This is a genomic window from Limnohabitans sp. T6-20 (assembly GCF_003063505.1).
Classification (GTDB): domain Bacteria; phylum Pseudomonadota; class Gammaproteobacteria; order Burkholderiales; family Burkholderiaceae_C; genus Limnohabitans_A.
In genome coordinates, this window is sequence record NZ_NERW01000001.1 from 473,663 (window position 1) to 700,296 (window position 226,634).

At 60.4% G+C, this 226,634-nt stretch carries 211 protein-coding genes (2 of these 211 running past the window's edge); 109 read left to right on the plus strand and 102 right to left on the minus strand.

Annotation, left to right across the window (positions count from 1 at the left end):
• Positions 1 to 489 carry the 3' portion of a thioredoxin gene (gene trxA, locus B9Z33_RS02265; protein WP_108285391.1) on the plus strand. The gene continues 465 nt to the left of window position 1, outside the view, so the window shows 489 of its 954 coding nt (coding positions 466-954); its start codon lies beyond the left edge, outside the window; it ends in the stop codon at positions 487 to 489.
• A 93-nt stretch (positions 490 to 582) separates the two neighbouring features.
• On the opposite strand, the gene B9Z33_RS02270 is transcribed toward trxA, so the two are convergent.
• Positions 583 to 1,110, minus strand: coding sequence for a DUF962 domain-containing protein (locus tag B9Z33_RS02270; RefSeq protein ID WP_108285392.1), 528 nt, complete (start codon positions 1,108 to 1,110; stop codon positions 583 to 585).
• A 247-nt stretch (positions 1,111 to 1,357) separates the two neighbouring features.
• Between B9Z33_RS02270 and B9Z33_RS02275 the strand changes: the two genes are divergently transcribed.
• Entirely contained in the window at positions 1,358 to 1,621 is a 264-nt protein-coding gene (locus tag B9Z33_RS02275; protein ID WP_158270160.1) for a hypothetical protein, read from the plus strand.
• 54 nt (positions 1,622 to 1,675) lie between these two features.
• On the opposite strand, the gene B9Z33_RS02280 is transcribed toward B9Z33_RS02275, so the two are convergent.
• The 3 genes from B9Z33_RS02280 to pyk form a co-directional block, all read right to left on the minus strand.
• Positions 1,676 to 2,584 (minus strand): phosphoribosylaminoimidazolesuccinocarboxamide synthase, encoded by a 909-nt coding sequence (locus B9Z33_RS02280; protein WP_108285394.1) that lies wholly within the window; start codon positions 2,582 to 2,584, stop codon positions 1,676 to 1,678.
• Between the two features lie 110 nt (positions 2,585 to 2,694).
• Entirely contained in the window at positions 2,695 to 3,759 is a 1,065-nt protein-coding gene (gene fba, locus B9Z33_RS02285; RefSeq protein ID WP_108285395.1) for a class II fructose-bisphosphate aldolase, read from the minus strand.
• 129 nt (positions 3,760 to 3,888) lie between these two features.
• Positions 3,889 to 5,322 carry a pyruvate kinase gene (gene pyk, locus B9Z33_RS02290; protein WP_108285396.1) on the minus strand — a complete coding sequence of 478 codons (1,434 nt, stop codon included), beginning with the start codon at positions 5,320 to 5,322 and terminating at the stop codon, positions 3,889 to 3,891.
• A gap of 230 nt (positions 5,323 to 5,552) precedes the next feature.
• Here pyk and B9Z33_RS02295 point away from each other — a divergent pair, with 230 nt between their 5' ends.
• Positions 5,553 to 6,668 (plus strand): fatty acid desaturase, encoded by a 1,116-nt coding sequence (locus tag B9Z33_RS02295; RefSeq protein ID WP_108285397.1) that lies wholly within the window; start codon positions 5,553 to 5,555, stop codon positions 6,666 to 6,668.
• Between the two features lie 219 nt (positions 6,669 to 6,887).
• On the opposite strand, the gene B9Z33_RS02300 is transcribed toward B9Z33_RS02295, so the two are convergent.
• The 6 genes from B9Z33_RS02300 to B9Z33_RS02325 all read right to left on the minus strand — a co-directional run bounded on the left by B9Z33_RS02300 (position 6,888) and on the right by B9Z33_RS02325 (position 12,486).
• Positions 6,888 to 8,081: a phosphoglycerate kinase gene (locus tag B9Z33_RS02300; RefSeq protein ID WP_108285398.1), complete on the minus strand. Its 1,194-nt coding sequence runs from the start codon at positions 8,079 to 8,081 to the stop codon at positions 6,888 to 6,890.
• A 103-nt stretch (positions 8,082 to 8,184) separates the two neighbouring features.
• A complete protein-coding gene (locus tag B9Z33_RS02305) occupies positions 8,185 to 8,532 on the minus strand; it encodes an AzlD domain-containing protein (RefSeq protein WP_108285399.1) in 348 nt (115 codons plus the stop codon).
• Entirely contained in the window at positions 8,529 to 9,260 is a 732-nt protein-coding gene (locus B9Z33_RS02310) for an AzlC family ABC transporter permease (RefSeq protein ID WP_108285400.1), read from the minus strand. Before B9Z33_RS02310 ends, B9Z33_RS02305 begins: the two co-directional genes overlap by 4 nt.
• The gene (gene fmt, locus B9Z33_RS02315; RefSeq protein ID WP_108285401.1) at positions 9,260 to 10,225 is read right to left on the minus strand and encodes a methionyl-tRNA formyltransferase; all 966 of its coding nucleotides are present in this window, start codon (positions 10,223 to 10,225) and stop codon (positions 9,260 to 9,262) included. Before fmt ends, B9Z33_RS02310 begins: the two co-directional genes overlap by 1 nt.
• 7 nt (positions 10,226 to 10,232) lie before the next feature.
• Positions 10,233 to 10,739, minus strand: a complete 507-nt coding sequence (gene def, locus B9Z33_RS02320; protein WP_108285402.1) for a peptide deformylase — start codon at positions 10,737 to 10,739, stop codon at positions 10,233 to 10,235.
• A 94-nt stretch (positions 10,740 to 10,833) separates the two neighbouring features.
• The gene (locus tag B9Z33_RS02325; protein ID WP_233252698.1) at positions 10,834 to 12,486 is read right to left on the minus strand and encodes a phosphoethanolamine transferase; all 1,653 of its coding nucleotides are present in this window, start codon (positions 12,484 to 12,486) and stop codon (positions 10,834 to 10,836) included.
• A 170-nt stretch (positions 12,487 to 12,656) separates the two neighbouring features.
• Here B9Z33_RS02325 and B9Z33_RS02330 point away from each other — a divergent pair, with 170 nt between their 5' ends.
• Together B9Z33_RS02330 and dprA are read left to right on the plus strand one after the other, a co-directional pair.
• Positions 12,657 to 13,385, plus strand: coding sequence for a phosphatase PAP2 family protein (locus B9Z33_RS02330; RefSeq protein ID WP_108285403.1), 729 nt, complete (start codon positions 12,657 to 12,659; stop codon positions 13,383 to 13,385).
• 84 nt (positions 13,386 to 13,469) lie between these two features.
• Positions 13,470 to 14,642, plus strand: a complete 1,173-nt coding sequence (dprA, locus tag B9Z33_RS02335; RefSeq protein ID WP_108285404.1) for a DNA-processing protein DprA — start codon at positions 13,470 to 13,472, stop codon at positions 14,640 to 14,642.
• Positions 14,643 to 14,693: 51 nt separating this feature from the next.
• Here the strand turns inward: dprA and secF are convergent, their stop codons facing one another.
• Genes secF through yajC form a run of 3 tightly spaced genes read right to left on the minus strand, consistent with a single transcriptional unit; the run spans position 14,694 to position 17,904 of the window.
• Positions 14,694 to 15,644 (minus strand): protein translocase subunit SecF, encoded by a 951-nt coding sequence (secF, locus tag B9Z33_RS02340; protein WP_108285405.1) that lies wholly within the window; start codon positions 15,642 to 15,644, stop codon positions 14,694 to 14,696.
• Between the two features lie 13 nt (positions 15,645 to 15,657).
• The gene (secD, locus tag B9Z33_RS02345) at positions 15,658 to 17,538 is read right to left on the minus strand and encodes a protein translocase subunit SecD (protein ID WP_108285406.1); all 1,881 of its coding nucleotides are present in this window, start codon (positions 17,536 to 17,538) and stop codon (positions 15,658 to 15,660) included.
• Between the two features lie 33 nt (positions 17,539 to 17,571).
• A complete protein-coding gene (yajC, locus tag B9Z33_RS02350) occupies positions 17,572 to 17,904 on the minus strand; it encodes a preprotein translocase subunit YajC (protein WP_108286098.1) in 333 nt (110 codons plus the stop codon).
• 238 nt (positions 17,905 to 18,142) lie between these two features.
• Here yajC and B9Z33_RS02355 point away from each other — a divergent pair, with 238 nt between their 5' ends.
• Positions 18,143 to 18,985 carry a DMT family transporter gene (locus B9Z33_RS02355; RefSeq protein ID WP_108286099.1) on the plus strand — a complete coding sequence of 281 codons (843 nt, stop codon included), beginning with the start codon at positions 18,143 to 18,145 and terminating at the stop codon, positions 18,983 to 18,985.
• 51 nt (positions 18,986 to 19,036) lie between these two features.
• Here the strand turns inward: B9Z33_RS02355 and B9Z33_RS15800 are convergent, their stop codons facing one another.
• Genes B9Z33_RS15800 through B9Z33_RS02425 form a run of 14 tightly spaced genes read right to left on the minus strand, consistent with a single transcriptional unit; the run spans position 19,037 to position 33,724 of the window.
• Positions 19,037 to 20,335, minus strand: a complete 1,299-nt coding sequence (locus B9Z33_RS15800; protein ID WP_146183807.1) for a hypothetical protein — start codon at positions 20,333 to 20,335, stop codon at positions 19,037 to 19,039.
• Between the two features lie 44 nt (positions 20,336 to 20,379).
• Positions 20,380 to 21,168, minus strand: coding sequence for an enoyl-CoA hydratase/isomerase family protein (locus B9Z33_RS02365; protein WP_108285408.1), 789 nt, complete (start codon positions 21,166 to 21,168; stop codon positions 20,380 to 20,382).
• A gap of 60 nt (positions 21,169 to 21,228) precedes the next feature.
• Positions 21,229 to 22,212, minus strand: a complete 984-nt coding sequence (locus tag B9Z33_RS02370; RefSeq protein ID WP_158270161.1) for a tripartite tricarboxylate transporter substrate-binding protein — start codon at positions 22,210 to 22,212, stop codon at positions 21,229 to 21,231.
• A gap of 19 nt (positions 22,213 to 22,231) precedes the next feature.
• Entirely contained in the window at positions 22,232 to 22,897 is a 666-nt protein-coding gene (locus tag B9Z33_RS02375; RefSeq protein ID WP_108285410.1) for a 4-carboxy-4-hydroxy-2-oxoadipate aldolase/oxaloacetate decarboxylase, read from the minus strand.
• Positions 22,894 to 23,556, minus strand: coding sequence for an RraA family protein (locus tag B9Z33_RS02380; protein ID WP_199220267.1), 663 nt, complete (start codon positions 23,554 to 23,556; stop codon positions 22,894 to 22,896). Before B9Z33_RS02380 ends, B9Z33_RS02375 begins: the two co-directional genes overlap by 4 nt.
• 2 nt (positions 23,557 to 23,558) lie before the next feature.
• On the minus strand, positions 23,559 to 24,242 hold the full coding sequence (locus B9Z33_RS02385; protein WP_108285412.1) for an RraA family protein: 684 nt from the start codon (positions 24,240 to 24,242) through the stop codon (positions 23,559 to 23,561).
• Between the two features lie 23 nt (positions 24,243 to 24,265).
• On the minus strand, positions 24,266 to 25,267 hold the full coding sequence (locus B9Z33_RS02390) for a protocatechuate 3,4-dioxygenase (RefSeq protein ID WP_108286100.1): 1,002 nt from the start codon (positions 25,265 to 25,267) through the stop codon (positions 24,266 to 24,268).
• A gap of 49 nt (positions 25,268 to 25,316) precedes the next feature.
• Entirely contained in the window at positions 25,317 to 26,525 is a 1,209-nt protein-coding gene (locus B9Z33_RS02395; protein WP_108285413.1) for a CaiB/BaiF CoA-transferase family protein, read from the minus strand.
• 11 nt (positions 26,526 to 26,536) lie between these two features.
• Entirely contained in the window at positions 26,537 to 26,917 is a 381-nt protein-coding gene (locus B9Z33_RS02400) for a Zn-ribbon domain-containing OB-fold protein (RefSeq protein ID WP_108285414.1), read from the minus strand.
• A 2-nt stretch (positions 26,918 to 26,919) separates the two neighbouring features.
• The gene (locus B9Z33_RS02405) at positions 26,920 to 28,137 is read right to left on the minus strand and encodes a thiolase domain-containing protein (protein ID WP_108285415.1); all 1,218 of its coding nucleotides are present in this window, start codon (positions 28,135 to 28,137) and stop codon (positions 26,920 to 26,922) included.
• A 38-nt stretch (positions 28,138 to 28,175) separates the two neighbouring features.
• Positions 28,176 to 29,159: a Bug family tripartite tricarboxylate transporter substrate binding protein gene (locus B9Z33_RS02410; RefSeq protein WP_108285416.1), complete on the minus strand. Its 984-nt coding sequence runs from the start codon at positions 29,157 to 29,159 to the stop codon at positions 28,176 to 28,178.
• 38 nt (positions 29,160 to 29,197) lie between these two features.
• The gene (locus B9Z33_RS02415; RefSeq protein ID WP_108285417.1) at positions 29,198 to 30,340 is read right to left on the minus strand and encodes an acyl-CoA dehydrogenase family protein; all 1,143 of its coding nucleotides are present in this window, start codon (positions 30,338 to 30,340) and stop codon (positions 29,198 to 29,200) included.
• 10 nt (positions 30,341 to 30,350) lie between these two features.
• Entirely contained in the window at positions 30,351 to 31,544 is a 1,194-nt protein-coding gene (locus B9Z33_RS02420; protein ID WP_108285418.1) for an acyl-CoA dehydrogenase family protein, read from the minus strand.
• 8 nt (positions 31,545 to 31,552) lie between these two features.
• Positions 31,553 to 33,724 carry an acetate--CoA ligase family protein gene (locus tag B9Z33_RS02425; protein ID WP_108286101.1) on the minus strand — a complete coding sequence of 724 codons (2,172 nt, stop codon included), beginning with the start codon at positions 33,722 to 33,724 and terminating at the stop codon, positions 31,553 to 31,555.
• A gap of 339 nt (positions 33,725 to 34,063) precedes the next feature.
• Here B9Z33_RS02425 and B9Z33_RS02430 point away from each other — a divergent pair, with 339 nt between their 5' ends.
• The 10 genes from B9Z33_RS02430 to B9Z33_RS02475 all read left to right on the plus strand — a co-directional run bounded on the left by B9Z33_RS02430 (position 34,064) and on the right by B9Z33_RS02475 (position 43,939).
• Positions 34,064 to 34,816, plus strand: a complete 753-nt coding sequence (locus B9Z33_RS02430; protein ID WP_108285419.1) for a GntR family transcriptional regulator — start codon at positions 34,064 to 34,066, stop codon at positions 34,814 to 34,816.
• 51 nt (positions 34,817 to 34,867) lie between these two features.
• Positions 34,868 to 35,260, plus strand: a complete 393-nt coding sequence (locus B9Z33_RS02435; protein WP_108285420.1) for a RidA family protein — start codon at positions 34,868 to 34,870, stop codon at positions 35,258 to 35,260.
• 73 nt (positions 35,261 to 35,333) lie between these two features.
• Positions 35,334 to 36,335, plus strand: a complete 1,002-nt coding sequence (locus tag B9Z33_RS02440; RefSeq protein WP_108285421.1) for an amidohydrolase family protein — start codon at positions 35,334 to 35,336, stop codon at positions 36,333 to 36,335.
• A 24-nt stretch (positions 36,336 to 36,359) separates the two neighbouring features.
• Positions 36,360 to 37,592 (plus strand): Rieske 2Fe-2S domain-containing protein, encoded by a 1,233-nt coding sequence (locus B9Z33_RS02445; protein WP_108285422.1) that lies wholly within the window; start codon positions 36,360 to 36,362, stop codon positions 37,590 to 37,592.
• Between the two features lie 86 nt (positions 37,593 to 37,678).
• Positions 37,679 to 38,650, plus strand: coding sequence for a tripartite tricarboxylate transporter substrate binding protein (locus B9Z33_RS02450; RefSeq protein ID WP_108285423.1), 972 nt, complete (start codon positions 37,679 to 37,681; stop codon positions 38,648 to 38,650).
• A 16-nt stretch (positions 38,651 to 38,666) separates the two neighbouring features.
• On the plus strand, positions 38,667 to 39,947 hold the full coding sequence (locus B9Z33_RS02455; RefSeq protein ID WP_108285424.1) for an aromatic ring-hydroxylating dioxygenase subunit alpha: 1,281 nt from the start codon (positions 38,667 to 38,669) through the stop codon (positions 39,945 to 39,947).
• A gap of 10 nt (positions 39,948 to 39,957) precedes the next feature.
• Entirely contained in the window at positions 39,958 to 40,935 is a 978-nt protein-coding gene (locus tag B9Z33_RS02460; protein ID WP_199220268.1) for a PDR/VanB family oxidoreductase, read from the plus strand.
• A 34-nt stretch (positions 40,936 to 40,969) separates the two neighbouring features.
• Positions 40,970 to 41,758 carry a crotonase/enoyl-CoA hydratase family protein gene (locus B9Z33_RS02465; RefSeq protein ID WP_108285425.1) on the plus strand — a complete coding sequence of 263 codons (789 nt, stop codon included), beginning with the start codon at positions 40,970 to 40,972 and terminating at the stop codon, positions 41,756 to 41,758.
• 28 nt (positions 41,759 to 41,786) lie between these two features.
• The gene (locus B9Z33_RS02470) at positions 41,787 to 43,130 is read left to right on the plus strand and encodes a 3-hydroxyacyl-CoA dehydrogenase (protein WP_108286103.1); all 1,344 of its coding nucleotides are present in this window, start codon (positions 41,787 to 41,789) and stop codon (positions 43,128 to 43,130) included.
• Between the two features lie 29 nt (positions 43,131 to 43,159).
• On the plus strand, positions 43,160 to 43,939 hold the full coding sequence (locus B9Z33_RS02475; protein WP_108285426.1) for an SDR family oxidoreductase: 780 nt from the start codon (positions 43,160 to 43,162) through the stop codon (positions 43,937 to 43,939).
• Between the two features lie 85 nt (positions 43,940 to 44,024).
• Here the strand turns inward: B9Z33_RS02475 and phaP are convergent, their stop codons facing one another.
• On the minus strand, positions 44,025 to 44,582 hold the full coding sequence (gene phaP, locus B9Z33_RS02480; protein ID WP_108285427.1) for a TIGR01841 family phasin: 558 nt from the start codon (positions 44,580 to 44,582) through the stop codon (positions 44,025 to 44,027).
• Positions 44,583 to 44,841: 259 nt separating this feature from the next.
• On the opposite strand from phaP, the gene B9Z33_RS02485 reads away from it, so the two are divergent.
• A complete protein-coding gene (locus B9Z33_RS02485; protein WP_108285428.1) occupies positions 44,842 to 45,441 on the plus strand; it encodes a hypothetical protein in 600 nt (199 codons plus the stop codon).
• A 72-nt stretch (positions 45,442 to 45,513) separates the two neighbouring features.
• On the opposite strand, the gene B9Z33_RS02490 is transcribed toward B9Z33_RS02485, so the two are convergent.
• A complete protein-coding gene (locus tag B9Z33_RS02490; protein WP_108285429.1) occupies positions 45,514 to 46,125 on the minus strand; it encodes a PolC-type DNA polymerase III in 612 nt (203 codons plus the stop codon).
• Positions 46,126 to 46,207: 82 nt separating this feature from the next.
• On the opposite strand from B9Z33_RS02490, the gene B9Z33_RS02495 reads away from it, so the two are divergent.
• The 4 genes from B9Z33_RS02495 (at position 46,208) to B9Z33_RS02510 (ending at position 48,273) form a co-directional block, all read left to right on the plus strand.
• Entirely contained in the window at positions 46,208 to 47,032 is an 825-nt protein-coding gene (locus B9Z33_RS02495; protein ID WP_233252699.1) for a metallophosphoesterase, read from the plus strand.
• Between the two features lie 53 nt (positions 47,033 to 47,085).
• On the plus strand, positions 47,086 to 47,325 hold the full coding sequence (locus B9Z33_RS02500) for a plasmid stability protein (RefSeq protein WP_108285431.1): 240 nt from the start codon (positions 47,086 to 47,088) through the stop codon (positions 47,323 to 47,325).
• A complete protein-coding gene (locus B9Z33_RS02505) occupies positions 47,322 to 47,747 on the plus strand; it encodes a type II toxin-antitoxin system VapC family toxin (RefSeq protein WP_108285432.1) in 426 nt (141 codons plus the stop codon). The genes B9Z33_RS02500 and B9Z33_RS02505 overlap by 4 nt, the downstream gene beginning before the upstream one ends.
• Before the next feature lie 109 nt (positions 47,748 to 47,856).
• Positions 47,857 to 48,273 (plus strand): hypothetical protein, encoded by a 417-nt coding sequence (locus tag B9Z33_RS02510; RefSeq protein WP_108285433.1) that lies wholly within the window; start codon positions 47,857 to 47,859, stop codon positions 48,271 to 48,273.
• 19 nt (positions 48,274 to 48,292) lie between these two features.
• Here B9Z33_RS02510 and B9Z33_RS02515 read toward each other — a convergent pair whose 3' ends face one another.
• From B9Z33_RS02515 to dnaA, 4 genes are all read right to left on the minus strand, one after another.
• Positions 48,293 to 49,126 (minus strand): DUF3883 domain-containing protein, encoded by an 834-nt coding sequence (locus tag B9Z33_RS02515; protein WP_233252700.1) that lies wholly within the window; start codon positions 49,124 to 49,126, stop codon positions 48,293 to 48,295.
• A 26-nt stretch (positions 49,127 to 49,152) separates the two neighbouring features.
• A complete protein-coding gene (gene gyrB, locus B9Z33_RS02520) occupies positions 49,153 to 51,756 on the minus strand; it encodes a DNA topoisomerase (ATP-hydrolyzing) subunit B (protein ID WP_108285434.1) in 2,604 nt (867 codons plus the stop codon).
• An 83-nt stretch (positions 51,757 to 51,839) separates the two neighbouring features.
• Complete coding sequence (dnaN, locus tag B9Z33_RS02525) at positions 51,840 to 52,949, minus strand: DNA polymerase III subunit beta (protein WP_108285435.1); 1,110 nt, start codon at positions 52,947 to 52,949, stop codon at positions 51,840 to 51,842.
• A gap of 355 nt (positions 52,950 to 53,304) precedes the next feature.
• Complete coding sequence (dnaA, locus tag B9Z33_RS02530; protein WP_108285436.1) at positions 53,305 to 54,705, minus strand: chromosomal replication initiator protein DnaA; 1,401 nt, start codon at positions 54,703 to 54,705, stop codon at positions 53,305 to 53,307.
• Between the two features lie 240 nt (positions 54,706 to 54,945).
• Here dnaA and rpmH point away from each other — a divergent pair, with 240 nt between their 5' ends.
• From rpmH to B9Z33_RS02590, 12 genes are all read left to right on the plus strand, one after another.
• A complete protein-coding gene (gene rpmH / locus B9Z33_RS02535) occupies positions 54,946 to 55,080 on the plus strand; it encodes a 50S ribosomal protein L34 (protein WP_005798102.1) in 135 nt (44 codons plus the stop codon).
• A 67-nt stretch (positions 55,081 to 55,147) separates the two neighbouring features.
• Positions 55,148 to 55,585 carry a ribonuclease P protein component gene (locus B9Z33_RS02540; protein WP_108286105.1) on the plus strand — a complete coding sequence of 146 codons (438 nt, stop codon included), beginning with the start codon at positions 55,148 to 55,150 and terminating at the stop codon, positions 55,583 to 55,585.
• Positions 55,585 to 55,857, plus strand: coding sequence for a membrane protein insertion efficiency factor YidD (yidD, locus tag B9Z33_RS02545; RefSeq protein WP_233252746.1), 273 nt, complete (start codon positions 55,585 to 55,587; stop codon positions 55,855 to 55,857). Before B9Z33_RS02540 ends, yidD begins: the two co-directional genes overlap by 1 nt.
• The gene (gene yidC, locus B9Z33_RS02550; protein ID WP_108285438.1) at positions 55,854 to 57,536 is read left to right on the plus strand and encodes a membrane protein insertase YidC; all 1,683 of its coding nucleotides are present in this window, start codon (positions 55,854 to 55,856) and stop codon (positions 57,534 to 57,536) included. Before yidD ends, yidC begins: the two co-directional genes overlap by 4 nt.
• A gap of 57 nt (positions 57,537 to 57,593) precedes the next feature.
• Positions 57,594 to 59,006, plus strand: a complete 1,413-nt coding sequence (mnmE, locus tag B9Z33_RS02555; RefSeq protein ID WP_108285439.1) for a tRNA uridine-5-carboxymethylaminomethyl(34) synthesis GTPase MnmE — start codon at positions 57,594 to 57,596, stop codon at positions 59,004 to 59,006.
• A 128-nt stretch (positions 59,007 to 59,134) separates the two neighbouring features.
• Entirely contained in the window at positions 59,135 to 60,112 is a 978-nt protein-coding gene (locus B9Z33_RS02560; protein WP_108285440.1) for a fatty acid desaturase family protein, read from the plus strand.
• A gap of 28 nt (positions 60,113 to 60,140) precedes the next feature.
• Positions 60,141 to 60,923 carry an SDR family NAD(P)-dependent oxidoreductase gene (locus tag B9Z33_RS02565; RefSeq protein ID WP_158270162.1) on the plus strand — a complete coding sequence of 261 codons (783 nt, stop codon included), beginning with the start codon at positions 60,141 to 60,143 and terminating at the stop codon, positions 60,921 to 60,923.
• A 163-nt stretch (positions 60,924 to 61,086) separates the two neighbouring features.
• Positions 61,087 to 61,863, plus strand: a complete 777-nt coding sequence (locus B9Z33_RS02570; protein WP_108285442.1) for an ABC transporter ATP-binding protein — start codon at positions 61,087 to 61,089, stop codon at positions 61,861 to 61,863.
• Complete coding sequence (locus B9Z33_RS02575) at positions 61,856 to 62,566, plus strand: ABC transporter ATP-binding protein (protein WP_108285443.1); 711 nt, start codon at positions 61,856 to 61,858, stop codon at positions 62,564 to 62,566. Before B9Z33_RS02570 ends, B9Z33_RS02575 begins: the two co-directional genes overlap by 8 nt.
• Before the next feature lie 39 nt (positions 62,567 to 62,605).
• The gene (locus B9Z33_RS02580) at positions 62,606 to 63,820 is read left to right on the plus strand and encodes an ABC transporter substrate-binding protein (RefSeq protein ID WP_108285444.1); all 1,215 of its coding nucleotides are present in this window, start codon (positions 62,606 to 62,608) and stop codon (positions 63,818 to 63,820) included.
• 33 nt (positions 63,821 to 63,853) lie between these two features.
• Complete coding sequence (locus B9Z33_RS02585) at positions 63,854 to 64,738, plus strand: branched-chain amino acid ABC transporter permease (RefSeq protein WP_108285445.1); 885 nt, start codon at positions 63,854 to 63,856, stop codon at positions 64,736 to 64,738.
• Positions 64,739 to 64,742: 4 nt separating this feature from the next.
• On the plus strand, positions 64,743 to 65,702 hold the full coding sequence (locus B9Z33_RS02590; RefSeq protein ID WP_108285446.1) for a branched-chain amino acid ABC transporter permease: 960 nt from the start codon (positions 64,743 to 64,745) through the stop codon (positions 65,700 to 65,702).
• A gap of 66 nt (positions 65,703 to 65,768) precedes the next feature.
• Here B9Z33_RS02590 and B9Z33_RS02595 read toward each other — a convergent pair whose 3' ends face one another.
• From B9Z33_RS02595 to B9Z33_RS02605, 3 genes are all read right to left on the minus strand, one after another.
• Entirely contained in the window at positions 65,769 to 66,305 is a 537-nt protein-coding gene (locus B9Z33_RS02595; RefSeq protein WP_108285447.1) for a 2,4'-dihydroxyacetophenone dioxygenase family protein, read from the minus strand.
• Between the two features lie 100 nt (positions 66,306 to 66,405).
• Positions 66,406 to 66,960: an adenine phosphoribosyltransferase gene (locus B9Z33_RS02600; RefSeq protein WP_108285448.1), complete on the minus strand. Its 555-nt coding sequence runs from the start codon at positions 66,958 to 66,960 to the stop codon at positions 66,406 to 66,408.
• Positions 66,961 to 66,964: 4 nt separating this feature from the next.
• Positions 66,965 to 68,950, minus strand: a complete 1,986-nt coding sequence (locus B9Z33_RS02605; protein WP_108285449.1) for a monovalent cation:proton antiporter family protein — start codon at positions 68,948 to 68,950, stop codon at positions 66,965 to 66,967.
• Between the two features lie 120 nt (positions 68,951 to 69,070).
• Between B9Z33_RS02605 and B9Z33_RS02610 the strand changes: the two genes are divergently transcribed.
• From B9Z33_RS02610 to lptC, 3 genes are read left to right on the plus strand one after another with little or no spacing between them, the layout of a single operon-like run.
• On the plus strand, positions 69,071 to 70,048 hold the full coding sequence (locus tag B9Z33_RS02610; RefSeq protein ID WP_199220269.1) for an SIS domain-containing protein: 978 nt from the start codon (positions 69,071 to 69,073) through the stop codon (positions 70,046 to 70,048).
• Between the two features lies 1 nt (position 70,049).
• A complete protein-coding gene (locus B9Z33_RS02615; RefSeq protein ID WP_108285451.1) occupies positions 70,050 to 70,628 on the plus strand; it encodes an HAD family hydrolase in 579 nt (192 codons plus the stop codon).
• Entirely contained in the window at positions 70,625 to 71,224 is a 600-nt protein-coding gene (gene lptC / locus B9Z33_RS02620; protein WP_108285452.1) for an LPS export ABC transporter periplasmic protein LptC, read from the plus strand. Before B9Z33_RS02615 ends, lptC begins: the two co-directional genes overlap by 4 nt.
• 174 nt (positions 71,225 to 71,398) lie before the next feature.
• On the opposite strand, the gene B9Z33_RS02625 is transcribed toward lptC, so the two are convergent.
• Positions 71,399 to 71,947 (minus strand): RNA-binding protein, encoded by a 549-nt coding sequence (locus B9Z33_RS02625; RefSeq protein WP_108285453.1) that lies wholly within the window; start codon positions 71,945 to 71,947, stop codon positions 71,399 to 71,401.
• Between the two features lie 227 nt (positions 71,948 to 72,174).
• On the minus strand, positions 72,175 to 73,377 hold the full coding sequence (locus B9Z33_RS02630; RefSeq protein WP_108285454.1) for an ammonium transporter: 1,203 nt from the start codon (positions 73,375 to 73,377) through the stop codon (positions 72,175 to 72,177).
• 317 nt (positions 73,378 to 73,694) lie between these two features.
• Here B9Z33_RS02630 and B9Z33_RS02635 point away from each other — a divergent pair, with 317 nt between their 5' ends.
• The 5 genes from B9Z33_RS02635 to B9Z33_RS02655 all read left to right on the plus strand — a co-directional run bounded on the left by B9Z33_RS02635 (position 73,695) and on the right by B9Z33_RS02655 (position 79,191).
• Positions 73,695 to 74,846, plus strand: a complete 1,152-nt coding sequence (locus B9Z33_RS02635) for a homoserine O-acetyltransferase (RefSeq protein ID WP_108285455.1) — start codon at positions 73,695 to 73,697, stop codon at positions 74,844 to 74,846.
• Positions 74,843 to 75,427 carry a methionine biosynthesis protein MetW gene (metW, locus tag B9Z33_RS02640; RefSeq protein WP_108285456.1) on the plus strand — a complete coding sequence of 195 codons (585 nt, stop codon included), beginning with the start codon at positions 74,843 to 74,845 and terminating at the stop codon, positions 75,425 to 75,427. The genes B9Z33_RS02635 and metW overlap by 4 nt, the downstream gene beginning before the upstream one ends.
• A gap of 1 nt (position 75,428) precedes the next feature.
• Positions 75,429 to 76,631 (plus strand): Bcr/CflA family efflux MFS transporter, encoded by a 1,203-nt coding sequence (locus B9Z33_RS02645; protein WP_108285457.1) that lies wholly within the window; start codon positions 75,429 to 75,431, stop codon positions 76,629 to 76,631.
• A 66-nt stretch (positions 76,632 to 76,697) separates the two neighbouring features.
• On the plus strand, positions 76,698 to 78,290 hold the full coding sequence (locus B9Z33_RS02650) for a thymidine phosphorylase family protein (protein ID WP_233252701.1): 1,593 nt from the start codon (positions 76,698 to 76,700) through the stop codon (positions 78,288 to 78,290).
• 13 nt (positions 78,291 to 78,303) lie between these two features.
• Positions 78,304 to 79,191, plus strand: a complete 888-nt coding sequence (locus tag B9Z33_RS02655) for a ribose-phosphate diphosphokinase (protein ID WP_108285458.1) — start codon at positions 78,304 to 78,306, stop codon at positions 79,189 to 79,191.
• 15 nt (positions 79,192 to 79,206) lie between these two features.
• On the opposite strand, the gene B9Z33_RS02660 is transcribed toward B9Z33_RS02655, so the two are convergent.
• Positions 79,207 to 80,487, minus strand: coding sequence for a D-alanyl-D-alanine carboxypeptidase family protein (locus tag B9Z33_RS02660; protein ID WP_108285459.1), 1,281 nt, complete (start codon positions 80,485 to 80,487; stop codon positions 79,207 to 79,209).
• Between the two features lie 461 nt (positions 80,488 to 80,948).
• Between B9Z33_RS02660 and B9Z33_RS15680 the strand changes: the two genes are divergently transcribed.
• Both B9Z33_RS15680 and B9Z33_RS15500 read left to right on the plus strand, forming a co-directional pair.
• Positions 80,949 to 81,122 carry a hypothetical protein gene (locus tag B9Z33_RS15680; RefSeq protein WP_233252702.1) on the plus strand — a complete coding sequence of 58 codons (174 nt, stop codon included), beginning with the start codon at positions 80,949 to 80,951 and terminating at the stop codon, positions 81,120 to 81,122.
• Between the two features lie 130 nt (positions 81,123 to 81,252).
• Complete coding sequence (locus B9Z33_RS15500; protein ID WP_158270163.1) at positions 81,253 to 81,423, plus strand: hypothetical protein; 171 nt, start codon at positions 81,253 to 81,255, stop codon at positions 81,421 to 81,423.
• Between the two features lie 57 nt (positions 81,424 to 81,480).
• Here B9Z33_RS15500 and B9Z33_RS02680 read toward each other — a convergent pair whose 3' ends face one another.
• From B9Z33_RS02680 to B9Z33_RS02690, 3 genes are all read right to left on the minus strand, one after another.
• The gene (locus tag B9Z33_RS02680) at positions 81,481 to 82,575 is read right to left on the minus strand and encodes a calcium:proton antiporter (protein ID WP_108285462.1); all 1,095 of its coding nucleotides are present in this window, start codon (positions 82,573 to 82,575) and stop codon (positions 81,481 to 81,483) included.
• 109 nt (positions 82,576 to 82,684) lie between these two features.
• Positions 82,685 to 82,921 (minus strand): DUF2783 domain-containing protein, encoded by a 237-nt coding sequence (locus B9Z33_RS02685; protein WP_108285463.1) that lies wholly within the window; start codon positions 82,919 to 82,921, stop codon positions 82,685 to 82,687.
• Positions 82,922 to 82,939: 18 nt separating this feature from the next.
• Positions 82,940 to 84,628 carry an FAD-dependent oxidoreductase gene (locus B9Z33_RS02690; protein WP_108285464.1) on the minus strand — a complete coding sequence of 563 codons (1,689 nt, stop codon included), beginning with the start codon at positions 84,626 to 84,628 and terminating at the stop codon, positions 82,940 to 82,942.
• 192 nt (positions 84,629 to 84,820) lie between these two features.
• On the opposite strand from B9Z33_RS02690, the gene B9Z33_RS02695 reads away from it, so the two are divergent.
• Positions 84,821 to 85,594 (plus strand): FadR/GntR family transcriptional regulator, encoded by a 774-nt coding sequence (locus B9Z33_RS02695; protein ID WP_108286107.1) that lies wholly within the window; start codon positions 84,821 to 84,823, stop codon positions 85,592 to 85,594.
• Positions 85,595 to 85,621: 27 nt separating this feature from the next.
• On the opposite strand, the gene B9Z33_RS02700 is transcribed toward B9Z33_RS02695, so the two are convergent.
• Both B9Z33_RS02700 and B9Z33_RS02705 read right to left on the minus strand, forming a co-directional pair.
• Positions 85,622 to 86,596: a tripartite tricarboxylate transporter substrate binding protein gene (locus B9Z33_RS02700; RefSeq protein ID WP_108286108.1), complete on the minus strand. Its 975-nt coding sequence runs from the start codon at positions 86,594 to 86,596 to the stop codon at positions 85,622 to 85,624.
• Between the two features lie 92 nt (positions 86,597 to 86,688).
• On the minus strand, positions 86,689 to 87,561 hold the full coding sequence (locus B9Z33_RS02705) for an oxaloacetate decarboxylase (RefSeq protein ID WP_108285465.1): 873 nt from the start codon (positions 87,559 to 87,561) through the stop codon (positions 86,689 to 86,691).
• 70 nt (positions 87,562 to 87,631) lie between these two features.
• On the opposite strand from B9Z33_RS02705, the gene B9Z33_RS02710 reads away from it, so the two are divergent.
• Together B9Z33_RS02710 and B9Z33_RS02715 are read left to right on the plus strand one after the other, a co-directional pair.
• A complete protein-coding gene (locus B9Z33_RS02710) occupies positions 87,632 to 88,426 on the plus strand; it encodes an SDR family oxidoreductase (protein WP_108285466.1) in 795 nt (264 codons plus the stop codon).
• Positions 88,427 to 88,502: 76 nt separating this feature from the next.
• On the plus strand, positions 88,503 to 89,084 hold the full coding sequence (locus B9Z33_RS02715; protein ID WP_108285467.1) for a lipocalin family protein: 582 nt from the start codon (positions 88,503 to 88,505) through the stop codon (positions 89,082 to 89,084).
• A 33-nt stretch (positions 89,085 to 89,117) separates the two neighbouring features.
• On the opposite strand, the gene B9Z33_RS02720 is transcribed toward B9Z33_RS02715, so the two are convergent.
• The 4 genes from B9Z33_RS02720 to B9Z33_RS02735 all read right to left on the minus strand — a co-directional run bounded on the left by B9Z33_RS02720 (position 89,118) and on the right by B9Z33_RS02735 (position 92,824).
• Complete coding sequence (locus B9Z33_RS02720) at positions 89,118 to 89,546, minus strand: c-type cytochrome (RefSeq protein ID WP_108285468.1); 429 nt, start codon at positions 89,544 to 89,546, stop codon at positions 89,118 to 89,120.
• Between the two features lie 134 nt (positions 89,547 to 89,680).
• On the minus strand, positions 89,681 to 90,349 hold the full coding sequence (pcp, locus tag B9Z33_RS02725) for a pyroglutamyl-peptidase I (RefSeq protein ID WP_199220270.1): 669 nt from the start codon (positions 90,347 to 90,349) through the stop codon (positions 89,681 to 89,683).
• 11 nt (positions 90,350 to 90,360) lie between these two features.
• On the minus strand, positions 90,361 to 91,797 hold the full coding sequence (locus tag B9Z33_RS02730) for an NAD-dependent succinate-semialdehyde dehydrogenase (RefSeq protein WP_108285470.1): 1,437 nt from the start codon (positions 91,795 to 91,797) through the stop codon (positions 90,361 to 90,363).
• Between the two features lie 139 nt (positions 91,798 to 91,936).
• A complete protein-coding gene (locus B9Z33_RS02735; RefSeq protein ID WP_108285471.1) occupies positions 91,937 to 92,824 on the minus strand; it encodes a LysR family transcriptional regulator in 888 nt (295 codons plus the stop codon).
• 138 nt (positions 92,825 to 92,962) lie between these two features.
• Between B9Z33_RS02735 and B9Z33_RS02740 the strand changes: the two genes are divergently transcribed.
• From B9Z33_RS02740 to B9Z33_RS02760, 5 genes are all read left to right on the plus strand, one after another.
• On the plus strand, positions 92,963 to 93,748 hold the full coding sequence (locus B9Z33_RS02740) for a dioxygenase (protein WP_108285472.1): 786 nt from the start codon (positions 92,963 to 92,965) through the stop codon (positions 93,746 to 93,748).
• 21 nt (positions 93,749 to 93,769) lie between these two features.
• Positions 93,770 to 94,327 carry a cytochrome b gene (locus tag B9Z33_RS02745; protein ID WP_108285473.1) on the plus strand — a complete coding sequence of 186 codons (558 nt, stop codon included), beginning with the start codon at positions 93,770 to 93,772 and terminating at the stop codon, positions 94,325 to 94,327.
• 7 nt (positions 94,328 to 94,334) lie between these two features.
• The gene (locus B9Z33_RS02750) at positions 94,335 to 94,901 is read left to right on the plus strand and encodes a YceI family protein (RefSeq protein WP_108285474.1); all 567 of its coding nucleotides are present in this window, start codon (positions 94,335 to 94,337) and stop codon (positions 94,899 to 94,901) included.
• Between the two features lie 59 nt (positions 94,902 to 94,960).
• Positions 94,961 to 95,539, plus strand: coding sequence for a YceI family protein (locus B9Z33_RS02755; protein ID WP_108285475.1), 579 nt, complete (start codon positions 94,961 to 94,963; stop codon positions 95,537 to 95,539).
• Between the two features lie 378 nt (positions 95,540 to 95,917).
• Positions 95,918 to 96,361, plus strand: coding sequence for a universal stress protein (locus B9Z33_RS02760; protein ID WP_233252705.1), 444 nt, complete (start codon positions 95,918 to 95,920; stop codon positions 96,359 to 96,361).
• Positions 96,362 to 96,424: 63 nt separating this feature from the next.
• Here the strand turns inward: B9Z33_RS02760 and B9Z33_RS02765 are convergent, their stop codons facing one another.
• Positions 96,425 to 97,393, minus strand: a complete 969-nt coding sequence (locus B9Z33_RS02765; RefSeq protein WP_108285476.1) for a tripartite tricarboxylate transporter substrate binding protein — start codon at positions 97,391 to 97,393, stop codon at positions 96,425 to 96,427.
• A gap of 37 nt (positions 97,394 to 97,430) precedes the next feature.
• A complete protein-coding gene (gene argE, locus B9Z33_RS02770) occupies positions 97,431 to 98,651 on the minus strand; it encodes an acetylornithine deacetylase (protein WP_108285477.1) in 1,221 nt (406 codons plus the stop codon).
• A gap of 146 nt (positions 98,652 to 98,797) precedes the next feature.
• Between argE and B9Z33_RS02775 the strand changes: the two genes are divergently transcribed.
• On the plus strand, positions 98,798 to 99,115 hold the full coding sequence (locus tag B9Z33_RS02775) for an NIPSNAP family protein (protein WP_108285478.1): 318 nt from the start codon (positions 98,798 to 98,800) through the stop codon (positions 99,113 to 99,115).
• Positions 99,116 to 99,130: 15 nt separating this feature from the next.
• Here B9Z33_RS02775 and B9Z33_RS02780 read toward each other — a convergent pair whose 3' ends face one another.
• Positions 99,131 to 99,589, minus strand: coding sequence for a YccF domain-containing protein (locus B9Z33_RS02780; RefSeq protein WP_108285479.1), 459 nt, complete (start codon positions 99,587 to 99,589; stop codon positions 99,131 to 99,133).
• A 65-nt stretch (positions 99,590 to 99,654) separates the two neighbouring features.
• Between B9Z33_RS02780 and B9Z33_RS02785 the strand changes: the two genes are divergently transcribed.
• The 12 genes from B9Z33_RS02785 (at position 99,655) to B9Z33_RS02835 (ending at position 113,396) form a co-directional block, all read left to right on the plus strand.
• A complete protein-coding gene (locus tag B9Z33_RS02785; protein ID WP_146183808.1) occupies positions 99,655 to 100,356 on the plus strand; it encodes a hypothetical protein in 702 nt (233 codons plus the stop codon).
• 9 nt (positions 100,357 to 100,365) lie between these two features.
• Positions 100,366 to 101,124: a hypothetical protein gene (locus tag B9Z33_RS15380; protein WP_146183809.1), complete on the plus strand. Its 759-nt coding sequence runs from the start codon at positions 100,366 to 100,368 to the stop codon at positions 101,122 to 101,124.
• On the plus strand, positions 101,111 to 102,136 hold the full coding sequence (locus tag B9Z33_RS02790; RefSeq protein WP_158270164.1) for a YafY family protein: 1,026 nt from the start codon (positions 101,111 to 101,113) through the stop codon (positions 102,134 to 102,136). The genes B9Z33_RS15380 and B9Z33_RS02790 overlap by 14 nt, the downstream gene beginning before the upstream one ends.
• 833 nt (positions 102,137 to 102,969) lie before the next feature.
• The gene (locus B9Z33_RS02795) at positions 102,970 to 104,490 is read left to right on the plus strand and encodes an ATP-binding protein (protein ID WP_233252747.1); all 1,521 of its coding nucleotides are present in this window, start codon (positions 102,970 to 102,972) and stop codon (positions 104,488 to 104,490) included.
• Between the two features lie 322 nt (positions 104,491 to 104,812).
• On the plus strand, positions 104,813 to 106,669 hold the full coding sequence (locus B9Z33_RS02800; protein WP_158270166.1) for a DUF2779 domain-containing protein: 1,857 nt from the start codon (positions 104,813 to 104,815) through the stop codon (positions 106,667 to 106,669).
• Between the two features lie 80 nt (positions 106,670 to 106,749).
• Positions 106,750 to 107,526: a hypothetical protein gene (locus B9Z33_RS02805; protein WP_108285484.1), complete on the plus strand. Its 777-nt coding sequence runs from the start codon at positions 106,750 to 106,752 to the stop codon at positions 107,524 to 107,526.
• 104 nt (positions 107,527 to 107,630) lie between these two features.
• Complete coding sequence (locus B9Z33_RS02810) at positions 107,631 to 108,605, plus strand: tripartite tricarboxylate transporter substrate binding protein (protein WP_108285485.1); 975 nt, start codon at positions 107,631 to 107,633, stop codon at positions 108,603 to 108,605.
• A gap of 10 nt (positions 108,606 to 108,615) precedes the next feature.
• Complete coding sequence (ltnD, locus tag B9Z33_RS02815; RefSeq protein WP_108285486.1) at positions 108,616 to 109,530, plus strand: L-threonate dehydrogenase; 915 nt, start codon at positions 108,616 to 108,618, stop codon at positions 109,528 to 109,530.
• An 84-nt stretch (positions 109,531 to 109,614) separates the two neighbouring features.
• A complete protein-coding gene (gene otnK, locus B9Z33_RS02820) occupies positions 109,615 to 110,886 on the plus strand; it encodes a 3-oxo-tetronate kinase (protein ID WP_108285487.1) in 1,272 nt (423 codons plus the stop codon).
• Positions 110,887 to 111,019: 133 nt separating this feature from the next.
• Positions 111,020 to 111,679, plus strand: a complete 660-nt coding sequence (locus B9Z33_RS02825) for an aldolase (RefSeq protein ID WP_108285488.1) — start codon at positions 111,020 to 111,022, stop codon at positions 111,677 to 111,679.
• Positions 111,680 to 111,736: 57 nt separating this feature from the next.
• Positions 111,737 to 112,570 (plus strand): 2-oxo-tetronate isomerase, encoded by an 834-nt coding sequence (gene otnI, locus B9Z33_RS02830; RefSeq protein ID WP_108285489.1) that lies wholly within the window; start codon positions 111,737 to 111,739, stop codon positions 112,568 to 112,570.
• 82 nt (positions 112,571 to 112,652) lie between these two features.
• Complete coding sequence (locus B9Z33_RS02835; RefSeq protein WP_233252706.1) at positions 112,653 to 113,396, plus strand: sulfite exporter TauE/SafE family protein; 744 nt, start codon at positions 112,653 to 112,655, stop codon at positions 113,394 to 113,396.
• A gap of 95 nt (positions 113,397 to 113,491) precedes the next feature.
• Here B9Z33_RS02835 and B9Z33_RS02840 read toward each other — a convergent pair whose 3' ends face one another.
• From B9Z33_RS02840 to B9Z33_RS02850, 3 genes are read right to left on the minus strand one after another with little or no spacing between them, the layout of a single operon-like run.
• A complete protein-coding gene (locus B9Z33_RS02840; protein WP_233252707.1) occupies positions 113,492 to 114,925 on the minus strand; it encodes an efflux transporter outer membrane subunit in 1,434 nt (477 codons plus the stop codon).
• The gene (locus B9Z33_RS02845; protein ID WP_108285491.1) at positions 114,918 to 118,073 is read right to left on the minus strand and encodes an efflux RND transporter permease subunit; all 3,156 of its coding nucleotides are present in this window, start codon (positions 118,071 to 118,073) and stop codon (positions 114,918 to 114,920) included. The genes B9Z33_RS02840 and B9Z33_RS02845 overlap by 8 nt, the downstream gene beginning before the upstream one ends.
• Before the next feature lie 12 nt (positions 118,074 to 118,085).
• Positions 118,086 to 119,402 carry an efflux RND transporter periplasmic adaptor subunit gene (locus B9Z33_RS02850; protein ID WP_108286111.1) on the minus strand — a complete coding sequence of 439 codons (1,317 nt, stop codon included), beginning with the start codon at positions 119,400 to 119,402 and terminating at the stop codon, positions 118,086 to 118,088.
• Between the two features lie 230 nt (positions 119,403 to 119,632).
• Between B9Z33_RS02850 and B9Z33_RS02855 the strand changes: the two genes are divergently transcribed.
• Positions 119,633 to 121,114 (plus strand): M20 family metallopeptidase, encoded by a 1,482-nt coding sequence (locus B9Z33_RS02855; RefSeq protein ID WP_108285492.1) that lies wholly within the window; start codon positions 119,633 to 119,635, stop codon positions 121,112 to 121,114.
• Positions 121,114 to 121,977: an alpha/beta hydrolase gene (locus B9Z33_RS02860; RefSeq protein ID WP_108285493.1), complete on the plus strand. Its 864-nt coding sequence runs from the start codon at positions 121,114 to 121,116 to the stop codon at positions 121,975 to 121,977. The genes B9Z33_RS02855 and B9Z33_RS02860 overlap by 1 nt, the downstream gene beginning before the upstream one ends.
• Here the strand turns inward: B9Z33_RS02860 and B9Z33_RS02865 are convergent.
• The 4 genes from B9Z33_RS02865 to B9Z33_RS02880 all read right to left on the minus strand — a co-directional run bounded on the left by B9Z33_RS02865 (position 121,943) and on the right by B9Z33_RS02880 (position 126,385).
• Positions 121,943 to 123,121 (minus strand): MFS transporter, encoded by a 1,179-nt coding sequence (locus B9Z33_RS02865; RefSeq protein ID WP_108285494.1) that lies wholly within the window; start codon positions 123,119 to 123,121, stop codon positions 121,943 to 121,945. The genes B9Z33_RS02860 and B9Z33_RS02865 overlap by 35 nt on opposite strands.
• A 75-nt stretch (positions 123,122 to 123,196) precedes the next feature.
• Complete coding sequence (locus B9Z33_RS02870; protein WP_108286112.1) at positions 123,197 to 124,453, minus strand: glutamate carboxypeptidase; 1,257 nt, start codon at positions 124,451 to 124,453, stop codon at positions 123,197 to 123,199.
• 104 nt (positions 124,454 to 124,557) lie between these two features.
• The gene (locus tag B9Z33_RS02875) at positions 124,558 to 125,271 is read right to left on the minus strand and encodes a 16S rRNA (uracil(1498)-N(3))-methyltransferase (protein ID WP_108285495.1); all 714 of its coding nucleotides are present in this window, start codon (positions 125,269 to 125,271) and stop codon (positions 124,558 to 124,560) included.
• Positions 125,272 to 125,278: 7 nt separating this feature from the next.
• Complete coding sequence (locus B9Z33_RS02880) at positions 125,279 to 126,385, minus strand: aminoglycoside phosphotransferase family protein (protein WP_108285496.1); 1,107 nt, start codon at positions 126,383 to 126,385, stop codon at positions 125,279 to 125,281.
• Positions 126,386 to 126,465: 80 nt separating this feature from the next.
• Between B9Z33_RS02880 and B9Z33_RS02885 the strand changes: the two genes are divergently transcribed.
• Genes B9Z33_RS02885 through rsmA form a run of 3 tightly spaced genes read left to right on the plus strand, consistent with a single transcriptional unit; the run spans position 126,466 to position 131,010 of the window.
• A complete protein-coding gene (locus B9Z33_RS02885) occupies positions 126,466 to 128,901 on the plus strand; it encodes an LPS-assembly protein LptD (RefSeq protein WP_233252708.1) in 2,436 nt (811 codons plus the stop codon).
• Positions 128,894 to 130,231, plus strand: coding sequence for a peptidylprolyl isomerase (locus tag B9Z33_RS02890; RefSeq protein ID WP_108285497.1), 1,338 nt, complete (start codon positions 128,894 to 128,896; stop codon positions 130,229 to 130,231). Before B9Z33_RS02885 ends, B9Z33_RS02890 begins: the two co-directional genes overlap by 8 nt.
• Complete coding sequence (gene rsmA, locus B9Z33_RS02895; protein ID WP_108285498.1) at positions 130,228 to 131,010, plus strand: 16S rRNA (adenine(1518)-N(6)/adenine(1519)-N(6))-dimethyltransferase RsmA; 783 nt, start codon at positions 130,228 to 130,230, stop codon at positions 131,008 to 131,010. The genes B9Z33_RS02890 and rsmA overlap by 4 nt, the downstream gene beginning before the upstream one ends.
• A 265-nt stretch (positions 131,011 to 131,275) precedes the next feature.
• Here the strand turns inward: rsmA and B9Z33_RS02900 are convergent, their stop codons facing one another.
• The 6 genes from B9Z33_RS02900 to B9Z33_RS02925 form a co-directional block, all read right to left on the minus strand.
• Entirely contained in the window at positions 131,276 to 131,701 is a 426-nt protein-coding gene (locus B9Z33_RS02900) for a barstar family protein (RefSeq protein ID WP_019429907.1), read from the minus strand.
• A 29-nt stretch (positions 131,702 to 131,730) separates the two neighbouring features.
• On the minus strand, positions 131,731 to 132,144 hold the full coding sequence (locus tag B9Z33_RS02905; protein ID WP_108285499.1) for a ribonuclease domain-containing protein: 414 nt from the start codon (positions 132,142 to 132,144) through the stop codon (positions 131,731 to 131,733).
• Positions 132,145 to 132,298: 154 nt separating this feature from the next.
• On the minus strand, positions 132,299 to 134,602 hold the full coding sequence (locus tag B9Z33_RS02910; protein WP_108285500.1) for an NADP-dependent malic enzyme: 2,304 nt from the start codon (positions 134,600 to 134,602) through the stop codon (positions 132,299 to 132,301).
• A gap of 199 nt (positions 134,603 to 134,801) precedes the next feature.
• The gene (locus B9Z33_RS02915) at positions 134,802 to 135,395 is read right to left on the minus strand and encodes an MOSC domain-containing protein (RefSeq protein WP_108285501.1); all 594 of its coding nucleotides are present in this window, start codon (positions 135,393 to 135,395) and stop codon (positions 134,802 to 134,804) included.
• A gap of 5 nt (positions 135,396 to 135,400) precedes the next feature.
• Complete coding sequence (locus tag B9Z33_RS02920) at positions 135,401 to 136,789, minus strand: aminopeptidase P N-terminal domain-containing protein (protein WP_108285502.1); 1,389 nt, start codon at positions 136,787 to 136,789, stop codon at positions 135,401 to 135,403.
• Between the two features lie 166 nt (positions 136,790 to 136,955).
• On the minus strand, positions 136,956 to 137,741 hold the full coding sequence (locus B9Z33_RS02925) for a nucleotidyltransferase family protein (RefSeq protein WP_233252709.1): 786 nt from the start codon (positions 137,739 to 137,741) through the stop codon (positions 136,956 to 136,958).
• Between the two features lie 143 nt (positions 137,742 to 137,884).
• On the opposite strand from B9Z33_RS02925, the gene tkt reads away from it, so the two are divergent.
• Both tkt and gap (B9Z33_RS02935) read left to right on the plus strand, forming a co-directional pair.
• On the plus strand, positions 137,885 to 139,915 hold the full coding sequence (tkt, locus tag B9Z33_RS02930; protein ID WP_108285503.1) for a transketolase: 2,031 nt from the start codon (positions 137,885 to 137,887) through the stop codon (positions 139,913 to 139,915).
• 135 nt (positions 139,916 to 140,050) lie between these two features.
• Complete coding sequence (gap, locus tag B9Z33_RS02935; RefSeq protein WP_108285504.1) at positions 140,051 to 141,058, plus strand: type I glyceraldehyde-3-phosphate dehydrogenase; 1,008 nt, start codon at positions 140,051 to 140,053, stop codon at positions 141,056 to 141,058.
• Positions 141,059 to 141,064: 6 nt separating this feature from the next.
• Here the strand turns inward: gap (B9Z33_RS02935) and B9Z33_RS02940 are convergent, their stop codons facing one another.
• Positions 141,065 to 142,351 (minus strand): hypothetical protein, encoded by a 1,287-nt coding sequence (locus B9Z33_RS02940; protein WP_108285505.1) that lies wholly within the window; start codon positions 142,349 to 142,351, stop codon positions 141,065 to 141,067.
• Positions 142,352 to 142,794: 443 nt separating this feature from the next.
• Between B9Z33_RS02940 and B9Z33_RS02945 the strand changes: the two genes are divergently transcribed.
• A complete protein-coding gene (locus B9Z33_RS02945; protein WP_158270167.1) occupies positions 142,795 to 143,478 on the plus strand; it encodes a Crp/Fnr family transcriptional regulator in 684 nt (227 codons plus the stop codon).
• Positions 143,479 to 143,608: 130 nt separating this feature from the next.
• On the opposite strand, the gene B9Z33_RS02950 is transcribed toward B9Z33_RS02945, so the two are convergent.
• Genes B9Z33_RS02950 through B9Z33_RS02960 form a run of 3 tightly spaced genes read right to left on the minus strand, consistent with a single transcriptional unit; the run spans position 143,609 to position 147,109 of the window.
• Complete coding sequence (locus tag B9Z33_RS02950) at positions 143,609 to 144,595, minus strand: tripartite tricarboxylate transporter substrate binding protein (RefSeq protein WP_108285507.1); 987 nt, start codon at positions 144,593 to 144,595, stop codon at positions 143,609 to 143,611.
• Between the two features lie 45 nt (positions 144,596 to 144,640).
• A complete protein-coding gene (locus B9Z33_RS02955; RefSeq protein WP_108285508.1) occupies positions 144,641 to 145,555 on the minus strand; it encodes an SDR family NAD(P)-dependent oxidoreductase in 915 nt (304 codons plus the stop codon).
• A 24-nt stretch (positions 145,556 to 145,579) separates the two neighbouring features.
• Entirely contained in the window at positions 145,580 to 147,109 is a 1,530-nt protein-coding gene (locus B9Z33_RS02960) for an NAD(P)/FAD-dependent oxidoreductase (protein WP_108285509.1), read from the minus strand.
• 552 nt (positions 147,110 to 147,661) lie between these two features.
• Between B9Z33_RS02960 and gap (B9Z33_RS02965) the strand changes: the two genes are divergently transcribed.
• The gene (gene gap, locus B9Z33_RS02965; RefSeq protein ID WP_108285510.1) at positions 147,662 to 148,660 is read left to right on the plus strand and encodes a type I glyceraldehyde-3-phosphate dehydrogenase; all 999 of its coding nucleotides are present in this window, start codon (positions 147,662 to 147,664) and stop codon (positions 148,658 to 148,660) included.
• Positions 148,661 to 148,670: 10 nt separating this feature from the next.
• On the opposite strand, the gene B9Z33_RS02970 is transcribed toward gap (B9Z33_RS02965), so the two are convergent.
• From B9Z33_RS02970 to B9Z33_RS02980, 3 genes are read right to left on the minus strand one after another with little or no spacing between them, the layout of a single operon-like run.
• Positions 148,671 to 150,092 carry an amidase gene (locus tag B9Z33_RS02970; RefSeq protein ID WP_108285511.1) on the minus strand — a complete coding sequence of 474 codons (1,422 nt, stop codon included), beginning with the start codon at positions 150,090 to 150,092 and terminating at the stop codon, positions 148,671 to 148,673.
• A 13-nt stretch (positions 150,093 to 150,105) separates the two neighbouring features.
• Positions 150,106 to 151,296, minus strand: coding sequence for a M20 aminoacylase family protein (locus B9Z33_RS02975; RefSeq protein WP_108285512.1), 1,191 nt, complete (start codon positions 151,294 to 151,296; stop codon positions 150,106 to 150,108).
• Positions 151,293 to 152,279, minus strand: coding sequence for a tripartite tricarboxylate transporter substrate binding protein (locus B9Z33_RS02980; RefSeq protein WP_108286115.1), 987 nt, complete (start codon positions 152,277 to 152,279; stop codon positions 151,293 to 151,295). Before B9Z33_RS02980 ends, B9Z33_RS02975 begins: the two co-directional genes overlap by 4 nt.
• 116 nt (positions 152,280 to 152,395) lie before the next feature.
• On the opposite strand from B9Z33_RS02980, the gene B9Z33_RS02985 reads away from it, so the two are divergent.
• Positions 152,396 to 153,298, plus strand: coding sequence for a LysR substrate-binding domain-containing protein (locus tag B9Z33_RS02985; RefSeq protein ID WP_108285513.1), 903 nt, complete (start codon positions 152,396 to 152,398; stop codon positions 153,296 to 153,298).
• Between the two features lie 12 nt (positions 153,299 to 153,310).
• Here the strand turns inward: B9Z33_RS02985 and B9Z33_RS02990 are convergent, their stop codons facing one another.
• Together B9Z33_RS02990 and B9Z33_RS02995 are read right to left on the minus strand one after the other, a co-directional pair.
• The gene (locus tag B9Z33_RS02990; RefSeq protein WP_108285514.1) at positions 153,311 to 154,273 is read right to left on the minus strand and encodes a delta(1)-pyrroline-2-carboxylate reductase family protein; all 963 of its coding nucleotides are present in this window, start codon (positions 154,271 to 154,273) and stop codon (positions 153,311 to 153,313) included.
• Positions 154,274 to 154,325: 52 nt separating this feature from the next.
• The gene (locus B9Z33_RS02995) at positions 154,326 to 155,429 is read right to left on the minus strand and encodes an ornithine cyclodeaminase (protein WP_108285515.1); all 1,104 of its coding nucleotides are present in this window, start codon (positions 155,427 to 155,429) and stop codon (positions 154,326 to 154,328) included.
• 143 nt (positions 155,430 to 155,572) lie between these two features.
• Between B9Z33_RS02995 and B9Z33_RS03000 the strand changes: the two genes are divergently transcribed.
• On the plus strand, positions 155,573 to 155,992 hold the full coding sequence (locus tag B9Z33_RS03000) for an Lrp/AsnC family transcriptional regulator (RefSeq protein WP_108285516.1): 420 nt from the start codon (positions 155,573 to 155,575) through the stop codon (positions 155,990 to 155,992).
• Positions 155,993 to 156,004: 12 nt separating this feature from the next.
• On the plus strand, positions 156,005 to 157,312 hold the full coding sequence (locus B9Z33_RS03005) for a leucine-rich repeat-containing protein kinase family protein (RefSeq protein WP_108285517.1): 1,308 nt from the start codon (positions 156,005 to 156,007) through the stop codon (positions 157,310 to 157,312).
• 12 nt (positions 157,313 to 157,324) lie between these two features.
• Here B9Z33_RS03005 and B9Z33_RS03010 read toward each other — a convergent pair whose 3' ends face one another.
• Both B9Z33_RS03010 and B9Z33_RS03015 read right to left on the minus strand, forming a co-directional pair.
• A complete protein-coding gene (locus B9Z33_RS03010; protein ID WP_108286116.1) occupies positions 157,325 to 157,714 on the minus strand; it encodes a thiol-disulfide oxidoreductase DCC family protein in 390 nt (129 codons plus the stop codon).
• 23 nt (positions 157,715 to 157,737) lie between these two features.
• Positions 157,738 to 158,211: an Lrp/AsnC ligand binding domain-containing protein gene (locus tag B9Z33_RS03015; protein ID WP_108286117.1), complete on the minus strand. Its 474-nt coding sequence runs from the start codon at positions 158,209 to 158,211 to the stop codon at positions 157,738 to 157,740.
• Between the two features lie 96 nt (positions 158,212 to 158,307).
• Between B9Z33_RS03015 and putA the strand changes: the two genes are divergently transcribed.
• Complete coding sequence (gene putA / locus B9Z33_RS03020; protein ID WP_369916306.1) at positions 158,308 to 162,150, plus strand: bifunctional proline dehydrogenase/L-glutamate gamma-semialdehyde dehydrogenase PutA; 3,843 nt, start codon at positions 158,308 to 158,310, stop codon at positions 162,148 to 162,150.
• An 81-nt stretch (positions 162,151 to 162,231) separates the two neighbouring features.
• Here the strand turns inward: putA and B9Z33_RS03025 are convergent, their stop codons facing one another.
• Entirely contained in the window at positions 162,232 to 163,206 is a 975-nt protein-coding gene (locus B9Z33_RS03025; RefSeq protein ID WP_108285519.1) for a threo-3-hydroxy-L-aspartate ammonia-lyase, read from the minus strand.
• Between the two features lie 202 nt (positions 163,207 to 163,408).
• Here B9Z33_RS03025 and B9Z33_RS03030 point away from each other — a divergent pair, with 202 nt between their 5' ends.
• Positions 163,409 to 165,304 carry an acyl-CoA synthetase gene (locus B9Z33_RS03030; protein WP_108285520.1) on the plus strand — a complete coding sequence of 632 codons (1,896 nt, stop codon included), beginning with the start codon at positions 163,409 to 163,411 and terminating at the stop codon, positions 165,302 to 165,304.
• Here the strand turns inward: B9Z33_RS03030 and B9Z33_RS03035 are convergent, their stop codons facing one another.
• Positions 165,305 to 165,778, minus strand: coding sequence for a hypothetical protein (locus B9Z33_RS03035; RefSeq protein WP_108285521.1), 474 nt, complete (start codon positions 165,776 to 165,778; stop codon positions 165,305 to 165,307).
• A 228-nt stretch (positions 165,779 to 166,006) separates the two neighbouring features.
• Positions 166,007 to 168,931, minus strand: a complete 2,925-nt coding sequence (locus B9Z33_RS03040; protein WP_108285522.1) for a DNA topoisomerase III — start codon at positions 168,929 to 168,931, stop codon at positions 166,007 to 166,009.
• Between the two features lie 95 nt (positions 168,932 to 169,026).
• On the opposite strand from B9Z33_RS03040, the gene B9Z33_RS03045 reads away from it, so the two are divergent.
• The 4 genes from B9Z33_RS03045 to B9Z33_RS03060 all read left to right on the plus strand — a co-directional run bounded on the left by B9Z33_RS03045 (position 169,027) and on the right by B9Z33_RS03060 (position 171,637).
• Positions 169,027 to 169,722, plus strand: a complete 696-nt coding sequence (locus B9Z33_RS03045) for an SET domain-containing protein (RefSeq protein WP_108285523.1) — start codon at positions 169,027 to 169,029, stop codon at positions 169,720 to 169,722.
• 153 nt (positions 169,723 to 169,875) lie between these two features.
• Positions 169,876 to 170,655 carry a biotin--[acetyl-CoA-carboxylase] ligase gene (locus B9Z33_RS03050; protein ID WP_108285524.1) on the plus strand — a complete coding sequence of 260 codons (780 nt, stop codon included), beginning with the start codon at positions 169,876 to 169,878 and terminating at the stop codon, positions 170,653 to 170,655.
• On the plus strand, positions 170,652 to 170,957 hold the full coding sequence (locus B9Z33_RS03055; protein ID WP_108285525.1) for a hypothetical protein: 306 nt from the start codon (positions 170,652 to 170,654) through the stop codon (positions 170,955 to 170,957). Before B9Z33_RS03050 ends, B9Z33_RS03055 begins: the two co-directional genes overlap by 4 nt.
• A 20-nt stretch (positions 170,958 to 170,977) precedes the next feature.
• The gene (locus B9Z33_RS03060) at positions 170,978 to 171,637 is read left to right on the plus strand and encodes a glutathione S-transferase family protein (RefSeq protein ID WP_108285526.1); all 660 of its coding nucleotides are present in this window, start codon (positions 170,978 to 170,980) and stop codon (positions 171,635 to 171,637) included.
• A gap of 170 nt (positions 171,638 to 171,807) precedes the next feature.
• Here B9Z33_RS03060 and B9Z33_RS03065 read toward each other — a convergent pair whose 3' ends face one another.
• The 3 genes from B9Z33_RS03065 to B9Z33_RS03075 all read right to left on the minus strand — a co-directional run bounded on the left by B9Z33_RS03065 (position 171,808) and on the right by B9Z33_RS03075 (position 174,636).
• Positions 171,808 to 173,271 carry a sensor histidine kinase gene (locus B9Z33_RS03065; RefSeq protein ID WP_233252710.1) on the minus strand — a complete coding sequence of 488 codons (1,464 nt, stop codon included), beginning with the start codon at positions 173,269 to 173,271 and terminating at the stop codon, positions 171,808 to 171,810.
• Positions 173,272 to 173,321: 50 nt separating this feature from the next.
• The gene (locus tag B9Z33_RS03070) at positions 173,322 to 173,996 is read right to left on the minus strand and encodes a response regulator transcription factor (RefSeq protein ID WP_108285527.1); all 675 of its coding nucleotides are present in this window, start codon (positions 173,994 to 173,996) and stop codon (positions 173,322 to 173,324) included.
• Positions 173,997 to 174,132: 136 nt separating this feature from the next.
• Positions 174,133 to 174,636 (minus strand): MarR family winged helix-turn-helix transcriptional regulator, encoded by a 504-nt coding sequence (locus B9Z33_RS03075; RefSeq protein ID WP_108285528.1) that lies wholly within the window; start codon positions 174,634 to 174,636, stop codon positions 174,133 to 174,135.
• A 141-nt stretch (positions 174,637 to 174,777) separates the two neighbouring features.
• Between B9Z33_RS03075 and recA the strand changes: the two genes are divergently transcribed.
• On the plus strand, positions 174,778 to 175,815 hold the full coding sequence (gene recA / locus B9Z33_RS03080) for a recombinase RecA (RefSeq protein ID WP_108285529.1): 1,038 nt from the start codon (positions 174,778 to 174,780) through the stop codon (positions 175,813 to 175,815).
• 2 nt (positions 175,816 to 175,817) lie between these two features.
• Positions 175,818 to 176,273, plus strand: a complete 456-nt coding sequence (gene recX, locus B9Z33_RS03085; protein ID WP_108285530.1) for a recombination regulator RecX — start codon at positions 175,818 to 175,820, stop codon at positions 176,271 to 176,273.
• A gap of 199 nt (positions 176,274 to 176,472) precedes the next feature.
• Here recX and argC read toward each other — a convergent pair whose 3' ends face one another.
• On the minus strand, positions 176,473 to 177,396 hold the full coding sequence (argC, locus tag B9Z33_RS03090) for an N-acetyl-gamma-glutamyl-phosphate reductase (RefSeq protein WP_108285531.1): 924 nt from the start codon (positions 177,394 to 177,396) through the stop codon (positions 176,473 to 176,475).
• 185 nt (positions 177,397 to 177,581) lie between these two features.
• Between argC and sucC the strand changes: the two genes are divergently transcribed.
• The 5 genes from sucC (at position 177,582) to B9Z33_RS03115 (ending at position 182,635) form a co-directional block, all read left to right on the plus strand.
• The gene (sucC, locus tag B9Z33_RS03095) at positions 177,582 to 178,742 is read left to right on the plus strand and encodes an ADP-forming succinate--CoA ligase subunit beta (protein ID WP_019429940.1); all 1,161 of its coding nucleotides are present in this window, start codon (positions 177,582 to 177,584) and stop codon (positions 178,740 to 178,742) included.
• Between the two features lie 53 nt (positions 178,743 to 178,795).
• Positions 178,796 to 179,692: a succinate--CoA ligase subunit alpha gene (sucD, locus tag B9Z33_RS03100; protein WP_090142737.1), complete on the plus strand. Its 897-nt coding sequence runs from the start codon at positions 178,796 to 178,798 to the stop codon at positions 179,690 to 179,692.
• Between the two features lie 154 nt (positions 179,693 to 179,846).
• Positions 179,847 to 180,533 (plus strand): TerC family protein, encoded by a 687-nt coding sequence (locus B9Z33_RS03105; protein WP_108285532.1) that lies wholly within the window; start codon positions 179,847 to 179,849, stop codon positions 180,531 to 180,533.
• A 76-nt stretch (positions 180,534 to 180,609) separates the two neighbouring features.
• Positions 180,610 to 181,092, plus strand: a complete 483-nt coding sequence (locus tag B9Z33_RS03110) for a pilin (protein WP_108285533.1) — start codon at positions 180,610 to 180,612, stop codon at positions 181,090 to 181,092.
• Positions 181,093 to 181,153: 61 nt separating this feature from the next.
• Entirely contained in the window at positions 181,154 to 182,635 is a 1,482-nt protein-coding gene (locus B9Z33_RS03115; RefSeq protein WP_108285534.1) for a PglL family O-oligosaccharyltransferase, read from the plus strand.
• Between the two features lie 70 nt (positions 182,636 to 182,705).
• Here B9Z33_RS03115 and upp read toward each other — a convergent pair whose 3' ends face one another.
• The gene (gene upp / locus B9Z33_RS03120; RefSeq protein WP_108285535.1) at positions 182,706 to 183,359 is read right to left on the minus strand and encodes a uracil phosphoribosyltransferase; all 654 of its coding nucleotides are present in this window, start codon (positions 183,357 to 183,359) and stop codon (positions 182,706 to 182,708) included.
• A 132-nt stretch (positions 183,360 to 183,491) separates the two neighbouring features.
• Between upp and B9Z33_RS03125 the strand changes: the two genes are divergently transcribed.
• On the plus strand, positions 183,492 to 184,787 hold the full coding sequence (locus B9Z33_RS03125; protein ID WP_108285536.1) for a solute carrier family 23 protein: 1,296 nt from the start codon (positions 183,492 to 183,494) through the stop codon (positions 184,785 to 184,787).
• Between the two features lie 86 nt (positions 184,788 to 184,873).
• On the opposite strand, the gene moaC is transcribed toward B9Z33_RS03125, so the two are convergent.
• Positions 184,874 to 185,377 carry a cyclic pyranopterin monophosphate synthase MoaC gene (gene moaC / locus B9Z33_RS03130; protein ID WP_108285537.1) on the minus strand — a complete coding sequence of 168 codons (504 nt, stop codon included), beginning with the start codon at positions 185,375 to 185,377 and terminating at the stop codon, positions 184,874 to 184,876.
• A 123-nt stretch (positions 185,378 to 185,500) separates the two neighbouring features.
• On the opposite strand from moaC, the gene B9Z33_RS03135 reads away from it, so the two are divergent.
• Entirely contained in the window at positions 185,501 to 187,021 is a 1,521-nt protein-coding gene (locus tag B9Z33_RS03135; RefSeq protein ID WP_108286119.1) for a M48 family metalloprotease, read from the plus strand.
• Between the two features lie 7 nt (positions 187,022 to 187,028).
• Here the strand turns inward: B9Z33_RS03135 and B9Z33_RS03140 are convergent, their stop codons facing one another.
• Positions 187,029 to 187,715, minus strand: coding sequence for a TerC family protein (locus B9Z33_RS03140; protein ID WP_108285538.1), 687 nt, complete (start codon positions 187,713 to 187,715; stop codon positions 187,029 to 187,031).
• Positions 187,716 to 188,065: 350 nt separating this feature from the next.
• Between B9Z33_RS03140 and B9Z33_RS03145 the strand changes: the two genes are divergently transcribed.
• Positions 188,066 to 188,521, plus strand: coding sequence for a DUF3717 domain-containing protein (locus B9Z33_RS03145; protein WP_108285539.1), 456 nt, complete (start codon positions 188,066 to 188,068; stop codon positions 188,519 to 188,521).
• A 155-nt stretch (positions 188,522 to 188,676) separates the two neighbouring features.
• Here the strand turns inward: B9Z33_RS03145 and B9Z33_RS03150 are convergent, their stop codons facing one another.
• Complete coding sequence (locus tag B9Z33_RS03150) at positions 188,677 to 189,237, minus strand: YaeQ family protein (protein ID WP_108285540.1); 561 nt, start codon at positions 189,235 to 189,237, stop codon at positions 188,677 to 188,679.
• Positions 189,238 to 189,319: 82 nt separating this feature from the next.
• A complete protein-coding gene (gene purB / locus B9Z33_RS03155; protein ID WP_108285541.1) occupies positions 189,320 to 190,720 on the minus strand; it encodes an adenylosuccinate lyase in 1,401 nt (466 codons plus the stop codon).
• Between the two features lie 119 nt (positions 190,721 to 190,839).
• On the opposite strand from purB, the gene B9Z33_RS03160 reads away from it, so the two are divergent.
• On the plus strand, positions 190,840 to 191,454 hold the full coding sequence (locus tag B9Z33_RS03160) for a glutathione S-transferase N-terminal domain-containing protein (protein WP_108285542.1): 615 nt from the start codon (positions 190,840 to 190,842) through the stop codon (positions 191,452 to 191,454).
• A 114-nt stretch (positions 191,455 to 191,568) separates the two neighbouring features.
• Here B9Z33_RS03160 and B9Z33_RS03165 read toward each other — a convergent pair whose 3' ends face one another.
• Genes B9Z33_RS03165 through B9Z33_RS03180 form a run of 4 tightly spaced genes read right to left on the minus strand, consistent with a single transcriptional unit; the run spans position 191,569 to position 196,630 of the window.
• On the minus strand, positions 191,569 to 192,246 hold the full coding sequence (locus tag B9Z33_RS03165; protein WP_146183811.1) for a hypothetical protein: 678 nt from the start codon (positions 192,244 to 192,246) through the stop codon (positions 191,569 to 191,571).
• Between the two features lie 10 nt (positions 192,247 to 192,256).
• Complete coding sequence (locus B9Z33_RS03170; protein WP_108285544.1) at positions 192,257 to 194,461, minus strand: hypothetical protein; 2,205 nt, start codon at positions 194,459 to 194,461, stop codon at positions 192,257 to 192,259.
• Between the two features lie 19 nt (positions 194,462 to 194,480).
• On the minus strand, positions 194,481 to 196,169 hold the full coding sequence (locus B9Z33_RS03175) for a hypothetical protein (RefSeq protein ID WP_108285545.1): 1,689 nt from the start codon (positions 196,167 to 196,169) through the stop codon (positions 194,481 to 194,483).
• An 11-nt stretch (positions 196,170 to 196,180) separates the two neighbouring features.
• Positions 196,181 to 196,630, minus strand: coding sequence for a hypothetical protein (locus B9Z33_RS03180; RefSeq protein WP_146183812.1), 450 nt, complete (start codon positions 196,628 to 196,630; stop codon positions 196,181 to 196,183).
• Between the two features lie 263 nt (positions 196,631 to 196,893).
• Between B9Z33_RS03180 and B9Z33_RS03185 the strand changes: the two genes are divergently transcribed.
• From B9Z33_RS03185 to B9Z33_RS03210, 6 genes are all read left to right on the plus strand, one after another.
• Complete coding sequence (locus B9Z33_RS03185) at positions 196,894 to 198,792, plus strand: hypothetical protein (protein WP_146183813.1); 1,899 nt, start codon at positions 196,894 to 196,896, stop codon at positions 198,790 to 198,792.
• Entirely contained in the window at positions 198,789 to 200,678 is a 1,890-nt protein-coding gene (locus B9Z33_RS03190; RefSeq protein WP_108285548.1) for a hypothetical protein, read from the plus strand. Before B9Z33_RS03185 ends, B9Z33_RS03190 begins: the two co-directional genes overlap by 4 nt.
• Positions 200,675 to 200,959 carry a hypothetical protein gene (locus B9Z33_RS03195; protein ID WP_108285549.1) on the plus strand — a complete coding sequence of 95 codons (285 nt, stop codon included), beginning with the start codon at positions 200,675 to 200,677 and terminating at the stop codon, positions 200,957 to 200,959. Before B9Z33_RS03190 ends, B9Z33_RS03195 begins: the two co-directional genes overlap by 4 nt.
• Positions 200,946 to 201,965: a hypothetical protein gene (locus tag B9Z33_RS03200; protein WP_108285550.1), complete on the plus strand. Its 1,020-nt coding sequence runs from the start codon at positions 200,946 to 200,948 to the stop codon at positions 201,963 to 201,965. The genes B9Z33_RS03195 and B9Z33_RS03200 overlap by 14 nt, the downstream gene beginning before the upstream one ends.
• A 176-nt stretch (positions 201,966 to 202,141) precedes the next feature.
• Positions 202,142 to 202,648 (plus strand): hypothetical protein, encoded by a 507-nt coding sequence (locus B9Z33_RS03205; protein ID WP_146183814.1) that lies wholly within the window; start codon positions 202,142 to 202,144, stop codon positions 202,646 to 202,648.
• The gene (locus tag B9Z33_RS03210) at positions 202,641 to 203,876 is read left to right on the plus strand and encodes a hypothetical protein (protein ID WP_108285552.1); all 1,236 of its coding nucleotides are present in this window, start codon (positions 202,641 to 202,643) and stop codon (positions 203,874 to 203,876) included. Before B9Z33_RS03205 ends, B9Z33_RS03210 begins: the two co-directional genes overlap by 8 nt.
• Positions 203,877 to 203,900: 24 nt before the next feature.
• Here B9Z33_RS03210 and B9Z33_RS03215 read toward each other — a convergent pair whose 3' ends face one another.
• The 9 genes from B9Z33_RS03215 to B9Z33_RS03255 form a co-directional block, all read right to left on the minus strand.
• The gene (locus tag B9Z33_RS03215; protein ID WP_108285553.1) at positions 203,901 to 204,335 is read right to left on the minus strand and encodes a nuclear transport factor 2 family protein; all 435 of its coding nucleotides are present in this window, start codon (positions 204,333 to 204,335) and stop codon (positions 203,901 to 203,903) included.
• A gap of 22 nt (positions 204,336 to 204,357) precedes the next feature.
• Entirely contained in the window at positions 204,358 to 205,182 is an 825-nt protein-coding gene (locus tag B9Z33_RS03220) for an SDR family oxidoreductase (protein ID WP_108286120.1), read from the minus strand.
• 38 nt (positions 205,183 to 205,220) lie between these two features.
• A complete protein-coding gene (locus B9Z33_RS03225; protein WP_108286121.1) occupies positions 205,221 to 205,793 on the minus strand; it encodes a DUF3833 domain-containing protein in 573 nt (190 codons plus the stop codon).
• Between the two features lie 75 nt (positions 205,794 to 205,868).
• Positions 205,869 to 207,227: an MFS transporter gene (locus B9Z33_RS03230; RefSeq protein WP_108285554.1), complete on the minus strand. Its 1,359-nt coding sequence runs from the start codon at positions 207,225 to 207,227 to the stop codon at positions 205,869 to 205,871.
• Positions 207,224 to 207,835 carry a chalcone isomerase family protein gene (locus tag B9Z33_RS03235; protein WP_108285555.1) on the minus strand — a complete coding sequence of 204 codons (612 nt, stop codon included), beginning with the start codon at positions 207,833 to 207,835 and terminating at the stop codon, positions 207,224 to 207,226. Before B9Z33_RS03235 ends, B9Z33_RS03230 begins: the two co-directional genes overlap by 4 nt.
• Positions 207,836 to 207,839: 4 nt before the next feature.
• Positions 207,840 to 209,102, minus strand: a complete 1,263-nt coding sequence (locus B9Z33_RS03240; protein ID WP_108286122.1) for a cyclopropane-fatty-acyl-phospholipid synthase family protein — start codon at positions 209,100 to 209,102, stop codon at positions 207,840 to 207,842.
• Between the two features lie 26 nt (positions 209,103 to 209,128).
• On the minus strand, positions 209,129 to 209,905 hold the full coding sequence (locus B9Z33_RS03245) for a DUF1365 domain-containing protein (RefSeq protein ID WP_108285556.1): 777 nt from the start codon (positions 209,903 to 209,905) through the stop codon (positions 209,129 to 209,131).
• Positions 209,902 to 211,218, minus strand: a complete 1,317-nt coding sequence (locus tag B9Z33_RS03250) for an NAD(P)/FAD-dependent oxidoreductase (RefSeq protein WP_108286123.1) — start codon at positions 211,216 to 211,218, stop codon at positions 209,902 to 209,904. The genes B9Z33_RS03245 and B9Z33_RS03250 overlap by 4 nt, the downstream gene beginning before the upstream one ends.
• A gap of 8 nt (positions 211,219 to 211,226) precedes the next feature.
• Complete coding sequence (locus B9Z33_RS03255) at positions 211,227 to 211,811, minus strand: glutathione peroxidase (RefSeq protein WP_233252712.1); 585 nt, start codon at positions 211,809 to 211,811, stop codon at positions 211,227 to 211,229.
• A 115-nt stretch (positions 211,812 to 211,926) separates the two neighbouring features.
• Here B9Z33_RS03255 and B9Z33_RS03260 point away from each other — a divergent pair, with 115 nt between their 5' ends.
• Together B9Z33_RS03260 and B9Z33_RS03265 are read left to right on the plus strand one after the other, a co-directional pair.
• The gene (locus B9Z33_RS03260) at positions 211,927 to 212,100 is read left to right on the plus strand and encodes a DUF2256 domain-containing protein (protein WP_108286125.1); all 174 of its coding nucleotides are present in this window, start codon (positions 211,927 to 211,929) and stop codon (positions 212,098 to 212,100) included.
• Entirely contained in the window at positions 212,097 to 213,647 is a 1,551-nt protein-coding gene (locus B9Z33_RS03265; RefSeq protein ID WP_108285557.1) for a cryptochrome/photolyase family protein, read from the plus strand. Before B9Z33_RS03260 ends, B9Z33_RS03265 begins: the two co-directional genes overlap by 4 nt.
• A 32-nt stretch (positions 213,648 to 213,679) precedes the next feature.
• Here B9Z33_RS03265 and glnE read toward each other — a convergent pair whose 3' ends face one another.
• On the minus strand, positions 213,680 to 216,418 hold the full coding sequence (glnE, locus tag B9Z33_RS03270; RefSeq protein ID WP_233252713.1) for a bifunctional [glutamate--ammonia ligase]-adenylyl-L-tyrosine phosphorylase/[glutamate--ammonia-ligase] adenylyltransferase: 2,739 nt from the start codon (positions 216,416 to 216,418) through the stop codon (positions 213,680 to 213,682).
• 58 nt (positions 216,419 to 216,476) lie between these two features.
• Here glnE and B9Z33_RS03275 point away from each other — a divergent pair, with 58 nt between their 5' ends.
• From B9Z33_RS03275 to B9Z33_RS03290, 4 genes are read left to right on the plus strand one after another with little or no spacing between them, the layout of a single operon-like run.
• Positions 216,477 to 220,598, plus strand: a complete 4,122-nt coding sequence (locus B9Z33_RS03275) for a YhdP family protein (protein ID WP_233252714.1) — start codon at positions 216,477 to 216,479, stop codon at positions 220,596 to 220,598.
• Between the two features lie 6 nt (positions 220,599 to 220,604).
• Positions 220,605 to 222,689 (plus strand): sensor histidine kinase, encoded by a 2,085-nt coding sequence (locus B9Z33_RS03280; protein WP_108285560.1) that lies wholly within the window; start codon positions 220,605 to 220,607, stop codon positions 222,687 to 222,689.
• A 9-nt stretch (positions 222,690 to 222,698) separates the two neighbouring features.
• Positions 222,699 to 223,340 carry a response regulator transcription factor gene (locus B9Z33_RS03285; protein ID WP_108285561.1) on the plus strand — a complete coding sequence of 214 codons (642 nt, stop codon included), beginning with the start codon at positions 222,699 to 222,701 and terminating at the stop codon, positions 223,338 to 223,340.
• A complete protein-coding gene (locus B9Z33_RS03290) occupies positions 223,337 to 223,906 on the plus strand; it encodes a C40 family peptidase (RefSeq protein ID WP_233252715.1) in 570 nt (189 codons plus the stop codon). Before B9Z33_RS03285 ends, B9Z33_RS03290 begins: the two co-directional genes overlap by 4 nt.
• 10 nt (positions 223,907 to 223,916) lie before the next feature.
• Here the strand turns inward: B9Z33_RS03290 and B9Z33_RS15575 are convergent, their stop codons facing one another.
• On the minus strand, positions 223,917 to 224,054 hold the full coding sequence (locus B9Z33_RS15575) for a hypothetical protein (protein ID WP_199220271.1): 138 nt from the start codon (positions 224,052 to 224,054) through the stop codon (positions 223,917 to 223,919).
• On the opposite strand from B9Z33_RS15575, the gene B9Z33_RS03295 reads away from it, so the two are divergent.
• The 4 genes from B9Z33_RS03295 to B9Z33_RS03310 all read left to right on the plus strand — a co-directional run.
• Positions 224,008 to 225,213, plus strand: a complete 1,206-nt coding sequence (locus B9Z33_RS03295; protein ID WP_233252716.1) for a murein transglycosylase A — start codon at positions 224,008 to 224,010, stop codon at positions 225,211 to 225,213. The genes B9Z33_RS15575 and B9Z33_RS03295 overlap by 47 nt on opposite strands.
• Positions 225,210 to 225,482: a YkgJ family cysteine cluster protein gene (locus tag B9Z33_RS03300; protein WP_199220297.1), complete on the plus strand. Its 273-nt coding sequence runs from the start codon at positions 225,210 to 225,212 to the stop codon at positions 225,480 to 225,482. Before B9Z33_RS03295 ends, B9Z33_RS03300 begins: the two co-directional genes overlap by 4 nt.
• 41 nt (positions 225,483 to 225,523) lie before the next feature.
• Entirely contained in the window at positions 225,524 to 225,943 is a 420-nt protein-coding gene (locus tag B9Z33_RS03305; protein ID WP_108285562.1) for a hypothetical protein, read from the plus strand.
• A 193-nt stretch (positions 225,944 to 226,136) separates the two neighbouring features.
• Positions 226,137 to 226,634, plus strand: partial view of a class II aldolase/adducin family protein gene (locus tag B9Z33_RS03310; RefSeq protein WP_108285563.1) — the 5' portion only. The gene runs 288 nt beyond the window's last position; the window shows 498 of its 786 coding nt (coding positions 1-498); its start codon is at positions 226,137 to 226,139; its stop codon lies beyond the right edge, outside the window.

The following is a 226,634-nucleotide window of genomic DNA, read 5'->3' on the forward strand; positions in this document are numbered from 1 at the left end:
AAGCTGCTGATTGGCTTGGGCGAACTGGCCGAAGCCGCCGCCTTGCTGGCTCCCGCCATGAGCCGCATCCCGGTGCCGCTGCGCTTCGAGGCGCAAACGCAATGGCTCAACGCGCTGGAGTTTGTGACCAACGACCCGCGTGGCCAATGGGAACTGGCGAAATTTGACGAATTGATTGGCCAGAACAAGCGCGACTTTGAAACCCGCTTTGCCAAAAGTCGCCTGCTGATCGCCGTGGGCCAGTGGGAAGCGGCCATGGACGAGCTGCTGGAAATCATCATGCGCGACAAGAAATGGGACGACGAAGCCCCGCGCAAAACCTTTGTAGCCCTGCTGGAGCTGATGACCCCGCCAAAACCCAAAGCACAAGACGCCACGGGCAAGACCGCAGGCGGCATTGAGCTGATGGGCAAAGCCGCTCTGCAGGAAGACCCGCTGCTGACCATGATCTCCAGCTACCGCCGCAAACTGAGCATGGCGCTGAACTGACTTCAGACACCACGACAGGCACTGCAACGCCAAAGGCCCGCTCAACCTGCATGACAGCAGGCTGAGCGGGCCTTTTTGATGAAGAAGACCGGTTTATCGGCTCGGGCCTGCTTGGCGCTCAATGTCTCTGCGCATTTTCGGCAGCAAGCCCACGCCCATGAGCAACTCGCCCACCACAAACATCGGGCCCACCAACAAGCCGACCAAGTCGTCCACGAAAGCGGGTTTACGGCCTTCAAAATAATGGCCGACAAACTGGAAAACCCAGCCAATCGCGAACAAGCCCAGCCCCGCCTGCCAAACCGGCACACCCCAGGCGGCAGTCCATGGCGGCACCTGATGGGCCACAGCGATCAAGGCCCCGTTGACCAGCACCGTGGCCCCACCCAACAAGAGGTCACCCCGGCTCAGATACCAAAGGCTGGTGAGTGCCCAGACACACCAAGCCAGGGTCAGCTCATGGCCCGCCACGGTCCAGGACGGGCCGAGCAGCAACACCCCGATCGACAGGAAAATCAGGGGAATACCCAGCAGATGGGTCGCGATGTTGCGGCGATCGCGGTGGTAATGGGCGTATTGCACCATCAAGGGGGTCACGGGACGAAAAAGGCTCACACGCATCTCCTGGCGGGCTGGCAGATGGCAAATGTGTTGCCCACCGTTACAGACATTTACCGGTTTCACCAGGCCCAAAGGCCTGTGGGCCGACTTTCGGGGCGGGAAGGCCCCTAGAATTTACCCATTACTTTTGCATTCATTTTGAACCATGCCACGCGCCGAGCCCCTGATCACCCCTGAAGAGCTTCAATGCTTGCTCGGTGGTGCGCCTGCGCGGTCCGTGGTGCCAGGCTTCAGCCTTTGGCAAAACATGCAAACAGTGCATTTTGGCGCAGCGCTGTGGCTGGTCAAGGGTGTTTTCCTGTATTGGGTGCTGATGAGCCCCGAAGCGAGCAATTTGGTCAGTACAGGTCGCTACGTCTGGATGCGGGGCGGCTTGGAGCTGCTCTGCCTGGCGGTGTTCTGGGGCGGCAGCCTGCACCCACGTGGTCGCACCTTGGTCAACGGCAGCATGCTGGTGGCCAGCACCACCTTGTTGATGGACGCCATGAACCTGCTGGCCATCCCGGGCTGATCCAAGCCCTACCCCAGTCAAAGGCGCTGCTGAGCAGCGCCTTTTTTCATGGCTTTAGCCCACCAGGCGTTGCATCGCTTCCTGGTATTTGGCCGCCGTTTTCTCGATCACCTCACGCGGCAAGCGCGGTGCAGGCGGGGTCTTGTCCCAAGGCTTGCCATTGACCTGAGCGGTTTCCAACCAGTCACGCAAAAACTGCTTGTCGTAACTGGGTGGGTTGGCACCCTCCACATAGCTGTCGGCTGGCCAGTAGCGCGATGAATCAGGTGTCAGCACCTCGTCCATCAGCACCAGGGTGCCGTCGGCGTCCAGGCCAAACTCGAACTTGGTGTCGGCAATGATGATGCCTTTGGTCGCAGCGATGTCGCGGGCTGCCTTGTACAGCTGGATGCTGATGTCGCGGATGCGGCCAGCCAGGTCGGCACCAATCATGTCCACGGTTTGCTCAAACGTGATGTTTTCATCGTGCTCACCCACGTCGGCCTTGGCGGCGGGGGTGTAAATCGGCTCGGGCAACAGGCTGGCGTTTTTCAGGCCCGCAGGCAACTTCACGCCGCACACGGCCTGGTTGTCCTGGTATTCCTTCCAGCCGCTACCGGCCAGGTAGCCGCGCACCACCGCCTCCACCGGGATGGGCTTCAGGCGCTTGACCAGCATGGAGCGGCCTTGCACCTGCGCCACTTCGTCGGCCGACACCACGCTCTCAGGGGCATCGCCCGTCAGGTGAATGGGGCAGATGTTCAAGCCCTTGGGGCCGAGCTTGTCAAACCAGAAGAGCGCCATTTGCGTGAGCAAAACACCTTTTCCAGGGATCGGCTCACCCATGATCACGTCAAATGCACTGATGCGGTCAGACGCCACCATCAGGATGCGGTCATCGCCCACGGCGTAGTTGTCGCGAACCTTCCCACGCGCCAGCAGGGGCAAGGAAGTCAGGGCCGAAGTGTGAAGCGCAGAGGTCATGGCAAAAACAGTCAAGCAAAAAAGAAAAAGGCCCGTTGAACAGTCAACGGGCCATTCGGGTCAATTATCGCAGGCCCGGCGCCACCTTCCGGTGCCGCAGGGCACGCCCATCAATTGACCACTTGGGCCAACTCGCCCTTAGCGTAGCGCGCCGCCACCACTTGCAAGGTCTCGCCCTTGATCTTGGGCGCCTGGCCTTCGCAGCCAAATTCCAGATAGCGCTGTTTGCACAGCTGTTTGGCGGCTTCGCGGGCCGGTTTGAGCCATTCGCGGGCGTCAAACTTGTCGGGGTTTTCAAACAAGAACTTGCGGCAAGCGGCCGTCATCGCCAGGCGGATGTCGGTGTCGATGTTGATCTTGCGCACGCCGTGCTTGATGGCTTCCTGAATTTCCTCGACCGGCACACCGTAGGTTTGCTTCATCTGACCACCGTACTGGTTGATCATGGCCAGCAACTCTTGGGGCACGCTGCTGGAGCCGTGCATCACCAAGTGCGTGTTGGGAATGCGTGCGTGGATTTCCTTGACGCGGCTGATGGCCAGAATGTCGCCCGTGGGCTTGCGGCTGAACTTGTAGGCGCCGTGGCTGGTGCCAATGGCAATGGCCAGGGCGTCCAGACCGGTGGCTTTCACAAACTGGGCGGCTTCTTCGGGGTCGGTCAGCATCTGGCTGTGGTCGAGCTTGCCGACTGCGCCGATGCCGTCTTCTTCACCGGCTTCGCCCGTTTCGAGGTTGCCCAAACAACCCAATTCGCCTTCGACCGAGACGCCCAACTTGTGGGCCAACTCGACCACGCGGCGGGTCACGTCGACGTTGTAGGCAAAGTCGGCCGGGGTTTTGCCGTCTTCGAGCAAAGAACCATCCATCATCACCGACGAAAACCCGAGGTTCATGGCGCCTTGGCAGACTGCAGGGCTTTGGCCGTGGTCTTGGTGCATGACCAAGGGAATATGAGGCCACATCTCGGTAGCAGCCTGGATCAAGTGCTTGATGAACGGCTCGCCCGCGTATTTGCGGGCACCGGCGCTGGCCTGCAAGATCACCGGCGCACCGACTTCATCGGCAGCGGTCATCACGGCCTGGACTTGCTCCAGGTTGTTGACGTTGAAAGCTGGAATGCCGTAGCCATTAACGGCCGCATGGTCCAGCAGCTCGCGCATTGAAACGAGTGCCATGGTAGTGATTTCCCGGGAAGTTGAAGATTCTGATCAACCGGGGAGCACCCGGCGTGTAACAAGCGGGATTTTATAGGTTTCAGCCTGACGCCAGTCCGACGCCACCCCCTCGCGGGGGCCACCCCGGAATCAAGCCACCTTGCAGATTTTCAGCATGTTGGTGCCGCCCGGCGAGCCCATGGGCTCACCACAGGTGATGGCGTACACATCGCCCGTGCCCACGATGTTGCGGCTTTTCAGGTGCGTTTCGGCTTCGGCCAGGGCCGTGTCGCGGTCTGCGCTGGTGTCCATCAACAAGGGGCGCACGTTGCGATACAGCGCCATCTTGCGCTGCGAGGTCAGCTTGGTGGTCAGGGCGTAAATCGGGATGTGCACGCGATGACGGCTCATCCACAAGGCGGTAGAGCCCGACTCGGTCATGGCCACAATGGCTTTGGCGCCCAAGTGGTGGGCGGTGAACAAGGCCCCCATGGCGATCGACTGGTCAATGCGGCTGAAAGACTGTCCACGGAAATCGGCGTCCAACAACACGTCCTCAGCGCCTTCGGCGGCCAGACAAATCTTGGCCATTTCTTCCACGGTTTCCAGAGGGTATTTGCCCGCTGCCGTCTCGGCGCTCAACATCACGGCATCGGTGCCATCGAGTACGGCGTTGGCCACATCCGACACTTCGGCGCGGGTAGGCACCGGGTTGGTGATCATGCTTTCCATCATCTGGGTGGCGGTGATGACGACCTTGTCGTGCACCTTGGCCAGCTTGATCATGCGTTTTTGCAAGGCGGGCACGGCGGCATTGCCCACTTCCACGGCCAAGTCGCCCCGCGCGACCATGATGCCGTCGCTGGCCTTGAGGATCGCCTCGAGGTGCGGAATCGCCTCGGCGCGCTCGATCTTGGCGATCAGCCCCGGCTTGTGGCCGTATTCGGCCCCGGCCACATTGCACAACTGGCGCGCCATTTCCATGTCGGTGGCGTTTTTCGGGAAGCTCACCGCCACGTAGTCGGCGCGCAGGCTCATGGCGGTCTTGATGTCGTCCATGTCCTTGGCCGTCAGGGCCGGGGCCGTGAGGCCGCCGCCTTGCTTGTTGATGCCCTTGTTGTTGGACAGCTCGCCGCCGAGCTTCACGGTGGTGTGCACCTGCTCACCCTTGACGGCATCCACCGTCAGCACAATCAGACCGTCGTTGAGCAAGAGCACGTCACCGGCTTTCACATCGCGGGGCAGTTCTTTGTAATCGAGGCCCACGCCTTGCAGGTCACCCGGCTCGGTGCGCGAGGCGTCCAGCACAAAGGGCTGACCGGGCTCCAGCATGACTTTGCCTTCGGCAAACTTGCCGACGCGGATTTTGGGGCCCTGCAAGTCGGCCATGATGGCCACTTCGCGGCCGGCACGTTGCGAAGCTTCGCGCACCAAACGGGCCCGATCCACGTGGTCTTGGGCTTTGCCGTGGCTGAAATTCAGTCGCACCACATTGACGCCAGCGCGGATCATGGCTTCGAGCAGCGCAGGGTCGCTGGAAGCAGGGCCTAAGGTGGCAACAATCTTGGTAGCGCGATGAGTCATGCGGGGGTCTCCATGTAATTTGATTTCAATTTTCACACGAAATGGGTTACATATCGGGTTCTTTCGACGACACCCACCCGCAGATGGCACCGCCTGACAGAAAGGCACGTCCCCAAGAACAGGGGACATAGACCGATTCAGGCCATTTATGTGCCTGAATTGATCCTTGTCAGCCCAAGGAAACGTCTGGGCGACTAAACTTATGCCTAAGCGATTGATACAGAAACACCATGACTGCATTGCATACACCCACCGATCACCAGCCTGTGGGGCTGGACCAGCCCCTGCCGCACCGCAAGACCTTGCGCGAGTGGCTGATTCCCTTGTCTGAGCGCAGCACCTTCCGGGCTTTTGTCCTTTTGATTCTGGACTACGCCCTGTTTTTTGCCCTGATCACCGGCACCATCGCACTCGAGTCCGTGTGGCTCAAAGTGCTGTGCGCGCTGGCCGCTGGTTTCGTGATTGGCCGCTTGTTCATCATCGGCCACGACGCCTGCCACCAGAGCCTGACGCCCCACCGCGAACTCAACAAAGTGCTGGGCCGCATCGCGTTTTTGCCATCGCTGACCCCGTACAGCCTGTGGGACACCGGCCACAACGTGGTGCACCACGGCTACACCAACCTCAAGGGCGTGGACTTCGTCTGGACACCCCTGACCGCCGCCGAGTTTGAAGCCCTCTCGCCCATGCAAAAGCTGCTGGAGCGCGCTTATCGCAGCGGCTGGGCACCTGGTCTGTACTACATGATCGAGATCTGGTGGAAACGCGAGTTCTTCCCGAACAAAACCCACATGCCCACCCGCCGCCCGATCTTTTTCAAGGACAGCATGCTGGTGAGCCTGTTTGCCGCCTTCTGGATCGCCACCATTGCCGCTGCGGCCGTGTACACCGGTCAGTCGGTGTGGCTGTCCCTGCTGCTGGGTTTTGTCGTGCCCTTCTTCTTCTGGAACAGCATGATCGGCTTCGTGGTCTACGTGCACCACACCCACATCAAGGTGTCCTGGCATGACAACAAAGCCGCCTGGACCAAGGCTGCACCGTTTGTTTCGACCACCGTGCACCTGACCTTCCCGTTCAACATCGGCGCGCTGATGCACCACATCATGGAGCACACCGCCCACCATGTGGACATGAGCATCCCGCTGTACCGCCTGAAACAAGCGCAGTCCAAGCTCGAAGAAATGCTGCCTGGCCGCATCATCGTGCAGCCTTTCTCATGGAAGTGGTACTTCGAAACCGCCAAGAACTGCAAGATGTACGACTTCACCCGCGAATGCTGGACCGACTTCAAGGGCAACATGACCAGCCCGGTGCGCGGGAACCTGCCCGCTGCGGCGCAGGCCTGATCGGCGCTTCGGCCCACACAACAAAAAACCCCGCGATGCGGGGTTTTTTCTTGGGCATCCATTCGCAAGCAGGGGCTCGCTCCTACGCAAGGCCCAGCCCCTGAATGGCTACGGACTTTTCTCTGTGGGAGGCCGCCCCTGCGGCCGAATGCGTGAAGTGGCTCTGGCCAGCATTCGCGAGCAGGGGCTCGCTCCTACACATACCAATTGGGAATGCGGTCAGCCTGCGGCGCGTTTGGCCAGGATCTCGAACGCAGGCAATGTTTTACCTTCCAGGATTTCGAGAAAAGCACCGCCACCCGTCGAGATGTAGCCGACCTGTTTTTCGATGCCGTATTTGGCGATCGCGGCCAGCGTGTCGCCACCACCGGCGATGCTGAAAGCGCTGGACTCGGCAATCGCTTGAGCGATGACCTTGGTGCCGTTTTCAAAGGCAGCGAACTCGAACACCCCAACAGGACCGTTCCACACAATCGTGCCCGCCTGTTTGAGTTGGGCGGCCAGTTTGGCGGCGGTCTCTGGGCCGATGTCCAGGATCATGTCGTCGTCAGCCACGTCGGTGGCTTTTTTCACGGTGGCCACCGCGTCGGCCGCAAAGGTCTTGGCCGTCACCACATCGGTCGGGATCGGCACTTCAGCGCCACGCGCCTTCATGGCCTCGATCACCGCTTTCGCCTCACCCACCAAGTCGGCTTCGGCCAGGCTTTTGCCGATCTTCAGCCCGGCCGCCAGCATGAAGGTGTTGGCAATGCCGCCGCCCACAATCAGCTGGTCCACGTTTTGCGACAGGCTCTTCAAGATGGTCAGCTTGGTGGACACCTTGCTACCTGCCACGATGGCGGCCAATGGGCGCTTCGGCGCGGCCAGGGCCTTGCCAATGGCGTCGATCTCGGCCGCCAGCAAGGGACCCGCACAAGCGATGGGGGCGAACTGGGCGATGCCGTAGGTCGTGCCTTCGGCGCGGTGGGCGGTGCCAAAGGCGTCGTTCACGTAGATGTCACACAGGGCGGCCATCTTGCGGGCCAGTTCTTCGTTGTTCTTTTTCTCGCCCTTGTTGACGCGGCAATTTTCGAGCAATACGACCTGACCGGGGGCGACGGTCACGCCGTCCACCCAGTTGGCGACCAGCGGCACATCACGACCGAGCAACTCGCCCAAGCGCTTGGCCACCGGGGCCAGCGAGTCTTCGGGTTTGAACTCGCCTTCTGTTGGACGACCCAGGTGGCTGGTCACCATCACGGCAGCGCCAGCGTCCAGCGCCATCTGGATGCAGGGCACGCTGGCCCGCACGCGGGTGTCTTCGGTGATGCTGCCGTCATCGGCCTGCGGCACGTTCAGGTCGGCGCGGATAAACACGCGTTGGCCAGCGACTTTGCCTTGGGCGCACAAATCGGAAAAACGGATGACGTTCATGGGGTACTGATCCTGTATTGGAAATTTGGGTTCGATTTTAAAAGCAGTGGCAGGGCACGCATTCGCGAGCGGGGGCTCGCTCCCACAGGGGGGCTCACCTGAATCACCAGCCCAAACCCAAATGCAAAGGCAAATACACGGCCATGCCCGCGATGATGGTGAAGAGCACGTCACGACGCCAGAAATACACGGCGGCACCCACCACGGCCGAAAACAAGCGGGCATCTTGCCAAGTGGTGATCAGCACCCCTTGCACCGTGACGATTTCAGGCACCACCACGGCCGACAAGGCGGCAATCGGCGCGTATTGCAGACCGCGCTGCGCCCAGTGGGGCAACTGCCAGTTCTTGCTCGAGATGAAAAAGAAGCTGCGCGTGAGCACCGTGACCAGCGCCAGCCCGACGATGACGGCCAAAGTCCAGAGGTCGGCGCCCCCACCATTCGCGTTCATGCAGCAACTCCAGGGGCAGGACGGATTTTTTCAACCGTGAGGCACAGGATCACCGCCACGGCAATCGCGACCACGATGTTGAGCTTGAGCGGCAGGCTGTAGGCCACCACCGCAGCCACCCCGGCGACGGCTGCCGACAGCATGCGCATGCGCGAGCTGGCCAACGAACACTGGATGCCCAGCAGACACAAAATGCCCGCAAAGCCCAAACCCCAGCTGGGCGGAATCAGGTTGGCCAGCGCGATGCCGACAAAGCTCGCCACGATCCACGACAGCCAGTTGAGGAAATCGTTGCCTGCCAGATAAGCCTCTTGCTCCAGCCGTCCGTGCGCTGTCTCGGCCGGGTGCGCGTATTTGCGCACAAACAGCACATAGCTGATGTCGGCCGTCAGGTAGCCATGCAGCATGCGCTGCCAGCGCGGCAAGTGAATCAAGAACTGGCGCAGGTGCAGGCTGAACACCACAAAGCGCAGGTTCACGCAAAAGCCGGTCGCCAGGATCACCCAAGCGGGCGCACCCGCCACGATGAGCGGGATCGCCGCCAGCTGCGAACTGCCCGCGAACACCAGCAGCGTCATGGCGCTGGCCTCGAACACGCTCATGCCCGACTTGACCATGGCCACCCCGGTCATCAGGCCCCAGGCCGCAATGCCCGGCGACTGCGGCGACACCTCGCGCATGCCGAGCACAAAGGCCGGGTGACGGTACAGGCGCGAGAGGAAAAACATCAGCCGCCCACCAGCCGCTGGCCTACTTGCAACGGGCAGCCACGCAAAAAGTCGGCCGCACTCAAACGTTTGCCACCGGGGCGCTGCAATTGCGTGAGGCACAACTGGCCCTGCCCGCAGGCCACACGCACACCTTGCGCATCGGCCTGCACCACGGTGCCGGGCTCCGCCGCAGTCTGCAAAGGCTCATCCACCGCTTGCCAGAGCTTGAGGGTTTCGATGCCGCCTGCGACCGTCAAAGGCACGGTCATGCCCGGGAAGGGGTCAAAGGCGCGGATGCGGCGCGCCAACACTTCGGCGGGTAATGCCCAGTCGAGCGCGGCTTCGGCTTTTTCAATCTTGTGGGCGTAGTTCACGCCTTCGGCAGGCTGAGGCTGGTGCGGCAGGGCGTCGAGCGAGGCCAGCGCCTGCACGATGGCCTCGGCGCCCAGCGCAGCCAGGCGGTCGTGCAACACGGCGGTGGTGTCGATGGGCAAGATGGGCTCGGCGCGCACCAGCAGCATGTCGCCCGTGTCCAGGCCCGCGTCCATCTGCATGATGGTGATGCCCGTTTGCGTGTCGCCGGCCTCGATGGCGCGGTGGATGGGCGCAGCGCCTCGCCAGCGTGGCAAGAGGGACGCATGGATGTTCAGGCAGCCTTTGGGCGGCAAGTCCAGCACCCACTGCGGCAAGATCAGACCATAGGCGGCCACGATCATGGCGTCGGCCTGTGCGGCGAGCAAGGCCTCACGGGCCGCAGCAGCGTCTTCGGGGTATTTGCCGTCCAGCCGCAGGCTGCGCGGCTGGGCCACGGGCACAGCATGGTCCAAAGCCCATTGCTTGACGGGCGAGGGCTGGAGTTTCATGCCGCGCCCGGCGGGGCGATCGGGCTGGGTCAGCACCAACACCACTTCGTGGCCTGCTGCGTGCAAGGCGGCCATGGCCACCTGGGCAAATTCGGGCGTGCCCGCAAAAATCAAACGCATGCCGTGCTCAGCGCTCGGCTTTTTGGGCTTTGACCAATTTGGTCTTGATGCGGCCCTGCTTGAGCGGTGACAGGTATTCCACAAACACCTTGCCTTTCAAGTGGTCCAGCTCGTGTTGGATGCAAATGGCCAGCATGCCTTCGGCATCGATGTTCTGGGCCTTGCCATGGCGGTCCAGCGCCGTGACCTTGACGGCCGTGGCACGTTCCACGCCGTCGTAAATGCCAGGCACCGACAAACAACCTTCTTCGCCCTTGACGCGCTCGTCGCTCATCCAGGTGATTTCAGGGTTGATCAGCACCAAAGGCTGGTTGCGCTCTTCCGAGACGTCAATCACCACCAGGCGCTCATGCACATCGATCTGTGTGGCGGCCAAACCAATGCCGCTGGCGTCGTACATGGTGTCCAGCATGTCGTCGATCAAGGCGCGAATGCGGTCATCCACCGCCTGTACGGGCTTGGCCACCTTGTGCAGGCGTTGGTCGGGGTAGCAAAGAATGGGAAGCAGGGCCATGGGGGGTCAAAACGGAGAGGAAATCAGGGCTGTATTGTCCCCAATTTCCAAAGCGCCTGCCAAAGTCGGTCATCTCTGCCGACAGCGTTCAATTTCAGCGGGCAGGCGAACAGGCCGAAAAGATGTCCAACTCCGGCTTGGCCAGACGGGTGCTGACTTGGGTCAAGCCCAGCACCGAGTGGAACAGGTTGTCGTGCGACAAGGCTTTGCCGCTTTGGGCTTGCAAGCAAGACATGCTCCAGCCCCGCTGGCGCTGCATGGGCTTGGACAGCCACACCAGCATCGGCACATGGGTTTGCTCTTTGGGGGCCATGCTGTAGGGCATGCCGTGCAAGTAAAGGCCCTTTTCGCCCAAAGACTCGCCGTGGTCCGACATGTACATCAGTGCGGTGGGGCGTGACTGGGCTTGCAGCCAATGCACGGTTTTTGCAATGAAATGGTCGGCGTAGAGGATCGAGTTGTCGTAGGCATTGACGATCTGTTCAGGCGGACAGTTTTGCAAGGCATGGCTGCTGCATTCGGGCAGGAACTGCTTGATCGCGTCGGGCGAGCGCTTGTAATAAGCCGGGCCATGGCTGCCCATCTGGTGCATCACCACCACAGTGCCTTTGGCTCGCCGGGCAGGGTCCAGCGCGGCCAGTTGCTTGGGCAACTCGTGCAGCATCACCTCGTCCAGACATTCGCCGTCTTTGCAAAACTCGGGCACGTTCAGCGCGGTGGTCGAAACGTTGGGCACCCGATCGCACACGCCTTTGCAGCCTGACTGGTTGTCCAGCCAAAGCACCGCCAAACCGGCGCGTTGCAACACGTCCAGCAAGGACTCAAACCGTTGCTGATTGCCCTCATAAGCCGCTTTGCCCAAATGGGAAAACATGCACGGCACCGAGGCCTGCGTGCTGGTGCCGCAGGATTTCACGTCTGAAAAATAGGTCAGATCGCCTTGGGCCTGCAACTTGCGCAGCTGAGGCGTGGTGTCGCGGGCATAACCGCTCAAACCAAAATTGGCCGCTCTGGCCGTCTCGCCCAAAACAAACACCACCAAGGGGGCGTTGCCTTCGGTCACGGCAGGTGCCATCGCCTTGGCATCTTCACCCACCGGCTGCAAGGGTTGGCTGGCCTGGGCGGCTTTCCCGACAAACAAATGGGTCACCGCATACACGCTGTTGAAGGGGTTGATCATGTAGCGCAAATGCTTGTGCGTGCGCGTCAAGGAGGCGATGTCCTGAAACGACACCCAGAACAGCCCCACAGCCAACAGCAAGCACCCCAAGGAGACGCCCAGCTGCCTCAGGATAAGGGGCTTGGCCCCAACCGCCCGAACGGGCTGACGCCACAACCAGACGGCCGGAAGAATCACCCCCAACAGCAGCGCACCCACCATGGGCAAAGACAGCAAGTCACGCACTTCTCGCACATCGGTTTGCACCACATTGGCCAGCATGCTGGGGTCAATGACCACCCCATAGGTGAGCATGAAATAACTGCTGGAAGTCACCGTCATCAGCATCACCACGGCCGCAGGCTTGAGCCAGCGGGGCCAGACCCACAGGCAGACAAACCAGCCCAGCAAGCAAAGCAAAATCAGCCACAGGCTGGTCATGGTGGTCAGCGCACGAAATCCCTGCGTTTCCGGCAGCTTCCACAGGGCCATCCAGAACGGAAAATTGCCAACGGTGCCCAGCCAGAGGGCCAAAACCATCAACAAAGCCGTGGGATGCCAAGGCGTGCGATCGGGGGATATCTTCATGAAACAGGGTGCTCAATGTGAGGTCAATGGCGTGCATTTTAGGGTTCCACCCTGAACCACCGCTGAAGGCGCGCGCAATGCCCCGATGCAGGACACCCCATCTCTTCAGACGAATTTCAAGCACTTCGTGTCTAATTCAGGCCTTCTGCAAAACCCACCCACACCGCCGCATGTCACCCACACCCGCCACGCCCGCCATGCGCGAACGCTCGCCCTTACGCCAGTTGTGGCTCTTGACTGTGGTGTGCCTGCTGTGCCTGCTGGCCTGGGACTTCTCGGGTCTGGACATGCGCGTGATGCAAACCATCGCTGACCAACGGGGGTTTGGCCTGCGCAGCAACTGGTGGCTGGAAAAAGTGCTGCACGACTGGGCCCGTCAGTTGGCCGTGGGCATTTATTTGGGCATGCTGGCCATGATCTGGCTGCCGTTCGGACGCTTCAGGCCTTTGCGCAAAATGCAGCGGGTGGAGATTTTTGTCGGCATCACCCTGAGCCTGTTGTTCATCAACCTGGTCAAGCGCTACAGCCTGACCAGCTGCCCATGGGACCTGGCCGAGTTTGGCGGGGTGGCCCGCTACGTGTCGCACTGGCAATGGGGGATGGGCGATGGGGGTGGCGGCCAGTGCTTCCCCGGGGGACACGCCTCTTCGGCCATGGCGTTTTTGGCGCTGAGCCTGCCTTGGCTGTCTTCAGGCATCACGGCGCAACGGCGCCAGGGTTGGCGCATGCTGATCGTGGTGTTCGCGCTGGGTGTGGTGCTGGGTGGCGTGCAAACCCTGCGCGGCGCCCACTACCCCAGCCACACCCTGTGGACGGGCCTGATGTGCTGGACCATGGCCTTGGTCAATCACATGGCCTTTGCCTGGCTGGCCCGCAAAAAAGACCGCCCAGTCCACTGACAAGGGCGCGCGTCATTTGCTGATGCGCAGGGTTTGACCCACAATGCCTCCACAGACAGCCTCAGGCTGCACAGGGAGACAAAAATGGTCAAGACCCCACAAGAACTGGGTTCGTGGTTGCGGCTGGTGCTCACGCCGGGCGTGGGGGCTGAAACAGCCCGTCGCCTGCTGGCGGCATTTGGGCAACCCGATGCCATTTTTGAACAAAGTGACGCCGCCTTACGCCAGATCGTCACGGCGCAGCAAGCCCTGGCCCTGGGGCAAGCACCCGATGGCTGGGCGAGTCTGAACACCGAAACCTGGCAATGGCTGCACACCGAAACGACCGCAGGCGTGGCGCGATCGGTGATCACCCTGGGCGATGCCGACTACCCCGCCTCTTTGCTCGACATCCCCGACCCGCCCCTGATGCTGTATGCCATGGGCCAGACAGACTGCCTGCAACAGCTGAAAGCCGAGCACGCTTTGGCCATCGTCGGCAGCCGCAACCCCACACCCCAGGGGGCCGCCAACGCCCGCGAATTTGCGCGCAGTCTGGCCGCAAGCGGCCTGACCATCGTGTCAGGGCTGGCGCTGGGCGTGGACGGAGCGGCACACGAAGGTGCCTTGTTGGGCGCGGCGGCAGGCCGCTTGGCCACCATCGCCATCGTGGGCACCGGACTCGACCGGGTCTATCCGCGCCAGCATCGCGATCTGGCGCACCAAATTGCGCAACGGGGCCTGATCCTCAGCGAATACCCGCTGGGCACGCCACCACTGGCCCCCAACTTTCCGCGCCGCAACCGACTGATCTCGGGCTTGTCACAAGCCACGCTGGTGGTTGAGGCCGCTTTGCAGTCGGGCTCGCTCATCACCGCCAAACAAGCGCTGGAGCAAGGCCGCGATGTGATGGCCATCCCCGGCTCGATCCACTCGGCCCAATCCAAAGGCTGCCACTTGCTGATCAAGCAAGGGGCCAAGCTGGTCGAATCAGCCCAAGACGTGCTGGAAGAATTGAAGCTGCCCGACTTGCGGATACAAGGCACGCTGGCGCTGGAGACAACCACCACCCGCACCCACGATGACGCGGCCAGCAGCGGCATTCCTGACGACGCCTTGCTGCATGCCTTGGGCCACGACCCGGTGAGCCTGGACGCCTTGCAAGCCCGCTGCGGCTGGCCTACCGCGCAACTGCAAGCTCAACTGATGGAACTGGAACTGGTGGGGCAAGTGGGTCGCTTGCCGGGTGGGCTGTTTCAGCGGATCGGGGCTGCGTAGACCGCAAAAACAAAAGGCACCCGAAGGTGCCCTTGTGTGCTTGACGAGGTGTCAGACCACCGCACCCGAGTTTTCGTCACCCGGGTCGTTGTCTTTCTTGATCGGCTTGATCAGGTCCTCGCGCTGGATGCCCAGCCACATGGCAATCGCCGCGGCCACAAACACCGACGAGTAAATGCCAAAGCAAATGCCGATGGTCAGCGCCATGGCGAAGTAATGCAAGGTCTCGCCGCCAAACAGCAACATCGAGAGCACCATGATCTGCGTCGATCCGTGGGTGATGATGGTGCGGCTGATGGTGGAGGTGATCGCGTTGTCGATGATCTCGACCGTGTTCATCTTGCGGTAACGGCGGAAGTTCTCACGAATCCGGTCAAAAATCACCACCGATTCGTTCACCGAGTAACCCAGCACCGCCAGCACAGCCGCCAACACCGCCAGCGAAAACTCCCACTGGAAGAAGGCGAAAAAGCCCAAGATGATGATCACATCGTGCAAGTTGGCAATGATGGCCGAGACGGCAAACTTCCACTCGAAGCGGATCGCCAAATAAATCACGATGCCGATCACCACAAAAGCCAGGGCCTTCAAACCGTCTTGCGCCAACTCGTCACCCACTTGGGGACCCACAAACTCGGTGCGACGCAAAGTCACATCGGCGTTGTCGGCCTTGAGCGCCGTCAGCACCTTCTCGCTCTGCTGGGCCGAGCTCACACCCTTTTGCGCAGGCAAACGGATCATCACATCGCGGGCCGTGCCAAAGTTCTGCACTTGCACCTCGCTGAACCCGAGCGTGCTCACCGTGCCGCGCACTTTGTTCAGGTCAGCCGGCTGGCTGTAGCTGACTTCCATCAGCGTGCCACCCGTGAACTCCACCGACAAATGCAGACCCCGACTGAACAGGAAAAACACCGCCAGTGCAAACGTAATGAAGGAGATCGCGTTGAAAACCAACGCGTTCTTCATGAACGGAATGTCTTTTCTGATTTTGAATAATTCCATGATCCGTTCCCCTTCAGTCGGCTTTCACCGCAGAGCCGCCTTCAGGCCGCCACACCGTGCCAATCGACACCGATTTGAGTTTTTTCTTGCCGCCGTACCAGAGGTTGACCAGCCCGCGCGAGAAGAACACGGCCGAGAACATGCTCGTCAAAATGCCGATGCAATGCACCACCGCAAAACCGCGCACCGGACCGGAGCCAAAGGCCAGCAAAGCCACACCCGCAATCAGCGTGGTGATGTTGGAGTCAAAAATCGTGGCCCAGGCGCGGTCGTAACCGGCGTGGATGGCCGCCTGCGGGCTGGCCCCGTTGCGCAGCTCTTCACGCACGCGCTCGTTGATCAGCACGTTCGAGTCGATCGCCATACCCAAAGCCAGCGCCATCGCGGCCATACCGGGCAAGGTCAAAGTGGCTTGCAACATCGACAAGATGGCCACCAAAAACAGCAGGTTCACACCCAGCGCAATGCCGGAAAACAAACCAAACACCGCGTAATAAACCACCATGAAGGCCACGATGACCAGGAAACCCCAGGTCACGCTGTTGAAGCCTTTGGCGATGTTTTCTGCACCCAAGCTGGGGCCAATGGTGCGCTCTTCGATGATCTCCATCGGCGCAGCCAAAGAACCTGCGCGCAGCAGCAGCGCCGTGTCGTTGGCTTCGGCTGTGGTCATGCGGCCCGAAATCTGCACGCGCCCACCGCCAATTTCTGCGCGGATCACGGGGGCCGTGACCACTTCGCCCTTGCCCTTTTCGAACAAGATGATGGCCATGCGTTTGCCCACATTGTCACGGGTCACATCCTTGAAGATGCGGGCGCCTTTGGCGTCGAGTGTCAGGTTAACCACCGGCTCTTGCGTCTGGCCATCAAAGCCGGGCTGGGCATCGGTCAGGTTGTCACCCGTCAACACCACCTGCTTTTTGACGATCAAAGGTCGGCCATCGCGCTCTTGGTATCGCTCAGCGCCAAACGGCACGATGCCGCCAGCCTGCTCAGCGCCGCGCGCTTCGGTGCTCTCGTCCACCATGCGCACCTCAAGGGTGGCAGTGCGGCCCAAAATGTCTTTGGCCTTGGCCGTGTCCTGCACACCGGGCAACTGCACCACGATGCGGTCCAGCCCCTGCTGCTGGATCACCGGCTCGGCCACGCCGAGTTCGTTGATCCGGTTGTGCAGCGTGGTGATGTTTTGCTTCAAAGCCTGCTCTTGCACCTTGCGGGCAGCTTCGGGCTTGATGCTTGCAGTGAGACGGAACTCGCTGCCCTCTGCCACTTCCTGCGTTTGCAAATCGGCAAACTGGGCCGACAACACGCGCTTGGCAGCTTCGAGCTGCTGGGCATCGCGCAAACGGATTTCGATCGCCTGGCCATTGCGGCTGATGCCGCCATGGCGCACGTCTTTTTCGCGCAGCAAACTGCGCAAATCACCCGCCAGAGATTCCACGCGTTGCGTCAAGGCGGCTTGCATGTCGACCTGCAACATGAAGTGCACGCCACCGCGCAAGTCCAGACCCAAATACATGGGGGAAGCATGCAATGACGTCAGCCAGGCTGGCGAGCGCGACACCAAGTTCAAGGCCACCACAAACTGCGGATCGGCCCCCTCGGGAATCAGCGCCTTCTGAATCGCGTCCTTGGCCTTGAGCTGCTGGTCGGTGTTCTCGAAACGGGCCCGGATCGAGCCGCCCTCCAAGGTCACCGTTTGGACATTGACCGAAGCCGACTTCAGGGCATCTTCGACCTTTTGCAAAGTTGAGGTGTCGACCTTGATGGTCGCCTTGCCAGAAGACACCTGCACCGCAGGGGCTTCACCAAAAAAGTTGGGCAGGGTGTAGACCACTCCCAGCAACATGGCGATCACGATGATCGCGTACTTCCAGACCGGGTAACGGTTCATAGTGACTCGCGTGCAGGGTGAAAAACCAGAGAATTACTTGAGGCTGCCTTTGGGCAAAACCTGAACCACAGCACTGCGCTGCAATTGCACTTCGACACCAGCAGTCAATTCAACGCCAATGTAGGCGTCGCCGATTTTGCTGACCTTGCCGAGCAAACCACCTGCGGTCACCACCTCGTCACCTTTGGCCAAGGCGTCGATCATGCTGCGGTGCTCTTTCTGCTTTTTCATCTGGGGGCGGATCATGACGAAATACAGCACCGCAAACATCAACAACAAAGGCAGCATGCTCATCAAAGTGGACTGCATGTCGCCACCAGCGGCAGCGGCTGGAGCGGTCTGGGCAAAAGCGGAAGAAATGAACATGGAAGCTCCACAAAAGGCAAATTCGGGTTTGATCGGGTGACGCGTGTGCGCCCCGCGGACGAAGCCGCCATTGTATGCGGCGCTATGATCGCCCCCAAAGCCCTTTTCCGGCACGGTCCACCCCACCCAAAGCACCCTGGCCGTGCGCCATCCGGCGGGCCAAAATGACCCCTTCGCCATGCCCGCCATGGCTTTTCACCCCCGAAAGAGGCCTCCTTTGAATTTGCGTTTGTGGGCCATGCTGGCCTTGTTGGGCAGTCTGGTGTCTTTGGCCGTGGGCACCTCGTTTGCCAAAAGCCTGTTTCCGGCGCTGGGCGCCGAAGGCACCACGGCTTACCGCCTGGTGTTTGCCACGCTGATGCTGATGGCCGTGTTCCGGCCCTGGCGTCGCCAATGGGTCTGGGCAGACGCCCTGCCGCTGTGCTTGTATGGCGTCACGCTCGGCGTCATGAATCTGCTGTTTTACAGCGCCATCAAGACCATCCCCTTTGGCGTGGCGATTGCCATCGAATTCACGGGCCCGCTGGCCGTCGCTGTCTGGACCTCCAAAAAGGCCAGCGACTGGCTTTGGGTGGCGCTGGCCATTTTGGGTTTGGGCTTGCTGTTGCCGCTACCCGGTGCCAATGCCGCCACCGCGCTCGACCCCTTGGGCATGGGTCTGGCGCTGGCGGCAGGGGTTTGCTGGGCGCTTTATATTGTGTTCGGGCAGCGCGTGGCCCTGCGTTACGGCAGCCTGGCCACCCCCATGGGCATGCTCGCCGCCTCGCTGGTGGTGGCGCCCATTGGTGTGCTTCATGCGGGCAGCGCCTTGCTCAACCCTCAATTTTTGCTGGCTGGCTTGGCCGTCGCCCTGATGTCGAGCGCCATTCCTTATGCGTTGGAAATGTTTGCGCTCAACCACCTGCCCAAAAACACCTTCAGCATCTTGCTCAGCCTAGAGCCTGCCGTGGGTGCGCTGGCGGGTTGGCTGGTTTTGTCCGAAAGCCTCACCGTTTTGCAGGGGCTGGCCATTGCCATGGTCATGACCGCCTCGATGGGCACCGCCTGGTCGGCCGGGCGCTCCAAGTCAACCCCGGCTTAACGGCAATCTGCTGCCAAGCAGGGCCGACGCCCACCTGAAGCCCGGCAGCGCTTACTTGGCTTTGGGCGCTTGCGCTGCAGGTTCTTTGGCAGGCGGTTCTTTGGGTGCGGCCGCCTCCGGCTTGGCAGGCTCAACCTTGGGGGCTTCGGACTTGGCGGCCTCTGGTTTGGCCGCTTCTGGCTTGGGTGCCTCTGGCTTTGGCACCTCGGGTTTGGGCGCTTCCAGTTTGACTTCCGGCTTGGCTTGTTCAGCCTTGTCTTCTTTGGGCTTGTCCGCAGCAGGCTTGTCGTCTTTGGCTTTGCCCTCTTCGGCCTTGCCATCGGCTTTGGGGTCACTCTTGAGCTTTTCCAGCTGCTTGAGCAACCAGCTGCGTTTTGCCAGCCGCTCTTCTTCTTTGCGTTCGATCTCTTTCAAGCGCTTGGCGCGTTCAGCCTCCGCCTTTTCCTTGCGCTCACGGGCTTGCGCGGCTTTGGCTTCTAGTGCCAACTGCACCTCGCGCAAACGCGCCTCCTCTTCGGCCTTGACCTTGGCGGCCTCTTCGGCCAGCAATTGGGCTTGGCGAGCCCGCTCCTGCTTTTGGCGTCCAGCTTTGGCCGCAGATGTTTCACGCACACCCGTGCCCCAAGGCTGCTGATCGAGCTGGCGACGGATCACGGCCTCTGTCGTGATGGGCACGGCCTTGCCCTTTTCTGTGGCGGTGAAGAAGCCTTCACAACGGGTTTTCAGGCCACCGGGCAAAGTGCAGGGAAAGTTCTGGGCATTTTGTTCGCCCCAGGCTTTTTTCTGGGCCACGAAGTCGTCGCAGCGGCTCATGGCCCGCTGGATTTTGCGATCCTCGGGGCTAGCTTCCCTGTCGGCCATGTCGAACCACTCGTAGCGGACACGGTCCAACTGCAAGGCCGTGCGCACGCACTGCGCCTTGGCCGGGTCCATGGCCATGAAGGTGTTGCGCCAGCCCGCGCGCAAAGCAGCGTTGTCCTCCACCACCGCAAACTGGGTTCGCCCCTGCGTAGGGCAGGCATTGATCGCCACATCATTGACCCGCTTGAACCTGCCACGCCAAGTGACCGTGACCGACTCCACATCCTGGGGCGTGATGTCGATGCGCGCCTCAAAGAAGGGCGCTTGCACCTCCCGCTCCACGCTGGCTTGGCCCTGAATTGAAATTTCGAGGTTACACACCTGCTCGGCGTTTTGCACACGCGCCGCCACCAGCACCGAGTTGGGCTGGCCTGCCAACAACTGGTACTGCCCAGCCTGCGCAGGCACGGCCAAAGCCAGCCAGCCGCAAGCGAAGGCCACCCAATGGCCCGCCTTCATGATGCGATGGAGAATAGAAATTGATTGCATGACAGATAAGCATCGGCTCCAAACGCCAATACTTGATAGCCCCGTCACCGCCCCACAAAAACCGGCTTGCGCCGTTCGGCAAATGCAGCGCGCCCTTCGGCAAAGTCGGCGCTGCGGCTGGTCATGTGCTCGCGCTCGCGCAAAAGGGCCACATCGGCCTGCCCGGTTTCGATCTCGCGCAACGACTTTTTGGTTTCCTGCACCGCCAACGGGGCCAAGGCCAGAATGTCCTGCACCAGCGCTTGCAAGGTGGCATCCCATTGCGCTGGCGTCACCAACGCCTCAAACAAGCCCATCGCATTGAGCTGCTCCGCCGAAAAAGGCCGGGCTGTCAAAAACGCCCGCTTCGCACCCGCCAACCCAAAACGGCTCACATAACGCTGCAAACCGCTGGGGTAATAGTGCAAACCCAGCGCCGTGGCGGGCATGCGCCACTCGATGCCCTGCAACCCGATACGCAAATCACAGGCCAGCACCACATCGGTCGCACCGCCATACACGCTGCCGTTCAAGGCGCAAATGGTCACGGGGCGCAGCGCGGCCAGCGCGTCGGGGATTTCCTCAAAAAACGACGAACCATGGCCCGGCTCATCGAACCCACCAATGTCATAACCCGCACAAAACACCGGCTTGGGCTGCCCGCCCGTGTGGGCGGTCAGCACCAGCACGCGCACATCGGGCTGCTGGTTGACGGCTTCAAAATGCGCCAGCAAAGCCTTGAGGTCCGCGTTTTCCAGACGGTTGCGCTGCGCCGGACGGTTCAAGGTGATGGTGGCCACGCCGCCTTCAATGTGCAGAACGGGGGCGGAAGGTGATGCCAACAAGTCGGTCATGAATCGGGGTGTTTCAAAAAATAGGGACGCCATGGTCGCACAGCCTTTAGGGGGCAACGCTCAGTCTTCAGGCGTGAAGCCAGAGACCTTGACCACATCGCCCCAGCGCTTCAGATCGGCCTGGAGTTGCTGGGTGAATTCTTTCACGCTTTCGCCCGCGCCCACCTCAAAAGACGCCTTGGTCAGCGCCTCCTGCAAGGCTTTGGCCTTGAGGGCTTCGCGCACGGCCGCATGCAAACGGCTGACCGCTTCACCCGAAGCCCGGGCGGGCAAAAACACGCCAAACCATTCGACCGCCTGCGCTGCCGACAGGCCCACTTCGGCCAGTGTGGGCACATCGGGCAGCAAGGCGCTGCGCACCGGGCCGCTCACGGCCAATGCCCGCAGTTTGCCTGACTGGATGTGTGGCAAGGCGTTGGAAATCACACCCACATTGGCCGCCACCTGACCGCCCAACAGATCGGACATCGCCGGGGCCGCGCCCTTGTAGGCCACATGGGTCAGCTCGATGCCTGCCGCCTTGCCCAGCGCCACCCCGGTGAAATGCGGAATGGAACCCGCGCCCGAGGAGCCGTAACTGGCCAGATGCGGCGAGGCTTTGGCCCAAGCCACAAAATCGGCCATGCGCTTGACCGATGCAGGCACCTGCGGCCCCACCGTGACCACAAATTGGGCTGCACCCAGCTTGGCCACGGGGGCGAAGTCTTGCAAGGGCTGGTAGCTCAGCTGGCGGTAGATGTGCGGGTAAACCACCATCATCGAGGCCGGCGTGACCGCCAGCACCGAGCCATCGGCTTCGGCGTTTTTAAGCTGCTCCAGCGCAATGCGGCCACCCGCGCCGGGCTTGTTGTCCACAATGACTTGCGCGCCATAACCCGTCAATTGCAAAGCCAATGCACGGGCCAGCAAATCGGCCGATCCGCCGGGTGGAAAACCCACCAGAATGCGCACGGTTTTGGGCAAGGTCTGGGCTTGCAGCCCTGTGCCCGCCAAGGACAACAAGGCACCGGCAGCAGCCCCTGTGAATGCACGGCGGTGGATCATCGCGGTCTTCCTTTCAAAATCAAACACCCCAACCATACACGGCCAGGGTGGTCTCACCGGCTTGCAGGCGTTGGCAAATCTCGGCTTCCTCCTGCTCACGGCGCACACCGGCGGCCACCACCTCAGCGGCTTTGGCTTGCGGAATCACCACCACGCCGTCGCCATCGCCCACCACCAGATCGCCCGCATGCACCGTGATGTCGCCGATCATCACCGGGTGGTTGATCCAGCCGGTGGCCCCAAAGTCCTTGCCTGTGCCACGGATGCACAGGCCCCGCGAGAACACCGGAAAGCCCATCTGCGCAATCAGCGCGCCGTCGCGCACACAGGCATCGATCACCAGTCCGGCCAGACCGCGTGTCTGCGCCATGGTGCCCATGATCTCGCCCCAGTAACCGTGCTCATAAGCGCCGTTGGCAAACACCACCATCACATCGCCGGGTTGCGAGATGGCCAGCGCCCGGTGCAGCCAGAGGTTGTCGCCGCCGGGCGAATGCACCGTGAGCGCCTGCCCGCAGGTCTTGAAAGCGCTGGAGACCGGCTTGATGGCCGAGGGCAGCGCGCCAATCTTCTTGCCCGCTTCGTGAAGCGTGGCCGTGGGCAAGGTGCGCGCCTGTGCGATCAGCTCAGCGCTCAGGCGCGGCACATCGGTGCGGGTGGTCAGGGCCGGGTTGACTGTGTTCATTTCTCGCTCCGGGTTTGCAGCTGGTGGTATTTGAACTGTTGGCGCGCTTCATCGAGGCGCATGCCGCTGCGCGCCGCTGCGCGGATCTGGTTTTCGGCGGCCTCGATCTCTTCGGCCACTTTGAGCACTTCGTCCTCGTGCTCCTTGGGGATCACCACCACGCCATCGGTGTCGCCCTTGAGGATGTCGCCGGGGGCCACGCGCGCTTCACCGATGTTGACCGGGATGCCGGTGGCTTCGACTTGCACGCGGTCTTTGCCGGTGCGCATCCAGCTGTCTTTGGAAAAGATCGGGTAGCCCAGCGACAGGCACAGGTGCGTGTCGCGGTTGATGCCGTTGATCACGGTGCCTGCGATGCCCCGGCGGTGCGCGATCTCGGTCAGGATGTCGCCCCACACGGTGCAGTCGTCGCGGCCGTTGTTGTCGAGCACGATGACGCTGCCCGGGGCCACATCGTCGATGTAGTCGCCCACCGTGCCGCAGGGCTTGCCGGCCGGGCCGTATTTGAGGGTCCAGGCGCGCCCGGCCATGCGAAAGTCGGTGTCACGCGGCTTGATCTTGTAGCACTGGCCGATGATGCCCAGTTTGTCGAGCGCATCCGACAAGGTGGCGGTGTCGAGTTTCGCAGCGCGGTCGACGTTGTGGTCTTGTGTTGTCACGTTCAGTTCTCCAGCATGTGTTCGTAATTGCCACCCATGACCTCGCCCATGGGGGTGCCCGCCAAAATCGCCTTGGCCATGGCCGCTTCCTTGGCCACGATCATCTCGGCAGCTTCGAGCACGCGTTCGATGTGCTCGGGTGAAATGAAGATCACCGCGCTGCGGTCGGCCAGCACGTAGTCACCGGGGTTGACCACCACTTCGCCACCGATGGCGGCTCCGATGGTCACTGGCACCTGCGTGCCCAGCTCCACCACACGGGTGCGGGCGGTGCGCGAAGTCAGGCTGCGGCTGTAGATGGGAAATTCATAAGCGATGGCTTCGTCCACATCGCGCAGCGGGCCGTCGGCCACCACGCCCGCCACGCCGCGCACCTTGGCCCCCAGCGTGAGCAGACCGCCCCAGCAACCGGCTTCCACGCCCGAGCGCTGCTCGACCACGATCACGTTGTCCGGGCCCGATTGCTCGATGGCGGTGCAGCCCAGGTGTTTGGGCGGGCCGGGCGGCGGGGTGCCGGGGCCCACCTTCATGGTCACGGCGCGGCCCGCGATGCGGCTGACCCCACCGGGGGCGCTGCTGCGCTGAGGCAGGCCAGTCACCACACCACTCAGTTGCAATTTGTCGAGGGCGTCAGAGACGGCGCACACATCCAGGCGGCGCAGGCGTTGAACTTCGGAGTAGGTCATGTCAGCAGCTTCCTGATCAGGTTTCAAAAAAGTGTTGTCCAGGCAGCAAAGGCCAAGCCCGTGCCGGTCAAAGCCGGGCTGCGGTAGCCGGGCACGTACTCGACCCATTCCAGATCGAGGTCTTTGGCCATCTCGCCCACCACCAGCCAGTTGCGGATTTCCGAGCTGCCCGCCTGCAGACGCAGCGGGTCAAAGGCCGCCAGCGCGGCGCTGTCTTTGGCGCGGATGGCGCTCAGCACCTGCTGGTCGAGTTCTTCGTCCACCACAAAGTGGCTCAGGCCGCCGGAGGCGATCACGCCCACCCGCAGGTCTTGCGGCCACAGCGCGATCAGCTCGCGCAGGGCCCGCCCCAAAGCCACACAGCGCCGGGGTGTGGGTTGGTTGGGCGGGTCAAAGGTGTTGAGGATCACCGGAATCACGGGCAACTCATGCCCCTTGAGCAAGCGGCGGTGGATGAACTGGAAGGCGTGCCCTTCAGACTGCCCCGGCTCCAGGCCATCCATGGCGGCGATGTCAAAGTCACGGTCGCACAGCTGGCGGATCAGCCATTCGGCCAGATCGCTTTGCACCGGGTATTCGCGGTCCTGCTCGGGCTCGTGCCGCCACATGCGGGCAGCCTTGGGCCAGGGGTCGTTCGGGGCGGCGGGCTCACGCGCCGTGTTGCGGATGGTGGGGCCATAAAAAATCGCCATGGCCGGGTTGTTGCTGGTGCGAAACAGCTCGGTCTGGTCATCGCCCACGATCAGCAGCACATCGAGTTGGGCAGCCACGATGCGCTCGTGCAGCGCGTCCATGGCAGCTTGGCTGGCGTCAAAGCGCTCGCCCATCTTCTCGGGCGTGACCATGGCCTCGGTGCCGGGCGGCATAGCGGCCAGCAGCGCGTCGTAATCGGTCTTGCGGCCTTGCTTGTCGTAGTAATGGGCATTCTTGGTGTCGATCACCCGGAAGCCGTGTTGCCAGTCTTCACGCTGCGAGACCAGCATGATGCTGTGCGATGAGCCGAATGCGGCGACGAGTTTTGCCATGGGTTGTTCTTTCTTGCGGTCGGGTCTGTGGTCTGGGCGGCGACCCGTCTCAAACGACAAATTGCTGGCGCAGCTGCGCGATCTGCGCCGCGCTGTAGCCCAGCCCGGTCAGGATCGCGTCGGTCTGGTCGCCCTGATGGGGCGCGGCCTTCATCACACCTTCGTCACGCGGGTGGCGCGAGAACTGCATCGGCAAGCCGACCACCTCGATGTCGCCCAGCTCGGGGTGGTGCATGGTGCGCGCCATGCCCAGGTGTTTGACTTGCGGGTCGTCAAACATTTTTTCGATGCTGTAGATCGGGCCGCAGGGCACACCGGCTTTGAGCAGGATCTCGGTCCAGGCGGCGGTGGTGCGGGTTTTGAAGGCCGCGCCAATGGCCGCGTTCACACGCGCACGGTTTTTCACCCGTTCGGGGTCGGAGCCAAAGCCCGGCTCGTCGATCAGCTGGGGCACATCGAGTGCCACACACAGGCGCTTCCACATGCTTTGGCCAATGGCCGCCAAATTCAGGTAACTGTCGCTGGTTTCAAAAACACCGGTGGGCACCGTCAACGGATGCTCATTGCCGGTGGTCTGCGGCACTTTGTGGTCGATCAACCACTGCGCGGCCTGAAAGTCGAGCATGGCGATTTGCGATTCGAGCAGCGAAGTATGAACCCACTGGCCCTCGCCCGTGACCTCGCGCTCCAGCAGCGCGGCCATGATGGCCTGCGCACAAAAATGCCCTGAACACAAATCGGCAATCGGGATGCCCACGCGCATCGGGCCTTCGCCGGGTTTGCCGGTCACACTCATCAGGCCCCCCATGCCTTGGGCGATCGAGTCAAAACCCGGCCAGTTGGCATAGGGCCCGTCTTGCCCAAAGCCCGAGATGCTGGCGTACACCAGACGCGGGTTGATGCGGCGCAGTTCTTCGGGGCCAATGCCCAGCCGGTATTTCACATCGGGGCGGTAATTTTCGATGAACACATCCGCCTCTTTGACCAGCTGCTCCAGGATGGCCTTGCCCTGCGGCTCTTTCATGTTGAGCGTCAGGCTCTCCTTGTTGCGGTGCAGGTTTTCGTAGTCGGCTCTGTTGTGGTCACGCCCGCCGATCATGTCGTCACCGCCGGGCGCACCGGGCGGGATTTCGAGCTTGATCACGCGTGCGCCCAGATCGGCAAACGTGCGGATGGCGGTGGGCCCGGCGCGCACACGCGTGGCGTCCAGGATGGTGAAGCGGGACAGCGGCCCCTTGCGTTCGGTCGATGTGTTCATCGTGCCCTCTTTCAAACAGGGGTGAACATGGGCACGGCGTGACCGCCCTCGGTGGGCGTGAAGACCACGCGCACCTTCTGGCCAATGGACACCTGCGCCGGATCGCAGTCCACCAGATTGCTCATCACGGTCACGCCTTCGTCGAGCGTGACATAGGCCATGGTGTAGGCCGCATCGTCTTTGCCCATGGTGCTGAAGGAATACACCACGCCGGTGCCGGGCGAGTCCTGCCAGACGGTGTCGGCACTCAGGCAAAACGGGCAGATGTCACGCGGGTAATGGTGGACCTGACCGCAGCTGTTGCATTTTTTGACGAGGTAGCGGCCTTCGTCGGCGGCTTGCCAAAAGGGCAAGGACTCGGGCAGCACGCGGGGAGCTGGAATTTTTCTCATGGTCAAACCCTTTCCAGAATCAAGGTACCCGCCGTGTGGCGAGAAGCGAGTGCGCCGCCAATGCCATTGGCCAGCGCCCAGGTGCAGTTGGGCACCTGCACGGCAGGATGGGCTTCGCCGCGCAGCTGGCGCACGGCTTCGATGACCTTGGTCACGCCGCCCCGGTTGGCCGGGTGGTTGTTGCACAGGCCGCCGCCGTCGGTGTTGAAGGGCAGTTTGCCCACGCCCGAGATCAGGTTGCCGTCCATCACGAACTGGCCGCCTTCGCCTTTTTTGCAAAAGCCCAGGTCTTCCAGCTGCATCAGCACGGTGATGGTGAAGCTGTCGTAGAGCGAGGCGTATTGGATGTCGGCCGGGGTGATGCCAGCCTCGGCAAAGGCCCTCGGCCCCGAAAAGGCTGCAGCCGAATACGTCAAGTCAATCTGGCCGCCCATGCCGTGCTTGGGCGCTTCGCCGGTGCCGCGCACCATGACCAGCGGACGGCCGTTTTTGCGCGAGAGTTCGCGTGCGATTTCGGGGCGCGCCACGATCAGGGCACCGCCGCCATCGCTCATCACGCAGCAGTCCAGCCGGTGCAGCGGATCGCTCACCATGGGCGAGTTGACCACGTCTTGCACCGTGACCACATCGCGCAGCATGGCCAGCGGGTTGTGCTGGGCGTGGTGCGAAGCGGCCACCTTGATCCAGGCCAGCTGTTCGCTGGTGGTGCCAAATTCGTGCATGTGGCGTTTGGCCACCAGCGCATACAGGTTTTGCGTGGCCGGGCCATAAGGCAGCTCAAAGGCCAGCTCGGGTGCGTCGGGGTCTGGTGGCTTCAGGGCCAGCGGGGCGCGACCGCCTTTGCCGTCTTTGGCCGCGGCTTGTGCAGCGGCCATCTGGGCGCGGGGGCGACCGGCCAGCGTGATCAGCGCCACATTGCAGCGCCCAGCCGCAATGGCGGCTGCCGCATGCGCCACATGCAAGATAGGGGCCGATCCGCCGCACTCGGTCGAATCGACATGGCGCAGCTTCAGCCCCAGGTATTCGGCCATGGTGGTGGTGCCCAAACCGGGCGCATCACCGGCACAAAAGTAGCCATCGATGTCGCTCTTGCTCAGGCCCGCGTCTTCGAGCGCGCCTTTGGCCACATCGGCGTGCAGGCGCACCACCGACAGGTTGTCGGCCTTGCGGGTCGGGTGCTCGTAGGCACCCACAATGCAGGCGGTTCCGTTCAGACTCATGGGAATGTTCTCTGGTCAATCAAGCTGAATGAATGGAATCAGGATTCCGGCTTGAAGTTGGATTCTTTGATGATGGGCGCCCAGTACTGCAGTTCTTTGCGCTGCAAGGCGTCCATTTCTGAGGCAGGCTTGAAGTCTGGATTGAGCGTGGATTTGTTGACCAATTGCTCACGCACTTCCGGCAAAGCCAGGACATATTTGATGGCGTTTTGCACGCGGTCCAATTCGGCCTGAGGTGTTTTGGCAGGCGCCCACATACCGGTCCAAGCATCGCCTGTGTCCAGGTTGTAGCCTTGCTCGATCAGGGTGGGCACATCGGGCAGCAGGGGGGAACGCTTGGCACCAAACTGGGCCAGAACACGCACCTTGCCGGACTTTTGATACTGCAACACGTCACCGGCCGTCATGATGCCTGCGGGCACCTGACCGCCCAGCAAATCGGTCACCATGGGGCCGTTGCCACGGTAGGGCACCACCTGCAAAGGCTGGCCAATGGCCTTGCCCAGTTGCAAACCCGAAAAGTGGGTGTGGCCGCCTGCACCTGCCGTGCCAAACGAGCCCTCTTTGGGATTGGCCTTGACCCAGGCGGCGTATTCCTTGATGTTTTTCACGCCCGATTGCGTGTTCACCGCAATCGCGAGCGGATAGGTCACCAGCACCGCCACGGGGGCCAGATCCTTGAGCATGTCGTACTTTAAGACCTCCACCGGATACAGCAGGGTTTGCATGACCGGCGTGGCATTGGGGGCAATCATGTAAGTCAGGCCGTCAGGTGCACTGGCTTTGAGGGCCTGCGCGGCCATGCGGCCGCCCGCACCCGGTTTGTTGTCAACAATGATGGGCTGCTTGAGCACCACGGCCATTTTTTCGGCCAGCAAGCGCGCCACCAGATCGGTCGACCCCCCGGGTGGAAAGCCCACCAGGATTTTGATGGGCGCTTTGTCTTGCGCTTGTGCCCCCCAGCCTAGACCCAGACTCAATACCGCTATGGCGGCCAGTTTGAAAACAGTTTGACGTTTCATGGTTTGTCTCCGTTAGTGATCAATGAAATGTTGGAAAGTCACACCTGACTCAGGTGTTGCCCTTGTTGCATGCGTTGCAAATGCCAAGCTGCATCGCCCAGGCTCTGGCCAATCACCATCAGGCGTTTGGCGTAATGGCCCACGCGGCATTCGTCGGTCATGCCCATGGCACCGTGCAGCTGGATGGCGGCCAGACCGATCTCGCGGCCCTTCTGGCTGGTCAGCACTTTGGCCGCCGACACCAGACGGCGGCGCTGCACCGGTTCACCGGCTTGCACCGCCATGGCGGCGGCGCAAGCCATCGACTTGAGCTGCTCCAGCGCAATGGCCATGTCGGCCACGCGGTGCTGCAAGACCTGAAATTTGGCCAGCGGCGCACCAAACTGTTTGCGGGTGCGCAGGTGCTCGGCGGTATGCGCCAGCAGCGCATCGACCGCGCCCACGGCTTCGGCGCACAGCGCGGCGGTGGCGGCATCGAGCGCCGCCCCAATGGCTTCGGCGGCGTCACCGTGCGGCCCCAACAGACGGTCAGCGTCCAACTGCACCGCCTTGAGCGTCACATGGGCGGCGCGGCGGTTGTCCAGCGTGTCAAAGCCCTGCACCGTCACGCCGGGGGCGGTGGCGTCCACCGCAAACACCGACAGGCCAGCGCGGTCGGCATGTGCCCCGGCTGTGCGCGCCACCACCAGCAGCACATCGGCACTGTCGCCATGCAAGACCAGCGTCTTGTGGCCATCGAGCAGCCAGCCTGCGCCTGAAGGCTCCGCACGGGTTTCGGTGCGCTGCCAGTCGTAGCGGGCACCGGCTTCGTACACGGCCAAAGCCATTTGTTGCTGACCACTGGCCAGACCGGGCAGCCAGCGCTGCTGTTGTTCGGCGCTGGCCAGACGGGTGAGCACTTGCCCGGCCATCACGGTGCTGGCCACAAAAGCGCCGTCGCCCAAGGCGTGGCCCAGCGCTTGTGCCACCAGCATGACTTCGACCGCGCCTTGCTCGCTGCCGCCCACGTCGGCACCGAAGGGCAGGCCCAGCAAGCCCAGTTCGGCCATGGCGGCGCGGCCTTGTTGCGCTTGTTCGGGGGTCACCGCGTTGCCGCGCTGTTCAGCCGGGTATTCGCCTGCACAAAACCGCTGCACCGCGTCGCGCAAAGCCAGGTGGTCGTCGTTGAATGAAAAATCCATGGTGTGTGTCTCAGTAAGCGTCGAGCGTGGCTTTGGCGATCAGGTTGCGCTGCACTTCGTTGGTGCCGCCATAGATCGTGAGCTTGCGCGAGTCCAGGCAATTGGCCGCCAGCGTGACCAAGGTTTCGTCTTGCGCGGCGGCGTCCAGGTGCTCCAGAAACTGTGCTTCGGCCGAAAACGGCACGGCGTCGGGCCCGGCGATGTCCACCAGCGTTTCAAAAATGGCCTGCCGCAGTTCGGTGCCGCGCACCTTGAGCATCGAGGCTTCGACGCCAGGGGTCTTGCTTTGCTGGTGGGCGCTGAGCAGGCGCAAGGCGGTGAATTCCAGCGCCATCAACTCGACTTCGAACTGCATCAGTTTGTTTTGCAGCAGGGCGTCTTCGCCCAGGCCTTGCTGATCGGCCAGCGCCCGGGCGCGGGCCAGTTGCTGCTTGCACGAGCCAATGCCGGCAATGCCGGTGCGCTCATGGCCCAGCAGGTATTTGCCATAAGACCAGCCTTTGTGCAGCTCGCCCACCAGGTTCTCGATGGGCACGCGCACGTTGTCCAGATAGCACTCGTTGAGATCGTTACCGCCTTCGAGCATGCGGATCGGCCGCACCGTCAGGCCAGGCGTCTTCATGTCGATCAGCAAAAACGAAATGCCTTCTTGCGGCTTGGCGGCGTTCGGGTCGGTTTTGACCAAGGCAAACATCATCGAGCACCAGTGGGCATAAGAGGTCCAGACCTTGTGGCCGTTGACCACAAAGTGCTTCCCATCGGGCTCCAGCACGGCGGTGGTGCGCACCGCCGCCAGATCGGAACCGGCCCCCGGCTCGGAAAAGCCTTGCGCCCACCAGGTGTTGCTGGCCAAGATGTCGGGCAGGTATTGCTGCTTTTGCGCCTCGGTGCCAAAAGCCAGCAGCACCGGGGCCAGCATCTGGATGCCGCTGGCGATGATGCGCGGTGCGCCGCCCAGCAAGGTTTCCTCGTCAAAGATGTAACGCTGCACATGGCTCCAGCCCGGGCCACCATGCGCCACCGGCCAGCCGGGCGTGAGCCAGCCACGCGCTTGCAAAATGCGAAACCAGGTCACGTAGTCGGCGTGTTCAAGGCGCAGGCCCAGCGCCACCTTGCGGCGGATGTCGGCGGGCAAATTGGCTTTGACGAAGGCACGCACTTCCAGGCGGAAGGCTTCTTGTTCGGGTGTGAATTGCAGTTGCATATCGGTTCTCACTGCAGGGGTGACTCGGCCTTGGCCACCACCAGCGCATCCAGCGCCAGCACAGGCACGGCTGAGCCCAACGGGTAAGCCACCAGCGGGTTGATGTCGATTTCGGTGATGTTCGGGTTGGCACGCATTTGCGCGCCCACTTGCGCCACCACCCGGGCGATGGCGGGCACGTCCACCGCCGCCGCACCGCGAATGCCTTGCAGCACCACGGCAGCTTTGAGTCGGGTCAGCTCGATGGCGATGTCTTCTTCGGCCATGTCGGCCGGGATCAGGCGCACATCCTTGAGCGCTTCGATCCAGATGCCGCCCAGGCCCACCAGCACCACCGGGCCCCAGTCGGCGTCGCGTTTGGCACCCACCACCAGCTCCAAGCCACGCGGGCCCATGGCTTCGACCAGCGCGCCATCCAGCACCAGCTCGGGGCGGTGGTGTTTCACGCTGGCAAACAGTTGGTCCCACCCGGCGCGCAGCGCGGCTTCGTCGGCCAGGCCCACCAGCACGCCGCCCACATCGCTCTTGTGTGGCAGTTCAGACGCTTGCGCCTTGAGCACCACCGGAAACCCGATGCGGCGGGCCACCGCCACAGCTTCGTCGGCAGTGACGGCCAGCGCCCCTTGGGGCACCGCCAGCCCAGCCTGCGCCAGCCAGGCTTTGCCTTGGTATTCGGCAAAGATGCCGTTGGGCGGCACGGTGCCGGGCAAAGGGATGGCCAAGGCTGCCGCAGTCTGCGCGCGGGCCGCACGCTGCAAGGCCTCGCCGTATTGCGCCACCCGGCGCAGCGCACGCATGGCGCGGTCAGCCGAACGGAACAGCGGCACGCCGCTGGCCGCAATCGCGTCCATGAAAAACGGCTCCACCGGACTGCTGTCGCCGGTCAGCACCAGCACTGCGGGTTTGGTGGCTTTGGCGATGGCGGGCACGATGTGCTCGGCCTTGTCGCGCTGCGCCATGACCGGGCCCACAGGAATCGCCAGCACGATGCTGCCGATGCGCACATCGTCCAGCATGGTCAACAGCAACTCGCCAATCAGGCCGGGCTGGCGGATGCCGATGGTGGTGTAGTCCAGCGGGTTTTCGGCCACGGCATAGGCGGGCAGCATGGCGGTCAGCTGGTCCACCGTGGCGGGGGACAGCTCGGGCAAATCCAGGCCCAGATCGTCGGCAAAATCCAGCGCGATGTTTTTCATCGCGCCCGAGCCGGTCATGAAGGCGGTGCCGCCTGCAGGCGGCTGCGGGTAGCGCAGCAGCACGGCGGTGGTGTCGAGCAATTCGTCCAGCGAATCGACCACCACCACGGCCTCGCGCTGCAAGAGCGCAGTGGCGGTGGCGTGGTCGCCCGCCAGTGCACCGGTGTGCGACTGTGCGGCCTCGCGGGCGCGGGCACTGCGCCCAGGCATCAGTAAGACCAGCGGTTTGCCTGCGGCGCGCGCCTTTGCAGCCAGTTGCAAAAAGAGTTGCGGACGGCGGATCTGCTCGACATAGACCGTGATCACGCGGGTTTGCGCATCACCGATCAGCGCGGCCAGCACGTCTTCGACACACACCGAGACTTCGTTGCCCGTGGAAAACACCGTGGTCACCGGTACGCCCCGGCCCAAATAGGCATCGCGCAGGTTGGCCGCCATGAAACCGCTTTGGGCCACCACGCCCACGCCGGGCCGTGTTTCGGGGGCGCGTGCCGTCAAAGGCTCAAAGGTCACCGGGATACCCGCTGCCAGATTGGTGAAGCCCATGCAATTGGGGCCAACCAACAAAATGCCCGCTTCTTGCGCCACGCGGGCCAGCTCGGCCTGCTTGTGCTGACCTTCTTCGCCCGCCTCGGCATAACCCGAGGCGAACAAAACCGCCGCCTTGCAGCGCCGCGCCGCCAACGCTTTCACCGTGCCGAGCACGCCCGATTCGGGGATGGCGAGCACGGCCAGATCGATGCCTTCGGGCAATTCATCCACCGCCTTGACACAGGGGCGGCCGTTGATTTCTTCGCTGCTGCGGCTGACCAGGTGCAGCACGCCGCTGTAGCCAAAGCGCTCCAGATTGCCCTGTACGAAACCGCCGAACGAACGCGGGTCGGCCGAAGCGCCCACGATCACGATGGAACGCGGGTGAACGATGTGTTGCACATCCCGCAGGCCCGGCAAAGCGGCTGCAGAAAGAGGAGACGGTAGGGTCATGAGAGAAAAACCTTTTGACAAATCAGGAAAAATGCACCACAGCGCATCTCTGGCTTCAACTGATTTGCATTCTGGCATGCAAATTATGTGTTTTCAATACACCAGATACCTATTTTATAAATTTTCAGGGTTTATACCAATCCCTCAAAACCCATCCAAAAAACACCAAACAAAGAGCATAAGGCCTTGAAACCATCAAACAAAAACTGAATTTCCCTAATAAACACGCTCACTTATCGAGGAAACAACACCCAGGCATCGGTTTAAAATGACATGCACACCACACACCATGCAATTATTTATTGCATGCCACAAATGATCTGTTGCATAATTTAAACCATGAACACGAACGACAGCCCCGCATCCGGCGACGACACGCCAACAGACAACGCCCTGAACACCGATGACAACCGCCCCCGTGGTGGCCGGGCGAACGAAATCCGCAATGTTCTGCAAGAAGAGATCGAAAGCGGCAACCTGCCCCCCGGCGCACCGCTGGACGAGCGGGCGCTGGCCATGCGCTTCAATGTGTCGCGCACCCCGGTGCGCGAGGCCTTGCAGCAATTGGCCGCCCGCGATCTGGTGCGCATTGCGCCACGGCAAGGCGTGACGGTGGCCCGGCTGTCCATCAGCCAAGTGCGCGCCATCATGGAGTCGGTGGGCGAACTCGAAGCCCTGTGTGCCAAGCTGGCCGCCCGCCGGGTGGACGATGCCCTGCGCAGGGATCTCGACAAAGCCATCGAACGCTGCCAGGACGCCGCCGTGCAAGGCGGCTCCGCCGAATACGCCATGGCCAACACCTATTTCCATGAGGCCGTCTATGCAGGCAGCCGCAATCCTTACTTGGCCGAACTGATCCGCAATGCGCGCCGCCAGATCCAGCGCTACCGCATCCGCGACTTCCAGACCAAGACGCAAATCAGCAAGTCGCTAAAGGAACACCAGCAGGTCGCCCGCGCCATCCAGGACGGCGACGAACCGCTGGCCGCACAAGCCATGCTGCTGCATGTGCCCTCGGGCTCTTCGGGTTTTTCAGAGTTTCTGGCCCGCATGCCCATGAGCTTCTTTGAAAACGACCCGACCGAGCACTGAACCTCAACACACGCTCAGCCATACCGCGCATTGCATGCCAACAGGAACACCATGACTGCTCTCTCTCGCTCCCTGAATGTGCCCGGTGCCGGGCACAACGCCCCCATTCCCTTGGGCGCACGCGTTGGCCCGTTGATCTGCTCATCCGGCATCTCGGGCAAAGAGCCGGCCACCGGGCAGTTGCCCGCCGAGGCCTCCGAGCAAGTGCGTCTGGCCTTTGCCAACATGGACGCCCTGCTGGCCGCAGGCGGTGCCACGCTGGCCCATGTGGCCAAGCTGCACATCACAGTGCACGACAACGCGGTGCGCGATGCCATCAACACCGAGTGGCTGGCGCGCTTTCCAGATCCGCAAGACCGCCCCGCACGGCACATCGTGCAGCACGCGCTGCAACACGGCATGGCACTGCAAATCGAAGTGACCGCCTTTGTAACCAGTGCCTGACCACTGCCTAACTTCGGCCTCACCCCGGCCTGAAGCCTTGCCATTTTTTTGAACTTATTGAAAGACCCCCACCATGATCATTGACTCACACGCCCACATCCACATGCCGCCCGAGAGCTTCCGTTTCATGGCGGAACTGGTGGGCGGCCGCGCCAACCCCTACACCCTGCCCAAGATCCCCGAAGCATCGATCCGCAAGGTGGTCGAAGACCAGCTCAAGATCATGGACTCGGTCGGCACCGACATCCAGTTCATCTCGCCACGGCCTTACTTGCAGATGCATTCGGTCAAGCCCGGCAAGGTGACCGAGCTGTGGTCGCAGCACTGCAACGGCCTGATCGCCGAATTCGTCAAGATCGCACCCGACCGTTTCCGTGGCGTGGCCGGTCTGCCGCAATTCATGGACGAGCCGCTGGAGCGGCGCGCCATTCCCGAGCTGCGCCGTTGTGTCAACGAGTTGGGCTTTGTCGGCTGCCTGATCAACCCCGATCCGACCGAAGGCCTGGGTGACCCGCCCGGCATGGGCGACGCTTACTGGCACCCGCTGTACCGCGCCATGGTCGAACTCGATGTGCCCGGCCTCATCCACTCGGCCAGCAGCTGCAGCGATCGCGAGTCCTACACGCTCAAGTTCCTCAATGAAGAGACCATCTCCATCGTCTCCTTGCTGAGTGCCAAGACCTTGGACACTTTCCCCGACCTCAAGATCGTGGTGGCCCACGGCGGCGGTGCGATTCCTTACCAAATGGGGCGTTTTCGCTCATGGAACGTGCGCAAGGGCGAAAAAGAAACCTTCGACGAACAACTCAAAAAACTGTATTTCGACACCTGCAACTACAGCGAAGAAGCGATGGAGCTGTTGCTCAAGGTAGCGGGCACCGACAACGTGATGTTTGGCACCGAAAAGCCTGGCACCGGCAGCGCCCGCGACCCGCTCACGGGCCGTGACTACGACGACATGAAGCCCGTGATCGAAGGCATCGGCTGGCTGACCGACGAACAAAAGAAAAACATCTTTGAATGCAATTGCCGCCGCGTGTACAGCAAAGCCTTCCGCACCGACGAACAGTGCTGACCCGCAGAATTTGAGGAACACACCATGGCCCTGAGCAAAGAAGACAACGAGCTGTTGACCCGCGTGGAAAACGGTGCCCCCATGGGCGAGATGATTCGCCAGCATTACTGGCTGCCCGCCGTGCCCTCCGTCAAGCTGGAAGCCGATGGTGCGCCTGTGCGCATCCGACTGCTGGGCCAAAACTTCATCGCCTTTCGCGTGACCGACGGCACGGCCGGGGTGATCGACGAGCAGTGCCCGCACCGCAAGGCCTCGCTGGCGCTGGGCCGCAACGAAGACAACGGCATCCGCTGCCTGTACCACGGCTGGAAGTTCAACGTGAAGGGCGAAGTGACCGAAGCGCCCAATCACGCCGGTGACCAAGCCCAGTTTTGCAAGCATGTGCGCATCAACCGCTACACCACGGTGGACCGGGGCGGCATTGTTTGGGTCTGGCTGGGCACGGGCGACACGCCGCCGCCCTTCCCCGAGCTGCCCTTTGTCGATCTGCCTGTCAGCCAGCGCTCAGTGACCAGCGTGGAAGTGCCCACCAATTGGGTTCAGGGTGTGGAGGCCTCGATGGACTCCTCGCATGTGGGCGTGCTGCACGAATCGACCACCCAGCTGACCGCAGGCGGTGGCAATGAGCGCCTGCTGATGACCAAGGCGCTGGCCCCCAAACTCGAATTTGAAGACCGCCCCTACGGCTACCGCTACGCCGCGCTGCGCAGCTTGCCCGACGCCAAGGTCTATGCCCGGGTCAACAATTTCGTGATGCCCTGGTTCGGCATCATCTGCCCACCCGATGCCCATGGCCCGACCACGGTGTTTTTCTCGACCCCGGTGGACGACACGCACCACCGCGCCTGGTTTGTGCACTACAACCCGAACCGCGAACTGGGCATGACCGTGATGTCGGCCTCGCCCGATGTGTGGAACTTCCCACCCCTGCCGCCCGGTGAGGCCAAAGACAACTGGGGTCAAAACCGCGACATCATGAAGCGCGGCCACAAAACCGGCTTTCCGCAGCACCTGGGCACCGAAGACTTTGCGATGTTTCTGAGCCAAGGCCCAACCTATGACCGCACCGACGAGCAGCTGTGCTCGGCCGATGGTGCCGTGATCCGCGTGCGGCAGCTGCTGATCAAGGCGGCCAAGGAGTTCAAGGAAGGCAAAGCCCCGACGCTGGCCCACCACCCGCAGCTGAACTACCCCGCCATCCAGTCGGTGGGCGGCGTGCTGGCCGCAGGCACCGACTGGCGCACGCTGGCCGACTGACACCACACCAGACACTCACCCCCTTGGCAACCCCGCAGGGCCCGTCAGAGGCCGGGGCATTGATCCCCATCATTTTGGAGACACCCATGAAACTTTCCCGCCGACTGCTCGTGCTGGCCAGCGCTGCTGCGCTGACCGTACCGATGGCCACCCAGGCCCAGACCAAACCGATCCGTCTGGTGGTGGGGTTCCCGCCCGGTGGCGCCACCGACGCCATCACCCGCGCCGTGGCCGACAAGCTGCCGGGCGTGCTGGGGCAACCGGTCATCGTAGACAACAAGCCAGGTGTGGGTGGCCGCATGGCCGCCGATCTGGTGCTGGCGGCACCGGCCGACGGCCTGACCTTCATGGTCGCGCCCAACGCCACGCCGACTTTCCAGATGCTGGTTTTCAAGGACCAGATCAAATGGAACAGCCTCAAGGACTTTGTGCCAGTGGCCAGCTTCGCGTCTTACCCCTTGGGCATGGGCGTACCGGCCAGTCTGGGGGTCAACAATGCGCGCGAGTTCATCGAGTGGGTCCAAAAGAACCCGGGGAAGGCCAGTTTTGGCACCCCCGGGCTGGGTGGCCAAAACGCGTTTTTGGGCGTGCAGTTGGCCAAGACGGCTGGCATCGATCTGCCGGTGACACCCTACAAAGGTTCGCCTCCCATGGTGACCGATCTGGTGGGCGGGCATGTGCCCTCGGCCATCAGCCTGCTCGACGGCATGATGGCGCAGCACCGCGCTGGCAAGATCAAGGTGATCGGCGTCTTCACCAAGGAGCGCTCGCCCCTGATGCCCGACATCCCCACCTTTGCCGAACAGGGCATCGACGTGACCTCGGGCGAAGGCTGGACTGGCATGTGGGCCAAGGCTGGCACACCGGCCGCCGAGGTGCAGCGCATGGAAAAAGCCATCGCCCAAGTGCTGCAGATGCCTGAAGTCAAGGACGTGCTGAGCCAGCGCCTCATGGTCAACCCGGTGTTCCGCAACAGCGGGCAGATGGATGCCATGCAGCGCGCCGAACTGACGCACTGGGAGCCGATCATCAAAGCCTCGGGTTTCAAGCCCGAGTAAGCGCAGGCCAAAGCCCATGCTCAGCGCCGAAAAAAACCAGCAACTGACCCGGGTCGGCCCCGGCACGCCCATGGGCGAGGTGCTGCGCCGCCACTGGCACCCGGTGGCCGGCATCGACGAACTCGAGCGCAACCCGGTCAAGGCGGTGCGCCTGATGGGCGAGGACCTGGTGCTCTACAAAGACCTGAGCGGCAACTACGGTCTGGTGGACCGCCAGTGCGCACACCGCCGCGCCGACCTGAGCTATGGCTTTGTTGAAAACGATGGCATTCGCTGCAACTACCACGGCTGGCAATACAACGCCCAAGGGCAATGCGTGGCACGGCCCTACGAAGACCAGGCCGATCCGCAGGCCCGGCAAAAATGCAAGATCCGAATGAAGGCCTATGGGGTCAAACCGCTGGCCGGTTTGCTCTGGGCCTACATGGGACCTTTGCCCGCGCCCGAGTTGCCCGACTGGGAACCCTTTCACTGGCCCAACGGTTTTGTGCAGGCGGTGTTTTCCGACATCCCGTGCAACTGGCTGCAGACACAAGAAAACTCGATCGACCCGGTGCACTTTGAATGGATGCACGCCAACTGGAGCCGCCGCCTGCGGGGTCACACGGGCGGCTATGCGCCCCAACACCAGAAGCTGGCGTTTGAAGAGTTCGAGCACGGCTTTGTCTACAAGCGCATCTCTGAAGACACCGACGAACAACACCCGATGTGGACGATTGGCCGCGTGTGCCTGTGGCCCAACGGCTTTTTTCTGGGCGACCACTTCGAGTGGCGTGTGCCGGTGGACGACGAGAACACCCTGAGCGTGACCTGGTCCTTCATCCGTGTGCCCCGCGAGCAAGAGCCTTATGTGCAAACCCGCATCCCGACCTGGACCAGCCCGATCAAAGACGAGGCCGGGCGCTGGATCACCAGCCATGTGATCAACCAGGACATCGTGGCCTGGGTGGGCCAGGGCCGCATCGCCGACCGCACACAAGAAAACCTGGGGGCCAGTGACCGGGGCATTGCCATGCTGCGCCGCCGCCTGCTGGAAGACATCGACGATGTGCAAGCCGGGCGTGACCCCAAAGGCGTGCTGCGCGATGCCAACACCAACCAGCGCGTGTTTTTGCCCAGCGACTCGCGTGATTTTTTTCAACACGGCCTGCCCCTGGCCGACTACCAGCGCCACCCCAAATGGGCGCGGCTTTTGAACCACTTCATCTTTCACGCCGGACAACCCGAGTGGGTGCAACAAGCCCATGAAGAGGCCACCGGCGTGGCGATCCAGCCGATCAGCGTGATCGACCTTTAACCCCTTTGCCATGAGCCCTGTGACAGCTTCCTCCACCCTCCAGGTCCGCGTGCGGGCCACCACTTACGAAGCCCAAAACATCCTGGGCTTTGAGCTGGTGCCGCTGGACCCTGCCACCGCCTTGCCCGCCTTCACGGCCGGGGCCCACATCGAGTTGCACTTGCCCAGCGGCTTGCGGCGCAGCTATTCGCTGCTCAATGACCCACAAGAAACCCACCGCTACCGCATCGGCGTGAACCTGGACGCCCACAGCCGGGGCGGCTCGCGCTTCATGCACGAGCAGCTGCGCACGGGCGCGGTATTGACCATCGGTGCGCCGCGCAACCTGTTTGCCATGGACGAGTCGGCCCCCTTCAACGTGTTCATCGCCGGAGGCATCGGCATCACGCCCATGCTGAGCATGATCGCCCGCTCGCAGGCGCTGGGCACGCCCTGGCGTTTGCATTACGCCGCACGCACCCGCCAGCATGCGGGCTTTCTGGAGGTGCTGGCCCGCTTTCAAGGACAGCCCGGTGCCGAGGTGCTGCTCAACTTTGACCAGGAGCCCGGCGGCCAGATGCTGGACCTGAACGCGGTGATCGCGGCCCTGCCCGAAGGCGCGCATGTGTATGCCTGCGGCCCGGCCCCGATGCTGGCGGCTTACGAACAAGCCACCGCCAGCTTGCCACCCGAACGCGTGCACCGCGAATACTTTGCCGCGCAAGAAGCGGCGGCCACCGATGGCCGCTACACCGTGACGCTGGCGCGCAGCCAGCGCACGCTGCAAATCAACCCGGGCCAGACCCTGCTCGACGGCCTGATCGCCATCGGGGCAGAGCCGACTTTTTCGTGCCAGCAAGGCATTTGCGGCACCTGCGAAGTCAGGGTGCTCGAAGGCACGCCCGACCACCGCGACATGGTGTTGACCGACGCCGAAAAAGCCGCCAACGACCGCATGATGGTCTGCTGCTCAGGGGCCCAAAGCACCCGGCTGGTGCTGGACCTGTGAATTGATTTTTTGACTTGAACCTCTGGAAACTCCAATGAGCGAACCCCTGATCACCTACGAACTCGACGGCAACGTCGCCCTGATCGGCCTGAACCGGCCAGACAAGCGCAACAGCATCAACGACCCGCTGATCGACGCGCTGCGCGCCGCCGTGCTGCGGGCGCACGAAGAGGCCGACGTGGCCGTGCTGTTTGGCCACGGCACCAACTTTTGCGCAGGTCTCGATCTGGCCGAAGCGCTGGCCCGCGCCACCGGGCAAATCAAGCCCCCGCGCAAGCGCAAGCGCCACAACTGGCACGAGGTGTTTGACCTGATCGAACGCGGCCCGATTCCGTTTGTGGCGGCCTTGCACGGCGCGGTCGTGGGCGGCGGGCTGGAGCTGGCCACTGCGGCCCATGTGCGCGTGGGTGACGAGTCGGCCCTGTTTGGTCTGCCTGAAGGCCAGCGCGGCATTTTTGTAGGCGGTGGCGGCACGGTGCGCATCCAGCGCGTGGTCGGCACCACGGTGATGATGGACATGATGCTGACCGGTCGCCTGCTGAGCGCCGCCGAAGGCTTGCAGGAAAAAGTCATCCGCTATGTGACCCCGGCGGGCGAAGCGCTGGCCAAGGCCAAAGAGCTGGCCCACCGCATCGCCAAAAACAGCGTGGAAACCAACTGGATGATCGTCAACGTGCTGCCGCGCATCCACGACATGACGCACAACGACGGCCTGTTTGTCGAACAACTCAATTCGGCCCGCGCCCGTCCACCCGAAGCCGAAGCCCGTCTGCGCGAGTTTGTTGACGGCAAAGCCAAAAAGATCCAGGACAACCAGGCCTGAACCCAGCGCCTTAACACCGAACATGCCCATGAATGATTTTGATTTTTTCAGCGTCAGCGATGACGACCGCGCCCGCGCGCTGGCCCACGCCAAAGCAGCCGCTGCCCAAGCGGCGCACATCCCCGACATCCCGGCAGGTACCCCCCTGCGCCCCATCCGTCGCGTGGCGGTCATCGGTGCGGGCACCATGGGCGGCGGCATTGCGATGTCGCTGGCCGGCATCGGCATCCCGGTCACCCTGATCGATGCCAATGCCCAAGGGCTGGAGCGCGGTTTGCAGCGCGTGAAGGACAACTACGCCACCAGCGTCAAACGCGGCAAGTTGCCACAAGCCGAGATGGACCAGCGCGTGGCACTGATCACCGGCTCGCTGCAAATGGCCGATGTGAAAGACGCCGACATGGTGATCGAGGCCGTGTTTGAAGACATGGGCCTCAAGCAGGACATCTTTCGCCAGCTCGATGCGCTGTGCAAACCCGGTGCGATTTTGGCCACCAACACCTCGGGCCTCGATGTCGACCAGATCGCCGCCGTGACCGGCCGCCCGCAAGACGTGGTGGGTGCGCACTTTTTCAGCCCCGCCCATGTGATGCGCCTGCTCGAAGTCGTGCGCGGTGCGCAGACCGCGCCCGAGGTGATCGCCACCTTGATGGATCTGGGCCGCCGCATGGGCAAGATTGCGGTGCTGGCGCGCATTTACCCGGGCTTCATCGGCAATGCGCTGTTTCGCAACTACACCCGCGAAGCGCACTTTCTGGTGGAAGACGGCGCGCTGCCGCACGAGGTGGACGCCGCGCTCACGAAATTTGGCTACGCCATGGGCATTTTTGCGGTGCACGACATGGCGGGCAACGATGTGGGCTACCAAACGCGCAAGGCGCAAATGGCCACCCGCCCCACCGACCGGCGCTGGAACGACCTGATCATGAAGCTGTGTGATCTGGGCCGTCTGGGCCAAAAAAGCGGCAAGGGCTGGTACCGCTACGAAGCCGGTGACCGCACGCCGCACCGCGACCCCGAGGTCGAACAGTTCATCGCCGAAGAGTCGGCCCGCATGGGCCTGCCGCGGTGCACCATGAGCGAAGCCGAGATCGTCAAACGCTGCCTGTACGGCATGATCAACGAAGGCGCGAAACTGCTGGAACAAGGCATCGCCTTGCGGCCCGGCGACATCGACATCACGTATCTGACGGGTTACGGTTTCCCGGCGCACCAGGGTGGGCCGATGTTTCTGGCCGACCGGATCGGGCTGCCCCGTGTGCTGGCCGACATCGAGCGCCTGCACGCAGAATATGGTTTTTGGTGGCAACCTGCGCCGCTGCTGCAAAAGCTGGTGCGCGAAGGCAAAAATTTTGCCGACTTGCCTCACTGAACCTTTACTGAACGCCAAAGGACACCGCCATGGATCTGGGCCTCAAGGGCAAAAAAGCCATCGTCTGCGCCTCGTCGCAGGGCCTGGGCTACGCCTGTGCACTGGCGCTGGCGCAAGAAGGCTGCGAGGTCTTCATCAATGGCCGCAACGCCGACAAGCTGGCGCAAGCGGCAGACCGCCTGCGCCTGGCCACCGGCACCCGCATCACGCCGGTGCAGGCCGACCTCAACACCGAAGCGGGCCGCAGCGCCTTGCTGACGGCTTGCCCCGCGCCTGACATTCTGGTCAACAACAACGCCGGACCGCCCCCAGGCCAACTGGCCGACTGGGACCACGCGGCTTGGATGGGCGCGCTGGAGAGCAACCTGCTGTCGGCGGCGCTGCTGATGCGCGAAACCCTGCCGGGCATGCGGGCGCGGCGCTTCGGGCGCATCGTCAATATCACCTCGGCCATGGTCAAGACGCCGCATGCGGCCATGGGTTTGTCGACCGCCGCCCGGGCCGGGCTGACGGCACTGTCCAAAGCATTAGCACGCGAGGCCATCGTCGACAACGTGACCCTCAACAACCTGCTGCCCGAGCGCTTTGACACACCCCGGCAAGAGTTCATGGCCCAGCGCATGATGAAAGAGTCGGGCATCACCCGCGACGAGGCCCGCGCCCGCATCGCGGCCACCTTGCCAGCCAACCGCTTTGGCGACCCGAAAGAGTTCGGTGCGGCCTGCGCCTTTTTGTGCGCGACCACCTCGGGCTTCATGACCGGACAAAACCTGCAACTCGACGGCGGGGCCTACAGCGCGCTGATCTGAGCGCAGGCCGTTCAGGCAAAGAAAAAGGCGTCCTGTCGGACGCCTTTTTCAATTCAGAGGCCAAAGCCTCCGGATATCGGAGATATCAGGCCTTGGCTTTGGCCTTGGACATGGCGGCTTTCACCGAAGCTTCGGCTTGGGCAGTAGCGGCCTTGATGTTGGACTCGGCTGTGTCAGCAGCTTGCTTGGCCACTTTTTTCAGGGTTTCAGCAGCAGTCTGGCTGGCTTCGAAAGCGGTTTTGATCACGGCCACAGCAGCGTCAGAGCCGGCTGGTGCGTTTTTCAGGCTGTTTTCGACCAAGCTTTTGACGGCTTTTTCGGACTCGGCCATTTTGCCTTCGACAGCTTTGGTGAACACGGCGCTGGTGCTGTTGGCGATGTCAGCCAAGTGACGGCCATAAGACACCGACTTTTCGAAAGCAGGCTGCACCAAAGCGGCTTGCACGGCCATCAGGTCTTGAGGTGTTTTGGCACCCATCAAAGCTTGCACGTTGGAGAAAGACTCGCCCACAGCGGCTTTGCCAGCGGCCATGTTCAGCTCAACCAGGCGCTCGAAACCGGCAAAAGCGGTTTGCGACAGGTCTGCAGCAGCGGTCAGGTTGGCTTGTTGAGCAGCGGAGAATTGTTCGGCGTTGAAGTTCATGGTGTTCCTTGGAAAGGTTTGTTGCAATGCAGCAATTTGAACAGTTCACCAGGGTCAACACAAGGGAAAACCCGCACTTTAGAGTCCACACTCCAATTGGACATGCTCTGGCGTAACTGTGTGCGGTAGCGTCCATACAAAGTAGGCGCCTTGTGTTGTGGCCCCATTTCAGGGGCACTTCCTTTTGCTTTTGCAACGACAGCGGTCCGACCCCATACACTTGGTGCAACGGCCATTCCGGTCAAGACATCCTGTATTTATGGAATTCCTCAGTCTGCTGTTTTTATTGGTCACGGGCATCCACTGGCTCAACACCCAAGGCCAGCGTAAACGCACCGCCCTGCTGGCCGAACAATTGCGCCCCTACCAGATCGAAAAGCACATGGAGCAACTCACCAGTGCCTACATGCGTGCACTGGGCGAAACAGACCCCGAGCGGCAGCAGCAAATTTTGCAGCTGCAAGAAGCGGCAGAACAGCAACTGGCCAACGAGTTCCAAAACCTGGCACGCGAATTTGCCAAACTGCCCGCCCCAGTGACACGGGCCTTCAAGGTTGCGCTGCCCTACATCGATCAACTCTCGCCCAAAGCCTGCTTTGACATGCGCCGCATATTGGAAGTGCACGCCCAAGGCATCGCCCTGGCCGTCAGCAACCCCCAAGGCCTGTCTCCCAAAGAGCGCTCATTTCGCATGATGGGCGAGATGTTTTTGATGCAGCACAGCTGCCACTGGTTCTGCAAATCCAAAACCATCGCCTCGGCCCGCATGCTGGCCCAACACCAGACCCGCTACGAACAAGCGCTGGCCGCCGTCAGCCCCGAAACGCGAGAGGCTTATTTGGACGTGGTGCAGGCTTGAAAGACGCCCAAGCCATCGAGCCAATTAACTGAGTGAGGCTGGCGCGTTTTGCTGAAAGTTTTGCGACTTTCATCAAGCCCCCGCACGCTGCTTCAAATACGGCCCCACCAAATGACGGCTGGTGCGCTGCAGGCCCATCAGCAAAGCGTGGTCGGCCTGGCTGCAGCCATAGCGGGTTTTCAGGTCGTGCTGCATCTGCGCCAGCAAATGCGCGGCCATCTCGGCATCGGCCAAGGCCCGGTGGGCACGGCCTGACGACGGCAAATGGTGCAGCGCCGCCAGCGTACCCAGCTTGTGGTTGGGTGCTTGCGGGTACAAGCGGCGCGACAGCAGCAAAGTGCAGGCAAAGGCGTGCGAGCCGTCTTGCCCGCAGCGCGCCAACTCGGCCTGCCAGAACTTTTTGTCAAAGGACGCGTTGTGCGCCACCATGGGCCGCCCGCCCACAAAGCGGGCCGCCTCGCGCATCACCTGCTCGGCTGGGGGCGCGGCCTGCACCATCTCATTGGTGATGCCTGTCAGTTGGGTGATGAAACTGTTCACCCGCACCCCGGCATTCATCAGGCTTTGGTAGCGGTCCACCACCTGCCCGCCCTCGAGCATGACGATGGCCACCTCGGTGGCGCGGTCGCCCATGTTGGGAGAGATCCCGGTGGTTTCGAAGTCGATGATGGCAATGGGGGACATGGGTGGCTTAGCGGAAAGCATTCGGGGTAACTGTTCAAGCTTATCCGAAGGCCCTGTCAACAGCGCTGCAAAGACCTGCACAATGCGAAAGAAACTTCATTCACTCACCCCCATGCACCCCGGCCCCATCCTCTTCTGCGGCGACCCGCACGGCCAATGGCAGCACATCATCGATGCCGCCTTGCAAACCCACGCCCGTGCCGTCATCCTGCTGGGCGACCTGGAGCCGGCCCGGCCGCTGCACATCGAGCTTGATGCCATTTGGGAGCGCGTTTGGTTCATCCACGGTAACCACGACACCGACCATTCGGACAACTTCGCCAACGTCTGGCACAACGAGGTGAGCGAGCGCAACCTGCACGGCCGCGCCGTCACGCTGCCCTGCGGCACGCGCATCGGAGGGCTGGGCGGCGTGTTTCGCGGGGCGGTGTGGTACCCCAAAGACCAGCAAGCGCCCAAGTTTCGCAACCGCGAAGCGCACGCCCGCGTCACACCGCGCCAAGACCGCTGGCAAGGCGGCGTGCACCTCAAGCACTGGTCCACCATCTACCCGGACGAGGTGGAACAACTGGCCACGCTGCAAGCCGACATCCTCATCACCCACGAAGCGTCCGGCTACCACGAGCACGGATTCAAAGAGCTGGATTCACTGGCCCGCCGCATGGGCGTGCGCATGACGGTGCACGGGCACCAGCACGACAACATTGACAGCAGCGCCCACTGGGACGCGCAAGGTTTTCAGAGCTTTGGGGTGGGGCTGCGGGGGGTGATGGCAATGGATGGGTTCGATGATTTTTTGGGCAGCGTCGAACGCAGCTCACATGGCCATACGCCAACGCACGAGCGAGACCCTTTCGAAGGGATGCCCGGTTCAATTGAGCTTTCTGCCCTCAAATTGGACAATTGATATCAATGACCGAATTTTGATATCATTCTCGCCTTGCTTCAGGAGACCCAGCCATGTCGTCCATCACCATCCGCAATTTGCCCGAAGAAACCCACAGAGCTTTGCGACAGCGTGCCGCATTGGCGGGCCGCAGCACCGAGGCCGAAGTGCGCGCCATTCTGGAACAAGCCGCACGCCCGCAAGGGCGCATCCAACTGGGATCGCTGCTGGCCGAAATTGGCCAACAAGCTGGCGGCTTTGACTTGAATATTGAGCGCGACAAAACACCCGCAAAACCCATGGTGTTTGAATGATCTTGCTGGACACCAACGTCATCTCGGAACCACTGAAGCTGTCGGCGGACGCGGGCGTTTTGTCGTGGATCGATGCGCAATCCATCGACACCCTTTACCTGTCCGCCATCAGCCTGGCCGAATTGCGCTTTGGCATCGCCGCCCTGCCAGCGGGCAAACGCAAAGAGACCCTGCACTTGGGTTTGGAGCAACGCATCCTGCCTTTGTTTGCTGACCGAATCCTGCCTTTTGACGCCAGCGCATCGCAGGCCTATGCAGAGATCCTTTCGACAGCCCGCACCCAGGGCCGAGCCATCTCGACCGCGGACGGCTACATCGCCGCCACCGCGAAGCGACATGGCTTCATGGTGGCCACGCGAGACGCCAGTCCCTTTGAGGCTGCGGGGCTGACCGTGATCAACCCTTGGACGTCCAGGCACTGACAAAGCCCATTACGGGCTTTTGATTTTTGCAAGGTAACCCAGGCAAAGCCCTGGTTCACAAAGCCCCGCCCCATTCTTAAGCTGATTGCCTCACTCACATGGAGGCAACATGCACCCCGCAACAGACCCCAGCACCACGCCTGTTTATGGCGTTCGCCCCAGCAAGCCCGGCTTGTATCTGGGCTTGTTTCATGGCCGCGACACGCCCAACCAAGCCATGCACGGCTGGGGCTTTGATGGCCCGGCAATTGGGCCACTCAGGTACTTTCACACAACCTACGCCTGCTCGGTGAATGTGGAATTCGTCAGCCCCACAGATGCCCAACTGTTCACAGGCACCCACGACACGCTGATGGACTTGGCCATCAACGGTGACCTGCTGTGCTTTGACGGCAAGCTGTATGGCGACTGGACGGTGTATTGGGTCTCGCCTGAAGAATGCTATCGGCCACCAGACACCTTTCGCCAGAACGTACGCCCTAACGAATACCGCAAACAAGCACGCCCGGTCTCAATAGACGACTAGATTCAACGGATGCGAACAGTCAGCTAAAGCTCGCACGGTAAGTGACTGGATCAAGATTGCAGTGCAGTTCTATTGATCCAGATAAAGAGAAAATTCTTGGGGATTTTCTAAATTGGAAAACACGGGCCAAGTGGAATTGATCTGCTGCAAATTCAGAAAACCTCAACTCCCGATTCGTCACAAAAAACGGAGTTTCCTTACCGAAAGATGTTGTTTTTACTTCGATAAATTTTTCTTTTCCAGATACATCGAATGACAAGATGTCGTACCCCAAACCATCGCCCTTAGTTTTGGAAACGTGCTCGACCTTATCAGCCAAATATTTATGCCCCATAGAAATCAAACGCCAATGTTCATACTGGAGGACAAATTCTTCTCCTGCCAGACCAAGTGATTGATTCCTCGCCTCTTGCGCCAGATAGTCACGCTTAACAGGCATCAACTCTTGGAAAACTGCACTTTCAGCAGCCTTGTGATTCTTTGCTGGAGGATCAACAGATACAAGCTTAAAGTCCAACAAATCTGGAACAAGCGCAGGCTGCAAAACCGCCGCTTGAGCTACAGCATCAAGTGGGGTTTGATGCTTGATCTGCTCAGAAGCAACTTCAAACAGCAGCGTTTGATAGTTAAACCGAGGTTGATACCCTCGTATATACGGAAACCCTAATTCAATCATCACGGCACTGATGTTGCCGTGCTTGAACTCAATTGAGCCATCAGAACGCTGATTCAGCTTTTGTTTCAGCGCTTTCCGATGTGCCGATTTATTGAATGTCTGACCCGAAAGCTCCAAGGCGAGCATCTTCAGGTAATCAGCAATGATCGCTTCAACCTCGAATCTAGACCATTCCATAAATTTCTGAATTCAACCGTACCAACTCAAATATCAATATTCCCCGCCCGCAGCGCGTTGCTCTCGATGAAGTGGCGGCGTGGCTCGACCTCGTCACCCATGAGCATGGTGAACACGCGGTCGGCTTCGATGGCGTCGTCGATCTGCACGCGCAGCAGGCGGCGCACGGTGGGGTCCATGGTGGTTTCCCACAGCTGGGCGGGGTTCATCTCGCCCAGACCCTTGTAGCGCTGGCGGCTGGTGGTGCGTTCGGCTTCGCTGATGAGCCAATGCATGGCTTGGCGGAAGTCGCTCACTTTTTCTTCTTTTTGGCGCTCGCCTTCACCGCGGCTGGCTTTAGCACCTTCGCTGAGCAAGCCACGGAAGGTCTCGGCCGCTTCGGCCAGAGCGCCGTAGTCGGCACCGTGCACAAAGTCTTGCGTGATGATGCTGCTCTTGATGTTGCCGTGGTGACGGCGGCTGATGCGCAGAATGGGCTTGTCGGTGCGCACATCAAACTCGGCGGCCACTTCGGCAGGGATGCCGGTGGTGTTGAGTTCGCGCAGCTTGGCTTGCAGCGCAGGGGCGCATTCGGCGGCTTGCTCCAGCGTATCGAGGTTCAGCGACACGCCGTCGGCCATGGCGCGCAGGGCTTCGGCGTCCATGAAGTTGGACAAGCGTGCAATGACGTGTTCAGCCACTTGGTGTTTGCGTGCAAGGGCTTCGAGCGTTTCGCCTGACAGCACTTGTGGTGCAGCGCCACCGGTGCTGATGCTGGCGTCTTTGAGCGCGATGCGCAGCAAGAAGCCGTCGAGTGCCGGACCGTCTTTGAGGTACAGCTCTTCTTTGCCGGCCTTGACTTTGTAGAGCGGTGGCTGGGCAATGTAGATGTGGCCACGCTCGACCAGATCAGGCATCTGGCGGTAGAAGAAGGTCAGCAAAAGGGTGCGGATGTGGGCGCCGTCCACGTCGGCGTCGGTCATGATGATGATGCGGTGGTAGCGCAGTTTGTCGACGTTGAAGTCATCGGTGCCGCTCTTGCCGGATTCGGCGGTGGCTTTGCCAATGCCGGTGCCCAAGGCGGTGATGAGCGTGACGATTTCGTTGCTGGTGAGCAGCTTTTCGTAGCGGGCTTTTTCGACGTTCAGGATCTTGCCGCGCAGGGGCAGAATGGCCTGGAATTTACGGTCGCGACCTTGCTTGGCCGAGCCACCCGCAGAGTCACCCTCGACGATGTAGATTTCGCACAGGGCTGGGTCTTTTTCTTGGCAGTCGGCCAGTTTGCCGGGCAAGCCCATGCCGTCGAGCACACCTTTGCGGCGTGTCATTTCGCGGGCTTTGCGTGCGGCTTCGCGGGCACGAGCGGCTTCCACAATCTTGCCGCAAATGATCTTGGCGTCGTTGGGGCGCTCTTCCAAAAAGTCGGTCAAAGCTTTGGCCACGATGTCTTCCACCGGGGCACGCACTTCACTCGACACCAGCTTGTCTTTGGTCTGGCTGGAGAACTTGGGCTCGGGCACTTTGACGCTCAGCACGCAGCACAGGCCTTCGCGCATGTCGTCGCCGCTGACTTCGACTTTTTGCTTTTTGGCGATCTCGTTTTTCTCGATGTACTTACTGATGACGCGGGTCATCGCAGCGCGCAGGCCCGTGAGGTGGGTGCCGCCGTCACGCTGCGGGATGTTGTTGGTGAAGCAGAGCACGGATTCGTTGTAACCGTCGTTCCACTGCATGGCCACTTCCACACCGATGCTGGTGCCGGGGATGCCGCCGTAGCTGTCTGCTGGGCGCTCGCCGTTGGCGTGGAAGGCGTTAGGGTGCAGCACTTTTTTGTTGGCGTTGATGAAGTCCACAAAGCCTTTGACGCCACCTGCGCCAGAGAAGTCGTCTTCTTTGCCGCTGCGCTCGTCTTTGAGGCGAATGCGCACGCCGTTGTTCAAAAAGGACAACTCGCGCAAACGCTTGGCCAAAATCTCGTAATGGAAATCGGTGTTCTGCGTGAAGATTTCGGTGTCGGGCAAGAAGTGCACTTCGGTGCCGCGCTTGTCGGTGGCACCGGATACGCGCATGGGCGAGATCTCCACACCATTCACGGTTTCGAGCAATCGGTTTTGCACAAAGCCTTTGGCAAAGTCGATCTGGTGGACTTTGCCTTCGCGGCGCACCGTGAGGCGAAGCCATTTGCTGAGGGCGTTGACGCAAGACACACCCACGCCGTGCAAACCGCCCGAGACTTTGTAGCTGTTTTGGTTGAACTTGCCGCCTGCGTGCAGTTCGGTCAAAGCGATCTCAGACGCACTGCGCTTGGGCTCGTGCTTGTCGTCCATCTTCACGCCGGTGGGGATGCCGCGGCCGTTGTCGGTCACGGAAATTGAGTTGTCGGAGTGGATGGTGACGACGATGTCGTCGCAGTGGCCCGCCAGCGCTTCGTCGATCGAGTTGTCCACGACCTCGAACACCAAGTGGTGCAGGCCCGTGCCGTCAGAGGTGTCACCGATGTACATGCCGGGGCGCTTGCGCACCGCTTCCAGGCCTTCCAAGATCTGGATGGAGCCTTCGCCGTAGCCTTCGGATGCGCCAGCTTGGTTGGCGTCGATCTTGGGTTGAGCGGTGGTGAAAGCTTCTTCGCTGGGGTTGATTTCGTCGGTCATGTTCAATTTTCTCTGTCGCTTGAATGGCCGAAACCCGCGAGGGGTCGCGGGTTTCGATAAGGTGGGCCTTGTGGGCTTTCGCCTTAAATGCGCATTGGCATCACCACATATTTGAAGTTGTCGTTCTCGGGGATCGTGATCAGCGCCGAGCTGTTGGCGTCGGCCAGATCGATGCGGACCATGTCTTGGCCCATGTTGCTGAGCACGTCGATGATGTAGGTGACGTTGAAGCCGATCTCGATGCTGTCGCCACCGTAGTCGATGTCGAGTTCGTCCACAGCTTCTTCTTGCTCGGCGTTGGTCGATGCGACGCGCAGGCTGCCGGGGTCGAGGTTCAGGCGCACGCCTTTGAACTTGTCGCTGGTCAGGATGGCGGTGCGCTGCAAGCAAGACAGCAGGGCTTGGCGGCCCAGCGTCAGGTTGTTGCTATGGCCTTTGGGGATCACGCGGTTGTAGTCGGGGAACTTGCCTTCAACCAGCTTGGTCACGAACTCCATGCCGTCAAAGCTGAACTTGGCCTGGTTGTTGGCGAACTGCATTTCGATCGCGCCATCGGCGTCGGACAGCAAACGCTGCAACTCGAGCACGGTCTTGCGGGGCAGGATGACTTCTTGTTTGGTGGGCACTTCGACGTCGAGTGTGGCGGCGGTGAAGGCCAGGCGGTGACCGTCGGTAGCCACCAGGCTCAAGCGGTTGCCTTCAGCCACAAACAAGATGCCGTTGAGGTAGTAGCGGATGTCGTGCACGGCCATGGCAAACGAGACCTGCCCGAGCAATTGCTTGAGGGTCTTTTGCGGGACGCTGAACACGGGGCCAAATGTGGCCGCTTCTTGCACCAGCGGGAAGTCTTCGGCGGGCAGCGTCTGCAAGGTGAACTTGGACTTGCCGCCCTTCAAGATCAGCTTGGCTTGCGAGGATTCGAGGCTGACCGTTTGGTCGGCAGGCATGGTGCGCAGGATGTCGATGAGTTTGCGCGCGCCCACGGTGGTGGTGAAGTCGCCTGGGTCGCCATCCATCTCGGCCGTGGTGCGGATCTGGATTTCGAGGTCGCTGGTGGTCAGCTGCACGGCGTGGCCCGTTTTGCGGATCAACACGTTGGCCAGCACGGGCAGGGTGTGGCGGCGCTCGACGATGCCGGACACGGATTGCAGGACCGACAGCAATTTGTCTTGGGTGGCCTTCAGGACGATCATTTGTCTACCTTTGGTGGTTTTTTTCAGACGTCAACCCAGATTGGGTTGACGGATGCAAACAGGGTACATTTTCGCCGTTTTTCGGCTGTTTTTACGGCCTCGGAGGCCCGATTGGCCATTCTTTTAGCGATGACCGCGAGGGCTTTGTGGGAGCGAGCCCCCGCTCGCGAATGCCAACACAACCAGGGCGCCAGCATTCGGCTGCAGGGGCAGCCTCCCACCAGAGGCCTAGGTGCTGGGAAGTGACGGCGACGGGCTTTGTGGGAGCGAGCCCCCGCTCGCGAATGCCAACACAACCGGGGCGCCAGCATTCGGCTGCAGGGGCTGCCTCCCACAGGAGAGAAGTGGTCTGTCATCAGCCCTTGAGGGTTTGTTCCAGCACGTGCAGCTGCTGGTTGAGCTCGGTCAACTGCAGGCGCTCGGCGTTGATCTTGCGCACGGCGTGCAGCACGGTGGTGTGGTCACGCCCCCCAAACAGCTCGCCAATCTCGGGCAGGCTCTTTTGGGTCATTTCCTTGGCCAGGTACATGGCAATCTGGCGCGGCCGAGCGATGCTGGCGGGGCGCTTTTTGCTGTACATGTCGGCGACCTTGATCTTGTAGTAATCGGCCACCGTTTTCTGGATGTTTTCGACGCTGATCTGACGGTTTTGAATCGACAGCAAATCACGCAACGCGTCGCGGGCCAGCTGGATGGAGATTTCCTTTTGGTTGAAGCGCGAATAGGCCAGGATTTTGCGCAGGGCGCCTTCGAGCTCACGCACGTTGGAGCGCACGTTTTTGGCCACGAAAAATGCCACTTCTTCGGGCATTTCGCTGCCCTCGCTGATGGCCTTGTTGATCAAAATGGCCACCCGCATTTCGAGTTCGGGCGGCTCCATGGCCACCGTCAAGCCCGAATCGAATCGCGAAACCAATCGCTCGTGGATGTCGGCCAGGCCCTTGGGGTAGGTGTCGCTGGTCATCACGATGTGCGACTTTTTGGCCAGCAGGGCCTCAAACGCGTTGAAGAATTCTTCTTGCGTGCGGTCTTTGTTGGCAAAGAACTGGACATCGTCGATCAGCAGCAAATCGAGCGAATGGTAATGGTGCTTGAACTCGTCAAAAGTCTTGCGCTGGTAGGCTTTAACCACATCCGACACGAATTGTTCTGCGTGGATGTAGAGAACCTTGGATTCGGGGCGGTCGGCCAGCAGTTTGTTGCCGATGGCGTGCATCAGGTGGGTCTTGCCCAAACCGACACCGCCGTAGATAAACAAGGGGTTGTACAGGTGCCCCGGCGAGCCGGACACGTGCATGGCTGCGGCACGTGCCATGCGGTTGGCAGTGCCCTCGACCAAGTTGTCAAAAGTCAGGGCAGTGTTGAGTCGGCTGCGAAAGGTGTTGGTCGCGGGTTCTTCGGGCAGGTCGATCGACTCAGGCACGTTTTCCATCGACGATGGCGTGGACTGACGTGCAGTCCTGACGGCGCCATCGCGCGGAGTGATCACTAACTCTATTTGGACTGGATGGCCTTGTAGGCTTTCGAGCATGGCGGCCAGACGACCAGCATATTGGGCCCGGATCCAGTCGAGTTTGAAGCGATTGGCCACAAACAAAGTGAGGCGCTGCTGGTCCTCCGAGATCTGTGCGGTCAGGGGCTTGATCCAGGTGTTGAACTGCTGCTCGGGCAACTCGCGAGACAGCTCGTCCACGCACGCTTGCCACAGGGAGTGGCCGGTATCGGCCTGAAATTCTGGGGGAAATCCCTCGGACATGTTGTATTTATTTTTTGTGGACAGTTGACAAGAACTACGGTAGTGAAATTGGGCTTATCAAGAGCTTATCCACATGCCGGAACGCATTCGAATGGTCATCATAAACCACATCTTTCCGGTTTGGCCCCGGGAACACCCGAAGCTTTAAAAGAGGGTTTATTTGCCGAGGGCCCGAAAGTTTGCGATAATCTTGGGTTTCGCCCAACGCTGATTCATGGCATTGGGCACAAAGGAAGAGTTATGAAACGCACCTACCAACCATCCAAGACACGTCGCGCCCGTACCCACGGCTTTCTGGTTCGCATGAAAACCCGTGGCGGCCGCGCTGTGATCAACGCACGTCGCGCCAAAGGCCGCAAGCGTCTGGCTGTCTAATGCCTTTTCAACCGTCTGGCTGTGGCCTGACGCCACTGCAGGCGGTTGATTCCAGGGTTTGGCCATCGTGCAGCGTTTGAAAACACGCCCACAATTTCAGGCCGCCCTGGCGGGTGGAACAGTCTCGCGCACAACGCATTTTGCGTTGCACCGCCTGACATTGACACGCCCAATAGACATCCCTTTGGCTCCTGCTGAACAAGTTGGGCCTGCACCTTCACAGGAGCAGGCCCTTTTTGGCTTGTTTGACGTTTGGCTGGGTGCCATGGTGCCCAAGCGCTGGGCTCGCCGTGCAGTGACCCGCAATGCCATCAAGCGCCAGATCTACAACGTGAGCGAACGCTTTGGCGATCGCCTGCCTGTGGCTGCCCATGTGGTTCGTTTGCGCGCCACGTTTGACCGCAAGCAGTTCATCAGCGCCACTTCGGAGCCGCTGAAGCTGGCTGTGCGGCAAGAGCTGGAAAAACTGTTCGAGCGCGCGCTGGAGCACGAGGTTCGCACATGATCGTCCAGCGTTTGTTGATGGGTCTGGTGCGCGGTTACCGTTTGCTGCTGAGCCCTTGGCTGGGTTCGTCTTGCCGTTTTGAGCCCACTTGCTCGGCTTATGCCCTGCAAGCACTGGAACAATATGGTGCGTCGACCGGCAGTTACCTCACAATTCACCGTTTGGTGCGTTGCGGCCCTTGGTGCAAGGGCGGTCACGACCCTGTTCCCGAACAAGCGCCTCGCTTGTTCTCTGCTTTGTTTCCCCCTACTTCGTCAAAGAAGACCCCATGAACGATATCCGTCGCACCATCCTTTGGGTGATTTTTGGTTTTTCCATGGTCCTGTTGTGGGACCAATGGCAGATCTATAACGGCCAAAAAGCCACTTTCTTCCCCAAGCCCGTCGCAACGCAAGCCGCCACAGCACCCGCCGCGGCCGCTTCAAATGCTGCCGTGCCTTCAGCTTCGGCCGTTGCAGCCGTCACGCCCGGGCAAGTGCCAGCAGATGCCGGTACAGCACCCGCCGCTGCCAGCGAGAAAATCGACATCAGCACCGACGTGTTGAAACTGACTTTTGACACCGCCGGTGGCACGCTGACACGCAGCGAGTTCAACAAGCACGCCGACTTCGTCGACAGCAGCAAGCATTTCGTTTTGCTCGACCAAAGCGGCAGCCGCGTTTACAACGCGCAAACAGGCTTGATTGGTGGCAACTACCCCACACACAAGACCGTCATGCATTTCAGTGGCGATCGCAGCCTGAAAGATGGCCAGAACGAGTTGACCCTGCGTTTCGAGTCCGATGCGCAAAACGGCGTGAAGCTGGTCAAGACCTACACGCTGCAACGCGGGAGCTACGCCATCGGCGTCAAGCATGAAGTGATTAACACGGGTGCAGCCGCTGTGTCGCCACAGCTGTATCTGCAGTTGGTGCGCGATGGCAATAAGCCTGCGGGCGAGTCGTCTTTCTATTCCACCTTCACCGGCCCTGCGGTTTACACCGATGCCAAGAAGTACCACAAGGTCGAGTTCAGCGACATCGAGAAAAACAAAGCCGAAGTCGACAAGACTTCCACCAATGGCTATGTGGCAATGGTGCAGCACTACTTTGCGTCTGCTTGGTTGCTGGGTGATGGCATCAGCCGCGAAAACTTTGTACGCAAGGTCGACACCAACCTGTATGCCGTGGGCATGATCACGCCAGTGGCCGATGTGGCTCCGGGCCAATCCAAAACCGTGAGCTCGCAATTGTTTGTCGGCCCACAGGAAGAAAAAGTCCTCGAAGCTTTGGCTCCCGGTCTGGACTTGGTGAAGGATTACGGTTGGTTGGCCATGTTGTCCAAGCCTTTGTACTGGTTGCTGGACAAATTGTTCAGCTTCATCCAGAACTGGGGCTGGTCGATTGTGGCGCTGGTGTTGTTGCTCAAGATCGCTTTTTACTGGCTCAATGCCAAGGCTTACTCGAGCATGGCCAAGATGAAAGCCATCAACCCCAAGATCATGGAAATGCGCGAGCGTCTGAAAAACGATCCGCAGAAGATGCAACAAGAGATGATGAAGATCTACCGCGAAGAAAAGGTCAACCCGATGGGTGGCTGCTTCCCGATCATGGTCCAGATTCCCGTGTTCATCGCTCTGTACTGGGTGTTGCTGTCCACCGTCGAGATGCGCAACGCGCCTTGGGTGGGCTGGATCCACGACTTGTCGGCACCTGACCCGTTCTTCATTTTGCCCGTCGTGATGACGCTGACCACTTTGCTGCAGACCGCGCTCAACCCCGCGCCACCAGACCCAATGCAAGCGAAGATGATGTGGATCATGCCGCTGGTGTTCAGCGTGATGTTCTTCTTCTTCCCTGCAGGTTTGGTGCTGTACTGGATCACCAACAACGTGCTCTCGATTGCACAGCAGTGGATCATCAATACCCGCATGGGCGTGCCACCGCAGTTCAATCTGCCCAAGTTCAAGTAAGAACCGTACACACTGATCGGGCCGCGCAAGCGGCCCTTTTTTTATTGAGGACACCCCATGCTTGCCCGCCACCAAGAACCCATCGTTGCCATTGCCACTGCACCCGGGCGCGGTGCGGTGGGCATTGTGCGTGTCTCAGGCAAGAATTTGTCTTCGCTCATTTTGGCCTTGTGCGGGCGCAGCCTCAAAGCGCGTGAAGCGACTTATCTTCCCTTTGCCGATGCCGATGGCAGCCCGATCGACCACGGCCTGGCGCTGCACTTTGTAGCGCCTCACTCGTTCACTGGCGAAGATGTGCTGGAGCTGCAGGCGCATGGCGGCCCAGTGGTGTTGCAGTTGCTGGTGGCGCGTTGCATGCAGGCGGCCGCAGAAACCGACCTGACCACCGGCCAACCCCGTCTGGCGGGTTTGCGTGTGGCGCAACCGGGCGAGTTTTCTGAACGTGCTTTTTTGAATGACAAGATCGATCTGGCTCAGGCCGAAGCCATTGCTGACCTGATCGACGCCAGTACCGAAGCCGCCGCACGCAGCGCCAGCCGTTCGTTGGCAGGTGACTTTTCCAAAGAAATTCACCAACTGCGCGATGCACTGATCCACCTGCGCATGTTGGTCGAGGCCACGCTGGATTTCCCGGAAGAAGAAATCGACTTTTTGCAAAAGGCCGATGCACAAGGCCAGTTGACGCGCCTGCAATCGGCCTTGGCGACCGTGCTGGGCAAGGCCAAGCAAGGCGCGCTGCTGCGCGAAGGCATCAAGGTGGTGATTGCGGGCCAGCCGAATGCCGGCAAGAGCTCACTGCTCAACGCGCTGGCTGGGGCCGAGTTGGCTATCGTCACACCGATTGCGGGCACCACGCGCGATGTGGTGCAACAAACCATTCAGATTGAAGGCGTGCCGCTGCACGTGATCGACACCGCGGGTCTGCGCGAAGGCGAAGGCGTAGACGAAGTCGAGCAAATCGGCATTGCCCGCGCCTGGGGCCAGATTGAGAATGCCGATGCCGTGCTGTTTTTGCACGACCTGACACGCACCGGCCAAGCCGATTACGACAGTGCCGACGCCGACATTGCCGCCGCATTAAAAGCCCGCTTGCCGGCCAGCGTGAGCGTGATCGATGTGTGGAACAAAGCCGATGCCGCCCAGGCATCGGACGAGCGCAGCGGCCTGACCTTGTCGGCCCGCACGGGGGAAGGCCTGCAGGCGCTGCGCCAGCAACTGCTGCAACAAGCAGGCTGGCAACAAGCCAGCGAAGGCCTGTTCATTGCCCGTGAGCGCCATGTGCAAGCGCTGCACCGGGTGCGCGAGCACCTTGAAATAGCCGATGCCCACTTGGCAGCTCAAGCGCAAAACCTGGACCTGCTGGCCGAAGAACTGCGCTTGGGTCAAAACGCGCTGAACGGAATCACCGGCGAGTTCAGCGCCGATGACTTGCTGGGCGTGATTTTTTCGAGTTTTTGTATCGGGAAATGACCCCCTGATTTGGCGAAACCATCGCCAAGTTCGCCTCAGGGAAACCCTCAAAAGGTCACGTCAGTGACTCATGCAGCCGCCATGCCGGGAACATGATCGTGGTTTGATGCTTTCTTGCACTGCCCACCATGACTGCCGACACACAACCCACGCTCAGCCCAGAACAAGACGCTTACCTGCGCGGCCGTTCTGACTGGATGGGCGCTTACCTCGTGCTGCACGCTTGGGGCGTCATTGCACTGGCCATGGCATTTTTCATCGCCTGGCCCAACCCCTTGAGTTTCATCATCGCGGTCGTGGTCATTGGCGGCAGGCAGCTGGGCTTGGCGATCTTGATGCACGACGCGGCGCACCGCGCTTTGTTCAAAAACACCCGACTCAATGACACGTTAGGCGCATTTATGTGCGGCTGGCCCGTGGGCGCGAGCCTCACGCTGTACCGCCCTTACCACCTGAGTCACCACCGCCACACGCAGCAAAAAGAAGACCCAGACCTGATTTTGTCGGCGCCATTCCCAATCAGCCAAAGCAGTTTCTGGCGCAAGATGCGGCGCGACATTTTGGGTGTCACAGGCTACCAAAGGCGCATGGAATTTTTTCGCATGGAGATGGGTAATGACCCGAGCCGCCTGCGACGCTGGAAGAACCTGTTTCAGGCAGAGAAGTATTTCGCATTGACCAACCTGGCCATCTTTGGGATCACGGCGGCCGCTGGCGTGTGGTGGGCTTATTTTGCCTTGTGGCTGCTGCCCTTGCTGACTTGGTACCAGGTGATCAGCCGCATTCGCAACATCGCCGAGCACGCGGTGGTGGGCAACAACGATGACCGCTTGCGCAACACCCGGACCACGCTCACGAACTGGGGCATGCGCATGGTGCTGGCACCTTACTGGGTCAACTACCACCTGGAACACCACCTGTTTGTGTTCACGCCCTGCTGGAAACTGCCAGCCGCCCACAGCATGCTGATTGAACAAGGCTTTGGCCCACGCATGGAGTTGGCGCAAGGTTATGTGCAGGTGCTGCGCAAAGCGATCTCGAATCCGAACGACGACCCTGATCACGGCACACCGGCCGATCAGCGCAAACGCGCAGCACTCATCTGACTTCCCCCCCCCATTCAAAGGACTGAACATGGCACACCGACTCGACCAACAAGTGGCCATCGTCACCGGTGCAAGCCGTGGCATCGGCCGTGCCATCGCCGAGGCTTATGCGGCCGAAGGTGCCAGCCTGTGCCTGATCGCCACAGACACGGCACGCTTGCAGGAAGTCAAAGACAGCTTGGGCTTGCCCGCTGATCGCATCATGATTTTGGGCCTGAACGTGACCGACCTCGACGCCTGTTTTGCCGCCGTCGCGCAAGCCGAAGAGCGCTTTGGGCGCGTCGATGTGCTGGTCAACAACGCAGGGGTGTACCGGGCCAAGTCTTTCCTAGACTACGCACCGCAGGACTTTCAGGACATGCTGGATGTGAACCTGTTTGGGGTGCTGCACTTCATGCAGGCGTGCTTGCCGGGCATGCAAGCGCGCCGACACGGCCGCATCGTCAACATCGCGTCGACCGCAGGCAAATGGGGCTCACGCAACCAAAGTGCCTACAACGTGAGCAAGCATGCGGTCGTGGGTTTGACACGCTGCGTGGCACTGGAGGCGAGTCCGCACAAGGTGACGGTGAATGCGATTTGCCCGGGCTTCATCCAAACCGACATGGTGGAAGAGCTCAAGGCCCAAGTCGCCCAAAGCACGGGCATGACCGGCGAAGAAATGGTCAAGGCCACCTTGACCCGCGTGCCATTGGGTCGCGTACTGAATCCTTCCGAGATTGCGGGTCTGGCGGTCTATCTGGGTTCATCCGAATCGAGCGGCATGACGGGCCAAAGCATCCACGTCGATGGCGGCATGGTGCTGAGCTGAATTCCCTTCAACGCCATTGTGAATTTTCTCTTCACCTCAGACACTTGAGAGACAAGCCCCCGGGATAACCACTACGTCGGGCGCGATGAGCAGAACCCAGAATACAAACTTGCGCTGCAACACTCAAGGTTGCAACGTCAATCACGGGACCTGTTCACACGTCATGTCAAAAGATTTCATCCTCGAAACCCGGGAGCTCGTCAAAGAGTTCAAAGGGTTCGTCGCCGTCAATGGCGTCAACCTGGGCGTTCAGCGCGGGCAAATCCATGCGCTGATCGGCCCCAACGGTGCAGGCAAAACCACTGTGTTCAATTTGCTGACCAAATTCCTGATTCCAACCCGAGGACAAATTCTGTTCAACGGCCAGGACATCACTGCTGAAAAACCTGCCCAAGTGGCTCGCCGGGGCCTCGTGCGCTCGTTCCAGATTTCGGCCACTTTCCCCAACCTCACGGTGATGGAAAACGTGCGCATCGCCTTGCAACGCAACACCGGCATGTCCATGCACTTCTGGCGTTCGGAGCGCATCCTCGACCAGCTCAACGACAAGGCCATGGCCCTGCTTGACGAAGTGGATTTGGGCAGCATGGCCGACCTGACGGCGGTGGAATTGCCTTATGGCCGCAAGCGCGCCCTTGAAATCGCCACCACGCTGGCCATGAACCCCGAACTCATGCTGCTGGACGAGCCCACCCAGGGCATGGGCCACGAAGATGTGGACCGCGTGACGCAGCTGATCAAAAAAGTCGGTGCCAACCGCACCATCCTGATGGTGGAGCACAACATGAACGTGGTCTCCAGCATTGCCGACACCATCAGTGTGCTGCAACGCGGACAGGTGATCGCCGAAGGACCTTACGAAGTGGTCTCCAAAAACCCTCAAGTGCTGGAAGCTTACATGGGCACCGTCGAGAACGAGCTGGAGAGTGCCCATGGCTGATTCCGACGAATTCCTGCGCATCAGCAACCTGCACGCCTGGTACGGCGAGTCGCACATCCTGCACGGCGTGGACCTGACGGTGCACAAAGGCGAGGTGGTGACTCTGCTGGGCCGCAACGGCGCAGGGCGCACCACCACTGTCAAGTCCATCGTGGGCCTGGTGGGCAAGCGCACAGGCTCCATCACCATCAACGGCCGCGAGTCGATTGACATGGCCCCGCACAATATCGCCAAGCTCGGCATCGGTTACTGCCCTGAAGAGCGCGGAATCTTTGCCTCGCTCAGCTGCGAAGAAAACTTGTTGTTGCCCCCCGTGATTGCTGACGGCGGCATGCCCATCGATGAAATTTACGAGATGTTCCCGAACTTGCTCGAACGCAAGAACAGCCCGGGCACCCGCCTATCGGGCGGCGAGCAGCAGATGCTGGCCGTGGGCCGCATCCTGCGCACGGGCGCCAAGCTCTTGCTGCTCGACGAAATCTCTGAGGGCCTCGCGCCTGTGATCGTGCAAGCCTTGGCCCGCATGATCCTTTCACTCAAGGCCAAAGGTTTCACCATCATCATGGTCGAGCAGAACTTCCGTTTTGCCGCACCGCTGGCTGACCGCTTCTACGTCATGGAGCACGGCCGCATCATCGAAGGCTTTGCCGCCAGCGAGCTGCAAGCCAAGATGCCCATGCTGCACGAATACCTCGGCGTCTGATTCATTTTTTTCCCACTGACTTTCACAGGAGACATCACCATGAAACGCAAACTTCTTGCAACCGCAGCATTGGCTGCATGCGCATTGGCAGGCACAGCGCAAGCCCAGGTCTCTGACAACCTCGTCAAGATCGGTGTGCTCAGCGACATGTCGGGTCCTTACTCCGACATCGGCGGCCCCGGCTCCGTGGTCGCAGCCAAGATGGCGGTTGAGGACTACATCAAGGCCACCAAGAGCACGCTCAAAGTGGAAGTTGTCAGCGCCGACCACCAGAACAAACCCGACATCGGCTCCAACATCGCCCGCCAGTGGTACGACACCGACAAGGTCGACATGATCACCGACGTGCCCACCTCCTCGGTGGGTCTGGCCATTGCCCAGATCACCAAAGACAAGAACAAAGCCCACGTGAACACCGGTTCGGCCACCGCTGACCTGACGGGCAAAGCCTGCAACGCCAACGTGGTGCACTACCTGTACGACACCTGGATGCTGGCCAACGGCACCGGCAAGGCGATCGTGAAAAACGGTGGCAGCAGCTGGTTCTTCCTGACCGCCGACTACGCATTCGGTCACGCCTTGGAGCGCGACACCGAAGCTGTGGTGACCAAGAACGGTGGCAAAGTGGTGGGCAAGGTCCGCACGCCTTTCCCAACGCAAGACTTCTCTTCCTTCCTGCTGCAAGCGCAAGCGTCCAAGGCCAAGATCATCGGCCTGGCCAACGCGGGTGGCGACACCATCAACTCCATCAAGCAGGCATCTGAATTCGGCATCGTCAAAGGTGGCCAGAACCTCGCCGGCATGCTGGTCTTCTTGCCCGATGTGCATGCATTGGGTCTGGACAAAGCACAGGGCCTGTTGCTGACAGAAACCTTCTACTGGGATCTAAACGACAACACCCGTGCTTGGTCCAAGCGTTTCGCTGCCCTGCATGGCGGCAAAATGCCTTCGTCTGACCACGCGGGTGTCTATGCCGGTGTGATCCACTACCTGAAAGCCGTCGATGCGGCCAAGACCGATGACGGCGCCAAAGTGGTGGCCAAAATGAAGGAACTGCCGACCGACGACGTGTTGTTCGGCAAAGGCTCCATCCGCGCTGACGGTCGCAAGATCCACCCTGCTTACCTGTTTGAAGTCAAGAAGCCTTCGGAATCCAAAGGTCCCTATGACTACTACAAGGTCGCAGCCACCATCCCTGCCAACGAAGCTTTCCGCCCTCTGAACGAAGGCGACTGCCCTCTGGTCAAGAAGTAATCCACCCCCTGTTCACGCAAGCCTGAAATCACCATGGAAATCTTTGGCATTCCCTCTCAAGCTCTGTTCGGGCAGCTGCTGATCGGACTCATCAACGGGTCCTTTTATGCGCTGCTCTCCTTGGGCCTGGCCGTGATTTTCGGCTTGCTGAACATCATCAACTTCTCACATGGCGCCCAATACATGCTGGGTGCTTTTGTGGCCTATCTGGGCCTGAACAAACTGGGCGTCAACTACTGGGTGGCGCTGGTACTGACACCTTTCATCGTCGGCGCCAGCGGTGTGCTGATCGAGCGCACCATGCTCAAGCAGCTCTACAAGCTCGACCACCTCTATGGTCTGCTGCTCACTTTCGGTCTGGCGCTGATCATTCAGGGTCTGTTCCGCAACGAATTCGGGTCATCGGGCATGCCTTATCCGGTGCCTGAAGTCTTCCAAGGCGCATTCAACACCGGCTTCATGTTCCTGCCCAAATACAGAGCCTGGGTGATCGTGGCGTCGTTGGTGGTGTGCCTGTCCACCTGGTACGTGATTGAGCGCACCAAGCTGGGCGGCTACCTGCGCGCCGCCACCGAAAACCCGAGCCTGGTGCAGGCCTTTGGCATCAACGTGCCGCGCATGATCACACTGACCTATGGCTTTGGTGTGGGCCTGGCCGCATTGGCGGGTGTCATGGCCGCACCGATTTACCAGGTCAACCCGACCATGGGCGCTGACCTCATCATCGTGGTGTTTGCCGTGGTGGTGGTGGGTGGCATGGGCTCCATCATGGGCGCCATCCTGACGGGCTTTGGCCTGGGCCTGATCGAAGGCCTGACCAAAGTGTTCTACCCCGAAGCGTCCAATGTGGTCATTTTCGTGATCATGACCATCGTCCTGCTCATCAAGCCCGCCGGTCTGTTCGGCACTCAGAAGTAACACCATGTCCAACGCGATTTCTGCCTCTGTATCGGCCAAATCCTCCAAGCACCTGTGGGTGGCGTTTGCCATCATGGTCCTCGTTCTGGCTGTGGCCCCCGTCTGGGTCTATCCCGTCTTTCTGATGAAGGTGATGTGCTTCGCCTTGTTCGCCAGCGCCTTCAACCTGCTGCTGGGCTTTGGTGGCTTGCTGTCTTTTGGCCACGCCATGTTCATGGGCTCGGCCGGTTATGTCGCGGCCTATTCGGCCAAGTCCTGGGGGCTCAACCCCGAGCTGTGCGTGCTGCTGGGCACCGTGTCCTCGGCCACCTTGGCGTTGGTGGTGGGCCTGTTGGCCATCCGCCGCCAGGGCATCTACTTTGCGATGATCACACTGGCGCTGGCCCAGATGGTGTTCTTCTTCTGCTTGCAAGTCCCGTTCACCGGTGGCGAGGACGGCATCCAGGCCGTGCCACGTGGCAAGTTGTTCGGCTTGGTGGACCTCGAAAACAACGTCAACATGTACATCTTCGTGTTGACGATTTTTCTCTTGGGCTTCTTGCTGATTTGGCGTGTGATCCACTCGCCCTTTGGCCAGATCCTCAAGGCGATCCGCGAGCATCCCGACCGTGCCACGTCCTTGGGCTATGACACCGACACCTTCAAGCTGCTGGCCTTTGTGATTTCGGGTGCTCTGGCCGGTACGGCAGGCGGCACCAAGGCGCTGGTGTTCCAGCTGGCGTCGCTCACCGATGTGCACTGGTCCATGTCGGGTGAGGTGGTGCTGATGACGCTCGTGGGGGGCATGGGCACATTGTTTGGTCCGTTGATCGGCGCTGCCGTGATCATCAGCATGGAAAACTACCTGGCCCATCTGGGCGCTTGGGTCACCATCATTCAGGGTGTGATCTTCGTGATCTGCGTGCTCGCTTTCCGCCGCGGCATCATGGGTGAAATCGCCAACTGGATCAAGAAGCCTCTTTAAAGCACTCATCTTGCCAAAGCAAAAAGCCCGCGCATGCGGGCCTTTTGCTTTGGGAAAACCTTCGGTTCAGCGCATGAAATTCTTCACGTAGTCCGCACCGAGCCCCACGTTTTCGAAGTGCGCCCGGTATTTCTCGATGCGGGTGAACACATCGTCATAACCGGTGGCGTTGCCTTGCGTGTCCACATACATCAGTGCGCCGTGCACGGTGAACATGGTGACCATGTCCTGGCAATCGTCGGGAACGACCAGTGTGTGGGTTTCACCCGGTGGTTCAAACACATAGCCACCGGCTTCGGCCACCCAGTCGTGCTCCAGATACAGCCATTTGCCACGCAACACATAAGCGTGGACCATGCCCGAGTGGCGGTGGCGCTGCAACAGCCCCGAGCGTTTGACCTTGAGCAGGTGAACGTAAAACCCGCCCGACGTATTCAAATGCAAAGGCCGTGACCAGATGCCCGGAGCTATGGGAGCCCACAGCCGTTCATCGTCCGTGTCCACATCAGGGATCACCATGTCGGGCGACATCCCCCAGGGCTGCGGTTTGGCGTAGGGGATGCGGTCATCTGCGGCAGCAGACGGGGTCTCGGCTAGGGTCATGGTGTTTCAGGCAACAATCAAAACCGCAGCTTAAAACGCCCAAGGGCGTCTGTCAGCACCGGGGGTGACAGCGCCAGACAGCGCTGATTAGCGCAAAGCTTCAGTGCCCTTCGAACGACACCAGGGTAAACAGCTTGAGCCCACTGGCCTGAATGCGATCTGAGCCACCCAGCTCGGGCAAGTCCACGATGGCCGCGCCCTCAATCACGGTGGCATCAAGCTTTTCGAGCAACTTTTTGCCCGCCATCATGGTGCCGCCCGTGGCAATCAGGTCGTCGATCAGCAGCACCCGCTGGCCGGGTTTGACCGCATCGGTGTGCAGCTCGACGGTGGCGCTGCCGTACTCCAGCTCGTAGGTTTCTTCCACGGTGGTGAAAGGCAGTTTGCCCTTTTTGCGAATGGGCACAAAGCCCAATCCCAATTCATACGCCACGACCGAACCCAAAATGAAGCCCCGCGCATCCAGCCCAGCCACCACGTCAGGCCGCAGGGCGGGGTGCATGTAGCGGTGCACGAAGGCATCGATCAGCACACGGAACACGCGTGGGTCTTGCAAGAGCGGCGTGATGTCCCGAAACTGCACGCCCGGCGCAGGCCAATCAGGCACTGTGCGAATGTGGCTTTTCAGGTAATCGTTGACGTTCAGATCGTCCATGCTTTCAACCTCGCAAGAGTTTTTCTTCGGCCACAGCCAAAGTCTGTGATTTGCCCGACAACACCAGCGTATCGCCCGAATGCAGCTCGGTTTCATCGCTCACGTTTTCAGGTTGGCCGTTGGCACGGCGCAAGTTCACCACGCGCACGCCCATGGCGTGAAAGGCCAGGTCTTTCACCCGTTTTCCAAGCCAAGGCGAAGCCATGGGCAAGCCCACCGTGGTCAGCCGTTCATGGTCGATTTCGTCCAGCGTGTCGTCGTCAGCACCATGGAAATACCCCCGCAGCAAGTTGTAGCGCGCATCGCGCTGGTCCTGCACGATGCGAATCACGCGGCGCATGGGCACGCCCACCAGCGCCAGCGCATGGCTGGCCAGCATGAGTGAGCCTTCCAGCGCTTCGGGCACCACCTCGGTCGCCCCTGCAAGCTGCAACTTTTCCAAGTCAAGGTCGTCTTGCGTGCGCACGATCACCGGCACTTGCGGGGCATGGCTGTGGGTGTGGTCCAGCACCTTCATGGCGGCGGGCACATCCAGATACGTGATCACCACCGCGCTGGCGCGCGCCAGACCTGCGGCCATGAGCGACTGCAAACGTCCGGCATCGCCAAAGACCACCGAGTCTCCGGCTGCTGCGGCCTGCCGCACCCGGTCCGGGTCGAGGTCAAGCGCCATGTAGGGGATGTTTTCTTTTTCCAGCATGCGGGCCAGGTTTTGACCGCAGCGGCCATAGCCACAAATGATCACGTGCTTGCTGGTGTTGATCGATTTGCGCGCGATGGTCGTCATCTGCAGCGACTGTTGCAACCACTCGCTGGCCACCACTTTCATGACGATGGTGTTGCTGTGCATGATGATGAAGGGCGTCGCCATCATGGACAGCACCATGCTGGCCAGCACCGGGTTGAGCAAGGCGGGTGGGATCAGGTTGCTTTGCGATCCCAGCGTGAGCAAAACAAAACCGAATTCACCGGCCTGCGCCAGGTACAAGCCGGTGCGCAGCGCCACCCCGTTGGGTGCGCCCGTGAGCTTGGCCAATGCTGTGACCAGCACCAACTTGAAAATCACGGGCAGCGTGGTCAGCAACAAGACCAAAGGCCAGCGTTCGACCACGATATGCCAGTCGAGCAACATGCCAATGGTGATGAAGAAAAGCCCCAACAACACATCGTGGAATGGCCGGATGTCCAACTCCACCTGGTGTTTGTATTCGGTCTCGGAAATCAACATGCCAGCAATGAAAGCCCCCAGCGCCAAGCTCAGACCCGCCAGCTCGGTGATCCAGGCCAGGCCCAGCGTGACCAACAACAGGTTCAGCACAAACAGCTCTTCGCTTTTTCGCCGCGCCACAATGGTGAGCCACCAGCGCATGACGCGCTGACCGCCGGTCATAAGCAAGGTGATCAAAATCGCCGCTTTGACAGCTGCCAACAACAAGGCCGACAACATTTCATCGGCCGGTGCACCCAAGGCCGGAATCATCACGATCAGAGGCACCACCGCCAAATCCTGGAACAGCAAAACGCCCATCACCCGCTTGCCGTGTTCGGACTCCAGCTCCAGACGATCGGCCACCAGCTTGACCACGATCGCGGTGCTGCTCATGGCCATGGCGCTCGACAAAGCCAAGGCCGTTTGCCATTCCATCTTCCAGAGCGTGGGTGCGATGGTGGCCACAAACAAGGAGAACACGGTCACGATGACCAAGGTCAGCACCACCTGCAACAAACCCAGGCCAAAGACGTGTTTGCGCATCGAGCGCAGTTTGGGCAGATTGAACTCCAGACCAATCACGAACATCAGGAACACCACACCGAACTCGGCCAAGTGCTTCACGCCATCGGAGTTTTGTGCCAGCGCCAGCGCATTGGGGCCAATGACCACGCCGACAGCCAAATAACCCAGCATGGGCGGCAGCTTGAGCATGCGGCAACCAACCACGCCCAGCACGGCGGCCAAAAGGTACAACAGGGTCAACTCCAAAGCGCTCATGCTTCGATGGTAACAAGCACTTGTGACAGAACCGGCAGTTCAGCCGGACGGACAAGGGCCTTGTGTGGCCTTGAACGCCATCTTCGCAGGCCACACACGGCGCCCGATAAAATGCCGGTCATGCTCGCCAATACCGTCCAAACCCTGCAACTCGCCCGCGAGACCCTCGACATCGAGGCCTCGGCCTTGTTGCAACTCAAAGCACGCCTGGACGAACGCTTTGTCAAAGCCGTGAACATGGTGCTGGGCGTGCAAGGCCGGGTGGTCGTCACGGGCATGGGCAAAAGCGGCCACATTGGCCGCAAGATCGCAGCCACTTTGGCATCCACCGGCACCCCGGCCATGTTTGTTCATCCAGGAGAAGCCAGCCACGGCGACCTGGGCATGATCCAGCTCATCGACGTGGTGCTGGCCTTGTCCAACAGCGGCGAGAGCGACGAGCTGGTCGCGATCCTGCCGGTGCTCAAACGGCAAGGCGTGCCCTTGATCGCCATGACGGGTGGCCTGAATTCTTCGTTGGCACAGCATGCCGATGTGGTGCTGGACTGCTCTGTCGACAAAGAAGCCTGCCCCCTGAATCTGGCCCCGACCGCCAGCACCACAGCCCAGCTGGCCATGGGCGATGCCTTGGCCGTGGCCCTGCTGGATGCGCGGGGCTTCAAACCCGAAGACTTTGCGCGCTCACACCCGGGCGGATCGCTGGGCCGCCGCTTGCTCACGCACGTGAGCGATGTGATGCGCAAAGGCGATGCCTTGCCCCGCGTGGGTCCCGAAGCCAGCTTCACGGACCTGATGCGCGAGATGAGCCACAAGGGACTGGGTGCATCGTCGGTGGTGGATGCCCAGGACAAAGTGCTGGGTATCTTCACCGACGGCGATTTGCGCCGGCTGATCGAGAAGGGTGCCGACCTGCGCAGCCTCAAGGCCCGCGATGTGATGCACGCCCATCCGCGCACCATCCGCGTAGAGGCACTGGCCGTCGAAGCGGTCGAAATGATGGAACAGTTTCGCATCACCAGCATTTTGGTGGTGGACGAGGCCGGGCGTCTGTGCGGTGCCATCAACACCAACGACCTGATGCGGGCCAAGGTGATCTGACATGCAAGCTTTGACACCCGCCCTGAATTACCCAGCCGAGCTGCTGCTGCAAGCACGAGGCATTCGCGTCGCATTTTTTGATGTCGATGGCGTGCTGACTGACGGGGGGCTTTACTTTTCTGAAGCCGGCGAAGCACTCAAACGATTCAACACACTCGACGGACAAGGCCTCAAGTTGCTGCAACAAGCGGGCATCACGCCGGTGGTCATTACGGGCCGTGACTCGCCCGCACTGCGTTTGCGACTCAAGGCATTGGGCATCACCCACGCCCGGTTTGGCACGGAAGACAAGCGGCCCGCAGCCGAAGCATTTTTGCAAACCTTGGGACTTGACTGGTCTCAAGCGGCGGCCATGGGCGACGATTGGCCCGATTTGCCGGTGATGCAGCGCGCGGCCTTTGCCTGTGCACCTGCCAACGGCCATGCGCAAGCCAAGGCGGTGGCACACCACATCACCGCCGAACGAGGCGGCGAAGGCGCTGCCCGCGCCTTTTGCGATGTCTTGCTGGTGGCCAGCGGCCAATACGCCAAGCTGCTGGCACAGGTCGGCGTCAACGCGCACACAGGCCCATCCGCATGAACTTTTTTCGCCGCCTGCTGGACCAACTCAGCGTCTACCTGCCCTTGATCATGATGGCCCTGCTGGCATCGGGCAGTTGGTGGCTGGTGCGAAGCGTGCCCGAACTGCTGACTCCCTCGACCAACAAGCCCGTGCGCCAGGACCCGGATTACCGCTTGGCTGATTTTTCTGTCAAATCGTTTGACAAGTCCGGGCGCATCACGCGCGAAGTCAGCGGTGACAAAGCACAGCACTACCCGGCAACCGAAGCGCTGAACATCGATCAGATTCGCATCTACGCCGAAAGCGAAACGGGTGCCACCATGAATGCCAAAGCTGTGCAAGGCATCGCCACAGACGATGGCACGCGGGTCACATTGATCGGGGATGCCTATGCCATCCGACACCCGCACGGCACAAGTGCTCAAGTGGAGCTGCGGGGTGAACGACTGGAGGCCTTGCCGGACGAAGACCGGTTGGTGTCATCTGACCCGGTTCACATCACCCGTGACCGTGATGTGTTCACCGCAGAAACCATGAACTTCAACAGCAACACCGGCGAATACTTGCTGCAAGGGCGCGTGCGCGGCACGCTGATGCCCAAAATCAAACCCTGAGGTCCGACTTCGCTGGCTGCCGGTTGCTGTGCCTGCGGCGCAGTGGCAGCTGATGGCACTCACCAGTATGTCCAGCATCAAGGCTTTGCGTGCACACCAGAAACGACAAAGCCCTGCAGAGCAGGGCCTTGCCAGGATTCAAGGGCCGATGGTCAGATCGGCCGGGGGTGTGAATCAGTAACCGCCGCCGTAGCCGCCACCGCCTTCGCGACGACCGCCACCGCCAGCACCGCCGCCACGTGGGCCAGCGCCGTAGGGGCTGCGGAAACCGCCACCGCCACCTTCGCCACCACCGTAGCCGCCGCCGCCTTCGCGACGACCACCACCGTAGCCACCGCCGCCGCCTTCACGACCGCCGCCGTAGCCACCACCGCCTTCGCGGCCGCCGCCATAGCCGCCGCCACCTTCACGGCGACCACCGCCAAAACCACCACCGCCACCAAAGCCGCCGCCACCAGTGCGGGGAGGACGTGCTTCCATGGGGCGGGCTTCGTTGACCACCACGTTGCGGCCGCCCAATGGCTGGCCATTCATGCCGTTGATGGCCGCTTGAGCTTCGTCGTCGCTGCCCATTTCCACAAAGCCGAAGCCTTTGGAGCGGCCAGTGTCACGTTCCATCATGACTTTGGCGCTGGTCACAGCACCGAATTCACCGAACGCTTGTTCCAGATCGCCGTCGCGAACCGAGTAAGGCAGGTTGCCGACGTAAAGTTTGTTGCCCATGAAAGGGACTCCTCAAAACACAGAGATAAAAGCGATGTAGCTCTGAAAACGCATTCAACAAACCTGAAACTTCGGAAGGAAAGCGAAACTGATCTGGTCACCGCAAACATTACTTCGCTGTTTCTTGCAGTGAAGTCTGGCGATTATGCGCGATAAAACAAAAAAAAGCGCAAGGGATATTCACCCGAAGCCCGTCAGAATGTGCTTTGCAGCACAAATCTGTTGTTTTACCAACTCACTTCGCGGTCCGGTGTGGCGCTGATTTTGTGGACGCTCAAGTCAGCACCATCAAACTCTTCTTCAGGGCTGAGTTTCAAACCCAAAGTCAATTTGAGGACGCCATAAACCAGGCAGCCACCCAACAGGGCCCAAGCCACGCCCATGACGGTACCCATCAATTGCGCGGTCAGATTGACGCCACCCAAGCCCCCCAGCATTTGCGTACCAAATATGCCAGCGGCAATACCGCCCCAAGCACCACACACGCCATGCAAAGGCCAAACACCCAGCACATCGTCAATCTTCCATTTGTTTTGGGTCAGGGTGAACATGACAACAAACAAACCACCGGCTACAGCGCCAACCACCAGCGCACCAAATGGGTGCATCAAGTCCGACCCGGCGCACACAGCCACCAAACCCGCCAAGGGGCCGTTGTGCACAAAGCCCGGGTCATTTTTGCCCAACACCAGCGCCACCAAGGTGCCGCCGACCATGGCCATCAGGGAATTGACCGCGACCAGCCCCGAAATTTTGTCCAGGGTTTGCGCACTCATGACGTTGAAGCCAAACCAGCCCACGATCAGAATCCAGGAGCCCAAGGCCAGAAACGGAATACTTGAAGGCGGATGGGCCGAAACCTCACCGTTTTTGCGGTACCGGTTGTAACGTGCGCCCAAAAGCACCACGGCGGGCAACGCGATCCAGCCCCCCATGGCATGCACCACCACAGAACCGGCAAAGTCGTGAAACTCATCGCCCGTGACCGCTTTGATCCAGGCCTGAACACCAAAATGCTGGTTCCAGGCGATGCCTTCAAAGAAGGGGTAGACAAAACCCACAATCACGGCGGTGGCAATGAGCTGAGGCCAGAACTTGGCTCGCTCGGCAATGCCGCCCGAAATGATGGCGGGGATGGCCGCCGCGAAAGTCAGGAGAAAAAAGAACTTGACCAGTTCATAGCCATTCTTGAGCGCCAATTGCTCGGCCCCCACAAAAAATGTCGTGCCGTAGGCCACGCTGTAACCCACCACAAAATAAACCACAGTGGACACCGAAAAGTCGACCAGGATTTTGACCAGCGCATTGACCTGGTTCTTTTTGCGAACTGTTCCCAGCTCCAAAAAGGCAAAGCCGGCGTGCATGGCCAGCACCATGATGCCGCCCAACAAGATAAATAGCGCATCCGCGCCCTGTTTCAGTGCTTCCATGACCGTCTCTTGAGAGTTTTTGAATTGAATTGGTGCGTAAAGGGTTCAAAAGCCCTCGGCGCACCAAACAAAAGCAAGAAATAGGCCCAAATTGATGCATGCCATGTGCATCGGTCCCCAAAGTCACGCATGCACCTCTCAAATGGACGTGATCCGTTCGTCTTATACTTGCCCGATGCGCCGATTTGAACCCGATTGCGGGCGCCACAACCCCAAAGGGTTGCGAAATTCAGCTAAATGGCGTGTGTTTCAACTCATTGAAGCCCGGCCCAGCTGACTGCGAAGCCGGGTTTTGTTTTGTTACCTGAACACTTTCGATGTTGATCGCCGAGTCCAAAAGCATGCTGTTTGAGGCCTCTTTGCCTTTGCAAAGCGGCGCGTCCATTCGTGGCTATTCGCTGAGCTACGAAACCTACGGTACGCTCAACGCCGACAAGTCGAATGCCGTGCTGATCTGCCACGCCCTGAACGCCTCGCACCATGTCGCGGGGGTGTACGCAGACCAACCCAACAACGTGGGCTGGTGGGACAACATGATCGGCCCCGGCAAACCGCTGGACACCGACCAATTCTTCGTCATCGGCGTGAACAACTTGGGCTCGTGCTTTGGCTCGACCGGCCCGATGGACACCCACCCCGACACCGGCCGCGTTTACGGTGCCGACTTTCCCGTGGTCACCGTCGAAGACTGGGTCAACGCGCAAGCCCGTTTGCTGGACGCTTTGGGCATCGCGCAACTGGCCGCAGTGATGGGCGGCAGTCTGGGCGGCATGCAGGCATTGAGCTGGACGCTGCAATACCCCGAGCGCGTGAAGCACGCCGTGGTGGTGGCCAGCGCCCCCAACCTGAACGCTGAAAACATCGCCTTCAACGAAGTGGCGCGGCGCGCCATCGTGACCGACCCGGATTTTCATGACGGGCACTTTTACGAACATGGCGTGGTGCCCAAGCGGGGCCTGCGCATCGCCCGGATGATCGGTCACATCACGTACCTGAGCGATGACGTGATGAACGAAAAGTTTGGCCGTGAACTGCGCGAAGCCGTGACCAGCAACGCCACGGGTTACAAATACTCAACACAAGAAGTCGAGTTTCAAATCGAAAGCTACTTGCGCTACCAAGGCGACAAATTCAGCGAATACTTTGACGCCAACACCTATTTGCTGATCACCCGGGCACTGGATTATTTTGACCCCGCACGCGCTTTCGGTGGCGACCTGTCGGCCGCACTGAGCCGTGCAGCCTGCAAATTTTTGCTGGTCAGCTTCAGCACCGACTGGCGCTTTTCGCCCGCCCGCAGCCGCGAAATGGTCAAGGCCCTGCTCGACAACCGCCGCGATGTGAGCTACGCCGAGATCGATGCCCCTCACGGGCACGACGCTTTCTTGCTCGACGATGCACGCTACCTGAACGTGGTGCGCTCTTACTTTGACAACATCGCCCAGACACTGAACGGGGAGGCCCCATGAGCGACCCCTTGATCATGCAAGCCATTGCCCGCTTGGTGCCCCATGGTGCCCGCGTGCTCGACCTGGGCTGCGGCGACGGGGCCTTGCTGGCCTACCTGCAGCAACACAATGCCTGCACCGGTTACGGCGTGGAGCTGGACGACGCCAATGTGCACGCCTGCGTGCAGCGCGGCGTGAACGTGATCCAGCTGAACTTGGACGAAGGCCTGAGCATGTTTGCCGACCAGTCGTTTGACGTGGTGCTTCAGATCGACACCTTGCAACACCTGCGCAACGCCGAAACCATGCTGCGCGAGACGGTGCGAGTGGGCCGTGTGGGCATTGTGGCTTTCCCCAATTTTGCGCACTGGTTCAACCGCCTGAGCGTGTTGCAAGGCCGCATGCCGGTGACCAAACGCCTGCCCTACCAGTGGTACGACACGCCCAACATCCGCGTGGGCACCTTTGCCGACTTTGGTGACCTGGCCCGCAAAAACGATCTGCGTGTAGTGGATGCCTTTGGCCTGCAACACGGCCAGGAAGTGCGCCTGTGGCCCAACTTGATGGCGGGCACTGCGGTCTACAAGTTGCAACGCGGCTGACATGCCACACACGCCAGCCAAGGTGAGCGCGCACCCAACCCATGGTCCCTGGCTGATCGCCAACTTGCTGGCCCAGGTTTCTTTTGGTCTGCTGGCCATGACCTTGTGCCTGCCCTCCATGCAGGAGTGGGGGGCGATCTTTGACACCCAGCAAGCCGATGTGCAGCTGACTTTCAGTGGCTACGTCGTGGCCTATGGTGCTTTGCAACTGATGTATGGCCCACTGTCCGATCGACACGGGCGCAAACCCATCCTGATGCTGGGGCTGGTGGTGGCAGGCCTGGCGTCGGTCATGGCCGCGCTGGCCAGCGACATCACCACACTCACCGTCGCCCGGGTGCTGCAAGGCGCAGGCAGCGCCGCCAGCATGGTGGTCAGCCGCTCCATGGTGCAAGACCTGTTCACCGGACCACAGCGCACCCGGGTCATGGCCTACATTGGCATGGCGCTGGGCATGTGCCCACCACTGGCCACACTGATTGGCGGGCAAATCCACGTGCGCTTGGGCTGGCAGGCCAACTTCGTGCTGCTGGCCGTGTTGGCCTTGGCGCTGCTTTTGGCCACCTGGTTCGGCCTGCCCCGCGTGGCCAAACCCCCACCTGGCGACAGCCACTGGCTGCGCGCCATGCTCAGCGCCTATGCCCGGCTGTTGCGCGAGCCTCGCTTCTTGCTTTACGTCGCCATCCTGGCCGCCACCACCGCCACGTTTTATGTGTTCCTGGGTGGCGCACCCATCGTGCTCAAGGGCTACGGGATTGGCCCCGACGGGATCGGCTGGTTCATCATGGCCGTGCCGCTGTCTTACATCCTGGGCAACTTCATGACCTCGCGTTTGATTCAACGGCTGGGCGAAGCGCGCGTGATGGCCTGGGGCCAGGCTTTGACCCTCACCGGACTGGTCGTGATGCTGGGCTTGGGTTTGGCGGGTGTTCAGACCGCGCTGGCGGTGGCTTTGCCCCTGCTTTTGCTCGGTCTGGGCCATGGCCTGCTCAACCCGCCAGCACTGGCGGGCACCGTGAGCGTGTTGCCCGCACTGGCCGGGTCGGCCGCTGCCGTGGCAGGCCTGATGCAGCAACTCACCGGTGCCACAGGGGGCTATCTGGTCGGGCTGGTGCCACACGAAGGCGCGGTCAACCTCGGCTGGATGATGTTGGGTTTTGCCCTGATCGCGGCCATCGCCCAATTTTTTCTGCACAAGCGTTGAGCGTGCGCAAAGCCGGGTGCGTTTCAGGCGTGCCCCGGTGGGTGTTTTCGGTGTAGTCTGAAGCCCATGGACACCGCCACCCCAGCAGCATCCCCATCCCCTTCAGGCCCGGCCCAGCGGGCATCGCCTTTGTCTTTGCGCCGGGTCGCCATCGACAGCTACCGCGAAAACGTGGCCTACCTCAACCGCAATTGCGCCGTGTACCGGGCGGAAGGTTTCCAGGCACTGTCCAAAGTCGAAGTGCGCGCCAACGGACGGCATGTGCTGGCCACGCTGAATGTGGTGGACGACGACACCATCGTGGCCTGCGGTGAAGTGGGCTTGTCCGAAGACGCCTTCCAGCAAATGGGCGTGGCCGACGGCCACACCGCCTCGGTTGCACAAGCCGAACCGCCTGCATCGATGGAAGCGCTGTTTCGCAAAATCAATGGCGAACGCTTGAACCAGGACGACTTCCACGCCATCGTGCAGGACATTGCGGGACACCACTATTCCAAAATCGAACTCACGGCATTCGTGGTCGCCACCAACCGGGGCGAAATGGACCGCGAAGAGGTGTACTACCTGACCGATGCGATGGTCACCGCAGGCCGTCGACTGAACTGGCGCGAGCCCTTGGTGGTCGACAAACACTGCATCGGCGGCATCCCCGGCAACCGCACTTCGATGCTGGTGATGCCCATCCTGGCGGCCTACGGCATCTTGTGTCCCAAGACCTCGTCGCGCGCCATCACCTCGCCCGCAGGCACGGCCGACACTATGGAAGTGCTGGCCGATGTGGAGCTGCCGTTTGAAAAACTCTCCGAGATCGTGCGCACGCACCGGGGCTGCCTGGCGTGGGGCAGCACAGCCGATTTGTCGCCGGCAGACGACGTGCTGATCGCGGTCGAGCGACCGCTGTCGCTGGATTCGCCCGCACAAATGGTGGCCTCCATCTTGTCCAAAAAAATCGCAGCGGGCTCCACCCACTTGGTGCTGGACATCCCGATCGGCCCCACAGCCAAAGTGCGCTCCATGCCCGAAGCGCAGCGCCTGCGCCGCTTGTTTGAATACGTGGCCTCGCGCATGCACTTGTCGCTCGAAGTGGTCATCACCGACGGGCGCCAGCCGGTGGGTCAGGGCGTGGGACCCATGCTGGAAGCGCGTGATGTGATGCGGGTGCTTGAAAACGACCCGCGTGCACCCAACGACCTGCGGCAAAAATCGCTGCGGCTGGCGGGTCGCCTGATCGAAGCCGACCCCGATGTGCGCGGCGGTGACGGTTTTGCCATTGCGCGTGACATCCTCGACTCGGGTCGGGCCCTAGGCCGCATGCAAGCCATCATCACCGCACAAGGCGCGCGCCCTTTTGACCACAACCACCCGCCTTTGGGTGCGTTGACGCTCGAAGTTTGTGCGCCGACCGATGGCGTGGTGATCGGGATTGACAACCTGCAAATCGCCCGCATCGCCCGCATGGCAGGTGCCCCCAAAGTGCAAAGCGCTGGCGTGGACCTGCTGCACAAACTGGGCGACAGCGTCGCTCAGGGTGAGCCCCTGTACAGGGTGCACGCCGCATTCCAGAGCGATCTGGAATTTGCGTCGCAGCTGTGCCAAAAATCAACGGGCTACACCCTGGGTCTGGCACAGGAAGTGCCGCATGTGTTTGTGGAGTTTTGATGCCGGAGTCCCGATGCCCGAATCTGCAGTCCTGCTCTACTTTGAAGACGAAGCACCCGCCGCATGGCGTTTGGCTGATGCGGCCGACCTGAAGCCTTGCCTGGTTCAGCGCCACCGCTTTCCCGATGGCGAGCTGCAATTGACACTGCCCGCGCACTTGCCGCCGCACGTGGTGCTGCTGCGCAGTCTGCACGCACCCAACGACAAACTGGTCGAGCTGCTGCTGGCGGCTCAAACCGCTCGCGAGCTGGGTGCACAGCACTTGAGCTTGGTGGCACCTTACCTCGCCTACATGCGGCAAGACATGGCTTTTGCCCCCGGTCAAGCCGTGAGCCAGCGGATTGTGGGGGCATGGCTGGCCAACTTGTTCAATGCAGTCATCACCGTGGATCCCCACTTGCACCGGGTGGCGAGTTTGGCGCAAGCGGTTCCGGCCCAACAGGCGATCACCCTGAGCGCTGCGCCCCTGCTGGGCGACTGGATTGCGCGGCACCGGCCCAACGCTTTTCTGCTGGGGCCAGACAGCGAATCAGCGCAATGGGTCACGCAAGCCGCGAGCGCCCATGGTTTTGAACACGCGGTGTGCACCAAGCTGCGCCGCGGCGACCGCGAGGTCGAGGTGGTGCTGCCAGCGTGCGCGCTGCGAGGCAAGGCGGTGGTGATTCTGGACGACATGGCGAGCAGTGGCCACACCCTGGCCACTGCCGCGGCGCTGGCCCTGGCAGCAGGTGCCGCCAGCGTGGATGTGGCGGTGACGCATGCACTGCTGGCTGGCGACGCGCTGCAACACATTCACCAGGCGGGCGTGGGCGAATTTTGGAGCACCGACGCGATTGCGCATGCCAGCAACGTGGTGCAACTGGCACCTCTGCTGGCGCAAGGGCTCAAATCATTGGCTTGAGCGCACGGTCTGCGCTTACTTTCCGAACAAGCTGGTGATGTGCTGCCACGCACGCAGCAACCAGCCCGCACGCTCCACATCGGCCTGCGCGACCAGCGGGGCTTCGCCCATCGGCTTGCCGTTCGAGGTCGCGATCACTTTGCCAATCACCGCGCCTTTGGTCACCGGTGCCTCCAGGCCCGGCTTGAGCACCACGGCGGTTTGCACCTGCACACCACGCGGCACCGTCAACAACCACGGTGCGCCCAACCCGGCCGCCACGGTGTCGGCCTTGCCAAAGCTGATCTTGGCCGTCGTCACCACAGCGCCTGGCTGAATCGGGGTGGTTTTCTCGAAGCTGCCAAAGCCCCAGCCCAGCAGCGTGCGCGTCTGGTCTGCCCGCGCCTGGGCGCTGTGCGTGTTGAGGATCACCGAGATCAGGCGCATGTCGTTGCGCTTGGACGAGGTGACCAGGCAATAACCGGCCTCTTCGGTGTGACCCGTCTTCAACCCGTCCACAGAGGGGTCGGTGTAGAGCAAGGCATTGCGGTTGCCTTGCTTGATGCCGTTGTACTTGAACTCACGCTCGGCGTAGATGGGGTAGTACTCGGCACCGTCTTTGATGATGGCGCGCGCCAGGATGGCGAGGTCACGCGCAGACGATTTGTGCGCCGGGTCCGGCAGGCCCGTGGGGTTCACGAAATGGGTGTGCGTCATGCCCAGGCGCTGGGCCTCGGCGTTCATCAGTTTGGCAAAACCCTCTTCGGAAGCCGCCATGTGCTCTGCAATCGCCTTGGACGCGTCATTGCCCGACTGGATGATGATGCCGCGCAGGAGGTCGATGACGGTGGCCTGGCTGTTCAGCGGCAAATACATGCAAGACTCGGTGCTCGAACCCCGGCACCAGGCGTTTTGGCTCACGGTGACCAGATCGGTGGGCTTGAGCTTGCCCGAGCGCAGCGCCTGCTCAACGATGTAGCTCGTCATCATCTTGGTCAGCGACGCGGGTGGCAGCGCTTCGTCCGCATTGGCCGAGGCGAGCACCTCACCCGAGTCAAAGTCCATCAGCAGCCAGGCCTTGGCGGGCAGCGCGGGCGGATTGGCGGCCAAAGCGGTCTGGGCTTCCAGTGGCGGCAGTGCGTTGGCAGCGGCCGCCGTCTTTTTGGAGGGCGTGGCCTTTTTAGAGGGTGCGGCCTTTTCGTGCGCTGCAGGCTTGCTGGCATGCGCACCCGCTGCAAATGCCGCAGCGCCAGGCGCCAGAACACCAGCGGCGATGGCGAAAAAGAAAGGAAGGAGGGAAGAAGTTTTGATTTGCATGGCGATGAAAGGCTGAGCGCCGATTGTCGCCTATCGAAGACGGACACTCCCCCGAAGCTGACGGTACTTTGGATGGCGCTATTTGGCGCAGATGGCGGCACGGGCATGGACAGCTTTACCAACGCTTGCGAAATGCCGCTTTGTTTGCCCCCCCGCAAGCCGGGCAAATGCTTGTCGTTGAAGACGGTGTTGATGTTCTGTTTTTTTAAGACCCTCGATAAGAAATTATCTGCTTTTCCAGAATGGCCGCACCGCCTATCGTCGAGTCTTCTTTAACCCACTGGAGAAAATTTCATGCAGATCATTGTTGAATCCCGGGACGCCGATGGCGCGCAGATGCGTGAACTTTCCGTGCAGCGGGTGCGCTTTGCCTTGCGGCGATTGAGCAGCTATGTGCCGCGTGCCAAAGTGCAGTTCACCGACGTGAACGGCCCAAGGGCGGCATTGACAAACGCTGCCAGGTGGAACTCAGCACCGCCAAAGCGGGCACCGTGGTCATCGCCTCGCTGGCAAGTGACTGGCGCACCGCGCTGGACCGATCCATGGGCCGTGCCACCCGGGTTCTGACGCGCAGTCTGCAGCGGGTTCAAAAGCCGGTGCGTGACCGCAGCGCCAAGCTGGCCATCTGCAGCTAAGCCATCAGACAAAGGCAGGAACCACATATGAACAGTACACCCGTGCACCCGCCAACCAGCCCACTGGTTTGTCCTTCGGCGGCAGGAATTGGGCACAAAGGCATGGGCCTGATCCGCATTGGAGGTGCCTGTGTTTGATCTCGCAGCACCAGACACCGCACTGGGCATCCTGGTCGTAGCCGTCGCCATTTTGTATTCTGCTTGGCATGACTACAGGGCTGGCAACTCGCGCGACGCCCGGTTGCTGACCACCCTTGGCGCAGTCAGTCTTATGGGTGGCACCTTGGCCTGGTTCCAATGAACTTCTCTGGCCGATCATGGATGCGTGCAGACATGATCGGCAGAGGAAGCGCCAGGATCAGGGAACAATGGCCGTGAAGAGGTACACCGCGAAGATGACCAGGTGGACCGTCCCCTGCATGACGGTTGTGCGCCCCGTCCCCAAGGACAAAGAGGCCACCAGCAGAGACAACAAGAGCAAGACTGTGGATTTGGCGTCGATCCCCAATGTGAGGCTCCAACCATTCATGAGGGAGACCAGAGCAACAGCGGGGATGGTCAACCCAATGCTGGCCAATGCCGAGCCGAGGGCCAGGTTGAGGCTGGTTTGCAAACGGTTGGCACGCGCCGCTTGATAGGCGGCAATGCTCTCGGGCAACAAGACCACGGCAGCGATGATGATGCCGACCAGTGTTTTAGGCGCACCCATGTCAGCGACAACCGCTTCCAGAGTGGGTGAAAGTGTCTTGGCCAACAACACCACCGATCCCAGGCACGCCAGCAACAATGCGGCACTCAGGATGGCCGTCTTGTTGGACGGGGGCTGCGCATGCACGGCTTCGTCCGCTTCGGCTTCCACAGGCAGAAAATAATCCCGGTGTCTCACGGTTTGGATCAGCACAAATGTGCCGTACAAAACCAGCGAAACGATGGCGATGAACAGGAGTTGGCTGCTGCTGTAGACAGGGCCCGGGGTGGTCGTGGTGTAGTTGGGCAACACCAAGGTCAGCACAGAGATGGCCGCCAGCGTTGCCAGTGCCGCAGAAATACCGAATAAACCAAACGATTGCTCGCCATGGCGGCGTCCCCCGCTGAGCAGACAAATGCCGACCATGCCGTTGAGGATGATCATGACCGAGGCAAAGACCGTGTCCCGGGCCAAGCCGCTTGCCGCCTCCCCTCCCGCGATCATGAGCGACACGATGAGCGCCACTTCAATGGCGGTGACAGCCAATGCAAGCACCAGCGTGCCGTAAGGCTCCCCCACCCGATGCGCCACCACTTCTGCATGAAAAACGGCCGCGACAATGCCGCCCACCAAGGCAGTGACAACGAGCACTTCGAACAGGCCCGGCAAGGTGGGGCGATACCCTGTCAGAACCAAGGCGAGAACAATGCAAGTCGCAATGGGGGCAAGGGTGGACCATGCTGGCAGTCGAGAGGCTAATTTCATGGGCACAGTCTATACAACTGGGCTGCAAGGGCTCTGGACAACCTTATTTCGCAGCGTACCATGCATCGCCAAGGGTCTGGCCTGTCTGGGTCGGCGGAGCGAACCCCTCTCAGCCGCGGGCCTTTTGTAGCGCCTCGCGCAACACCTTCAAATCCCCAATGTGATTGGCCAACAGCAGGATCAGGCGGGCGTTGAGCGCTTCGCTTTCTTCGTCGCTCAAGCCGTTGTGCGCGTTGATCAGGTGTTCATAAAACTCGTCACCGGGCGAGAAGTCACGGAAAAACCGGCGACCGGCTTCATGGAAGTTGGGGTCTGTTTTCAAAGTGGCGTTGATGTCGGTGTTCATGTCAGTCCTTGGAGAGGTTCAGGCTTGGCCGATGTGGCCACCGATCGCACGGGCCAGAGCGGCTTGCAGTTGGGCAGCGTCCAGCGTGCGCCAGCGGGCCACCACATGCTGGTCGGGGCGCAGCAGGTAGGTGGTGCCGGGTGTGGCGTCGTAGCGTTTGGCCACCAGGCCTTGGCTGTCGACAATCACTTTCACGCCGGGGATGTTCAGCGGGCGTGAGGCCACGATGAGGGGGCTTGGCTTGATGGGCAGAACATTCGCGCGCAGGGGCGCGCTCCCACAAGATGCCAATTGCGCCAACACATCGGGCGAGGGCGGTGCGTCCACAAACAGCATGACCTGAAAGCCCTTGCCCACCTGATCGAGCAGCCAAGCGTCCTGGCCGTTCACTTGCATGGGTGCGTCGTCCATCGGTGCGCCGGGCACCATCTGGCCTGCAAAGCTGTCGGTGTCGGGCGTGTTGAGCACCGAGTCGGTCAGGAAAGACGGCATGGACAAGCGGCCCGAGTTGACCAGCTTGCGTGCAAATGGGTAGTGCTTGGCCAGCGCGAGCACCTGGTTGCGGAAGGTGCGGCTGGTGCGGCTCTTGGGCGTGATGAAGTCGGTCGAGCGCGTCGAGTTCATGATGTTCTCATCGGCCGCAAACTGGCGGTCGTGCGCGTAGGTGTCGAGCAGCTTGTCGCTGGCTTGGCCCTTGATGACCAATCCCAACTTCCACATCAAATCGTCCGCATCCTGAAAGCCCGAGTTGGCCCCGCGTGCGCCAAAGGGCGAAACCTGGTGCGCCGCATCGCCGACAAACAGCACGCGCCCATGGCGAAAGTCGGTCATGCGGCGGCACTGGAAGGTGTAGATGCTCACCCACTCCAACTCAAACGGGCGGTCGTCGCCCAGCATGGCCTGCAGGCGCGGAATGACTTTTTCGGGCTTCTTTTCTTCTTCGGGATCGGCGTCCCAGCCCAGCTGGAAGTCGATGCGCCAGACGTTGTTGCTCTGCTTGTGCAGCAGCACGCTCTGCTTGGGGTGGAAAGGCGGGTCGAACCAGAACCTGCGCTCGGCCGGGTAGTCGGCCTTCATGATCACGTCAGCGATCAAGAAGCGGTCCTGGAACACACGGCCTTCGATGTCCAGACCCAAGTGGCGGCGGATCGGGCTGCGCGCACCGTCGGCCACCACCAGCCAGTCGGCTTCGATGCCAAACGTGCCGTCGGGCGTTTCCACCGTCAACGTGGCGTGGTCGTCGTGCCGCGTCACCGCCGTGACCTTGTGCTGCCAGCGGATGTCGGCACCCAGCTCCAGCGCGCGGGCGATCAGCATTTCCTCAATGTGGTACTGCTGCAGGTTGATCATGCCGGGGCGCTTGTGACCCGCGTCGGGCACCAGGTTGAACTGGTACACCTCGCCCTCTTCGAGGAAGGTGCGGCCAATGTTCCAGCTCACACCCAAGTTGCAAGCCTGCTCGGCAATGCCCAGGCGATCGAGAATTTCAAGCGAGCGTTTGGCGTAACAAACGGCCCGTGACCCCACAGAAACGGTTTTGTCGTCGTCAAACAGCAGCACATCCAAGCCCTGCAGCCGGGCATCGATGGCAGCGGCCAGGCCCACAGGCCCTGCACCAATGATGATCAGCGGTTTGCGCTGCGGCGGCGTCGACATCAGGTCGGCGGGTGCCTTGTAGGGATAAATCGGGTTGGTGTAAGCACCCATGCGTGGTCTCCGGCCATGAGAAAAGCACCCTCAGGTGCGACAGGCGATAATTTACTATAGATAAATCAATTTACTTATCCGTAATTGACTAACTTGAAGGGCTATTGATCCCCTTGCTTCAAAAAGCGCGGTTTTTGGCGCAACACATGAAGTCACGCTATGCTCCAGACCTGTCTTTTGTATGACAACTTCATGACTCCCCACTTCACCCCCGTGACCAGCGGTGCGCGCCTGTCTGACCAGGTGGCCGAACAACTGGCGACCGAAATCAAGCAAGGCCGCCTCATGCCGGGCGACAAACTGCCCACCGAGGCCCGACTGGTGGCGCAATTTGAGGTCAGCCGCACTGTGGTGCGCGAAGCCGTTTCACGCCTCAAGTCCTTGGGCCTGGTCGACTCGCGTCAAGGCAGCGGGGTGTTCGTGAGCCAGAAGCTGCCCTTTGCACCGCTCAACTTTGAGGTCAGGCATGCAGCATCTCAAGAGGCCGTGATCCAGATGGTCGAGGTGCGCCGTGCCCTGGAAGCGGAAGTGGCCGCCTTGGCCGCACAACGGCGCAATGCCCAGGACATTCGGGCCCTCAAGCAAGCCGTGAAAGCGCTGGACACCGCCGTGAAATCGGGCGGCAACGGCGTGGCAGAAGACGTGAAGTTTCACCGGGCCATCGCCGATGCCACGCGCAACCCTTTCCTGATTCAGACACTGGAATACCTGGGCCAGTTTTTGCACGGCGCCACCCAAGTGACGCGGGCCAACGAGGCCAGGCGCATCGACTTTGCCACCGAGGTGCAAACCGAACACCACGCCATTTTGCAAGCCGTGGAGGCCGGTGACGCCGACGCCGCACGGCAGGCTGCGGCCACACACATGGGCAACGCCATTGAGCGCATTCAGCGTGCACCGCCCGACTTTTGGCAGCAAGAAGGTGAACGCCTGGCCCAGCCTTTGGTCAAAGGCCTGCGCGCTTGAAAACCCGAATCAAGCCAAGGGGCCGCTTCACTCGACCTTGATGTTGGCCGCCTTCACCACACCGGCGTAACGCGACAGGTCCCGCGCCATGTCGCGGCCAAACTTTTCGGGACCGCCGGGGCTGGCGGTGATGCCCAAGGTGTTCAAGCGTTCGCGCACAGCGGGGTCGTTCAAAACCACATTCAGTTCGGTGTTCAGCTTGTCCACAATCGCCCGTGGCGTTTTGGCCGGAGCCAGCAGGCCCACCCAGGAGTTGATGTCGAAGTCAGGCACGCCTGCTTCCATGAAAGTGGGCACATCGGGCATGGACGGCGCACGCTGCGCGCTGGACACCGCCACCGCATGCAATTTGCCCGATTTGACGTGCTGAATCGCGCCTGCCACGGCGGTGTAGACCAGTGGAATGGTGCCGCCCAACAAGTCGGTCATGGCTTGGCCGCCACCTTTGTAGGGGATGTGGGTCAAGTTGGCACCCGTGCGCTGCTTGAGCAATTCGCCTGCGATGTGTGGCGTGCCGCCCGTGCCCGAGGTGCCATACGACAAACCGCCCGACTGGGTCTTGGACAAGGCGATCATCTCCTTGAGTGTCTTGGCGGGTACCCCAGGATGCGACACCAAAATCAGGATGGCGTCGCCGATCTTGCCGATCGGGGCAAAGTCTTTGGCGGTGTCAAAACCCACTTTGGGAAAGACATGCGGGTTGATCACCAAGGTGCCGTCAAAGCCCAGCAGCAGGGTGTAACCATCGGGCTCGGCCGAAGCCACCAGTTGCGTGCCGATGTTGCCCGAGGCGCCGGGCTTGTTGTCCACGATCACCTGTTGCCCCAAGCGCTTGGAGAGTTGCTCTGCAATCAAGCGGCCGCTGGTGTCGGTCACGCCGCCTGTGGCAAAGGGCACCACCAGGCGGATCGGTTTGCTGGGGTAGGCCGATTGCGCATCTGCCGTGCTTGCACTCAGCGCCAAGCTGCCCAATGCGCCGACCAGCAGACCCGTGCTCAGCATCGTTTGCAGCCATGGGCGTCGTGGCCAGGTTTTCAGGGTTTCCATCGTTGTCTCCTCGTTGTATGAATGGGGGCCATAGGCCATGAGAAAAATCAGTCGGTTTCTGCGTAGCGCTTTTCAAAAGCCCACACGTCCTCAAACCCCATCAGCTTTGTCAGGTCGGCAAAGTCATAGAGCGGTGTGCTGCCCTTGGCCGACGAGCCCGTGTCCTTGAACTGCTGGTACACCTGCGTCATGGCCTGCACCCCGGCCAGCAAGGCGGTCACGGGGAAGATGGCGATCTTGTAGCCCAGCGCTTCCAGCTCAGGGCGGGTCAACACCGGGGTGCGGCCTTTTTCGACCATGTTGGCCACCAAGGGCAAGTCAAAGCTTTGGCCAATGCGGCGCATCTCTTCTTCGGACTCGGGCGACTCGACAAACAAAATGTCGGCCCCGGCTTTGGCGTAGGCCTCGGCACGGCGCAACGCTTCATCGAGGCCGAGCGTGGTGCGGGCGTCGGTGCGGGCGATGATCAAAAAATCTTTGGACGCGCGCGAGTCCACCGCCACCTGGATCTTGCGCACCATGTCGGCCATGGGGATCACGCGGCGGCCTGGGGTGTGGCCGCACTTCTTGGGGAACTCCTGGTCTTCGAGCTGGATCGCGCAAGCCCCTGCGGCCTCATAGCCCCGGATGGTGTGGCGCATGTTGAGCAAGCCGCCGTAGCCGGTGTCGGCATCGGCAATGAGTGGCGTGCGGGCCATGCCCGCCATGGCCGTGACGCGGCCCACCATGTCGCTGTAGGTGGCCAGACCAGCGTCGGGCAGACCCATGTGCGAGGCCACGGTGCCGTAGCCGGTCATGTACAGCGCATCAAAGCCGAAGCTGTCGGCCAGACGCAAAGACACCATGTCAAACACACCCGGCGCAACCACCAGACCCGGTTGATTCAAACGCGCACGCAAAGCAGAGGTTTTGGTATTCATGAGGCAAATTTTGATGAAGAGTGTTTAAATCACGAGATTCAACTCCACTATTTCAGCAGAAGAGAACTCCATGGACCTGCACCTGCGCGACAAGCATGTTTTGATCACTGGCGGCAGCAAAGGCATTGGCCTGGCTTGCGCCCAAGCCTTTCTTGAAGAGAGCGCCAAGGTGACCCTGGTGTCGCGTGACGCCGCCAACCTGAACGCCGCCCGGGCCAAGTTGCAAGCCAACTTTGCCGCCGACCGCATCCACACCTTCGCCGCCAATTTGCGCGATGCGCAAGCGGCCGTCGTGGCCCTTGATTCGGCCGAAGCCGCGTTTGGTCCGGTTGATGTGTTGGTCAACTCGGCGGGTGCTGCCAAGCGCACGCCCGCACCCGAGCTGACGCCCGAAGCCTGGGCCGATGCCATGCAGGCCAAATATTTCACTTACATCCACATGATCGATCCGACCATCAAACGCATGGCCGCTCGTGGGCAAGGCGCTGTGGTCAACGTGGTGGGCAATGGCGGCAAAGTGGCCAGCCCCATCCACTTGCCGGGCGGCGCAGCCAACGCGGCATTGATGTTGGCCAGCGCGGGCTTGGCTGCCGCTTATGGCGCGCAAGGCATCCGCGTCAACGCGATCAACCCCGGCCTGACGCTGACCGACCGCTTGCAAGAAGGCATGGCCGCAGATGCGCGACTCAAAGGCATCGACACCCAAGAAGCCATGGCACAAGCCGTGGGCAAAATTCCTTTGGGTCGCATGGCTGCACCCCAAGAAATTGCCCATGCTGTGGTGTTTCTGGCCTCGTCCAAAGCCAGTTACATCACCGGCATTTGCATGAGCATGGACGGCGCACTGAACCCGATCGTGGTCTAGCAGACAGACTCAGGCTGGCCCCGTGTCATGCTGGGTCTGCCACCGCCCTTTCCGTTTTTCAAGACCCACAAAAACCATGACCATTTCCCAAGCACGGGCGCAGCGCCTGCAGGACATTCCGCGCCAATGCCTGGCCTCTGCCTTGTGGGTCTGGCTGGCCCTGACGGGTATTGCACAGGCAGAGCTGGCACCGCTGCAAACGGTGCCCTCGGTCGATGTGCCGCGCTACATGGGCACCTGGTACGAGATCGCAAAATACCCCAACTGGTTTCAAAAGAAGTGCACCAGCAGCACGCAGGCCACCTACAGCCTGCAAGCCGATGGCCGGGTGCAAGTGCTCAACCGCTGCAAAACCGACAAGGCCGAGTGGAGCGAAGCACTGGGGGCCGCTCGGCAAATTGGCGGGCCGACCTCGGCGCAGCTCAAGGTGCGTTTTACGCCCGAATGGCTGTCGTTCATCCCCATGGTTTGGGGCGATTACTGGATCATCGATCTGGACCCGCAATACCAGTGGGTGCTGGTGAGCGAGCCCCGACGCGAATACCTCTGGGTCCTGTCGCGCACGCCCCAAATGCCCACAGCCACTTACCAGCAGCTGCAGAGCAAACTGGTGGCCTTGGGTTTTGACTTGAACCGGCTCCAGCTCAGCCCACCTTGAAAGCCACGCGCGGAGGCTGGAGGGCCTCGGCCATCAAGGCACCTGAATCGTTTCCAGGTATTTGAGCAAAGACACGATGCGGTTGCGTGCAGACCACTCGGCCGTGCGTGGCGAATCGCCCGGCTGCGTCATGGCACGAGCCTTGAACTCATTGCCCCAAACAGGCATTTCACGCGAACCGTGCGGACCGATCTCGCCCGACCACCGTCCGTCGATCACTTCCCACATCAACTCCTGAGGAAATGCGCCGCCGTTGCGCCGCGCAATCGTGGTCAGATCCGACGGGGGCTTGACCAAAAACGACTGCACGGGGCCATCGCCTTTGCCGGATACGCCATGGCAGCTGGCGCAGTTTTCCTTGAAATCGGCACGACCCAGACCGACCGATGTTTGTGCCCACGATGTGGCGGTGACGCTCAAAATGCTGGCGATCACGGCTTGGCTGATGGTGTTGTTTTTCATGTTGGCTCCTGCTGTTTGGATGGAGCCTCATGATCGAAAAATCAGCACGGTGCGTCTGTGTGCTGTCGCGCTAAAAACAGCACTTCGGGATACCTTTAAACCAGTACGCCCATGCCTTCAAGGCGCGCGAAAATTCAATTCAGTGTGCCGCCACCCATGGCCAGATCGGCCAGGCCTTGCTGCCGGTGCGCCACCAACAAAGCCAGCGCCCGCTGCGCCGCCGCCACCTGAACACTGACAGGCCAGCTGGGCAAGCTGGGGCCTGGCCAGCCAGCGGCCTGTTCGGGCAAAAGCGGCAAGTGCACAAACCCGCTGTGCACACCTTGCCCTGCCAGCGTGTGCTGCAAGGCATAAAAAACCTGGTTGCAAACAAAGGTGCCGGCCGTTTGCGACACCGAGGCCGCAAAGCCCGACGCTCGCAAACCCGACACCAGCGCCTTGATAGGCAAGGTGCTGAAATAAGCCGCCGGGCCACCCGCGATCACCGGCACATCGATGGGTTGGTCCCCCGCGTTGTCGGGGATGCGCGCATCCATCACATTGATCGCCACACGCTCGACCGAAAAATCGCAGCGCCCTTCGGCTTGGCCCAGCGCCAGCACGATGTCGGGGCGGTGGTTTGCCAGCGCATCCTGCAAAGCAGGCAGCGCCTGCGCAAACACGCAGGGCAACTGCACCGCCACAAGCTGTGCATCCTGCGCACCGTCCTGCGAAGTGCCTTGCAAAGCACGCGCCACCTCCCAAGACGGGTTCAGGCTTTGCCCGCCAAAAGGCTCAAAGCCCGTGACCAGAATGCGCATCACCGCCCAACCTTTCAGGCGTTGAAAATCGACACCGTCTTGGTGTTGAGGTAGGCCTCAAGCGCCTCCGGGCCGCCTTCAGAACCGTAGCCCGAATCCTTGATGCCGCCAAAGGGCAACTCGGGCCAAGGCGCGGCAGGCTGGTTGACCCACAGCATGCCCACTTCCAGGCGCTGGCTCAGCAGGTGCGAAGTCTTGAGCGAGTTGGTGAAGGCGTAACCCGACAAACCAAAGGGCAGGCGGTTGGCCTCGGCAATGGCGTCTTCGATTTTTTCGAACGAACGGATGGCAGCGATCGGGCCAAAGGGCTCGTTGTTCACCACATCGGCATCGAGCGGCACATGCGACAAGACCGTGGGCGCAAAAAAGTGGCCTTGTGTGCCAATGCGTTCGCCGCCGGTGAGCACCTTGGCACCTTTGGCGCGGGCGTCTTGCATGATGGCCTGCATGGCCACCAATCGGCGCTCGTTGGCCAAGGGGCCCATCTGGGTGCCTGCGGTCAGGCCATCGCCCACCTTGAGCGACTCGGCGTGTGCGGCCAGCAAGCGGGCAAATTCGTCGGCAATTTTGTGGTGCACCAAAAAGCGGGTGGGCGAAATGCAGACCTGGCCCGCATTGCGGAACTTGGCAGCGCCTGCCGTTTTGACAGCCAACGCGATGTCGCCATCTTCGGCCACGATGACTGGGGCGTGGCCACCCAACTCCATGGTCACGCGCTTCATGTGCTGACCGGCCAGTGCCGCCAATTGCTTGCCGACAGGTGTAGAGCCAGTGAAGGTGATTTTGCGGATCAGGGGGTGCGCGATCAGGTATTGGGAGATGTCAGCGGGTGTGCCGTAGACCAAACCGATGACGCCTTCAGGCACGCCAGCGTCGTGGAATGCACGGATCAACTCGGCGGGCGATGCTGGCGTTTCTTCGGGCGCCTTGACGATGATCGAGCAGCCCGTGGCCAATGCGGCCGACATTTTGCGCACCACTTGGTTGACCGGGAAGTTCCAAGGCGTGAACGCAGCCACAGGCCCCAGCGGTTGCTTGAGCACCTGTTGCTGCACGTTGATGTTGCGTGGCGGCACGATGCGCCCATACACACGGCGGCCTTCCTCGGCAAACCACTCGATGATGTCAGCCGCTGACATGGCTTCGACTTTGGCTTCGGCCAAGGGCTTGCCTTGTTCTTGCGTGAGCAATTCGGCAATTTGCGGCGCGCGCTCGCGCATCAGGGCAGCGGCTTTGCGCATGATGGCGCTGCGCTCGTTGGCGGGTGTGTCGCGCCAGATTTCAAAACCCTTTTGCGCAGCTTGCGCTGCACGCTCCAGATCGGGCACGCCCGCGTGCGCCAAGCGGCCGATTTCGGTGCCGGTGGCGGGGTTGAACACGGGCAGGGTGCGGCCGTCTGCGGCATCACACCACTGGCCACTGATGAAGAGTTGGGTGTTGGGGTAAGTCATGTTTTTTCCTGAAATCGGTTGCCGGGGGTTTCCGGGGAAAGGCTGCCCGGACAGAGGCCAAATTGTGGCCGGATTTCGCGCCCCAGCGGTCAACCCCGGGACAGACCCCAAGCCGTACAGGACATTCGGTGCAAGGGGTTTACACCGGGCGCAAGAACCTGGCCAGATGTTCCAGCAACACATTGACCCGGTGCGGGATGTAGCGGTTGCTGGGCAACACCGCGTAAATGCCCAAAGCGGGTGCCTCAAAGGCCGACAGAATTTGCACCACCTCGTGCTTGGCCAGAAAGGGGTCGGCGATGAAGTCCGGTTGCAGCGTGATGCCCATGCCACGCGCCGCCGCCTGCGTCAGGGCCAAGCCATTGTTGGCACGAATTCGACCGCGCACGGGGAATTGCTGCACCCGCCCATCCACCTGAAAAGGCCAAGTCGCGGAGTTCATGGACATCGAATACACCAGGCACTCGTGGTGGGCCAGGGCTTGCGGGTGCAACGGCTCGCCGTGTTCTGACAGGTAGCTGGGCGATGCCAGCGTGAGCAAACGCACTGTGCCCAGGTGGCGCACGATATCGCCCGGCTGCAAATCGGCGGTGATGCGGATGGACAGGTCGATGCCCTCCTCAATGAGGTTGGCGCGCTGGTCCGAGAAATCCATCATCAGCTCGATGTGAGGCTGCGCCTGCGCAAATTCGAGCAACGCGGGCATGAGCCGCTGCAAGCCGAAACTGATCGGCAAACCCAAACGGATGCGGCCACGAGGAACAGCGTTTTCTTCGTCCAGGCTGGACTCGGCAGCGTCCACCATGTTCAGGATAACGCGGCACTTTTCCAGATAAGCGGCACCTGCAGCGGTCAAGGTCAGGCTGCGTGTGCTGCGGGTGATCAGCTTGATGCGCAGGTGCTTTTCGAGTGCGGCAATCTGGCGCGTGACCACCGAGCGGGCCACCTGCAATTGGTCGGCAACCGCAGTAAAGCTGCCCGCTTCAGCCACCCGCACAAAGATTTGCATCGCATCAAGTTTGTCCATTGTTGCCAATTGTGCAACAAATATTTGCTCATTGGCTACTTTTTCAAATCAGATGATCGGCCTACAGTTCAACCCGTCGCAGCCCCAAGTCCTGCTTGCCGCTGTCACTTTGACCCACCCTTTTCGAGCCCAACCACCATGCCTGCCCGCCGCTCCGTTCTTTTTGTCCCCCACGGTTCACCGATGTTTGCCCTGCACCCAGGCGCTGCAGGCGCGGCCATGAGCCAGATCGCCGCAGCCATGGACACGCCGCGCGCCATCGTGGTGGTCAGCCCGCATTGGGAAACAGCGCTGCCCACCGTAGGCACGGCCACCCAACTGCAGACCATCCACGATTTTGGTGGCTTCGATCCGCGCCTGTACGACATGCAATACCCCGCCACCGGCTGCCCCGAAGTCGCCGCCCAGGTGATAGCCGCACTGCAATCCGCAGGCCTGCCCGTGGCGCAAGACGCCCAACGCGGCTTGGACCACGGCGCCTGGATTCCGCTGCGCCAGATGTTCCCCGACGCCGACATCCCCGTGGTGCCGCTGTCGGTGCAAAGCCACCAGGGCCCTGAGCACGCTTACCGCGTGGGCCAGGCGCTGGCGTCTCTGGCAGCGCACAACATCCTGGTCATTGCCTCCGGCAACATCACCCACAATCTGCGCGACTTCATGATGGTCAGCATGCAAGGCGGCGCCACACCGGCGTATGTGCAGGCCTTTGCCGACTGGATTCACACCCACATGGTGCAGCGCGATGTGCCCGGCCTGCTGGCTTACCGCCAACAAGTCACGGGGCAGCGCGCTCACCCCACCGACGAACACCTGTTGCCGCTGTTCACCGCTTTAGGCGCTGCGGGCGCTGACGCACAGCCCGAGGCGTTTTTCCGGGGCATCAGTGACCATGTGATTGCCATGGATGGCTACACATTCCACTGAAATTTGGCAAAGGAACACCCTATGAGCACCCCCACCACTGCGCACTACACCCGCACCGCCAAAAGCCTGCACTGGCTGATGGCCCTGATGATTTTTGGCCTGCTGGCCCTGGGCTTTTACATGAGCGACCTGCCTCTGTCGCCCGAGAAGTTGCAGTACTACTCGTGGCACAAATGGGCTGGCGTGAGCGTGTTCATGCTGGTCTGGCTGCGCCTGCTGTGGCGCGCCACGCACCGCCCGCCCGCCATGCCGGACCACATGCCCGCCCACATGCAATGGGCCGCCCACGCAGGGCACGCCCTGCTGTATGTGCTGATGATCGCCATCCCCTTGAGTGGCTGGTTGATGAGTTCGGCCAAGGGCGTGCAGACCGTCTGGTTTGGCGTGCTGCCCATCCCCGACCTGCTGGCCAAAGACAAGGAACTGGGCAAAAGCCTGGCCGAGTTGCACGAAGCCCTGAGCATCGGTTTGCTGCTGCTGATCGCAGGCCACGCTGCGGCTGCGTTTTTCCACCACTTTTTTCACAAAGACGACACGCTGCGCCGCATGCTGCCCGGTCGTCGCACTTCTGACCAATGAGGAACCCATGAACACCGTTTTGAAAACCCTGCTGGCTTTGTCTATGAGCGCACTGGCGCTGCAAGCCCACGCCGCGCCTTACCAGGCCATCGTGCCCGCCAAAAGCAGCGTCACCTTCAGCTACAAGCAAATGGGCGTGGCCATGGATGGCCGCTTCAAGAAATTTGCCGCCCAAGTGAACTTCGACCCGGCCAAAGCCGAGCAAGCCAAAGCCAGCTTTGAAGTCGATCTGGCCAGCGTGGACGCAGGCTCCAGCGAAGCCGATGACGAAGTCGTGACCAAGTCGTGGTTCAACGCTGCCGCCTTTCCCAAAGCCCAGTTTGTGGCCAAGCAGATCAAGCAAACCGCACCCAACCAATACGAAGTGCAAGGCACGCTCAGCATCAAGGGCCTGACCCGCGACGTGAAGTTCCCCATGAAGCACACCGCCCAAGGCAAAGACGGCTTGCTGACCGGAAGCTTCACGATGAAACGCGCCGACTACACCATCGGCGAAGGCATGTGGGCGAAGTTCGATGTGGTCGCCAATGACATCCAGGTTACTTTTTTCATCACCGCTCAATTGAGCAAATAAACCAGGCCTCGGCTTGACATCTCTCTCACTTTTTCTTTTTAATCCAAAGGAGTTTTCCCATGACATCGTTCAAAAAAATCACCGCCGTTTTGGCTTTCGCATCACTGGCCGCAGGCTCGGCCTTGGCCGCTCCCGTGAGCTACGACGTGGACGGTTCGCACACCTTCCCCCGTTTTTCATACTCGCACTTTGGGTATTCGACACAGCTCAGCAGCTTCAGCAACACCACCGGCAAAGTGGTGTTTGACGCTGCCGCCAAAACCGGCTCAGTGGACATCACCATCGACATGAAATCGGTCAACACCGGCTTTGTCGACTTCAACAGCCACATCCAGGGCGAAGACTTCCTGGACACCGCCAAGTTCCCCACAGCAACATTCAAATCCACCAAAGTGGTGTTTGAAGGCGACAAGCCCAAAGCCATCGAAGGCAACCTGACCATCAAAGGCGTGACCAAGCCTGTGACCCTGACAGTGACCAGCTTCCAGGCCATGCCCCACCCCATGATGAAAAAGCCAGCCTTGGGTGCCAACGCCTTCACCACCATCAAGCGCACCGAATTCAATGCGGGCAAATACGCGCCTTACGTGGGTGACGACGTGCGCATCGACGTGGCCATCGAAGCCATCGCCCAGTAAGCCTCGTTTTCAGCGCCAGCCGCACCAACCGCCCGGGGTGACCCGGGCGGTTTTTTTTCGCCCGCGTCCATTGATCCGGCCCTGCGAAATCCGCATGATGGCTTCAAATTTTCACCTTGTAGGAGCCAGCCCTGCTGGCGATCAAACGCTTGTGGACCACAGGCTTTTCGCTTGCAGGGCAAGCTCCCACAAAACCTGCGACAGGGCCTGTGCCGGGGTATACAACTGCTGGCATAGGTCAACAGACCGAAAGATGGCTGTTGGTGGCGTGGACTTGTCTCTAGCATCGGAGACTGATTGACACCACGGAGTCAGCCCATGCGACCAGAGGTTTACGCCCGGATGCTGCTGGCCTCACAACATCTACTGGAGACCACCATGTCTTTGTTCAAGAAAATCCTCGTGCCCATCGATGGCAGCAACACGTCCAACAAAGCGCTGGACTATGCCCTCAAGTTGGCGCAGGCAGACCAAGCCGAAGTGCGCCTCATCTATTGCATTGACGAGTTGTCATTGCTCAGCAGCCACGAATATTCGGGCGAGATGGTTCAGCTGGCCCGTGAAAACGGCCACACGATTTTGCAAGGCGGCATGGCACTGGCCAATGCCGCCAAAGTCAAAGCCGACACGCGCTTGATTGACCGTATCGGGCAGCGCCTGGGAGAGTCGGTGGTCGATGCAGCGGGCGATTGGGGTGCTGACCTGATCGTGCTCGGCACACACGGCCGCCGTGGCATTGGCCGCGTCTTGCTGGGCAGCGGTGCCGAGCAGGTGATGCGCATGTCCCCCGTACCCGTGCTGATGGTCCGAGGATTTGACTGAAGGCTCGAGGTCACCGGGCTCTTGGCAACAACCCGGTGTGAAACACGTCCTCAGGACGGCAGATCAATCAATCTTGGCACCAGAAGCCTTGACCACTTGCGCCATGCGCACATAGTCAGCCGCCAGCAACTTGCCGAAGTCGGCGTTGCTCAAATCGCGAGGCTCAATGCCTTGCTTGTCCAAGCGCTCCAGGATGACCGGGTCTTTGAGCAACTTGCTCACAGCGGCATGGATGCGGTTGGCCTGATCGGCAGGCACGGCGGCGGGGCCTAACAGTCCAAACCACGAGTCGAACTGGTAACCGGGCAAGCCGCTCTCGGCGAGTGTCGGCAAATCGGGCAAATATTTGCTGCGCTTGGGCGAGGTCACGCCCAGCAAGCGAATGCGGCTGTCCTTGGCAAACGCCAGTGCACCAATGCTGGCAGCAATCACCGCTTGGGCTCGGCCGGAGATGACTTCGTTGATCGCTTCGCCCGTGGCTTTGAGCGGCACATGCACCACATCAATGCCCGCCAGCCCGTTGAAGTAAGCCATGGACAAATGTGTGGCGCTGCCAACGCCGGCGGTGGCGTAGTTCATCTTGCCAGGATTGGCTTTGGCGTAACGGATGTATTCGGCCGCTGTTTTGGCGGGCACATCGGGGTGCACCATGAGCACATAGCTGGCGCTGCCAATGTGGGCCAGAGGCGCAAAGTCTTTTTGCGGGTCGTAGGTCAGCTTGTTGTACAGCGAGCCTGCAATGTTGTGGCTGGCCGCAGCCATGACCATGGCAGAACCATCGGCATCGGCCCGGGCCACATAGCCCGTGCCAATGGTGCCACCCGCACCGGCACGGTTTTCAACGATCACGGTTTGCCCCAATGCGGCCGCCATCTCGACCGACATCGAACGGGCCAGGATGTCCTGCACACCACCAGCAGCGAAGGGCACCACAATGCGCACCGGTTTGGTGGATTGGGCTTGGGCCATGCCCGCAGCCGACAACAAAGCAGCACCCAAACTGGACACCAAAAGTTCACGACGTTGCATCATCTGCGTTTCCTTGAAGATTGATCAAACCATTAAAAAATCAGCCCACGCACACCCGGTCGGCCAAGCGGCGCATGAAGCGCTCGCACCAGGCCAATTGTTCCAGCGTGACCCACTCATTGGGCTGGTGCGCCTGTGCAATGTGACCGGGGCCGCACACGATGGTGGGCACTCCGGCCTGGTGGAACAGAGCAGCTTCTGTGCCAAACGACACCTTGCCCGCGCCACTGGCCGGGTCGACCTCGGCGCAGTCAAAGCACAGCTGCGCGATCTCGCTGTCGGCGGCCGTGGCAAAACCGGGCAACACCGATTTGAGTTCGTGCGTGATGCCCGTGTCTGCCGCTACCGCCTGCATGGCGGGCACCAGGCTCTCGCTAAAGGCCTTGGCCCGTGCGAAAAGGTCCTCGGGCGTGTTCATGTGGTGGTGGCGGATTTCCCAGGTCACCTCGCACTGGCGCGGGATGATGTTGAGCGCCGTCCCGCCTGCGATCACGCCGGTGTGGATGGTGGTGTGGGGCACGTCATAAATCGGATCGAACGGACCGTTTTGCACCAGCTCGCGGTGCATGGTTTTGAGGTTGGCCACGAATTCGCAAGCAATTTCGACCGCGTTCACGCCCAAGGGTGTGAGTGACGAATGCGCCTCAAAACCGTGCACCGTGGTTTTGTACGAATGTTTGCCCTTGTGCGCAATGACCACCTGCATGCCCGTGGGCTCGCCCACGATGCAACCCGCAGGCTTGAAGCCCTGGGCTTGCATGTCGGCGATCATGCGGCGCACGCCGATGCAGCCGACTTCTTCGTCGTAACTGAAGGCCAGGTGAATCGGGCGCTTGAGTTTTCTTTTCAGCAACTCGGGCACCATCATCAAACAGGTCGCACCAAAACTCTTCATGTCGGTCACGCCCCGGCCAAACATTTTGTCGCCGATGATCTCGACCTTGAACGGGTCGGTGTCCCAAGGCTGGCCATCCACCGGCACCACATCGGTGTGACCCGACAGCACCAGGCCGCCGATTTTGCTTTCGCCATCGTGCGCGGGCAGCGTGGCCCACAGGTTGGCCTTTTGGCCGCTGTCGTCGTAGGTGCGGCTGCAGGCAATGCCCAAATCGTTCAGATACGCCTCGGTCCAGTCCAGCAGGGCCAGGTTGCTGTCGCGCGAGACGGTGGCAAAGGCGATCCATTTTTCGATCAGGGGCAAGGCGGCCAGATCAGCGGCCTGCACATTGGCCAAGGCGGCGCGGGAAAGTGGGGCGTTCATGTGGGACTCCATTTAAAAGGGCGCTTGGGCTCAAACAACTTTTTATCTTACAGGGCCATGCCCCTGGTCGCGTCACCTTGCCGACATGCCCGTCGACCCGCTGCGCCTAAAGTGTTCCCGTCCTTCACAACCATTCCGGAGTTTTCATGGCCATTTACGAACTGCGCACTTATTCCGTGATCGTCGGGAAAATGCCCGAAGTCATCTCTCACTACAAAAATGAAGGATGGCCCGCGCTGGCCAAGCACCCGCAAAAACTGGTGGGCTATTTCACGGGCGATGTAGGCGCGCTGAACGAGCTCATCCACGTCTGGAAGTTTGACGACGATGCCGACCGCCGCGCATTTTGGGCCGGTGTATTTGGCGACCCGGAATTTCTGGCCTTTGCCGCCAAAATCCGCCCGCTGATGCGCGAGCAAAACAACAAGCTCATGCTGTCAGCACCCTGGGGACCGCAGCCCTGAGCTGCAGCGCACGGGTCAACGGCTGCGAAGACGGGCCACCTCGGCCTGTGCATTGTGCGCACGCGCAGCAGCTGCCACCTCTTTGCTCACAATCGTCTTGCCCACCGGGGCCAGCGCAATGCCCGCCAGCTTGAGGTGCTGAATCCCGAAGGGGATGCCAATGATGGTGAAAAAGCAGGCCACGGCCGACACCACATGGCCCAGCGCCAACCAAATGCCGGCCAACAAAAACCAGACGATGTTGCCCAGCAAGCCCAAAGTACCGGTGCCCAAGTCGTCCTCTTGTGTCAATTCCTTGCGGTTGATGGCTTCACGCCCAAACGGGAAAAACGTGAAGTTGCCAATCACCATGCAAGCCCGCCCCCATGGAATGCCCACGATCGAGACAAAGGCGATCAAGCCCACCAGCCACCACAGCAGGCCCATGAAAACCCCGCCGAGGATGAACCACAAGAAATTACCAATAGCGCGCATGACCGTCTTTCATTCAATATTTGTCCATTTATAACTTCTTAAAGCATCGGTACAGTAAAACGTCGATGACTTTTCTGTCCTACTCAAGTCATTCAACTCAAGCAATGTGGACAGCTCAGGCGTTTGAAACGACAGAAAATGTCGCGGTTGAGTCTTATGATGAAACCCTGTTCATAAAGGTTTACACCATGCGCAACCGCACACTTGCTGACATCGCCTTGGCCAAAGTCTATTTTGAAATCCTTGTGGACTTTGCAAAATCACACCCTGGTCAAACCATTCAATACGGTGAGTTGGTAGCAAAGGCCAAGATGGCGTACCCGGACAGCGCATACGTTGCAGTGGCAATCGCAACGAACATGGGCCGTCGACTCGATGCCTTGCGTGAATTCACGTCGCAGCATCAAGTGCCTGACCTCAGCGCATTGGTCGTCAACAAAGCCACGGGTGACAACGGCGAAGGCTTCAGGAAATCTTTTGACGGCGAAGCAGTGCGCCAAGAAATTGCTGAATTCGATTGGGCTCAGTTGCAGTTGACGTTCGACCAATTCATTGAAGGTGAAATGCACGCTTATCAGCAGCGCGTGTTGAAAGCACGTCGACCCAAGAAAATCAAGGAAGCAGCAGCTCGTGAGATGTGGTGGACTTATTTCAAAGCCAATCAAGCCCAAATGCCAAGTCTGACGCAGGTCGAAAAGGAAAGCATCATCCAAATGGTCATGCAGGGGACTGATCCTGGCGATGCTTTTGCTGAAGTGACCACATAAGAGGTCCGTATGCACATTGAAACCTTGCGAACTTTGAGCGCCCAGACCATTCAGCAAGCGCCATTGCCCTTGAAAGAGTTGCTGACTGATTCGCTGTATTACCCCGGTGCCGGAATTGATGGCACGCCCATTCGAAACTGGGCGATAGGGGTCAACTCTTTTATTTACGCCGATTTGTCATGGAGCTTGAGTGCCTATCAGCAAGCGCTCGACAAAGCGCCTGTGCGGGGCTATCGGGTCGTGGCTCAGCGGCAGGTCCATCGAGAAGAGTTGGTCAAACCCGGCTATTCCATGCAAGCGCCATTGGAGTTGCACAAGGACGGCTACCTTCACGCATTACAAATTAATCGACTTGTTCAAGAGGGTCCGTTTGCCCTGTGGACCATTTTTGAAAGAAATGCAGATCAAAGTGAAGCGCATGGGCCAGAGCGTTTTAGCCTCTTGCACTTGCGTGCAGAAGGCGTCGCGACGTATGACGGCCTGTATGCCGCCCATGACTGTGTGCCACACACAGTGGCGTTTATTCGCCCTGGCTTGGCATTTGGTGGGAATTACAGTGATTTTGAAAACGCCTTATTGCAGGTGATGATGCGCTCCAAATTGGGCTTACCCAAACACCTGTTGTGGGAGCACCGTTGCTCAGAGGATCTGTTGCCGCATCCACCATGGGGGAAGCATTACGGCCAGCGAATTCAGGGGCCGTGGCCAAAAGATGGCGAGAGTGGCTTTTGCGTTTCGTTATGGGCAGGTAATCATGAAGTTCTCTGAAGCGCTTGCGGTTCTTCGGCTGTTGGGTACACGTCATGAAGATGCGATGACTGTTCAAGACATTGTTGCCAAGTGGAACAACTTGTATGCAGAAAAACTACACAAACGAACGGCTCAACGCTATCTCAGCGAGTTGTCCACAGATGGCATCGATGGCCGGGCTGTGATTGAGGTGGATGCCTCCAGCAAGGAAAGGCGTTACCACCTGCGGGTGAGTGAAATGGCCAATTGGCTCATGACCGATGAAGCCGCGCTCTACCAGGTGTTGTCTTTACAAGTGCTTCAAAGCACGTTTGGTGATGCTGTGGCCGCTGGCGTAGAACGTCAAATGGACATGGCCGAGCACTTAACGCAGGAGCAACGCAGAACCAAGCGCTTGCGCGACCGTGTTCGGATTGTTCCGGATGGAGTCGGTCGCTTGCGCGCAAAAATTTCTTCAGAAATCTTGGCTTGTGTGATGGATGCGTTGGCATCCAATCAATTGCTGCGTGTTGAATACCGGTCGGCCGCAGGCAATCACTCAAACCGCGAATTGAACCCCCTTGGGCTTGTGGCCAAAGATGGCACTTTGTATTTGTTGGCCGTCAAAGGACTTGGAGACTCACCGATTGCCTACCCGCTGCAACGCATGAAATCAGCTTTGGTGGTGCCTCGGCCTGCACATGATCGCTTGGACTTTGATCTGGACCGCTACATTGAGGCTTCTCATCAGCTCAGCCATGGTATTGATGCAACACTCGAGCCCAAAGTGATCAAGTTCAAGGTAGCGCCCGAATGGATCTACCACTTCAAAGAGCGTCCACTGTCTCACCTGCAAGAGATTCATGAATCGAAGAATTCTGGTGATTGGGCCGTTGTGACCGTGCCGCTTCCTGTCACCATACTGCTCAAAGTATTCCTTGCCAGTTTTGGGCCCGGCGTCGAGGTCATTGAGCCGCAATCCTTACGCCGGGAGATGGGTCAATGGCTTGCACAAGCAGCAGCGCGATATTCGGAAAACTTGACGCCTTGATTGCATAAGGCGCCTCTACAACGACAGGAATTGTCGCGACGGAGGCCTAGACTCAGATCTCACACACAGGAGGTCTGATGAGCTTTGACGATGTAAACGATGTGGTCAGCAAGAAAGCATCTTTATTGGACATGGATCCATCCGTAGAAGACTTCCTTCAAGACTTGGAGCCACCTCCTCGCCGTGCTCGGAAAACCAAAAATGCTCAAGCACCCGTATCTTTGGTCCTGAGCGAGGAAGTAAGTCAAGACGCATTGGCTGAGTTGGCCGAAGCGGACCTTCGATATGCACGCTGGCTACGCGTGATCATGTTGCGGCTGATGATCAAGACACCTGCACTGGGTCGTCTCAAGGGCCGGGTGGGCTACAACCTGAATCAGGTGTGCGCGTTTTTGGGCTTTCAGAACTTTGAGAATTACGCCGAGGCCCGCACTCTGGCAGAAATGCGCCAAGATTTGAGTGTCGTGCTGACGCGCTGGGAGGCTGAAGTGGGGCAAGCGTGTCACTTCCCCCAAGCATTGCAAAATAACCTGAAGGCGCTGGCTCAAATCATCGACCTCAACCCACTGGAAGCGGACATCCTTGGTTTGGGTGTCTTGATTCATGCAGAGAGCATTCTTGAGAGTTGTTCAGAGCTGCTTGGCGCGGAGCTCACCGGCTACAACATCGAACGGATTTTGGGTCCTTTGCTGGCTCGAAAACCTGAATCTGTTTCGAAGTGCTTGCAGCGGCACGAAAAATTGGCCAGTTCTGGTTTGCTCTCCATCGACATCGGTGGTCGGTATGGCCTGCGCCAATTGGTTGACTTGCTGACGTCCACCTTTGCGTCACGCATGCTGGTTCCGCAAAATGACATTCGCAAGATCGTCGAAGGCTTTGTCCGTCCAGTGGTCCGATCGTCACTGACGGCCCAAGACTACGGTCACATCCAAACCAATTTGGAAATTTGCAAATCCCTGCTCACCCATTGTGTGGCCCAAAACGTGAACGGTATCAATGTGCTGATTTACGGAAAGCCCGGCACGGGTAAGACCGAGTTTGCGCGATTGTTGGCCAGTGAGTTGAACCTGTCGCTCATGGAAATCAGTCCTCACAACCTGGCAGGTGCCCCCGTGGTGCCCATCCGTCGTGTGCGCAATTACCGCATCGCGCAGGCATTTTTCAAGCACAACCCTTCGGTGATTTTGTTTGATGAGTGCGAGGAGATCCTCAATCAAGTCAGCAGCAATGACCGCAGTGATGATGAGGCGACTATCCCGCGAAAGTCATGGATCAACAAGATCCTTGAAAGCAACGATGTTCCAACCATCTGGATCGCCAATTCAATTGAGCGCTTTGATGAGGCCTATTTGCGGCGCTTTAGCGTTTGCTTTGAAATGCCCATTCCTTCTCAATTGCAACGAGAAAAAATGCTTGCCAAAGCGATGGATGGCGTTGTGAGCGCGCAAGGGCAAGTCGGTATTGCACGCCACAAAGATGCAACGCCCGCTATGTTGATGCAAACGGCCAAGGTGGTCCAAGCAATTGCCTCGCAACGGCCCGAGAGCGAACGCGATGCATTGGCCATTCACCTGATGAACAACACCCTGAAAGCGCAACGCAAGGCAAAAATCGTGACTCAAGGTGATCTGGGGATTGCCCGGCGTGATTTTGAGCCTGAATGGGTGAACAGCGAAGTGAACCTGCAAGCACTGCGTGAATCCATCGTCCAGTCACGCACTGGTCGTTTGTGTCTCTATGGCCCTCCTGGCACGGGAAAAACAGCGTTTGGCAAGTGGCTCGCACAGGAACTGGATGTGCCTCATCTGGTGCTCAAAGCCTCCGAAATTCTCAGCCCTTATTTGGGTGAGACCGAGCAAACAATGGCTCGCGCTTTTGAGATGGCAGACCAACAAAAGGCTGTGCTGCAATTTGACGAAGTCGACTCTTTTTTGCAAGACCGTCAAAAAGCGTCCAAGCAATGGGAGGTGACCCAAGTCAATGAAATGCTGACCCAGATGGAAAACTTCCAAGGTGTGTTCATTGCATCGACCAACTTGTTTCAAAACCTGGATGAAGCGAGCCTGCGTCGATTTGACATGGCCATCAAATTCGATTTCATGAAAACTGATGCCGCATGGCAGATGTTTATTAAAACTTGCAGTATTCTGGGTGTGGCCGATGCACAGCAGGCTCAGAAAATCCGGCTGGCCCGTCTTGCCCAATTGACACCAGGGGACTTTGAACAGGTGGTGCGCCGCGCCCGCTTGCTGCGGCCGCAAAGCGCCAATGAGGTGCTGGTCCAGTTGGAAGGGGCATTGATGCATAAGAAAACATCCGTGTCCCGTCCTATGGGTTTTCTGGCAGCCGCCTGAATCGCAATGCTTTTGAGACAGACGAAAGGTTTCCATGAATACACCCGTCAAAAAACGGTACCTGACCAAGTCGCGGTTCAAGTTGGCGCTGGAGTGTCCCACCAAGCTGTATTACGCCGCGGAATCAAACGGGTACTTTGATAAAAACAAGGACAACGATTTCCTGCAAGCGCTGGCCGATGGCGGCAACCAAGTCGGTGAATTGGCCAAATTCAAGTACCACCCCAACCCTGTGGGTGACGCGATCACGGTTGAAACCTTGCAATACGACGCAGCTCTCACACAAACGCATGCAAAACTGAGTCTGCCTGGACGCGTGGTGGTGGCCGAAGCGGCCTTGCTGTATGCGCCTTATTTCGTGCGCGTTGACATTTTGATTCGTGACAAAGAGGCCAAGACCATTGACATCATCGAAGTCAAATCCAAAAGCATCGACGACGACACCGTGACCGCCAGGTTCAAAAACAGCTCAAACCAATACGCCACCCAATGGTTGCCTTATCTTTATGACGTCACTTTTCAGGCGGAGGTGGCACGCCTGAACTTTCCGGGTTACAAAATCCGTCCCAAGCTCTTGCTGCTCGATGCGGCCAAGGCGTGCGACAAGGATGGTTTACATCAGCTTTTTCAGATCGTCCAGACCAAGAATGCCGAAACCGGCGTCTCGCGTGTTCAGATCAAAACCCCGCCGCATCTGACGGAAAAGGACATCGGGAATCTTGATTTTTTGCGTGAAGTCGATGTCAGGGACATTGTGGATGAGCTGCGACACATGCCTATCGACAATGTGGCTCATGTACCCGAGATCCATCGGCAAGATTTGGCCACCTTCATGAAATGGGCCGGAGAGCTTCAGATGCAAGGCCATCGTGTCTTCCACGGCGTCTCCAAGACGTGTCGTACTTGCCAATACCGCGCCCCTGCTGGAAACCCCTTGCGCAGCGGCGTGCATGAATGTTGGCAATTGGCTTTAAGTCAAGGGTTGCTTCAAGGCGGTCGTGATCTGACTGACCGCAACATCCCTTTGTCCATTGAGCTTTGGGGAGGCGCTTCTGGTTCACGCAGCTTTGCCGACGTGGTTTTGAAACAAGGACGTGCATTCCTGGCGGATGTTCAAGAAGATGACATTCGCCCAAAGGCTCAGTACGGTGGAAAGGGCATGTCACCCCTCGAGCGCCGCATGGCACAGGTCCAAGCGGCCAATGGGCAAGGGCCAACTTTCGTGCTCGATGAAGAGCGGCTGAGCGAGATGGACGATTGGCAGTGGCCTTTGCACATGATCGATTTTGAGACGTCTGCGCCTGCCTTGCCGTTTTTCAAGAACATGCGGCCTTACCAAACGTTGGCATTCCAGTTCAGCCATCACATCATGGAAAAACTGGGCGATAGGCAAATCCGTATTCGTCATGCCAACCAGTGGATTTCGACGCAAGCTGGATTTTTTCCGAGCATCGAATTCGTGCGCCAACTGCGCAAAGCACTGATGCCTTCTGGCCAACTTGAGGGCACGGTTTTCCGTTATCACAATCACGAAAATACGGTGCTGCGCGGCCTGCGAAAAACAATTGAAGATGCAGGTTTGGTCTTCGTACCTGATGCGACCGAATTGATCGCATTCATCGATCTCATCACCAAATCAACGGGTGATGAGGCCGAAATTTACGGTCCATTTGCAGGAGAGCGGGCCATGGTGGATTTGCACCGTTTGATCCAGGAAGGCTATTACTCTGCTAAGGCCGGAGGTAGCATTTCTCTTAAATTCATGCTACCAGCCATTTTGCATGACGCCCCAGGGGTTGCGGCCTTGTACCGAGAACACGGTGTTTATGGGGCAGGCTTGGCCATTGAAAGCCTGAATTTCAAGGGCAGCCAAGGCCATGTCTGGCTTCAGACAGAAAAGGGCAATGACCCCTACAAAACGTTGCCTGGAATTTTTAGCCCCGAGCATGGTGATTTGAATGAAATGTTGCTGCGCCTGGCTGGGGATGAGGACGACGAAGGCGCGATCAATCAAGGTGGCTTGGCCATGACCGCCTACAACTACACCCAGTTCAATGGTTTGAGTGCTGCAGAGCGGCAAAGCATTGAACAGGCGTTGCTGCGATATTGCGAGCTCGATACATTGGCTATGGTGATGTTGGTGCAGGGCTTGATGAGCTTGAGGGATTTTGCTGCTTAAGCACGCTGAATAATTTCGAAAATACGGTTTTGTCCTTTCTGACCGGACCAAAATATAAATTTCAAAGTACGAGATACAACATGAATAAAGCAGAAGCAATTGAAAAACTTAAGCAACTCGAAAATCAATGCGAAAAGTTAGATATTGATTTCAAAAGCGTATTGGCTGCTTGTGGAATGCGCTTTCAAAAAGGTAATGTGGGATCACCACAGCCACATGTTTTCAAGTCCAAGGAAGAGCTGCATAGCGCGATGAAATCCGCCGTGCCCATTCTTGAGTCTTATTTGTTGGAACCATTCGAATCCATTAAAGATGCCGTTGTTCAAAGTGTTGGGGGTAACACTTTTCGAGCATTTCCACTAAAAAGACTCAACGTTGATAAAAAACCTTCGCAAATTTATAGGCAGGTTGTCACTCAAATTTTTGAGCACAATTTAGAAAAATTCGTTCAATTGACGAGTGTCGATGCATATGAAAAATTCGTCATTGAGAATTCTCAATTGATAGCGCGTGAATTTGACACCGCTGCGGGAGTTTCCGAGTTCATGGGATTCGGAAGAGCTTCTAAGCTGTTTAATCTAACGTGCAAGGCAATGCTTCGGTATCGAGGCATTAGTGCACAGCAGCGTGCAACCCTCTTGGCACTTGCACATGTGCCATGGGATAGTTTCACTATCCAAGGCATCCGACTACTCAATCCGCCGTTCACAATCACATCCACTCAAAGTATGGGCTGGGATGAAATGAACGTGGTGGCCAGTTACATGATGTTGCAGCGTTGGATAAGGGATCTTTGTAGTGAAGTTGATCTCCACCCAATTCATTACGAAGTTGCTGCGTGGAATCAATCTCATTGACTGGTAGGGCGCTTCAGCCCCCAGCAGGCTACGGACAAATCCCGATGCACCACCGCGCAAAAATTTGTATGATGACCTGATCAATTCCCCTCAGGAGACACCCCATGCAACGCAGAAACTGGCTCGTGGCAGCGACCGCCTTGGCTCTGACCACGCCTTTTCTGGCCTCGACAGCGCTGGCGCAAGCCTGGCCTGCCCGCCCCATCAAGCTGGTGGTGCCGTTCCCACCGGGGGGTCTGATCGACAACATGGCACGTCTGGTCGCACCCAAGTTAGCGCAAGAGTTGGGACAGGCCATCGTGGTTGACAACAAACCCGGTGCGGGGGGCAACCTGGGTGCGGCCGAAGCGGCGCGTGCGGCGGCCGATGGCTACACCTTGCTCATGGCCTCACCGCCACTGACGATCAGCCCGGCGCTGTACAGCAAATTGCCCTACAAACCTGAGCAAATCGCCCCCATCGCTTTATTGGGGCGAGTGCCCAATGTGCTGATGGTCAATCCGGCCTCGGGCATCAACAGCCTGGCCGAATTGACGGCTTTGGCCCAGTCCAAACCCGGGCAGCTCAATTACGCATCGAACGGGCAGGGCACTTCGTTGCACTTGAGCGCCGAGTTGTACAAAAGCCAGTCGGGCGCGTTCGTCACACACATCCCTTACCGGGGCGCCGCCGCGGGTTTGACCGGCTTGATGGCGGGCGAAGTGAACCTGATGTTCGACAACCTGCCTTCGGCGTTGGGTTTGATCCAGAGTGGCAAGCTCAAGGCCTTGGCCGTGACCACACCCCTGCGCAGCAGTGCATTGCCGGGCGTGCCCACCATGGAAGAGGCGGGCATGAAAGGGTATCAGGTGTTTGCCTGGTTTGGCGTGGCAGCGCCTGCAGGTTTGCCTGCCCCGGTGCAGCAGAAACTGGAACAAGCGCTGGAGCGCGTGGCCAGCCAGCCTGAAGTCAAAGCGGCCATGCTCAAGGCAGGTGCAGAGCCTGCTTGGGCCAACGCACAAGGCTTGGCCAGCTTCATGCAGGCCGACATGGCGCAATGGAAAAAAGTAGCGGCATTCGCCAAAATTTCACTGGATTGAGGAAACCCACATGACAACAGTCGGACTGATCGGTTTGGGGGCCATGGGCTCGGGCATGGCGGCATCGTTGCGCCGTGCGGGACACAGCGTGCAGGTGTTTGATGTGCGGCGTGAAGTGGCCGAGGCTTTCACCAACGCCGGCGGCACAGCGCACGAATCGCTGGCGTCTCTGGGTGCTGCGTGTGACGTGATCGTGTCGGTGGTGGTCAATGCCGCCCAAACCGAAGCCGTGCTGTTTGGCGATGGCACCACGCCCGGCAACATGACGGGTTGTGCCGCCAGCATGAAGCCCGGCAGCGTGTTCGTGATGTGCTCGACCGTGGACCCGAACTGGTCGGTGGCTTTGGAAGCGCGCCTGGAAGCCATGGGCCTGCGCTATGTGGATGCGCCCATCTCGGGCGGCGCGGCCAAGGCCGCCTCTGGACAGATGACCATGATGACCGCGGGCAAGCCCGAGGCCTATGCCGTGGCCGAGCCGTTTTTGAACGCCATGGCCGCCAAAGTCTACAAGCTGGGCGACAGCGCGGGCGCAGGCAGCAAGGTCAAGATCATCAACCAGCTGCTGGCGGGCGTGCACATCGCCGCCGCGGCCGAAGCCATGGCGCTGGGATTGCGCGAAGGCGTGGATGCAGAGGCCTTGTACGAGGTGATCACGAACAGCGCAGGCAACAGCTGGATGTTTGAAAACCGCATGGCCCATGTGCTGGCGGCCGACTACACGCCGCTCTCAGCCGTGGACATTTTTGTGAAGGACCTAGGCATCGTGCTCGACGTAGCCCGTGCAAGCAAGTTCCCGCTGCCGCTGTCCAGCACCGCACACCAGATGTTCATGCAAGCCAGCACGGCGGGTTTTGCCAAGGAAGACGACAGCGCGGTGATCAAGATTTTCCCGGGCATTGAATTGCCGAAGAGAAAAAGTGCCTGACAGTTGTGGGAGCGCGCCTCTGCGCGCGAATGCATTCGGCCGCAGGGGCGGCCTTCTACAACAACACCCAAACACAAGCCAACCATGACCAAAACATTGAAACTAGGCTGCATTGCAGACGACTTCACCGGTGCCACGGACTTGGCCAACAACCTGGTGCGCTCAGGCATGCGGGTGGTGCAGACCATTGGCGTGCCCGCAGCGCCGCTGGCCGCGGATGTGGATGCGGTAGTGGTCGCGCTCAAGTCGCGCACGATTCCCACAGCCGAGGCCATCGCGCAGTCATTAGAAGCTTTGAAGTGGCTGCAAGCGCAAGGTGCCACACAGATCTATTTCAAATACTGCTCCACGTTTGACAGCACGCCCGAGGGCAACATCGGCCCGGTGACCGAGGCGCTGATGGACGCGCTGGGTACGGACTTCACCATCGCCACCCCAGCCTTTCCGGATAACGGTCGAACCGTGTTCAAAGGCTACCTGTTTGCGGGCAACGTGTTGCTGAACGAAAGTGGCATGCAAAACCACCCGCTCACGCCGATGACCGACGCCAACCTGGTGCGCGTGATGCAAGCGCAAACGAAGCGCAAGGTCGGCTTGATCGATTACAAGACCGTGGGCCTTGGCGAGGCGGCCATCCGCGAACGAATTGCCACCCTGCGCGCCGAAGGCGTGGGCGTGGGCGTGGTGGACGCGACCAGCAACGAAGACCTGCACCGCATGGGCCCGGCTTTGAAATCGCTGCCACTGCTGACTGCAGGCTCAGGCGTGGCCATTGGCCTGCCCGCCAACTTTGGCCTCAAGCCTTCACTGCAAGCGAGCCAGTTGCCTGCGGCCCGTGGTCTGCAAGCCGTGGTGTCGGGCAGCTGCTCGGTGGCCACCAATGGCCAGGTCGCACACTTCAAAGCCACGGGACGGCCCGCGATGGCGATCAACCCGGCCAGCCTGATGCACGGTCAAACCGATGCCGTGGTGCAGCAGGTGCTGGCCTGGGCTGGGCCGCTGCTCCAAAACGGTCCGGTGCTGGTGTATTCGACCGCCGAGCCGGATGCCGTCAAAGCCGTGCAAGCGCAGCTGGGCGTGGCCGAGGCAGGCGCTTTGGTCGAACATGCGCTGGCGTCTGTGGCCCGTGGTCTGGTGGACCTGGGCGTACAACAGCTGGTGGTGGCAGGCGGCGAAACCTCGGGTGCTTGCGTGCAGGCGCTGAACATTGCACAGCTGCAAATCGGCCCGCAAATCGACCCGGGCGTGCCGTGGTGCCACGCGCCTTCACCCACTGGCGGCGTGCACATCACCCTGAAGTCGGGCAACTTCGGCACCGAAGACTTTTTCAGCAAAGCATTTGGGGTGCTGAAGTGAACCTGGCCCCCCTGTGGAAGCGAGCCCCTGTTCGCGAATGTGGTTCTGCGCTGCAACAAGCATTCAGCCGCAGGGGCGACCTCCCACAAAAACCGGCCACTTCTACAATGAATCCATGCCAGCAGGAGATCGCATGAATGAATCACAAGCCCGCGAAGAGATCTGCCGCGTGGGCCGCAGCTTGTTTGAGCGCGGCTACGTACACGCCACGGCGGGCAACATCAGCGTGCGGCTGGACGATGGTTTTCTGATCACGCCGACCGACGCGTGCCTGGGCTTTTTAGACCCGGCGCGCCTGGCCAAGCTGGACCTGCAAGGCCAGCAAGTCAGCGGCGACAAGGGCAGCAAAACCATCGCCTTGCACCGCCAGATTTACACCGCCGCTTGCGAGAGCGATGCCGACACGCGCTGCGTGATCCACACGCACAGCACGCACTGCGTGGCGCTGAGCCTGAACGCCCACGGGCCTGAATTGCTGCCGCCCATCACGCCTTACTTTGTGATGAAAGTAGGCCATGTACCGCTGCTGCGCTACCACCGTCCGGGCAGCGCGGATGCGGCCAAAGAAGTCGCTGATTTGATTCGCAGCCACGCCGCGCACGGTACGCCGATCCGCGCCGTGATGCTGCCGCGCCTGGGGCCCAATGTGTGGCACGACAGCCCAGCAGCCGCCATGGCCACGCTCGAAGAACTCGAAGAAACCGCACGGCTCATGCTGCTGCAACCCCACACCCCGCCGCTGCGCGCCACCGATCTGGACGAACTGCGCCAGACTTTTGGCGCACGCTGGTGACCCTGCAGACGCGAAGCCCGCGCCGCGATTGAACCCATTGCCCACCGAAAGACCACCATGCCCCGCTTTGCCGCCAACCTGTCGATGATGTACCCCGACCTGCCGTTTCTGGACCGCTTTGATGCGGCCGCCAAAGACGGCTTCAAAGCGGTGGAATATTTGTTCCCCTATGCGTTTGAAAAAGCAGACATCACGGCACGCCTCAAAGACAACGGCCTGCAGCAAGTGCTGTTCAACACACCACCCGGTGGTGCCGATGTGGCAGGCTTCAACGCCGCCTGGACCGAGGGGCACCGCGGCACAGCCAGTGTGCCGGGGCGTGAGGCCGAATTCCGTGCGGGCTTTGTGCACGCGCTCGAATGGGCGGATGCGCTCAGCTGTCCACGCGTGCACGCCATGGTGGGCTTGCGCGCAGAGGGTGCCAGTGCCGAAGCAGCAGACGCCACACTCACCAGCAACCTGCAATGGGCCGCAGCCGAAGCCGCCAAGGCCGGACGCGACGTGTTGGTCGAGCCCATCAACACGCGCAGCGTGCCGGGCTTTCACCTCAACCGCCAAGACCACGCCCACCGCATCGTGCAGGCCGTGGGTGCCGCCAACGTGAAGGTGCAGATGGACCTGTTCCACTGCCAAATCGTCGAAGGCGACTTGAGTGCCAAGATTGCTCAGTACCTGCCCACCGGCCGTGTGGGGCATTTCCAGATCGCTGAAGTGCCGAACCGCCACGAACCTGGCACGGGGGAAGTGAACTGGACGCACATTTTCCAGACGATCGACCGTGTGAGTGCTGAATGCGGTTGGGACGACTGGATCGGGTGTGAGTACAACCCCGCTGATGCCACCCCGGGCGGTACATCGCGTGGCCTGAGCTGGGCACGCGGGCGCCTGTGAACACCGACATACCCACCATCCTGACGTCTGCACCTGAGCCTTGGCGCGTGCCTGCACAAACGGGCCTTGTGCCTGATCGGCCGTGAACGATCCTCACTATCTGATGTGGGCCGCACTGGCTGCGGGCTTGGTGGGTTTGTCCAAAGGGGGCTTGCCCACAGTGGGCATGCTGTCCGTGCCGATTCTTTCGCTGTTCATGTCACCGGTGCGGGCGGTGGTGATGTTGTTGCCCATTTACATCATCTCCGACATGGTGGGGCTGTGGCTTTACCGCAAAAACTTCAGTGCCATCAACCTGAAAATCCTCATTCCCGCCGGGGTCGCGGGTGTGCTGGTCGGATGGTTGACGGCATCAATGGTCTCCGACACCGCCGTCAAATTGCTGATCGGCTTGATGGGGGTAGGCTTTGTGCTGAATGCCTGGCGCCAACGGAAAAGCCAGCACGCGCCTGTTCAGGCCCGATGGGATAAAGGTTTGCTGTGGGGTGGCCTGTCAGGTTTTTCCAGCTTCATCTCGCATGCGGGTGGCCCCCCGTTTCAGGTCTACCTGTTGCCACAAAAGCTGCCCAAAGCGGTGTTCGCTGGCACATCCACCCTGTTCTTCGCGGTCATCAATTTGGCCAAGCTCGGGCCTTACCACCAGCTGAGACCCTACGGCATTGACGAGATGATGGGCGCGATGGTACTGATTCCGTTTGCGCTGATTGGCACTGTCCTGGGCGCCTACCTGACACGCAAAATCGCCGACGACTGGTTTTTCAAATGGGTGCAAATTGGCCTGCTGGCGATTTCATTGAAACTCATCGCCGAGGTCTTGCAGGCTTGACGGAATTTTCAAGCCAAAGCGCACACCGTTTTGGATCCTTCCCCATTGCACATGGGTTGACTCAAATCCACGCCGCGCAGCTTTGACTGGACGCATCAATCCTTGCGCGCCCCTGGCTCTGTCCAGCCACCGCCCAAGACTTTGTAGACAGCGACCAGGCTTTGCAGTTGCTGGGCTTGCGTCTGCAAGGCCGCTTGTTGCGCGGTCAATAACGACCGACGGGCATCCAGCACTTCCAAGGCATTGGCCAGTCCCTGGCGTTCGCGCAGTTCAACCAGTCCCATGCGGGTTTCTTCTGCGGCCAGTTGCGCACGCTGAGCGCGCAGTTGCTCGATCAGCGTGCTGCGGGCGGCCAGCGCATCAGCGACTTCGCGGAACGCGGTCTGGATGGTTTTTTCGTACTGGGCCACTGCAATGTCGCGCCCGACTTTCGCAGCGTCGAGGTTGGCTTGGTTGCGGCCTGCATCAAAGATGGGCAACAGCGCCTGAGGGGCAAACGTCCAGGCACTGGTCCCGGCGCTGAACAAGCGTTCGAGGTCGTTGCCCACAATCCCCGCGCTGCCCGTGAGCGTGAGCCGCGGGAAAAAGGCGGCACGCGCGGCACCAATGTTGGCGTTGTTGGCAAACAGCTGCTGTTCGGCCTGGCGCACATCGGGGCGGCGAATGAGCAAGTCGGATGGCAGGCCCGCAGGCACATCGGCCAACAAAGCTTGCGCCGTCAAAGGCATGCCTGCAGGCAAATCGGTCGGCAGTGCCTGGCCCACCAGCAACGCCAATGCGTTGTCATCTTGAGTGCGTTGACGCTTGGCTTGGGCCAGCGCCACCTTGGCACCCTCCAGCAAAGACTGGGCCTGGCTGAGGTCAAGCTGCGATGCGGTCTGGTGCTCAAACCGCAGCTGAGTCAGACGCAGGGACTGTTCGCGTGTGGCGACAGCCTTCTGCGCAACTTGCAACAAGTCATCGTCAGCGATCAAGCTCAAATACGTGTTGGCCACCGATGCCACCAACGAAATCTGCACCACGCGACGCGCTTCTTGACTGGCCAGCCATTGGGCTTGCGCGGCCTGGCTCAACGAGCGCACACGGCCAAACAAGTCCAGCTCGAAAGCGGTCAGCGGACTCACGCTCAGCCCTGCGGTATAGGTGCTGGTGATGCCCCCCGAAGCATTGGAAGTGCGTGAACCGCCGATGCCCGCGTTCACTGTGGGCAGCTCGTCGGCACGGCGCAGTTGCCACTGGGCGCGGGTCTGCTCGATGTTGAGCATGGCGATGCGCAGGTCGCGGTTGTTGTCCAGCGCCAGTGCGATCAGGCGCTGCAGCCGGGCGTCCTTGAAAAAGTCTTGCCAGGGGATATCGGCGGCCTGGCGCTGGCCGGGTGCTGCTTCGGTCGCACCCGGGTATTGGGTGGGCACCGGCGCAGCAGGGCGTTCATAAGTTGGGATCAGGCTACAAGCGCCGAGCAGGGTCAGTGCGCAAGCGCCGCTGGCCAGACGCAGCAGCGACCCGTTGAGAAAATTCAACTCACTCATGGCTGTCGACTCCGATCTGGTGACCATGCTCGGCATCGAATTGCCGCTGGCGCTCACTGCCCTTGAAAAAAGTTCGCACCACCACAAAGAAGATGGGCACAAACACCAGCGCCAGTGCGGTGCCGATGATGCTGCCGCCAATCACCCCGGTGCCAATGGCACGCTGGCTGGCCGAGCCTGCGCCCGATGCAATGAACAAGGGCAACACGCCCAGCACAAAGGCCAGCGAAGTCATCAAGATGGGACGGAAACGCAAGTGCACCGCCGTGAGCGCCGCCTCGACCACCGTCTTGCCTTGGGCCTGCAGGTCCTTGGCAAACTCGATGATCAAAATGGCGTTCTTCGCCGACAGGCCAATGATGGTGATCAGGCCGACCTGAAAATACACATCGTTGGCGTAGCCACGCAACCAGGTGGCCAGCAGCACGCCGAGCACCCCCAGCGGCACCACCAAAATCACGGCCAGCGGAATCGACCAGCTTTCGTACAAGGCCGCCAGACACAAGAACACAGCGAGGATGGCAAAGCCATAGAGCACCAGCGCTTGCGAACCGGCCAGCTTTTCTTCGCGTGACTGCCCGGTCCATTCGAAGGCAAAACCTTCGGGCAATTGCTTCATCAGGTTTTCCATCTCGGCCATGGCCGCGCCCGAGCTGTAGCCGGGGGCTGCCGAGCCGCCAATGCGCATGGCGGGGTAGCCGTTGTAGCGCACAGTCTGCATCGCGCCCTTGATCCAGCGCGTGGTGGCAAAGGCCGACAAGGGCACAGATTTGCCCTGGGCATTGGAGACGTTCAAACGCAAGATGTCGTCCGGCTGCATGCGCGAGGTGGCATCGGCTTGCACCACCACCCGCTGCAAGCGGCCCTGGTTGGGAAAGTCGTTGATGTAGGCCGAGCCCAAGGCGGTGGAAATGACGGTGTTGATCGCATCAAAACCGACACCCAGCGCATTGGCCTTGTCGCGGTCCACGTCAATTTGCAGTTGCGGCGCGTCTTCCAGGCCGTCCGGGCGCACTTGTGTGAGCATCGGGCTTTGGGACGCCAATCCCATCAACTGGTTGCGTGCCGCCACCAGCGCGTCGTGGCCCTTGCCTCCCCGGTCTTGCAAGCGGAAGGTGAAGCCCGAGGCGGTGCCCAATTCGGGAATGGGCGGCGGGCTCAGCGGAAAGATGAACGCATCACGGATACCCATCAGCGCCCCAAAGGCACGCCCGGCCAGCGCTTGTGCGGAGTGCTCGGAGCCAGAGCGTTCGCTCCAGTCCTTGAGCGTCACAAACGCCAGCGCGGCGTTCTGGCCCTGACCCGAGAAGCTGAAGCCCAGCACACCCACCATGCTTTGCACTTCGGGTTGCTTGAGGATGAAGCCCTCGACCTGTTTCATGACCGACAAGGTGCGTTCTTGCGTGGCCCCCGGCGGCAACTGCACGTTCACCAGAATGTTGCCCTGGTCTTCACCGGGCAAGAACGAGGTGGGCAAGCGCACATACATGACCGCCACCGCGCCGATGACCGCGGCATAGACAAACAGGTAGCGCGCAGCACGCGGCAACATGCGGGCCACCAGCCCTTCGTAGTTTTTGGCGGTGCGCGAAAAACCCCGGTTGAAGCGTCCAAAAAAGCCGCTCTTGGCATGGTGATGTCCGGCTTGCACCGGCTTGAGCAGCGTGGCGCACAAGGCGGGCGTCAAAGACAAGGCCATGAAGGCCGAAAAGCCAATGGAGCTGACCATCACCGCCGAAAACTGGCGGTAGATGTTGCCGACCGAGCCCTTGAAAAAGGCCAGCGGCACAAACACTGCGATCAACACCACAGTGACGCCAATGATGGCCCCAGAAATTTGCCCCATCGCTTTGCGCGTGGCTTCGAGCGGTGGCAAGCCTTCTTCGCTCATGATGCGCTCGACGTTCTCCACCACCACAATGGCGTCGTCCACCACGATGCCGATCACCAGCACCATGCCGAACATGGTCAACACGTTGATGGAAAAACCCAGCACTTGCAGCAAGGCAAAAGTGCCCATCAGCGCCACGGGCACCACGATGGTGGGGATGATGGTGTAACGGAAGTTCTGCAAGAACAAGAACATCACCAGGAACACCAGGATCACAGCCTCGACCAGCGTCTCGGCCACTTGGGCAATCGAGATTTTCACGAAGCGCGAGCTGTCGTAAGGAATGGTCCAGTGCACGCCCTTGGGGAAATATTTTTCCAACTCGGTCATGCGCTCACGCACCGCTTGGGCCGCCGCCATGGCGTTGCCCGAAGGGGAAAGCTGCACACCAATGCCAGCGGCAGGGTTGCCATTCAGGCGCGCCGAGGTGGCGTAGGTCTGAGCGCCCAGTTCGATGCGCGCCACATCCTTGAGGCGCACCGTGGAGCCATCGGCATTGCCGCGCAACACGATGCGACCAAATTGCTCAACGGTGGCCAACTGACCATCAACGATCACGGTGGCTGCAATCGACTGGCCTGTGATGTTGGGCAAGTCGCCGATCGAGCCCGAGGACACCTGGGCGTTTTGCTGGCGTATCGCGGCGTTCACGTCGGCTGCTGACAGGTTGAAGCCGCTGAGCTTGGCCGGGTCGATCCACACGCGCATGGCGCGCTCGGTGCCAAACAGCTGCGCCTGGCCAATGCCGGGCAAGCGCTGTATTTCGGGGACGATGTTGCGCGAGGCGTAGTCACCCAGCGCGATGATGTCGAAGTCCGGGTTGTCGGACGAGAGCATGGTAAACAACAAGAAGTTGGCGCGCGCTTTTTCCACGCGCACACCTTGCTGCGTCACAGCCGCAGGCAGGCGCGGCGCGGCACGCGAGAGGCGGTTTTGCACATCGACCTGGGCCAGGTCAGCATTGGTGCCGGGCTCAAAACTGATGGTGATGGTGCCTGTGCCGTTGGCTTGCGCCACCGACTCCATGTAGATCAAACCGGGCGAGCCATTCATTTCGCGCTCGATCACGCTGAACACACTGTCTTCCAGCGTCTGGGCCGAAGCGCCGGGGTAACCCGCCGTGATCACGATGGACGGTGGTGCCACCGGTGGGTATTGCGAAATGGGCAACTGCGTGATGGCGACAGCGCCCATCACCAGAACGAACAAGGCAATCACCCACGCAAAGATGGGGCGATGAATGAAGAAGCGGGCCATGCTGCGCGCCCCTTACTTGCTGGCAGCGGCGGGTGCCGATGCGGGAGCTGAAGCGGAGGTTGAAGCGGGGGTGGCCGATGCAGAAGCTGCCGGGGGGGGTGAGCCCGCCGCAGCCGGTGCGCCCGCTGGTGCAGAACCCGTCCAGGGCACGGTCTTGACCGGCATGCCGGGCACCATCATTTTCTGGAACCCATCGACAATGACTTGCTCGCCTTTTTGCAGGCCACTCAGGATGACCCACTGGTTGTTCTGGTTGCCGCCCACCGACACGGGGCGCGGTACCGGCTTGCCATCTTCACCCACCACCAGCACGGTATCGCCCTGACCGGTGCGTGTGACCGCTTGCTGCGGCAGCAAGATGCCCGAAGGCAGTTCGGCCTGGGACAAGCGCACACGCACGTACTGCCCAGGCAAAAGCATGCCGTCGGCATTGGGCACTTCGGCGCGCAAAGTGATCTGGCCCGAGGTGGCGTCCACCGTCATATCTGCAAACAGCAGCTTGCCGGGGCGTGGCAACTCGGTGCCATCTTCCAGCACCACCCGCACCGGCAACGAACCGTCGCTCTTGCTGCGCAGCTGCTTGGTGGCCACGGCTTTGCGCAGGCGCAGCACCTCGCCGCTGGACTGGGTGAAGTTCACATACACCGTGTCGGTCTGCTGGATGACGGCCAAAGGCGTGGCTTCGGTCTGGCTGACCAAGGCGCCCTCGGTCACCAGCGACTGGCCAATGCGGCCCGAAATCGGTGCGGTCACGCTGGCATAGTCCAGGTTGATGCGGGCCGTCTTGACCGCCGCTTGGGCTGCAGCCAAATCGGCAGCCGCCTGCTTTTGGGCGGTGACCAAAGTGGCGAAATCCTGCCCGCTGATGGCATTGGCCTGCACCAGCGGCTGGTTGCGCGTCACCAGGGCGCTGGCTTGCTCCAGATTGGCCTGGGCCTTGGCCATGCTGGCCTGGGCGCTGTCCAGTGTGGCGCGGTAAGCCGCAGCATCGATTTCATACAGTACCTGCCCGGCTTTGACCTCGCTGCCCTCGCGGAACAGGCGCTTGAGCACCACCCCACTGACGCGGGCACGCACTTGCGCCACACGCACGGGGCTGACCCGGCCCGGCAATTCGGTCTGCAGCGCCACCGCCTGCTCTGCCACGGTGACCACCCCTACAGTCGCCGGAGGCGGTGCCTTGCCTGCAGCACCGCCCGCTGGCGGCGCATCCTTGGCGCCACAGGCGGCCAAGGCCACAAGCAAGGCCCCGACGCACCAGCGCCCTGAACGGACAGGGTTGTGAAATGGCGGGGTGAATGCGGGAAAAACAGGGCGTGACGAGGACATGGGCAACCTTTGGAACCACCCGGAGCGATGCTGGACGAAACCCGTGCAAGCCATCCGTCGGGGGCATGTGAACAACCGGCCATTTTGCATGAACTGCATGACACACACACCAGGCCTGCGGTGTCACCGACTTGTACAAACCACATGGACTCCTGGCTTGAACTTGTCATAATTTGCGATGCGCCCCGCCCCCTGCGCACGCCCAGACTTTTCCCAAACAAGGATTCACGATGAACGCTCCATTGCACCGCGAAATGCCCGCTGGCACCCTCGACAGCGCCCGCGCACTGGGTGAAGTCACCCAGTCTTGGGACAGCAGCATCCTGCCCGAGCTGAAAAAGTACATCGAGATCCCGGCCAAGTCGCCCTCATTTGATGCCGACTGGGCCAAGCACGGCCACATCGAGACCGTGCTGCGCAACGCCGCGCAGTGGGTCGAAGCGCAAAAGGTCGAAGGCCTCACGCTTGAAATCATCCGCCTGCCGGGTCGCACGCCTGTCATGTTTTTTGAAGTGGCCGCGACGCGTGCGGCCAGCGAGGGATCGGGCCAGACGGTGCTGATGTACGGCCACCTGGACAAGCAGCCCGAGTTCAATGGCTGGCGCAATGACCTGGGGCCCTGGACCCCGGTGTACGAAGAAGGCAAGCTCTATGGCCGCGGTGGCGCTGACGACGGTTATGCGGTCTACGCCAGCATCGCCGCCGTGCAGGCGCTCAAGAGCCAAAACACACCGCACCCACGCATCGTGGGCTTGATTGAGACCTGCGAAGAGTCCGGCTCTTACGACCTGCTGCCCTATGTGGATGCGCTGCGCACCCGCATGGGCGATGTGGGCCTGGTGATTTGCCTGGACAGCGGCGCGGGCAATTACGACCAGCTGTGGCTCACAACAAGTTTGCGCGGCATGGCCAGCGGCACGCTCAAGGTGCAAATCCTCACAGAAGGCATTCACTCGGGCGATGCCTCAGGTCTGGTGCCATCCAGCTTTCGCATCATGCGTCAGGTGCTCGACCGCCTTGAAGACAGCGCCACCGGTCGCCTGCTGCCCGCGAGCTTTCATTGCGAAGTGCCCGCCGAGCGGCTGGCGCAGGCCCAAGCCACGGCCGCGATTTTGGGCGACGAGGTGTACAAGCGCTTCCCGTGGGCACACTACGACTGCGGGGGCTCGACCAGCTTTGCACTGCCCACCACCACCGACCCGACCCAGGCCCTGCTCAACCGCACCTGGACGCCCACACTCAGCGTGACCGGGGCGGACGGTTTTCCTGCGCTGAAAGACGCGGGCAATGTGCTGCGGCCTTACACCGCCTTCAAGCTCAGCCTGCGTTTGCCGCCCTTGGTGGACGCGGCACAAGCCGTGGCCGAAATGAAAGCCCTGCTGGAAGACAACGCGCCCTACCAAGCCAAGGTGACGTTTGAATCGGGTGGTGGTGCCACCGGCTGGAACGCCCCCGACACCTTGCCCTGGTTCGAGCAGGCGCTGAACAGTGCCAGCCAGTCCCACTTTGGCGCGGGTGTGGGTTACATCGGCCAGGGCGGCACGATTCCGCTCATGAACATGCTGAGCGCGGGCTTTCCCAAAGCGCAAATGATGGTGTGTGGCGTGCTCGGCCCCAAGAGCAATGCACATGGACCCAACGAGTTCTTGCATGTGCCCTACGCCAAGAAGCTCACAGCGGCCGTGGCCGAAGTCATGACGCGGATGCCTTGATGTTCTCGCAGCGGCTTTCCATTTCGCGCCCGACCGTCTCTGCTGTCCAAGGCAGCGCGGGCCAATTGGCGGTTTATGACTGGATCTTGCCTGCGGCGCAGCCCTTGGCCACCGTGCTTTTGGTGCACGGCCTGGGCGAACACGCCGGGCGCTATGGCGAATTGGCGGCCAACTTGCACCAATGGGGTTTTGCGGTGCGCGCCTATGACCAGCAAGGCCACGGCCAGTCCGAAGGTGCCCGGGGCGACATGCTGCGTCCCGGCAGTTTGCAGGCCGATTTGTGCCGGGTGATCGACGACACCCGGCAGCGCCCGGCATTGGCGGACACCCCACTCATCTTGCTGGGCCACAGCATGGGCGGCTTGGTGGTCGCGCGCACGCTGGCCGAACAACTGCGCCCGGTGGATGCGGCGGTCTTGTCTTCCCCGGCCTTGGGGGCGTTCCCCACCTTGTTTCAGAAAATGCTGCTGGCCACTCTGCCACGCGTGGTGCCACACCTTCGCGTCGACAACGGCCTGAAAACCGAGTGGGTGGCCAGAGACCCCGATGTGGTCAAAGCCTACCAAGCCGACCCGATGGTGCACCGACGCATTTCCACCGGTTTGGCCGCATGGATTTTGAACAACGGCACGCAAACGCTGGAAGATGCCGCGCAATGGTCAGTCCCCACTTTGCTGCTCTATGCGGGTCAAGACCGGCTGGTCAACGCACAGGCCAGCGCCGATTTCGCGCAAGCAGCACCGAAGAGTGTGGTGCAGGCCCAGTGCTTTGAGGGCATGTACCACGAGATCTTCAACGACCTCTACCGCGCGCAGGTGTTCATGGCGCTCAAGCGCTGGCTGTTGTCGCGCTTTTCTGCTTGATCACCATCCACACCAGTGCGATGCCGGTCAGGGCTACCGGGAGCAAGGAGCCAATGTTCAGCCACACCCAGCCCTGGGTGGTGACCAAAGCGCCCGAGGCAAACGACGTGATGGCCATGGTGGCAAACACAAAGAAGTTGATGGCGGCCTGACCCCGGTCTTTTTCAGCAGGGGTCCAGGCTTTCATGGCCAACGTGGTGCTGCCGGTGAACAAGAAGTTCCAGCCCAAGCCCAGCAAGAACAGCGAAATCAAAAACTGGTGCAACTCGACACCCGTGAGCGCGATGGCGATGCAGGCGAAGTTGATCACCACCCCCACGGCCATGATTTGCAAGGTGCCAAATTTCTTGATCAGGTGCCCCGTGAAAAAGCCGGGGGCGAACATGCCGATCACATGCCACTCCAGCACCAGCGCCGCATCGTCAAAACTGAAACCGCACACCTGCATGGCCAGCGGTGTGGCGGCCATGAGCAGGTTCATCACGCCGTAGCTCAAAGCGGCGGCTGCAGCCGCCACGATGAAAACGGGCTGGCGCATGATCGCGCCCAAAGGTCGGCCTGCGCTGTCGCCCGGCTTTTTGGCAGGCACGGCCGGAAACCGGATGAAGCTCATGCACACCATGGCCAGCACCGCCACGACCCCCAGGGCCATGTAGGCCCCCAGAAACGGGGTTTCGTGCAGGGTGCGTGTGCGCGAAGCCAAATTGGGCCCGACGATGGCACCGATCAGGCCGCCCGCCAGCACCAGCGAGACGGCTTTTTCGCGGAAACCGTCAGCGGCCAATTCGGCAGCAGCAAAGCGGTACAGCTGGCCGTTGGCGCTGTAGTAACCCGCGATCACCGTGGCAGCGACCAGCAGCCAGAAATTGTGGGTCCAGGCGGCATAAGCGGCCAGCAGAGCCGAAAACAAGGCCACACCCAAGCCCAACTGAAAAGACACCTTGCGCCCCCAGCGCGACTGGCTCTTGGCCACCAGCCCAGTCGACACGGCACCGCCCACCACGTAGCCCATGACAGGCAAGGTTGCCATCCAGCCCAGCGGCGCGATGCTCAGGCCCACCAAGCCGTTGATGGCAATGAAGGTGACGTTGTTGGTCAGGAACAGGCCCTGGCAGAGCGTGAGAAAAAGGAGGTTGGCGTTCATAGCGGGCAGTGTATCGCCACTTGCTTATACACCGAGGCCCTCACTTTTGACCCCCATGCGTTGCCAAAACAAACATCATGGCTTCTTGCCAAGATCCTGAAGCAAACGCGCCGTTAAATAGAGGCGCGGCACGATGGAATCGATCTCGATGTACTCGTCACGCGCATGGAAACCCCAACCGGCCAGGCCCAAGCTTTCGAGCACCGCAGCCTTGCCCGAGCCACTGGCAAAACCCGCGTCGGTGCCACCGCCCGTGACCGGGTGGAAAAACAGGGGCCGGCCATCGAGTTCGGCGTAGATGGCCCGCGCGCGCTGGGCCAGGGCCATGCCGCGCTCACCCGCCACATAAGGCGGGCGCCCCACATCGAGTTTGACGTGCACGTGCGTGTCGGGCACGCGCCGGCTTTCCTGCGTCTTGGCAATCAGTGCCGCCTTGAGTTTGTCGGCCGCGTCGGGCTGGAGCAAGCGCACATCGGCCGTGGCCACCGCGCTCTCCGGAATCTGGTTACGCACCGAGCCCCCTTGGGCGTAAGTCCAGTTGAGCTGGGCACCCGGGATGCCTTTGGCAATGCCTTCGGTGGCCAGCATCTGGTGCGACAGCTCGATCAGGGCATTGCGGCCTTCGTCGGGTGCCGCACCCGCATGGGAGGCTTTGCCCTTGACTTCCATGGTAGCCATGGCGGTGCCCGCAGCGGCCAGCAGCACGCCTTCGTTTTTGGCCATGCTCTTGGCGGCGGTTGGTTCATACGAGAGCACCACATCGTGCCCGGCCGCCAGCGACTGGATCAAGTCGCCCGAGCCGCCCGAGCCAATTTCTTCGTCGGGGTTGAACAAGACGGTGATCGTGTCAAAGTCGTTCCAGCCTTGCGACTGCAGCACCGCCAGCGAATGCAGGATGACGGCGATGCCGCCCTTGTCATCGGCAATGCCCGGACCGTACAGGCGGTTGCCATCGAACTTGTAGGGCTGCGTGGCCAGAATGCCGTCGGGGTAGACCGTGTCCATGTGCGCGATCAGCATGGCCTTGAGACGGCCCTTGCCCTTGAGCACGCCTTTGACCATGACCCGTTCACTGTTGCTCGTCTTGATGCGTTCGGTCTTGGCACCCAGGGCGTCGAGCCGGGCTTGCGCGAAATCGGCCACCCGCGCGATACCGGCGATGTTGGCCGAGCCCGATTCGATCATCACCAACTTTTGCAAGGTGTCGATGACAGCCGGCTGCGCGGCCTGCGCTGCGGCAAACACGGTATCGTCGCGCTTTTGTGCAGAAGCGCCCATCGACAAAGCCAAAGCGACTGCGGCGAGGCAAGGGTTCAAGAAGTGTTTTTTCATGGCGGTCATGCATCCATCGAGTTGATGGCGCATCGTAAGCGCACAGGGCGCGCGTACGCACGCGCAAAAACCCGCACCGCGAGCGCCTTGGCGACAGGCTCGGGTCAGAGCACCGTCAAGGCCGACAACAGGGCCAAGGGCGCTGTTTCGGCCCGCAGCACGCGTGACCCCAAGGTCACGGGCTGGAAACCTGCGGCCAGCGCTGCCGCCTCTTCGGCCGGAGACAAACCACCTTCGGGGCCGCTGAGCACGACCACAGGCCGGGTGGAGGTGTTCACAGCGCCCAAGGCCTGTGTGCCCTGCGCCAGCGACAGCACCCAGCGGTCGGCATCGGCCGTGGGCTGCACCAGCCACTCCTTGAGGCTGACGGCAGGGTGAATGGCAGGCACGCGGTTGCGCCCGCACTGCTCGGCCGCAGCCACGGCCACGCCTTGCCAGTGCGCCAGTTTTTTGTCGGCGCGCTCGCCCTTGAGCTTGAGCACGCTGCGCTCGGCCACCAGCGGGGTGATGCTGGCCACACCCAACTCGGTGGCTTTTTCGACCAGCCAGTCCATGCGGTCGTTGGCGGTGATGCCCGCCAACAGGTGCACGGATCGAGCCGCTTCGCGTTCCACCGGGTGGTGCACGCCCACCTCGACGTCGACATCGCTGCGGCCCATGCGGGTGACGGTGGCGTCAAATTCACCGCCTTCGCCGTTGAACAAGGTGATGGCATCGCCCGGCTGCAGGCGCAGCACCTGCACATGGCGGGCAGCGCCAGCAGGCAGACTGAGGGCCAGCCCGGTGTGCAGGGGTGCGGGGCAGTGAAAGCGGGGCATGGGGTGCTTACATCCGCCCGTAAGCGAAGCCGACTTGCGGCGTGGTGCCCTCGATCTCGTCGATCAACTTGAGCAGGGGGCCCAGCTCGCGGTAGCGGTCACAGGCCTTGCGGATGTAGTGGATGAAGCGCGGCGCATCGGCCAGGTATTTGGGCTTGCCGTCCCGCAGGGTCAGCCGCGCAAAGATGCCCGCCACCTTGAGGTGGCGCTGCAAGCCCATCCACTCGACAGCGCGGTAAAACGCACCGAAGTCGCTGTGCCAGTCTTCAAAGTCCATCAGCCCGGCTTTGCGGGCTTTTTCCCAGTAACGGATGGTGATGTCAAGCACGAAATCTTCGTCCCAGGTCAAAAAGGCGTCGCGCATCAGGCTGGCGATGTCGTAGGTGACCGGGCCGTACACCGCGTCCTGGAAGTCGAGCACGCCCAGCTGGTCGTTTTGAAACGGCATCATCAGGTTGCGCGGCATGAAATCGCGGTGCACATAGACGCTGGGGGCGGCCTGGTTGCGCTGCACGATCAGGGCCAGCGCCTTGTCCAGGGTCTCTTTGTCTTTGCCTTCGAGCTGCACTTTTTTGTGCTGGCCCAGGTACCAGTCGGGGAACAGGCTCAGCTCGCGGTTGAGCAAGGCTGCGTCGTAGGGGGGCAGCACGCCTGGGCGCGAGGCCAGTTGCCACTGCACCAGGGTGTCGACCGCCTGCATGTACAGGCCGTGGTTGGCTTGCGGGCGGTCAGCGTCGATAGCCGACATCATGGTGGCGTCGCCCAGGTCGGTCAGCAGCATGAAGCCATCGGCCTCATGCCAGTTCAGCACCTCGGGGGCGTTCAGGCCCGCACTTTTCATCAAGGCCGCGATGCGGACAAAGGGCTCCGAGTTCTCTTTGTCGGGCGGCGCGTCCATGACGATGCGGCTGTCGCCTTGGCTCGTGTCCACCCGCAAATAGCGGCGAAAACTGGCATCGGCCGAGGCAATGCGCAAGGTGTCGGGCAAAAGTCCCTGCTCGGCAGCGATGCCGGCGATCCAGTGCTGGAACAAACCCTGACGTGCCGGGTCTGACCAGCTGACTTCAGAAACAGGTGCAGGCGAGGGGATTAGGGATAAAGAGGGGTGGCTCATGGATAATCGCATTCTACAAAGCCTGCTGGCGCCCTTTCGGGGAAACAACAGGCTGCTTCTTTTCATCATTTCCCCAATTTGTGGTCATCCCTTCCTCTTTGCCATCTCTGCCGCTGACACCTGCTGCCATTTCTGCCCCACGCGCTGTGGCGATGGCGGCAGCTTTGTTGACGCTGGGTGCCAGCTGGGCCCAAGCCCAGCCAGCGGGCTTGCCCTTGCGCAGCAGCCCTTTGCTCGAAGAAAAAGTCTCCGCGCGTCAGCAATCCGAAGGGGCGGTCTTTGTCAAGGGCGAACAAATCACCGCGCGCCCCGACATGGACCTGGTGATCGAGGGTCAAGCCAGCATTCGGCGGCCCGGATTGGCCGTGAGCGCCGATCGGGTGGACTACGACCAGACCCAGGATGTGGTGGACGCATCCGGCAAAGTGCGGGTGAGCCGCGAAACCAGCGTCTTCACAGGCCCTCATTTGAATCTGAAAGTGGACAGCTTTCAGGGAACTTTTGAAAAACCAGACTTTGAGCTGTACAGCAGTGGCGGCTATGGCCAGGCGGCCGAAGTGGAGTTTGTGGACGACAAGCGCAGCATCCTTCGCAAAGCCAGCTACACAACTTGCCGCCGCACACCCGGGCCCGAATGGTTGCCCGAATGGCTGCTCAAAGCCACACAACTGACGGTCGACGAAGAAGAGTCCACCATCGACGCCAAAGGCGTGCAATTCCGCTTCAAGGATGTGCCGATTTTTGCGGCACCGTCCCTCAGCCTGCCGTTGACCAACGAGCGCAAATCGGGCCTGCTGCCGCCTTTGTTCAGCGTCGACACCGTCAACGGCGTCGAAGTGGCGCAGCCCTATTACTTTGACATCGCACCGAACCGCGACGCCACCGTCACCACGCATGTGATGAGCCAACGCGGCATCGCTGCGGACACGGAATTCCGCTATCTGGAACGGGACTACAGCGGTCAAGTGCGTCTCAATCTGATGCCCGCCGACAAATTGCGGGACGCGAACCGCTGGGGTCTGTCCAGCCAACACAATGGCGGCATTGATACCGGCTTGGAAAGTGTGGGCCGCATTGGTCTGGGCTTGACCTTGAACCGGGTCAGTGACAACAACTACTGGCGGGATTTCCCCCGGTCAGGCCTGGCACTGACACAACGAATTCTGCCCTCCACAGGGGTTTTGTCATGGGGCAAGGGCGACTTCAGCATGACCGCCCAAGTGCAACGCTGGCAAAACCTGCAGGATGCCGCTCCACCCTATGACAGGGCACCTCAAATCACCATGCGTTACGGGCAATGGAATGCCGAGGGACTGGATTGGTCTGTGGTGGGCGATACCACGCGGTTTGAAGCTGACTACTCACGCGTGGCCAGTTTGGTTGCTAACGGCACATTGCCGCGCAACGGTGAGCGCAGCTACATCCAAGCACAGGTGAGCCGTCCGTGGATCCGACCTTGGGGCTTTGTCACACCCAAGGTGCAGCTGCACGCCACGCGTTATCAGATGGACCGCGCGCTCGACAACGGGGCCTTGTCCGCCAACCGCGTCCTGCCTACCTTCAGTGTGGATTCAGGCCTGGTGTTTGAACGCGAAACACGTTGGTTCGGCCGTGATGTTTTGCAAACACTGGAGCCCCGCGCTTTTTATGCCCGCACGCCCTACAAAAACCAGGACATGCTGCCTGTTTATGACAGCGGAGCCACAGACTTCAACCTCGCCACCATCTTCAGCGAAAACGCCTATGTAGGCCAAGACCGACTGGTGGACAACGACGCACTGACTTTGGGCTTGAGCAGCCGCTTTTTTGATGCAGGCACTGGCGCTGAAATGCTTCGGATTGGCATGGCCCAACGGATCCGGTTTTCTGATCAACAGGTCAACCTGTCCTCCAATCAGGCCGACAGAGCTGCCGGGCTGAGCGATATTTTGTTTGGCGCAGGCATCCGTTGGGACGATCGCTGGTCATTCGACGCCACCATCCAGGCCAAGAACCAGACGCACGAGATCAGCCGAACCACGCTGCAAGGGCGCTACAGCCATAGCGCCTACCGCGTCATCAACATGGCTTACCGAGCCAACAACCAAGTCACACCCAAAACCGAATTTGTGGACGTAGGCTGGCAGTGGCCTTTGAGTGACCTGATCGGCAGGACCGACCGGCAAGCGGAAACCGCCTGGACGCGGACCTCCGGACAAGGACTGGGGCCTGACCGCTGGTACTCGGTGGGCAGACTCAACTACAGCCTGAAGGAACGCAGCTTGGTGGACACCTTGGTGGGCCTCGAATACGATGCGGGCTGCTGGCTGGGTCGGGTCGCTTTTGAGCGACTGCAAACCAACATCTCCACCGCCAGCCCCACAAGTGCGACCAGCCGCATTCTTTTCCAACTCGAATTCGTCGGTTTTGCACGTGTTGGCATCAGCCCGTTAAAACACCTCAGTGACAACATTCCCCGCTACCAATACCTGCGTGACAGCGCGGTCCAACCCAGTCGGTTCCAGCACTATGAATGATCTGTTTTCTCCTGCCCGCTCAGCTTTGCTGGCATCCATCCTGGGCGCAGTCAGTCTGCTCAACCCGTCTGGCGCTTGGGCTCAATCCCCGAGCAAGACCATCCGCCAAGCCGATTTCATCGTGGCGGTTGTGAACTCGGAGCCCATCACCAATCAGGAAGTCCAGGTGCTGCGCCAACGCATGGCCAAAGAGGCGTCTGCGCGAGGCAACAGTCCAACAGCCACTGAGCTCACCCAATTGGCGGTTGAGCAGCTGATCAACGAAAAAGCACAGTTGCAGCAAGCCCGTGAGGCGGGCATCAAAATTGAAGACGAGGCCATTGAACAAGCGGAACTGAACGTCGCGGCCACCAACCAATTGACCCGCGAAGAAATGCACAAGCGGCTGGCGCAAGACGGCATTGCACTGAGTTCGTTTCGCGAACAATTGCGCACGCAGCTGATGCTCAGCCGCTTGCGTGAACGGGAAATCGAAGGCCGTGTGCGCGTCAGCGATCTGGAAGTGGCGCAATTCTTGCGCGAACAACTGCAGACACAAGCCGCACAAGTGCCCCCCGAACTGAACCTGGGCATGATCCTGATTGCCGTGCCGGAAAACAGCAGCGAATCGGAAACCAAAGCCTTGAGCGAGCGCGCAGCAGACATCGCACGGCGTGCGCGTGGCGGAGAGCGCTTCGCCGAGTTGGCCAAATCCTTTTCGCAAACCACCGACCGTGGCGCCAACGGTGGCGACATGGGCCTGCGCCCCATGGATCGCTACCCCGATTTGTTTGTCAGCGCCACGCGCAGCTTGAATGTGGGTGACATCTCTGCGCCTGTGCGCTCTGCTGCGGGCTTTCATATCCTCAAGGTCCTTGAGCGCCGCCAAGCCAACACCTTGTTGGTCACTCAAACCCGTGCCCGTCATATTTTGTTGCGCCCCTCGGCACAAATGACGCAAGCCCAAGCCGTGGCCAAGCTGACCGAAGTGCGGCAAGCTGTGGTTTCCGGCAAGGCGGATTTCGCAGCCCTGGCCCGCGAGATGTCACAAGACGGCAGCGCCCAGCAAGGTGGCGATTTGGGTTGGGCCAACCCCGGCATGTTTGTGCCTGAATTTGAACAAGTCATGAGCCGTCTGCGCCCAGGCCAAGTTGGTGAGCCTCTGGTGTCGCGCTTTGGCGTGCACCTGATCGAAGTCACGGACCGCCGCAACGCGCCCATGAGCGATCAGGAACAACGCACCATGGCACGCAATGCCCTGCGCGAAAAGAAACTCGATGAGACTTACGCGGCTTGGGTTCAGGACATCCGAGGTCGTGCCTACGTCGAGATGCGCGAGCCACCTCAATGAAGCACATCGCCCGCAAACGGTTTGGTCAGCACTTCCTGACCGATGGCGGCATCATCGATGCCATCGTGGACGCGATCAACCCAGAGGCGGGTCAGCCCATGGTTGAAATCGGTCCAGGCCTGGCTGCCTTGACGCAGCCCCTGGTCGAACGTCTGGGTCATTTGACGGTGATCGAGCTGGACCGCGATCTGGCTGTGCGTTTGCGCGAACACCCGCACCTGTCGGTGGTGGAATCGGATGTCTTGAAAGTCGATTTCCGGGCCTTGGCAACGCAGATGCTGGCCAAAGCCACATCGGCTGCCCCAGCGTCCAAAATCCGGGTCGTCGGCAATCTGCCCTACAACATCTCGACCCCCATCCTGTTCCATCTGCTGGCGCAAGTGGACGTGATCGAAGACCAGCACTTCATGCTGCAAAAAGAAGTCATCGATCGCATGGTGGCCAAACCCTCCACTTCAGACTACAGCCGACTGTCGGTCATGCTGCAGTGGCGCTACGACATGGCCAATGTGCTGTTCGTGCCACCCGGGAGCTTTGACCCACCTCCGCGCGTGGACAGCGCTGTGGTGCGCATGGTGCCATTGGCCGAGCCGCCACAGGTCAACGTCAAAACACTGGAGACGCTGGTGCAAGTCGCCTTCAGCCAGCGCCGCAAGATCCTGCGCAACACCTTGGGCAAATGGCTCGAAGAAAAAGGCTTTGCGGGGCACTTTGATTTGCAACGCCGAGCGGAAGAAGTGCCCGTGGCCGAATTTGTGGCTTTGGCCCAAGCGGTTTGAACTGAAAGACCCGGCCCCATGAAAAAGCCCCGCAGTGCGGGGCTTTTTGCATTCAGGCCCCATTCAAAGGGCCTTCATGAACATCAGGCGGCTGCGAGCCAATAACCTGCGTTGAATGGGCTGCTCATGCGCAGCGCCAAAGGCGACACGTCCACCAATTTGTCGGTGGGCATTTTTTCGCCTTCTTCGATCGATTCGGCCATGGCGGCGTCCTCGGTTTGTGCCTCAATCGCCCGTCCTGCTTGGCTGTTTTGCGCAGAACGGGCTACAGAAAAGAATAGAAGCATCGGAAGGGTATCTTCCTGTCTCCCCAGTAATCGGCGGTGTCGCGGAAGATGTCCAGCAATTGCTCGCGGGCTTCCTTGTCAAATTTGACGTGTGCAGGAATTTGCTCCAACACCACGATGAAACCAGGCTGTGGACCTGACTTGTGCAAGGGGTCGGTCATGCAGTCGTACAAGGCATCAAAGTTCTTGCCGAAGTGCGAAGGCAGTGTGAATTGCGCACCAATCAGGTCCAGCACGTCTTGTTTGCTCTGGGCTTCGGCCAGGTTGGCGTACAAAAAGTGGTGGCCCAGGCCTTGGGCGGCCTCTTGCAAATCGCTCACGCGGTAGGCGCGAATCGACTGCACGATGTTGGACCGCACGCCCTTCAGGGGCGCCTCTTGGTCGTGACGAATCGGCGTGTCCATCTCCGTGGTCTTTCTCTAAAGTCTAAAAATCAAGGCTTGTCGACGATCATGCGAAAACTCGCGTAATGGTCTTGTGTGTAGTAACAGGTCTGTGGATTTCGGGGAACCTGGCCACCGCAAACGATGCGCCGCGCTCCGCGATGCTTCACCCCAGGTGTTCTGACGGTGTATTCACGGTAAAACCCACGCATTTCGCGTGGCAGAATCCGCTCACGGTTGCCAAAAACTGTCCCGTCCTTTTCATGAGGAAAAGGACCCCCCTTGCGGATGAGTTGGTACGTTTCTTGGCCTTCTCGCGGCAAATCTGTCACCGACAGGGTCGGTGAAGTTTGGGCTTCGGTGGCTGGACGGGCCTGCACCAAAAAAGTGCAAATTGATAACATCAACCCCAAAAGCACCGGCATCCAGCGCTGTGGGGCAGCGATTTGTCGCGCCACCTTCATGAAAACACCTTTCAGAAGTCCCCGGGTTAACCCGAACACTCGAAGGCGCTAGTGTGAGGCAAACGACATAAAAAAGCAAGCGAATGCCCAATAAACAGGCAAAGCCTGTCTGGGCATTCCAAGGTCAAGTTAGCGCTTGCTGTCGTTTTATGGCTTAACGTGCAGCGTTGGCGTCTGCAACGGTGAGGGCTGTCATGTTCACAATCCGGCGCACCGTGGTGCTGGATGTCAGGATGTGAACAGGCTTGGCAGCACCCAACAAAACAGGTCCCACAGCAATGTTGCCGCCCGCTGCCGTCTTGAGCAGGTTGTAAGCAATGTTGGCGGCATCGATGTTTGGCAAAACCAACAAATTCGCATCGCCGATCAAGCTGCTGTTGGGCATGATGGCCTGCCGAGCTGCTGTATCCAATGCCACGTCGCCGTGCATTTCACCATCCACTTCGAGCCAAGGGGCGTTCTTGCGCAACAACTCCAGCACGTCACGCATCTTGATGGCGCTGGGCTGGTTGGACGAACCGAAGTTCGAGTGTGACAACAAAGCCGCCTTGGGCTTGATGCCGAAACGGCGCATCTCTTCGGCCGCCATGATGGTGAACTCGGCCAATTGCTCGGCCGTCGGGTCGTAATTCACGTGCGTGTCGACCATGAAAACCTGACGCCCAGGCAGCATCAACCCGTTCATGCAAGCGTAGGTGTTGACGCCTGCGCGCTTGCCGATGACTTGATCGATGTAACTCAGGTGCATGGGGTTGGTGCCCCAAGTGCCACAAATCATGCCGTCCACATCGCCTTTGTGCAGCAGCATGGCACCGATCAACGACAAACGGCGGCGCATCTCGATCTTGGCGATCTGCTGGGTGATGCCTTTGCGCTCGGTCATGCGGTGGTAGGTCTGCCAGAAATCGCGGTAGCGGTGGTCCATCTCGACGTTGACCACATCGTAGTCCAGCTCTTCTTTCAAACGAAGACCAAATTTTTCGATGCGCTCGGCGATCACGGCAGGGCGACCGATCAGGGTTGGGCGGGCAATGCCTTCATCGACCACAATCTGCGCAGCGCGCAACACGCGTTCTTCTTCGCCTTCGCTGTAAGCGATGCGTTTTTTCAGGGCGCGTTTGGCGGCCGTGAAAATCGGCTTCATCATGGTGCCCGAGGCATAGACAAAGCCTTGCAACTTCTCGCGGTAAGCGTCCATGTCGGCGATCGGGCGGGAGGCCACGCCACTGTCGGCTGCGGCTTGCGCAACGGCAGGGGCGATCTTCATCATCAAGCGCGGATCAAACGGCTTGGGAATCAGGTACTCGGGGCCAAACGCCAGTGGCTCGCCCACATAAGCTGCCGCCACCACTTCGCTTTGTTCGGCTTGTGCCAGCTCGGAAATGGCATGCACCGCCGCAATTTCCATCTCCAGTGTGATGGTGGTTGCACCGCAGTCCAAAGCGCCCCGGAAAATGTAGGGGAAGCACAGAACGTTGTTGACCTGGTTGGGGTAGTCGGTGCGGCCCGTGGCCATGATGGCGTCGTCGCGCACGGCCTTGACGTCTTCAGGATCGATTTCGGGGTTGGGGTTGGCCAAGGCAAAAATCAGCGGCTTGGCCGCCATGGACTTGACCATGTCCTGCTTGAGCACGCCGCCTGCCGACAGGCCCAAGAACACGTCAGCCCCGGCAATGACTTGCGCCAGCGTGCGGTGCTCGGTTTTTTGCACGAACTGAATCTTGTCCTCGTCCATCAACTCGGTGCGGCCTTCATAGACCACACCCGCCAAGTCAGTCACCCAAATATTTTCACGCGGGATGCCCAACTTGACCAGCAAACCCAGGCAAGCCAGCGCAGCAGCGCCCGCACCCGAAGTCACCAGCTTGATCTTCTTGGGGTCTTTGCCCACGATCTTCAGACCGTTCAGGATGGCAGCGCCCACCACGATGGCGGTGCCGTGCTGGTCGTCATGAAAGACCGGAATCTTCATGCGCTCGCGCAGCTTGCGCTCGACATAAAAGCAGTCAGGCGCCTTGATGTCTTCCAGGTTGATGCCGCCAAAAGTCGGCTCCAGCGCGGCGATGATTTCAACCAGTTTGTCCGGGTCTTTTTCGTTGATCTCGATGTCGAACACGTCGATGCCCGAGAACTTCTTGAAAAGCACGCCCTTGCCTTCCATGACCGGCTTGCTGGCCAGCGGGCCGATGTCGCCCAAACCCAGCACAGCCGTGCCGTTGGTCACCACGCCCACCAGGTTGCCCCGACTGGTGTACTTGAACGCAGCGGCAGGGTCCTTGACGATTTCTTCGCAAGGGGCGGCCACACCGGGCGAATAAGCCAGCGCCAAATCATGCTGGTTGACCAACTGCTTGGTGGCAGCAATGGCGATTTTGCCGGGGGTCGGGAACTCGTGGTATTCGAGGGCCGCTTTGCGCAACTGGGCGCGTTTTTCTTCGGCTTGAACCTTGTTGGTCATTGTTGTGCTCCGTGAGAGGGGTGTGCCGTCATGGCCGAAGGCCTTCGGTAACCGCCGTGAATTTTGTGGGTTCTGTCAATCCGCAGGGTGACAGATGGGCATCGGTTTCATTGTAGACCCCGGATTAAGAGGGTTTGACTGTGCAAATGTTCACCGCAAGTGAGTTGGCTTTTGACTTTTGGACACAAGTGATCACCCGTCAGCGCAGATGCTTCCAGGCTTTGTGCTTCAAGGCCTGCGCCACGCTGATGGATCGAGGGCCTGCGATGACAGCAAAGTGGGCCCCTGTTTGCAACAAGCCCGGCTGGTCCACCGCCAAATAAAACCCGCAGCGCCCGCTTTGCACCATGTCTTTGGCCGCTTGGGTGTAGCCCATGACGGCGTTGAATTTGCCGCAAGGCTCGCGCGGCTGCGTCACGCGCAAGACCACATCGCCAAAATCCAGGCTGTCGCCGATGAACAGGTCTTCTTCCAGCAGGCCTTGCAGGCTCAGGTTTTCGCCCAGGTAACCGGGGGCCAGTTTTTCTTCGAACATCGTCGCGCCGTGCACTTGGCGTTGCGCTTGCCACCAAGACAGGTGCTCTGAAGGCAAGGCATAAACCGCCTTGCTCAAGCCACCATGCACCGAGAGGTCGGCTTGCTCGTCACCGGCCAAGCCCAAAGGGCCCAACACGACCGCGTCGGTCACCGGGGTTTTGCCAATGGCCGACATGAGCTTGCGCCCGCCCACCATGAGCGGCTGAACTCGGCCTATCTGCACCGACAGCACGCGGCCGCATTGAACACCCGTCATGCAGCTCAGCCCTTCATCAGGGCTTCGATCTCATCTGCCTTGACCGGCACGCCGCGTGTGATCAGCTCGCAACCCGTAGCCGTCACGATGGCATCGTCTTCGATGCGGATGCCGATGTTGTGGAACTTTTCAGGCACGCCCGGTGCAGGGCGCACATACAGGCCTGGCTCGATGGTCAACACCATGCCCGGCTGCAGGATGCGGCTGGGGCGGTCTTTGATCAGCTCGCCGCTCAAAGGGTCTTTGCGCTCGCTGATCTGGCCCACCTGAGAGGGCTCGACATAGCTGCCGCAGTCGTGCACGTCCATGCCCAGCCAGTGGCCGGTGCGGTGCATATAGAACTGGAAATAGCTGCGGTTGGCGATCACGTCTTGCGCGTTGCCCACCTTGTTCTTGTCGAGCAGGCCAACGTCCAGCAGGCCCTGCGCCAGCACGGCCACGGTGGCCTCGTGCGGGTCCACAAACCGCGCACCGGCTTTGGTCGCGGCCACGGCCGCGTCTTGCGAGGCCAGCACCAGGTCGTACAGCGCACGCTGCGGCCCCGTGAATTGGCCGTTGGCCGGGAAGGTGCGGGTGATGTCGCTGGCATAACCATCGAGCTCGCACCCGGCGTCGATCAGCACCAGATCGCCATCGCGAATCAAGGCGGTGTCGGCGCGGTAATGCAGCACGCAAGCATTGGCCCCGCCCGCCACGATGGAGCCATAGGCCGGGTACTGCGAGCCGTGCTGGCGGAACTCGTGCAGCAACTCGGCATCGAGGTGGTATTCGCGCACCTCTTGCCCGGTGCGCAGCATGGCGGCGCTGCGCTGCATGGCGCGGATGTGGGCGCGGGCGCTGATGGCCGAGGCACGGCGCATGATGTCTTGTTCGTGTGCGTCTTTGACCAAGCGCATCTCATCAAGCAGGCTGCACAGGTCGCGTTGCTGGTCGGGACACAAAGCGCCGTAACGCACGCGTGCGCGCACCGACTGCAGCCAGCCGTCCACGCGGCCTTCCAGGCCCGCATGGATGGCAAACGGGTACCAGACGGTGCTGCGGTTTTCGAGCAGCTTGGGCATTTGCGCGGCCAACTCGGCCGACGACATGGCCCGGCTTACACCCAAAGCGGCGGGCACGGCATCGGGGCCCAAACGGATGCCGTCCCAGATTTCGCGCTCCAGGTCTTTGGGCTGGCAAAACAGCGTGGTCTCGCCCTCGGCCGTGATCACCAGCGTGGCATGCGGTTCGGTGAAACCGGTCAGGTAATAGAAGTAGCTGTCGTGCCGGTACAGGTAGTCGCTGTCCCGGTTGCGTGAGCGCTCAGGCGCCGTGGGGATGATGGCGATGCCGCCAGCACCCAGTTGGGCAGCCAGGCGGGCGCGGCGGTCGGCGTAGATCGTGTGAGAGGTCATTTGTGCATTGTAGGAGGCCACCCCTGTGGCCGAATGCGCGCGGCCTTAACCCTATTCGCGAGCAGGGGCTCGCTCCCACAGGGCCAACCGATCTTGTAGGAGGCTGCCCCTGCGGCCGAATGCCTGAGGGACACTAGACCCGTTCGCGAGCGGGGGCTAGCTCCAACTAAAAGCGAGACCTTGAGATGTCCTGGCCGTGGTTCAACTGCGCCAGCCGCTCCGGCGTGCCCACATCGGTCCAGGCACCCTCATACACCTCGCCAGTGACTTGCCCCAGGTCCATGGCGGCACGCAACAGGGGCGCCAGCGCCAGCGCCACCCCTTGCGGGTTGCCTGCGGGCAGGCCGCAGTCGGCAAAAAAAGCCTGCTTGTAAAGCGCGATGGTGCTGAAGGTGTGGTCGCAGCCAGGTGCGCCTTTGGGCAGGTTGAGCACCCGGCCCGTGGCCGACAAGCCAAAGTCACCGCCTGGGTTGTGCGCGGGGTTGGGCACCAGCCACAGGTGGGCCAGCATCTCGCTGGCAGCAAAACGCTGAACCACTTCGGCGCTGAACACGAAGTCTGGCGCAAACACATCGCCCGCCACCACCCAGAACACCTCGTCCAGCTGCGGCAGGGCGCGCACAATGCCGCCCGCCGTTTCCAACGCTTGGCCAAAGTCCTGGCCTTCGTGGGAATAGGCGATCTGCACTTCGGGCAAGCCGGGCCAAGCGATTTGGTTGCCAAAGTGCGCCGGGATCTGCTCACCCAACCACGCGGTGTTGACCAGCTGGCGGGTGAAGCCGCCCCGGGCCAGCGCCTGCATGGGCCACTGCATGAGCGGCTGGCCACGCACGGTCAGCAGGGGCTTGGGGGTGGTGTCGGTCAGGGGGCGCATGCGCTCGCCTCGCCCAGCCGCCAGCACCATCGCTTGGGCTGCAGCGCGCGTTTTCTGTTCGGAAGCAGGGGAATTCATGCCGCGATGTTGCCATGTTCCGTACGCATGTTGTCGCTCCAAGATGCCATTGAACAGCCACCAGACCGCCCAAATGGCCAAAGAAGGCGGTCCGCAACCGCTAAAATCCGGGTTTTCCAGAATACTTCCCCGGAGCTGCCCACATGGCAAACACACAGCAAATGGCCAACGCCATCCGCGCCCTCGCAATGGACGCTGTTCAACAAGCCAACTCCGGTCACCCCGGCGCGCCCATGGGCATGGCTGACATGGCCGTCGCGCTGTGGGGAGATCACCTGCAACACACCCCCAGCAACCCCCACTGGGCCAACCGCGACCGCTTTGTGCTGTCCAACGGCCACGGCTCGATGCTGATTTATTCGGTGCTGCACCTGACCGGCTACAAACTGCCGATCGAAGAACTCAAGAACTTCCGCACCCTGCACAGCAAAACCGCTGGCCACCCCGAAGTGGGCGTGACGCCCGGCGTGGAAACCACCACCGGCCCGCTGGGCCAAGGCATCACCAACGCCGTGGGCATGGCACTGGCCGAGAAGATGCTGGCTTCCGAGTTCAACAAAGACGCCCACAAGATCGTCAACCACCACACCTACGTGTTCCTGGGTGACGGCTGCCTGATGGAAGGCATCAGCCACGAAGCCGTGGCACTGGCTGGCGCCTGGAAGCTCAACAAACTGATCGCCCTGTACGACGACAACGGCATCTCGATCGACGGCAAAGTCGCGCCTTGGTTCATCGACAACACGCCCCAGCGCTTTGCCGCTTGCGGCTGGAACGTGATCGATGCCGTGGACGGCCACGACGCCGCTGCCGTGTCCAAGGCCATTGCCGCCGCCAAACACAGCGCTGACAAGCCCACCCTGATCGTCTGCAAGACCGCCATCGGCAAGGGCTCGCCCAACCGGGCCGGCACCTCCAAGGCCCACGGCGAGCCGCTCGGCGCCGAAGAAATCAAACTCACCCGCGAAGCCCTGGGCTGGACGGCCGAGCCCTTCAAGATCCCCAAAGAGGTTTATGCCGACTGGGACGCCAAGGCCGCTGGCAAAGCCCGCGAAGCCGAGTGGAACAAGGCCTTTTCCGCCTACAAAGCCGCCTTCCCAGCGCAAGCCAAAGAGTTCGTGCGCCGCATGAAGGGCGAGCTGCCCAAGAACTTCAACCAAGTGGCGTTTGACGCCGTGGTGGCGGCCCACACCAAGGGCGAAACCGTGGCCAGCCGCAAGGCCAGCCAACTGGCACTCGAAGCCTTCACCGCCGCCCTGCCCGAAATGCTGGGTGGCTCGGCCGACCTGACCGGCTCCAACCTGACCAACACCAAGAGCACCCCCGCCTTCCGCGTGGACCTGGCCGGTGACGTGGTCAAGACAGCAGAAGGCCAGATCGGTCGCCACATCAACTACGGCGTGCGCGAATTCGGCATGGCCGCCATCATGAACGGCGTGGCCCTGCACGGCGGTTACATCCCTTACGGCGGCACCTTCCTGACCTTCAGCGACTACAGCCGCAATGCGATTCGCATGGCCGCGCTGATGAAGCAGCGCGTCGTGCACGTGTTCACCCACGACTCCATCGGTCTGGGGGAAGACGGCCCGACCCACCAGTCCATCGAGCACGCCGCCAGCCTGCGCCTGATCCCCGGTCTGGACGTGTGGCGTCCGGCTGACACGGCCGAAACCACTGTGGCTTGGGCCGTGGCGTTGCAAAACGCGAACCGCCCATCGGCCTTGCTCCTGAGCCGCCAGAACCTGGCTTACTCACCCAAGAGCGATCTGGGCGACATCAGCCGTGGCGCGTATGTGCTGTCCGAGCCCGAACAAGTCGGCATCAAGAAGACCCATGGCGTGATCATCGCCACCGGCTCTGAAGTGCAACTGGCCCTGGCCGCGCAAAAGCTGCTGGCCGAGCGCAAGATCGGTGTGCGCGTGGTCTCCATGCCCAGCACCAACGTGTTTGACCGCCAGGACACCGAATACAAGCAAAGCGTACTTCCCGCAGGCCTGCCCCGCGTGGCGGTCGAAATGGGCTCCACCGACGGCTGGTGGAAATACGGCTGCGCCGCCGTGGTCGGCATCGACACCTACGGCGAGTCGGCTCCTGCGCCTGTGCTGTTCAAACACTTCGGCTTCACCGCCGAAAACGTGGCCGACACCGTCCACGCTGCACTGCTCAAGGCCTGACAAGGCACGCTGACCGGCTGACCTGAATCCGCGCCCGGCGCGCCGATTCAGGTTGCGGGATCAGGCTCACGCAAGGGTCCTGGTTTCAAATCCGGTTACGTAACGGTTTCGTAACTTTCTCCTGAGGCATTCACCATGACCATCAAGTTGGGTATCAACGGATTCGGCCGCATCGGCCGCCTGGCCCTGCGCGCCGCCCTCAAACACGGCTACGACGACATCCAGATCGTCGGCATCAACGACCCCAAGCCCGCCGACTACCTGGCTTACATGCTCAAGTACGACAGCGTGCACGGCCGCTTTGATGGCACGGTGGACTTCACCGAAGACACCCTCATCGTCAATGGCAAGAAGATCAAACTCTCGCACGAGCGCGATGCGCACAACCTGCGTTGGGGCGAAATGGGCGTGCACACCGTGCTGGAATGCACCGGCCACTACCTGACCGAGCCCACCAGCCAGATGCACATCTCCGCAGGTGCCAAAAAAGTCGTGATCTCGGCCCCGTCCAAAGACAGCATCCCCATGTTCGTCTATGGCGTGAACCACAAAAAGTATGCGGGTGAGGCCATCGTGTCGAATGCGTCATGCACCACCAACTGCCTGGCCCCCGTGGTGAAGGTGCTCAACGACAAATGGGGCATCAAGCGCGGTTTGATGACCACCGTGCACGCTGCCACTGCCAGCCAGATGACCGTGGACGGTTCGTCCCGCAAAGACTGGCGCGGTGGCCGTGGCATCTTGGAAAACATCATCCCCAGCAGCACCGGCGCAGCCAAGGCCGTGGGCGTGGTCATCCCCGAGATCAAGGGCAAGATCACCGGCATGGCTTTCCGCGTGCCCACATCGGACGTGTCGGTCATTGACTTGACCGTCGAGCTGAACAGCGACGCCAGCTACGCCGACATCTGCGCCGAAATGAAGGCCCAGAGCGAAGGTGCACTCAAGGGCATCTTGGGCTACACCGACGAGAAGGTCGTCTCTACCGACTTCCGTGGCGAGCCCTGCGCCAGCGTGTTCGATGCGACTGCCGGCATTGCCCTGGACAAGACCTTCGTCAAGATCGTCGCCTGGTACGACAACGAATGGGGTTACGCCAAGCAGTGCCTGGAAATGGTGCGCGTGGTGGCCAAGAAGAAGTAAACGCCGTCAAGGCCCCACATACACCGGCGCAAACCCGCCGCCGGGTGTTCTGAAATTGGTGGTTTGGCCTTGGTACAAACGGGCAGCCAGTGACTGGACTTGCCCGTTGTACACGTAATTGCGCACATCGAACTTGAGCACTTGACCTGCATCGCCGGTCGAAATGGTGCGCTCACCCGGGGCCACCAATGCTTGCGCAATGTAGCCGCCCGCTGCAATCTCGGCCCAAACGCGGTGGGTCAATTTGTCGCCGCGATAGGCCGCTTTGCCGCCATAGCCCGCAAAGGGCTTGAAGAAGTACCGCTTGCGCTGGGCCCAAAACTGCTCGGCGTTGTCGGGGGTCACCACCACGGTTTGTGGAATGCCTTGCAGCAAAACAGCTTGCGTGTCCGCAGGCACGCCCATGGCCTTGAGCGTATCGGCGTTGGACAGCAGAGCCAGATTGCGCTTGTCGGCCAAAAGCGCGTGCGCCTGCGGATGCGGCGTCAACACCACCGCATCCTGCAAATAAGCTTCGCGCAAATGGTCGTGCGCGGGGTCGGTCAATGCAAAGTCGGTCAAACGGTTGTAGACCAAATCAATGGCGACGCCATCGCACCAAAGCTTGTTGCCCTGCCACACCAGTTGCGCAGGATCGGCAATGACCGCCTGCACGCCGTGGCGCTTGAACAAACTCTGAAACAGCAAGAATTCCGGGTACAGGTACTGCTGCCTCGGTGACGCATCGACGATGGCGACGGTTTGCAAAGGACGTGAAGGCTGGCACAGCCGCCATTCGTTTTGAAACATCGCCACAAAAGCCGCTTCCAGCGCATCCGCCTGCGCGGCGGTCGGCACCCACGCCTCAATCTCGGGACAACACGCACGCTGAGCGCGTGCCAGCAAGGCATTGAGCAAGGCGCCACCCGCGTTGGTATTGACTTCAATCAGGCCAAAGCTGCCGGGGCCTTGCGCATCGGCATGCACATGGAAGTCATAGCCCATGAAAACGCTTTTGGCACGCGTCGGGTGCCGCGCAATCGGGTCTGAGCGGTGCAACACTTCTTCGCGGTAAGACGGCAAAGCCACCACCGACTCCAAAGCCGAAATCAAACGGGCCATGCGTTGCACTTGCGCTTGCGGAATCACCACCGGGCGCGCTGAAAACATCGAAGGCAGCCTGTCACGCACCAAATCAAACAGCGCAGGGTTGCCGATATCCGTCGCCATGGTTTGCGCCAAAGCCTGGTCATCCAGACTGATGCAGAAGCATTCACGGTTGAAGTTGTCGGCGTTGATGTGTTCGGTGTTCACGTAAGCAGTCCTGGCAGATGGTCTGACTTGATTGTCTATCCAACTTCACATGCCGCCAAAAACTGCATCACTTTTAAAGCGTGCGCCACAGCACCCACGCTGCGAGACGTCATTGAATTTGCTTTGTTGAGCACGCCGGATTTGACACACGTCATCGCTCTGTTCGGCGGCTGAATAGCAGCGAATGCGTCCGTTAAATTCCGTTACGCTGAACGGCTGTTAACGGCCAATAGCAGTCAGCAGCATGGTCGCCTTGAAAATACGAAAATGATGGATTGATAAGTGAGTCAATACGTGTTCGTGTCTCTGCATTGCCATCTGCATGTCAAATAATTTGATCTAATGACCGAGACCCTGATATCTCTTGCTTGTGCATGTTGATGCGCCTTCAATCATTCACAAAAATCATCTTGATGCAGGGATGGATTCAAGGACATACAAAGATGGCTTCTCAAAATCTCCCAGCAATTGCCCCAGATGAATACGACCTTTCACGTGAACTGACTCAACAACTTTTGGCTAAAGCTCGATTGAAACGATTTGCCAGGGGCGAAAGTCTTTTTCACCAAGGCTCAGCGCCCGACGCGGTCTATTTTGTGAAGTCAGGTGCTGTGCAGCTGAGCAATTCGTCATCAGCTGGCAGAGAGGCAGTTTTGGGTATCGCTGAGGCTGGCATGTGGTTTGGTGAATTGACTCTGATCATTCAAAAAGAGCGCGTACACGACGCCAAAGCGCTGGTCCCGACGGAATTGATGGTGGTATCTAAAACGCACTTCTTTGATGTGGTCAAGGACAACAAAGAATTTTTGCGCGAGCTACTGCACTTGGTGTGCCGTCGCTACAAATGGGCCATCGAAAGGATCGAAGCCACCATTCTTCGGCCTGTACCGGTTCGTTTGGCTGACCGTTTACTGGCAGAACTTGACATGGCTCAACACACATCCGCAAGCCATCCGATCGAGCTCAATTTGTCACAAGAACAGCTCGGCCGCATGTTGGGGGCCTCTAGGCAGACAGTCAACCGCTTGCTCAAGCAGTGGGAGTCGGAAAAAATCCTCACCTTGACCTACGGTCGCATCCAATTGCACAGTCTGTCGGCATTGCGCCAGATCGTGGCAGAGTCTTGAGGCGCAAGCACCGGGTTGCGGAAGTACAAAACCAAACCAGGTGCTTTCGCCCTCTCAAAACGAGTTTGAGCCATGATCTGCCACTTTTCATACAGCGATGCAGTGGTGAATCGCTGCATGATTGCATTCATCACTGCGTGATACGGATATTGGCAGCTTTTGTGATGTCTGCGTAAATGGCTGCGTCGGTCTTGATCACCTGTGCAAACTCTTCAGGCGTACCACCACCAGGCGCCACTCCCATGGCTTTCAGGCGTGCCTGCACGTCAGGCATTTGCAGGACGGCATTCACGTCTTTGCTGATCTTCTGTGCAATGGTGCTGGGCGTGCCGGCTGGCAAAAACAGTCCGTGCCAGCCCATGGGCTCAAATGATTTGTAACCCAGCTCCGTGAAAGTGGGGACATTCGACAACTCCGGGGGACGTTGGGTGCCCGCAACAGCCAGAGGCCGCAAGTTTTTCATGTGCGGCAGTGCCGAAGGAATATCGATGAATGCGCTGGGCAGCTGATTGCCAATCAGGTTGGTGATCATCGGAGCCGAACCCTGGAAAGCTACATGCGTCAAATCCAGCCCGGTTTGTTGCTTGAACAGTTCGCCATTCAAATGCGCTGCGCTGCCGATGCCGTAACTGCCATAGCTGCCTTGCGCAGTCTGGGAACGGGCCAGATCGATGAACTCCTTGAGCGTCTTGGCAGGCGAGCTGGCTGGGACGACGAAGAGGTTGTTGGTCTTCAAGGTCACAGTAACAGGCTGCAGGTCTTTCAATGGATCGTAGGGCAGCTTCTCCATCATGGATGGCTGCTGAATCAGCACCGTGTTGTGATACAGCAAGGTGTAGCCATCGGCCGCCGTTCTGACCACTTGCTGTGTGCCGATGATGCCTGACGCACCGGGTTTGTTGTCCACCACCACGGGCTGGCCCCAAGCCTGTTGCAGCTTGTCTGCGATCATCCGAGCCACGGCGTCTGAACCACCGCCAGCGGGGTAAGGCAACACGATTTTGACGGGCTTGTTGGGATAAGTTGATTGCGCGAATGTTGCGCCGGATGCGCAAAATCCCGCGATAACGAGTGCAAGTGTTGCGAAATGTACAGAGCGGCGAGAAAAGCGAATCATGGTTATGTCTCCTTGGTTGAGTATGTTGGAACAGGTCAGGGAAATTCAGGTTTTGGCTTGCGCCGCCAGCATGCGGTCACGTCGATCTTTCATCGCAGGAAACAGCTCGTACGGGAACTCTGGTGTGACTTGATTCAGAATGTTGTCCGAGCGAAGCTTGAACAAAGCCAGGCCTTCGGGACTCGGGAAGATGTAAAAACATCCTTGCTCAATGGCCTTGAAAGTAATCTCGGCCACTTCTGTCGCAGTGATGTTTCCCTGCGCCACGGCTTGCTGCGCGGCCGCTAAGGAAGCCATTTGCGCCTTGGTGGGTGGTTTTTCGTTCAGAAGATGCGCAGGTCTGTTGCGATCGGAATTGCCAATCGCAGTAGGGACATAGGAAGGACAGAGCACAGCTGCCCTGACTTGAGGGGACACTAGCTGCAAGTCATAGTGCAGGCACTCCGACAGTGCAACGACCGCATGCTTGGAGACACTGTAGATGCCCATGCCCGGGCCTGCCAGGATGCCCGCCAAAGAGGCGGTATTGACCACGCAGCCCTCGTAGGCTTTGTCTGAGGCTGCTGCTGCCAGCATTTTGGGTGTGAAGCTGCGCACCCCATTGACCACGCCTTTGAGGTTGATGCCCAGCAGCCAATCCCAGTCTTTTTCTGTGCTTTCCCAAACCGGGCCAGACGATGTCACCCCTGCGTTGTTGAAGACCACATGGATGGCACCGTAATGGGCTTCTATTTGCTCGACAACGGTTTGCATCGCTGCAGCATCCGAGACATCGGCGGTGATGCCCAACGCTACGGCGCCCATCTGGTGCAATTCATCCACAGATTGGGCCAAGGCATCGCCTTGGATGTCGAGCAAAGCCAATTTCATGCCGCGCTTGGCGGCGGCCATGGCCAGTGCTTTGCCAATGCCCGAGCCACCGCCCGTGATGACGGCCACTTTTCCGGTGAAGTTTTTCATGGTTGATTTCCAGGGTGTGATTGATCAAGCGTGCTGTGCGTGTTGGGCTGCAGCCGTGTAGACAAAAATCTCATCCGAGAAGTCCACGTTCGGCAGGACTTCGCTTTCATACAGGTAGTCCTGGCTGTGCTGCCATTCCGGTTTGCTGCCGCGTTTGGGCATGCGGTCAACGCCGCGCAAGACATAACCAGCGTTCATGTCCTGCAGATCGGTCCACGGCAGCAATTGCATGTCGGTGTCTTCTGCACGGATGGCCGGTTGGACACTGGCCAAATTTCGCTCTTGCATGTGTTGCAACAACTTGCAGACAAATTGGGCAATGAGTTCGGCGCGCAAGGTCCAGCTGTAGCGCCCATAGCCGTAAACCCATGCCATGTTGGGAACACCGGTGAACATGATCCCTCGGTAGCTGACCGTCTCTGCAAAGTTGACAGATTGGCCATCCACCGAAAACGGAATTTCTCCCATCACGGACAACTCAAAACCCGTGGCGGTGACGACGACATCGCAATCGACGCGCTCACCACTTTTCAGCTGGATGCCCTTGTCATCGAAATGCTCGATATGGTCGGTGACCACCGAAGCCTGGCCTGAGCTGAAGGCTTTGAACAAGTCACCGTCAGGCACAAAAGCCACCCTTTGCTGAAATGGTCTGTAGGGCGGGGTGAAATGTTTATCGACATCAAACCCTTCAGGCAGGCAAGCCTTGACACCTGCGATCAGGTGTTTCTTCATCACATCGGGATGGCTTTTGGCTTTCTCAATGATGTCGGCACGCTCCCGAACGACTTTGCGGCGCATGATTTCGTGAATCCACGTTTCATCAATGCCCAGGCTGCGCAACTCTTCGGCCAGTGCATCGCTGTTGCGACCCGTTGCAAAGTAAGTCGGCGTTCTTTGGAGCATGGTGACATGCGCGCATTGCCCGGCCATGGCGGGGATCAGTGTGGCCGCTGTCGCACCAGAGCCAATGACGGTGACGCGTTTGTCCGTGAGATCCAAGTCCTCAGGCCAGTTTTGCGGGTGAATCACCTGGCCCTTGAAACGGTCCATACCCGGCCATGCGGGCGTATAGCCATGGCTGTGGCGGTAGTAGCCTTGGCACATCCAGAGAAAATTTGTCTGGATGTTCATCCGTCTCTGACCTCCAGCGCTCTCGACCTCCAAAGACCAAGTGTTCGATGCGCTTGACCAATCGGCAGAACGGACGCGGTGCTTGTAACGGATGTGGGGTGCCAGATTGGCGTCCGCGATCACGGAGCCCAAGTAATCCAGAATCTGCTGCCGGGTCGCAATTGGATTGCCGATCCACGGTTTGAACCCATAACCGAATGTGAAGAGGTCACTGTCTGACCGGGTGCCTGGGTAGTTGTGGATGTGCCAGGTGCCACCGAATGTTTCCAGTGACTCCAAAATCAGAAATTGCTTCTCGGGAAACGCTTGGCGTAACGCATGAGCACTGCATATGCCTGAAATACCGGCACCAACAATAACTACATCGTATTGCTCTGCGTCCTTGTCTGAATTTTTCTTATTTGGGGTGTTTTCAATCATGCTGCGAACCTTGCTGAAGTACAGCTTTTGCTGTGACTTCAGTTTGGTGGCAAGGGCATGGGTAAGACTGTCGTGTTTGAGCAGTCTGAGGAATTCCAGTTTTTTAGTTGGATCTCATAGATCAATCGAATCGATCGGATGTGCCGATAACAGGCCTCACTGCAATTTTCGCGTGACCAATCGCTTTCAATGAAATGACAACGCTGAAAAAATAGCTGAAGGACTGCTTTGGGTCGTTAGCTGCCAAATAACTGCCCCATATCAGTAGCCAAATCGTAGAGGCAAGCCGACACCACCAGAACTGATGACGCCCTGTCAGTCCAAAAAATGGGGGGCTGTCACTGAACATCAGCATCTTGAGTGACGCAAACTGGCAACTTCAGTGACGTTCCGCATCTGGAACTTCCACTCCAGTTACAAAACCAGAACAAACCCACATCAACTGCCCATCATGTAACAAAGTTTCATAAATTCGCATACGATGGTTACATCGGCGATTGCCCCACAAAGGGAGCCGCTGCCTCTGACACATCCAACGAAAGTGAGACCCACATGACCACAAGGATCGGTATCAACGGATTTGGCCGCATCGGCCGCATGGTGCTGCGCGCAGCGGTGCAGAACTTCAATGACATCGAGATCGTTGGCATCAACGACTTGCTGGAGCCTGATTACCTGGCCTACATGCTGCAATACGACAGCGTGCATGGCCGCTTCAAGGGCACGGTAGCCGTGGAGGGCAACACCTTGGTGGTGAACGGCAAAAAAATCCGTCTGACGCAAGAGCGCGATCCGGCCCATCTGAAATGGAACGAAGTCGGTGCCGATGTGGTGATCGAATCCACAGGCTTGTTCCTCGACAAAGACAGCGCAGGCAAGCACTTGACTGCAGGTGCCAAAAAAGTCGTGATGTCTGCGCCATCGAAAGACGACACGCCTATGTTTGTGTACGGTGTGAACCACGACACTTACGCAGGCCAAGCCATCATCAGCAACGCCAGCTGCACCACCAATGCGCTGGCCCCCATCACCAAGGTGCTGCATGACAAGTGGGGCATCAAGCGCGGGCTGATGACCACCGTGCACGCGGCCACCGCCACGCAAAAAACCGTGGACAGCCCAAGCAACAAGGACTGGCGCGGCGGTCGCGGCATTCTGGAAAACATCATCCCCAGCAGCACCGGTGCAGCCAAGGCCGTGGGCGTGGTGATCCCGGCCATCCAAGGCAAGCTGACGGGCATGGCGTTTCGCGTTCCCACGTCAGACGTGTCGGTGGTGGACCTGACGGCCGAGCTGGAAACACCCGCCACCTATGCCGAAATTTGCGCCGAGATGAAAGCGCAAAGCGAAGGCGCTTTAAAGGGTGTGCTGGGCTACACCACCGACAAAGTGGTCTCGACCGACTTCCGCGGCGAAGTCTGCACCAGCGTGTTTGACGCCGATGCAGGCATTGCGCTGGACAGCACCTTCATCAAGGTGGTGGCCTGGTACGACAACGAGTGGGGTTACTCGAACAAATGCCTGGAGATGGCGCGGGTGGTCGGGCGCTGAGGTGGATGGATCAAGCCACCTTTTCTTTCGACACCAAATAGTCCAGCGCCGAAAACCCGGCAGCACGCTCAATCACTTCACCGGCCGCCAGCATGCGGTCTTCGCGGAATTTGGTGCTGACGATTTGCACCCCCACGGGCAGGCCGTTCACCAGACCGGTGGGCACCGAAAGGCCCGGCAGGCCGAGTGTGGCCGTGCTGAGCATGGGGGCTTGTGCCAACAGAATTTGCGCGGTGCGCTCGGCTGAACGCTGGTCGTCGTCGATCGGGAATTGCCGCTCCCACGAGTTGGGCATCAGCAGCACCGGATACTGCTCAAAAAACACGGCCCAGTCGCGGGCGATGTTGAAGCGCAGGGTCAGTGCTTCCAGATACTGATCGCGATCCCACGTGGGGTTGATGGCCATGTAATGGCCCAAAGCCGTGCGCAGCGCATCGTCGCCCTTGTCCATCATGAAGGCCTCCCCTGCACGGCGCATGTCGTTCATGACCATATGAAACTGCATGGCCGAGACCTCGGCAAAGTGCGGTGGCTCGACCTCTTCCACGGTGTAGCCTGCGGCTTGCAGCCACTGGGCTGCCTGGTCGACGGCAGCGCTGGCCGTGGGGTCAACGGGCGAATGTGCCCAGCTGCGAAACACCGCCACGCGGGTGGGCTCGCGGGCATCAGCCCATTCGAGCGGCGCGGGTGTCCACTGCGGGTCCAAAGGCGAGCCTTGTGACATCACCTGCAACGCCAAACGTGCATCGGCCACCGTGCGGGTGAGCGGACCTTGCACCGACATTTGCTGGTTGCTGATGATGCGATGGGGTGCACTGGCTTTGTAGGACGGCACGCGGCCCACCGTGGTGCGCAAGCCCACCACGCCACAGGCCCAGGCCGGGTAACGGACCGAGCCGCCATAGTCGTTGCCGTGTGCGATGGCGCCCATGCCCATTGCCGTGGCAGCCGCGGCCCCGCCGCTGGAGCCACCGGGGGTGACGCGCGCATCAAACGGGTTGAGCGTGCGGCCGTGGTGTTGGTTGTCGGTGAACCAGCGCAGCGAAAACGCCGGGGCGTTGTTGCGGCCCACGATGATCGCGCCCGCTTGGCGCATCGACTGGACAAGCGGTGAATCGGTTTGGGCGATGTTGTCTTTCAGCGCGACCACGCCCTCATCGGTGGCCTCGCCTTGCACGTCGATGTTGACCTTGATGGTGACGGGCACGCCGTGCAGCGCACCCAGCGGCTCGCCACGGGCTTGCGCGGCATCGGCGGCATCGGCCGCTTGCAAGGCTTTATCAGGGGTGACGCTGGCCAGGGCATTGACCTGCGGGTTGGCCACCGCAATGCGGGCCAGCACACTCTCGGTGGCGGCGCGTGCGGTGGTTTCGCGGCGGGCGATGCGTGCGGCCAATTCGGTGGCACTGAGTTGCCAGAGTTCGGTGGTCATGGGGAATGTTCCTTCAGTCTTTCAGGTAGCGTTGGGTCAGCAAAGCCCAGAAGGCCGCGCCCACGGGCAAGATGTCGTCGTTGAAGTCATAACCGGGGTTGTGCACCATGCACGCGTGCGCTGGCTGGCCTTCGCCTGCGCCATCACCCGTGCCATTGCCGATCATGAAATAACTGCCGGGGCAGTGTTCCAGCATGAAGGCGAAGTCTTCGCTGCCCGTGAGTGGGCGACCTTGGCGGGTGATGCGTTCGGCCCCCAGCAGTTCGGTGCCCACTTGGCGGGCCAGCTCGGTTTCCCAGGGTGTGTTCACCAACACCGGGTAGTCGCGCTTGTAGTCGATGTGCGCCTGCACACCCAGGCTTTGAGCCTGCGCCGTGACCAGCGTGGTGATGCGTTCTTGCAGCAGGTCGCGCACCTCGCGGTCAAGCGATCGCACGCTCAGCTCCAGCCGGGCGCTGGCGGGGATCACGTTGTTGGCTTTCCCCGCGATCAATGAACCCACGGTAATCACGGCGGTGTGCTGTGGGTCCACATTGCGCGAGACGATGGTTTGCAAAGTGATCACGATGGCCGCTGCCGCCACGATGGGGTCTTGGGCGCGGTGTGGCATGGCGCCGTGTCCACCCACCCCCGTGAGGGTGATGGTGACATCGTCGCTGGAGGCCATGGCCGGGCCTTCGATGAACACCAGCTGACCCGCAGGAACGCCGGGCATGTTGTGCGCGGCAAAAATCGCATCGCACGGAAAGCGCTCGAAGAGGCCTTCTTCGATCATGATCTTGGCACCCCCTGGGTGCTCTTCGGCGGGCTGGAAGATCAGGTTCAGCGTGCCCGAAAATTCGACCTCTTTCGCGATGTATTGCGCGGTCGCCATCAGCATGGCGGTATGCCCGTCATGGCCGCAGGCGTGCATCACGCCGGCGTGCACGCTGCAGTGCGCCAAGGCATTGGCCTCGTGGATGGGCAGTGCGTCCATGTCGGCTCGCAGGCCTAGGCGTTTGCTGCCGCTGCCGCGCTGCAACTGAGCCACCAAGCCGGTGATCGCCAGGCCGCGCGTGACGGTGTAACCCCAGCTTTGCAACTGATCAGCCAGCAGCTGCGAGGTGCGAAATTCCTGCAGGCCCAGCTCGGGGTGGCGGTGCAAATCGTGGCGCAGCGCCACAAAAGGGGCCGCACGCGTTTGCAGGGCGTGCAGCACGCTCATTGGGCTTCCAGCTTGATGGACTTGGCAATGCCTTGGTAGAGCTTGACCTCATCGGCATACACCTGCGCGGTCTGATCCAGGCGCAAGGCTTCGCCTACGTCTTGCCCCATGGCGGTCATGGTGTTGCGGAAATCAGCATCGAACATGACCTTGGTCAGCGCCCGGTGCAAGGCCTCGACGATGGGTTCGGGCGTGCCTTTTTTGACGTAGTAGCCACTGCTGATGGTGTAGTAGAAACCTTTGAGTGCTTTGGCTTGATCCACCGTGGGCACATCCGGAATCAGGCGTTGCGGCTGGGGTGAAAGTGCGGCCAGAAATTTAGTTTTGCCCTCTTTGGCCATGGCCACATGGGGGGCGCCATAAGGCGTAATGAACAGGTCGATCTGACCGCCCAACAGGTCTTGCAGGATGGGGCCGCCGCCTTTGTAGGGCACATGCAGCATGTCAACGCCGATCTTTTTGGCCATTTCTTCACCCAGCAAATGGTAGAAGCTGCCGGTGCCCACGCTGGCGTAGTTGACGGGGTTGCCCGCCTTGGCGCGTTTGACGATCTCGGCCACCATCTCTTGCGCGTTGTTGGCCGGGAATTTCGAGCTGGCCACGATGGCCATCGGGGCCAAGGCCATGCGCTGGATCAGGCGAAAGTCTTCGGGCTTGTGTTTGACCGCTTTCATGGCCAGCGGGGCCAGGATCAATTCATTGGGGGAGCCTTGAAACAGGTAATACCCATCGGCTGGGGCGCTCAGGACTTTTTGGGCCGCGATGGCACCGCCTGCACCGCCCAGGTTTTCGATGATGACCGGCTGCTTGAGTTCAGCCGACAGCGCCACGTTGACCTTGCGAGCAATGAGGTCAGACAGGCCACCCGCCGGATACGGCACCATGAGTGTCACGGGCTTGCTGGGGAAGTTTTGTGCCTGAGCGGGTGCGCTGGCAGCCATGGCCATGCTCAGCAGCAGGCCCAAGGGTTTGAGCAGTTTCATGCGTGTCTCCATCTTCAAAATGATGGCGCGATGCTAGACCCGGCATGGGACAACCGAAAGACTGTCAATTTTCTTCATGACAACCACAGGTTGTCACTGGATTAAACTGCGTATCCATGAAACTGCACCAACTCCAGGCCCTGGTGGCGGCGGTCGAGCACGGCAGCATCCGCGCAGCCGCACGCGAATTGCACCTGACCCAGGCGGCCCTGACCAAGTCTTTGCGCTTGCTGGAAGAAGACACGGGGGTGGCCTTGTTGATCCGCAAATCAAGGGGCATCGTACTGACCGACGCGGGGCAGCGCCTGCACGCACGCGCCCAGCTGGTGATGCGCCAGATGGCGCTGGCGCATGACGAATTGCAACAGGCCCAGGGCGACCAAGAAGGCACAGTGCGGGTGGCGCTCACGCCTTACCTGATGCTCACGGTGTTGGGCGAGGCCTTTTTGTGGTTTCGCAAGCGCTACCCGCGCATTCAGTTGCGCCTGATTGAGGGCCTGGTGGCAAGGGTGTTGCCCGGTTTGCGTGACGGCACGGTGGACTTTGCCATCGTGGCCGACAGTGGCGATGTGACGCCGCAAGAGTTTCAGTGCACACGTTTGCAAAAGGACCAGCAGAAACTGGTGGTGCGTGCAGGCCACCCGGTGTTGCGCCAGCCCACGGCTGCCAAGCTGGCCGCGCTGGAGTGGGTCATGCCGGGCCCGTTTTCGCAAGGGCTGGACGAGGGGCTGTTGGCCATGTTCAAGCAAGCTGGTGTGCAACCGCCCAGCCAAATCACCCGCTGTGACGCGATGGCGGCGATGGCTTTGATCCGCCAAACCGAAGCCCTGAGTGTGATGCCCGCTCCGTTGCTAGCCCAGCCCGAAGGCCACGGTTTGGTGGAGTTGTCACTGCTGAGCATGCGCCCGCCGGACATCGAGCTGGTCTTGCTGTCACAGCCCGATGTGCCGTTGACACCCGCAGCCGCTTACTTTGCGCGATGCCTGACCGATGCGATCCATGCACATGCAAAGCGCTGAATGGCGCACGAATCAACGCAAGGGCATGAGCACGCTGGCCGTGCAACGCGCAGCCGCCAAATCCCAGCCACCCCACCCACAGCTCTTGAAAAAAACCGGGCCTTGTCTTGAGCCTGGGGTTTGGTGGATGGCACGCTGCCACACGGCCGTCTGACCCACCACATCGGCGAGCGTGGGCAAAGCGCTGACATCGATGCCCGCTTGTAACAAATCACCGGCTTCGTGGTCGGCATCGCGCGTGTCCACCACCAAGGTGCCTGTTTGGGCCAGGTGTTGGCAAACCTCGGCTGACCACTCCACCATGCGGGGCGTGAATGCACCCACGGCGGCCACAAAAGCATCGCTGCGCGGCAGGGCGGTCAGCACCACCTGTTGCGCAGGTGTGGTGCTGACGACCAGCGGGCAATCGGCCAAAGCCGAGTTCGGATCCTCAATGCGTTTGGCCTTCAGCCCCAAAGCTTGGGCGTGCGCCACCAGGGCATCGGCGCTGCTGGCACTGCGCGAGGCCACCCAAAACTCCTGCACGCCCAACCCTTCGTGAAACGCTTCGAGATGCGCCTGGCCTTGAACGCCCGCACCCACGATCAGCATCGGGCCGTCGCGGCGTGGGGCCAGTTTTTGCGCAGCAAGCAAGGACACCGCCGCGGTGCGCCGTGCCGTGACCGTGGGGCCATCGAGCAGGGCCATGCGTTGGCCCGTCTGCACGTCGAACACCACGATGTCACCCTGGATGGTGGGCAGGCCGCGCTGGGCGTTGGTGGGGATGAAGCTGATGAGCTTGGTGATCGCCACGCGGGCATCGGCCGCTGGCATCACGAACAGGCTGCCACCGCCGTGCAAGGCTTGCACGATGCGCGGCGGCACAGACACGCTCGGGTCTTGCAGCAGGGCCTCGATTTCACGGGCCAACACGGCGTAAGGCAATGCAGCGGCGGTTTGTTTGGGGCCGAAAACGGCAGATTGGGCGTGGGGCATGGGCAAGGGTTGTCTGGGTGGCGTGTGCCCTAGATTTTGCACCCCTGAAGCTTCAGGCACAGACCGCCGAGCTGCCCTGACGAAGCGCTGGCTTGACCGTGGTCTGCAGCAAAGTGCCAAACAGGTTCTTCGGGTCGGCCATGTGCGGGATCAGCGCCAGGCGTTCACCCAAGCCCTGTGCCAACGCCGCCTCGTGCATGAAGCGCAGGGCCGAAAAGTCTTCCAGGGCAAAGCCCACCGAATCAAACACCGTGATCTGGTCGTCGTTGTCGCGGCCGGTGCGCGTGCCACTCAGCACCTCCCACAACTCGGTCACGGCAAAGTCGGCGGGCATTTGCTGGATGTCGCCTTCGACGCGGGTTTGGGGTGTGAACTCCACAAACACCTTGGCGGCAGCGAGCACGCCAGCGGCCAGCTCGGTCTTGCCGGGGCAGTCACCGCCCACGGCGTTGATGTGCATGCCGGGCGCCAGCATGTCGGCGCTGACGATGGTGGCGCAGGCTTTGTCAGCGGTCACGGTAGTCACAATGTCGGCACCCTTAACGGCTTCGGCGGTGCTGGCACAGACCTGCAGCTTCAGGCCGCTGCTGCTCAGATTGGCCACCAGCTTGGCGGTGGCTTGCGGGTCGATGTCAAACAGGCGCAGCGTGTCGATACCCAGCAGATGCTGAAAGGCGATGGCCTGGAACTCGCTTTGCGCACCGTTGCCGATCAGCGCCATCACGCGGCTGTTCGGGCGGGCCAGGGTTTGGGCGGCCAGCGCAGACGTGGCGGCGGTGCGCATTGCGGTGGTCAGTGTCAGCTCGCTGACCAGCGTGGGGGCGCCCGTGGCCACATCGGCCAGCACGCCAAAGGCCATCACCGTGGACAAGCCGATGGCTGTGTTCTTGGGGTGGCCGTTGACGTATTTGAAGCTGTAGGCCGTGTCGTCCGAGATCGGCATCAGCTCAATCACGCCGTCTTGGGAGTGGTTGGCGACTCGGGCAGATTTGTCAAAGTCCAGCCAGCGCAAGAAGTCGGCACGGATGTGAACGACGATGCCTGTGATGCAGTTTTTGAGACCCAAGCGGCGCACCAGGGTCACCGCATCGGGGGCGCTCAGGTACAGGGGTTGCGTGGCAGGGTGGGTGGCGAAGGTGTTGTTCAGGCGGTTCATGTGCAGGCTGTTTCTGGTCGTTCAGACCTTGGTTTATCGGTGCAAGCAGTCTCCTGGAGTCAATTGGCAATGTAAATCGGCAAAAATATCCTGTTTTGCTATATTTATTGCCAAAATAACAGTCTTGAATGACAATTTGCCCCATGGATGACATCGACCAAGGCCTCATCGGCCTGCTGCGGCAAAACGCCCGCCTGAACATCGCCGACCTGGCCCACAAGCTGGGCGTCTCGCGCGGCACCGTCAACAACCGCCTGCGCAAACTCGAAGACAGCCAAGTCATCGTGGGCTACACCATCAAGCTGCGACCCGAAGCCGAGCCCGAGCGCATCAAGGCCTGGATGGGTGTGCTGATCGAGGGCAACACCACCCGCCAAGTGATTGCCAGCTTGCTGGGAGAGCCCGGCGTCGTGACGCTGCACGACACCAATGGCCGCTGGGATTTGCTGGCCGAAATCGAAGCCTCGTCGATGAAAGAGCTGTCCGAGGTGCTGGAGCGCATCCGCCTGATCAGCGGTATCCGCAGCACCGAAACCAACATCCATCTGGCGACTTACCGTTAAGCGCAAGGCCCCATGCACACCCTTGAACAACTGCGCAGCGGCGCATTGGCGGGCAAACGCCGCCTCGATCTGTCGTGTGATTTGATTGAGCTGCCGGAAGAAGTTTTCGGCTTGGCCGACACGCTGGAAGTGCTCAACCTGAGCGGCAACCGTTTGCGCGCTTTACCGCACCAGCTGCCACGCCTGCACAAACTGCAGGTGCTGTTTGCGTCAGACAACGACTTCACCGTGCTGCCAGAAGTGCTGGGTGACTGCCCGGCTTTGCAGATGGTCGGCTTCAAGGCCAACCGCATTGCCCATGTGCCTGCCGCCGCGCTGCCGCCTGCCTTGCGCTGGTTGACGCTGACCGACAACGCCATCGGCCATTTGCCCACCGAACTGGGCGAACGCCCAGCCCTGCAAAAGCTGATGCTGGCGGGCAACCAACTCACGGCTTTGCCGAGCAGCCTGCAAGCGGCGCACAAACTGGAGTTGCTGCGCATCTCGGCCAACCGCCTGGAGCACGTGCCCGACTGGCTGACGGAACTGCCGCGCCTGGCGTGGCTGGCTCTGGCGGGCAATGCCATGGATTGGGCTTGGGCGAGCGAGACGGCCCTGCCCGAAGTGCCTTGGCATGCCCTGACACTGGGGGCTTTGTTGGGCGAGGGCGCTTCGGGTCACATCCACCATGTGAAAGCAGCTGGCTGGCCGCAGCCGCTGGCGCTCAAGCTGTTCAAAGGGGCGGTCACCAGCGATGGCTTGCCCGAAGACGAACTGGCCGCTTGCCTGGCTGCAGGCCAACACCCCACGCTCACCACGCCCGTGGCCCGGCTGACCGAGCACCCCGCGCAAGCGCAAGGTTTGCTGATGCCGCTGATCCCGGCAGGGTACACCAACTTGGCGGGGCCACCAAGTTTGCAAACCTGCACGCGCGACGTGTATCCGCTAGGTTTTACGCTGACTGCGCCCATGGCCTTGCAAATCGCCAGCGACGTGGCGGGAGCCGTGGCGCATTTGCATGCACGCGGCGTGATGCACGGGGACCTGTATGCCCACAACATTCTGATCGACCCGGTGCACGGTCAAGCGCGACTGGGCGACTTGGGCGCGGCCACCCGCTTGCCCGGTGACCACCCAGAACTGTGCCAACGCTTGTTCGCGCTCGAAGTGCGGGCCATGGGCTGTTTGCTGGAAGAGCTGGCCACACACGCTCCCGCATCAGGCAGCCATGCGCTTCGTGCACTCGCTGAAGTCTGCCTACGCCCCGTCCCTGATGAGCGACCCACCATGGCCGAAGTGGCTCGGCAGTGTCAGGTCTTGCTCACTCACTTGGCAGTTTGAGTCAGACGGCGCTCAATCCAGAAATCGGATGGCCATGTCGGACGGTGGGACCATACAACTCTCTGTGCGTCCAAAAATCCAGTAACGGTGGCGAGCCAGCAAGCGGTACAACGCATCGCGCAAAAACGCAGGCACCAAACCACCCAGCCATGCGGCACGCCACGGCCAACCCAGATGGTGCAGGATGCGCAAAATGGCAGCCGTGTGCTGCCAACTGCGGCGGCCATCAACCAGCAACAGGGTTTGCAGCCCCTCGACCTGCAAACCCGCTTGGTGCAACAAAGCCTGCCCGGTGGTGCCTTGTATGGCCGCGAAACGGAAAACGCCCCGGTGGTCGTGTTTGAGGAGAAACTGCACCCAACCGTTGCACAGCAGGCACTGCGCGTCAAAGACGACGATCAGGGAGAACGATGGAGATGGCGCGCTCACAGGGCCAGCGCGGTGGTGTTTTTGACTTCTTCCATCACCGCATAAGTGCGCGTCTCGCGCACGCCAGGCAGCTGCCAGAGCACGGTGCCCGCAAATTCGCGGTAGGCGTTCATGTCGGCAGCGCGGGTTTTGAGCAGGTAGTCAAAGCCCCCGGCCACCATGTGGCACTCCATGATCTCGGGGCGCACCTGCACCGCCGCCTTGAACTGGTCGAACACATTGGGGCTGGTGCGGTCGAGCAGCACCTCCACAAACACCATCATCCCTGCGCCCAGTTTGAGCGGATTCAGCCGCGCCTCGTAGCCCAGGATGAAGCCCTCGCGCGTGAGCCGCTGCACCCGCGCCAGCACCGCCGTGGGCGAGAGCGACACGGCTTCGGCGAGCTTGAGGTTGCTGATGCGGCCGTCGCGCTGCAGCAGGTCCAGGATGCGGCGGTCGGTGCGGTCAATGTCTGGCGTTTCGGTGCTCATGCCGTGCATTATTCATTGAAATAACAGTATTTTGGTGAAATATTTCGTTACAGATCGGGATGATGGCGATTCATGTCAACCAGCGAAGTCGCCGCCATGAACGCCCCCACAACACCCCTGCAACTGATGCCCACGCCCGGTGCCCACTTCACCCCCGGCGGCCCGCTGCCCGAACGCAGCGCTTTGCGCGAGGCCATCGCCCGCGCTACGCGCCTGCCCGAAGCGCAGGCTCTCGCTCCGTTGCTGGCTGCGGCACGCATGAGTGAAGTCCAGACAGAACGCACCGATGCCCTGGCCCGCCAGCTGGTCACCGGCATGCGCGAAGGCCCGCAACAAGGCGGTCGCGCCGGGCGCGTGCAAAGCCTGATGCAGGAATACGCCTTGTCGAGCGAAGAGGGCGTGGCGCTCATGTGCCTGGCCGAGGCGCTGCTGCGCATTCCGGATGCCGCCACCCGCGACGCGCTGATCCGCGACAAGATCGGCCAGGGCGACTGGCAGCAGCATGTGGGCCGCAGCCCTTCGCTGTTTGTGAATGCCGCGTCCTGGGGCTTGCTGCTCACGGGCAAGCTGGTCGCCACACACAGCGAGGGCGCGATGCTGGCTTCGCTCACGCGTCTGATCGGCAAAAGCGGCGAGCCGCTGATCCGCCAAGGCGTGCAGCTGGCCATGCAGATGCTGGGCGAGCAATTTGTGACGGGCGAGACGATCGACGAGGCCCTGCACCACGCCCGCGCCATGGAGGCCCAAGGCTTTCGCTATTCCTACGACATGCTCGGTGAAGCGGCGCTGACCGAGGCCGATGCGCAGCGTTATTTCCAGTCGTATGAAAACGCCATCCATGCCATCGGCAAAGCTTCTAACGGCCAAGGCGTGGTGAACGGCCCTGGCATCTCGATCAAGCTGTCTGCCTTGCACCCGCGCTACAGCCGCGCGCAGCATCAGCGCGTGATGGACGAACTCTTGCCCCGCGTGTTGCAGCTCACCGAGTTGGCGAAGCAATACGACATTGGTCTGAACATCGACGCCGAAGAAGTCGACCGGCTCGACATCTCGCTCGACCTGCTTGAAGCCCTGTGCCACGCGCCCAGCTTGCAAGGCTGGCACGGCATCGGCTTTGTGATCCAGGCTTATCAAAAGCGCTGCCCCTTTGTGATCGACTTCGTGGTCGATCTGGCGCGGCGCACGGGCCACCGCCTGATGGTGCGCTTGGTGAAGGGCGCATATTGGGACAGCGAGATCAAACGTGCCCAAATCGACGGGCAAAGCGATTACCCCGTCTACACCCGCAAGCACCACACCGATGTGTCGTATCTGGCCTGCGCCCAAAAGCTGCTGGCCGCGCCCGAGGCGGTGTACCCGCAATTTGCGACGCACAACGCGCACACGCTGGCGGCCATCGTGACCATGGCGCAAGACATCGGTGGTGACTACGCGCCCGGCCAATACGAGTTCCAGTGCCTGCATGGCATGGGCGAGCCGCTGTACCGGCAGGTGGTCGGCCGAGCGAGCGTCGCCGGGCCGTCCCAAGACGCGAGGACCCCCTGGGGGGGCAGCGGGCTACACGCAGTGAGCCTGCATGGGGGCCAACAGTTCTCGCGCCCCTGCCGCATCTACGCCCCCGTGGGCACACACGAAACCCTGCTGGCCTACCTGGTGCGCCGTTTGCTCGAAAACGGGGCCAACAGCTCGTTTGTCAACCGCATGGCCGACGACAGCGTCTCCATCAGCGATCTGGTGCAAGACCCGGTGCTGCGCACCGAGCAGGACGCCTTGCAAGAAGACGCGGCCGTGGGCCAGCCTCATCCACAAATTGCACTCCCCGTGCAGCTGTACGGCGCGGCCCGCCGCAACTCCAGCGGCACCGATCTGGCGCACGAACCCACGCTGCGCCAGCTGGCCGCGCAGCTGCAGATGCACACGCAGCCCACGCAGGTGACGCCTCTGCTGGCCACCCCCTTCACCGGAGCCGAGCGCTGCACCTTGCGCAACCCCGCTGACCACCGCGATGTGCTCGGCAGCGTGCAACACGCCAGTGCCGCCGATGTGAACGCGGCCCTGCAAGCGGCCAGCAGCATCGCCCCCGACTGGGCTGCAACACCGCCCGAACAACGTGCCGCCTTGCTGGAGCGCGCCGCCGATCTGCTGCAAGCCGATACGCCCCGCGTGATGGCCCTGCTGGTGCGCGAGGCGGGCAAGACCTGGGCACACGCCGTGGCCGAGCTGCGCGAAGCGGTGGACTTTTTGCGCTACTACGCAGCGCAGGTGCACCGCGACTTTGACAACGCCACGCACAAGCCACTGGGACCAGTGGTGTGCATCAGCCCGTGGAATTTTCCGCTGGCGATCTTTGTGGGCCAGGTGGCCGCCGCGCTGGCCGCAGGCAACCCGGTGCTGGCCAAACCTGCCGAGTCCACGCCGGGCGTCGCAGCCCTGGCCGTACAGACTTTGTGGGCTGCTGGTGTGCCCAAAGCCGCTGTGCAGTTGTTGCCTGGGCGCGGTGCCGAGGTGGGCATGCAACTCGTGCGCGACGCCCGCGTGCAAGGCGTGATGTTCACCGGTTCCACCGAGACCGCCCGCATGTTACAAGCCGCGCTGGCCGAACGCCTGAACGCGCATGGTCAGCCTGTGCCCCTGATCGCAGAAACCGGCGGCCAGAACTGCATGGTGGTCGATTCGTCGGCGCTGCTCGAACAAGTGGTGACCGACGCGGTGGCCTCGGCTTTTGAAGCTGCAGGCCAGCGCTGCTCGGCCCTGCGCGTGTTGTGTGTGCAGGACGATGTGGCCGACCGACTGATCGCCATGCTGCAAGGCGCGATGGCCGAAATCACCCTGGGCACGCCCGCGCAACTGAACGTGGACATGGGGCCCGTGATCGACGAACGCGCACGAACGGGCATTGAAGCGCATGTGAACGCCATGCAGCAACGCGGCTGCCCAGTGCACCGCATGGCCCGCAACACGCTGAGCGATTTACCCGCTGGCACGTACGTGCCACCCACACTGATAGAGATCACACACATTGGGCAGCTGGAGCGCGAGGTGTTCGGCCCGGTGCTGCACATCGTGCGTTATGCCCGCCACGAGCTGGGCAGCTTGCTGCAAGCCATCAACGAGACGGGTTACGCCCTCACCCTGGGCGTGCATTCGCGCATCGAAGAAACCATCGCGCAGGTCACAGACACCACCCACGCGGGTAACGTCTACGTCAACCGCAACATGGTCGGCGCGGTGGTGGGCGTGCAGCCGTTTGGCGGTGAAGGCCTGTCTGGCACCGGCCCCAAAGCGGGCGGGCCGCTGTACCTGCTGCGTTTGCTGGCCGCGTGCCCGGCCGATGCCGCCTTGCGCAGCGTGCAGGCCAGCGGGGCCACCGCCATGCCGCACGCCACACCCGCGCTGCAAGCCCTGCACGACTGGGCGGTCACCCAAAACAACTTAACCCTGGCCCACGCGTGCGCGCAATTTGCCGCCACCAACCCCGCAGGCCTGCAAGCCACCCTGAGTGGGCCCACGGGCGAGCGCAACGTCTACCGCTTGCAGGCCCGTGCGCGGGTGCTGTGCCTGACGGGTGATCAGCCCGGTGCCGATGCCGACCGCCTGACGCAGCTGGCAGCCGTGCTGGCTGTGGGCAGCCGCGCCGTGTGGCCCATGTCTACGCAGGCGCTTCTTGCGAATTTGCCTCCTGCGGTGCAAAGTCAGGTGACGCTGGAAGACGAAGCGCACGGCAACCCTGTCCATGCCGCGCTGCTACACGCTGACGGGGCCGCAACCTTGCACTGGCAAGCACAGCTGGCGCAACGCCCGGGGAGTATCGTCACGCTCACAGCCTTGAGCCCGGGGGATGTGGCTGTACCGCTGGCACGCCTGGTCAGCGAGCGCAGCATCAGCACCAACACAGCCGCAGCGGGTGGCAACGCCAGTTTGATGAGCTTGGCGGTTTGAGCCTGTCAACCTTGCCGCTCAGCTGAGCGGTCACCACCAGCGGTGCGGCGTTACTGGCCTGTGCTGGCCGAATGTCCGGATTTAGCTCTGGTTGAGCAACTGGGCAAAGCGGCCCAAATCCACGTTGCCGCCACTCACAATGATGCCCACGCGCTGACCTTGGAGCTGCTTGCTGGCTTGGATGGCTGCCGCCAGTGACAGGCAACCCGTGGGCTCGACCACCATCTTCATGCGTTCGGCATAAAAACGCATGGCCTGCACCAGTTGCGCATCGGTCACGGTGTGCACACCGTCCACCAGGCGGCGGATGATCTCAAAGGTGATTTCGCCGACCATGGGCGTTTGCGCGCCGTCGGCAATCGTCACCGGGGTGGCAATGCGCACCCGCTGGCCCTGTTGCAAGGACTGCTGCACATCGTTGCCCGCTTCGGGCTCCACGCCGTAAATCTTGCAGGCCGGGGACAGGGCCTTGGCCGACAGGGCGCTGCCGCTGAGCAGACCGCCACCGCCCAAGCACACGAACAAGGCGTCCAGCTCGCCCACTTCCTGAAACAGCTCCAGCGCCGCCGTGCCCTGGCCGCTCAGCACGTCCGGGTGGTCAAACGGCGGGATGAAGCGCATGCCGTGCTCGGCGGCCAGGCCTTTGGCAATGGCCAAGGCATCGTCTTTGTAGCGGTCGTAGCCCACCACCTTCGCACCATAACCCCGGGTGGCGGCCAGCTTGGCGGGCGAGGCGTCATGCGGCATGACGATGGTGGCCGGGATGCCCAAAATCTGCGCCGACAAGGCCACGGCCTGTGCGTGGTTGCCCGATGAATAAGCCACCACCCCGGCCCGGCGCTCGGCGGGCGTCAGCCGCGACAGGGCATTGAAGCCCCCCCGGAACTTGAAGGCCCCCATGCGCTGGAAGTTTTCGCACTTGATGAAGGCCTGGGCACCCAACTGTGCGTTGAGCGTGCGCGACTGCAGCACCGGGGTTCGGTGGGCGTGCCCTTGTAGCCGCGCAGCGGCGGCCAGAACGTCTTCAAAAGTGGGTAGGGCGCTGGCATCGTGCATCGGTAATCCCTGAAGGGTTGCAAAGTGGACATGTTGACATGACTGGCGGGGCTGCACAAATCCTGAAAGAGGCAGTGATGGGAAGTCCAGATTTGGGGTCAAGTGCGCGGGTCATGCGAGCTTGATGACGTCGCCGGTTTGAAAAGCACCAACTTGCCACCTGGGAGACAAAGCCAGCGACTGGCGGTGGCTAACATGGCTCATGCACCTGACTGTTTCATCTCCCGTTCAAGCCCTGGCCGACATCCACCGCATCGAGGCCACGCCGCTGGCCCAGGCCATGCCTTGGGTCAGCACCTATGACCTCATCCGTGCCAGCGCCCAGGCGCATGCCGACCAGCCTGCACTGACCTTTTTGCACACGGGCCAACCCGGCGGCAAGTCCACGACCTGGACCTATCGTGACTTGCTGCAAGGCATCCACCAAACGGCCAATCTGCTGCACCAGTTGGGTGTGGGCCCTCAAGACGCGGTGGGGGTTCTGTTGCCCGGCGGTCTGGCCTACCACCTGGCACTTTGGGGTGGCGAAGCGGCAGGCATCGTGCAACCGCTCAACCCCTTGCTCAGCGATGAAAAATTGCTGTCGTTGCTGCGGGCCAGCAACGCCAAAGTGCTGATCGCGCATGGCGTCGAAGACGACAGCCAGTTGCGCGCGAAAGCCTTGCGCCTGCAAACCCAGTTACCCGGTTTGAAAACGGTTTTGCTGGTCAACCCCAAAGGCGACCCACAGCAAGGCAGCGACACGCTGCCTGCTGGTGCCCAAGACTTCCACGCCTTGCGGGTCACGCAGGTGGCCGACCACCTGGTCAGCCAACGGGTTTTTCAGCCCACGGACATCGCGGCTTACTTTCACACAGGCGGCACCACCGGGGCCCCCAAACTGGCCCGGCACAGCCATGGTGCGCAGGTGTTCACCGCTTGGGCCAATGCCAGCATGCAAGGCTTTCGCTCGAGCGATGCAACGATCAACGGCTACCCTCTGTTCCATGTGGCGGGCGTACTGCCCGGGGCCTTGTGTTCGCTGGCCGTCGGCATGCATGTGATCATTCCCACCGAGGCCTTGTTTCGCAACCGCGAGGTGGTGCAAAACTATTGGCGGCTGGTGGCTCACCACCGCTGCACGCTGATGTCGGGCGTGCCCACGGTGCTGGCTGCCCTCGCAGGCGTGCCGCTGCAGGGGGCCGACATTTCAACCCTGCGTGCCGTGCGCACAGGCGCAGCGCCGCTGCCGCCCGAACTGGCGCAACGCTTTGAACAAGCCTTCGGTTTGCACATCAACGAGAGCCTGGGCATGACCGAAACCGCAGGCCTGAGCACCGTGGCCCCGCCGGGTCTGAGTGCGCCCGCAGGTTGCGTGGGCTGGCCTTTGCCCCATGCGCGTGTGCGCATCGTGGCGCTGAGCAGCGACGACCAGGCCACATCGAACACCCTTCCTGCTCGCGAAAAAGGCATGGTGCTTTACCAAGGGCCGAATTTGTTTTCTGGTTATCTGGATGCCGCAGAGACGGCGCGCAGTTTCACACCGGACGGCTGGCTCATCACGGGTGATGTGGGCTTCATCGACACGCAAGGTCGCCTGCACCTGTCGGGCCGCGCCAAAGACCTGATCATCCGCAGCGGCCACAACATCGACCCCAAAGTGATCGAAGACGCGCTGGGTGCGCACCCCGCCGTGGATTTGTGCGCGGCTGTGGGCGCACCGGATGCCTATGCGGGCGAGTTGCCCGTGGTGTTCGTCACCCTCAAAGCCGGTGCCCAAGCCACCGAAGCCGAGCTGCTGTCTTTCACAGCCCAGCGGGTTGACGAAGCGCCGGCCCAACCCAAGTCCATCACGGTACTGGAACGCATGCCGGTGACCAACGTGGGCAAGATTTACAAACCCGAGTTGCGCACGCTGGCCACCGCAGCAGTGGCCAAGGGTCTGATCCAGCAAGTGATGACGCCCTTGCAAACCGCACCCGCACAATGGCCGCAGGTGCGGGCCACGGGCGATGCACCTGTCGAGATTGACGCGACCACGACGCCAGCGGCTGCTTGGGCTCAGCTCAAACCGCTGCTGTCCGCCTTGCCTGTCAAAATCAATTTCAAGGAAGCTTGATCACCGATTTCTGAGGTGATCGCGCAGTTGGGTTTGCACGGGCTCTTCGGCCTTGAGTTGGTCGCGGGTCTGGGTCAAGGTCTGCTCTTGCGTCTTCAAGCGTGACAGCATCTGGGTTTGCGCTTGTTCCTGGTTGCGCAGCTGATCCAGCAATTCGGGTTTGTCTTGCGCATGGTCCTGAATCTGAGCACGGGTGCGGGTCAGTACACGCTCTTGGCGCTGAATCTGGTCACGCGTCTGCTTGAGCAGCTTGTCCTGCCCCTTGATCAGATCGCGTGTGTCGGACAAGGTCTTTTCTTGCGTGCGGATTTGGGTCTGCTTGTGCAAGTTTTCTTTTTGCCGCTCCACAAATTTTTCCGTTTTTTCCGTCAAGCCGGTGCCGGGGCTTGTGCCTTGGGCTGAAGCAGACAAATGGGCAAGCGCCAGCAACATGGCTGCAGTCAATGATACGGTTTTGAAAATTCGGGCGTTCATGGGTGGGTCCTTCGCTCTTGGGGTGAAACAGAAGGCCAGTCTGCGAGAAAAATTGCCGCACATGAATTCACCGAACGGTCAATTTTCATCAACCCCAAGGTCTATACCCTCACCCCTCACTCACCCCTTCCCGTCACTGGTGCCAAGCCGTGCAATGGCATTCGACGCAAGCCAAAAAAAACGCCACGACTGGCGTGGCGTTTTGGGATGACCCATCAGGGCTCTGGGTCAGCTCAGGTGCTTGCCGATGATCCCGGCCAACTCGAACATGGTGGCCTGGTCTTTGCCGAACACGGCCTGCAGTTTGCCGTCGGCGGTGATCGAGCGCTTGTCGGCCGGGTTTTGCAGGTTGTTGGCCTTGATGTAGTCCCAGATTTTCTTGACCACCTCGGTGCGGGCATAGGTGCCGTCACCGATCACGGCGGCCAGCGCAGCGCTGGGCTTCAAGGTGCCCACAGCGGCTTTGCGTGGAGCCTTGGGTGCAGTCGTCTTGACGGCTTTTTTGGCCGCAGGCACCTTGGCTGTTTTGACGGCGGTCTTCTTGGCTGCGGGCTTGCCGAAAGGCGTCTTTTTGGCGGCTGTTTTGCGCGGGGGGTATTTCTTGCCGCCTTCGCGTTGCTCAAACTCAAAAGCCACTTTGCCTTCTTCAGCGTTCCAGGCCAGGAAGGCCTTGAAGCTGCGGCGCGTGCGGTTGCTCACGAACTTGTCGAGCAAGTCGGTCTTGCCGGTGGCCAGCAATTTGACGACCTGTTCACGCTCCACCGGTTGCTGCAAGATGATCTTGCCGCTCTTGAAGTCGCAGCTGGGCGTGGGTTGCTCGTTGGTGGGCACGGCTTTGCTGCACACATAGTTGCTGCCATGCTCGTGCACCGGGCTGCCGCACTTGGGGCATGCGCCCAGCGCTTCGTCGCTGAACTCGACGATCTCGCCACTTTCTTCGTTCTTCTTGTCGTCACCGAAATCGAATTCGAGCTTCCAATTTTTCTCTTCTTCGTTGTACTTGAGCGCCATCTCGGCCACAAAAGGCCATCCGGCCTTGGAGCGGAAGCCGTCCAGTGGGCCGATCTTCTTGTGGCGCATGAACTGCTCGACTTCGGCGGGCTCGAAGGTACGGCCTGCGGGCGACTTGCCAAACGAGAAGCCGCAGCCTTCGCTCGCGCCGTCTGCGCCGGTGCAGGTGTACCTGCGGTAGTTTTCTTTCACCACGCCGCCGCAGTTGGGGCAGGGCGTGGTCACCGTGGCGTAGTCGCCGGGCACGGTGTCGCGGTCGTATTCCTTGGCTTTCTTGACGATGTGCTCGGTCATGGCCGCGATCTCGGCCATGAAAGTGGAGCGGCTCAACTTGCCTTGCTCCATTTGTGCGAGCTTGTATTCCCACTCGCCGGTCAGCTCAGGCTTGGACAGTTCCTCCACACCCAAACCGCGCAAGAGCGTCATGAGCTGGAAGGCCTTGGCCGTCGGGATCATCTCGCGGCCTTCGCGCAGCATGTATTTCTCGTTGATCAGGCCTTCGATGATGGCGGCGCGGGTGGCTGGTGTGCCCAAGCCTTTTTCCTGCATGGCTTCGCGCAGCTCGTCGTCGTCGACCATCTTGCCTGCGCCTTCCATGGCACCCAGCAGCGTGGCTTCTGAGTAACGTGCAGGCGGACGCGTTTTGAGGCCTTTGGCCTCGACCGATTCCACGCCCACCTGTTCGCCGGGCTGCACAGGCACCAGGTTCTGACCTTTGTCGCCGTCTTTAGCGTCTTCGACCTCTTCTGCGGCTTCTTTGCCATAAATGGCCAACCAACCGGGTTTGACCAGCACCTTGCCCACAGTCTTGAAGCTGTGGCCTGCGGCCACGCTGATGCGGGTGGTCACTTGGTATTCGGCGCTGGGGAAAAACACCGCCATGAAGCGGCGCACCACCAGGTCATACAGCTTTTGCTCGGCCTCGGACAGGCCGCTGGGCGCTTGCAGCGTGGGGATGATGGCGAAGTGGTCCGACACCTTTTTGTTGTCGAACACACGCGGAATTTTGCGCACGTAGTTGTTGTTCAAGGCCGTGAGCGCGTGCGGGGCCAAATGCTTCATGCCGCTGTCGGCCAGCATCTCGAAGGTTTCCTTGGCCACGGGCACATAGTCTTCGGGCAGGTGGCGCGAATCGGTACGCGGGTAGGTCAGGGCCTTGTGGCGCTCGTACAGGCTTTGCGCCAGCGCCAGCGTGGTCTTGGCCGAAAAGCCGAACTTGCCGTTGGCTTCGCGCTGCAGGCTGGTCAAGTCAAACAAGCCGGGGCTGGCTTGTGTGGTGGGTGTGGCCTCTTCGGTGACCGATGCGGTCTTGCCGCGCACGGCATCCACAATCGCCTGCGCTTCTGCAGCCGTCCATTTGCGGTCGGCTTTCTTCTCGCCGTCTTCTTCTTTCTTCCACTTGGGATCGAACCACTTGCCGGGGTAGGTGCCTGCGGTGGCGGCGAACTCGGCGTGGATCTCCCAGTAGTCACGGCTGATGAATTTGCGGATTTGCTCTTCGCGCTCGACCACCACGGCCAGCGTGGGGGTTTGCACCCGGCCCACGGTGGTCAAGAAGAAGCCGCCATCGCGCGAGTTGAAGGCAGTCATGGCGCGGGTGCCGTTGATGCCTACCAGCCAGTCGGCTTCAGAGCGGCTGCGGGCGGCATCGGCCAGGCCCTGCATCTGCTGGTTGCTGCGCAGGCTGTCAAAGCCGTCGCGGATCGCTTGTGGCGTCATCGACTGGAGCCACAGGCGTTGCACAGGCTTGTCCAGGGTCTTGGCACCGCCTGCGTACTGCTCGATCAGGCGGAAGATCAGCTCCCCCTCGCGGCCCGCGTCACAGGCGTTGATGAGCGCGGTCACGTCTTTGCGCTTGGCCTGTTTGACCACGGCACTCAAACGGCTCTTGGTCTTGTCCACCGGCTTCAAGTCAAAGTGCGGCGGAATGACAGGCAGGTTGGCAAAGCTCCACTTGCCGCGTTTCACGTCGTATTGCTCGGGGGCCTGGATCTCCACCAGGTGGCCCACCGCGCTGGTCACCACATAGGTGTCGTTCTCAAAGTGGTCGTCGTGTTTCTCGAACTTGCCGGATACCGGCGTGAGGGCTTTCACGATGTCTTGAGCCACCGAAGGCTTCTCTGCAATTACCAATGTCTTCATGTCATTACAATCCGTTGTCTCGCGTGTGCGCACGCGCCCGGGCACGCGCTCACGCGCACGCCCACATGAATTCACCATAACAAATTTTTAACGCCGTGGCCAAAACCCCAGTTTCTTCCCCCAGCCGCTCCAGCGCGAGCGCATCCGGCAAACGCATCCAGGTTCGCCGCTCCGGCGTGCATGGCAAGGGCGTGTTTGCACTGCAAGACCTCGCCGAAGGCGAGACCCTGATCGAATACGTGGGCGAGGTCATCAGCTGGGACGAGGCACAAGACCGCCACCCCCACGACCCTGAAGACCCGAACCACACCTTCTACTTCCATGTGAACGAAGACCGGGTGATCGACGCGCTGCACGGCGGCAACTCTTCACGCTGGATCAACCACAGCTGCAACCCCAATTGCGAAGCCGACGAAGAAAACGACCGCATTTTCATCAAAGCCATCCGCAACATCAAGGCGGGCGAAGAGCTGAACTACGACTACGGTCTGATCATCGACGAGCCTTACACCAAGAAGCTCAAGGCCGAATACCCTTGCTGGTGTGGCAGCAAGAACTGCCGTGGCACGCTGCTGTCGCCCAAAGAGCGCAAAGACACACCCAAGATTCCAAGCCAGAAAAAAGCCAAGGCCAAGTCCAAAGACAAACCGAAGGTCAAGTCTGAGGCTAAGCCGAAAAACCAAGCCAAGGCGAAAGCCAAAAGCAAAGCACCTCAAGCGGCCAAGCCCGTGAAAACGGAAAAGGTCAACAAGACGGCCAAGCCCAAAAAGGCGGTCACGAAAAAGGGCTGACCCCTGCTGGCCTGCAGCGTTGACCCTTTAGGAGGCCGCCCCCGCAGCCGAATGCTGGTCAATCTCTGCAGGCCTTGTCGAAGGCGCCAAAAAACGCCAACATTCGCGAGCAGGGGCTCGCTTTCACAACGCACACGTTGAGCCAACGCCACCATGATCACGCCCACCGCTTGGCCTGCTGAAACTGTTTGGCAACAGGTGTTCCCCCTGTTGCCCGATTTCACGGTCGAAGTGCTGCCCGAAATCGATTCGAGCAACAGCGAACTCATGCGCCGGGCCCGCGCCGGGCAGCACGAGCCCACACTGCTGGTGGCCGAGCGCCAAACCGCAGGCCGTGGCCGCATGGGCCGAGTGTGGCAAAGCCAGCCGGGCGATTCACTCACCTTTTCACTCAGCCTGGCGCTGAAGCCCCAAGACTGGTCTGGCCTGTCGCTGGCTGTGGGCCTGAGCTTGGCCGAAAGTCTGCACTCCGACGTGGGCCTGAAGTGGCCCAACGATTTGTGGTTTCAAGACCGCAAGCTCGGCGGCATCCTGGTCGAAGCGGCCAGCATGGGCGGGCGCAGCCAAGTGGTGGTGGGGGTGGGGCTGAACATCCGCCCGCGCCCCGCAGACGGCCTCAACACAGCGCCAGCGGCCCTCACCGAGCTGCTGCCGGACTTGACCGCACCTGACTGCCTGGCACGCGTGGCGATGCCTTTGATCCAGACCTTGTTGGCGTTTGAACGCGAAGGGTTTGCGCCGCTGCAAACCCGGTTTGAGTCGCGCGATGTGCTCAAGGGCCGGCGCGTGCACACCAGCGATGGCCAAGTCGGCGTGGCAATCGGCGTCAGCCCCAGCGGCGCTTTGCGGTTGCAAACCGACACCGGTGTGCAAGAAATTCACAGCGCCGAAGTCAGCGTGCGCCCATTTCCCTTGGAGAACGAGTCCCGATGATGCGTTGGTTGATGGCCCTTTTGCTGATCCTGAATCTGCTCACGCTCGCTTGGCAATGGGACGCTTTTGCCCGCTGGGGCTGGGGCCCCAACACCGCGCGCGAACCTGAACGCGTGCTGAACCAGCTGCGACCTGAAGCCATTCAAGTCGAAACCCCTGCTGCTGCCTCACAACGCATGGCAGCGTCAGCGGCCTCAGAGGCCAGCGCCGCAGCATCGACGGGCCCAGCGGCCAGCGCGTCGGTGCCTTCCGCACCCGTTACGCCAGCGCCAGCCAGCCCCGCAGCCAAAACGAACCCTTAACCCCTTTGACGGAGACTTTGATGAGCCTGAAACTTTACTTCGCCCCCGGTGCCTGTTCTTTCGTGCCCCATGTGCTGCTGGAAATGAGCGGTGCCGAGTTTGAACCCAGCATGGTCAAGCTGCACAAAGGCGAGCAAAACAGCGAGGAATACAAAGCCATCAACCCGCGTGGCCAAGTGCCTGTGCTGGTCAACAACGGCCAGGCGGTCACGCAAATCGTGGCCATAGTGTTGCACCTGGACCAGCTGTTCCCACAAGCGGGCTTCTTGCCCACCGAGCCCTTGGCCCGCGCGCAAGCCATCTCCACGCTGGCCTGGATGAACAACACCGTGCACCCCACCTTCACGCACATCTTCATGCCGCAAAAGTTCTCGGACTTGCCCGAAGTGCAAGCCGCCCTCAAGCCTTACAACACCCAACTGTTCCGCGGCATGCTGGGCGAATTGCAGACACTGGTGAAAGCGGCTGCGGCCAAAGGCCAGGCATGGCTGAGCGGTGAGCGTTTTGGTCCACTGGACGCTTACAGCCTGACCCTCACGCGCTGGGGCACCATTGCCGGCATCACGCCCGAAGAACACCCCGAACTGTGGGCCTTTGTGCAAAAAGTGGCGGCAGAACCTGCCGTGGCCCGCGTGATGGAGCGCGAGCGTTTGCAGCTGAACATGGGCAAGCCCGCTTGAGACAGACAACGCCCCTTCAGGACTTCGGCCACAGGGGCAGTCTCCCGCAAAGATAGGGCTTTTGGAGGCGCATGTGGGAGCGAGCCCCTGCTCGCGAATGGCAGCCAGCGCCATTTCAGGCATTCGGGCGCAGGGGCGACCTCCCACAAAAAGCGGGGCTGCGCCTGCTTTCAGCTGGGCGTGTTGAACCGCAGGGTGAAGCAAGCACCCGGCGGGGTCTGGTTGGGAAAGGCCGCGTCCACGCTGACGCTGGCGCCATGCTGCTGCGCAATTTCCCTGACGATCGGCAAACCCAAGCCTGAGCCGTCGACGTTGGTGCCCAGCGCCCGGTAAAACGGCTGAAACACCAGATCGCGCTCGGCCAAGGGAATGCCCAGACCGTTGTCTTCTACCTGCATCACCAGCGCTTTGCTGTACGGGTCGACCAAAACACGCACCGTGACCACACCCGGATGCTCTGGCGTGCAAGGGGTGTAGTGGATCGCGTTTTCGACCAGGTTGCGCACCATTTCCTTGAGCAAGGTCGGGTTGCCCTGCACGCATGCCCCCGGTGTCCCGGCATCCACGCCTTCGTAGCCCAGATCGAGGCCCTTGTCCATCGCCCGGGGCAGACAGTCTTGCAGCACTTCGCTGGCCAACAGCACCATGTCGCAGCTTTGCTGAGGCACATGCGTGCCGCCACCTTCTGCACGGGCAAGTGACAACAGCTGGTTCACCGTGTGCGTGGCCTGCACACTGGCGCGGCCGATTTGCTTCAATGATTTTTTCAGGTCTTCTTCGCTGGAGCCTGAACGCTGCGCCAGATCGGCCTGCATGCGCAAACCCGCCAAGGGTGTTTTGAGCTGGTGCGCTGCATCCGCCAAAAAACGCTTCTGGGTGACGATCGAGTCCTTCAGGCGTTCGAGCAGATCATTCACCGACACCACCAACGGCGCCACTTCCATGGGCACGGCCTTGTCATCCAGCGGGCTCAGGTCATCGGGCTTGCGGGCACGGATGCGCTCTTCGAGTTCGGACAACGGCTTGATGCCGCGCACCAGCGCTAGCCACACCAACAGCACCGCCAAGGGCAACAAAGCGAACTGGGGCAGCATCACGCCCTTGATGATCTCGGCCGCCAGCACAGAGCGTTTTTCACGCGTCTCGGCCACCTGCACCAGTGCGGGATGCTTGCCCTCGGCATCGAGGCGTATCCAGGTGTAGGCCACGCGCACCTCGAAGCCGCGCATTTCGTCATCGCGGATGTGCACTTCGTAGCTGCTGCCTTTGTCTTGGTCCACGGGGGGCAAGGGCAGATCCCGCTCACCACTCAGGTGCTCTTGGTGCCCGCCCCGCACCTGGTAATAAACCAGGTCGGTCTCGTCGGCCCGCAACAGTTCACTCGCAGGCTGGGGCAGGTTGAATTGCACCCGTTTGTCGGGGCCGAGCTTGACCTGTTGGGCCAAGGCCTGCACGTTGTAGACCAGTGCGCGGTCGAACGGTTTGTTGGCCAGCCCTTGCGCCACCAGCCAGGTCAGGGCCAGGCTGATCGGCCACAGCAGCAGCAGTGGGGTGAGCATCCAGTCGAGGATTTCCCCGAACAAGGAACGTTGTTCCCGCTTGAAGATGCGCACATTCCAGCCGCGGGATTTCATGGCGGCGGCATCCTGGATTGGGGGGCGATGCGTGTCAAATCACCAGGCACTTAGCCCGGGATTTTTTCCAAGCAATAGCCCAAGCCACGCACGGTGGCGATGCGGATCGGGCCTTTTTCGATCTTCTTGCGCAAGCGGTGGATGTACACCTCGATCGCGTTGTTGCTGACCTCTTCGCCCCATTCACACAGGCGCTCGACCAACTGGTCTTTGCTGACCAACCGGCCCGCACGCTGCAACAAGACTTCCAGCAAGCCCAACTCGCGGGCGGACAGCTCGACCATCTTGCCGTCGATGGTGGCCACTCGGCCAGACTGGTCATAAATCAGCGGGCCGTGCTTGATTTGTGAGGTCGCACCACCCATGCCACGGCGGGTGAGGGCGCGCACACGGGCTTCGAGTTCTTGCAGGCTGAAGGGCTTGGCCATGTAATCGTCGGCGCCATAGTCCAGGCCTTTGACGCGCTCTTCAACACTGTCTGCCGCCGTGAGAATGAGCACTGGCAATGTGGAGCCTCTGGAGCGCAAGCGCTTGAGCACTTCCAGCCCATGCATTTTGGGCAAGCCCAGATCAAGGATCAGCAAGTCAAATTCGTTGTTGGTCATCAAGGCCGCATCGGCCTCGCTGCCACTGGCCACGTGGTCCACCGCCGCACCAGCGCTGCGCAATGTGCGCAGCAATCCATCGGCAAGCACCTGGTCATCTTCGGCTATCAGAATTCGCATGTCTGTCTCCTGTTTTATGGGTGCGGCTCGTTCCGGGCTGATGACCGGGGTGCTGCAATTCTAGTGTCTGGCACAGGGGCTTTTGTCTTGTCAGCAAGAAGCATTTGAGCCGCCATGGCGGCTTGTTCGCGTTCGGTCAGTGCGCATAAGCCTCCAGGCCCAAAGCCACCACGGTCGCCACATCTTTGCCCACGGCATCGCGGAACTCGGCCTCGGCTTGCGCCACCGCATCCTTGAAGGCTTGCAGCCAAGCCAAGCCCACGGGTGTGAACACCACGCGCCGTGCGCGGGCGTCCGACAAATCGGGCTCGCGCTGCACCAGGCCCCAGGCCGTGCATTGGTCCACCAAATCCCCCATGGCCTGTTTGCTCATCCCTGCGGCGCGGGCCAAATCGGTCAGGCGTGAGCCCTCCAGTGCCAGATGCCGCGTGATGTGAACGTGTGCCGCACTGATCTGGTCGCGTGAGGCGAGATTGGCCAAAGCCAAAGGCACACCCTCGTTGCCCGCCATCAGGTAGAGCACGCGTTCGTCAAAGCGGCGCATCGCATGCCCCAGCAATCGGCCCAGGTGGGTTTGCCGCCAGCGGTCATCCTGCAGCGCACTGTCCGTCATGGGCGATTGAGAGGCGGTTTCGGTCATTCGCAAATGATAAGGCAAACTGACCAAAAATAGTGTTTACAGGTTTATACAGCTCGTTTACAGTACTGTTCACGCATCCAGTAAACAGCACATCACTGCTGAGCCCGGTGCCCCAACCCATTGATATTCAAGGAGATTTTCATGAGCGACGACAACAGCGAAAAGTCCAAAGCCCTGCAAGCCGCACTGGCCCAGATTGAAAAACAATTCGGCAAAGGCACCATCATGCGCTTGGGCGAAGGCGAAGTCATCGCCGACATCCAGGTGGTGTCCACCGGCTCTTTGGGCCTGGACATCGCCCTGGGCGTGGGCGGTCTGCCCCGTGGCCGCGTGATCGAAATTTATGGCCCAGAGTCATCGGGCAAAACCACCCTCACCCTGCAGGTCATCTCCGAAATGCAGCGCTTGGGCGGCACCTGCGCCTTTGTCGACGCCGAACACGCACTGGATGTGCAATATGCCCAAAACCTGGGCGTCAACCTGCAAGAGCTGCTGGTCAGCCAGCCCGACACCGGTGAACAAGCCCTGGAAATCGTGGACAGCCTGGTGCGCTCCGGCGCGGTCGATCTGGTCGTCATCGACTCGGTGGCGGCCCTCACGCCCAAGGCCGAAATCGAAGGCGACATGGGCGACAGCCTGCCCGGCCTGCAAGCGCGCCTGATGAGCCAGGCCCTGCGCAAGCTGACCGCCACCATCAAGAAGACCAACTGCACGGTCATCTTCATCAACCAGATCCGCATGAAGATCGGCGTCATGTTCGGCAGCCCCGAAACCACCACCGGCGGCAACGCGCTCAAGTTCTACGCCTCGGTTCGCCTGGACATCCGCCGCACCGGCACCATCAAGAAAGGTGACGACGCGATCGGCAACGAGACCAAAGTCAAAGTGGTCAAGAACAAAGTTGCGCCGCCCTTCAAGACGGCCGAGTTCGACATCCTGTTTGGCGAGGGCATCAGCCGCGAAGGCGAAGTGATTGACATGGGCGTGACCGCCAAGATCGTCGACAAATCCGGTGCCTGGTACGCCTACCAGGGCGAGAAAATCGGCCAGGGCCGCGACAACGCCCGCGAATTCCTGCGCGAAAACCCGGCTTTGGCCCGCGAGATCGAAAACAAGGTCCGCGAATCACTGGGCATCCGCTTGCTGGAATCGGCCATTGCCGAAGTCAAGGGTGACTGAGCTTGAACAAGCCCGGATTTCAGCCCTCGCTCAAAGGCCGCGCCCTGCGGCTTTTGAGCCAGCGAGAGCACTCACGCACTGAATTGGAACGCAAGCTGGCCATGCACGAAGAAGTGCCCGGCGAGCTGGCCAAGGCCTTGGATGAACTGCAAGCACGGGACTTCATCAACGACGGCCGCGCCATCGAGTCGGTGGTGCACCGCCGTGCAGGCAAGTTGGGTGCGGCCCGGGTCAAGCAAGAGCTGGCCGCCAAGGGCCTGTCGGGCGAGGCGGTGGCCGCCGCGATGGAGGGCTTGCGTGAGACCGAGTTCAGCCGCGCACTTGGCGTCTGGCGCAAGAAATTTGACCGCCCTGCGGCAGACCCGAATGAGCGGGCCAAACAGATCCGCTTTTTGATGACCCGTGGCTTCAATGCCGAGGTTGTGCGAAAGATCGTGCAAGGCGCAGACGAAGACTGAACGGGCAGCGCCGGCAACACAAGCGCCGCAAACGTCAAAGCCTTTTGAGGGCTCCCCCCAATGAACCTCCCTGATACCAGGGAAACCACCTTGCTTTGTCTTGCCCCCGAAGGGGCACATCAAGCTGGGGAGAGCCGTCAAAAGGCTCTGAAGGTGGCTTGAGTGTCAGGCGAAATGGAAAGCGTGACCGTGCGCTGGTTCACACACCCAGCATCAGCAGGATGTTTTGCACCGCCGCACCGCTGGCACCCTTGCCCAGGTTGTCCAGGCGGGCAATGACCACGGCTTGGCGGGCCTCTTCATTGGCAAACACCCGGATTTCGAGCTTGTTGGTGTCGTTGAGCGCCGTGGCGTCCAACTTGGCGTCTGCCGTGGCGGGCTTCACACTCACCCAGCCACCCGCAGCCTGGCTTGGCGCATAGTGGGCGCGCAAAGCTTCGTGCAGGTCGGCACCCGTCGGTTTTCCAGGCAAAGTGTCCAAGTGCAATGGCAACTGAACCAACATGCCCTGGCGGAAATTGGCCACCGCCGGCACAAACAAGGGGCGGCAAGTCAGCCCGGAGTAGCGCATGATTTCAGGGATGTGCTTGTGCTTGAGGCCCAAAGCGTAGGCTTCAAACAGCGGGGCTTTGCCTGCTTCATAGTCTTCGATCATGGTTCTGCCGCCACCCGAGTAACCACTCACGGAAGGCAGACACACCGGAAAATCACGCGGCATCAGACCCGCATCGACCAAAGGCCGCAGGATGGAGATGGCGCCCGTGGCATAGCAACCGGGGTTGGCCACGCGCTCGGCCTGGCGCACAGCGGCAAGCTGGTCGGCCGCCAATTCAGGAAAGCCAAACACCCAATCGGGGTGGCAACGGTGGGCGGTGGATGCGTCCACAATGCGCGGCTTGCGGCCGGGCAGGCTGTCGATCATGGCCACCGATTCGCTGGCGGCATCGTCATGCAGGCAGAGCACCACCAAATCGGCCGCCGCCATCAGCTCTCGCTTGGCTTCGGGGTCTTTGCGGCGTGCTGGGTCAATGCTCAGCACCTCGATCTGGGGCATCAGCGCCAAGCGCTCGCGAATCTGCAAACCCGTGGTGCCCGCTTCGCCATCGATGAATATTTTCGCCATAGGTATTACTTTCTCAAGGATTCTGGTCCCCAACGTCAAGTCAATGTAAGACGCAAGGATCAGGATTGGTGCATTGCAGCATGATACAGTCGCAGGCTGCAGTGTCCAGAGCCTGCTGGCGGGGCCTCCTTCATTGAAGGACCGCAGCGGACCGGTCGAATTCCACCCCTCTGAGAGAAGACCTCATGAAGATTCACGAGTACCAAGGCAAGGAAATCTTGCGTCAATTCGGTGTGCCAGTTCCACGTGGCATCCCGGCGTTCACTGTTCAAGAGGCTGTCGAAGCCGCTCAAAAACTGGGCGGCCCGGTTTGGGTGGTCAAGGCCCAGATCCACGCCGGTGGCCGTGGTAAAGGCGGCGGCGTGAAGGTTGCCAAGACCATTGAAGACGTCAAACGCATCTCTGGCGAGATCCTGGGCATGCAGCTCAAGACCCACCAAACTGGCCCCGAAGGCCAAAAAGTCCGTCGCCTCTACATCGAAGACGGCGCTGACATCAACAAAGAATATTACGTGTCCGTGGTCACCGACCGCGCCACACAAAAGATCGCCTTCATCGCTTCCAGCGAAGGCGGCATGGACATCGAGGAAGTGGCTCACTCCACGCCCGAGAAAATCATCACCGAGTTCATCGATCCTTTGACCGGTCTGGGCGACGCCCAAGCCAAGAAGATCGCAGACGCCATCGGCATGCCTGCTGACTCCACCGCCCAAGCCGTGGACATCTTCAAGAAGCTGTACCAGTGCTACATGGAAACTGACGCTTCGTTGGTAGAAATCAACCCACTGAACCGCGACAGCAAAGGCAACGTGATGGCCCTGGACGCGAAGTTCAACTTCGACGCCAACGCTTTGTTCCGTCACCCCGAAATCGTGGCTTACCGCGATTTGGACGAAGAAGATCCAGCTGAAGTGGAAGCTTCTAAGTTCGACTTGGCCTACATTTCTTTGGACGGCAATATCGGTTGCTTGGTCAACGGCGCTGGCCTGGCCATGGCCACCATGGACACCATCAAGTTGTTCGGCGGCGAGCCTGCCAACTTCCTGGACGTGGGCGGCGGCGCAACTGCCGAGAAGGTCACTGAAGCCTTCAAGATCATGCTGGCCAACAAGAATGTCAAAGGCATTTTGGTCAACATCTTCGGCGGCATCATGAAGTGCGACACCATCGCCACCGGCGTGATCACCGCTTGCAAAGCCGTGAACCTGTCCGTGCCATTGGTCGTGCGCATGAAGGGCACCAACGACGAGCTGGGCAAGAAGATGCTGGCCGAATCCGGTCTGCCGATCATCTCTGCCGACACCATGGCCGAAGCCGCGACAGCCATCGTCGCAGCCGTTAAGTAATGACTTTGCAGGACGGTGCTGAAGGTGCCGTCCGCAACTGATTAGGAACAAACATGTCCATCTACATCAACAAAGACACCAAAGTCATCACCCAAGGTATCACCGGCAAAACCGGTCAGTTCCACACTGAGAAGTGCCAGGAATACGCGAACGGCAAGAACTGCTTCGTCGCGGGTGTGAACCCCAAGAAGGCTGGCGAGTCCATCTTCAACATCCCAATCTACGCCTCCGTCAAGGAAGCCGCCACTCAAACTGGCGCGACCGTGTCCGTGATCTACGTGCCCCCAGCAGGTGCGGCTGCCGCGATCTGGGAAGCTGTTGAAGCCGACTTGGACCTGGCGATTTGCATCACCGAAGGCATTCCAGTGCGCGACATGCTCGAAGTGCGCAACAAGATGAAGGCCAAAGAAGCCGCTGGCGGCAAGCGCACGCTGCTGCTGGGCCCCAACTGCCCAGGTCTGATCACGCCAGACGAAATCAAGATCGGCATCATGCCCGGTCACATCCACCGCAAAGGCCGCATTGGCGTGGTGTCCCGTTCGGGCACTTTGACTTATGAAGCCGTGGCGATGTTGACCGAAGTCGGCCTGGGCCAGTCCAGCGCCGTCGGTATCGGTGGCGACCCGATCAACGGTTTGAAGCACATCGACGTGATGAAGGCTTTCAACGACGATCCAGACACCGACGCCGTCATCATGATCGGTGAAATCGGCGGTCCAGACGAAGCCGAAGCCGCCATGTGGTGCAAGGCCAACATGAAGAAGCCTGTGGTCGGCTTCATCGCCGGTGTGACTGCCCCTCCCGGCAAGCGCATGGGCCACGCTGGTGCCCTGATCTCTGGTGGTGCCGACACGGCCGATGCCAAGCTGGCCATCATGGAAGAGTGCGGCTTCATCGTCACACGCAACCCATCTGAACTGGGCAAACTGCTCAAAGCCCAGCTGAAGTAATGTCTCTGCCGGCCAGCACCTTGAGGGGCTTGGCCATAAGGAGAATTACGCACACCTTTGCAGGATCTGCCCGTTAAACTCGGGCACCTGCATCTCAAAGCGCTGTCAACGCAGGTTGTCAGCGCTTTGGCTTTTATACCAACGGAGAACAACAATGGAATTGCTGCAAAACCCGGAATTCTGGATCGGACTGATCAAGATCATCTGGATCAACATCATTTTGTCGGGTGACAACGCTGTGGTCATTGCCCTGGCCGCACGCTCTCTGCCTGCCGAACAACAGAAGAAAGCCATCATGTTTGGCTCCGGCGCTGCTGTGGTGCTGCGGATCGGCCTGACCGTGGTCGCGGCCAAACTGCTGGAACTGTCCTACCTGCAAATTGTGGGCGGTCTCTTGCTGCTCTGGGTTGGCACACAACTGCTGCACGGCGACGACGAAGGCGATGAAGGCGGCAGCGAAAAAGCCGGCCTGTGGGTTGCCATTCGCACCATCCTGATCGCCGACCTGGTGATGAGCCTGGACAACGTGATCGCCGTGGCTGCTGCTGCCAAAGGCAGCATGACGCTGCTGATTCTCGGTTTGGCCATCAGCATCCCCTTGGTCATTTTTGGCAGCCAGCTCATGATCAAACTCATGGACCGCTTCCCCATCATCATCTGGTTTGGCGCAGGCTTGATCGGTTGGGTGGGCGGCGAAACCATCGTCAGTGATGTCGCGCTCAAGTCAATCGTTGAAGCCAACGGCTGGCTGCACTATGCTGGACCGGCCTTGGGTGCCGCGCTGGTGTTGGGTATCGGCAAGATGGCCAGCTCAAAGACGCCCGAAAAACCGGCAGAGTGATCTGTGTGAAGCGCCGGGCATGGCGTTCGTTCGGTGGTTGAATTACCATCGAACTCTGTTCACCAGGGAGAAAAAGATGAAGAAAAACCAACACGGTTTGACATTGATTGAGCTCATGATCGTGATTGCGGTCATTGGCATTCTGGGTGCGCTGGCTTTGCCGGCGTACCAGGACTACACCATCCGGGCCAAAGTCTCCGAGATGCTGCTGGCGGCCAATGGCTGCAAGACAGCGGTCAACGAAGCCATCAGCTCGTCGTCCGATGCCAATGTGTCTGCGGTTTTGCCCAAGGTCTGCGAAAGCCAAAACAGCAAATACGTGGCCAGCGTGACCGTGGATGGCAATGGCACGATCACCGTGGTGGGCAAGCACGAAGCCTTGCGCGGCAGCACCAGCGGATCGGCCAATGCCATCGCGTTGACGCCTCTGCAAACCGGCGACACACCCATCAATGGCAGCACCGATGGGGGCAAAACCATCTCGGGCTGGCGCTGCGGTCCTGCCAGCAGCAGTGGCTTGCCGGTCAAGTACCTGCCCGCTTCATGCAAAGCGTCCTGAACGTCTTTTGCACACCCCAACGCCCTGCTGAACCCAGGGCGTTTTTCATGGTGACAAGCCCATGCTGATGAACCCAAACCAAGCCACGTCTGCCGATCAGCCCTCTTGGCCCCAGGCACTGCTGCTGGGCATGTTGATGGTGCTGCCATGGATTCAGCCTTGGTCGCCTTCGCCTCAACCCAACACCGTGCCCTTGCTGATCAGCTGGGCCTGTATCGCTTGTCTGATGGTTTGGGGCCAAGCGATCAAACCCCTGGACATCGCCCGCGCTTGGGCGGTGGCGGCCTTGATCAGCAGCAGCATGGGCCTGATTCAATACTTTGGTGCAGACGCGGCGCTCAGCCCATGGCTTCATGTGACGGGCACCGTGGGGGAAGCCGCCGCCAACTTGCGACAGCGCAACCAGCTCGCCACACTGTTGGCCATGGGCATTTTGTCGGTGCTGTGGTGGCATGCACATGGCCTGATGGCACGGCACGCGGCATGGATGCTGGCCTTGCTGGCTGTTGGTAATGCCGCCACCGCCTCGCGCACGGGCCTGCTGCACATGCTGCTCATCGTGGGTTTGGTCGCGTTTTGGGCATACCGCAGCCGTTTTGAAGCGCATCGCCTGTCAGCCCGGCTGGCTTTGTGGGCACTGGCCATTTACCTGTTGGCCAACTGGGCGTTGCCCGGCTTGCTGAGCGCCGTGACCGGCCAGGACATGACGGGCGCTCTGGCCCGCATGGGCCACGACGAAGGCTGCGCCAGCCGCCGCGTGCTGTGGGGCAATGTGCTGCAGCTCATTGGGCAAAAACCCTGGTGGGGTTGGGGCTGGGACGAACTCAAATACGCCCACTACATCACGCCTTTTTCCGGTGGCCCGGAAAACAGGTTTTGCGCGATTTTGGGCAACGCGCACAACTTGCCTCTGCATTTGGCCGTCACTTTGGGGGGGGCCTTCACCGCCGCATGCGGTTTGGCCTTGTTAGCGCTGCTCGCCTGGATGCGACCATGGCAGAGCCGATTGCCCAGCGCACAGCTGGCTTGGTCGGTTCTGGCCGTGATCGGCTTGCACAGCCTGCTCGAATTTCCGCTTTGGTACGGCCCGTTCCAGATGGCCGTGCTCTTGTGCGGTGTTTTGCTTGTGCCATCGGCCATCAGTTGGAAGGCCCAAGCGTCATCCGGCATCCGGATGGCTGGCGTACTGGTGCTGGTGATCGTCTTCATGGTGGGCGCGGACTATGCCCGCGCACGGCAAATCTACATGCCTGCCGCACAGCGCTGGCCGGTGTGGCGTGAGGACCCGCTGGACGCTGCCCGCAGCAGCTGGTTTTTCCAGCGGTCAAGCACGTTTGCCGAGCTGAGCCTGACCCACCTCACCCCACAAAACGCCGAATGGGTGCTGGCCACCAGTCTGGACATGCTGCACTACTCGCCCGAACCCGTGGTGGTGCGACAACTGATCCAGAGTGCGCGCATGCTGGGCAAACAGGACTTGGTGGACCAGCACACGGCACAGTGTCGGGCAGCTTTCCCGTCAGACCCCTTGCCATGCCCTTGAAGCGCCTGTCTAGCACCTGTCAAGCGCCCGCCAATGCGCGTGGCATCGACAGGCCCTCAGGCCGACGCGTTCACTGCGTCCCGAAAATCCGGTCCCCCGCATCGCCCAAGCCCGGCAAGATATAGCCGTGGTCATTGAGTTCGCGGTCGATGGCGGCGGTGTAAATCGGTACGTCGGGGTGCTCGCGGTGCAGGGTGTTGATGCCCTCGGGGCAGGTCAGCAGGCACAGGAACTTGATCGAGCGCGGCTGACACTGCTTGAGCCGCGCGATGGCCGCAGCCGCCGAATTGCCGGTGGCCAACATGGGGTCCACCACGATCACGTCACGCTCTTCCATGGCCTTGGGCATCTTGAAGTAATACTCCACCGCCTGCAGCGTTTTTGGGTCACGGTACAGGCCGATGTGACCGACACGTGCGCCCGGCACCACCGACAACACGCCGTCCAGAATGCCGTTGCCCGCGCGCAGGATGCTGGCGAACACCAGCTTCTTGCCGTCGATCACGCGACCGGTCGTGGTCTCCAGCGGGGTCTCGATCTGCACGTCCTGCAAGGGCATGTCGCGACAAACTTCGTAAATCATCAGGCTGGCCAGTTCATTGAGCAGGCGGCGAAAGCTGCTGGTGCTGGCGTCCTTCTTGCGCATGAGCGTGAGCTTGTGCTGCACCAAGGGGTGGTCGATCAGGTGCACTTGGGCGCGTGCGGCGGGGTCAATAGCGGTCATGCCGGGTTCCTTCTTCGCAATGTGGCAAACAGACAATCACGATTGTGCCCGTAGGACCGAGTCACCAAGGCATCGAAATACTACTTCCTGCTGCGTTAGTATGGGATTCACATTTCACGCAAGGAGATTGCCATGTCGATGTTTGGATGGAAAACACAGAACCCCGAGGTGCTGATGCGAGGCGGCACCATCGGCCCCGACGAACGCTTGCCTTGGCCGCACACGGCCGTCATGGGCTTACAGCATGTGATTGCCATGTTTGGCGCCACCGTACTGGCCCCCATCCTCATGGGCTTTGACCCGAACATCGCCATTTTGATGAGCGGCATCGGCACGCTCATCTTTTTTGTCATCACCGGCGGCAAAGTACCCAGCTACCTGGGCTCCAGCTTTGCCTTCATCGGCGTGGTGATTGCCGCCACCGCCTACGCAGGCAAAGGGCCAAACGCAAATATGGGCGTGGCGCTGGGTGGCATCATCGCCTGCGGCGCACTCTACACCCTGATCGGCTTGGTGGTGCAAGCCATTGGCACTGGCTGGATCGAGCGGCTAATGCCGCCGGTGGTCACCGGTTCGGTGGTCGCGGTGATCGGCCTGAACCTGGCGGGTGTGCCCATCAAAAACATGGCCGCTGGCGAATTTGATGCCTGGATGCAGCTGGTCACTTTTGTCAGCGTGGGACTGGTCGCGGTGTATTCGCGCGGCATGGTGCAGCGCTTGCTGATTCTGGTGGGGCTGATTCTGGCCAGCATCATCTACGCGGTGCTGACCAATGGCCTGGGCCTGGGCAAACCGCTGGACCTCTCGGGCGTGGCGGGTGCCGCTTGGTTCGGCCTGCCCACCCTGACCGCGCCGGTCTTTGACGGCCGCGCCATGCTGCTGATTGCGCCGGTGGCCATCATTTTGGTGGCCGAGAACCTTGGCCACATCAAAGCGGTGACCGCCATGACCGGCAAGAACCTGGACGCCTACATGGGCCGCGCCTTCATTGGCGACGGCGTTGCCACCATGGTCAGCGGCGCATCCGGCGGCACCGGCGTGACCACTTACGCGGAAAACATCGGCGTGATGGCCGCCACCCGCATCTACTCCACCGCGGTCTTCCTGGTCGCTGCCTTGATGGCGGTGCTGCTGGGCTTTTCGCCCAAGTTCGGCGCACTCATCCAGGCCATCCCGCTGCCGGTGATGGGCGGCGTGTCCATCGTGGTGTTCGGCCTGATCGCCGTGGCTGGAGCCAAGATCTGGGTGGACAACAAGGTGGACTTTTCCGAGAACAAAAACCTGCTCGTTGCCGCCATCACGCTGGTGCTGGGCACAGGCGACTTCACACTCAAATTCGGCCCGTTTGCGCTGGGCGGCATCGGTACCGCCACCTTTGGGGCGATCCTGCTGTACGCATTGCTCTCTCGCGGCAGCTCTTCACGCTGAGATGGCGCGGTTGGCCCCACTGTCTGGGTCAACCATTTTTAAGCATCCTCGGGCAGGCCCCGAGGATGCGGCATGTCTCAGGAAGCTCAGGAAGACCTGCCACCCGGTGCCACAAAGCTCCCCGACTTGCCCCCATGCTTTTCCAGCAAGGTCACGCCATTGATGGTCATGCCGCGGTCCACGGCTTTGCACATGTCGTAAATGGTGAGCAGGGCAACTTGCACAGCGGTCAAGGCTTCCATCTCGACGCCGGTCTGACCGATGGTTTCGGCGGTCGCGGTGCACACCACGGTCGACTCGGCCTGCAACACCTCAAACTCCACCGCCACGCGGGTCAAGCCGATCGGGTGGCACAGGGGAATCAGTTCACTGGTCTTTTTGGCACCCATGATGCCCGCGATGCGGGCAATGCCGAGCACATCGCCTTTTTTGGCCGTGCCCGACGCAATCAGCGCCAGCGTGGCGGGCAGCATCTCGATGCGCCCGGTGGCCACCGCAATGCGGCGCGTGCTGGATTTGGCCCCGACGTCCACCATGTGGGCCTGGCCTTGGGCATCAAAATGGGTCAAGACATCGGTAGACTGGGTCATGGCTGTGTTTGGTAAAAAACCATTTACAAAAGGTTGACAAGAATGGCGCATCATACGGCCATCAACAGGTCATTCAACGGGACGCCGATCACCTTGAAAAACATATTCCGCCCTTCCCAACTGATGCTGGTTTTGCTGCTGGGCACCTTGGGCCTGCAGCCGGCCAGAACTCAGACCAACGCCTTACCTTCCCTTGGCAACAGCGAAGGCATTTCACTCAGCGCCGAGCGCAAATTGGGCGACCGGATTGCACGCGAGCTTTACCGCGACCCGGACTATTTAGAAGATCCGGTGCTGGATGAATACATCCAGCGGTTGTGGATGCCACTGACCAAAGCAGCCGCAGCACGGGGCGAACTTTCTCCCGATTTGCAAGAGCGTTTTGCCTGGCGCATCTTGCTGGGTCGAGACCGTACCGTGAACGCCTTTGCGCTACCCGGCGGGTATCTGGGTGTGCATTTGGGGTTGGTGGCGGTGGTCAGCTCCAATGACGAACTGGCTTCGGTGCTGGCACACGAACTCAGCCACGTCACGCAACGCCACATTGCCCGCTCCATGGACGAGCAGGGCAAGATGACCCCCTTGGTAATCGGTTCGATGATTCTGGGGGCACTGGCCATCAGCAAGAATCCACAGGCCGCACAAGGCCTGATCGTGGGCGGGCAGGCGGCAGCGATCCAGTCGCAATTGAGCTATTCACGCGACATGGAGCGCGAAGCCGACCGCGTGGGTTTTGGCGTGCTGACCGATGCCGGTTATGACGCGCAGGGTTTTGTGGGCATGTTTGCCAAACTGCAACAAGCCGCAGGCGTGAACGACAACGGCGCGTTTCCGTACCTGCGCAGCCACCCCCTGACCACCGAGCGCATCGCCGACATGCAGGCGCGCTTGCAGCTGAACAGCAGCCCTTCACGCGTGCCAACGGACTTGGCGCAGGCCATGCTGGCCGCCCGTGCACGGGTGATGTCACAAAACAGTGTGGAAGCCTTGAGGGCTTGGACGCAAGACAGCAAAGCCACCTCGGCGCAGGCCACACCCGCACAAAAAGCAGGCGCTTTGTATGCCGCCACATTGGCACATCTGCAACTGCGCGACACGGCTGCAGCAGAACGCACATGGCAGGCGCTGTCGCAATTGCTGTCGCCATCGGTGTTGCAAGGGTTGCCACAGGCCACCGAAGCCAAACGCTTGGTGACTTTGCTTCAGGCTGAAGTGGCCACCAAACAAGAGCGCTTTGGCGTCGCCTTGCAGGTGTTGCAGACCTTGGGTAGCAAAACACCACAACGCCCGGAACTCTTGGCAACCGCGCAAGCTTTGTTGCGACTTCCGGCGCACCCGCTGCGCGCCGACATCACCCGGCAGCTGCGCGAAAAAGTCACGCAAGCGCCGCACGATGGGCAAGCCTGGGACACCCTGGCCAGCATGCTGGCTTTACAAGGCCAAACACTGGCTTCGCTGCGCGCCGAGGGTGAAGCCCAGATGGCCCGCATGGATTGGTCGGGCGCAGTGGACCGATTTCGTGCAGCGCAAGACTGGGCCAAAAACAACCGCCTGCAACCGGGCGACCACATTGAAGCATCGATTGTGGACACTCGGCTGCGGCAAGTACAAAGCCAAATCCGGGAAATGCAGACCGAGCGCTGATGGTGACTCAGTCGGCTTGGGTTGACGCTTTTCGCGTGCTCAGCCAGCCCGCGCCCAAGACGGCAACGATGGCCAACACATACGCAGCCCACCGCCAAACGGCCTGCGACGGTGCATCAAAAAGGCTGTCCAGCAAAGGCTCACCCACCACCATCTTGGCGGCAGTGAACGCCAGCACGGCGGCACCGAACTGGATGATGATCGGGAAACGCTCAACCAGTTTGAGCACCACCGAACTGCCAAACACCACAATGGGCACACTGATCAACAAGCCGATGATCACAAGGTCCCAAGCGCCATGTGCCGCACCGGCCACGCCCAAGACGTTGTCCACACCCATCAAGGCATCGGCCACCACAATGGTTTTCATGGCACCCCAGAAAGTGCTGGCAACAGGCCCGTGCTCATCGCCATGGCCGGTGTCTGCCAACAATTTGTAAGCCACCCAGAGCAAGCCCAAGCCACCGACCAGCATGAGGCCCGGAATTTGCAAAAGCCAAACCACGCCAATGGTCATGACACCGCGCACAGCAATGGCACCCACTGTGCCCCAGAAAATGGCTTTCTTTTGCAAGTCGGCAGGCAAGCTGCGGGCAGCCAGGGCGATCACGATGGCGTTGTCACCCGCCAGCACGAGGTCAATCAAAATGATGGCCAGCAATGCCGACCACCAAGGTGCCGATAAAAATTCCATGGAAGACTCCGGTTCAATGTATGGAACCTGCTTGGGATAAGTCGGAACATCGCACTGTCCAAGAGAGGACATGCCGCAAGTTCGACCCACCGTGAACAGGTTGGATCGAAGGTCTTGCTCAGCAACAAGCAGGGCTTGTGCCTGATAAACCGGAAGCTTTCGCTACGTATTGACGATTTATCAAAACCGGACCCTTTGCAGGCCACGGCCACAGGGAGCTACTCCCCTTCTGGCCAGTATTAAACCCTGTTTTTGTTTTACCTTGTAAAACATATGGGAATTCATGTTCATGGAGCACCCGTTTGAGCGCCTTGAAGGCGCTATGATCGCCGACCTGCTCCTCACACACCATGGCCGGAATCCACATCACCGACATCGAAGCTGCCATCAACCACTGGCGCATCAAGAACCCCTCTCCCGACGGGGTCACCTTGCCACGCGAACTGCGTGCTCTGGCAGAGGTCTATGCGCTGATGGTCTATTACAAGCACGACCTGGCCGATGAATTCACCTTGCCCCTGGCTGCGGCACAAGCCTGGCAAGACTGGTATGCCACCACGCCCGACACGCCCTGCATTGCGATTTGCTCCACCAGCCAGGGCGACGAAACCTGCAAAGGCTGTGGCCGCAGTTTTGAAGAAGTGCAGTTGTGGACCGAGATGACCCCCGGCGAGAAACGTGCCGTGTGGCATCGCATCACGGTCGATGGCACGTCCTGGCGGTTCAACAAATACGCCGAGCGCGCCGCCGAAGATCGCCACTGGGCCAAGGCCGCGGCTGAGGCGCAAAGCAAGCTGGATTTGTAAGGCGCAGCTTCAGGCATTAGGCCGCAGGGGCGACATCCCACAAGGACCGTTACCTTCTACAGGGGCCGCTATTTTGTGGGAGTGAGCCCCTGCTCGCAAATGCCGGCTCAGCCACCGCACACATTCGGCCACAGAAAGGGCTATGAGCCACCAATTTATTTCCAGCGGATCAGCTCGATGTGCACGCTGCCCTTGTCGCTGCTCAAAGTCACGCTGCCCTCTTGCACGGTGGCTTGCAGCTGCATGCTGCGCTCGGCCAGTTGGGCCAGCTCTTGTGAGCGCTCGGTGGGCACACGCCAGACTTGCAGTTTGTCCAGGCGTGTGAGCTTGGTCTCGATGCCTTTCCACCAGACTTCGGCCGCGTGGTTGAAGCAATACAGCAGCACCTCATCGGCCTTCTGACAGGCTTTCATGATGGGCTTGTCTTCGGGCTGACCCACTTCGATCCACATGCGGGTCTGGCCCGTGAAGTCGCGCAGGCTGACGTCCGGATCGTCCGGGTCCGACAAGCCTGCGCCAAAGGCCAGCTTGCCATCGCCGTTGCACACCGCCTGCAGCTTGTAGGCGTTGATGGCCAGCGCCAGCAGGCGGATCATCATGCGCTCGTCGGTCTCGCTGGGGTGCCGCGCCAGCGTGAGCTGGTGGTCTTCGTAATAGCTGTGATCGATGTCAGCGATCGACAGGTTGGCTTTGTAAATAGTGGATTTGAGGGCCATGGTTTCTTTGTGGGAGCGCGCCCCTGCGCGCGAATGCGTCTGGCAAATTCGACCGCAGGGGCGACCTCCTACAAGTTATGAATCAGACCCGGCGTGCCAGCTCAGCGGCCTTGCCGACATAGCTGCCCGGTGTCATGGCCAGCAAGCGGTCCTTGTCGGCTTGCGGGATCTCAAGGCCCTTAATCAGGCCATGCAGATCGGCCGCCGACACGGTCTTGCCGCGCGTGACTTCCTTGAGCTTTTCATAAGCACCCTGCACGCCATAGCGGCGCATCACCGTCTGGATCGGCTCGGCCAGCACTTCCCAGGCGGCGTCGAGGTCAGCGGCCAGGGCTTCTTCGTTGAGTTCGAGCTTGTTGAGGCCCGTCATCAGCGAGGCATAGGCCAGCGCGGTGTAGCCCAGGCCCACGCCCATGTTGCGCAGCACTGTGGAGTCGGTCAGGTCTCGTTGCCAGCGGCTGATCGGCAGCTTTTCAGACAGGTGCTTGAGCACGGCGTTGGCCAGGCCCAGGTTGCCTTCGGCGTTTTCAAAGTCGATCGGGTTGACCTTGTGCGGCATGGTCGAAGAACCGATCTCACCGGCTTTGAGGCGCTGCTTGAAATAACCCAGGCTCACATAGCCCCAGATGTCACGCGACAGGTCGATCAGGATGGTGTTGGCACGGGCCACGGCATCGAACAACTCGGCCATGTAGTCGTGCGGCTCGATCTGAATGCTGTAGGGCTGGAAGGTCAGGCCCAGGCCCCATTGGCTGCTTTGGGTTTCACCCAACTCTGGGGTTTCAACAACCTTTTGGGAAAACGCTTCCCAGTCAAAGTCGGGCCAGGCCGACAGGTGGGCGTTGTAGTTGCCCACCGCACCGTTCATCTTGCCCATGAGCTTGACGGCGGCGATCTTCTCTCGGCAGCCGTTCAGGCGCATCACCACGTTGGCCATTTCCTTGCCCACGGTGGTGGGGCTGGCGGTCTGGCCGTGCGTGCGGCTGAGCATGGGCACATCGGCAAAAGCGTGCGCCATCTCGCGCAGCTTGGCGATGATGCCGTCAAGGCCCGGCAGGATCACTTGGGCCCGTGCGCCCTTGATCTGCAAGGCATGGCTGGTGTTGTTGATGTCTTCGCTGGTGCAGGCAAAGTGCACAAATTCACCCACATGCTCCAGCTCGGGGCGGTCCTTGAACTTGGACTTGATCCAGTACTCCACGGCCTTCACATCGTGGTTGGTGACCTTTTCAAACTCCTTGATAGCAACCGCGTCGGCCTCGGAGAAGTTCTTCACCAGCGCCGTCAGATAACTGCGTGCGCCGGGCGACAAAGGTTTGAATTCTGCAAACCCGGCATCGGACAAGGCAATGAACCAGGCGATCTCCACCTGCACGCGGCGGTGCATGTAGCCTTGTTCGCTCATCAGAGGGCGCAGGGCATTGAGTTTGCTGGCGTAACGGCCATCCAGCGGCGAAAGGGCGGAAATGGGAGAGAAATTCATCCTTTGATTGTAATTGGCAGGGCCAAGGCACCACGGCCAAGGTGATCCATGCCAGCTGTCAGCCTCAGCAGCACTGAACACTCTAGAATCAGCAGCCATTCTGTTCAGACATCTCCACCATGAAACTCATCGGCTCCACCACCAGTCCTTACGTTCGCAAAGTGCGCATCGTCATGGCCGAGAAAAAGCTGGACTATCAGCATGTGACCGAGGACGTCTGGTCAGCGCAGACCACCATCCACGCATCGAACCCTTTGGGCAAAGTGCCCTGCCTGATCATGGAGGGTGGCGAGGCGGTGTTTGACTCACGGGTCATCGTTGAATACCTGGACACCTTGTCACCTGTGGGCAAACTGATTCCAACGGCCGGACGCGAACGCGCCGAAGTCAAGACTTGGGAGGCCTTGGCCGATGGCCTGCTGGATGCCGCCTTGCTGGCCCGAATGGAAGCCGTCTGGCCAGACCGCAAAGACAGCGAGCGCAGCCAAGCCTGGATCGACCGACAACTGGACAAGATCCAACACGCCCTTCGAGCCATGAGCCATGGTCTTGGCGAAAAAGCGTTTTGCTCAGGCATCCACCTGAGCTTGTCGGACATTGCCGTAGGCTGCGCTGTCGGTTACCTGGATTTCAGATTCCCGCAAATTGATTGGCGTACGCCTTACCCCAACCTGCACAAGCTGCACGACAAACTGGCGCAACGGCAAAGCTTTGCGGACAGCTTGCCCGGCTGATCTTCGCTGGACCAGAACAGCGTCAACACCATAGAAAAAGCCCGGTGTGACCCACCGGGCTTTTCAAATAACAAAATCCTTTGCCGCCAGCATGCGGCGGCAAAAAAGGGTTAATTAACCTTCTGGGATTGATGGGTTTTTGTCTGCTTCCATTTTGGAGTCGGCAGCAGGGTTGCCCGGATCCACTTTGACATCACGCATCAGCTTCAAGCCAGTTGACAAAATGCTGGGCATTTTGGGCAAGGCTGAAGCAAAAACAGACATGCCATCTTTGACTGGCAATGCTTTGCTGATGTTCATAGGGTTGCTGCCCACACCTTCGATGATCTTTCTGCCCTTGTCCATCATCACTGGAATGCGCAAAGAAGCAACACCGACAGCAAAAATGGATTTCGCCACTTTTTGCTGCATTTCAGGTGCCATTTTTTCAACTTTGGCCTTGGCCTGATCAGACTTCAACAACTCTTCAGCAATGGTGGCTTGCTCTTTGATCGCTGTGCCTTGAATACTGCCTTTTTCTTTGGGGTCAGTTGCCTTGCTCAGGTTGTCGTTCACAACCTTAACTGCTGCAATTTGTTGCTTATCACCCAAGGCAGCAACGATCTGAATCAGTGAATAAGTCACGACTTCATTAATGGCAGATGCATCACGGTTGAACTCTTCAGCCATGGCACCTACATCGCCGCCGCCGCCTTTGCTGCCACCCAACATACCGCCAAGACCACCAAATTGGGCATTAGCAGAAGAGGCTACACCGAGCGCCAAAAATAGCGCAACCAGTTTATTTTTCATGAAGGTTCCTTTAGTGAAGTTTTGATTTGTGCTGAGAAATGCTGTTCAGCTGATGTTCATAGGCCTTGACACCTACAAATTGAGAAAGTGCGTCTGGTTTGATCTCTGAAAAATCAAATTTCGCACCCGCAAGGGATTCGCCAATTTTGTTGGCCCCCTCATAGATTCGCACGCCTGATACCACGCTGGCCGAACCTGCACATTTGTCGCCAACGCAGTCGTTTTTAAGAAGTTGCTGCACTTCTTGCGCCACTGCGCAGTAAGGTGTTTCTACATTTTTGACGACATCTGTGCTGCCAAAAAATCCTTCTTTCAGGGCCAACTCAACACTGCCCAGATATGGCGCGCTGGTCTCTACAAAGTTGTACCCCTTGGTCTTGAAAGGAATGACGCGGCCCACCAAGGCTTCACCATTCGAAGGGTGCCTCAAATTAGGGGACATCAAAAAATGGCGCTTGCGGGAGTCATCGCAAAATTTAAGCGGCTTATTGGCGGCATCGGTCGCACCAAGCATGATCAAATCGGACGCACGCACCTCGCCTTTGATCTCTATTTTGTCGGTGTCTTGTGTTGGCTTGATGAGCTGCGCCACACTGCGCGACAAAGGCATCAAGACCGGTGCCTTAGATGATCCGGCCTTCAAAGGTCGAACGATTTTGGCTTGGTTAAACACAGACAAAGGCAATGGCTGAGCCAAGGTGAGCACGCCATTGCTGACGGCTTTGATGCCAACGGTCTTGGGGGCTACGGAAAATCCTGCCAGCATGGACTGCATGGATGCCAAGGCGGCATTTTTCAAGTTGATTTCATTGGCTTGGTTGTTATCCAGTCCTTTGCCGCCAGTGCGGTTCAACTCATAGGGGTTGCTGCCCACAAAGACCTGATTGACCACACTGGAGCGGTCAATCAAACTCAATGTCACGGAGTTTGTGAAGATGGACTTGGCGGTAGCACCGCCCACACCGATGGCTGTGAATACAGGCGAACTGTGCGCATCGAGCTTCAGATACAAATCGGGGTTGGCTCTGGGTTTTGTCGAGTTATCAGCAAAACCGTTCATGTCTTGGAACATGGTGGATTCGCAATTCGCTTCGCCGCGAATTTGTGTTTTGAGGCGGGAAAAGTCTGCGTCGTGCTTGACCAAGTTGAAGGGCGCCTTGAAACCGATGTCATCGGCCACAATCGACAGCAAAGCGTTGTCGAGCACCTGTTGGTCAGTCAAGCTGGCCCCAGAGGCCGGTGTGTATTGAACCGCCATCACCGAAGGCTTGGCGTCATCTTTGCCTTGTTTGGTAAAGCTGAAGGTCAACTTTTCACCCTGGCGAAGCCGGTTGGTGGCGCGTTTGATGTCTGGTGTGAAATCGCTGGCCACCGCCACGGCAATGCCATTGCTCGCATATTGCACCGTGAAAGAAAACTCTTCACCTTTGTCGTTGACGGCGTCTAAATCTTCATCGGAAGTAAAACCGACTTCACTGCCGTTATTGAAGATGAAGTAGTCCCCGTCTTTTGCCGCGATGGTGATTTGCGACTGCTTGGGTGCAAAGCCCTTGGCTGCGGCATCGACATGGCGTTGCACCATTTGCAAGCCATCGTTCAAGATGGCCGCTTTGAGTTTGGCCACGTTTTCTGGCTTGATCTCTTTACCACCGGGCATGAAGAAGTCCGCCGTCGGTGCGGTCATGCCGGTGTAGATGGTTTCACTTTTGGAGAAAACCACTGACGCCCCGTTGAGCTTGACAAAGCGCACGGTGTAAGTGATCGGGATCAGCACCTGCGTGAAGTCACTGTACGTGTTGAAGTACGTGGACAAACGGCTGATGCCAATCGCGATGGCAAAACTGTCTTTGTAGTTGACCGTGAACTGAGGGGAACACTGAGTGGCCTCATACGGCTGGTAAGCGTATTTGCCAGATTTACTGGTGCGAATTTGATTGGCCCCCACCACGGAGCTTGGGAACTGCTTGGCAACCCCTTCTTGGAAGCTTTTGACCAAGGCTTGCTGGGTCGGTGCATCAAAAAAGAGGTCCGCGTATTTTTCATTGATCATGCCGCCGTATTTGGGGCCGACTTGTTCTGTCTTGATCGCGGATTGACTGATCCCCGTGATCCCGCCGACTGGGTACACGTAGTACTGGAATTCGGCTGCAGCGTGGGCACTGGAAAACCAGCTGGCACACAAAGCCAATGCGACGGAGAAGCGGTTGGAGATCATGGTGTCTATCAGAAAAAAATTAGCGCAGATCTGCGGGGCAAACTTGCTTGCCTTCCAGGCCAATGCAAATGCGGTTACCAGGACGCGTCACGTAGTCGGCCTTGTCCCAATTCAGGGAGTCCAGAACTTTGTTGATCGTGCTGTCAAGTGAACCTGCCATCTGCACGCTGACTGCCATGTAGTTGTCGCCAATCCGAGGCTCGCTGGCTTGCAAGCCGTCAGTGCTTTTGAGACTGGTCTGGAACTTGTTGCGCTCGCCACGACCCAAAGAGCCGGCGCTGTACAGGTACAAGGTGTAGACCGAGCCTCGCGAGGAACGGGCGTTCAATTCTTTGTTGGCTCTTTGGCCCAAGACTTTGGCCAAAGATGTGGCCAAGGCAATGCCCAAACGTCCACGGCAATCTTGGTCGCCATTGCCCACTGCTGCGGCCTGCAAAGAGTCCTCGAAGAAGATTTCATTGCCCTCAATGAAACGGCCCTGCACGGCCAAGTTGCCGTTGCACTGCGTGCCACTGGGCGTTGTGCCCACGATCGTGTAATTGGCTTGACCCGTTGCCCACACATCGGCTTCGATGCTCTTCTTTTGAATCAGATCGACAAACTGATTGATCCGTCCGTTGTTAGTGATTTCAAAAATCGGAAGAATGCGGCCACCTTCAGCACGCAAATCGTTCTCAGCGACCAATCGCAAACCGTTGTTCTGAAATTCACCACTCAAGCGAGAGGCCAAAACACGGTCTTGCGCGCCCAAAGGTTTAGCATTGTTGAACTCTGGCATTTTGGTCTTGACAGAGTAACTGACCTTGTCCGTTTGCTGCTGCACGTTTTTCTGATCTGCACTGAAAGACGATGCAGACGATGAACTTTGAGCATTGGCACTTTGACTTTTATCGCTGTAGGCACGCGAGGACGATGCAGCGCCTGCGTATTGCGACGATTGAGCCGCTTGGTACTGTGTGCTCTGAGCCCCTGCGTATTGGCTGGACGATGCGGCAGCAGCATTGCCATCACGACCTTGATAGGCTGCAGCAGAGTCGCGGCGTCCGGCGACCGCAGTATCTTGGCGTGCCGCGACCGCGGACGATTGGCGGCCCGATACGGCCACGGAATCACGGGATGCCATGGCGACATCATTTTTACGAGATGAAGAAGACGCAGACGATTCGCTCTGGCTTGCAGACGCTTTGGCGCTGGTGTCAGAAAAAGAGCTCTTGTCGTGCGAGTACTGAATTTCTGTCTGGGTCGCTGTTTTGCCGTCATTGGTCGTAGCAACGCCAATGAATTCATCAATCGAGACCAGAATCTTGGCCGATTTGGCTGCAATGTCACCCGCGCCAATGCCCTTATTGATGAGGTACTCTTTCAGTTTGGCAGATGCGACCGAGATGGTGGCTTTTCCTGACAAAACTTCGCCGTCGGCTGGATCCATCGAAATCTGAATCGAGTCACCCAGCAACTCGACGAGTTCTGGCAATTTAGCCTCGACTTGGGGCGTCATCTTGATCGCAAAGGACGCTTCCAACAAATTTTTCACTGCTCTGATTTCAAGCTCTTCTTTCAACTTTCTTTTGAGAGAAGCAGGGCTTGCACCCTTGGTGATCTGAATTTTGGTTTGCGTCGACGCAGTCACTGTCTGTGCTTGCGCCCATGTGCCTGCGGCCATGGAGAGGGCCAAACCAGATGCCAGTGCAATGATGTTCTTTTTCATGGGTTATCCAATCAGTTGGGAAGTTTGATCACAACATCGCCAGCACGGACCTCTGTGCCTTGGTTGTTGATCTTGATTTGTGTGTCCTCACTGGCTTTCACTTGCGTGTCAGAGGGTGAAGATTTTTTTGTTGTTGAAACAGTGCTGGACTGTCCGGTGATCGTTTGTAAAAAACGAATGTCCGTGTGCATTGAATTGAACGCCTCGTCTGCCATCAGTTGGTCTGGTGCAAGATTCAACGTAGCCACTGCACGCGCCAAATAACGAAGTGCAGTGTCTGTGTTGCCTTGCATCGCAGCCACCCGGGCTGCCGCAAACTCAAAGTCCCCACGCAAATCGCCCGGTTTTTCCATGAAAGACTCGGCTTTGGACAGCGCATCTTTCAGTTGCCCGGCCGCCACCATGGTGTCAATCGACTTCAGCGCCTCTGCAGGGGACTGCGGCGCAATCAGTTCAGCCAATCGGCCACGGAGTTGATCGCAGGCGGACAGGCCCAAGGCCAAGCAGCACACGATGGCGAGGCGAAGAGTGAATTTGATTACTTTAAGCAAAATACAGCCTTATTTGTTGTTTTTAGATCTTTTACTTTTATTGTTTCATAATTATACTTTTGACACCAGTGGCTGCAAAATTATATTTTTCCGATATTTTTAACTTTATTCATACTTTTTAGCTATTCAACTCATTGGGTGCGCAACGACTCTCGTCGGCATACAAAACTGTCATGACCATTCCCCGTCAAACGTTGCCACTGCTGCTGGGATGGATCCTGGCCGTTGGCTTGGGAATCGCTGCACATGTTTGGTTTCCGAAGGCACTCAATTCACGCGAAATTGCACTGTCGACAGCAGTGGACTCCTGGGTCCGCCCCGCAACAGCAGCCCAGCTGAATGCCTCCACGTTTTGCGAAATGTGGACGGGTCAAAATCTCGCCGATGTGGATTGCCGCAGCGGCTACGACATGAACACGCTGACCCCGGTGATGTCTGCTCAAGCCCAGACCAGTTGGGTCCAGGCACTTCAATCCGTTGACCAACGACAGAGCGAGTTGCGATCACTGCTCAAGCACTTGGACAACTTGCGCTTGAGTCAACCCATGCTGGCGCAACCGCTGTTTGCACTGCAATTGCGGCTGGATCAATGGACCGAACGCTCAGCCCGAATGGCAAACCAGACAAAGGATGGTTTCGCAGAGAGATCGACTTATGCCGACATGTTTCAACTGTTATTGGAACAACAAGGCCAAAGCTACGACGCCGCATCAGGCACTTTTAAAAAGATCAATTGGCATGTGGTGCGGGCTGCAGACAAGCCCTCAGGCTTAAAAAGCAGAGCAGACACGCTGGCAACCAGCCTGACATGGGTGCCCTGGGCCTTGACACTTTGCACAGCCATTCTGATGGGACTGGGATGGTGGCGCGCAGGCTGGCTGGGGTGGGGCTTGATGGCCGGATACGCGGTTTTGACCTGGCTGGGTTTGTTGATCGCAGCAGATGCGTCGGTGCACTATGGCCAAGGTTCGAGCGTGTTCCCACTCAACCCACTGGGCAACCAGTTGAACCGTCAAATGCTGGTCGGTGGCATTTCTGTCTCCATCATGGCGACAGGTTTGCTGCTGGCACCTCGGATCGGTCAGGCCATTTCGTTGGCGATGCGGTATTGGGGTGCAACCATGTTGAGCTTGATGGTGCTGATGGGTTTTGCTTATGCCTTGCAAGGTCCGGCGTTGGGCTCAGAGGCGCTCAAGCTCGGAATGGCCGTGATGGCGGGCCTGCTCACAGCTGCTTTTGGCCGAAGTGTTCATGCGACCGCCCAAGTCGCACCTGCTGCACTGAAGCCCTGGCGCTTGATGACGGCCTGGCGACGAAACGCAACAGGCTCACAAGACCCCATCGACGTGATTGCAACGCAGCTGAATCGGCCATTGCTTCAGTTCACGGCATTTTGTGCCGTTGGTATTGGCGCTGCAGCGCTGGTATTTCATGATCTCGGCGCAGCACTGGTGACCACCATCGTGGCGGTCACCACGCTGTACATGGTGTTTGGTTCACGCCTGGCTGGTGCGGTTTTACTGGCAGGCGTGCTGATGGCCGGGCTCATGAGTCAAACCGAAAAAGTTCAAGGTCGGATTGCCTTGATGATGGACCCATTGAGTGCATCGGTGAGTGACTTTGCAAGACTGCTGGCCTTCTCGAATGCCGCGCACGAGAAAGGCTTCAACTTGGGGCAAATCGCGTGGTGCAGCGGTGGTGGTGTTTGCATCCCTTTGCAGGCACTCAGTGACTACATGCCGGTGGTCCTGACCGGGGTTCTGGGCACTCAGGGTACTTTTGTGTTTTTTCTGCTGTACCTCATGACCATGATGGTCTTGGCCACATGGCTGATGCGGCAATTTTTGACACAGCAAGGCAGCTCGCGTGCTTTGTCCATGATGGCCTTTTTCATGCTGTGGGGCACAGCAGCACAAACTGTGGTGACTTTTCTTGGCAACTGGAGAATCATCCCGCTCACCGGACTGGGTACACCTCTTTTGAGCATTGGCTTGTCATCGTCACTGGTCCCTGTCATCGCTCTGACGCTCATCGTCGTTGTGCGTTATCAAACACGAAGAAAGGCGCCATGATCAAACCGTACAGCCGGGTTTTGGCCGGTCGCGCACTTTGGATGGGCGTGTGCGTGCTGACGATGCTGTTCAGCACAGCTTGGTGGCAGCAAAAACAAACGCCTCAGATCGGTGACACCGTGTTCCGGCCAACCGGTCGCATTGCACAGGTGCTTGCAGCCAGCAACAGCCTGGATGCTCAAAATCCAGAACACCCCTCCGAAAACAGCAAAGCGAACATGCCGTGTGAAGGACGTTCGCTAGCGGTACTTAGGGTGCGCCTGATGTCGGGGCTGGAATGGTCACAAGCACAAGCCGATGCCCGCATCGCACAGGCCGCTCAAGCCACTGACCGTTGGTCAGGTTGCAGCAGTTTTTTGCAAGCCTTCCAATGGGCCATCACATTGGCCGCGACACCCGCTGACACATCCAGCGTGTCTGCACGAACGGTAGAGCAACAACTCTCCGAAGACGTCACCTGGACAAGGCATATTCCATGCTTCTTGGGCAAGGAGAACAATCAAATCGTATTGCTTTCTGGTAACCCCATGAATTGCGGAAATCCGCCTCAGCTCAAATCCTTGGCGGCTTTGTCGCGAGAGTCCTCTTACCGCCAGCTGGCCAGTGGCGTGGCCAAGGCCTCCACACTTTCTGCCGTCACAGGAAAGCTCTCGAGCACCGGTTCTGCGTCCCTGACCTTGAACGCTCAACTGCAAGATGGATTCGACTTGTGGACGGCCTGTCTGAACAACAAGACTTGTGTCAAAGTTCCTGCACTTCAACGGCTCCGTGATGTTTCAGTGGTCATCATGGATGCTCAATCGGGCGCGTTACTGGCTGCCTGGTGTCACGGCAAAGCCTGCAACAAAGCCAACGCCACAGGCCCAGGGGCCTTGGGTGCCACTTTGCTCGAAGCGCCTCCGGCCTCTACCGCCAAATTGTTGTTTGCCTTGGGCTTGGCAACCCACGAGCAGATGGATCCCCAAGTCTTGCAAAAGCAAATCAAAACATCGGGGCAAAACGATGGCAGCGTCAGCAAGCGCAACGAATGGTGGGAACGACAAGCCATTTGCGACACCCAAAAAGGCCAGCGCTGTTTCGTCCCATCGCAGACACGGGCCATTTCTGACGCCTTCGGTTTCAATCTGAATTGCCAAGCAAAAGGCCCCGGTTGCGGCCGCGTGGGTCTCGTCTCTGCCGATGTGCCCAGCCTCGTTCCTGGGCTGATCGGTCGTCTGGCCATCGACACCCAAACTGATCGCGGCGTGAAGATGATCGACTGGGAGCATTACGACCGCATTCGCCAAGGCAAGCAAAAACCGCAAGGAGACGCTGCATACACCGCAACCTCGCGCGCCATACAGGCCGTTATCGGCGCTGGAGACTCACGCGTGAGCGCCATGGGTTTGGCCGTTGTGCCCATGCAGTTGTGGCGCTTGTCACAAAAAATGGTGCCTGTGATCCCCTCTGTGATGGCCCCCTCTGCATCGACCTTGCTACCGCGCCCCCCCGAAAAATGGTCGACGGCGGCCCTGACCGTGATGGGCGGCATGCGCAAAGCCGTCGAGCCCGCAGAGGCCGGCTGGCAAGGCGCAGGCACCATCTCGGCCGCCTTCACGCATGAAATGCAAAAACCCTGCACGGGTGAGTGCGGTGTCTGGGGGAAAACAGGCACCGTGAGCCAAAAAGATCCTGGATTTGCAGGAACCAGCTTGTTCTCAGGCTTGGTGGACACCCGCGATTTGTCCAAATGGCGAGGTGACTCTGACGCAGAGAAAAGTCCACGCCAAGTCCTGAGCATCGGTGTCATTGCCATTCCTGAAAAAGGTGCACCGCCCCTGCATGCCGCCAGCCATCTGGCCATGGCAGCAGTGAACCAGATCATGCTTCCCGTGCGAGGTCCATGATGCGCAAATTCAGCTTTTCGCCCGATGCACCTGCCTTGACCCAATTGCTTGCGGTCAGCATCAGCCTTTTATCGGCTCTGCGAGAACACCGCCAGTTGTGCCTTTGTGTCCCCAAACAAATTCACCAGCGACTGCACGCCGCAGATTACGGGCGTGTGCTGTATGACTTGCTGTCTGCCGAATATCCCGATTTGGAGACCCGGCTGGAGATCCGTGTTCACCCTCAACCTGATTTTTTGATCTTGTTCACACCGCCAGGAGCGCCCCATGAAATTCCGTGACATTTTTGGTTTTTCTTCTGCTGAAAAGGGCATCGAAAATTTGCACACACGCGAAATGGATGCTTTTGCAGACAACGTTGTTTTTGAACTCAAAACACTCATTAGCAGCGCCATCACACGGGCACTCGAAGAACGCGAAAGTCGCTACATGCGCAGCATTCTGGAAGAAAGTTTCTTTTCACTGGAAAGCCTCGTGATCAAAGCGATGGACGCGCAAACCTCACGTGAATTGGAAGACTTCTTATCCAATCATGAGAGCATCAACCCGCAGTTTCGTGCCCAATTTTTCGGCCAGGTGGTGCAGCGTGAATACCGCTCAACGCGAGGTGCATCGGTTCGGGTTTCTCCGGGCCTGGTGCCCATCTTTGAAGTCAATCCTCAGTCCCTTGATACGGCCACCGAGGACGAATCCTTCATCCTTTCACTGAAAGGCCGAAAAGTGCGTTTTGAAGTACGCGCAGCGCTGGATGGCCCCACTCGCAAAACACCCATCACCACACCAGAAATCGTGGTCACACCGCCTCGTGGCACAGCGATGAGTCAGGCTTTGGGCAGTGGGACAAAAACAACAGGATCGCGGGTTCAAATTACCCTGCACGACCAACACGGCAACACCGAAAAATCAGTGGCGTTGCCTGCATTGCTTGGGCGTGAAACCGCCACGGCCCAAGGTCTGGCTGTGGGGTCTGGCGTGGACGTTGCCGGTACTTATGTTTCGCGCCGGCAACTGGTCGTGTTTGAAGCTTTGGGTCAAATTTATTGCTTTGTTCCCGCTGAAGCCAGCCTGACCTGCTCCACCGACCAAGGGGAAGTGTTGCGACCCAACACACTGCACCGGATTGACCCCGGCTCCCCCCTGCGTTTGCTGACAGGTGTCCCCATGGACACCTTGGTGGCCCCTGGGCAACGGGAAAACCGCGCCGAATACCCCCGCATCGACATCAGCACAGGCAGTCGCGCCACGCCTCATGCCGATGCCACGCCACGCCCCAGAGCTGTTCGATGAACCCAAAGTGCATTTTGGGCAAGGCGATCAACCACGGGCCTGACAAGGGCTTGGGGTTTGACGCTTTCAGCGCATGCCCTGAGCAAGGCCTGTATGCGCTGTGTGATGGGGCCAACAGCTGCCCTGACAGTGGTCGGGCTGCGTTGTGGCTTTGCCATCAAATCACATGTGCCCCAATGCCTGAAGACACGCCCCTGAATTTCGAGCCGCTGGTTCGCGATTTGCACGAAGACATGCTGCTGTCATTTCCCAACACGGCAGCCACACTGGTCGGACTGCATGTTGCGCCATGGGGTCTGCGACTGGTGAGTGTGGGTGACAGCGACTTGACACTTTACAAACGCCGTTGGCGAGGCTGGGGATCATGGCAAAAAAACTGCACCATGCCCAAAGATCTGGACACCTATGGAAACCCCAGCCAGTTGATCGCATCGGAGGTGTTGGACACCGTGCACCAACTTGACTTGCCTGCACAGGGCACTTGGCTGGCACTGATGATGTCTGACGGACCTGCACGGGTATTGCCCACTTCATCGCTGCAAAAAACGCTCCAAAAAATCAGCCACCAGAAACCTTCATCCGAGGACCTGGATTATCTTTGTCGGGCATTGGCAGACGAGGCTTTGGCGTCGGGTTGTCAGGACGATGTCTCGGTAGCCATGTTGTGGATTCGGTATGGATAAAACAAGCCCCGAAATTTACCGAAAAACATTCACAAGCCGCTACGAGCTGTCCAGAGAGCATCAAATTCTGGAATACCTGGGCCAGCGGCATGCACCAGTTCCACCTGTGGTGCTCAGCCACGTCGAAATGGCTTATCTGGAAATGCACCATGGCGGCACTGATCTGCACCAATGGTTGAATTCGAGATCTGTGACACCGGCCGAGGTCATGCAAGCACTGGCGGGCGCATTGTCGGCACTCATCGTGACGGCACAGCTGGATGTCTGGCACATCGACATCGCCTTGCGAAATTTTGTCATTCAAAATACTGGGGGTGCCTCTGGCCGTCGCGTTTGGTTGATCGATTTTGGCAATGCCATTTGCCCACACTTTGCTTTGCAAAAGCCGCTCTGGATGCGTCCCAACCGCGACCAGCACCCCTTGCTGCAAACAGCATTGGCTCAGGATTGGCAAGCGTTCTACAAACGCCATCAACTACCGGAGCCCACCGACTGGCACGCCCCCTTCGATGTCCCCCAAAACATTTACCAAGACGATTGGACCCGTGGCTTGCATGTGGAAGACTTGCCTCTGAAATGGTGTGTCACGGCTCATGGTGCAGGGCAAATGCTGTTGCTGGCATCACGCATGCATCCCTCATTGATCGCTGAATTCAAAGATCCGTTTTCTGCATTGTTGAACTTGCACAACGAAGATGACGCGCGCGCCATGCTGCAACAATGCCTTGGCCATTTGCAACATGCCTGCGCCACGCCAAAACCCATCGACAAGCAACAAACACCCAGACCACGAGCAGAGCCCCCCTTGCAAGTGGCCTCACGCATCGCAAGCTTGACTCGCTCCGAAGAAGTCATGACCACGCCAGCATTGCCGAAACCTCCGGCCATGCAGCCTACTTCACATCACGGATGGATTTTGGGTATTTCTGCCATTTGTCTGGGCATGGGGTGGTGGATTTTGGACATTGGCTACAGCGTGCAGCGACAAGCCATTTCACGGCTGACACTGGCAACGCTGCTCTGCGTATTGGTCTTCTCTTTGATCGGATTGGCAGGCCTACTCAAGCGGCAAGACAAAATGCGCTGGTTGGTTCGCTCCATGTGGCTGCACGGTTTCGGACAATTCACATTGCTTTTCGAACTCTGGGTTTTCGGCATGCCATTGGGCAATTTGGGGTGGCTTGGTTTGGCACCCACTTTGGCACTGCTCGGTCTTGCGTGGTGGTGAGTCACGCAAGACCCAAAAAACACCTCATTGATTAGCCCGTTTTTTGAGCCAACGCATCACGCCCCCCACCACCGGCAATTTCTCATACAGCTCTTCTGCTGCGTCCCAATAATCGCGGTGCATGGTCACCAAGCCTTGCTCATTGAAAACCACATGGCTGCCGCCACGCACGGTTTGCAGGGTGGTGGTGTCAAACCGTTTGAAGCGAAAACGGAATTCCCAAGTCAGAAAGGCTTGCGCACCATCCACCAGTTGGCTGGTGATGACGAAATGTGGCTGGTCGAGTGCCACATACATGTGCCGAAAAATCTGCTCAATCTCGGGCAAGCCTTGCACCTCGTTGAACGGGTCTTTGAAGCGCGCCTGTGCATCGTAGAGCGTGTGCAGCTGCGACACGCTTTGGGGTGAGAGCGTTTCGAAAAACGTGGCCAGGTTCTGGGTGACTTGTCGCGTGTCCATGGGGCAATTTTCCATACAAAAATCACAACCCCGTGAACTTGCGCACCAGCGGGAAATAAAGCCGATAAGGCAGGAGGCGCAGCAGCTTGAGCCAGAAGGTGAAGCGCTTGGGAAAGTGGATGTCGAACTGACCACTGGCCCAGCCTCTGAGCATTTGACGCGCCGCTTCTTCGGGGCTGATGAGGGCGGGCATGGTGAACTGGTTTTGGGCCGTGAGCGGCGTGGCCACAAAGCCGGGGTTGATCACGCTCACGCCGATGCCCTGGTCCTGCAGATCCATGTACAGCGTCTCGGCCAAGTGGGTGAGCGCGGCTTTGGTCGGGCCATAGGCCAAACCATTGGGCAGACCGCGCCAGCCCGCCACGCTGCTGAGCACACTGACATGACCACACTGCCGCGCCAACATGCCCGGCAATACCGCATGGATGACTTGCAGGGCACCTTGGTAATTGACCTTGTCGTGTTGCAGCAGGTCTTCCAGGTCCATGGCTGTGGCGCGTTGCGCACGGTAATACCCGGCGGCGTAGACCACCAGATCCAGTGGGCCTTCGGCCAAAATGGCGCGCGCGGTGGCCTGCACTTCTGCGTGATCGCCCACATCCAGCGCACGCCACTGCACACCCGCATCTTGCGCGGCCCAATCCTGCACGCCTTGCGGGTTGCGTGCCGAAATCACCACCTGCGCACCAGCCGCACGCAAAGCCTGGGCACAGGCCAGACCAATGCCCGTGGACGCACCCACCAGCCAGACCCTGCGGCCATGCCAGTCGGTCATCGGCGCGTTCAACTGAAGCCAGCGGCGTGCAGCGGCTGACGGCGCTGGCTGAGGGCTGACTTTTTGCAGCATGTTGGCCGCCGCATTGGAAGATGTTGTGGTCATGCCGTTCACCCTGGCTTGGCCTGCACAGGCGTGCGACGCGTGAACGACAGGGTGACTTCGCCCAGCCTCACCCCCCATTTGCTCATGGTGGCTTTGTTCAACATGACGCGGTCGTCCATCAGGTACATCCAGTCGTCAAAGTCAACATGCCAAACGCGGCCGTCCACCGGCAAGGCCAGCGTGTAGCCCCAGCGGAACGCGTTGCCGCTCACTTGGCCAGAGGCCTCGCCCACCACATCGTCGGCTCGGCCGGTATACGTTCCATTCGTTCCAGCTTTGAGCTTCCAGATGCGGCGCTGCTTCGTTCCATCCGAATACACAAAGGCTTCGTCCAGCACGCCTTCGTCGCCGTTCCAGCTGCAATCCATCACCACGGTGAAACGCTTGACGACTTGCCCACTGCGGTCGGTGAACACGCCCCACGCATCGATGGTGCCGGTGAAATAGGTGCGCAGGTCCAGCAGTGGTTTTTCTTGTGCATAGTTTTGCACTTGGGGTCCGGCACAGCTGGCCAAAAATGGCGCACTGGCCACCACGGGCAAGAGCGCCAGACGGGTGAGTGCGTTGCGCCGGTGCATGTCGGGCTGCAAAGCGGCAGCTGGGGTGTGGGTCGTCAGGTTCATAAAGTCCCGTGGTCGCGTTTCAAAGCGGCGTCATGCCGAAGGATGGGCCATCGCTTCAGGCCCCAAAATCAAGTCAGGCGTGCGCATCAAGCACAGGTACAAGGCCAGTGCAGCCATGAGCTTGAGCACACAAGGCAGCAGGCCATACGCCAAGCCCAAGGCCAACACGACATCGGCGTCTTGCTGGCCCGGGGCATAGCCCCACAGACTCAGCAGTGGCAGCGACAAGCCCGCCGCCATGGCCAGATTCAGTTTGGTGGCCAGATTCCACCAACCCATGAAAGCGCCGTCTGTACGGCCACGCTCACCACAACGGTCAATCAGCTGGTTGAGCAGCGCACCGGGCACCGTGAGATCGGCCCCCAGCGCCATGCCCGACACCGCGCACACCAACAAAAAACCCGTGGTGTCACCTGCGCCCAAACCAATCACACTGACAAACGCCAGCACCGACAAGCCCATGCCCAGCGCCCAGCTGCGCAACAAGCCCAAGCGGTCAATGACTTTGAGCCACAGCGGAAACGACAAGGCACCGGCCGCAAAGTACAGACCGAGAAACAAAGGCTCCATGGCTGGGGGCGCTTGCAAGCGGTCTTGCACAAAAAACAGCACCAGTGTGGCGGGCACGGCGCTGGCCAGACCGTTGAGCATGAACACCATGAGCAAGCGCCGAAAACCCGCATGCTTCCAGGGCTGCCACAGACTGGCAGCTTCGCTCTCTGCGCTGTGCGACTGCACAGGCAGGGACATCACCTGCATGGCGGTACGCCGCCAACCAAACAAGCCCAGCCCCAACATGAGCACCAGCAATGCAGTGGTCAGGCCCCAGCCCCACAAAGCAGGCAAAGCAGAGGCCAGCAACACACCCACCAATGCAAAACCTTCGCGCCAGGCGACCCAGCGGCTTTGCGCCAGCGCACCGCCGCCCTGCCTGGCAGCCCAAGCCTGGTGCAAGATGCCCAGCCCGCTGTAAGCCAAGTGGCTGAGCGTGAGCGCGCCGCCAACCCAGACCAGCAACTGCGGTGCCGACAGTGCGGCAGCTGGTGGAAAAAACAAGGCTGCAAAACCCAGCGCCACCGTCAATGCCAGCAACACCGCAGCCAACCAGACAGCTTGCCAAGAGTGGCGGTAAATCTGGTCACCCCAACGCCCGAGCCAAGGGTCCACCACAGCATCGACACTGCGGCTGAGCAACAAAACACCGCCCAACGCCGCCAACGGCACGCCGTATTGCTGGGCATACACATGGGGTAAATGCACATACACCGGCAAAGCCACAAAGGCCAAAGGCAAACCCAGCAAACCGTAAGACGCCACGATGGCTTTGGTCTGCGGCTGGGCAGCGCCTTGGGTGAGCTGGGTCGATCGGGATGTGGGCAGATCGCTCATGGCTGCAGACCTTGCAGCAGCTGGATGCGCATTTTGGGTTCGGACGTGCGTTCATCCAGCCAGATACCAAAAAACAAACGCGCAAACGCCGCATCGTTCACCGCGCCCACCCGCAAACCATTGACCCAAAATTCAGCACCCACACCCGGCAAATTCACCCCGGTGATGCGGTCATCCGGCCCCACGTTGGGAAACAAAGCACGCATGGCCGCTTGCCAGCCTTGCGCTTGGGCCTCGGTCAGGCTGCCAATGCGGCGCATCTCATCGATGGAGCGAGAGGCGATGGCAGAACCTTCCAAGCGTCGCAGGTATTGCAACTCCAGTGCAAAGGGGTGCTGCGGATATTGCGTGTGCCGAAAACCCAAACGTGTCCACAACCGGGCGTCATACACCTCAAAACCCCAAACGCGCAACCGAATCGGTGGCGTGGGCACCACGCCTTGCAAGGCGGCCACTTCGGGGCGGGTGTACTCGGCGTTGGGGCTGACAGGTGCCGTTTGAGCTTGGGCCTGCACAGTGCCGAAGAGCCCCGCAATCAACAACCAGCGCAGTCTGATGCGCTGCACCCGATCGGTCATGGCCACATGGCTGTTCGGGTGGATGGGCATGGTTTCAGCTCGGTTTGACCAAGGTGAACTGAATCACGTCGATGTTGGCTTCATCGAACGCGGCTTCGCAATACGCGAGGTAAAACTCCCACAGACGGATGAAGCGGTCGTCAAACTGAAGGGCACGCACATCGCCCAGCTGCGACATGAAGCTGTCGCGCCAGCGGCGCAGGGTTTCGGCGTAGTCAGGGCCAAAATTCAGCTCGTCCACCACCTGCAAACCCGCCGCCTGCGCCTGCTTGCGGAACTCGCTTGGGCTGGGCAGGCAACCGCCCGGAAAAATGTACTGCTGAATGAAATCGGTCGAGTTCACATAACGATCAAACAAGTTGTCGTCGATGGTGATGCTTTGCACGCAGGCACGGCCACCGGGTTTAAGCAAGCGGCTGATGGTCTGAAAGTAGGTTGGCCAATAGGCCTGGCCCACGGCTTCGATCATCTCGATCGAGCAGATGGCGTCGTAGGGGCCATCGTTGATGTCCCGATAATCCTGCAAGCGCAAGTCTGCTTGCTGCGGGACGCCCAGAGCCTGCATGCGGGCGTTGGCAAACGCCAGCTGCTCGGTGGACAAGGTCACGCCCGCGATGTGTGCACCAAACTCGGTGGTGGCCGACTCGGCCAGGGCACCCCAGCCGCAACCAATTTCCAACACGCGGTCGCCTTTTTTGGCATGCACCATGCGCAAGGCGCGGCGCACCTTGGCTTTTTGGGCGTCGGCCATGGCTTGGGTTTTGTCGCCGTCGAACCAGGCCGATGAATAGTTCATCGTGCCGTCCAGCCACAGCTCGTAAAACGCGTTGCCCAGGTCGTAATGCGCGTGAATGTTCTTGCGGCTGTTGCTGCGGTTGTTGCGGTTGAGCAAATGCTTGATGCGGTAAGCCAAACGTCCCAGCCAGTGCCCGTAAATCGCGCCTTCGATCTCGTTGCGGTTGGCGATCAGCAAGCGCAGCAGAGCAGCCAGGTCGGGCGAAGTCCAATCACCCGCCATGTAGCCTTCGGCAAAACCGATGTCGCCTGACTTGAGCACTTCGGCGCACAGGTCCCAGCGGTGGATGTGCAGCGCTGCAAAGGGTGCGGCATGCGTGCCAAACACCTGGTGATTGCCATCGGGTGCGTGCACAGTGAGCGTGCCGATTTTCAGGCGCGCCAGCAGGGCCATGACTCGTCTGGCAGCACGCGGCAAGGGCGCATGCGGGATTTTGGCCAACGGATTCAACGCGGCAGGGCCCCGCGTTGGGGCAGAAACAGAGGCGGAAGTTTTCAGCATGGGGTCCATCGCTTGGGCTCCAGGGTTCAGCGGGTCACAAATTCACGAGGGAGTTCGGGCTTGCGCCAGAACGGGACTTTTTTCAGCCACAACAGCAAGGCATGCCAGTGGATGCGCGCCACCACGCCAAAGGTCAGCAGCGGAAAACGCCACATCACGCGGCGCAAGGCGGCGGCGGTGGCGGGCTCCAGCACACCACTCCAGCTGGTGTCGATCAGCGGCCCATCGGCATCGGCGTGGTCCACGCGGGCCACGATGCGGTCTTGGCCGCCCTGCAGCGTGCGCATGAAACGGAAACGGTATTCGCCTTGCACGTCGCAAAAGGGCGAAACATGGAACACCTTGTGGGCCAGCAGCGTGCGGCCGTATTGCGGTTCGGGCAGCAGGTAGCAATGGCGCTCGCCAAAGGTGTTGTTCACCTCGGCCACGATGGCGGCCAGGCTGCCGTCAGCGCGGTGCGCGTACCAAAAGCTCACGGGCTTGAAAGCATGGCCCAGCACGCGGGGAAAGGCCTGCAGCCAGACTTCGCCTGTGGCGTCCCGGATGCCTTCTTGGTGCAGCAGTTCATCGAGCCAGGCCAGCGCACCACCTTTGTCGGCAGGGCGGCCATCGCCATGGTCGGCGTCATGAAACGCAAACCAGGCACGGCGGTTGATGGCCAAGTCGGTGGTGCATTGACCTGCTTGCAAACGGCGCATCGGCAGCATCAAAAATGCGGTTGGATAAACAAAGGCGTGGTGCGCCGGGCGGTGGCGCGTGTGGCGCACCTGGCCCCAGCCGATGAGCGCAGTAGCAGCATTCATGGAGCCGGCTTTTCCTGTGGGCTGCCTTGCTCGTGGATTTGCTTGAGCAAAGCGCGGCCCACTTGCAGGCCCGACTTGAGGCCGTCTTCGTGAAAGCCGTAACCCGTCCAGGCCCCGGCGTACCAAGTGTGGCGCTGGCCTTGCAGCAAGGGCACGCGCTTTTGCGCGTCGATGGCCTTGAGGTCAAACACCGGGTGCGCGTAGTCGTATTCGCCCACGATGGTGTCGGGGTCGATGGGCTGCAGCGGGTTGAGCGACACCACCACAGGCTGCGCAAACGGGATGCGTTGCAAGCGGTTGAGCAAGTAGTGCAGGCACACACGCGCGGACTCGCGCTCGGTGCTGGCTGCGCGCTCGTAGTTCCAGGCGGCCCAAGTTTTTTGGTTCGCGGGCAGCACGCTGGCATCGGTGTGCAGCACGGCTCGGTTGTCCTGGTAGCGGATGGCCCCCAGCACGCTGCGCTCGTCGCCAGACGGCTCGCGCAACAGGCCCAGCGCCTGGTCGGTGTGGGTGGCGATCACGACTTCGTCAAAGCGCTCGGCATGCCCGTCGGTGATGACGCGCACACCTTGCGCGTCGCGCTCGATCAGGCGCACCGGGGTGTTCAGGCGTTTGTCATGCACACCGGCCAAAATTTTCTCAACGTAATGTCGCGCACCGCCCACCACGCTGAACCACTGCGGGCGGTTTGTGACCTGGATCAGGCCGTGGTTGTGGCAAAACCGAATCATGGTGGCCACCGGGAACTGCAGCATCTGGTCGGTCGGGCAACTCCAGATGCAGCCCAGCATGGGCAGGAAATACCAATCGCGAAACGGCTCACTGAACTTGTGCGTGCGCAGAAATTCACTCAGCGGTTGTTGCAGCTCTTTTTCACGCTGCTCTTTGGCAATGCGGGTGCACAGCGCGTTGAAGCGCATCACATCAGACAACATCCGCCAAAAGCGTAGATTGACCAAGTTGCTGCGTTGCGCGAAGACGCTGTTCAGGTCGGTGCCGCTCCACTCCAGTGCCTTGCCATTTTTGGCCCCCGGTACCTTGACCGAAAATGACATGTCAGAGGGCGCGGTTTCTACGCCCAACTCTGCAAACAGATTGATCAGGTTGGGGTAGGTGCGTTCGTTGAACACCAGAAAGCCCGTGTCCACGCCGTGCGTCACAGGGCCTTGCGGCGTGGGCAGCGTGATGTCGACCGTGTGGGTGTGGCCACCAAAATAATCGCCAGCCTCGAACACGGTGATGTCGGCATGGTCTTTCAGAGTGTGTGCCACGGCCAGGCCGGAAATGCCCGAACCCACGATGGCCAGTTTCATGCGCGGCTTCATGGTTTGGCTTTCAGGGATTGTTCAATGGCCGAGACCAGGGTTTTGCTCTCGGGTCCGGTCATGCTGCTGTACTGGTCGACCACCTTGCCGTCGCGGCCAATCAGGTATTTGTGAAAGTTCCAGCGCGGTTTTTGACCCGTTTGGGCTGTGAGCTGTTTGAACAGAGGCGCAGCACCTTCGCCCGTGATCCGGGTTTTGGTGAACATCGGGAACTTCACGCCGAAGGTGCTTTCGCAAAAGTCGGCAATGTCCTTGTTGCTGCCTTTTTCCTGGGCAAAGTCGTTCGACGGAAAACCCAACACCACCAGGCCCTGGTCTTTGTATTTGGTGTTCAGTGCTTCCAGGCCTTTGTATTGCGAGGTGAAGCCGCAAAAACTGGCGGTGTTCACCACCAGCACCACCTTGCCAGCGTATTGGCACAGCGACTGGGGCTTTTCATCCTGCAGTCGGTCAAAGGTGTGGTTGAGGAGGGCGGGACAGTTGACCGGCGTGGCCGAAGACGCCAATGGTGTGCTGGCTTGCGCCACCTCAATGCCGAAGCCCAATGCCGCTGCCAGCAACGCCAAAAGCAGCTGCCCCATCCAATGATTAACCCACTCGTGATTCATTTGCACTTGAAAATCCATTTTGTGACCAATGAGTTTAAACTTGTTTGTCAGAATTGTCACTCCAACCTCTCGTCCATTGGAAAAACCCATGCCCAAAGCCTCCGGTTTTAAAGGAAACAAGCAGGATTTACCCCAAAAGCCCTGCGCAGTTTGTGGCCGCGCCATGGTTTGGCGCAAAAGCTGGGCCAAGAACTGGGACAACGTTCTTTATTGCAGCGACCGCTGCCGGGCCGCCAAAAACACCACCAAGGCCCAAGCATGACGCGCCACTTGGTGCTGGTGCTGGGCGACCAGCTGGGCTGGGACAGTCCTGCTCTGGCGGGTTTTGACCCGGCGCAAGACCGTTTGCTGCTGATCGAGGCCGAGAGCGAGGCCAACGAAGTCTGGAACCACCAGGCCCGAATCGCGCTGTTTTTGTCAGGCATGCGGCACTTTGCCAACGCCGCGCACGGCCGCAGCTGGCCCTTTGTTTACATGAAGCTCGACGATGCCGCGCTGCCCGGTGACTTTGCCGGTCGGCTGAGCCACGCACTGAACACCTTGAAACCCCAGCAACTGGTGGTGTTGGAGGCTGGCGCCTGGCGCATGGAGCGGCTGATCGAAGATGCCGCTGCCCAGGCGAGCGTGCCCCTGCGCTGGGTGACCGACACACACTTCATGTGCAGCCGCGCCGAATTTGCGAAGTGGGCAGCCGACAAGAAAGAGCTGCGCATGGAGTTCTTTTACCGCCAGATGCGCCAACGCCACGACGTGCTGATGGAAGGCCCACCCGACAAGCCCAGCCCGGTGAGCGGCCAGTGGAACTTTGACGCCGACAACCGCAAAGGCTTTGGGGCCAAAGGCCCGGGCACCGTACCGCCGCCCGCCCGCTTTTCGCCCGACCGCGTCACGCAAGACGTGATCGCGCTGGTGCGCGAGCGCTTTGCCAGCCACCCCGGCACACTGGATGACTTTGCCTGGCCCGTGACCCGCGAAGACGCCTTGGCCGCGCTGCAACACTTTATCGACCAGCGGTTGGACAACTTCGGTCCCTGGCAAGACGCGATGTGGACCACGCTGCCCTTTGGCTGGCATGCGCTGGTGGCCAGCAGCCTAAACCTGCATTTGCTCAACCCGCGTGAAGTGGTCACCGCTGCCGAGCAGGCCTATCACCAGCGTGGCTTGCCGCTGGCCAGCGTGGAAGGCTTCATCCGACAGGTGCTGGGCTGGCGCGAGTTCATTCGCGGCGTGTACTGGCTGGACATGCCGCACCTGGCCGAAGCCAACCACTACGGCCACACCCGCGATTTGCCCAAGTGGTACTGGACTGGCCAAACCGGCATGGCCTGCATGCAAGCCACAATTGGCCAAAGCCTGCAACACGGCTATGCCCACCACATCCAGCGCCTCATGGTCACCGGGCAATTTGCGGTGCTGGCGGGCCTGTCACCGCAACAGGTCAGCGCGTGGTACCGCGCCATGTACGTGGACGCGGTGGAATGGGTGGAAATGCCCAACACCCTGGGCATGGCCCTGCACGCCAACGGCGGGCGCTTCACCAGCAAACCCTATGTGGCCAGCGGCCAGTACATCGCCCGAATGAGCAACTATTGCAAAGGCTGCCGCTACCAGCCCGAGCAACGCACCGGCCCCAATGCCTGTCCCATGACCACGCTGTATTGGGATTTCCTGATCCGCCACGAACAAGACTTTGCCAAGAACCCGCGCACCGCACTGATGGTCAAGCATGTTGGCCGCATGAGCGAAGAAGACAAGGCCCAGATTCGGGCGCAAGCCAATGCCACGCGAGAGGGGCTGGACGGGGTTTAACTCACACCTCAGTCCCCAATTGAGGGCATCTTCTATTGACCCATCACCCATTGCCACACCGCCAAAACCGCATCGCGTTCAGCGCTCAGCGTGGCCGGGTCCACTTGGGTGGGTTCTTCGTTCAGGCGCGCGCGGTGTTGCAAGCGGCGCATTTCGCGATAGGCATTGGCCGCAGCTTGCCCCGTGCCAGTCGGCAGCAAGCCTGCTTTCTCGGCGCGTTGCAGCAAGGCGATGTTGCCGACGTTGTCGGCCAGTTCAGGGTGTGCAGCGGCGTGCAGCAGCACCAAGTACTGCATGGCAAATTCGACATCGACCATGCCGCCGGGGCTGTGTTTCACATCAAAATGATCGGCCTTGACGGGATGGCCCTGGCGCACGCGTTCGCGCATGGCCACGATTTCGGCCTTTAGGCTCAACGCATCACGCGGCGCGCTGATGACGGCGTTGCGCACGGCGTCAAAGCGCGGTGCCAAACTTTGCAGGCCCATGACAAAGCGGGCGCGGGTCATGGCCTGGTGTTCCCAGGTCCAGGCGGTGTTGCTGCCGCGTTGTTGCTGGTAGTCGGCATAGGCCTCAAAACGCGTGACAAGTAGGCCCGAATTGCCGTTGGGGCGCAGCGCGGTGTCGATTTCGTAGATGTCCCCGTCGGCGGTTTTGACCGTCATCCAGTTGATCATTTTGCGCACATAGGCGGCGTAGATTTCCTGGGCGCGTTCGTCTTCGTCGTCGTACACGAACACGATGTCCAGGTCGCTGCCATAGCCCAGTTCTTTGCCGCCCAGCTTGCCATAGCCAATGATCGCGATGGCAGGGTTTTCGCGGTGGCGGGTTTTCAGGCGGTCCCAGCACCAGCGCGCCGTCACGCGCAGCACAGCATCGGCCAGCGCACTCAGGTCATCGGCCACTTGCTCCACGGTGAGCACGCCTTCCACATCGCGTGCCAGTGTCCGGAACTGCTCGGCATGGTGGGCGCGGCGCAGCAGGTTCATCAGGCTTTCTTCGTCGTCTTCGCCCGTGCGCTGCAGGGCCACGCGGCGCGCCTGCAGTTCGGCTTCGAACTCGGCGGCGTCAAAGCGGGTGTCAAACAGGTTGCCGCCCGCCAGCTCGTCGATCACACCGGGGTGTTGCAACAAATAACGCGCAGGCCATTTGGCCGCACCCAACAGCCGCAGCAAGCGCTCGTAGACGGAGGGGCGCTCCAGCATCAGGGCCAAATAGCTTTCACGGCGCAGCAGGGGCTCGATCCAATCGGCCATGCGCAGCACGGCCACTTCGCTGATGCGGCCTTCGCCCAGCCATTGGGCCGTGCGTTGCAACAAACGCATCAGGCGACCTCGGGCGTCGTCGCGCAGGGCTTGCACGCGCGGGTTGTCTGCCCACTGCGCGAGGCGAGCACGAACTGCGCCATCAAAGTCGGTCAGCACGGCGTCGAGCTCGGCATGCTCGCGGCCATTCGTCCCGTTCTTGCTATTTTTACCGTTGCAACCTTTGCACTCCCGGTCACCCCCCAGCAAGGTGTCGAACTCTTGCGCCACCACCTCGCGGTGTGCGTCCAGCTCAGACAAAAACGCGCAGGCATCTTCGTAGCCCAAGGTCTGGGCGATCCAGGCCAGATCGTCATCGCGCGTCGGCAAAACATGGGTTTGTTGGTCGTCCAGGTACTGGATGCGGTGCTCCACCTGGCGCAAAAACACATAGGCCGCACCCAAGGCGTCGGCCGTGGCCTGGGGCATCAGACCGGCTTTGGCCATGCGCTGCAAAGCGTCCAGCGTGGGGCGTGTGCGCAGCTCGGGGAACTGCCCGCCGCGCACCACCTGCAGCAATTGCACGGTGAATTCGATCTCACGAATACCCCCCCGCGACAACTTGACATCGTTCGCGCGCTCGGGGTGGCCCGCACTGCGCTTGGCGGCATGGTCGCGAATTTGCTGGTGCAGCGTGCGCAACGATTCGAAGACGTTGTAATCCAGGTATCGGCGAAACACAAACGGCAACACCACGGCACGCAAGGCCTGAGCAGTGCCATTGACCACCGCGCTGCGGGGCGCGACCACGCGGCTTTTCATCCAGGCAAAACGCTCCCATTCGCGGCCTTGGACCAGCAAATACTCTTCCAACGCATCGAGCGACACCACGCTGGGGCCCGAGTTGCCATTGGGGCGCAGCGCCAAATCGACCCGGAACACAAAACCGTGTTCGGTGGTATCGCCAATCAGGGCGTACATGCGCTTGACGGCGCGGGTGAAGTATTCCTGGCACGAAACTTTGTTGCGGCCTTCGCTGTTGCCCAGCGTTTCACCATCCTGGTCGTAGACGTAAATCAAGTCAATGTCGCTCGACACATTCAACTCGCGAGCGCCCAGCTTGCCCATGCCCACGATCCACATCTCGGCGCGTTGGCCATCGGCCTTGGTGGGTGCGCCATGCAGCACGTCCAGATCGGCCATGACCTGCTGCCAGGCGATGTCGAGCGTGACTTCGGCCAGCCAGGTCATGACATGGGTCACCACCGCCAAAGGGGCTTGGCCCGAGCAGTCCAACTGGGCCAAGCGCTCCAGCGTGAGCTGGCGCAACACGCGCAGGGCAGCGCCTGTGTCCAGGCCCGTGGCTTGAAGGGCGGCAAAACCGGCGTTCAGACTGTCGCGTGTCGGGGCACCCGGAGCCAGCAAGGGCAAAACATCGGCGTAACGGCGGTGCAAACGCTGCACAAAACGTGAATACAAGCTCAAATGACCAAGACTTACCGCTTTTGAGTTGGGGGCATCGTTCATGGGCTGGCTGCGGGTCATAATTCCTGCTGACTTTCTGATTCAAATGTTTGTACCGTCTTTGCCCACTTTTCCCCGCCTGAGCCTTGCACTGTCCCGTGTCATGCGGGTCATGGCTTGGGCATTGCTCGTCTTGGGCATTTTGCTGGGCATGGCCTGGGGTACCCTGCATTTTTGGATTGTGCCGCGAATCGGTGATTACCGCCCCGCGCTGGAGCGCTTGGCCCAGCAAAGCATCGGGGTTCCGGTTCGCATTGGCCAGATTTCTGCGGAATCCACGGGTTGGGCTCCCTCATTCGAGCTGCGCAACATCGAGTTGCTTGACCGGGAAGGCCACCCTGGCTTGCGTTTGCCCAAGGTGGTGATCGCCATCAGCGTGCAATCGGCCTTGGGCCTGAAGCTGGAACAGCTCGTGCTGGACGCACCCGAACTCGACATCCGCTTAACGGCCGATGGGGCATGGCGCGTGGCAGGTCTGGATTGGGCACCCAACACCCAAAGCGACGGCGCAGCTGCCGATTGGTTGTTCGCACAGCGCGAGGTCATTGTGCGAAGCGGCACCGTGCGCTGGACCAACGAGCGCCGCCCCCACCAACCCCTGCCTGGCCTGTTGTCGCCTTTGCGGCCGAAAACCCCGGAGCCATCGACCAACGCCCACACAACACCGGTCACGCTCGCCCTGCGTGACGTTGACCTGGTGCTGCGCAACTCGGCCAGACACCACGACGTGCGACTGGACGCCACCCCGCCATCGGAATGGGGCGAGCGTTTTGTCAGCATGGGGCGATTCCGACGCAGCCTGTTGTCCATACACCCCGGTGAGTGGGCAGACTGGACGGGTCAGGTTTATGCCTACTTTCCCGAAGTGGATGTGGCGCAATTGGGCCAGCATGTCCCCTTGGGCGTTGACATCGCCGCGGGCCACGGAAGCCTGCGCTTGTGGAGCGATGTCGCTCGCGGGCAATGGACCGGGGGCGTGGCCGATGTGAACCTGACCGGACTCCAAACCACATGGGCAGCCGATGCCCAAGCATTGGTTTTTGAGAGCTTGTCGGGCCGACTGGGTGCGCGGGCCAGCGCCCTGGGGTTTGAAGTGTCGACCCAACACCTGGCATTTGTGAGCGCACAGGGCGTGGCCTGGCCGGGCGGCAACGTCTCGCTGGAATACAACTACCCGCAAGGCAAGACCCCGGCACACGGCCAGCTTCAGGCGGACCACCTGGACCTGTTTGCCCTGCGCGAAGTCGCCCTGCGCATGCCTTTGCCCGCCACATGGCACGAGCGCCTGCAGCAACAAGACATCAGTGGTCAGGTGGGCGCTTTGCAGTGGCGCTGGCACGGCGATTGGCAAGCGCCAGAGCGCTATGACGGCCAAGCCACACTGGAAGGCTTGACCCTGCCCCCCCCTGCACTGAAGGCCAACGACAAAACACCCCAACGACCCGGCCTGAAAGGCGCGCAAGCCAAAGTGTCGATGACACAGGACGGTGGCCAGGTGGCCCTGAACATGGGACCTGACGGGACGATTTTTCTGCCCGGGATTCTGGAAGAGGCGGAAGTGCGTGTGCAGACATTGCTCGCCGAAGCCACCTTCAAACGAGAAGCGGGTCAATGGCGCGTACCTCAATGGAAACTGAAATTGGCGAACGCCGACCTGCAAGGCGAGTGGCAAGGAAAATGGCAAGCAGCGGCCAACGGCCATGGACCGGGCATGGTGGATCTGCAAGGGCAAATCAAACAAGTCGACGCGTCCCGGGCACACCGCTACTTGCCCGTCACGCTGCCCGCCAACGTGCGTCAATATGTGCGCGATGCCGTGGTCAAAGGCGTTTATTCGGATGTGCAGGTCAAGATCAAGGGTGATCTGGCCCGCCTGCCATTTGCAGACCCCAAAGAAGGTGAGTTCCGATTTGCCGGACGCTTGCGGGATATCGAACTGGACTACCTGCCTGCGGCTTTGCTGCCCCCCAAGAGCCTGCCCTGGCCGCGCCTGCAGAAGCTGAATGGGTTGCTGGTGTTCGACCGCTTGGGCATGAAACTGACCGATGCCTCGGCACGCGCAGGTGACGCCCGCACCGGGCTCAATTTGACAGCCGGGCAAGCGGACATCGCGGACATGGCCCACCAACCGGTGCTGAACGTTTCGGCAGACAACAAGGATTCGGCCACGCAAGTGCTGTCGCTGGTTCAAAAGTCGCCGCTGGATGCGCTGCTGTCGGGCGCATTGCGTCAAACCCAGGCCACAGGCACAGTTCAGACCCGGTTCAAATTGGCCATTCCCCTGCTGACCCCGCCAAACACCAAAGTGCAAGGAACCGTGGTGTTGGCTGGCAACGATCTGCGCATGTCACCCACCACCCCCTTGCTGGAAAAAGCCCAGGGCACGGTCCAATTCACAGAAGCGGGCTTCACCCTGAGTGCCATGCAGGCACGTTTGCTGGGGGGGCCCGTTCGCATCGAAGGCGGCCTGCGCACATCGCCCGCAACCACCGCCGAAACCAGCATGCAATTGCGTGCCCAAGGTCAAATCACCGCCGATGGCCTGCGCCAAGCCAAAGAGTTCGCGCCGATCAATGAAATGGCCCAATACGCCAGTGGTGCCACCACCTACAGCGCCCAGTTGGGATGGCGACAAGGTCAACCCGAGTTGTCTGTGCAAAGCCAATTGGATGGCTTGGCGCTGAAATTGCCGTCGCCCCTGGGCAAGCCCGCTGGCACCCGCGTGCCTTTGTCATTGCGCATGCGCGTACAAAACCAGGGCGGCGTCTTGCAAGACCAACTGCAGTTCGAGTGGGGCAACATCGCTTCGGCCAACTATGTGCGCGACCTGAGCGGCGCAGAGCCGGTGGTGCTGCGCGGCAGTCTGAGCCTGGGCACCCCGGGCACACAAGCCCCGGCGTTGCCCGCAACAGGGGTTTCAGCTACGGTGGCACTGGACCGTTTTGCCGTCGAAGACTGGGAAAACCTGCTGCCCGCCAACCTGTTGTCAGGCAGCGAAAAAACCGGCACGGGACAAACCCTTTGGCGGGGCTATTTGCCCACACGCATTGGCTTGCAAGCCAACACCATCACCGCCGATGGGCGCACCTTGCACCAGGTGGTCGCGGGAGGGGTTCGCGAAGACCTCACCTGGCGCGTGAACGTGGATGCGCGCGAGCTGGGTGGCCACGTGGTGTATCGCCAGCCGTCGCGTGACCAATTGGGGCACCTGTTTGCACGCCTGTCACGGCTCAATTTGCCGCCTTCCAGCGTTGCCGAAGTCGAAGGTCTGCTGGAGGCCCCACCCGCCAACTTGCCCTCTTTGGATATCGTGGTCGAGCAACTGGAGCTGAGGGGCAAGCAGCTTGGCCGCATTGAGATCGAAGCCGTGAACACGGAACAACAAAAATCGCGCGTCAAAAGCGCACCGGAATGGCAATTGAACAAGTTCAATCTCACCGTGCCCGAGGCAACGCTGCGCAGCACAGGCCGCTGGCTGACGGCGGGCGAAGGTGGACTCCAACGCAAAACAGAAATGAACTTCAAGCTGGATGTGACGGACGCTGGCGCGCTGCTGACACGTTTGGGCACCCCCAACGCTTTGCGCGGCGGCACTGGCCAGCTCGAAGGCATGGTGAGTTGGCAAGGCTCGCCCATGGCTTTGCATTACCCCAGCATGTCGGGGCAATTCGGCGTCAAAATGGGCCGCGGCCAATTCCTCAAAGCAGATGCAGGCGCTGCCAAGCTGCTGGGGGTGTTGAGCTTGCAAGCACTGCCACGGCGTCTGTTGCTCGACTTCCGCGATGTGTTTTATGAAGGGTTCGCCTTTGACTCGGTGCGCGGTGACGTGACCATCGCGCAAGGCATCGCCAACACACGCAATATGCAAATCAAGGGCGTGAACGCGCTGGTGCAGCTCGACGGCTCAGCCGACATCGCCCACGAAACCCAAAAACTGCGGGTGGTGATTTTGCCGGCCCTGGACGCAGGGACCGCCTCTTTGGTGGCGGGCATCGCGCTCAACCCGGTGATTGGACTTACGGCGTTTTTGGCCCAGCTTTTTCTGCAAAACCCCTTGGCCAAAGCCAACACACAGGAATTCCTGATCGATGGCAGCTGGGCCGAGCCACGGGTCACCAAGGTCACCAGCAACGGCGGCGACAGCAAAACACCCGCCACCCCCAACAGCAACACCGTGCCCTGACGCGCCATGAAACTCCCTGGCGCTTCCCGCATCGGTGCCACATGGCAAGAAAACCTGTTGCGCCTGCGATCCAGACTGGACGATGTGTTGCCTTGGGGGTCAGGCAGGCGATCCCTGTGGGCGGCCTTGATCGCCTTGGTGCTGGCGGTGCTGGTCACGCTGGTGTGGCTGGCAGGCCGCTACGAAGCCAGCCAGGTTCAGGCCGAGCTGGAGCGCGACACCGCCAACGCCGTGAGCGACCTGCGCAGCAGTTTGTCTCGCCAGGTCCAGGCTTTGCAGGCCTTGCAATCAAGCCACTTGGCCCCCCTGACCTGGCAACCCGAAGCCCAGGGTTTGCTGCGCGACAACCGCGATGGCTTGCGCATTGAATGGCGCGACAAAGACTGGCAACTGCTGTCGTTTGCAGACTCGCCCTTGCGTGCGCCCGCATTTGAACGCATCGCACGCTCCGACGTGCTGAACGAAGCCGCACAAGCTTGCCAGCGTGGCAAGCGCTTGAACGGCCCCGCCTATTCAAGCACTTATTTTTTGCCACAGACCGATGGCCTGGGCATGGAGGTCATGGAACTGTGCCTGCCCATGACACAGGCCGGCGAACTCACCGGCTACACGGTGGTGACCTACGGCCTTCAAGAAATGCTGACTGAACGGCTGGGCAGCACATTTGGCCGCCGCAACGAGTTGTCCTTTATCGAGCCAGATGGCACGCGTCTGGCCATCGCGGGCACCCAGCGCCGGGAACGCCGGGTCTTCACCGCCCAACAACTGGTGGACTTGCCTGGCAACACCCTGTTGCTGCGCATGGATGGCCGCCGGGGTGAGCCCGACCTGTTTCCCAATGTGCTCACGGCGCTGGTCACGGGCATGTCGATTGCGCTGATCACGGTGATGGTTTTGCTGGCCAAGGATTCCCGGCGTCGTCTCAAAGCCGAACGCGACTTGGCCGAGGCCCTGGCTTTTCGCAAAGCCATGGAAGACTCATTGGTCACCGGCTTGAGGGCACGCGACCTGCAAGGACACATCACGTATGTGAATCCGGCGTTTTGTCAGATGGTGGGCTGGGACGCCGAAGCACTGGTCGGAAAAAACGCGCCAATGCCCTATTGGCCACCGGAAATGGTGGACGAATACCAGCAACGCCAAGCCATCCGACTGGCGGGCAATGCGCCGCCGCGTGAAGGTTTTGAGTCGGTCTTCATGCGACAAGACGGCACGCGTTTTCCTGTCCTGATCATCGAAGCGCCGCTGATCAGCGTTCGGGGTGAACAAACGGGCTGGATGGGTGCCGTGATCGACATCAGCGAACAGCGCCGCATCGAAGAACTCTCGCGGGCCAGTCAGGAGCGCCTGCAAGCCACCGCCAGACTGGCCACCGTCGGCGAAATGGCCTCTTTGCTCAGCCACGAATTGAACCAACCCCTGGCCGCCATTTCGAGCTATGCCAATGGCTCGCTCAACCTGCTCAAAGACCCGCAAGCCGAACCCCAAACACTGGACGATGTGCACATGGCGCTGCGGCGAATTGCCGAACAGGCCGAACGGGCCGGGCGTGTCATCAACAGCGTGCATGACTTTGTGCGCCGCCGCGACCAGGCGCGCGAGGCCGTGGCCCCGCAAGCCTTGCTCGACGCCATATCGCCCTTGGTCAACCTTCAAGCACGCAAGCTGCACGTGCGCGTGCACATTCGGGTCGAGGCGCGGCTGCCTGCGGTGTGGTGTGACCGCACCATGGTTGAACAGGTTTTGCTCAACCTGGCGCGCAATGGCATGCAAGCCATGGACCTGCCGCAATGCCAGGACAGGGTGCTGATCTTGCAGGTCAAACGCAGCGCATCCGAGACCGAACCCAGGGGGGTCGAATTTTCGATCACCGACGTTGGCGCAGGCATCGACGCCGATGTCGCTACCCAGCTGTTCAACCCTTTCTTCACCACCAAAGCCGAGGGCATGGGCCTGGGCCTGAGCCTGTGCCGCACCGTGATCGAGCAGCACGGCGGGCATCTGGCGTTTGAACCACACGCCCCCAAAGGCACCGTCTTCCGTTTCACGCTGCCCGTGGCGTCTGGCAACGCCGCCCCCGCCACCCCCTAAAATCGCGCCATGCACCCACCTTTTGACAGCATGGTCTACATCGTTGACGACGACATTGGCGTGCGCGAAGGCATGGCGTGGTTGCTGCGCACACGGCGGCTGTTGAGCGAGTCATACGACAGTGCCGAAGCGTTTCTGGAGATGCTCAACCACGCACCCCAAACTTCGTTTTTGCCCCAACAAGCTGCGTGCATCTTGCTCGACGTGCGCATGCCCGGCATGAGCGGACTGGCCTTGTTTGAGCAACTGCAAGCCTGCGGCATCGCCCAGGCTTGGCCCGTGATTTTTTTAACGGGGCACGCCGATGTGCCCACGGCCGTGGACAGCGTCAAGCGCGGGGCTTTTGATTTTTGCGAAAAACCGTTTTCTGACAACGCCTTGGTGGACCGTGTGGAACAAGCCCTGTTGCTTTCACAAGAACGCCTGACCGCCCGCACACAACAAAGCTTTTTGCAGTCACGGCTGGAAGAGCTGACCGAGCGGGAGCGCGATGTGATGCGCCTGGTGGTGGAAGGCTTGCCCAACAAACTGATCGCCGATCAACTGGACATCAGCGTTCGAACCGTCGAAGTGCACCGCTCACGTGTGTTCGACAAGATGGAAGTCAAATCAGCAGTCGAATTGGCCAACCTGATGCGGACCTTGACATGAACCAGGCCACACGGATGCCCCACAAATTCAGCCGCATCACAACCACGGTCGTGACGCTGGGACTCATGGGACTCGTTGCCGTTTTAACCGGGTGCTCATCACCCGGCATGCGTACTTCGCCAGATGGGCCATCCAGCACATCAAGGCCCCAAGCGGATCAACAGACGCCGTACAACGCGCCTTACCACCCCAAGCGCAACGACCTGGCCTTGTTTGCGATGTCCTTGCTGGACACCCCTTACAGCTGGGGAGGGCGAGGGCCTGCCACCGGGTTTGATTGTTCAGGGCTGGTCTCTCACGTCTACCGTGAGGCAGCAGGCTTGCCGGTGAAAGGCACCTCGGCCGATCTGGGCCAAAAATCACGCCCCATCGATCGGACAAACTTGCAACCGGGCGACCTGGTGTTCTTCAACACCTTGGGGGCGCGTCATTCGCATGTGGGTATTTATGTCGGCGATGGCCGCTTTGTGCATGCCAGCAACCCGCGCACCGGCGTGCGCATGGACCAACTGACAAACCGTTACTACGCCCAGCGCTTTGAAGGCGCAGGCACGCTGCTCGACTGAGCTCGGCCGATCACGGCGCCTTGTCGTCTGCGTCGGATTTGTCAGGCGGCGGCAGCTCACCTTTGGACCGTCCGGAAAACATGGTCCACCACACAATCCCGATGAAGACGGCCAAGGCCAGCAAAGCTTCCAGCAAAATAAGGACCATGAACAAATTTCCGTTTCTTTGGATGACCCGGATACGTTCCGGTTGGTTGTTGGCCGCGATTGTAGGGAGCTTGGTCGGCTGTTCGGTGGCCCCGGTGCTGGATGAACCTGCTCCGCCAAGCCCATCAGCGACATCACCCGCGATCGATCAAGGCCCTCTGCCGGCCATGATCTTGCAGGCGAAAAGCCGTTGGGTGCCGGTGCACTGGTCCGATTTGCCAGGCCTGGAGGCTGACGCCTTGCACGAAGCCTGGCCCGCCTGGCTACAAAGCTGCTCGCGGCCCGCCAAACCCTGGGCCGCACTGTGCCCGGATATCCGGCAACTGGCCAATGCCTCGGCACAGGACCAACGCCGCTGGATGCGGGAAAAATTGCAGCCTTACCGCGTGGAGTCTCATGAAGGCCAGGCACAGGGCAAATTGACCTCTTATTACGAGCCGCGTTTCGACGCCTCCAGGTTGCCGCGTGCAGGGTTCAACATACCGCTGTATGCACCGCCAACGGGGCTGAGCAAAAACACCCCTTGGTTCAGTCGCCAGGAAATCGAGACCCAAGCCCAAGCGCGCAACGCCTTGCGCGGTAAAGCGCTGGTTTACCTGGCCGACCCCATTGACGCCATGGTCCTGCACATTCAGGGTTCCGGCCTGATCAACGTCACCGAGCCCGATGGCAGCCAACGCACCGTGCGCATGGCCTTTGCCGGGTCCAACGAACACCCCTACAAAAGCATCGGCAGCTGGCTTTTGCAACAAGGCTTGCTGAAAGACGCCTCTTGGCCCGGCATCAAGGACTGGATGGACCGCAACCCTTCGCGTGTGAACGAGCTGCTCTGGAAAAACCCCCGATTCATCTTCTTCAAAGAAGAACCCCTGCCAGCAGGCACCACGCCACAGGGGCCCAAAGGCGCACAAAACGTTCCCCTGACGGCTGGCCGTTCCATCGCCATTGATCGCAGCAGCATTCCTTATGGCACGCCTGTCTGGCTGATTTCAAAAGGGCCTCAAGTCGCACTGGACAAACTGGTCATGGCGCAGGACACCGGCAACGCCATTGTGGGGGCCGTGCGCGCCGACTATTACGCGGGCTCGGGCAAAGCGGCAGGCGAGTTTGCAGGGCGGATCAACCAAGCCCTGCAACTGTGGGCGCTGTGGCCTCGATGAGCTTGTCGTGCCGCCCGGGCTGCGCGGCCTGCTGCACCGCCCCGTCCATCTCATCCCCCATCCCAGGAATGCCCAACGGCAAGCCCGCAGGGGTGCCCTGCGTGCAGCTGGACGACCAACTGCGTTGCAAGATTTTTGGCCAACCGGGTCGCCCAGCGGTGTGTGGGCAACTGCAAGCCTCACTGGAGATGTGCGGGCCGCAAGACGATGGCGGGGTGTTTGCCCGCGGCTATCTGATGCGACTAGAGGCTTTGACACGGCCGGACTGATGCCAGAACATACGCACTTCACGCCATTACCCCACTCGACCATGTTGCTTCAACCCCAAAATATCGCGCTGTTTTTCACCGTCGCCTTGCTGGCGGTCACCGCTTATTTTTTGCTCGGCTCGATACCGCTGCTCACCCTCAAACACGACAACCCGGTGGATGCGCGATTCATCCGCTCTTTCTACATCACCTATTACAAAATCGCGCTCACCACCGCCGTGGGCACGACCATCAGCTACGCCCTGGCAGGGCGACCGGCCTTCGCCATAGGTGCGGCGGCCATCGCCACCCTGACACTGGTGCTGCGCAACCAATTCATCCCCCGGATGGACCAGCTGGCCCCGCAAATCCTGGCCGATGAAGTTGAAGCCATCCCCGCCTTCCGCAAGATCCACAAGTCAGCCATCCTGATCAACACCACCCAACTGCTGGCGATTTTGGGAAGCCTGGGGATGGTCTGAGCGGCAGCACTTGCTGCGCAAGGTCTCAATCAGTCCATCACTTTGAAGCACCGTCTGGCCCATAACGGACCTTGGGGAGGCGCGCGGCCATGCCCCGAGTGGTCCCCAACATCTAATCCACAGTCTCCAAGACGTCATCGCCATGACGTCTGTGTCGTTAAGCTGGCGGTTCATTTTTACCCGGAGTCTGTCCATGGCCTTTGACATCCCTTCCCTCAAAGACAGCGTGCACGCTGACGAATGGCAGCTGCGGGTGGACCTGGCGGCGTGTTACCGGCTGGTGGCGCTGTATGGCTGGAGCGACTTGGTGTTCACCCACATCAGCGCCAAATTGCCCCATTCGGTGGCAGGGGATGACCACCAGTTTCTGATCAACCCTTACGGTCTGATGTTTGACGAAATCACCGCATCCAGTCTGGTCAAGGTGGACATGGCTTGCAACAAACTGCATGACAGCCCCTTCCCGGTGAACCCGGCAGGTTTTGTGATCCACAGCGCGGTGCACGAAGCCCGGCCCGATGCCGGTTGCGTGCTGCACACCCACACCAGAGCCGGTGTGGCCGTCAGCGCCCAGGCCCACGGTGTGCTGCCGATCAGCCAGCAAAGCACTTTTGTGCTGGCCTCGTTGGCCTACCACGGCTACGAGGGCGTGGCGATCCGTGACGACGAAAAGGCCAGACTGCAAGCCGAC

Bases quoted from the DNA above. Each gene is read 5' to 3' on its own strand.
- dnaN (WP_108285435.1), bottom strand. From the start codon at position 52,949: ATGATCGTCCTGAAGGCCACCCAAGACAAATTGCTGTCGGTCCTGCAA.
- B9Z33_RS02840 (WP_233252707.1), bottom strand. From the start codon at position 114,925: ATGAGTGAGTTGAATTTTCTCAACGGGTCGCTGCTGCGTCTGGCCAGC.
- yidC (WP_108285438.1), top strand. From the start codon at position 55,854: ATGAACGATATCCGTCGCACCATCCTTTGGGTGATTTTTGGTTTTTCC.
- B9Z33_RS02775 (WP_108285478.1), top strand. From the start codon at position 98,798: ATGGCCATTTACGAACTGCGCACTTATTCCGTGATCGTCGGGAAAATG.
- B9Z33_RS02605 (WP_108285449.1), bottom strand. From the start codon at position 68,950: ATGAGCGCTTTGGAGTTGACCCTGTTGTACCTTTTGGCCGCCGTGCTG.
- B9Z33_RS02585 (WP_108285445.1), top strand. From the start codon at position 63,854: ATGGAAATCTTTGGCATTCCCTCTCAAGCTCTGTTCGGGCAGCTGCTG.
- B9Z33_RS02825 (WP_108285488.1), top strand. From the start codon at position 111,020: ATGAATGAATCACAAGCCCGCGAAGAGATCTGCCGCGTGGGCCGCAGC.
- B9Z33_RS03150 (WP_108285540.1), bottom strand. From the start codon at position 189,237: ATGGCCCTCAAATCCACTATTTACAAAGCCAACCTGTCGATCGCTGAC.
- upp (WP_108285535.1), bottom strand. From the start codon at position 183,359: ATGACCGCTATTGACCCCGCCGCACGCGCCCAAGTGCACCTGATCGAC.
- B9Z33_RS02915 (WP_108285501.1), bottom strand. From the start codon at position 135,395: ATGACGGGTGTTCAATGCGGCCGCGTGCTGTCGGTGCAGATAGGCCGA.
- B9Z33_RS02870 (WP_108286112.1), bottom strand. From the start codon at position 124,453: ATGAAAAAACACTTCTTGAACCCTTGCCTCGCCGCAGTCGCTTTGGCT.
- B9Z33_RS02390 (WP_108286100.1), bottom strand. From the start codon at position 25,267: ATGGCAAAACTCGTCGCCGCATTCGGCTCATCGCACAGCATCATGCTG.
- B9Z33_RS02645 (WP_108285457.1), top strand. From the start codon at position 75,429: ATGCCACACACGCCAGCCAAGGTGAGCGCGCACCCAACCCATGGTCCC.
- B9Z33_RS03060 (WP_108285526.1), top strand. From the start codon at position 170,978: ATGAGCCTGAAACTTTACTTCGCCCCCGGTGCCTGTTCTTTCGTGCCC.
- secD (WP_108285406.1), bottom strand. From the start codon at position 17,538: ATGAACCGTTACCCGGTCTGGAAGTACGCGATCATCGTGATCGCCATG.
- B9Z33_RS02745 (WP_108285473.1), top strand. From the start codon at position 93,770: ATGAGCACCCCCACCACTGCGCACTACACCCGCACCGCCAAAAGCCTG.
- putA (WP_369916306.1), top strand. From the start codon at position 158,308: ATGAACGCCCCCACAACACCCCTGCAACTGATGCCCACGCCCGGTGCC.
- B9Z33_RS02920 (WP_108285502.1), bottom strand. From the start codon at position 136,789: ATGACCTCTCACACGATCTACGCCGACCGCCGCGCCCGCCTGGCTGCC.
- gap (WP_108285504.1), top strand. From the start codon at position 140,051: ATGACCATCAAGTTGGGTATCAACGGATTCGGCCGCATCGGCCGCCTG.
- B9Z33_RS02630 (WP_108285454.1), bottom strand. From the start codon at position 73,377: ATGGAAGCACTGAAACAGGGCGCGGATGCGCTATTTATCTTGTTGGGC.
- B9Z33_RS02385 (WP_108285412.1), bottom strand. From the start codon at position 24,242: ATGACCTACTCCGAAGTTCAACGCCTGCGCCGCCTGGATGTGTGCGCC.
- B9Z33_RS02570 (WP_108285442.1), top strand. From the start codon at position 61,087: ATGTCAAAAGATTTCATCCTCGAAACCCGGGAGCTCGTCAAAGAGTTC.
- B9Z33_RS03260 (WP_108286125.1), top strand. From the start codon at position 211,927: ATGCCCAAAGCCTCCGGTTTTAAAGGAAACAAGCAGGATTTACCCCAA.
- B9Z33_RS03240 (WP_108286122.1), bottom strand. From the start codon at position 209,102: ATGCTGAAAACTTCCGCCTCTGTTTCTGCCCCAACGCGGGGCCCTGCC.
- otnI (WP_108285489.1), top strand. From the start codon at position 111,737: ATGCCCCGCTTTGCCGCCAACCTGTCGATGATGTACCCCGACCTGCCG.
- B9Z33_RS02875 (WP_108285495.1), bottom strand. From the start codon at position 125,271: ATGCCCCGCTTTCACTGCCCCGCACCCCTGCACACCGGGCTGGCCCTC.
- fmt (WP_108285401.1), bottom strand. From the start codon at position 10,225: ATGCGTTTGATTTTTGCGGGCACGCCCGAATTTGCCCAGGTGGCCATG.
- B9Z33_RS02810 (WP_108285485.1), top strand. From the start codon at position 107,631: ATGCAACGCAGAAACTGGCTCGTGGCAGCGACCGCCTTGGCTCTGACC.
- B9Z33_RS03245 (WP_108285556.1), bottom strand. From the start codon at position 209,905: ATGAATGCTGCTACTGCGCTCATCGGCTGGGGCCAGGTGCGCCACACG.
- B9Z33_RS02760 (WP_233252705.1), top strand. From the start codon at position 95,918: ATGTCTTTGTTCAAGAAAATCCTCGTGCCCATCGATGGCAGCAACACG.
- B9Z33_RS03210 (WP_108285552.1), top strand. From the start codon at position 202,641: ATGGATAAAACAAGCCCCGAAATTTACCGAAAAACATTCACAAGCCGC.
- B9Z33_RS03235 (WP_108285555.1), bottom strand. From the start codon at position 207,835: ATGCCCATCCACCCGAACAGCCATGTGGCCATGACCGATCGGGTGCAG.
- B9Z33_RS02495 (WP_233252699.1), top strand. From the start codon at position 46,208: ATGCGAAAGAAACTTCATTCACTCACCCCCATGCACCCCGGCCCCATC.
- B9Z33_RS02970 (WP_108285511.1), bottom strand. From the start codon at position 150,092: ATGACCACCGAACTCTGGCAACTCAGTGCCACCGAATTGGCCGCACGC.
- B9Z33_RS02855 (WP_108285492.1), top strand. From the start codon at position 119,633: ATGAACGCTCCATTGCACCGCGAAATGCCCGCTGGCACCCTCGACAGC.
- B9Z33_RS03050 (WP_108285524.1), top strand. From the start codon at position 169,876: ATGATCACGCCCACCGCTTGGCCTGCTGAAACTGTTTGGCAACAGGTG.
- dnaA (WP_108285436.1), bottom strand. From the start codon at position 54,705: ATGTCCGAGGGATTTCCCCCAGAATTTCAGGCCGATACCGGCCACTCC.
- fba (WP_108285395.1), bottom strand. From the start codon at position 3,759: ATGGCACTCGTTTCAATGCGCGAGCTGCTGGACCATGCGGCCGTTAAT.
- B9Z33_RS02690 (WP_108285464.1), bottom strand. From the start codon at position 84,628: ATGGGTGCTTACACCAACCCGATTTATCCCTACAAGGCACCCGCCGAC.
- B9Z33_RS02735 (WP_108285471.1), bottom strand. From the start codon at position 92,824: ATGGACAAACTTGATGCGATGCAAATCTTTGTGCGGGTGGCTGAAGCG.
- B9Z33_RS02655 (WP_108285458.1), top strand. From the start codon at position 78,304: ATGCCCGAATCTGCAGTCCTGCTCTACTTTGAAGACGAAGCACCCGCC.
- B9Z33_RS02470 (WP_108286103.1), top strand. From the start codon at position 41,787: ATGAATGATTTTGATTTTTTCAGCGTCAGCGATGACGACCGCGCCCGC.
- secF (WP_108285405.1), bottom strand. From the start codon at position 15,644: ATGGAATTATTCAAAATCAGAAAAGACATTCCGTTCATGAAGAACGCG.
- B9Z33_RS02635 (WP_108285455.1), top strand. From the start codon at position 73,695: ATGTTGATCGCCGAGTCCAAAAGCATGCTGTTTGAGGCCTCTTTGCCT.
- B9Z33_RS03160 (WP_108285542.1), top strand. From the start codon at position 190,840: ATGAAACTCATCGGCTCCACCACCAGTCCTTACGTTCGCAAAGTGCGC.
- yajC (WP_108286098.1), bottom strand. From the start codon at position 17,904: ATGTTCATTTCTTCCGCTTTTGCCCAGACCGCTCCAGCCGCTGCCGCT.
- B9Z33_RS02515 (WP_233252700.1), bottom strand. From the start codon at position 49,126: ATGGAATGGTCTAGATTCGAGGTTGAAGCGATCATTGCTGATTACCTG.
- B9Z33_RS02650 (WP_233252701.1), top strand. From the start codon at position 76,698: ATGGACACCGCCACCCCAGCAGCATCCCCATCCCCTTCAGGCCCGGCC.
- B9Z33_RS02300 (WP_108285398.1), bottom strand. From the start codon at position 8,081: ATGAACGTCATCCGTTTTTCCGATTTGTGCGCCCAAGGCAAAGTCGCT.
- purB (WP_108285541.1), bottom strand. From the start codon at position 190,720: ATGAATTTCTCTCCCATTTCCGCCCTTTCGCCGCTGGATGGCCGTTAC.
- B9Z33_RS02355 (WP_108286099.1), top strand. From the start codon at position 18,143: ATGCTGGCCTTGTTGGGCAGTCTGGTGTCTTTGGCCGTGGGCACCTCG.
- B9Z33_RS02575 (WP_108285443.1), top strand. From the start codon at position 61,856: ATGGCTGATTCCGACGAATTCCTGCGCATCAGCAACCTGCACGCCTGG.
- B9Z33_RS03265 (WP_108285557.1), top strand. From the start codon at position 212,097: ATGACGCGCCACTTGGTGCTGGTGCTGGGCGACCAGCTGGGCTGGGAC.
- B9Z33_RS02880 (WP_108285496.1), bottom strand. From the start codon at position 126,385: ATGAGCCACCCCTCTTTATCCCTAATCCCCTCGCCTGCACCTGTTTCT.
- B9Z33_RS02755 (WP_108285475.1), top strand. From the start codon at position 94,961: ATGACATCGTTCAAAAAAATCACCGCCGTTTTGGCTTTCGCATCACTG.
- B9Z33_RS03145 (WP_108285539.1), top strand. From the start codon at position 188,066: ATGGCCGGAATCCACATCACCGACATCGAAGCTGCCATCAACCACTGG.
- B9Z33_RS02410 (WP_108285416.1), bottom strand. From the start codon at position 29,159: ATGAAACGTCAAACTGTTTTCAAACTGGCCGCCATAGCGGTATTGAGT.
- B9Z33_RS02615 (WP_108285451.1), top strand. From the start codon at position 70,050: ATGCAAGCTTTGACACCCGCCCTGAATTACCCAGCCGAGCTGCTGCTG.
- B9Z33_RS02560 (WP_108285440.1), top strand. From the start codon at position 59,135: ATGACTGCCGACACACAACCCACGCTCAGCCCAGAACAAGACGCTTAC.
- B9Z33_RS02695 (WP_108286107.1), top strand. From the start codon at position 84,821: ATGACTCCCCACTTCACCCCCGTGACCAGCGGTGCGCGCCTGTCTGAC.
- sucC (WP_019429940.1), top strand. From the start codon at position 177,582: ATGAAGATTCACGAGTACCAAGGCAAGGAAATCTTGCGTCAATTCGGT.
- B9Z33_RS02500 (WP_108285431.1), top strand. From the start codon at position 47,086: ATGTCGTCCATCACCATCCGCAATTTGCCCGAAGAAACCCACAGAGCT.
- B9Z33_RS02460 (WP_199220268.1), top strand. From the start codon at position 39,958: ATGAGCCCTGTGACAGCTTCCTCCACCCTCCAGGTCCGCGTGCGGGCC.
- B9Z33_RS02420 (WP_108285418.1), bottom strand. From the start codon at position 31,544: ATGCAACTGCAATTCACACCCGAACAAGAAGCCTTCCGCCTGGAAGTG.
- B9Z33_RS02580 (WP_108285444.1), top strand. From the start codon at position 62,606: ATGAAACGCAAACTTCTTGCAACCGCAGCATTGGCTGCATGCGCATTG.
- B9Z33_RS02565 (WP_158270162.1), top strand. From the start codon at position 60,141: ATGGCACACCGACTCGACCAACAAGTGGCCATCGTCACCGGTGCAAGC.
- recA (WP_108285529.1), top strand. From the start codon at position 174,778: ATGAGCGACGACAACAGCGAAAAGTCCAAAGCCCTGCAAGCCGCACTG.
- B9Z33_RS02435 (WP_108285420.1), top strand. From the start codon at position 34,868: ATGACTGCTCTCTCTCGCTCCCTGAATGTGCCCGGTGCCGGGCACAAC.
- B9Z33_RS02740 (WP_108285472.1), top strand. From the start codon at position 92,963: ATGCCTGCCCGCCGCTCCGTTCTTTTTGTCCCCCACGGTTCACCGATG.
- tkt (WP_108285503.1), top strand. From the start codon at position 137,885: ATGGCAAACACACAGCAAATGGCCAACGCCATCCGCGCCCTCGCAATG.
- B9Z33_RS02400 (WP_108285414.1), bottom strand. From the start codon at position 26,917: ATGAGAAAAATTCCAGCTCCCCGCGTGCTGCCCGAGTCCTTGCCCTTT.
- B9Z33_RS02850 (WP_108286111.1), bottom strand. From the start codon at position 119,402: ATGTCCTCGTCACGCCCTGTTTTTCCCGCATTCACCCCGCCATTTCAC.
- B9Z33_RS03105 (WP_108285532.1), top strand. From the start codon at position 179,847: ATGGAATTGCTGCAAAACCCGGAATTCTGGATCGGACTGATCAAGATC.
- B9Z33_RS02365 (WP_108285408.1), bottom strand. From the start codon at position 21,168: ATGACCGACTTGTTGGCATCACCTTCCGCCCCCGTTCTGCACATTGAA.
- ltnD (WP_108285486.1), top strand. From the start codon at position 108,616: ATGACAACAGTCGGACTGATCGGTTTGGGGGCCATGGGCTCGGGCATG.
- B9Z33_RS03115 (WP_108285534.1), top strand. From the start codon at position 181,154: ATGCTGATGAACCCAAACCAAGCCACGTCTGCCGATCAGCCCTCTTGG.
- B9Z33_RS03205 (WP_146183814.1), top strand. From the start codon at position 202,142: ATGCCTGAAGACACGCCCCTGAATTTCGAGCCGCTGGTTCGCGATTTG.
- B9Z33_RS02700 (WP_108286108.1), bottom strand. From the start codon at position 86,596: ATGCTGAGCACGGGTCTGCTGGTCGGCGCATTGGGCAGCTTGGCGCTG.
- B9Z33_RS03165 (WP_146183811.1), bottom strand. From the start codon at position 192,246: ATGAAAAATAAACTGGTTGCGCTATTTTTGGCGCTCGGTGTAGCCTCT.
- pyk (WP_108285396.1), bottom strand. From the start codon at position 5,322: ATGACTCATCGCGCTACCAAGATTGTTGCCACCTTAGGCCCTGCTTCC.
- B9Z33_RS02395 (WP_108285413.1), bottom strand. From the start codon at position 26,525: ATGAACACATCGACCGAACGCAAGGGGCCGCTGTCCCGCTTCACCATC.
- B9Z33_RS02430 (WP_108285419.1), top strand. From the start codon at position 34,064: ATGAACACGAACGACAGCCCCGCATCCGGCGACGACACGCCAACAGAC.
- B9Z33_RS02595 (WP_108285447.1), bottom strand. From the start codon at position 66,305: ATGACCCTAGCCGAGACCCCGTCTGCTGCCGCAGATGACCGCATCCCC.
- B9Z33_RS03135 (WP_108286119.1), top strand. From the start codon at position 185,501: ATGCTGGTTTTGCTGCTGGGCACCTTGGGCCTGCAGCCGGCCAGAACT.
- B9Z33_RS02510 (WP_108285433.1), top strand. From the start codon at position 47,857: ATGCACCCCGCAACAGACCCCAGCACCACGCCTGTTTATGGCGTTCGC.
- B9Z33_RS02415 (WP_108285417.1), bottom strand. From the start codon at position 30,340: ATGGATTTTTCATTCAACGACGACCACCTGGCTTTGCGCGACGCGGTG.
- B9Z33_RS02705 (WP_108285465.1), bottom strand. From the start codon at position 87,561: ATGAATACCAAAACCTCTGCTTTGCGTGCGCGTTTGAATCAACCGGGT.
- B9Z33_RS02720 (WP_108285468.1), bottom strand. From the start codon at position 89,546: ATGAAAAACAACACCATCAGCCAAGCCGTGATCGCCAGCATTTTGAGC.
- B9Z33_RS02370 (WP_158270161.1), bottom strand. From the start codon at position 22,212: ATGATCCACCGCCGTGCATTCACAGGGGCTGCTGCCGGTGCCTTGTTG.
- B9Z33_RS03195 (WP_108285549.1), top strand. From the start codon at position 200,675: ATGATGCGCAAATTCAGCTTTTCGCCCGATGCACCTGCCTTGACCCAA.
- B9Z33_RS03040 (WP_108285522.1), bottom strand. From the start codon at position 168,931: ATGAAGACATTGGTAATTGCAGAGAAGCCTTCGGTGGCTCAAGACATC.
- B9Z33_RS02475 (WP_108285426.1), top strand. From the start codon at position 43,160: ATGGATCTGGGCCTCAAGGGCAAAAAAGCCATCGTCTGCGCCTCGTCG.
- B9Z33_RS03290 (WP_233252715.1), top strand. From the start codon at position 223,337: ATGAACCAGGCCACACGGATGCCCCACAAATTCAGCCGCATCACAACC.
- B9Z33_RS02980 (WP_108286115.1), bottom strand. From the start codon at position 152,279: ATGAAACTGCTCAAACCCTTGGGCCTGCTGCTGAGCATGGCCATGGCT.
- B9Z33_RS02295 (WP_108285397.1), top strand. From the start codon at position 5,553: ATGACTGCATTGCATACACCCACCGATCACCAGCCTGTGGGGCTGGAC.
- B9Z33_RS03295 (WP_233252716.1), top strand. From the start codon at position 224,008: ATGAAGACGGCCAAGGCCAGCAAAGCTTCCAGCAAAATAAGGACCATG.
- B9Z33_RS03250 (WP_108286123.1), bottom strand. From the start codon at position 211,218: ATGAAACTGGCCATCGTGGGTTCGGGCATTTCCGGCCTGGCCGTGGCA.
- B9Z33_RS03220 (WP_108286120.1), bottom strand. From the start codon at position 205,182: ATGCTGCAAAAAGTCAGCCCTCAGCCAGCGCCGTCAGCCGCTGCACGC.
- B9Z33_RS02730 (WP_108285470.1), bottom strand. From the start codon at position 91,797: ATGACTTACCCCAACACCCAACTCTTCATCAGTGGCCAGTGGTGTGAT.
- mnmE (WP_108285439.1), top strand. From the start codon at position 57,594: ATGCTTGCCCGCCACCAAGAACCCATCGTTGCCATTGCCACTGCACCC.
- B9Z33_RS02275 (WP_158270160.1), top strand. From the start codon at position 1,358: ATGCAAACAGTGCATTTTGGCGCAGCGCTGTGGCTGGTCAAGGGTGTT.
- B9Z33_RS02680 (WP_108285462.1), bottom strand. From the start codon at position 82,575: ATGAAATTAGCCTCTCGACTGCCAGCATGGTCCACCCTTGCCCCCATT.
- B9Z33_RS02995 (WP_108285515.1), bottom strand. From the start codon at position 155,429: ATGAACCGCCTGAACAACACCTTCGCCACCCACCCTGCCACGCAACCC.
- B9Z33_RS02785 (WP_146183808.1), top strand. From the start codon at position 99,655: ATGACTTTTCTGTCCTACTCAAGTCATTCAACTCAAGCAATGTGGACA.
- B9Z33_RS02610 (WP_199220269.1), top strand. From the start codon at position 69,071: ATGCTCGCCAATACCGTCCAAACCCTGCAACTCGCCCGCGAGACCCTC.
- B9Z33_RS02325 (WP_233252698.1), bottom strand. From the start codon at position 12,486: ATGAAGATATCCCCCGATCGCACGCCTTGGCATCCCACGGCTTTGTTG.
- B9Z33_RS02505 (WP_108285432.1), top strand. From the start codon at position 47,322: ATGATCTTGCTGGACACCAACGTCATCTCGGAACCACTGAAGCTGTCG.
- B9Z33_RS03125 (WP_108285536.1), top strand. From the start codon at position 183,492: ATGTCGATGTTTGGATGGAAAACACAGAACCCCGAGGTGCTGATGCGA.
- phaP (WP_108285427.1), bottom strand. From the start codon at position 44,582: ATGAACTTCAACGCCGAACAATTCTCCGCTGCTCAACAAGCCAACCTG.
- B9Z33_RS02715 (WP_108285467.1), top strand. From the start codon at position 88,503: ATGACCATTTCCCAAGCACGGGCGCAGCGCCTGCAGGACATTCCGCGC.
- gap (WP_108285510.1), top strand. From the start codon at position 147,662: ATGACCACAAGGATCGGTATCAACGGATTTGGCCGCATCGGCCGCATG.
- B9Z33_RS15380 (WP_146183809.1), top strand. From the start codon at position 100,366: ATGCACATTGAAACCTTGCGAACTTTGAGCGCCCAGACCATTCAGCAA.
- B9Z33_RS03190 (WP_108285548.1), top strand. From the start codon at position 198,789: ATGATCAAACCGTACAGCCGGGTTTTGGCCGGTCGCGCACTTTGGATG.
- B9Z33_RS03065 (WP_233252710.1), bottom strand. From the start codon at position 173,271: ATGAAATCCCGCGGCTGGAATGTGCGCATCTTCAAGCGGGAACAACGT.
- glnE (WP_233252713.1), bottom strand. From the start codon at position 216,418: ATGAACGATGCCCCCAACTCAAAAGCGGTAAGTCTTGGTCATTTGAGC.
- B9Z33_RS02990 (WP_108285514.1), bottom strand. From the start codon at position 154,273: ATGCCCCACGCCCAATCTGCCGTTTTCGGCCCCAAACAAACCGCCGCT.
- moaC (WP_108285537.1), bottom strand. From the start codon at position 185,377: ATGACCCAGTCTACCGATGTCTTGACCCATTTTGATGCCCAAGGCCAG.
- sucD (WP_090142737.1), top strand. From the start codon at position 178,796: ATGTCCATCTACATCAACAAAGACACCAAAGTCATCACCCAAGGTATC.
- B9Z33_RS03075 (WP_108285528.1), bottom strand. From the start codon at position 174,636: ATGACCGAAACCGCCTCTCAATCGCCCATGACGGACAGTGCGCTGCAG.
- B9Z33_RS15800 (WP_146183807.1), bottom strand. From the start codon at position 20,335: ATGCAATCAATTTCTATTCTCCATCGCATCATGAAGGCGGGCCATTGG.
- B9Z33_RS02270 (WP_108285392.1), bottom strand. From the start codon at position 1,110: ATGCGTGTGAGCCTTTTTCGTCCCGTGACCCCCTTGATGGTGCAATAC.
- B9Z33_RS02900 (WP_019429907.1), bottom strand. From the start codon at position 131,701: ATGGACACGCCGATTCGTCACGACCAAGAGGCGCCCCTGAAGGGCGTG.
- B9Z33_RS03285 (WP_108285561.1), top strand. From the start codon at position 222,699: ATGCACCCACCTTTTGACAGCATGGTCTACATCGTTGACGACGACATT.
- B9Z33_RS03215 (WP_108285553.1), bottom strand. From the start codon at position 204,335: ATGGACACGCGACAAGTCACCCAGAACCTGGCCACGTTTTTCGAAACG.
- B9Z33_RS02805 (WP_108285484.1), top strand. From the start codon at position 106,750: ATGAATAAAGCAGAAGCAATTGAAAAACTTAAGCAACTCGAAAATCAA.
- B9Z33_RS02710 (WP_108285466.1), top strand. From the start codon at position 87,632: ATGGACCTGCACCTGCGCGACAAGCATGTTTTGATCACTGGCGGCAGC.
- B9Z33_RS02450 (WP_108285423.1), top strand. From the start codon at position 37,679: ATGAAACTTTCCCGCCGACTGCTCGTGCTGGCCAGCGCTGCTGCGCTG.
- B9Z33_RS03200 (WP_108285550.1), top strand. From the start codon at position 200,946: ATGAAATTCCGTGACATTTTTGGTTTTTCTTCTGCTGAAAAGGGCATC.
- B9Z33_RS02780 (WP_108285479.1), bottom strand. From the start codon at position 99,589: ATGCGCGCTATTGGTAATTTCTTGTGGTTCATCCTCGGCGGGGTTTTC.
- B9Z33_RS02600 (WP_108285448.1), bottom strand. From the start codon at position 66,960: ATGGACGATCTGAACGTCAACGATTACCTGAAAAGCCACATTCGCACA.
- B9Z33_RS03025 (WP_108285519.1), bottom strand. From the start codon at position 163,206: ATGCACGATGCCAGCGCCCTACCCACTTTTGAAGACGTTCTGGCCGCC.
- B9Z33_RS02945 (WP_158270167.1), top strand. From the start codon at position 142,795: ATGGCTTCTCAAAATCTCCCAGCAATTGCCCCAGATGAATACGACCTT.
- B9Z33_RS02910 (WP_108285500.1), bottom strand. From the start codon at position 134,602: ATGACCAACAAGGTTCAAGCCGAAGAAAAACGCGCCCAGTTGCGCAAA.
- def (WP_108285402.1), bottom strand. From the start codon at position 10,739: ATGGCCCTGCTTCCCATTCTTTGCTACCCCGACCAACGCCTGCACAAG.
- B9Z33_RS03005 (WP_108285517.1), top strand. From the start codon at position 156,005: ATGCACACCCTTGAACAACTGCGCAGCGGCGCATTGGCGGGCAAACGC.
- argE (WP_108285477.1), bottom strand. From the start codon at position 98,651: ATGAACGCCCCACTTTCCCGCGCCGCCTTGGCCAATGTGCAGGCCGCT.
- B9Z33_RS02310 (WP_108285400.1), bottom strand. From the start codon at position 9,260: ATGTTTTTCCTCTCGCGCCTGTACCGTCACCCGGCCTTTGTGCTCGGC.
- B9Z33_RS03170 (WP_108285544.1), bottom strand. From the start codon at position 194,461: ATGATCTCCAACCGCTTCTCCGTCGCATTGGCTTTGTGTGCCAGCTGG.
- metW (WP_108285456.1), top strand. From the start codon at position 74,843: ATGAGCGACCCCTTGATCATGCAAGCCATTGCCCGCTTGGTGCCCCAT.
- lptC (WP_108285452.1), top strand. From the start codon at position 70,625: ATGAACTTTTTTCGCCGCCTGCTGGACCAACTCAGCGTCTACCTGCCC.
- B9Z33_RS02765 (WP_108285476.1), bottom strand. From the start codon at position 97,393: ATGATGCAACGTCGTGAACTTTTGGTGTCCAGTTTGGGTGCTGCTTTG.
- B9Z33_RS02625 (WP_108285453.1), bottom strand. From the start codon at position 71,947: ATGGGCAACAAACTTTACGTCGGCAACCTGCCTTACTCGGTTCGCGAC.
- B9Z33_RS03185 (WP_146183813.1), top strand. From the start codon at position 196,894: ATGACCATTCCCCGTCAAACGTTGCCACTGCTGCTGGGATGGATCCTG.
- otnK (WP_108285487.1), top strand. From the start codon at position 109,615: ATGACCAAAACATTGAAACTAGGCTGCATTGCAGACGACTTCACCGGT.
- B9Z33_RS03015 (WP_108286117.1), bottom strand. From the start codon at position 158,211: ATGAGCACCGAAACGCCAGACATTGACCGCACCGACCGCCGCATCCTG.
- B9Z33_RS03175 (WP_108285545.1), bottom strand. From the start codon at position 196,169: ATGAAAAAGAACATCATTGCACTGGCATCTGGTTTGGCCCTCTCCATG.
- gyrB (WP_108285434.1), bottom strand. From the start codon at position 51,756: ATGACCGACGAAATCAACCCCAGCGAAGAAGCTTTCACCACCGCTCAA.
- B9Z33_RS02375 (WP_108285410.1), bottom strand. From the start codon at position 22,897: ATGAACACAGTCAACCCGGCCCTGACCACCCGCACCGATGTGCCGCGC.
- B9Z33_RS02455 (WP_108285424.1), top strand. From the start codon at position 38,667: ATGCTCAGCGCCGAAAAAAACCAGCAACTGACCCGGGTCGGCCCCGGC.
- B9Z33_RS02925 (WP_233252709.1), bottom strand. From the start codon at position 137,741: ATGAATTCCCCTGCTTCCGAACAGAAAACGCGCGCTGCAGCCCAAGCG.
- dprA (WP_108285404.1), top strand. From the start codon at position 13,470: ATGGTCAAGACCCCACAAGAACTGGGTTCGTGGTTGCGGCTGGTGCTC.
- B9Z33_RS02330 (WP_108285403.1), top strand. From the start codon at position 12,657: ATGTCACCCACACCCGCCACGCCCGCCATGCGCGAACGCTCGCCCTTA.
- B9Z33_RS03225 (WP_108286121.1), bottom strand. From the start codon at position 205,793: ATGCACCGGCGCAACGCACTCACCCGTCTGGCGCTCTTGCCCGTGGTG.
- B9Z33_RS02985 (WP_108285513.1), top strand. From the start codon at position 152,396: ATGAAACTGCACCAACTCCAGGCCCTGGTGGCGGCGGTCGAGCACGGC.
- B9Z33_RS03300 (WP_199220297.1), top strand. From the start codon at position 225,210: ATGAGCTTGTCGTGCCGCCCGGGCTGCGCGGCCTGCTGCACCGCCCCG.
- B9Z33_RS03255 (WP_233252712.1), bottom strand. From the start codon at position 211,811: ATGGGGCAGCTGCTTTTGGCGTTGCTGGCAGCGGCATTGGGCTTCGGC.
- B9Z33_RS02660 (WP_108285459.1), bottom strand. From the start codon at position 80,487: ATGCAAATCAAAACTTCTTCCCTCCTTCCTTTCTTTTTCGCCATCGCC.
- B9Z33_RS03070 (WP_108285527.1), bottom strand. From the start codon at position 173,996: ATGCGAATTCTGATAGCCGAAGATGACCAGGTGCTTGCCGATGGATTG.
- B9Z33_RS03140 (WP_108285538.1), bottom strand. From the start codon at position 187,715: ATGGAATTTTTATCGGCACCTTGGTGGTCGGCATTGCTGGCCATCATT.
- B9Z33_RS02280 (WP_108285394.1), bottom strand. From the start codon at position 2,584: ATGACCTCTGCGCTTCACACTTCGGCCCTGACTTCCTTGCCCCTGCTG.
- B9Z33_RS03110 (WP_108285533.1), top strand. From the start codon at position 180,610: ATGAAGAAAAACCAACACGGTTTGACATTGATTGAGCTCATGATCGTG.
- B9Z33_RS02490 (WP_108285429.1), bottom strand. From the start codon at position 46,125: ATGTCCCCCATTGCCATCATCGACTTCGAAACCACCGGGATCTCTCCC.
- B9Z33_RS02305 (WP_108285399.1), bottom strand. From the start codon at position 8,532: ATGAACGCGAATGGTGGGGGCGCCGACCTCTGGACTTTGGCCGTCATC.
- rsmA (WP_108285498.1), top strand. From the start codon at position 130,228: ATGAAGCACATCGCCCGCAAACGGTTTGGTCAGCACTTCCTGACCGAT.
- B9Z33_RS02860 (WP_108285493.1), top strand. From the start codon at position 121,114: ATGTTCTCGCAGCGGCTTTCCATTTCGCGCCCGACCGTCTCTGCTGTC.
- B9Z33_RS03280 (WP_108285560.1), top strand. From the start codon at position 220,605: ATGAAACTCCCTGGCGCTTCCCGCATCGGTGCCACATGGCAAGAAAAC.
- argC (WP_108285531.1), bottom strand. From the start codon at position 177,396: ATGGCGAAAATATTCATCGATGGCGAAGCGGGCACCACGGGTTTGCAG.
- B9Z33_RS02845 (WP_108285491.1), bottom strand. From the start codon at position 118,073: ATGGCCCGCTTCTTCATTCATCGCCCCATCTTTGCGTGGGTGATTGCC.
- B9Z33_RS03055 (WP_108285525.1), top strand. From the start codon at position 170,652: ATGATGCGTTGGTTGATGGCCCTTTTGCTGATCCTGAATCTGCTCACG.
- B9Z33_RS02905 (WP_108285499.1), bottom strand. From the start codon at position 132,144: ATGAAGGTGGCGCGACAAATCGCTGCCCCACAGCGCTGGATGCCGGTG.
- B9Z33_RS03030 (WP_108285520.1), top strand. From the start codon at position 163,409: ATGCACCTGACTGTTTCATCTCCCGTTCAAGCCCTGGCCGACATCCAC.
- B9Z33_RS03230 (WP_108285554.1), bottom strand. From the start codon at position 207,227: ATGAGCGATCTGCCCACATCCCGATCGACCCAGCTCACCCAAGGCGCT.
- B9Z33_RS02865 (WP_108285494.1), bottom strand. From the start codon at position 123,121: ATGAACGCCAACCTCCTTTTTCTCACGCTCTGCCAGGGCCTGTTCCTG.
- B9Z33_RS02425 (WP_108286101.1), bottom strand. From the start codon at position 33,724: ATGACCCTACCGTCTCCTCTTTCTGCAGCCGCTTTGCCGGGCCTGCGG.
- B9Z33_RS02405 (WP_108285415.1), bottom strand. From the start codon at position 28,137: ATGAGTCTGAACGGAACCGCCTGCATTGTGGGTGCCTACGAGCACCCG.
- B9Z33_RS02950 (WP_108285507.1), bottom strand. From the start codon at position 144,595: ATGATTCGCTTTTCTCGCCGCTCTGTACATTTCGCAACACTTGCACTC.
- B9Z33_RS02485 (WP_108285428.1), top strand. From the start codon at position 44,842: ATGGAATTCCTCAGTCTGCTGTTTTTATTGGTCACGGGCATCCACTGG.
- B9Z33_RS02465 (WP_108285425.1), top strand. From the start codon at position 40,970: ATGAGCGAACCCCTGATCACCTACGAACTCGACGGCAACGTCGCCCTG.
- B9Z33_RS02440 (WP_108285421.1), top strand. From the start codon at position 35,334: ATGATCATTGACTCACACGCCCACATCCACATGCCGCCCGAGAGCTTC.
- B9Z33_RS15575 (WP_199220271.1), bottom strand. From the start codon at position 224,054: ATGGTCCTTATTTTGCTGGAAGCTTTGCTGGCCTTGGCCGTCTTCATC.
- B9Z33_RS02685 (WP_108285463.1), bottom strand. From the start codon at position 82,921: ATGAACACCGACATCAACGCCACTTTGAAAACAGACCCCAACTTCCAT.
- B9Z33_RS03305 (WP_108285562.1), top strand. From the start codon at position 225,524: ATGTTGCTTCAACCCCAAAATATCGCGCTGTTTTTCACCGTCGCCTTG.
- B9Z33_RS02955 (WP_108285508.1), bottom strand. From the start codon at position 145,555: ATGAAAAACTTCACCGGAAAAGTGGCCGTCATCACGGGCGGTGGCTCG.
- B9Z33_RS03000 (WP_108285516.1), top strand. From the start codon at position 155,573: ATGGATGACATCGACCAAGGCCTCATCGGCCTGCTGCGGCAAAACGCC.
- B9Z33_RS02960 (WP_108285509.1), bottom strand. From the start codon at position 147,109: ATGATTGAAAACACCCCAAATAAGAAAAATTCAGACAAGGACGCAGAG.
- B9Z33_RS02795 (WP_233252747.1), top strand. From the start codon at position 102,970: ATGCTGGTTCCGCAAAATGACATTCGCAAGATCGTCGAAGGCTTTGTC.
- B9Z33_RS02975 (WP_108285512.1), bottom strand. From the start codon at position 151,296: ATGAGCGTGCTGCACGCCCTGCAAACGCGTGCGGCCCCTTTTGTGGCG.
- B9Z33_RS02890 (WP_108285497.1), top strand. From the start codon at position 128,894: ATGAATGATCTGTTTTCTCCTGCCCGCTCAGCTTTGCTGGCATCCATC.
- B9Z33_RS02750 (WP_108285474.1), top strand. From the start codon at position 94,335: ATGAACACCGTTTTGAAAACCCTGCTGGCTTTGTCTATGAGCGCACTG.
- B9Z33_RS03035 (WP_108285521.1), bottom strand. From the start codon at position 165,778: ATGAACGCCCGAATTTTCAAAACCGTATCATTGACTGCAGCCATGTTG.
- rpmH (WP_005798102.1), top strand. From the start codon at position 54,946: ATGAAACGCACCTACCAACCATCCAAGACACGTCGCGCCCGTACCCAC.
- B9Z33_RS02445 (WP_108285422.1), top strand. From the start codon at position 36,360: ATGGCCCTGAGCAAAGAAGACAACGAGCTGTTGACCCGCGTGGAAAAC.
- B9Z33_RS02790 (WP_158270164.1), top strand. From the start codon at position 101,111: ATGAAGTTCTCTGAAGCGCTTGCGGTTCTTCGGCTGTTGGGTACACGT.
- B9Z33_RS02590 (WP_108285446.1), top strand. From the start codon at position 64,743: ATGTCCAACGCGATTTCTGCCTCTGTATCGGCCAAATCCTCCAAGCAC.